Source organism: Solimonas marina (assembly GCF_012241385.1).
In the GTDB taxonomy this organism is placed as follows: Bacteria; Pseudomonadota; Gammaproteobacteria; order Nevskiales; family Nevskiaceae; genus Solimonas; species Solimonas marina.
Map to the genome: position 1 here is coordinate 111,457 of NZ_JAAVXB010000003.1, position 223,541 is coordinate 334,997.

Sequence of the window (223,541 nt, forward strand, 5' to 3'; positions counted from 1 at the left end):
TGATCACCACGCGCGCGCCCTCTCGGACGAACAGACGGGCAGTGGAGGCACCCATCCCGCGCGCACCACCGGTGATGATGGCGACCTTGTCGCGCAGTCTCGACATTGGCATCTCCTCGTGCGTGCCTGCACGGTCTTCGCCGTGCGCGTCCCATCGTGACATGCGCCAGAGGCGGCGGGCCTCGTCCGGATGTGCGAAGGCCTCCCGCACTTCTCGTCTTTCCGGATGAGGGACGCGCCGCGGTGAGCGCCGACGATACCCAGCGCAAGTTGCCGCGACGTACGGCGACGCAGACGCCGCAGGGGGAAGACCGGCGCCGTCGAACCCGACACACGCAAATGAGGAGAGTCATGAGCCACTTCGAACGCAGGCGCCCCGGCGCTGCCGCCATGCTGTTGCCGTTGCCGCTACTGTTTTGCCACCCGGCTGTCGCGCAGGATGCGCCGCCGGCACAGCCGGCCGATGCCAGCGACAAGATCGCTGAAGTCGTCGTTACCGCGCAGCGCCGCGAACAGAAGCTGCAGGACGTGCCGATCGCCGTGACGGCGCTGAGCGCCGAACAGGTGCAGGATCGCGGCATCCAGAACGTCAGCGACCTGTCGGCTTTGGCGCCGGGCCTGCAAATCAGCAAGACCGCATCGAACACGACGATCTCGCAGATCACGATTCGTGGTTTGTCGCAGATCAACCCCGCGATCTACTGGGACCCGGCGGTCGGCATTTATGTCGACGGCGTCTATATCGGCAAGGCGCAGGGCTCGGTCTTCGATATCGTCGACCTCGAGCGCGTCGAGGTGTTGCGTGGCCCGCAAGGCACGCTGTACGGCCGCAACACGCTGGCCGGCGCCATCAACCTGATCACCAAGCGCCCGTCCGGCGAGTTTGGCGGCACGGTCAGCGTCGAGGCCGGCAACTACGATGCGCTGACCACCAAGGCCAGCATCGACCTGCCGAAGATGGGCATCGTCAGCATGTCGCTGGCGGCGCGCCAGGAACAGCGCGACGGCTGGGTCAATACCTCACGCGACAGCTCGACCAGTGAGCTCAACAATCGCAACGGCAACGGCCTGCGCTTCGCTGCCGACTTCGACTTTGCGCCGTCACTGCTCGGCGAATATCGCTTCGACCGCAGCGTCGTCGACCAGACGCCGAACTGGGATCAGCTGTATCGCATCGATACCGACTTCGGCATTTATCCCGGCCTCACCGATTACGCGTCGCACCAGCGCCAGACGCACGCCGATCTCGACGCGCCGATGTTCGAGAAGGCGCGCATCATGGGCCACGCGTTCACGCTGAACTGGGACGCCGATGACGCCAACACCTTCAAGTCCATCACCGGCTATCGGACCATGCGCTGGGACGATTCGCTGGACCTCGACGGTTCGCCCAATGATGTCGCGTTCACGCAGCGCTTCACGCATTACCACCAGTTTTCGCAGGACCTGCAGTGGCTCGGTCATACCGATCGCCTGAACTGGGTCGGCGGCCTGTACTACTTCGGCGACGACGGTGACACCGATAATCCGCAGCACTTCTTCAGCCACTCGGCCAACTACGATTCGAGCTATGGCACCAAGACGCACGCGTATTCGGGCTATGGCCAGCTCGACTACAAGCCGCTCGATCCGCTGACCCTCAGCGCCGGCCTGCGCTACACGCGCGAGAAGAAGGATCTGACGCGGACCTTCGGCATCGTCGGCGCGGGCGATTATCTGATCCCGCCCGGCACGTCGGCGCACAAGACCTTCAGTGCGACGACGCCAATGGCCTCGATCGCGTGGCAGATGACGCCGCACGTCAACACCTATCTGCGCTATGCCGAAGGCTTCAAGAGCGGTGGCTTCAACGGCGAGTACAGCGATCCGACCGCTAGCTCCGAAGACAACATTGACGAAACCAAGACGCCGTTCAAACCGGAGAAGCAGCGCAGCTACGAACTTGGCAGCAAGACCACCTGGCTCGACGGCCGTGCGCTGCTCAATGCCGCCGTCTACTACAACAAGGCCAAGGATCTGCAGGAATCGATCTTCCTCGGTCAGGGCGCAGCCGCGACCAGTGTCCGCAACGCCGGCAAGGCGACGATCTACGGTGCAGAACTCGAAGGCCAGCTGTCACTCGGCCATGGCTCTCGGCTCGGCTTCAACTACGCGTATCTGCACACCAAGTACGACCAGTTCATCGACGAAGGCCAGGACGTCGCCGACAACCGTGCGTTCGTCCATGCGCCGAAAAACACGGCCAACGTCTATCTCGATCTGCGTCTCGCGCACTTCGAGTTCACCGATCTGCGGGCCCTGGTCGATTACGCGTATACCGACTCGTTCTACACCTATGCCTATCAGCTCAGCGGTCCGGGCGACGCGCGCTACGATGCGAGCAAGCAGGTGGCGGGCGATACCGAGGTTCCATCGACGAGTTTGCTCAACCTGCGCCTGGCCTTGGCCAACATGAAGCTCGGCAGCAATGCGATCGGTGAGGTGGCGGTCTGGTGTCGCAACGTCACGGACGAAGACGCGCCGACCAACTTCATCGACTTCGGGCCAGCGTTCGGCAATCTGACGGTCGCCAACTTCAACGATCCGCGGACCTTCGGGATCACAGGCATCGTGCGCTGGTAAGTGCAGTGCACACGGTCACCGAGGCCGTGTGCACCGGTTTCGATGGAGGCGCGCCCGGCGCCGTATCGCTGGGCGCGTGGCTGTGCAATGCTGTGCTGGGGTTCCGATTCGGATCAGCGCATGTCGACGACTGCATTTCCTCCATCTTCTGGCGCCTGCCTCGGGCGGCCGCCGCGGCATCGTGGGTGAGGGGCTAGGGTGAGCGGCGGCATGCGCGCCTGGTACGAGCGGCATCTGCTGCCATGCCTGCTCGACATCGTCTGCGGCATGCGGATGATTCGACGCCAGCGGCAGGCGGTCGTGCCGACCGTGCAGGGCCGGGTGCTGGAGATCGGCATCGGCACCGGCCTCAATCTGGAGCACTACGACCGGACGCGCATCTCGACCGTGATCGGTCTTGATCCCGGCGTCGACATGCATCCGCTTGCACAGCGTCGCGCCCGGCGCTTGGGGCTGCCGGTCGAGATCGTCGGCCTGTCGGCCGAACGGATTCCGTTCGACGATGCCAGCTTCGACACCGTGCTGGTCACTTATTCGTTGTGCACCATTGCCGACCCGCTTGCTGCGTTGCGCGAGATGCATCGCGTGCTGCGCGCCGAGGGGCGGCTGGTCTTCTGCGAGCATGGCCGCGCACCAGAGGCTGCGGTGCAGCGCTGGCAGCAACGCCTGACGCCGCCATGGTCGAAGATCGCCGGCGGCTGCCATCTCGATCGCGATGTCCCGGCGTTGTTGGCGCAAGCCGGCTTTCGCACCATCGAGCTGCAGACCGGCTACCTGCCCGGGCCGCGCCCGTTCACCTACCACTACTGGGGGAGCGCGACGCCGCGTTGAGCGGCGCCGCGCACGCGGCTCAACCGACCACGACCTCGCTGATCTGCAGGACCGGCTGCAGGTCGGTGTAGTTTGGAATGTCGCCGAGAATTTCCTGGGTGTGCGGACCGAAGCCGCGCTGGAAGTCCTCGACCGAATCGCAGTAGATGTGGCACATGCCGACGTAGGTGGCCGGCGCATCCGGCGCGCCGCCGGCCAGGCCACGATCGATCGTGTAGTACTTGCACAGGTCGCCCATGCGCGCCTTGACCAGCGGCAGATGCTTGTCGCGGTAGTAGTCGTGATCGAATCGCGCGCCCGGCGTATTCGGATACATCACACTGACCTTGATCATCGGTTTTCTCCTCGTGGGTCTATGGGTGCCGGGTCACGGCAGTGCCCAGTATGCCGGCACTGACGACGCGCTGTCGCGCGAGCCGTCAGCGGACGGGGCCATCATGGCTACTCATTTCGGGTGAGGCCCTGTCTGCGCGCTACTCCTACGGTTACGCCTGCGGTAAATCCGAAAAGATTCCGGGGAGACGAGCCGATGCAAAAGCCGGCCGCAAGGACAATGAAAAAATCAGGGTGGGTGGCGCTGCTGGCGTCGATGGGCGTCGGTCTTTCGATGTCGGCACATGCCGGCTCTTTCGACTTCGGTGCCGACACGACGCTCGACTACAAGGCGACGGTCAACTACGGCCTGGCGATCCGCACCAACAGTCAGGACAAGCGCCTGATCAATGCGCCGGTCGAGGAGTTCACCTCGGAGCTCTTCCCGACGCTGCCGGACGATCAGCCGCAACAGATCTTCCGCTTCGAGCGACAGGGACTTTCGCAGTCGAAGAATTCAGATGACGGCGACCGCAACTTCGACAAGTGGGCGCTGATTCATAACCGGCTCAGTGCCTACGGCGAACTGCAGTTGCATCACAAGGATTACGGCGCGGTGCTCAGCGGCTCGGCGTTCTACGATGACGTCTACCATCATCTCAACGACAACGATTCGCCGGACGACGTCAACAAGTTCGGACCGGACGGCCTGACGCCCGACCCGAACTATCGCAAGTTCACGACCGAGACCCGCTTCCGCGACGGTCAGCGCGCGCGCCTGCTCGAAGCCTATCTGTACGGCAGCTGGTACATCGGCGATCAGGGCATGCTCAACGTCCGTATCGGCCAGCAGCTCGTCGCCTGGGGCGAAAGCCTGTTCCTGTCCGGCATCGCCAGCGCGCAGAGCCAGGCTGACGCGACCAAGGCCTTCGTGCCCGGCACGGAGATCAAGGACATTCTGCTGCCGACCAATCAGATCGCCATCAACTACGGTGTGAACTACGATCTGACGCTGCTCGGCTACTACAAGTTCGACTTTCGCGAAAACGAGATTTTCCCGGAAGGCGACTACTTCTCGCCGTCCGATGCGGTCGGCCCGGGCTCGCGCTTCGTCTATGGTTCCGCCAACCCGCTCTACGGCGGCCCTGGCAGCTGTCAGGGTTTGCTGACCAATCTGTCGGTGGCCGGCGTGCCGACGCCGGTGACGCCCGCCATCGAGAATCTGGTCTGCGACGTGGTGCTCGCGCCGCTCGGCCAGTTGTCGAATGCGCCGCCCTACATCTACACCTATCGCGGCAAGGACATCACGCCGAGCAAGTGGGGGCAATGGGGCGTTGGCGTCAAATACCAGGTCACGCCGACCACCAACATCGGCCTCTACCATCTGCGCTATGACGACGCCAACCCGTCGGTGAAGTACAACGTTGGCTACGCGCCGTTCGGCTATATCGGCAATACCGCGGTGACGACGCAGATCATCAACCAGCTGGTGCCGACCAGCTACAACGTCAAGTACTACAGCGGTATCCAGATGACGTCGCTGGCGTATTCGACGACGCTGCTGGGCCTCAACGTTGCCGGCGAAATCAATTATCGCGACGGTGCGCCGACGCCGATCGAAACCGAGATCTCCGGCCACCTGAGCCCCGTCTACACGCGCTCCAAGAGCACGCAGGCCCTGTTGTCGGCGATCTACGCCGGCAATCCGCGCATGTTCTTCAACGATCTGGCGATCGTTACCGAGGTCGGCTATCTGCACATGAACAGCGTCGACCGCGTCGACTCGTCGCCCGGCATCATCGTCGTCGACGGCGGCAAGAAGCTGTTCTACAACCGCAACGCGTACGGCGGCAATGTGCTGGTGATTCCGACCAAGCACAACTTCGCGCCCGGTTGGGACTTGAGCACGCCGATGACGTTCGCGTACCTGAAGGGCAATCCGGCCATCGCCGGCTCGTTCGGCGCGCTGTACGGCGACGGTGACATGCGCGCCAGTCTCGGCGTCAGCATGACCTATCTGGAAAACACGCAGTTCGCGTTCGGCTACAACTGGTTCTTCGGTGATGCCGGCAAGACCATCAAGGACAGCACGCTGGCCGCCAACCCCTACGTCGATCGCGACTATGCGACGTTCAACATCAAATACAACTTCTGATCGACATCGCCACTGCTTGGCGGTGGATTACCGTTTCCCGGCGGATTCGCCGGGTCTCACCTGCGCGGTCGGACTCCTCCGCCGCGCAGGTGCTTTTGTCGCCATTTTCCGGAGCTTGCCGTGAATGCCGCCGTCTTCGATGCCGGTGAATTCCGCAAGGCGCTCGGCGCGTTTGCGACCGGCGTCACCATCATCACTACGCGCGCCGCCGACGGCACGCCGGTCGGCTTGACCGCCAACAGCTTCAACTCGGTGTCGCTGAATCCGCCGCTGGTGCTGTGGAGTCTGGCCAACAGCTCGGCGAGCCTCGAGGTCTTTCGCAACGCCGAGCACTGGGCGGTGCACGTCCTGGCCACCGATCAGGAGGATTTGTCCGGACGCTTCGCCAAACGCGGCATCGACAAGTTCGCCGGACTCGAATGCGACACAGGGGCGGGCGGTGTGCCCTTGTTGCGCGGCTGTACCGCGCGCTTCGAATGCCGTACGGCCTTTCAGTACGAAGGCGGCGATCACCTGATCTTCGTTGGCGAAGTGCAGGCTTTCGATCGCGCCGAGTCGGCGCCATTGGTTTTCCATGGTGGTCGCTATGCACATGCCACGCATCGCGATGCGCCGGGCCTGCAGCCACGCACCGCGCACCTTGCCGGCAGCTTTTCCGAGGACTTTCTCGGCTACCTGCTCGGGCGCAGCCATTTCCGCTTCTTTGCCCCGTTGCGCGAGGCGCTGGATGGCGAAGGGCTGAGCGACATGGAGTTCTACGTGTTGTCGACACTGACGCTGAAGCCGGAGCTGACCGCGCAAGAGCTGGCCGACGGCATGGCCGGCGTGCTCGATGACCGACGCAAGGCGGCGCTCGACTCGCTGGTGGGCCGCGAGATGGCGAGCTACCGCAACGACGGCGTCATCGCTTATGAACTGACCGAGCACGGCCGCGAGGTTGCCTTGCGTCTGATCTCGCGCGCCAAGGCCCTGGAGTCACAGGTCATCGAGCGCCTGGGCCCCGACGCCGCCATTCTGAAGTCGCTGCTCAATCGCCTGCTCGCGGAAATCGATCCGAGCGCGGCGACACTCTGGCAGGCGCCCTGAGCGTCTGACGGCGCCGGGAGGTCCGCTTGATGAGTCGGGCTCACCTCCCGCAATCGGATGGGGTTTGCCGAAGGCGGGTGGCATACAGTGGCGCCATTCCGATCAATCAGGAGGAGCGGTAATGGCGACGGCACTGAAGCCCGGCTCGCGCTTCAAGAGCGCGGTCTGCGACACGCAAGTGATGGTGGTCAAGGCCCCGGCCGGTGAGCACGAACTGTGCTGCGGCGGCGTTGCGATGCTGGCGCCGACTGCCAGCGGCGAGGGCGCACTGGACGCCAACTTCGCCAGCGGCACCTTGATTGGCAAGCGCTACGTCAATGAAGACGAGTCTCTGGAGTTGCTGTGCACGAAGGGCGGGCAGGGCTCGCTGAGCCTCGGCGCGACGCCGCTCGACGTCAAGCAGGCCAAGCAGCTGCCGTCTTCCGATTAACGCGGCGCCACGTGCGGCGCGACGCAGCAAATAAACCTGGCCATGAATATTTCCACGATCCTCGACATGGCGGCCGAGGCTTTCGGTGATCGCGTTGCGGTCGTTTCCGGCGAGCAGCGGCTCAGTTACGCCCAGCTTCGCGAGCACGCCCTCAGTGCCGCCGCGTACCTGCGCGCCTCCGGTGCCGGGTATCTGGCGCTGCTCGACGTCGCCAGTCCGGCGACGCCGGTGGCGATCTTTGCTGCTGCGTATGCCGGCGTCCCCTACGTGCCGCTCAACTACCGGCTGACGGCGCCGGAGCTCAATGCGCTGGTGGCGCGTGTCGCACCGGCCGTGCTGGTGACCAATGCCGAGTACCGCCAGCTGCTGACGCCGCACGATGGTATGCAGTTGATCGATCGCGATGCCTTCATGGCGTTGCCGATTGCCGGCGACGAAGTGGCGCAGCCTGATGAGGACCCGCGCGCGGTGGCGGTGCAGCTGTTCACCAGCGGCACCACCGGTCAGCCGAAGGCGGCCATCCTGCGCCACGAAAATCTGATGTCCTACATCGTCGGCACGGTCGAGTTCGCCGCGGCCGACGAGGCCGATGCGATCGTCGTCACGGTGCCGCCTTATCACATCGCCGGCATTTCGGCGGTGCTCAGTTCGACGTACGCGTGCCGGCGCATGGTGCAGCTGCCGAACTTCGACCCGCGCGCCTGGTTGCAGGCCATGCGCAGCGAGAACGTCAGCAATGCGTTTCTGGTGCCGACCATGCTGGGCCGCATCGTCGAGCATCTCGATGCGAGCGGCGAGGCGCCGGCGCTGCCGGCGTTGCGCGCGCTGGCTTACGGCGGCGGCAAGATGCCGCTGGCGACCATCGAGCGGGCGATGCAGCTGTTTCCGCAAGTCGGCTTCACCAACGCCTATGGCTTGACCGAGACCAGTTCGACGATTGCCGTGCTCGGTCCCGACGACCATCGTGCGGCTGCCGCCAGCGACGATCCGCGGGTCCGGCGCCGTTTGTCGTCGGTCGGCCGCGCGGCAGCGGTCGAGATCGAAATTCGTGACGACGAGGGCCGCGTGCTCGGTGCCGAAGACGCTGGCATGGTCTACGTGCGCGGCCCGCAGGTGTCGGGCGAATATCAGTCGCTGGGCTCCCAGCTGGATGCCGATGGCTGGTTCCCGACCAAGGATCGCGGCTATCTCGACGCGGATGGCTATCTGTTCCTCGACGGCCGTGCGGATGACGTCATCGTTCGTGGCGGCGAGAATATTTCACCGGGCGAGATCGAAGACGTGCTGCTCGCGCACCCGGCCGTTGCCGATGTCGCCTGTGTGGCGATTCCCGACGCGCAATGGGGCGAGGCGGTCGCCGCGGCCGTGGTCCTGCACGCAGATGGCGTCGCCAGTGTTGCCGAGCTACAGGAGCTGGTGCGGGCGCGCCTGCGCTCGTCGCGCGTGCCGCAGGCCGTTGTCTTCCGCGATGCGCTGCCGTACAACGAGACCGGCAAGATATTGCGCAGGGTGATCCGCCAGGAGCTGGCGACACAGGTAGCCGCGGCAGCGGCCTGAACACGGGACGCGACAGCGTGCGATTCGTCATCGAGAAGGTCGTGGAGATGCAGGTGCCGGCCTCGGTGGTCTGGAAGGTCGTGCGCGACGTCGAGGCGTATGCGCAGTGGAATCCGTTCTGCGTCGAATGTCGCTCGACGCTGCAGCCGGGCAGTCCGATCGACATGCAGGTGCAACTCGGCAGTCGCCTGCAGGCACAGCGTGAGTGGATGCAGACCTACGACGAAGGCCGCGGGTTTTCCTACACGATGAAGCCGGTGCCGCTCGGCGCGCTGTCATCGTTGCGCCTGCATGAGATCACGGCGATCGATGCGACGCGTTGCCGCTATCGCAGCTATTTCCACTTGCAAGGCTGGCTGAAGCCGCTGGTGTTGGCGTTGTTGCGCCGCCAGCTCGAGGACGGCTTCGCGGCGATGACGGCGGCACTGCAGGTTCGCGCCGAGGCGCAGTGGATTCACCAGCAGACCCAGGCCGGTGGTGGCTGACAGCGGCGTCGCGCCGATCGTCGACCCGCTGGATGACGCTGCCGCGCACTGGGCGGCCCGCTATCGCGACGTGCTGCTCGACGGCTTGAGTCTGTCGCCACCGTCGCGTGCGGCGACGCCCGCGCTTCACCCGGCATTGCGCTGGGCGCGCAGCGGCATGATGTCGCTCTGTGGCGATGTCGATCGGCCCCCGCAGATGTGCGCGGCACCGCTGGCCGCCGTTGCCGACGGTGCGCTTGCGGCGCTGGCCAGCATCGCGTCGCCGTCGCGCTTTGCCGATCTCGATGCAGCGGCGCTGTTGGCCGAGCGCGCGCTGCTGACCGGTCTGCGGCGCGCGGGGCGGCAATCGGCTGGCGGCGCCTGTCGCCTGCTGACATGCGCCGACGGGCTGATCGCGCTCAGTCTGGCGCGTGACGACGACTGGTCGTTGCTGCCGGCCTGGCTCGAAGACGATGTCCACGATTGGGCGGGCGTCGAGGTGGCGCTGCGGAGGCGCGACCGCGTGCCGCTGGTGGCGCGGGGACGCGAACTGGGCCTCGCGGTGGCCGCGAGCGAGCCGGCGCCGCAGCGCATCGCACCGTGGTGCCGCATCGTCGCGGGTCGGGCGTGGCGCCCGCTCGCCGAGACGGTGCGCGCGCCGTTGGTCGTCGACCTGTCGTCGCTGTGGGCCGGACCGCTCAGCTCGCATTTGCTGCAACGTGCCGGAGCACGCGTGATCAAGGTCGAGAGTGTGACGCGGCCGGATGGTGCGCGACGCGGTTCGCCGGCGTTCTTCGATCTGCTCAATGCTGGCAAGCAGAGCGCGGCTTTCGACCTGAGCTGCCCGACGGGGCGCGCGCAGCTGCGCCAGCTGCTGCGCCACGCCGACATCGTCATCGAGGCCTCACGGCCGCGCGCGCTGCAGCAGATGGGCATCGATGCCGAGGCGCTGCTGGTCGAGCAGCCGGGCCTGAGCTGGATCAGCATCAGCGGCTACGGTCGCGCGTGGCCGCAGGCGCAGTGGATCGGCTACGGCGACGATGCCGCGGTCGCTGCCGGCGCCAGCGATCTGCAGCAACGTGCGGGCGGCAGCGCGATTTTCATCGGCGACGCGCTGGCGGATCCGTTGACCGGTTTGCATGCTGCCTATGCGGCCTGGGCCAGTCACCTCGCGGGTGGCGGGCGTCTGCTCGAGCTGTCGCTGGTCGGCGTCGTCCGCCACGCGCTGGCATTCGCCCGGCCGCACGATGACGCGCAACTGCGTCGACGCCAGCAGCGGTGGACGGCGCGGGTGTCGGCCGAGGACATCCGCACGGCAACGCCGCGCCAAGCCGTGCAGGCGGCGCCTGTGCTCGGGGCCGACACCGCCGCGGTGATGGCAGAGTTCGGGTTGCCATGCTGATCCGCAATGCCGAATTGCACTTCGGCGCGCGCGTCGACGTGCGCATTGCCAACGGATGCATCGCCGCGATCGCCGCACGACTGGCGGCGGGCGATAGTGAGCCGACACTGGATGCCGGCGGCGCCGCGTTGTTGCCCGCCGTACGCGATCACCACCTGCATCTGCGCGCGTTGGCCGCGGCGCAGTCGTCGATCGTTTGTGGGCCGCCGCAGATCGCCGATGCCGATGCGCTGGCTGCGCGGCTGCGCGCTGCCGCTGCGGACGGTAATGGCTGGCTACGTGGTATCGGTTTTCACGAATCGGTCTGCGCGGACTTCGATCGCCGATGGCTCGATCGGCACGTGGCGACACGACCACTGCGCGTCCAGCATCGCAGTGGTCGGCTCTGGGTCTTCAACTCGGTGGCGCTGGCGGCGCTCGGCATCACCGACGGCGGCGATGATCCGTTCGAGCGAGTCGGCGGCCGCTTGAGCGGTCGACTGTACGATGCAGACGACTGGTTACGTGCGCGGCTGCCGAAGTCGCCACAGTCGCTGGCTGCCTTGAGCCGTCAACTCGCGTCGCGCGGTGTCGTCGGCCTCACCGATACGACGCATACCAATGGTCTCGATGCCTTCGATGCGTTTGTCGCCGCGCATGCGCGAGGCGAGTGCTTGCAGGCGCTGATGGTGATGGGCAATGGCGAGCTCGATGTCGTCGCCGATCAGCCGGGGGTGTTCCGCGGCGCACACAAATTCCACCTGCATGAACATGAGTTGCCGGCGTTCGACACCCTATGCGCGGCGATCGAGCGCAGTCACGTGCACGGCCGGACAGCGGCCTTTCACTGTGTGACCCGCACCGAACTGGTCTACGCGTTGTCGGCGCTCGAGTCGGTCGGCGTGCGCGCCGGTGATCGCATCGAGCACGCGGCCGTCGCGCCGCCGGAGTTGGCGACAATGATGGCGCGCCTCGGTGTCATCGCCGTCACGCAACCCAATTTCATTGCCGAGCGCGGCGATGCCTATTTGCGCGATGTCGATGCGGGCGACCTGCCGTGGCTTTATCGCCTGCGCGGCCTGCGAGCAGCCGGCATCCCGGTGGTCGGCAGCACCGATGCGCCGTTCGGTACCGCGGATGTCTGGGCGTCGATGCAGGCTGCCGTCGAGCGACGCACCCCGAGCGGCGCCACCCTGGGCGATGACGAGCGTCTGACGCCCGAGCATGCATTTTCGATTTACACCGGCGCCCTGCAAGCTCCGCATCAGCCGGTGACGGCGTTGGAGGTCGGCAGCGCCGCCGACCTCTGTCTGCTCGATCGTCCGTGGTCGCGCGCGCGCTCGGCGCTGGGCGACGTTCAGGTGCAAATGACCTGGCGCGCCGGGCATGTCATTTGGCATGCCGCTGCGTCGGCGCCGGTTTTCAACAGTGCTGTGCAATGCAAGAATTCGTGGGCCGGGCGCAGCTGCGCCGACCCATCCCAGCCGCCGTAACGATGCCGCGCAACGCCAGAAGCCCCACAGGCGGATCCGCCGAAAAGAACGCGTCGCCGCGCAAGCGCGCCGCGCGGGTCGGCCGGCCGCCCGCGGTCACGGTGCCGACGATCGTCGATGCGGCGATCGAATTGGGCCTGGAAACGGTGACGCTGGCGCAGATTGCGCGGCATCTCGGCGTGGCGCAGGCCACGCTCTACCGCCACGTTCACAATCGCGACGAACTGATGCGGCTTGCCGCGTTCCAGCTGCTGCTACAGCGGCGTCCGGCGACGGGCAATGGCGAGCACTGGGCGGCGATCGCGGAGCGCTATGCCGAGAGCCTGTTCGAGACGCTGGTGGCGGCGCCACAGGTGGTGACCGAGTTGCACAAGGGGCGGCTGGGCCCGCACCTGGAGATCGACATCCTCGAAGAGTTTCTCGAAGCGATGCAGGGTCAGGGTTTTTCGCTCGAAGACGCTGCGGCGCTTTTTCATTCGATCGGCTTGCTGGCGGTCGGCGCTGCCAGTGGTGCGATCGGCCTCAGTGCCAGTACGAGGTCCGGCCAGTCGTGGGCACAGGCAATGCGCGCCACCCTGGGTGAGCGCGATCGCCGCGAACTGCCACTGACGCGGGAGATCGTGCGGCGCGTGCCCGAGGACAGTCTGCGCGTCGATTGGCGACGCTCGTTGCGCGCCCTGCTGGCCGGGGTTGCGGCACAACGCGGTGAGGCCTTGCCGGAGATCGCCTCGGATTTCACGCGCGCCGCGGCACGCTGAGAAAGCGCGCTGCACCTCTTCTTACGACGTTGCGCTTGGCGCACGCTCGCATTCCCTTCTGAAGTAACCGGTCGGCGCCATGGCGTGGCGCGGGCTTTCCCATGTGCGTGCCGTGCTTTTCAGCACGATGTGACGTGATGCGTCGGTGGCTTGCGAATACTCGTTTCGGACGAGGCAGTTTTGCCGGCGCTGACTACGATGAACATCGGTACCGATCAACGTTTCGATGGCGTTGGCGCGTGCCGACGACGGGGGATAGATCGCGAACCCGCTGCGAGGAGAAACGAATGAAATTCAGAATGGTTCTGGCGTCCTGCGTGCTGAGCGCCACGGCCGCTTTCGTTGCCACCACGGCTGCCGCCAAGGTTGATGCGGCCAAGGCTGCCGAACTGGATGGTCCGAAGCTGACCTGCATGGGGGCCGAGCGTGCCGGCAGCCCGGATGGCGTTGCCGCGTATACCGGCAAATACGTCGGTACTTGGCCGGGCCTGAAGAAACCCTACGGTTACGATCCTGGCCCGTTTGCGAACGAAAAGCCGTTGTTCACGATCACCTCGCAGAACATGGCGAAGTACGCCGACAAGCTGACGCCAGGCCAGAAGGCGCTGCTGACGCAGTACCCGGATTCGTATCGGATGAACATCTATCCGAGCCATCGCGATTTTGGTTTTGCGCCGTGGGTTTGCGACACCGTCAAGAAGAATGCGGTGACGTCCGAAGTCGTCGACGGTGGCCTCGGTATCACCGGCACCAGCGGCGCGATTCCGTTTCCGTTTCCGAAGAGCGGCCTCGAAGCGATCTGGAATGTCATCAATCCGCATCGCGCCTGGACCGAGAAAGCGGTTTGCGACATCGCCGACGTGTATTCGAACGGCAGCATCGCCTGGGGCCGTAACAAGTTCATGACGCTGAACCCGGGCAACAATCCGAACCAGCGCGGCTCGTTCCAGGACAAGATCAACGCCTATTTCTACACCGGCTATCTGTTGCCGGAGCGCGACAAGGGTTTCGTTGCCGTGGGCGTGCAGCCGAACGACTTCAAGGGCGCGTCGACGCAGTCCTGGCAGTACCAGCCCGGCATTCGTCGCGTTCGCCAGGCCCCGGAGGTCGGCTTCGACTATCCGGTGCCGCCGGCTGGCCTGCGCACTGTCGATGACGACTATGCGTTCAACGGCTCGCCGGAGCGTTACAACTGGAAGCTGGTCGGCAAGAAGGAAATCTACGTTCCGTACGACAACTTCAAGATCAACGATCCGAGCCTGAAGTATTCGCAGCTGATCAAGCCGAACACCATCAACCCCGACTACGAACGCTACGAGCTGCACCGCGTCTGGGTGCTCGAGGGTGATCTCAAGGACGGCGTCCGCCACATCTATCACAAGCGCGTGATCTACGCCGATGAAGACAGCTGGATGGCGCTGATGGCCGACAACTACGACGCGCGCGGTCAGCTGTGGCGGGTGACGCTGATCAACTACTTCTACTCGCAGGAGTCGAAGACCTTCCATCGCGGCGTGTCGGTCTATCACGACCTCACGGCCAAGGCCTACGAGGCCGGGTACATGGTCAATGAGCGTGGCGACGATTGGTGGCGCATCAACACGCCGCTGACGCCGGCGATGTTCAGTCCCGGCGCCGCCGCCCGCGGCGGGCACTAGGTCCAGGATTCGTCGTTACTTTCCAAGCGGGGTGGCGTTGCCACCCCGCCCATTCGGGGCGGGACAGCATGAAGAACGCATTCATCACCGGCGCCAACGTCGGCCAGGCCAATCTGCTGACGAAGGCGCTGGCCGATCGCGGTTGGCGGGTTTTTGCCGGGGTGCTGCCCGGTGCGCCGACCGATCTGAAAACCGGCGGCAACATCGTCGTCGTCGATCAGGACGTCTCCAGCGACGAGTCGGTCAAAGCCAGCGCCGCGGCCGTTACGGCTGCACTGAACGGTGAAGGTCTGGACCTGTTGATGAACGTCGCCGGCGTCGCCAACATCGGCACCGGCGTGCTCGAAGCGGCCGATTTCACGGCCGTGCAACGCTTGTTCAACATCAACTTGTTCGGCCAGCTGCGGGTGATCCAGGCGTTCCTGCCGTTGATCCGCCAGAACGCGCCCGGCTCGCGCATCGCCAACTACAGCTCGGGCGCCATTCTCGCCAACCCGGTCGGCGCCGGCCCGTACAACATGACCAAGCATGCGATCCATGGCATGACGCTGACGCTGCGGCACGAGCTGGCGCCGTTCGGCATTCAGGTGACGTCGATCGTGCCGGGCGGTGTGCTGACCGCGATGTCGGCCAACTCACACGCGAATACCAGGAAGACCTGGAACGAACAGCCTGAAGCGCTGCGCCAGATCTACGAACCGCACCTCGGCCGGGTGATGATGCAGGTGCTGCCGGACATGCTCGAAAAGAGCGGCTCGACGCCGGAGCAGGCCCTGGTCGGCACGCTGCAGATTCTCGACAAGAAGAAGTGGAAGCCGATGGAATATCTCGGCAAGGACGTGAAGCCCATGGGCGTGATGAAGCGCTTGTTCTCCGACGCCCAGCTCGAGTCCATCATGCGCCGCACCTTCCAGGTGCCGAGCTATCGCGCCTGACGAATGGCTTCGACGCCGCGCGTGCTTTAGAATCCGCCCTCCACGCGTCCGTAGCTCAGCTGGATAGAGTACCGGCTTCCGAAGCCGAGGGTCGGGGGTTCGAATCCCTCCGGGCGCACCAGATTTTCGATTCGAGCCGTTCTCGAATATCGCGCATCACTCAGCTCACCGCGCATTCGAACCCCCGACAATGAACGGTGGTTCGACCGTCCGGCGCAGCCGGGCGGCATCGTCGCCTGGGGCCCGCCGAACTGCTGCCGTGGACGGCGCCTGCCTGCCGAGGCGGGCGCGCTGCGGCGTTGCCGATGCTCGCGATAGGGCTCGCTATCGCTGCGCTCGGCGCCTTGCATCGCATCCCGCCTCGCCAGTCCTTCGCCGCCCGCGGCAGCGATCCGGCGGACCTGGCGACGACCCCGAAGGGGCGAGGCGCGCAGCGCCGAGTCATCCCTCCGGACGCACCAGATTTTCGATTCGAGCCGTTCTCGAATATCGCGCATCGTTTTTTGTCGCCGCTCGAGCCTGCCGGCGATATCACCGCATCAGATCGTCCGCGAAGCGGCGGAGCAGTATTCGCAGCTGATCGAGGTCGGCCTCTGTCCATGACGCCAGGATCCGGTTAGCCAGGCGCTCGCGCGCCTCACTCAGTGCCGCAATCACATCGCGTCCCTTCGGGCTGACGACGGCTTCGCGGACGCGCTTGTCCTTGGCTGACGCCCGTCGTTCGATGAGGCCCAGCTCCTCCAGCTTCACCATCTGGCGACTGATCGTCGTGTGATCGCGTCCCGTGCGGTCGGCGAGTTCGACGACCCCGATCGGGCCATAGCGGCTGACCCGCGCGAGCAACGGAAATAGCGCGCGGTCGAGGGGAATGCCGGCCTCCTCGATCAGCCGGTCGTCGCGACGTGGACGATTGATCTCGTCGACGAGATCGATCATGGCCGTGTGCAAGTCCCGCAGGATTTCCGAATTGTGTGTATTAATCACGCTTTCTGTTACCCTGCCTGAAACAGTCGATGCGTGCATGTTGCACATGATTTTGTGGAGGTGCCAATGGCTTTTGATACGGATGTCGTGATCAGTGGCGCGGGTGCGGCAGGGCTGACGCTGGCGATCGATCTGGCACGGCGGGGTGTCGACTTCGTGTTGATCGAGCAAAACACGGAGCCGTTCGGCGGCTCGCGTGGCAAGGGGATCCAACCCCGGTCGCTGGAGATCTTCGAGGACCTTGGCCTCGTCGATCGGCTGGCTGCCACAGGTGGCCCGTACCCGCCGCTGCGGGTTTACCGCGCCGACGGCAGCACTGAGGAATCGTTGCTGACCGAGGCGGAAGCCGTGCCGACGCCGGGCGAGCCTTACGCGGTGCCATTGATGGCCGCACAGTTTCGGACCGAGGCTGTGTTGCGCGAGCGACTCGCCGAGTTGGGACACCGGCCGCGCTTCGGCCATCGGTTGACCGGCTTCGAGCAGGACGCGGACGGCGTTGGGGTGCGGTTCGAGCACGCGGGGGCCGAACACCGTTTGCGCGCGCGCTACCTGGTCGGGACCGATGGCGGCCGCAGCTTCGTTCGGCACGCGCTGGACATTGCGTTTCCGGGCGAGACGCTCGGCTTGCGGGCACTGGTTGCCGATGTGCGCCTGGAAGGCTTGGATCGTCTGGCATGGCATCGCTTTCAGCTTGGTGGCGGCGCGACACAATTGATGGTTTGCCCGCTGGCCGGAACCGATTTGTTCCAGGTTCAGGGGCCTGTGCCACTCGAAGGCGACGTGGATCTGTCGCCCGCAGCGCTGACGGCGCTGCTGCGCGAGCGCAGCGGCCGCGACGACATCGTCGTGCAGGCCGTCACCTGGGCATCGGTTTATTCGATGAATGCGCGGTTGGCGGAGCGGTATCGCGTCGGTCGGGTTTTTCTGGCAGGAGACGCGGCGCACATCCACCCGCCGACCGGCGGACAGGGCCTCAATACCAGCGTGCAGGACGCCTACAACCTCGGCTGGAAACTGGCCGCGGTGCTGACCCACGCGCCTGCAGCACTACTCGACACCTACGAAGAAGAGCGCCGACCGGTCGCGGCCGGCATGCTCGGCCTGGCGACACGCCTGCTCGGCGAGGCCCGCGAGGGGCCGATGCGCCGCAACCGTGAGGTTCGCCAGCTCGATCTCGGTTATCGCCAGTCGTCGTTGTCCCGCCCTGCCTCAGGGGGCATGGCTCGCGTCGAGGCGGGCGACCGCGCGCCCGACGCGCCGTGCCGCGGCCGTGCCGGCCAACCGACCCGCTTGTTCGACCTGTTCCGGGGTCCGCACTGGACGCTGCTGGGGCACGACGCCACGCACCGGCCGCCGCCGCGCCTGGGATTGCGGATCGTAGTGGTCGGGGAGCATGGCGATATCGAAGACGATGATGGGCACATCGCTGCTGCCTACGGTCTCGAGCGTAGCGCCTGGGCGCTGATCCGGCCGGACGGCTACGTTGCGGCGATCTTCGCCGCCAGTGAGCTCGAGCAGGGCCTGCCGACCTATCTCGAGCGTGTGCTGCCGGAACCGCGTGGCGTCGTCACCGATCACGGGGCGGAGGGCGCATGAGTTACGCGGCACTGCTGGGTTTTGCGCCGTTTGCCGTCTTCGCGCTGATCGAGAAGTGGGTTGGCATCGTGCCCGGGCTCGTGGCGGGTCTGCTGGTGTCGCTGGGGTTGGCCACCTGGACGGCGCTGCGGCATCGGTCCGCAAATATGCTCGAGCTGGGCAGCGCCGTTATCTTCGGGGCGCTCGCCGCACTGGCGTTGTCGGTGCATCCGGCCTGGTCGGTCTGGGATGTTCGCCTCTATGTCGACGCTGGGTTGGCGCTGGTGGTGATCCTCGGCGTCCTGCTGCGCCGGCCCTTCACGCTGCAGCATCGCAAGACCGTGGACCCGACCGGGATCACGCGTGATCCTGCGGTCCTGCGGCGTCACCTCGTCCTGTCGGGCGTCTGGGGACTCGCATTCGCCGGTCTGGCGTTGGTGGATCTGTACATGACCCTCGATCCGGGCGTGCGCGATCGGCGCGGCATCATCCTGACGCTGGCGATTCTCCTCGCTGCGGCGCGCGTCACGCATGCATCGGTGAAGCATGCCCGCGCCGTGGCCTGACGCGTGACGCGCCCGTTCTGCCGTGCTGCGCTCAGAACACCAGTGAGCGATGCACGGCGCAGCCGGCGGTGACGCCGTCGGCGCTGGCCCAGGTGACGCTGTGCGCCTTGCGCGTGATGTCGCCGGCGGCAAAGACACCGGGGACGGTCGTCGCCATCTGCGCATCGGTGCGAATCACGCCGTCGTCGATTTCGCAGCCGAGCCTTTCGGCGATATCGCTGTTCGCGTGTGTCTTCGGGCCGACGTAGAGCGCGTCGATCGACAGGCGGCGTCCGTCGCCGAGCTCGACGGCTTGCAGGGTTTGGCCGGCGCCGTGCAATGCGTGCACAGCGGTCGTTTCGATCGTGACCTTGCGTTGCTTCAGCGCGGCCAGCGTTTCGTCATCCGGCATCGGGCCGCCGTTGAGGAAGAACGTGACGGGTCCCCATTCGGTGACGAGCAGGGCGTGATGGATCGAGTGCGGCGCGACGTTGAGGACGCCGAGTCGGCGGCCGCTGAATTCGTAACCGTGGCAATACGGGCAGTGGATGACGGAATGGCCCCAGCGCTCGGCCAGCCCCGGGATTGCCGGCAGTTCGTCGCGCAGCCCGAAGGCGAGCACCAGTCGCGCCGCTTTCAGGGTGACGCCGTCGTCGAGTGTGACCGCGAAGCCGTCGGTGGTACGTGTCGCTTCCAGGGCGCGGCCGCGGCGCAGGCTGACCGTCGGGTACGCCGCGACCTGACGGCGTGCCGTGTCGAGCATGGCCGCTGGCGTACTGCCGTCCTGTGCGAAGAAGCCATGCGAGTGTGCCGCATAGCGGTTGCGCGGCTCGCCGCTGTCGACGACGCAGACATGGCGCCGCGCGCGGGCGATGTACATCGCCGCCGACAGGCCGGCGAAGCTGCCGCCGATGATGAGGGCGTCATGCTGCATGATGGGATTCCATATGGTGCGGAGTGGCGCCCGCCACGCGGCGGCGATGGAAGTCGGCACTGAGCTGGGCAAGGCTGATCTGCCCGAGACGGCCGAGCAGGATCTGCTCGGCCTCACGGAACGCCTGATCGAGCGCGGCATTGACGGCCTGTTCGACCAGGCAGCCCGGCGATTCCGTGCGGTTGCCAAGCGCCAGCAGCGCTGAGCCGCCGAGCGCGTCATGAATGTCGCGCAAGGTCGTGGTTTCGAGCTTGCAGGCAAGGCTCCAGCCACCGCCGTGGCCACGCTCAGCGCGGACATAACCCTGTTCGCGCAAGCCGGCCATGATGCGGCGGATGACGACCGGGTTGGTGCTCATGGCCGCTGCCAGCGTCTCCGACGTCATCGGTCCGGACTGTTCGGCCATGTGCAGCAGGACGTGAAGAATGCCCGACAGGCGGCTGTCTCGTTTCATGTAACTAACAATGTTACATAATGGCGCGATGGTCAAGCGCGTGCGGGGGTTCAGCGGCGCGCGCACGAGGCGAAGCGGCTAAGCTAGGCGGCATCTTTTCTCCACTGATGCGCGGCCGTTCGCTGCGGCGCGCGCTTGCCCAGGCCGTTGAAGTCCCGCCGATGAAGATTTCCGACGTTTACGCAGCGCTGAGTCGAGTGGCCGGTCCGCGCATCGCGCTGCTGATGGCGCTGGCCGTGAGCGGGACCGGACCGGTTTGGGCTCAGCAGGCGTCGTCGTCGGCCGATGTGGCGACCGGCGATGACACGTCCTCGTGCCAGATGTGCGTGCTGTGGAACACACCGGTCGATCCGTTCCGCATTTACGGCAACACCTACTACGTCGGCTCGCGTGGGCTCAGCAGCATTCTGGTGGTGACGTCGCAGGGCCTGGTGCTGATCGACGGTGGGCTGCCGGACACGGCCTCGATGATTGCGACCAACATCATCGCGCTGGGCTATCCGCTCAGTGCCGTGAAATACATCCTCAACTCGCATGCGCATTACGACCACGCCGGCGGCATCGCCGAACTGGCGCGCGAGAGCGGCGCGCGGGTGGTGATGAGCCCCTGGAGCGCCGATGTGTTGCGGCATGGGCACAGCGGCCCGGCGGATCCGCAGTACGGCGCGCTGCCGTCATTTCCGTCGCTGTCCGTTGTGCAGACGATCGAGGATGATCATGCGATCCAGCTCGGCGACGTGCGCTTTACCGTGCACTACACCGCCGGGCACACGCCCGGCGGTACGAGCTGGACGTGGCGTTCCTGCGAGAACGATCGCTGCGCCGACATGGTGTATGCCGACAGCCTGACGGCGGTGTCGGCGCCGGGCTTTCGTTTCAGTGCGGCGACGTCGTATCCGCAGGTGCTGAAGGATTTCGAACGCAGCTTCGCGACGATCAGCAAGCTCGACTGCGACATCCTGCTGACGCCGCACCCGGAAGCGTCGGCGTTCTGGCAGCGCCGCGAGGCGCAACTGGACGGATCGATTGCCAATCCGTACGTCGAGCCGGGGGCCTGCAAGCTCTATGTCGACATTGCACGCAAGAAGCTGCAGGAGCGGCTGGCGTCCGAACAGGCCCCGCCGCCGGTGGCGGCACCGGGGCCTGTTCAGCACTAGAGAGCTGGCGTCGGGCTCAGCGCCGGCCGAGATAATCCATCTTGCCGATTTCCACGCCGTTGTGGCGCAGGATGTTGTACGTCGTCGTGATGTGGAAATAGAAGTTCGGCAGCGCGAAGTCGAGCAGGAAGGACTGGCCGACGAACTCCAGCGTGCCGCTACGCAGTTTCAGGCTGATCGGCCGCGTTTCGCTGCCCTCGAACTGTTCCGGCTTCAGCGTCTGCAGGAACGCCACGGTCTTGTCGACGCGGGCGATCAACTCGGTCAGCGAGCGCTCGACGTCCTCGAAGCTCGGCGGCTCGATGCCGGCCAGCCGTGCGGCAGCGCCCTTGGCGGCGTCGCTGGCGATGTGCACCTGACGGGCCAACGGCAGCATGTCGACGAACAGGCGGCTGTCGGCCAGCAGGGCGTCATCGAATGTGTGCGATTCGGCGTGCGTTGCTCCCTTTTCGAGCAGGCTGCGCAGATTGCCGAGCATGCGCACAAAAACAGGCACCGAAATGTCGTACATCGAAAGTGTCATGACATGTTTCCAGTCGTTTCGAGGGGGACTTCGAGGCTGGCACGGACCATGCTTAATTAAACATGTGGTTTGTGGTGCCGGGGTCGGGGAGCATCGTAGCGAACTTCCACGCCCAAGTTATTGACTAACAAGTCAGCCAACTTTATAGTGCACTGCAACAAGAGTCGGTAACAAAAAACCCGGTAGGCCGGGGCGTTACCGGGTCTGAACGATCTCCTCCAGAAAGGCCACGCGCCTTTCTCGCAACTTGCCCTCCGATCACTGGGGGGCATTTTTTTGCCTACCTTCTTACCACGGCGCCAAGGCTGCTTTGTCGCATGTCTCTTGGCTTCTCTCTCCCCCAGATTGCCGCGACCACAGTGTTCTGTGTTTGTCGCGGGCCCGAATCTGTCGCAGCCGTCAGCATGAACGGCTGGTTTCGCGATTGTGTAACAAACGTTCCAGCGATTACAAGCCTGCTGAACGTCGGCTTGCCATGCTCAGCTCGGCAGACGTAGTCCGATCTTGGTGGCGCGGTCACCGTCGACCGTCTTGATGACGAGCTGAATATCGCCGAGCCGCAGGCGATCACCCACCACCGGGTGCGGCAGATGTTTGAGCATCAGCTGTGAGACCGTCATCTGTGCCGCGTTCGGCGGTAGCGGCAGGCCGTAGCTTTCGCAGAGCACATCAACGGCGGCGTCGCCGTCGATCGTGAATTCACCGAAGAAGCGTCGCGACACCGGCTCGTCCGGCGCGCTGATCGACTCGAAGACACGGTCGAGCACGTCGAGCTGCGCCTGGGCAGCAAGCAGCGAAACATAGTCGTAGGCCTGCAGATTGCCCCACTCGCGGTAATGCAGCAGCTTGCCATTGCGCGCGATGCAGATCACACGCGAGACGTCCGGGATCGGCAGGCTCTTGGGCCGCATGCCGATCAGCTTGCTGTCCGGCGGCACGCGGTAGCTGACGACCTCGTAGCCGCGTTGGCCGGGCAGGTCGATGTCGACGCGATGCACGCGCACGGCGCGGTTCGGTACGCGCAGGCCCAGCCACTCCGCAACCGGTGCGACCGTCGTGCCCTGGATCAGCAGCGAGACGAGAACGATGAAGAACGCCACGTTGAAGAACAGCTGCGCGTTTTCGAGCCCTGCCAGCCATGGATAGGTGGCGAGCACGATCGGGACCGAACCGCGCAGGCCGACCCAGGAGATATACAACTGCTCGCGCCACGGGAAGCGGAAGGGCAGCAGCGCCAGGACCACGGCGGTCGGGCGCGCGACGAGAATCAGCACGGCCGAGATCAACAGGCCAGGCACGATCACGTCGACCAGCTGATGGGGGGAGGCGAGCAGACCGAGGATGACGAACATGCCGATCTGCGCCATCCAGGCGATGCCGTCATGAAAGCGACGAATGCTGGCGGCAGCCCGCAGGGACCGGTTGCCAAGGAAAATGCCGGCGAGGTACACGGCGAGAAAGCCGCTGCCGTCGATCAGCGCGGTGACGCCGAAAATGGTCAGGCCGCCGAACAGCGCCAGCAGCGGATACATCGCATCGCCGAGTCGCAGGCGGTTCAGAGCGCGCATCAGCAGCCAGCCGCCGGCCAGGCCGCAGGCGCCGCCGGCGATCATCTGCCAGGCAAGCATGCGCAGCGCATCGACGATGCCGAAGCTGTCCGGCGCCTGCAGGTAGGCGATCGTTGCCAGCGTCAGGAAGATCGCCATCGGATCATTGGTGCCGGACTCGATCTCCAGCGCCGATGCGACGCGTTCGTTGAGTGCGGTGCCGCCGGCGCCCAGCAAGGAAAACACGGCGGCGGCGTCGGTCGAGGCGACGATGGAACCGATCAGAAAGCCTTCGGCGGGGCTCAGGCCCAGCAGCCAGGTGCAGAATGCGGCAGTAATCCCGGCGGTGACGAGCACGCCCACCGTGGCCAGCGACAGTGCCGGCCGCAAGCCGGTTCGGAAGCTGTGCAGATGCGTGCGCAGACCGCCGTCGAACAGCACCACCGCCAGCGCCGCGGTGGCCGCAAGATTGGCCAGCGCATAGTTGTGGAACTGGATGCGTCCTGGCCCATCCTCGCCGGCGAGCATGCCGACCACGAGGAACACGAACAGCAACGGGATGCCCAGGCGTGGCGTGATGACCGTCGCCAGGATGCTGACGAGGAACAGCAGCGCCGCCAGCAGGATCAGGCCGCTCGAAGTGTCGAAGTCCATTGCGCTTAGTGTACGCAGCCGGCGTGCCGCCCCGCGTGCGCCGCGTCACGCCGGGCGCTTGCCGGGCAGGCCCGCGGTGTCGCTATACTGGCCCCATAAAACGATAAATCGGTGAGGAGCTGCGAGTGGAAACCAAGGGCCACGATCAGGTTTTCTTCGTCAATTTCGGCATGGTCATGGCCGTGCTGTTCGGCATCTTTTTCGTCTGCATCATCGCTGCGCGATGGCTGGATCGGGGCGACGAACATGATGAGCCAGGTGCCAAAGCGCGCCTCGAAGCGCGCATCGCGCCGGTGGGCCAGGTCGTCACCGATCCTTCGGTGCTGGTCAAGATGGCGGCGCAGACGCAGACCTCGCGTCCGGCGATGACCGGCGAGCAGGTCTACTCCAAGGTTTGCACCGGCTGCCATGCCGCCGGCGTGCTCGGTGCGCCCAAAGTCGGCGACAAGGCGGCCTGGTCCGAGCGTCTCAAGGCTCAGGACGGCGTCGACGGCCTGCTGAAGAAGGCCGAGTCCGGCCTCAACGCGATGCCGCCGCGCGGTGGCGATGCCAGCCTCAGCGACGACGAGCTCAAGGGCGCGATCGAATACATGCTCAAGCAGACCGGGCTGTAGCGTCAGCGGCCAATTTCCGCACCAAAAGAGTGCGTCGATTTGCCGGAATCGCGCTTCTTCCCGGGGGCTCGCGGCGATTTCCACCGCCTTTCTCGCACGCGTAGCGAGGGAGAAGTGAAACCTTTGACAGTAAGGGTAATTCAGGATTGACGCTGCGGCAGGGTCGTGGCACGGGCTTTGCTGGATCGCTGCGGGGCCGCGGGCAACGGTGCCCGCGGAACATAAACCACTTGGGAAGATTAAAGAATGGAACTTAAGCGTTCAGTGCTGGGTGCCGTGCTGGTCGGCGCCGCGGCGTTTTCGGGCAACGCGTTCGCCGGCGTGACGGGCAATGTCGGCGGTGTCAGCGAATACGTTTTCCGTGGCATCGAGCAGGGCGACGGCGGCGACGCTGCAATTCAAGGTGGCCTCGACTATTCGGCCGATTCGGGCTTCTACGTCGGCCTGTGGGGCTCCAACATCGATTGGGGTCCGGGCCATGTCGAAACCGACATCTACGCGGGTTTTGCGGGCTCCGCCGGTGATGTGAGCTACGACATCGGTGCGCTGTACTACTACTATCCGGAGGAAGACGAAAACGACTTCAGCCCGTCGGCCAACACGATCGAAGGCCACGTCAAGCTCGGCTACGGTCCGATGAGCTTCACGGTCTATTACTCGCCGAAGTACTTCGGTGCGGAAAAGGCCAGTGGCAGCGACATCTCCGAGGTTTATCTGAACCTCGCCGGCAGCTTCCCGATCACCGAGTCCGTGTCGCTCGACGCCGCGGTCGGCTACACCAAGCTGTCGGATGACTTCTTTGGCGACGGCCCGAACGGCGTCTGCAAGGCGTCGAACACGAGCTGCGATTCCAAGGACGACTATCTCGACTACAGCGTTGGCGTGAGCAAGACGATCGACGACACCCTGAGCGCGAGCTTCTCGGTGGTCGGCACGGACTTCTCCGGCGACAAGCCGAAGTTCCTGATCGGCCTGAAGAAGAGCTTCGACATCTAAGTTCCCGCGGCAGATGTCGATGTGCAAAAAGGGCTGCTTCGGCAGCCCTTTTTCGTGCGCCGCGCTCGGCGTTGTCGGACCGCTCAGCTGCCGCCCTGCGGGAGCGACGCCTGGCGGTAGCGCAGCGCCTCGCCGATTTCGACTGCGCCAACTGCGGGTGCGTTGGCGAGATCGGCCAGCGTGCGGGCGACACGCAGCACGCGGTGATAGCCGCGTGCCGACAGGGCCAGGCGCTGCATCGCGGCATCGAGCAACTGCAATCCTTCATCGTTGGGCATGGCCAGCCGCTCAAGCTCACGCGTGCCGAGCTGCGCATTGGGGCGGCCCTGCCGTTCGAGTTGCCGATGACGTGCAGCAACGACGCGCGCACGCACGGTTGCGCTCGATTCGCCGGTGGCCGGGCCCGCGCGACCGCTGAGCTGTGCCGGCGCGACGCGTGGTACGAACAGCTGCAGATCGATGCGGTCGAGCAATGGCCCCGAAATTCGCGCGCGATAGCGGGCGACCTGATCCGGGGTGCAACGACACTGTCCGGCGATGTCGCCAAGATGGCCGCACGGGCAGGGATTCATCGCCGCAATCAACTGGAAACGCGCCGGAAAATCCGCCTGCCGGGCGGCTCGCGAGATCGTGATCGTGCCGGTTTCCAGCGGCTCGCGCAGTACCTCGAGCACCCGGCGGTCGAATTCCGGCAACTCATCGAGAAACAACACCCCGTGATGCGCCAAGGTGATTTCGCCCGGCTTCGGATGGGTGCCGCCACCGACCAATGCAACGCCGGATGCTGTGTGGTGCGGGGCACGGAACGGGCGTTGCGCCCAGTGCTTCGGATCGAAGCCACCGCCGATGGAGGCGACTGCGGCGATTTCCAGCGCCTCGTCGTCGCGCAGCGGCGGCAGGATGCCGGGCAGGCGCCGCGCCAGCATCGACTTGCCACCCCCCGGCGGGCCAATCAGCAGCAGCGAATGGCCCCCGGCGGCCGCGATTTCCAGAGCGCGCCTTGCCAATGCCTGCCCCCGTACGTCGGCAAGATCGTCGACTTCAGCGCTCGTGGCGGTGCTCACCGGCGTCGGCGCATCGAGCGCATGGAGCGTATTGCCGTGCAGCGTGGCGCAGAGGCCGCCGAGCGTGTCGGCAACGTGGACCGGGCAGTTCGTGGCCAGCGCCGCTTCCGCATGATTGGTCGTCGGTACCAGCAGGCCGCGGCCGGCCTGGCCGGCCTGCAGCGCTGCGGGCAGGACGCCACGCACCGGGCGCAGCTCGCCGGACAGCGACAGTTCGCCAAGGATCTCCAGCGACGACAGGGCGTCGACGGGAATTTGCTGCGAGGCCGCGAGGATGCCGAGTGCGATGGCCAGATCGAAGCGCGAGCCATCCTTGGGCAGGTCGGCCGGCGCCAGATTGCAGGTGATGCGCTGGATGGGGAAGCGATAGCCGCTGTTGGCAATGGCGGCGCGAACGCGATCCTTGGCCTCGCGGACCGAGGCTTCCGGCAGGCCGACGATGTTCAGGCCTGGCAGGCCCGGCGCCAGATGCACCTCGACCGTCACCAGATCGGCGGCGAGTCCGTTCTGCGCGCGGGACAGGACGATGGCGAGCGACATGCCCGCATCCTAGGCAGTCCGGTGCCGATGTTTTGTGCGCCGTGTCGCAGTTTGGCGAAATGCGGCCGCGTTCAGGCGTCTTTTTCGGCGCTGTCGTGCTGCGCCTCGAGCTGCTTCAGGCGCTTTTCCAGCGCGGCGAGCTTCTTTTGGGTGCGGGCCAGCAGTTCGGCCTGCACATCGAAGCGCTCGCGTGAGACCAGCTCCCATTTTTCGAGGTTGGCGCGCAGCACGGCGCGAAAATTGTCCTCGAGTTCACTGCGCAAGCCGCGCAGGCCCGGCGGCAGGATCTTCGTCAACGTGGCGGCGAGATCTTCGATGCGGCGTGCGTCCATCAAATGGGTTCCGAAAGTCGATGAAACGATTATGCCGCCTTTGCTTCATGGCGGCATATGCACCAAGTTTGTGCATGACAGGGAGTTCATTTAAGGGTTTGACTGTCATTTTGCTGGCATGGTCCATGCTTTGAAGCGACGGGCCGCCGCGGTGTTGAGGGCTCCCCGGCGTCAGGACGCTTTCCGACTCAGGAGTGATTTGAATGAAACTAATCGCAGCCATCATCAAGCCGTTCAAGCTGGACGAGGTGCGCGAAGCGCTCTCGGATATCGGCGTGGCTGGCATCACGGTGACGGAGGTCAAGGGCTTTGGCCGGCAGAAGGGCCATACCGAGCTGTACCGCGGTGCCGAGTATGTCGTCGATTTTCTGCCGAAGGTGAAGATCGAGGTCGCCGTCCCGGAAGACAAGCTCGAAGCTGCCATCGATTCGATCAGTAAGGCCGCGCATACCGGCAAGATCGGCGACGGCAAGATTTTTGTGTACGAGCTTGAGCAGGCCATCCGCATCCGCACCGGCGAGACCGGCAAAGACGCGCTTTAAGTACCGAAGGGGGAACACTAATGATGCGCAAATTTCTAAGTGCCGCTGTGCTCGCGGCCGCCTTTGGCCTCGGGCCGGTTGCCTGGGCACAGGACACGACGGCTCCGGCCGACACGGCCCCGGCCGCTGCCGAAACGGCGGCTCCGGATGCCGCCACGGCCGCCGCTCCTGCGGACGACGCTGCGGCCGCAGCCGCCACGCCTGCACCGGCCGAAGAAGCGCCGGCGCCGGCTGAAGAAGCCAAGCCGACGCTGGATTCGGGCAACACCGCCTGGATGCTGACGTCGATGGCGCTGGTGCTGTTCATGACCATCCCCGGCCTGGCGCTGTTCTACGCCGGTATGGTTCGTACCAAGAACGTGCTCAGCGTGATGATGCAGTGCTTCGCGATCACGTCGCTGGTGACGATCCTGTGGGCCGTTTACGCCTACAGCCTCGCGTTCACCGAAGGCACGACGATGAACGCCATCATTGGTGGCACCTCGAAGTTCTTCATGAAGGGCATCAACGTCGAAGCGCTGTCCGGCTCGATCCCGGAAAGCGTGTTCATGTGCTTCCAGATGACCTTCGCGATCATCACCCCGGCGCTGATCGTCGGCGCGTTTGCTGAGCGCATGAAGTTCTCCGCGATGCTGGTGTTCATGACCCTCTGGCTGACGGTCTGCTACGCGCCGATCTGCCACATGGTCTGGGGCGGCGGCTGGCTCGGCAGCAAGGGCATCCTCGACTTCGCCGGCGGCACGGTCGTGCACATCAACGCCGGTATCGCCGGCCTGGTCTGCGCGCTGGTCCTCGGCAAGCGCAAGGGCTACGGCGAAACCGCGATGAAGCCGAACAACATCGGCTACACGCTGGTCGGCGCCTCGATGCTGTGGGTGGGCTGGTTCGGCTTCAACGCCGGTTCGGAACTCGCGGCTGACGGCGTTGCCGGTACGGCGATGATGGCCACGCAGATCGCGACCGCCGCTGCGGCGCTGGGCTGGATGTTCGCGGAGTGGATCGTCAGCGGCAAGCCGACCATCCTCGGTATCGCCTCGGGTGCGGTGGCTGGCCTCGTTGCCATCACGCCGGCGTCCGGCACGGCAGGCCCGATGGGCGCCATCGCCATCGGTCTGGCGGCGGGTGTGATCTGCTTCCTGGCGGCGACCAAGCTCAAGAACGCGCTCGGCTACGACGACTCGCTCGACGCTTTCGGCGTGCACTGCATCGGCGGCATCGTCGGCGCGCTGCTGACCGGTGTGTTCGCGGCCCCGTCGCTCGGCGGCTTCGGCACGGTCGGCACCGAAGGTCACAACAGCTTCGGCGCGCAGTTCACGGTGCAGGTCATCGGCGTCCTGACGACGCTGGTCTGGACCGGCGTCGGCAGCTTCATCCTGCTGATGATCACCAAGGTCGTCTGCGGTGGCCTGCGCGTCAGCGAAGAAGCCGAAGCCGAAGGCCTCGACGTCTCGCTGCACGGCGAGCAGGGTTATCACCTGTAAACCAACCGATTTCATCTCCGGTGGGTTGGGGCGGATGCGCGAGCATCCGCCCCTTTTCTTTTTTGTGCACTCCGTCACATGACTTTGGACTTTGCGTCATGCGGAGCCGCACAAGCGGCACAGGGCTTGCAAACAGCGGTGGCGGGGGTGCTGCTGGTCGTGTCATCCGCGGATGCTAGACTGCGCAGCGCAATTCGAAATAAGTAGAGAGAACGCCATGAAAATGCTGATTGCCATCATCAAGCCGTTCAAGCTCGACGCGGTCCGCGAGGCGCTGGCGGACATCGGCGTTCAGGGCATGACGGTCACCGAAGTGCGCGGTTTCGGCCGCCAGAAGGGCCACACCGAGCTGTATCGCGGCGCCGAGTACACCGTCGACCTGCTGCCGAAGGTCAAGATCGAAGTCGCCGTATCGCCGGACATGGCCGAGAAGGCCACTGATGCGATCCTCAAGGCCGCCAAGACCGGCCAGATCGGCGACGGCAAGATCTTCATGTACGACCTTGGCCAGACGGTGCGTATCCGTACCGGCGAGTCGGGAGTCGACGCCGTCTGACGCCGCATGTTGCGGATTGTCGAACCCGCCCGCGGCTTCCGCGCGGCGGGTTTTTTGTTGCCCGGACATCGGCGCTAAACACCGGCGCAGCCGCGCCCTCGGAAGCTTTGCATCGGCGACCGCGAACGGCGAGACTGATGCGCTCCCACTGTTCGGAACCGCGATGAAAACGTCCGCCCCCGCGTATCTGCTGCTGGCCGCCTGCGCCGCTCTGACTGCCGGCGCGGCATCCGCGGGGCCTGTTTACAAGTGGATCGACCCCGCCGGCCGCGTGCATTTCAGTGACACCGCGCAGCCGGGCTGGAAGCGCGTCACCGTCGGCGATGCCAATGGTGCGACGCCGGCGCCGACGGATGCCCCCGCGGCCGCGTCGGCGGATTCCTCCGACTGCCAGCAGAAGCGCGACACGCTCGACAACTACCGGCGCGCCAGCAAGATCGTCGAGCGCGATGCGCTCGGTAACGAGCACAGCTACAGCGACGACCAGAAGCAGGAACTGGTGGCGCGGGCCGAAGCGCAGGCGCGCAGTGCCTGCGGCGGCGAACTACCGGACGCGGCATCCGACGCGGACGCCAACGCGTCGGATGCGCACTGACGCCGCGCGGGCGCCGTCAGACGCTCAGGCTTTCAGCGCGTCGCGCACATAGGTCGGCAACGCAAACGCGGCGCGATGCGTGTCGGCGTTGTAGAACTTGCAGCCGAGTGCATCGATTGCCGCTTCGTCGAGGCGTGACGCCAGCGCGCCGGCCTGCTTGCAGGCGATCGAGCCCGACCACCAACCCGACGGATAGATGACCTGCGGGAAGTGCAGCAACTGCGTCTGCGCGAAACCGGCCTCGCGCATCGCGGTGTGCATTTCGGTGATCAGTTCGAGGTGCAGCAGCGGGGATTCCGACTGCTGGACCAGCATGCCGTCCGGCTTCAGGGCCTGGATGCAGTCCAGGTAGAAGCGCTTGCCGAACAGGCCCTCGGCCGGGCCGACCGGGTCGGTCGAGTCGATGATGATCAGGTCCACCGAGCCAGGCGCGACGTCCTTCATCCACTGGATGCCGTCGCCGAAGAACAGCGTCGCGCGCGGGTCGTCGTTCTTGTCGCACAGCTCCGGGAAGTACTGTTCGGACAGGCGCGTGACGCGCTCGTCGATCTCGACCTGGGTGGCCGACTTCACTTCCGGGTGCTTGAGCACCTCGCGCAGCGTGCCGCAGTCACCGCCGCCGACGATGACGACGGTCTCCGGATTCGGGTGCGAGTTCAGCGCCGGGTGCGACATCATCTCGTGGTAGAGGAAGTTGTCGCGGGTCGAGACCATCGTGCAGCCGTCGATCGTCATCAGCCAGCCGAAGGTTTCGGTCTTCCAGATCTCGATCTTCTGGTAGGGCGTCTGTTCCTCGTGCACCTTTTCGCCCTTCAGCGAAAACGCGGTGCCGGTGCTTTCCATCGGCTCGGTGAACCAGCTGCGATCCAGCGTCATGACGTCTCTCGGTTACGGCTTGGCGTGAACAATGATGGCGGGATTCCGCCGGGCGTGATGCTCGCTGTCACCATGCAGCACTTACAATGGCGGCCGCACGCCCTTAAGGCGGGCGAGTATATCGGGTGACGACGCGAAATGAATGACAAGGCGGTGGCGGTGGCGCAACACTGGGACGCGGTGCAGGCGCGCGAGTTGTACAACGTTCCGCAGTGGGGCGAGGGCTATTTCGACGTGCGCGACGGGCATGTCCATGTCCTGCCGTTTCGCGAAAAGACCCGGACGTCCATCGACCTCTACGAGCTGGCGCGACGCCTGCCCGCCGAGGGCCTGGATCTGCCGGTGCTGGTGCGCTTCGTCAACATCCTGCACGACCGCGTCGACCAGCTGACCGATGCCTTTGCGCAGGCGATCGGCGAGCTGGGCTATAACGGCCGCTACACGGCGGTCTACCCGATCAAGGTCAACCAGCAAGGCGATGTGGTCGAGCAGATCGTCGCGCATGGTGGCGAGCGCGTCGGTATCGAGGCCGGCAGCAAGCCGGAGCTGGCGGCGGTGCTCGGTCTGGCGCGCCCCGGCAGCGTCATCGTCTGTAACGGTTACAAGGACCGCGCCTATATCCGTCGCGCACTGATCGGACAGAAGCTCGGCCATCAGGTCTACATCGTCGTCGAAAAGCTCTCCGAGTTGCCGCTGCTGATCGAGGCCGCGAAGGATCTCGATGTCGCGCCGGTGGTGGGTCTGCGCGTGCGCCTGACGTCGAACTTCACCAGCACTCAGCAGAACACCGGCGGCGAGAAGGCCAAGTTCGGCCTGACCTCGTCGCAGCTGCTCGAAGCGGTGGAGATGCTGCGCGCCGCGGACCGTCTGTCGTCGGTGCAGATGATCCACTTCCACCTCGGCTCGCAGGTCGCCAATGTGCAGGACATCGCCAAGGGCCTGCGCGAGGCGGCGCGCTTTTATGTCGAACTGCGACGGCTCGGCGCGCCGATCGACGTCGTCGACGTCGGCGGCGGTCTCGGCGTCGACTACGAGGGTACCCGTTCGCGCTCGTTCTGTTCGATGAACTACTCGCTGCGCGAATACGCGCGCAACATCCTGCGGCCGTTGCAGGAGGTCTGTGCGGCGGAAGGCATGCCGGAGCCGAACGTCATTTCCGAGTCGGGCCGCGCGCTGACTGCGCACCACGCGGTGCTGATCGCCGACGTCGTCGACCGCGACGAGATTCCGCAGCAGGCGCTGGAGGCGCCGGCCACCGACGCGCCGGCGGTGCTGCACGAGCTCTACGCACTGTTCGACCAGATCGACCAGCAGGGGCCGATCGAGACGCTGCACGATGCCGCGCAGTTCTTCGCCGACGCGCAGGCGCAGTACACACTGGGGCTGCTGAACCTGCCGCAGCGCGCCTACGCCGAGCGCGCGTACTTCGCGTTGTCGCGCGCGGTGCTGCCCAAGCTCGATCCGTCGATCCGCGCGCAGCGTGATGCACTCGACGAGCTGCGTGAAAAGCTCGCGGCCAAGTATTTCTGCAATTTCTCGGTGTTCCAGTCGGTGCCCGACGCCTGGGCCATCGACCAGGTCTTTCCGATCATGCCGATCCACCGCCTCGACGAGCGCCCCGACGTTCGGGCGCGGCTCTGCGATCTGACCTGCGATTCCGACGGCCGCCTCGATCAATACGTCGATCGCGAGGGGCTGATGCCGACCTTGGCATTGCACGACTTCGAAGAGGGCGATCGTTACCTGATCGGCTTCTTCATGGTCGGCGCCTATCAGGAAATCCTCGGCGACATGCACAACCTGTTCGGCGACACCAATGCCGTCAACGTCGTGCTGGATGAGGCCGGCGGCTGGCGTCTCGAAGGTGCCGAGCTGGGCGACCGCACCGACGAATTGCTGCGCTACGTGCATTTGCTGCCGGAGCAGCTCGAAGCCGGCTATCGCGCCAAGCTCGTCGCCAGCGGTCTGCCGCAGGCCGAGCAGGACGCGCTGTACGCTGAACTCGACGCGGGGCTGTCGGGCTACACCTATCTGGGCTGATCCGGGCCGGCGCCGCGCGCTGGAGGGGCGAACGAAAGAGGCCGCCGCCGGTCATTGTGCCGGCGGCGGCCTTTGTGCTTCGCGTGCGGCTCAGGCCGAGCCGTTCTCGTGCGGATCGCGCGACTGCGAACTGGCCTGCGTGATGCTGCTGCCGGCCGGCAGGCTGCGCGTCAGCCAGACGTTGCCGCCAATGGTCGAGCCGTGGCCGATCGTGACGCGGCCGAGGATGGTCGCACCGGCGTAGATCACCACGTCGTCCTCGACGATGGGATGGCGTGGCTGGCCCTTTTCGAGCGAGCCGTCCTCGGCGGTTTCGAAGCGCTTGGCGCCGAGCGTGACGTGTTGGTAGAGCCGCACGTTCTGGCCGATCACCGCCGTCTCGCCGATCACGACACCGGTGCCGTGATCGATGAAGAAGTGCGGGCCGATGGTCGCGCCGGGATGGATGTCGATGCCGGTTTCCGAATGCGCAAGCTCGGCGACGATGCGCGCGATCAGCGGCGCACCGAGCGCATACAGCTCGTGCGCGATGCGGTGATGGACCAGCGCCAGCACGCCCGGATAGCAGAGCAGCACTTCGTCGACGCTGCGCGCCGCCGGATCGCCGCGAAACGCCGCTTCGACGTCGGTGTCGAGCAGTTGGCGCAGGCGCGGCAGCGCGTTGGCGAAGGCGGTGACGATCTCGGCGGCGCGCTGCCGCGCCTGCGCATCGCTGATCGGCGTGTCGCCGCTGCGTTCGAGGTGGCTGATCTCCAGCTGCACCTCGCAGCGCAGCGTCGTCAGCGCGCTGTCGAGGGCGTGGCCGACGAAGAAGTCCTCGCCTTCTCGGCGCAGATCGGCGGGGCCGAGGCGCAGCGGAAACAGCGCGCTGCGCAGCAGCAGGCAGACCTGATCGATCTTGTCGCGCGACGGAAATTCGCGGCTGTTGAAATCGCGGCTGCGGCCGGCACGCCAGCGCTCACGCGTCTGACGCAGCTCGGTGACGATGCGGCCGAGATCCCAATGCGGGGTGTCCGGCGTCTTGCTGTTCATGGCTACCTTATTCCTTGCGCGCACTCCGCGCGCGGGCGATCGCCGCCCGGACCTGGGCCGGGCTGGTCGCGCCGTAGTGATTGCGTGCCGCCAGCGAGCCTTCGAGCGTGATGCGCTCGTAGACGTCCTCGCCGATCAGCGGCGAAAAGCGGCGCAGTTCGCCGAGACTCAGCTCGGCGATATCGCAACCCTTGTCCTGTGCGTAGGCGACCGTGCTGCCGACGACGTGATGCGCGTCGCGGAACGGCAGGCCCTTGCCGACCAGGTAGTCGGCCAGATCGGTCGCGGTCGAGAATCCCTTGGCGGCTGCGCTTCGACAGTTGTCGCGGCGAACCTTGATCGCCGGAATCATGTCGGCGTAGACGGCCAGGCAGTTGGTGACGGTGTCGACCGTGTCGAACAGCGGCGGTTTGTCTTCCTGGTTGTCGCGGTTGTACGCCAACGGTTGGCCCTTCATCAGCACCAGCAAGGCGTTGAGATTGCCGATGACGCGGCCGGTCTTGCCGCGCACCAGCTCCGGCACGTCCGGATTCTTCTTCTGCGGCATGATCGAACTGCCGGTGCAGAAGCGGTCGGGCAGGTCGACGAAGGCGAACATCGGCGTCGACCACAGGATCAGCTCCTCGCTCCAGCGCGACAGGTGTACGAGGATCAGGCTCGCGGCGCTGCAGAATTCGAGCGCGAAGTCGCGATCCGACACCGTGTCCAGCGAATTCTCGGTGACGCCGTCGAAGCCAAGCTGCTCGGCGACGTCGTGGCGGTCGATCGGATAGACCGTGCCGGCCAGCGCTGCGGCGCCGAGCGGCAGCAGGTTCATGCGCTTGCGGCAGTCGACGAGGCGCGCGCGGTCGCGCAGCATCTGCTCGCGCCAGGCCAGCATGTGGTGACCGAAGGTGACCGGCTGTGCGATCTGCAGATGCGTGAAGCCCGGCATCACGCTGTCTGCTTCGCGCTCGGCGAGATCGAGCAGGCCATCGCCGACGCGGTCGATCAGTTGCAGCAGCTCGTCGATCACGTCGCGCACATAGAGGCGCAGATCGGTGGCGACCTGATCGTTGCGGCTGCGGCCGGTGTGCAGGCGCTTGCCGGCGTCGCCGATGGCTTCGGTCAGCCGCGCCTCGATGTTCATGTGTACGTCTTCGAGCTTCTCGCTCCACTCGAAGCGACCGGCCTCGATCTCGGCAAGGATCGCATCGAGTCCGGCGACGATCTTGTCGACGTCGGTGGCGGACAGCACGCCGACCTTGCCGAGCATGCGCGCATGCGCCTTGCTGCCGGCGATGTCCTGACGGTACAGACGGGCGTCGAAGCTCACGGACTCGGAGAACTTCTCGACGAGCGCGGACGTGGATTCGACGAAGCGGCCGCCCCAGAGCTTCTGATTGGCAGACATGGCAGGCAACAGTGAAAAAGGTCGGTGATTATAAGTTCCCGGCTTGCCGAGCGCCGCGCCGAGACGGCACAGTGTCGGCCGCCGGGGACGTCCCGGCACCAGACCTCGTGCCGTGCAGCAGATCGCGCCCTCGCGCCGCCACAGCCTCGACCTGATTCCGAACTTCTGCGAAGCGCGTCCGGTGCTGTCGCTGGCGTTCACGATGGCGGTGGTCGCGGCGGTGCTGACCCTGGCCAACGGCGGCATCGGCGCCGGCCTGCTGCAGCGCTGGCTGTTGCTGACCCTGTACCTGCAGTGGATCGGCATTTGCTCGGCAGCGACCTTGTGCTGGGCGCGGCGCTGGTTGCGCTACGCGCGCGCCGGCGTGGTGTTCTTCGTCTGCTGGGGTCTGTTGGTCGTCATTACCGCGGTGATCTCTGATCTGGCCTACCTGTTCGGCCTGTACATGCACTGGGACCTGGGGGGCTACGGCGAAGGCCGCGTCGCCTTCGTGCTGCGCCACGCGCTGATCGCCGCGTTCGTCGCATTCCTGCTGTTGCGCTACTTCTGGGTGCGCAACCAGTGGTCGATGCAGGTCCGCGCCGAAGGTGAAGCGCGTTACCAGGCACTCAATGCGCGCATCCGCCCGCACTTCCTGTTCAATTCGCTCAACAGCCTGGCGGCGCTGATCCAGGTGCGCCCGGACGAAGCGGAGATGATGGTCGAGGATCTTGCCGACCTGTTTCGCGCCAGCCTCGGCAAGGGCTTGCAGGTGGCGCCGCTGCTTGAAGAGATCGGCCTGTGTCATGCCTATCTGCGGATCGAGAAGCTGCGTCTTGGCGAGCGACTGATCGTCGAATGGGACGTGCCGGAAGATGTGCTCGAATGGCAGGTGCCGAAGCTGATCTTGCAGCCGGTGATCGAGAATGCCGTGCACCACGGTATCTCGCGTCTGTCGCAAAGTGGGGTCGTGCGCATCGCCGCGCGTGAGATCTTCGGGCGATTGGTGATCGAGGTCAGCAACCCGATGGCCGACTCCAATCAGCCGGAGCGTCAGGGCAATCGCGTCGCCACCGACAACATTGCCCAACGCCTCAAGCTGATTTACGGTGGCGGGGCGCGGCTGGAGTTGGGCCGCGATCTGCGGTTGGAAGGCGGGGTGTTTCGGGCGCGACTGGTGCTGCCGCGTATGATGCGGCCGGAAGCGACTTCGGCTGCTTAGTGCGAAGAGGAGAAACAAGAATGCGCGTCGTGATCGTGGATGACGAACCCTTGGCGCGGGAACGCGTCAAGCGTCTGCTGCAAGAATTTCCGGGGTATGAAATTGTCGGCGAGGCCGACAACGGCGAAACCGCGCTCGACGTCATCGACGACGAGGAGCCGGATTTGGTCCTGCTCGACATTCGCATGGGCGGCATCGACGGTTTGCAGGTCGGTCGTCAGCTTGCCGAAATGGACATGCCGCCGGCGGTGATCTTCACCACCGCATATTCGGAGCACGCGTTGTCGGCGTTCGACGCCAACGCGTCGGCCTATCTTCTCAAGCCGATCCGCATGGAGAAGCTGCGCGACGCGCTACAGCGTGTGCGCAAGCCGACCCGCGCGCACAAGCCGTCGTCGGTGGTGGACACCAGCTCGCAGCTCAAGCGCGAATTCATTCTGGCGACGACGCGCGACGGCCTGATCCGCGTGCCGACGCAGGAAGTGGTCTACTTCCTGGCCGATCAGAAGTACACGACTGTCGCGCACATGCACGGCGAAGTGCTGATCGAGGAATCGCTAAAGACGCTTGAGGACGACCTGCAGCCGCAGTTTCTGCGTGTGCATCGCAAGGCTTTGGTCAACACCAAGTTCATCGCCAGTCTCGAACGCGACCGGCACGGCGAACAGCATCACTGGCTGAAAATGAAGCACGCCGCGCAATCGCTGCCGGTGTCGCGCCGCCGGCTCGCCGAGGTCAGACGGTTTCTGACCGAAGCTTGAGTGGTGGGGGCGATTGGCGGCTGGCGCCAGTCGCCCCGCCACGCTCCCACCCTCCATCACACATCGCATGCTTCTGAAAATCGCAACGCGTGAGTCACCGCTCGCCCTGTGGCAGGCCGAGCACGTCAAAGCCCGGCTCGAAGCCGCGCATCCGGGCCTCGACGTCAGTCTGGTGCCGATGACGACCCGCGGCGATCAGCTGCTGTCGAGTCCGCTGGCGGCGGTTGGCGGCAAGGGCCTGTTCGTCAAGGAACTCGAACAGGCGATGCTTGAATCGCGTGCCGACATCGCCGTGCACTCGATGAAGGACGTGCCGGCGCAGCAGCCGGACGGGCTGGTGCTGGCGGCGTTCATGACCGGGGAGGATCCGCGCGACGCGTTCGTCTCGAATCGCTTTGCCGGACTCGATGCCTTGCCGGACGGCGCCGTGGTCGGCACGTCGAGCCTGCGCCGTCAGGCGCAGCTGCGCGCGATGCGCCCCGATCTGACGGTGCGCGATCTGCGCGGCAATCTCGGTACACGGCTGCGCAAGCTCGACGAGAACCACTACGACGCGATCCTGCTCGCGCACGCCGGGCTGGTGCGGCTCGGTCTGGGCGAGCGTATCCGCGAAAGCTTCGATGCGGCGCGCTTCGTGCCGGCCATCGGCCAGGGCATCATCGGCATCGAATGCCGTGACGGCGATGCGCGCACGCACGCACTGCTGGCGCCGTTGGCCGACGCCGCTTCGGCGGCGCGCTTGGCCGCAGAGCGCGCGATGAATGCACGGCTCGGCGGCGCATGCCAGGTGCCGGTGGCGGGACACGCCTATATCGACGGCACGCGCCTGCGGCTCGACGGCCTGGTCGGCGCCCCGGACGGTTCGCGGCTGATCCGCGAACAGATCGAGGGGCCGGTGGCCGATGCCGCCGCACTTGGCGACGCGCTGGCGACGCGGCTGTTGGCGCAAGGCGCGCGCGACATCCTCGCGGCGCTCGGTATCACGGTGACGTGAGCGCCGACGCCACGCTGCAGGGCGTACGCGTGCTGGTCACGCGGCCAGCGGCGCAGGCGGCCTCGCTGACCCGGCTGCTTGAATCGCGCGGCGCGCAGGCGTTGCCGCTGCCGCTGCAGACGATCGAAGCGGTTCGCCAGCCGGCGGCCGCGGCGCGCGCACTCGAGCAGGCTGCGGCCGCCGACGCCTGGATCTTCACCAGCGCCAATGCGGTCCAGTTTGCGCAACGCCTGATGCCGGGCGACTGGCCGCCACTCTTCGCGGTCGGCTCGGCGACCGCCGCGGCCTTGCTTGCGCAGGGGCGCGACGTCGATCTGCCAGACGGCGCCTATTCGAGCGAGGGCCTGCTGGCGCTGCCGGCATTGCAGTCGGTGCAGGGGCGCCGCTACGCGATCGTGACCGGCGAGGGTGGCCGCGAGCTCCTGGCGTCGGCGCTGCGCGCGCGCGGCGCGCAGGTCGATGTGATTGCGGTCTACCGGCGCATCGCCCTGCCGTACGCGCCGGCCATGGTCGCGCAGGTGGTCGGTGACGCGGACGCGGCCATCGTCACCAGCGGCGAGGCGCTGACGCGGCTGGTCGATCTATTGTCGGAAACGCCGGCGCGGGCGACTCTGCAGCGGCTGCCGCTGGTTGTGCCAAGCCAGCGTGTGGTAGAACACGCGCGGCAACTCGGCTTTCGCACCACGCCGATGGTGCCGGACCAGGTTGCCGATTCCGCTTTTGTCCAATGTCTGGAACAGTGGCACCGATCGTGACCGACGAACAATCCGAGACCGCCGAATCGCCCGCCGCCGAGCACCCGCCGCACGGTGGTCTGCGCTGGCTGTTCTCGCTGATGCTACTGGCGATCGTCGTCGGTGGCGGCGCCTGGCTTTATCTGCGCATTTCCGACTACTACCACGGTCAGGCCGACGCGCTGCAGCGCATGACGCACGACCTCAATGCGCTCGAGGTGCAGTCCGACAAGCTCGCCTCGCAATCGCGCGATCTGCAGGCGACCGAGCAGCGTGATGCGTCCCAGCTCGAGCAGATGGGCAAGCGCATCGACGCGCATGACCAGCTGGTCGGCCAGCTGCGCGAACAGATTGCCGGCGGCCGCGAGCGCTTCCAGCTGGTCTCGATCGAACAGCTGTTGCTGCTCGCCAATGACCGCTTGCAGTTGGCGCGTGACGTGCCGGCCGCTGTTTCGGCGATCGACGAAGCCGATTCGCGTCTCGCGGCGCTCAAGGAGCCGCGCCTGCTGCCGGTGCGTCAGGCGCTGGCGCAGGAGAAGGCCGCACTGCAGGCGGTGCCGTTGCCGGACTACCAAGGCGCAGCGCTGACACTGTCGAGCCTGATCCAGCGCGCGCCGCACCTGCCGCTGCTGGCGCGCGCACCATCGCGCTTCGAGGCGGTTGCGCAACGCACCGACGTTGCGGCCGATGCGCCGTGGTACGCGCGCGCCGGGGCGTCGATCCGGGAGGCGTTGTCGAGCATCTTTACCGTGCGCCACGACACCGGCCCGTCGCCACACCTGCTCAGTGCCGAGCAGGAGACCTTGGTCGTGCAGGTGCTGGCACTGAAGCTGGAAGGCGCCCGTGTCGCCTTGCTGCGCGGCGATACGACCAGCTTCCGCGATCTGTGTGAATCCGCATCGCATTGGCTCGACACCTATTTCCAGGGCGACGATCCCGGCGTGGCGGCTGCGCACGCCGAGCTTGAACGGTTGCAGCCGCTCGACCTGTCGCCGCCGCTGCCGGACATCAGCCGTAGCCTCGGTCTGCTGCGCGCCTTCATGAAGCAGCCCGAACCGGCCAGCGCCACGCCATGATCCGGACGCTGATCTTCGCGCTCGTCGTGCTCGCCTGCGGAGCGGCGGCGGCGTTCTATCTGCGCAGCGAAACCGGCTATGTGCTGATCAGTTTCCATCATTGGGTGGTCGAGACTTCGGTGCTCGGCCTGCTGGTCGGCATCGCCGGTGTGCTGTTTGCCGCCTGGGTGCTGTTCCGGCTGGTCGTTGCCGGCGTGCGGCTGCCGGTGACGGTGCAGCGCCTGCTGGCGCGGCGCCGTGAGGAAAAAGCGCAACAATCGTTCGAGGCCGGTTTGCTGCGCCTACTCGAAGGCAACTGGAAGCGTGCCGAGATCGAGTTGGTACGCCGCGCTGCCGATCACCACGCCGGTCACCTGAACTATCTGGCCGCGGCACGCGCCGCGCAGCGTCTCGGTGCCGGCGAGCGTCGCGATCACTATCTGCGACTGGCCAGCGAGATCGCGCCGGAGATGGAATTCGCGACGCTGTTGACGCAAACCGAGCTGCAGATCGAGCGCGGCGAATTCGCCGCCGCACGCGACACCGCATTGAAGCTGCGTGGCATCAATGCCCGCCATCCGTATGCGGCCGAGATGCTCGCGGTCAGCTACGAGGGCTTGTGCTCGTGGGAGTCGCTGCGCCAACTGTTGCTCGAATCCGGCATGCGCGAGCTGCTCAGTGAAGAGCGCTATCGCGAGCTGCTGACGCATGCGCTCATCGAATGCCTGATCGATGGCCAGCGTCTGGCGCGGCTCGATCGCCTGAAGGTCGTCTGGGACGCAACGCCGCGCGACTTTCGCCGTATTCCCGCCGTGCGCAACGAGTATGTGCGCGGTCTGGCGAGGCTGAATGCGCATGCCGAGGCCCTGGCTTTCGCCAGCGACGTGCTGAACAAGGATTGGGATGCCGATCTGGCGGCGCTGTACGGCGAGCTGCACGCGGCCGAGCCGCTGACGCAGCTGGCGGCGATCGAAGGCTGGCTCAAGCAATACGGCGAGCGGCCGGAGCTGCTGATCACTGCCGGCCGGGTCTGTTTGCGCAACAAGCTGTGGGGCAAGGCGCGCAGCTATCTCGATGCGGCCCTGCGCGTTGCTCCGTCACCAACCGCCTACCTTGAACTGGCGCGTCTGTGCGAGCAGACCCAGAATAGCGAGGAAGCGCAGCGGTTCTACCGGCAGGGCCTGGAGTTTGCCGTAGCATAATTTGAACGGCTGGAGAAGATCGGGTCGAATATTTGTCCTGAGGCAGCGCCAGTTATGAAAAATCGGGAGTGCGCTTTGTATCGTAACAAGATGCTGGGCTGTAACCTTGCTATCGGACTGCTGATGTTAGGTGTCAGCCTGAGCAGCGATGCGGAATCAGGGACGTTGGGGGCGCAGGATGTCACGGCGCTATTCGACAATACGGCTACTGAAGATGCACGACAACAGGCGCTACAAGATGCAGAGCAACTTGCCGATAAAAAGGATGCGCAGGCTTTGTACCTGCTCGGAACGCTTTACGCTTGGGGCAAGAGAGGGCCAGCAAAGTTGGTCGACGAGGATGACGCTAAGGCGGCGCGCTATCTGAGCAATGCCGTAGTGGGTGGGCAGCTGGACGCGCTCCCTCGTCTTATAGAGGTGGAACTCAAGCTGGGAGAGCCAAGGGAAGCGGCAGTATGGGCAGTGGTGAATGCTCACTTCAGCGATCTAAATAGAGATGAAGGTAGTGGCGTGCCAGATGTGGAAGCTGGTCTTGCCGGAAATCTGCTTGAGCGTTGCAAAAAGGCGCTTGGAAGTGCCTACGATGAAAAAGCTGTTGCAGGGGATGCCGCTGCAGTCATTAATCAATTTGGGTTAGGGGGGCGTCACACGGCGACGGGAAGCGCCCCCCTGTCGGCTAAGGACATCCGTGCTGCGCGCTTAGTCCTGTCACAGTGTGCGAAGGCAATTGTTGCCCCCCCAAGTTCGCCCTTATTCTCGGCGCGCCTTGCTTTTATCATCGACGAGCGCGGGAGCCTCGTGCGTGTGCTGCTTGTCGATGAGCAGCCGGACAGTGTCCCGATTGAGTCCTCACAGCTCAATAAAATAAAGCCCAAATTTAGCCCATCATCAACCGGAAGCGGCGACCGCTACCAAATGTTCACTGTTTATCACCTGGATCTCTAATGAAGAGTCGGAGTTGGCTGCCCACAACATCAGCTGGGCAGTAATCGATCCAATATTCGGCTGCGATGACGCAGCCGCTTGTGATCATCGGTCTTATGTACTCAGGCTAACCCGGTTTGATCAGGGAGGCTTCTTGCGCTAGCTGTATCTACGCAGTTAGCCCAGCGTCGGCCAGGTCTGGAAGGCGTAGTCGAACGAATCGTAATAAAGATGATCGGCGTCGAGTCCGGCGCCGAGTGCAGCATCCTTGCCGGCCCGCACCATCGCCGGCGGACCCGACAGATAAACCTCGTGCTGCGAGAGGTCGGGGTAGGCGGCCAGGACTGCTTCGTGGACGAAGCCGCGGGCGCCGGCCCATTCGGCATCCGGCTCCGACAGCACCGGCGTGTAGCGGAATTCGGGATGGCGCGCCGTCCATTCCTGCAGGCTGGCATCGAGATAGAGATCGCGCAGGCTGCGCGCGCCCCAGAACAGATGCGCCGGCCGGCCGCTGCCGCGCGCGAGCAGCTCGTTGAGCATCGCGTGAATCGGCGCCGCGCCAGTGCCGCCAGCGACCATGATGAGCGGGCGCGTCGATTCGTCGCGCAGGTAGAACGCGCCCAGCGGTCCTTCGAGGCGCAGGATCGCGCGGTCCGGCATTTCGTTGGCGGCCCAGTTCGCAAAGCGGCCGTTCGGCGTGACGCGAATGTGCAGTTCCAGCGTTTCGCCATTCGGCTTGTTGGCGATCGAGAAGCTGCGTCGCCGGCCGTCGCCGATCAGCAGATCGATGTACTGGCCCGGCAGGTACTGGAAATCGTCGCCGCGTGGCAGCTTCAGCGTCAGCCCGAGGACGTCATGTGCGAGCCAGGTCTTGGCTTGCGCGCGAACCGGCAGCTGGCGCGGCCGCATGTTGTCGATCTGCACCGGCTGATGCAGCTCGATCGTCAGGTCGCTCGTCGGGCGCGCGAGGCACATCAGGATGTAGCCGGCATCACGCTCGGCCGGCGACAGCGACGGTGGTTCGACAGCGTAGTCGATGCTGCCGGCCGACAGGCGCACGCGGCACGACGCGCAGCCGCCGGACTGGCAGCCGAACGGCAGCGCCAGGCCGTGACGCAGGCCGGCGGCGAGGATGGTTTCGTCGTCCTCGACGGTGAAGCGCTGGGGGCGGTCGGACAGGTAGACTTGATGGGTCATGGGCGCATCGGTTGAAGAACTGCAGGTCGCGTTGCCGCCAGCGGCGTTGATTGCCGGATGCGGCGACATCGGCCTGCGCGTCGCGCAGCGTTTGCGTGCAATGGGCCGCGAGGTTACGGCAATCGTCCGCAGCCAGCAAAAGAACGTTTCGCTGGCCGCAGCCGGAATACGCACGCGCTTCGAGGATCTCGATCAGCCGCAGGATGCCGGCGACTGGCCGCTGTTGTTCTGGTTCGCGCCGCCACCGGGCAGCGGCGCGCAGGACATGCGTCTGCGCGGCTGGCTGGCGGCGCAGCGCGGCCGGATCGCGCGGGTCGTCTACATCTCGACGCCGGCGGTCTACGGCGACTGTGACGGGCGTTGGGTGGACGAGGATGCGCCGCTGGTACCGCAGAGCGAGCGTGGTCGCCGTCGTCTCGACGCCGAACAGGCGTGGTGTGACTGGCAGGCCGCCGGTGGCGGCGAGGTGATGACCTTGCGCGTGCCGGGTATCTACGGTCCGGGGCGACTGCCGGTCGAGCGCCTGAAGAAAGGCCTGCCGGTGGTGTGCGACGAACAGTCCCCCTACACGAACCGCATTCATGCCGACGATCTGGCCGAGGCCGCGCTGCGCGCGGCGGCGTTCGGTCGTGGCGGACGCGCCTACAACGTTTCGGACGGTACGCCGACGACCATGGCCGATTACTTCCTGCGCAGCGCCGCGCTGCTGGGTTTGCCGGCCCCGCCGCAGTTGCCGCTGGCCGAGGCACGCCATGTGCTGACGCCGGCCATGTGGTCGTTCATCGCAGAATCAAAGCGTCTCATTACACTGCGGCTGCGAGACGAACTCGGTTTCGCTCCGCGTTACCCCGATCTGGTGTCGGGCTTGCCGAGCTGTCTTCCGTGAAATCACAAATCAGGAGATGTCGATGGGGATGATGAAGGAGTTCAAAGAATTTGCGATGCGGGGTAACGTCATCGACCTTGCGGTCGGTGTCGTGATCGGCGGTGCGTTCGGCAAGATCGTGTCGTCGTTCGTCGCCGATCTGATCATGCCGGTGCTGGGTCTGCTGGTGGCCAACGTCAACTTCTCCAAGCTGGCGATCACCCTCAAACCGGCAGTCGGCGATACGCCTGCCGTTCTGTTCGCCTACGGCCGCTTTCTGCAGAACGTGCTCGATTTCGTCATCGTCGCGTTTGTGATCTTCCTGTTCGTGAAACTGGTCAACAACCTCCGTCGCCGCCGTGAGGCCGAGGTGGCTGCCGCGCCGCCGCCGCCGCCCCCGCCGCCGCCGGCTCAGGAAGTGCTGCTGGCCGAGATTCGCGACCTGCTCAAGCAGCAGAAGCAGGGCTGAGCGCGGCGCCGGGCGCTTGCGGTTCGAGTGACTGCAAGCGCTCGGCGACGAGTTCGGCCATGCGCCGATTGCCGGCGTCACCGGGATGCAGATGGTCTCCGGAATCGTAGGGTGGGTACAGCCGCGTCGGACACTGCGGGTCGAGCAGCGCGGCGTCGAAATCGACGACGGCATCGAACGCACCGCTGGTTCGGATCCAGTCATTGAGCGCGCGGCGCAGGGCATCGCCTTGCGGGCGGTAATAGCGATCGAACGGCGTGTCCGGCAACGCGCCCTCGAACGGCGTCAGCGTTGCACCGATGACGTGCGCGCCGCGCATGCGCCCGCGCTCGATCAGCTGCAATAGCCCCGCGCTGAGTGCCGCCAGGGTTGGCGTTGCCTCGTCAGGTGCGAAGGGGTGTCCGGGCCAGGTGATGTCGTTGATGCCGAGCAGGACGACGATGGCCGTCAGGTTCGGCTGTGCGAGGACATCGCGGTCATAGCGGGCCAGGGCATTGACGCCCATGCGATCACGCAGCAGCCGACCCCCGGAAATGCCGGCATTGAGCACCGCCCAGGCCGGTGCTTGCAGCTGTTCGGCCAGGGCGTCGGTCCAGCGCCGGTCTTGGTCGATGCTGGCGCCGTTGCCGTCCGTCGTCGAGTCACCGATCGCCACGATCGTCCGCGTCGCTATCGAGGTTTCGACCTGGACGTCGCGAATGAACAACCAGGCCGACAGCGTCGACGCCGTATCGAAGTCGGCGCGCACGCTCTGGTCACCCTCGCCGACGTGGGTTGTGCGGCGTGCATCCCAGTGAAAGGTGCTGGGCGCGGTGGCGCGCGGCAGGTAGAGGCTGACCGCGAGCGTGGCCAGCGGCGGTACTTCCAGTTCGATCGGGTCGCTGAGCAACGGCGCGCCGGGCGGAATCACGGCTTGTGCGTCACTCCCGAAGTGCAAGGCGCGCAGCGTGCCGGGAACGATCGAGTGGCCGTCGTGCGTCAGGCCAACGCTGGCGCCGCCAATGTGCAGCGGCTGCCGGCCATATTCGTTCGACAGCGCAATACGCAATCGCCCACCGCCGACGCTGAGCCGCAGGCTCTGACGCAGCGTTTGCCCGAGGAAGTTGAACGGCAAACCGGTCGGCAACGGGAAGTCGCCTTGCCACAGCGGCTGCGGACTCGCGGTCCAGCTGGTGATCCACATGATGGGTCTCCGGTCAGCCGACCACGCTGTTGGCGGCGACGATGTCGCGGCGCTTCGAAGCCAGGCGCAGGCTCAGGACGGCGACGCCCAGGCCAGCCAGCGGCAACAGTGCCGCGACCCAAGGCAACGCAACGAGGCCGCCGCCGTGTTCGATGACCGCGCCGCCGAGCCAGGCGCCGAAGGCATTGCCGAGGTTGAATGCGGCGATGTTGAAGCTCGACGCCAGGCTTTGGCCGGCACCGTCGGCCTGTTCGAGCACCCACAGCTGCAACGGCGGCACGGTGGCGAATGCGGTGGCGCCGAGCAGGCCGACAAAGATCAGCATCGCGCCGCGGTGGTGTACGGCCAGCCCCATCAGTGCCAGCGTCACGGCCAGCGCCGCGAGGCTCCCGAGCAGGGTAGCGACCAGATGCCGATCGGCGAGTTTGCCGCCGACCAGGTTGCCGATCACCAGGCCGCCGCCGAACACCAACAGGATCGGCGAGACGGCCCGATCGCTGTACCCGCTGATCTGTGTCAGCAGCGGTGCGATATAGGTGAACAGCAGGAACGTGCCGCCGAAGCCGAGCACCGTCGTCAGCAGGCCGAGCGCGACCGGGCCGCGTGCCAGAACGCGCAGATCGGCGCGCCAGTCGCCGGCGTCCGGCGCCGCCGCGTTGGACGGCACCAGCGCGGCGATCACAGCCAGTGCCACCAGACCGATCGCCGACACCGCCCAGAACGTTGCGCGCCAGCCATCGTGCTGACCGAGCCAGGTGCCGAACGGCACGCCGAGGATGTTGGCGATGGTCAGGCCGGTGAACATCAGGGCCACGGCCGAGGCGCGTTGGTCGGCGCGGACCAGCGAAGTTGCGACCACCGAGCCGACGCCGAAGAAGGTGCCGTGCGCGAAAGCGGTGACGATGCGCGCCAGCATCAGCAGCGAGTAAGTCGGTGCCAGCGCACAGGCAAGATTGCCGATGGTGAAGATCAGCATCAGCAACAGCAGCGCGCGCTTGCGCGGCCAGCGCGCGGTCGCCACCGTCAGCAGCGGCGCGCCGACAACGACGCCCAGGGCATAGCCGGTGATCAACAGTCCGGCGCGTGCCACCGAGACGCCGAAATCGTGACCGACGTCGAGCAGCAGGCCCATGATGACGAATTCCGTGACACCGATGCCGAATGCGCCGACGGCGAGGGCATAAAGGGCGAGAGGCATGGACAGGCTTCCAATCGAAACGGGCGCACAGCATGCCGGCCCGCCTGACTTGTGAATATCATGCACGCCGTCAAAATACTCGTGCATTGAATTCACGAAAGAGTGACTGACGCATGGACAACCGTATTGGCGAGATGGAGGTCTTTGTGCAGGCGATCGAGCGCGGCAGCTTTGCTGCTGCGGCCAAGGCGCTGCGACTGACGCCGTCCGCGGCGAGTCGCACGGTTGCCCGCATCGAAGCGCGACTCGGGACCCGTCTCGTTGAGCGCACCACGCGGGCATTGAAGCTGACCGCCGAAGGTGAAACCTATCTGGCCCGTGCCCGGCAAATCCTCGCCGATGTCGATGATGTCGAACGCAGTCTGACGGCGGCTGGCGCTGCGCCACGCGGCAAGTTGCGTGTCAGTTGCACGGTCATCTACGGGCTGCGTTACGTCGTGCCGGCACTGCCGGCGTTCTTGGCGCAGCACCCGCATGTGGTCGTCGATCTGACCCTCAGTGATGACGTCGTCGACCTGATCGAAACCCGGGTCGACGTGGCGATCCGCGTCGGCCGTCTGCGCGACTCGAACCTGCACGCGCGTCAGCTCGGCCGGTCGAGCGTCGTCACCGTCGCGGCGCCGACGTATCTGGCGCGCGCCGGGACACCGCGGGTGCCGGCCGATCTCGCGCATCACGATTGCCTGCATTTCAATTTCCGCCGCGCCTACGATGGCTGGCGCTTCCGTAGCGGTCGCCGCATCGTCACGCAGGCGGTCAGTGGCAGCTTTCTGGGGAACTCCGGCGAAGCCTTGCGGCAGATGGCACTGGCCGGGGCCGGCATCGCGCAACTGGCGCGCTTCGATGTCGAGGATGACATTCGAGCCGGGCGGCTGGTGTCGCTGCTCGAGGCCCACGACGCCGGCGAGGTGCGCGAGATTCACGCGCTGTACGTCGGGCACGCGAGCCCGTCGCTGCGGGTACGCGCGTTCGTCGACTTTCTCATCGAGCACGCGACGATCGATTGCACCACGCCGGTGGCCGCCAAGGCGGCGCGCGCCAAGCGGCGCTGACGACAGCGCGATCGCGCAGCGACTATGCTGCGCGCAGCTCGGACGACGCAGGGCGTACATCTTCATGGAAACGGTCTGGCCGGTACTCGGCATCATTGCGGCGATCCTGCTGATCGTCGTTGGTCTGATCGGCACGCTGTTGCCGATCGTGCCTGGTGCGCCGCTGGTGTTCTTCGGACTGTGGCTGATCGCGCTGGTCGACCACTACCAGCACATTGGCTGGCCGACGCTGACCTTGCTCGGTGCCATCGTCGTCGTCACCGTGATCGTTGATTTCGTCGCGTCGGCGGTCGGCGCGAAGAAGGTCGGTGCCAGCCGTCAGGCGGTGACCGGTGCGCTGCTCGGCAGCATCATCGGCATGTTCTTTGGCATTCCGGGGCTCTTGCTCGGGCCATTCATCGGTGCCGTGGTCGGCGAGCTGATGGCCCAGCGGCAGGTCGAGCGGGCGACGACGGTCGGTATTGCGACCTGGCTGGGGCTGCTGGCGGGCAGCATCGCCAAACTGGCGTTGTGCCTGGCGATGCTGCTGATCTTCGCGTTCGCGTGGTGGCTGTAGGCGCCGACGCGCAGGGCACTCAGCTGTCGAGCGGGACCTTCAGGGTCTGGCCGACGCGCAGCACCGAGCCCTTGATGCCGTTGGCACTGCGCAGCGCCGAGATGCTGGTGTTGTAACGCTGCGCGATGCCGCTGAGCGTCTGGCCGCTGCTGACGCGATGCAGGCGGTAGCGGGCCGGAATCCGCAGTTTCTGCCCGATGTGCAGAACCGAGCCGCGAATGCTGTTGGCGTCGCGCAGATCGCTGAGGCTGACGTTGTATTGCTGGGCGATGCCGGTCAGGGTCTGGCCGCGGCGTACCTCATGCACGAGATACTGCTGCGCCGCGCCCTGCTGGCGCGCCGCATCGTTCTCGCGCTGCGTTTCGCGCGCTGCATCGAGGCGCTGCTCCAGGGTCTGTGTCGGCTTCGATTCGCCGACAGCGACGGTGATCGGCCCCGGGCGCGCCTCGGTCTTCGGCGGGATCTTGAGGATTTGTCCGATGCGCAGCATGCTCGCCGAACGCAAGCCGCTGGCGCGCATGATCTCGTGCATGCTGACGTCGTGGTGGCTGGCGATGGTGCTGAGATTGTCGCCGCGACGGACGCGGTAGAGCTGGAAATAAACACGCTGCTGGTCGAAGCGCTCGTGCGCGCCGAGTTTGGCGTAGCCGACCTCGAAGGCGCGGGCGCTGCCGTAGGGCACACGAATCAGGTGGTTCGGCGGCACGTACAGCTTGCCTTCGATCACCTCCGGGCGATACGCCGGATTGAGGCGCCGGAAGACGTCGTCACTGGCGCCGCAGAGCCGGCGCAGCGTGTCATACGGTACGTAGTTCTTGGTTTCGACGACCTCGAATTCGAGCGGCTTGGCGCGGTCAGCGACGGCCGTACGTGTGCGATAGGCATGTTCGACGTCGATCGCGGCAAGAAATTCGGCGTAGTAGTTCTTCGAAGCGAAGCCGAAACGACGGCTGTCGTAGTGATCGATCAGGTCCATCAGCGTCTTGCCGTGGACGCTGTCGAGCGCGCGGGCGATGCCGTTGCGCCCGTAGTTGTAGGCCGTGATCGCCAGCGGCCAGTCGCCGAGCTTGTCGTGATCGTCACGCAGATGGCGCGCCGCCGCGTCGGTCGACGTCCACGGATCGCGACGGTCGTCGACGATATCGTTGAGGCGCATATAGGCGCGCGCCGACGAGGGAATGAACTGCCAGATGCCAGCGGCGCCGGCGCGCGAATACGCGTCGAGGTTGAAGCTCGATTCGACCAGCGGCAGACGCGTCAGCAGCTTCGGCAGTGAATAGCCGGCAAAGGTCTGCTCCATCGACGGCAGGTAGCGGTCCGATACTTCGAGTGCGTGTTCGGTGCGCTCGCGCAGGCCGTGCTGGACACGGAAGGTGCCGATCGCATCCTTGAACTTGCTGCGGCCCGGCACGTCGGCGAACAGGTCGTAGAGCCGGCGCTCGTCAGCGGTCATCTGGTCCGGCGCGTCCTGCTTGGCGTCGAGACGCTTGAGCAGCTGGTCGACCTCATCCTCGGCGTCCTGCTCGTGCTTGCGGCGCAGCTTGTTGAACGCGTAGTCCGAGTCGGGCTGCGAATACGAGCGAAAGTCCAGGACCTTGAAGATCTTGTTCGGATAGACCGACGAGTGGACGATGCTCTGCTTCTCGGAGTACTGGGCGAAGATCTTGGTCCAGAACTTCACCGACGGCGTCAGCGCTTGATAGCGTGGGAAGCGGTTGTCGACGACCGGCAATGGGCTTTCGGCGTCGCTGCTGCCACCCGAAGGCGGCGCGCTGGCGTTGGCCTGCGCGTAGGTCGTCGGAACCAGTCCTGCAGCGAGCAACATCGTGATCGCCGCCGCCCTCGTCAATCTGTACACCTGTACTCCCGCCAGAAACGCTGGCCATCCACCAATAGATGCCTTCAGTTGATGTTAAGGCGATGGCTCGCAGGCAGCAATCGGCTTGGGCGTTATAAGCTAGCCGCTCATCCGTCAGAAAAATCGCACTCGTCATGCCACAGCCGTACCCGCCGATCGAGCCGTACAAGACGCACCGCCTCAAGGTTTCCGCCCTGCACGAAATTTACGTCGAAGAAAGCGGCAATCCCGATGGCGTGCCGGCGGTATTCGTGCACGGTGGGCCGGGCGGCGGCACCGAACCCTGGCACCGGCAGTTCTTCAATCCGCAGAAATATCGCATCGTGCTGTTCGATCAGCGTGGCTGCGGCCGCTCGACGCCACATGCGGAGCTGCGCGAGAACACCACCCACGACCTGATCGCCGACATGGAGCGCATTCGCGAGCTGCTCGGCATCCGTCAGTGGGTCGTGTTCGGCGGTTCGTGGGGCTCGACGCTGGGGCTGGCCTATGCGCAGGCGCATCCGCAAGCCTGCAAGGCGCTGGTGCTGCGCGGCATCTTCCTGCTGCGACGCAAGGAGATCGAGTGGTTCTACCAGGAAGGCGCGAACTGGATTTATCCGGACACCTGGGAGGCTTATGAGGCACAGATTCCGGAGGCCGAGCGCGGCGACTTCGTGTCCGCGTACTACCAGCGACTGACCAGCGACAACGCCGCGACGCGAGCCGCCGCCGCCAAGTCCTGGAGCATCTGGGAAGGCTCGACCAGCAAGCTGTTCCAGAACCTCGACATGGTGCACCGCTTCGGCGAGAGCAAGTTCGCCGAAGCCTTCGCGCGCATCGAGTGTCACTACTTCACGAACAAGGGCTTCTTCGAGCGCGACGATCAGTTGCTCGCCAACATCGATCGCATCCGCCACATCCCCGGCGTCATCGTCCAGGGGCGCTATGACGTGGTCTGCCCGATGCGTTCAGCCTGGGATCTGCATCGCGCCTGGCCGGAAGCCGCCTTCGAGGTCGTTGCCGACGCCGGCCATGCCGCCAGCGAGTCCGGCATCCTGTCGAAGCTCGTCGAATGGACCGACCGTTTCGCGGCGAGCTGAGCGCCACGGACGCGTCAGTCGAGCAGGGCTTCCTCGTTGACCTGCGCGCTTGGCGATGGGCGCCGGAACAGCAGCAGCAGCGGTGTCGCCAGCAAGACGCCCCACATCATGACCTTGATGTCGGCAATCAGCGCCAGCATGCCGGCCTGACGAGAGACTTCAGTCACGATGGTTGCCAGACCTTCGGCCTTGGTAAGGCCGTCGCCGGCATTCAGGTACTGGAAGATCGCCGGGTTGTAGGGCGTGATGTGCTCGGTCAGATAGGCGTGATTGACCTGCGTCATGCGCGTCTGATAGGCAAATGCGGCGGCGATGCCGATGCTGCTGCCGACGTTGCGCAACAGGCTGAACAGGGCGGTGCCGTCGCCGCGATCCTGGGGGCTCAGCGTACCGAAGGTGACGGTCGACAGCGGCACGAAGACGAAGCCGATGCCGAAGCCCTGCACGACCATCGACACGGTGAGGAACCAGATCGGAACGTCGAGCGTGTAGCCGGCCATCCAGTACAGCGACAACGCGGTGCAGCCCATGCCGACCGCCATGATTTTGCGCGGGTCGACCCGGCGTAGCAGCGGCCCGGCGGCCTGCATCGCGATCATGGTACCGACACCTCGCGGTGCGACCGCGAGGCCGGTCGTCACGACTGGGAAGTCGCGCAGGTTTTGCAGGAACGGTGGCAGCAGTGCCGAGGTCGCAAACAGCACGATGCCGACGATGAAGATCAACACCAGGCCGGACACGAAGTTGCGGTCACGAAACAAGTGCGGCGGGATGAACGGCTTCTTCGCCGTCATGGTGTGAACGAAGAACAGATAGAACGCGAAGACGGCGGCGCCGGCCTCGATGACGATCTCGGTCGATGAGAACCAGTCCTTGGTTTCGCCGCGGTCGAGCATCAATTGCAAGCTGGCGATTGCAATGGAGAGCAGCGCGAAGCCCAGCACATCGAGGCGTGCGCGGGCGCCGCTGTTGTCGATCTTCGGCAGGGTGGCGCTGAGGCCGAGGAACGAGAAGATACCGATCGGCAAGTTGATGAAGAATACCCAGCGCCAGCTGTAGTACTCGGTCAGCCAGCCGCCGAGCGTTGGCCCGAGAATCGGCCCGAGCATCACGCCCATGCCCCACAGCGACATCGCCGAGCCGTGCTGCTCCGGTGGATAGGTGTCGAGCAATACCGTCTGCGACAGCGGTACCAAAGCCGCGCCGAACAGGCCTTGCAGCAGGCGGAACACGACGATTTCGGTCAGCGACGTGGCGATGCCGCACAGCATCGACGCGATCGTGAAGCCGACGATCGAGGTCAGGAATAGCTGCTTGAGTCCGAAGCGACGGGCCAGAAAGCCGGTCGGCGCCGTGGCGATCGCCGCGGCAACAATGTACGACGTCAACACCCACGAGATCTGGTCGCTGGCCGCCGACAGCGAGCCCTGCATGTGCGGCAGCGCGACATTGGCGATCGTCGAGTCGAGCGCCTGCATCATCGTCGCGGCCATCACCGACATGGTGATGAGGCCGCGCGACGCGGCCTTGCCGCTCATCGCGAGGCTCGGCCGTCGTCGGGAGCGTGGGCGGATGCCATGCGCGATGACGAGCCATGCGCCGACGACTCGGTATCGATGCTGATTTCGGTACTCATGCCATCGCGCAGCACGGGCTCGTCCTTCTGGTGGACGATGTGGATGCGCACCGGGACGCGCTGTACGACCTTCACCCAGTTGCCGCTGGCGTTCTGCGGCGGCAGCAGCGAGAACTCCGAGCCGGTCGCCTGACCGATGCTGTCGACCACGCCCTGCCACTTGGTATGCGGGTAGGCGTCGACGGCAATCTCGACCTTTTGCCCTGGACGCACACCTTCGAGCTTGGATTCCTTGAGGTTGGCCTCGACCCACGGACCGCTGGCATTGACGACGCTCAGTACCGGCAGGCCCGGCAGCACATAGCCGCCGACTTCCGGCACCTTGCTGGCGATGCCGTCGATCGGCGAGCGCACTGCGCAGCGCTGCAAATCGAGCTTGGCCTTGTTGAGTGCCGCCAGTGCCGCCTTGTACTGCGGGTGGTCCTCGACGGCGATGTCGGGGTTGCCGTTCAACTGCGCGCGCACTTCGCCGACCTCGTGCTGGGCGAGGCTGACATCGCTGCGTGCGGTGTCGAGCGACTTGCGTGCGGCGTCGAGTGTCGACTTCGAGCTGGCCCCGATCTTCTGCAGGTCGACTGCGCGCTGGTAGTCGGTCTGGCGGAAGTCCAGATCGGCCTCGGCCGAACGCACCGCCGCCTGCTTCTGCGCGTAGGTCGCCTTCAGCGCTTCGATTTCGGTGCGCGATTGCAGCAGCGCCGCCTGTGCCTGCGCGACGGCGACCTCGTAGCTCGCCGGGTCAATGCGGAACAGCAGCGCACCGGCCTTGACCTCCTGGTTCTCGCGCACGTCCATCTCGACGACCTTGCCGCTGACGTCGGCCGTGACGTTGACCATATTGGCCTTGACGTAGGCGTTGTCGGTCGACACGTAGCGACCACCCAGCACGTAGAAATAAGCGGCAAAACCGAGCACGACGATGCTGCCGCCAATGATCAAGAGGCGTCGAATGTTCTTCCGCTCGGGGCGGATATTGGAGTCTGCTGCGTCAGCCATGACTTACTCGGATCGGTCGGTCGGCGCGCCGACCAGGTTGTTCTTCATGCGGCCCAACAGGCTGTCGAGCTGATCGCGTTCGGTCCGGCTCAGGCCGCTCAGCGCATGCTCACGCGCTTGCGCTGCGATCTTCCAGACTTCTTCGAGAATCGGGTCGGCCTTGTCCGTCACGTACAGGCGGAACGCACGGCGGTCGTCCTCATGCACCTCGCGACGGACCCAGCCGGCACGCTGCAGGCGATCGACGAGCTGCGTGATCGTGACCGGATGCACTTCGAGGCGCTCGGCCAGCGTCACCTGCGAAATGCCCGGGTTCTTGTGCAGGTGCGCCAGTGCCAGGGTTTGCGACTGCGTCAGCTTCAGGTGCTCGGCTCGGCGCCGGAAGTCCTCGCGGATCAGGCGGCCGACTTCCATCAGCATCGAGCTGGTCGTGGTGGGCGGGGGAGGGGCTTTCATTTTGTTAGTCTACTAACTATTAGCCGGCAAATAAAGTGTCGCAGTGCAGCAAATGCTCAGGGTGCGCGTACTCCGTTGTTTTTCTTGATAGCTTCGAGAACCAGGCTGGAGCGTACGTCTTTCACGCCGGGTAATCCGATCAGTACCTTCATCGAAAATTCGGCAAATGCCTGTAGGTCTGCGACGGCGACGTGCAGCAAATAATCGAGATCGCCGGTCATCACGTAACAAGCGCGCACCTGCGGCAGGCGCCGCACGGCGTCCTGGAATGCCAATGAGGTTTCACGCGATTGGCGCTCGATGCTGACCTGGACAAAGGCCTCGACCTGTTGGTCGAGCGCGGCCGGATCGAGCTGCGCGGCGTAGCCGGCAATGACGCCGCTGTCCTCGAGCTTTTTGACGCGACGCTGGCAGGCCGTCGGCGACAGCGAAATCCGATTGGCGAGCTCGATGATCGGCAGGCGGCCGTCCTGCTGCAGTTCGCGAAGGACGCGGAGATCGGTGCGGTCAAGATCGTGACGCATGATTTCACCATGGAATTTGTATTTCATGGTGATTATGACCGTTATCTGTCGCGTCTCGATCCCAGTTTGCAGCCAATCTCCGCTGAATTGGTCTTAAATTCTCCATATAGGCGGAAGACCTGGAGGAGAGCCATGTACGGCGCACATACCGACAGCAGTCTGCGCGGGAATTACAGCGATGCCCGCGCAGACTTCACGGTCGAGCAGCAGCCCGGCGCATACAGCGACGCAGAACACGCGCTGTGGCGGCGGCTCTATGCCCGGCAGTCGAGCATGCTGCAGCCGTACGCCTGCCGCGCGTTCCGCGACGGCCTGGCGCGCATGACGGCGGCGGACGGCGTACCCGATCTCGCCGCCGTCAATGCGCGACTGGAGGTGGCCAGCGGCTGGACGCTGGTGGCCGTGCCCGGCTTCATTCCGGACGAGCAGTTTTTCCGCCACCTCGCGGCGCGACGCTTCCCGGTCACCGTCTGGTTGCGCAAGCCCGAGGAGTTCGACTATCTCGTCGAACCGGACATCTTTCATGATTTCTTCGGCCACGTGCCAATGCTGTTCGATCGCCGTTTCGGCGACTACGTGCAGCGCTATGGCGAACAGGCCCTGCGCCTGCTGCCGCAGGGCGCCTTGCCGCTGCTGGCGCGCCTGTACTGGTACACCGTCGAGTTCGGCCTGATCGACGACGATGAGGGGCTGCGCGTGTTCGGCGCCGGCATCCTGTCGTCCGGCGGCGAGACACCCTATGCGATCGAAAGCGAGATCCCGCGCCGCGTGCGCTTCGAGCTGGCGCGCTGCCTGCGCACCGAGTACCGCATCGACAATTTCCAGAAGACGTATTTCGTCGTGCGCTCGCTCGACGCGCTGGCCGACGTGATGACGCGCGACCTGAGCGCGCTGGTCGCCGACGTACAGGCTAAGCCGACGCTGACCGCCGGTCATGAATATCCCGGCGATACGCCGGTGCCGCCACGCGGCGGACGGCTCGCGGCCTGATCGGCGCGCTCGCTATACGCACTCCATTTTCTATTTGATTCACGGCCGAGGATTTCCGCCATGACCGCAGCAAAGCCCCACGCTCCGACGCACAACCCGCTCGCCACCGACGGTTTCGAGTTCGTCGAATTCACCGCGCCGACCGCCGAAGGTATTGCGCAGCTGCACGGCCTGTTCGAGATGATGGGCTTCAAGGCCATCGCCAAGCATCGGCGCAAGGATGTGACCCTGTTCCGTCAGGGCCAGATCAACTTCCTCGTCAACGGCACGCCTTACACGCACTTCGAACAGTTCGCGCGTACGCACGGCCCGTCGGCCTGTGCGATGGGCTGGCGTGTCGCCGATGCGCCGGCGGCGCTGGCGCATGCGCTGGCCAATGGCGCGACGCCGTTCGATACGCGTCCGGGCTACATGGAACTGAACCTGCCGGCGGTCTACGGCATCGGCAACAGCGTGCTCTATTTCATTGACCGCTACGGTTCGCAGCATTCGATTTACGACGCGGATTTCCGCTACTTCGACGAGGCCGAGCGCGACGTGCCGGGCGTCGGTCTGACCGCCATCGACCATCTCACGCACAACGTTTCGCGCGGCCACATGGACACCTGGTCCGGTTTCTACGAGCGCATCGCCAACTTCCGCGAGATTCGTTACTTCGATATCGAGGGCAAGCAGACCGGCCTGGTGTCGCGGGCGATGACCTCGCCGTGCGGCAAGATCCGCATCCCGATCAACGAGTCGGCCGACGACAAATCGCAGATCGAGGAATTCATTCGCGAGTATCGCGGCGAGGGCATTCAGCACATTGCGCTGACCACCGACGATATCTATGCGACGGTGGCGGCGCTGCGCGATCGCGGCGTCAGCTTCATGGACACGCCGGACACCTATTACGCCCGCGTCGATGCGCGCGTGGCTAACCACGGCGAGCCGCTGGCACGCCTGCAGGAACTGAACATCCTCATCGACGGTGCGCCGGTCGAGGGCATTTTGCTGCAGATCTTCACCAGCACGGTGATCGGTCCGATCTTCTTCGAGATCATCCAGCGCAAGGGCAACGAAGGCTTCGGCGAGGGCAACTTCAAGGCCTTGTTCGAAAGCATCGAGGAAGACCAGATCCGTCGCGGCGTGCTCGCCGCCTGAGGGCATCGACCATGCACAAGTGGATCTATCGTCCCATCGTCGAAGGCCAGGCCTCGCGGCAGGCGCATGCCGACCTGCCGGCCGGTCATGTCGAGCGCGAGCTCGGCAAGGAGGGCTTCTTCGGGCCGTCGACGCAGATGATCCACCCGCGGCCGCCGACCGGCTGGACGCAGTGGGAAGGCCCGCTGCGGCCGCGGGCTTTCGACCTGGCCAAACTCGGTGCCGCGGCGTCGCCGTGGGACGCGCACGACATCCTGCACAACGCCAATGTGCGTATGCGCTGGTGGATGTGCGAGCGTTCGATGACCGAGCTGGCGCGCAATGCCGACGGCGACGAGTTGCTGTTCGTGCACGCCGGCAGCGCGGCGCTGTACTGCGACTATGGCCATCTGGCGATCGAGGCCGGCGACTATGTGGTGCTGCCGCGCGGCACGATGTGGCGGCTCGACGTGAAGACGCCGCTGGCGCTGCTGTTGATCGAAGCGACCAACGGCCATTACGCGCTGCCGGAAAAAGGCCTGGTCGGCGAGCAGGCGATCTTCGATCCGGCGATGCTCGACTACCCGCGCCTCGACGAAGCCTTTCGCACGCAGGCCAGCTTGCCCGGCGCGTGGCGCGTGGCGATCAAGCGGCGTCAGCAGTTGTCGACCGTCACCTATCCCTACAACCCGCTCGACGCGATCGGCTGGCACGGCACGCTGATGCCGGTGCGCATCAACGTCCGCAACCTGCGCCCGCTGATGTCGCATCGCTACCACCTGCCGCCGAGCGCGCATACCACCTTCGTCTCGCAGCGCTTTGTTGTCTGCACCTTCGTGCCGCGCCCATTCGAGACCGACCCCGGGGCGATCAAGGTGCCTTTCTTCCACAACAACGACGACTTCGACGAAGTGATCTTCTATCACGCCGGCGACTTCTTCTCGCGCGATCACATTCATCCGGGCATGGTCACGCTGCATCCCTGCGGCTTCACGCACGGCCCGCACCCGAAGGCGCTCGGCAAGATGCTGACACAGAGCAAGCCGGCGACCGACGAATACGCGGTGATGATCGACGTACGTGACGCGCTCGACGTCGGCGATGCCGCCAGTGGCGTCGAGTGGCAGGACTACCACCGCTCCTGGCAGGGCGAGGCATCCACATGAAGCTGGCGACGCTGAAGAACGGCAGCCGCGATGGCGCGCTGGTCATCGTCTCGCGCGATCTGACGCGCTGCGTGTCGGCGGCGCCGGTGGCGGCGACGCTGCAGGGCGCGCTCGACCGCTGGCATGAGGTCGCCGCCGGCCTGGCGCAGCGCAGCGACGCGCTGCATGCCGGCGCACTCGACGACGAGGCGCAGGCTTTCGATCCGCAGGCCTGTCATGCGCCGTTGCCGCGCGCCTATCAATGGGCGGACGGCTCCGCCTACGTCAATCACGTCGAGCTGGTGCGCCGCGCGCGCGGGGCCGAGATGCCGGCCAGTTTCTGGACCGATCCGCTGATGTATCAGGGCGGCAGCGACAGCTTTCTCGATCCGCACGGCGACATCGTCGCGGGCAGTGAGGCGCACGGCATCGACTTCGAGGCGGAGGTCGCCGTCGTCACCGACGACGTACCGATGGGCGTCACGGCGGACGCGGCGCGCACGCACATCCGCCTCGTGCTGCTGGTCAATGATGTCTCGCTACGCGGGCTGATTCCCGGCGAGCTGGCCAAGGGTTTTGGCTTCTTCCAGTCCAAGCCGTCGTCGGCATTCGCGCCATGCGCGTTGACGCCGGACGAGTTCGGCGCCGCTTGGGACGGCGGCCGCCTGCATCGGCCGATGCTGTCCTTCGTCGACGGCCAGCCGTTCGGCAAGCCCGATGCCGGCGTCGACATGACCTTCGACTTCGGCCAGCTCGTCGCGCACGCGGCGAAGACGCGGCCGCTCGCAGCCGGCACGGTCGTCGGTTCCGGCACGGTGTCGAATCGCGACGCCGACGGCGGCCCTGGCCGACCGATCGCCGAGGGCGGCCTCGGTTACTCATGCCTGGCCGAGTTGCGCACCGTCGAGACCTTGCGTCACGGCGCACCGCAGACGCCGTTCCTGAAGTTCGGCAGCCGAGTGCGTATCGAGATGCAGGGCGAAGACGGTACATCGCTGTTCGGTGCGATCGAGCAGACGGTGCGCGCCGCGGGGTAGTCGCGCGTTGGCGCGCCGACATGCTGACGGACTAGTCTGGATGCCCGCTGGAGATCGGAGTCTTTCATGCTGAAGCTCTATTCGTACTGGCGCTCGTCGGCGAGTTATCGCGTTCGCATCGCGCTGAATCTCAAGCAGCTGCCTTACGAGATCGTGCCGATCCATCTGGTTCGCGATGGTGGCGAACAGCATGGCACCGCGTACCGCGCCCTGAATCCGCAACAACGCGTGCCGCTGCTGGTCGACGGTGACTTCCATCTGCAGCAGTCGCTGGCGATCATCGACTATCTCGACGCGCGGCTTCCGCAGCCGCGCCTGATTCCGCTCGACCCGCAGCGGCGGGCGCGCGTGCTGGCGTTCGCCATGGCGGTGATCGCCGACATCCAGCCGTTGCAGAACACTGGCACCTTGCGCTATCTGCAGGACGAACTCGGGCTTTCCGATACGGCACGCGGCGATTGGCTGCGGCATTTCATCGGCACCACCTTGCGCGCGCTCGAGGTCGAGCGCGCCGACGCGCCGGACACGCCGTTCGTGTTCGGCGACGAGCCGACGTTGGCGGACTGCGTGCTGGTGCCGCAGCTCTACGCCGCGCTGCGCTTCGGTTGCGACGCCGAGCAATTTCCGCGGCTTGCACGCATCGCCGCGCACTGCGAATCGCTGCCGGCGTTCGCGCTCGCGCATCCCTCACGGCAGCCGGACGCCGAATAGCGTCGCGTCATTCCGGCGGTGGTGGTGGGCGCGCGCCGCGCAGCTGCTTCAAGGCCTCGGAGTGCGCGAGGCGCATCTCGCGGCGCAACTGCGCTTCCTCGTAGCGATAGCGTTCGCGCTCGGTCTCCGGCTCGATCGGCGGCACCGCGCGCGGCTTGCCGTCGCCATCGACCGCGACGAAGGTCATGTACGCCGACAGGATGTGACGCCGGTTGCCGCCGTCCTGAGTCTGCGCGTCGACCTTGACGCCGATCTCCATCGACGTGTGCCAGGCGCGATTGACCGAGGCATTGAAGATCAGCACGTCGCCGCGACGCGCCGGGGCGATGAAGTGCACGGCGTCGACGCTGGCGGTGACGCAGACGCCGGCGGCATGGCGATCGGCGACGACGGCGGCGTAACGATCCATCAGGCCCATGATCAGGCCGCCGAACACGGTGTCGTTGGCGTTCAGGTCATTCGGAAAGACCATGTAGACCTGTTCGCGGATCGCCGCATACGACACCGGCCGTGCCGGCAGTGCTTCGGGTTTTTCCGACATCCGTTCAGGCCGTCTGCGGCGTATCGTCGCCGAACAGCTTCATGGCCATCGCGCCATGTGTAGCGGCGGCGCCGGCACGCAGAGCCGCGGCGATGAACGAGGTCTCGGCCAGTTCCGCGGCGCTGGCGCCGGCGCGCTTGGCCGCCCGCACGTGCGCTTCGATGCAGTACGGGCACTGCGTCGTCAACGCTACGGCGATCGCCATCAGCTCACGGTATTTGTGCGGGATGGCGCCGTCCTCGCGGCCGACGATCTTGTCGAGATTGAGCCAGGCTTCGAACTCGGTTGGCGCCAACTCGTGCATGCGCTTGAGCTGCAGCAGGTCGGCGGGGTCGTGATAGTGCTGGGTCATGACGGCTTCCTGGTGGTGGTCTTTTTGCGGGTCTTGCTGGCCGTTGTCTTGCGCGGCTTGCGCGCCGTGGTTGGCGCGGCAGCGGGCGTTGGCGGTATCGCGTTGCTCGATGCTGGCTCGGACGGCGGTTCGAGTTCGGCGAGTCCGGCCTCGAACCAGTCGAGCAGGCGCTGAATGCGCGGCAGCGCCTGAGGGCAGCCGATGACGCCGAATTCGAGCTTGTCGACGTAGCTGGTCAGCGTGATGTTCAGTGCCAGGCCATGCGTGATGATCGAGACCGGATACATGCCGTCGAGTCGCGCGCCGTTCCAGTACAGCGGCTTCTTCGGGCCCGGTACGTTGGAGATGATGACGTTGAACGACTGCCGGCTCGGCGCAATGCCGGTGGCGATGTTGAGGCCGGCCGGCGCCATCACCGTCGCGACGTAGCTGAGCACGCCCTGGCGACCGATGCGCGCGTAGCGCTCGCGTGCGTCGCGGATCGAGCCGCGGATCGTCGCCAGACGCGCCTTCGGATCGGCCAGATGGGTGCCGAGATTGGCGAGGATCAGGGCGATCTGATTGCCCTCGTCGGAATCGTCACGGCGCAGCGACAGCGGCACCATCGCCACCAGCGGTTCGGCCGGCAGCGCGTCGATGTCAAGCAGATAGTGGCGCAGCGCCGAGGCACAGATCGCCAGCACGATGTCGTTGACGGTGGCGCCATGGGCCTTGGCGATACGGCGGATGCGCGGCAGGTCGTAAGACTGCGCGGCGAAGCGGCGCGCGGCGGTGATGCGCTGATTGAGCGGGCTGCGCGGCGCCTGGAACGCCGAAACGTGGTTGGGCTCGTGACGTCCCTCGCGTGCCGTGCGATAGAGTTCACGCGCCACCGCCGGCAGCGTCGCGGCCTGGGTGCGCAAATCCGTCATCAGGTGCGCGAGTCCGGACATCGCGCCCTGGGGTTTGGCCGCGTTGGCCGACGGCGAACGCGGCATCATCCACGGCGCCGGTACCTCGGTTTGCGCATCGTCGCTGAGCGCCTTGCGCAGCATGCGCATCGCGCCGACGCCGTCGACGACGGCGTGATGAATCTTTGCGTAGAGCGCGAAGCGCCCGTCCTCCAGGCCGCCGATCAGGTGTAGCGACCACAACGGTCGGTCGCGTTCCAGCGGCAGTGCATGCAGGCTCGAGACCAGGGCCAGCAACTCGCGGATGCGGCCCGGTGCCGGTAGCGTGTGGTGAAAGAAATGAGCGTTGATGTCGAAGTCGTCGGCTTCGGTCCAGAACCAGCTGCCGAACTTGCGGACCAGGCGCTGGTTGAACGGCGGCTTCGGCTCGATCGAGGCATGTAGCCGTTTGATCTGTTTGGTGAGCCAGTCGCGTCGCGCGCCCGGCGGCGGCGTCAGCAGTTCGAGTCCGCCGACGTGCATGGGCTGGCCGCGGCGTTCGAGCAGCAGGAACATCTGATCGACGGGGCCTAGCGGTTTGAGCGGCATTGGCGCCTCCGGGGGAGAGGGCGGTTGTTGTTGTGCACGCACTGTAAGCGTGCAGGCCGGCTCAGGGCAAAGGCGTGCTCGCCGTGTGGCCATTTGCCCGGCGGCGAGGCTTTGCGTCCGTCGAAATGCAGGTACGGTCTGCTCCGGGCGGAATGCCGGCTCGCGCGATCTGCCAAGGCGTGGCGTTCATCTAGCGTTGCGGAACCGGCTCTCATGATCGCAGCCTTGCGCTCATGCGCCCGCCTCGACGGGCCGTGGTGGCGGCCGATGAAACCCGCGCACGCCGGCGTGGTCTATGGCGCCGAACCGCGCCACGATCGAGGCGCAAGTCGCAAGAAAACCGGAACCGAATGGACGTGAGCAAGATCTTTCGCGCCGTGCCGCCGTGTCTGTTGGCCTTGATGCTGTGGGGGGCGATGCCCACGGCGTGGGCTGCCTGCACGGTGCGGGTGAAGCCTGGCGCCGACCTCCAAAAGGCGATCGACGCATTGCCGGCGAACGGCAAGCCAGCGACCTTGTGCCTGGCCGCCGGTCAGTATCCGTTGCAGGGCCTGCTGTCGATCGACCGCAGCCGGTTGACGGTGCGTGGCGCCGGCGCCGACACCGTGCTGCAGATGCAGGCCGGGGTGATGCAGCCGATGCTGGTCATCGGCGATGCGCGCAACGAAATTCCGGATCACGTGACCAGTGACGTGACGGTCGAGAACATGAGCCTGATCGGCACCGCCGGCGACCACGAATTCATGCCGGAGCGGCCGTGGCTGTCGAACAGCAATATCGTCGTGCGTCGTGGCGAGCAGATCACGCTGCGCGGGCTGACGGTGAAGACCTGCCGCAGTGCCTGCGTGCTGACCGAGCGCGACACCCACGACGCCACGATTTCCGGCAATCACATTAGCGGCGCGGTCTGGGACGGTGTGTCGTTCAATCGCAGCTCACAGATCCACCTGCTCGACAACGACATCAGCGGCAATACCGCGGCCGGCATCACCACCGAGCATCTGACCGGCAGCGAGATTCGCCGCAATACGATCCACGACAACGGCTCGCATGGCATCTATCTGTCGGATTCGCTCGACAACCAGTTCACCGACAACACCATCAGCGGCAACCGCCAAGCCGCGGTGTTTCTGACCTGTTCGATCCGCGATCACGACCCGCAGCATGTGTTGTGCTGGGACAACAGCATGAGCCAGGGCAATCTGTTCGAGCACAACCACCTGCAGCACAACCAGTTCGGCTACTCGGCCGGCGCCGACAGCGCCGCCAACTGCGCGCAGCCCGGCTGGCGACCGAACATCTGGCGCGACAACGACAGCGACGCGCCGAATCACGATCCGGACCCGCAACGCTTCGGCACCTGCACGCGCCCGCAGTAACGTCGCCGCGGCTTATTCGGCTGGAGTTCGGCGCAAGGCTTTGACGCGACCGCGCCGGGTCTTGTCGTCGGCGCGACGCGCCTTGGCGGCGCGGCTGGGGCGGGTGGCCTTGCGCGCGCGCGGCACCACGGTGGCGGCGGCAATCATCGTCCGCAGCCGTTCATAGGCATCGTCGCGATTGCGGTCCTGGCTGCGGAACTGCTGAGCCTTGATGACGATCACCCCGTCGGCACTGATGCGCTGGTCGCGGCGCGCCAGCAGACGCTCCTTGATGGACTCCGGCAACGAGGACGCAGCGACGTCGAAGCGCAGCTGCACGGCGGTCGAGGTCTTGTTGACGTGCTGACCGCCGGCGCCCTGCGAGCGCACCGCGGTCAGCTCGATCTCGTCGAGCGGCAGGGCGAGGGTGGGTGAGATGGTCAGCATGGCGAGGGGGCGTCGTCGGCCGGCATGATGACGCAGATTGTTACCTCACGCGACGTCCGCCCCGACTTTCGGACAGTGGCCTGCGGCGTTGCGGCCGCTGCATTCTGGCATCGGATTTGCCGGAATATCCACGAAGCCGACCGACGTCGAGACGCAGGATGCGACGATACGCCATGACTCAGGAGATGTTCGCGTGAACGATGCCGCCCCTTCGTCGATGACCGGACTGGTGCTGACGGCCGGCGGTGCGCGTGGCGCCTATCAGGCTGGCGTGATCAAGCGCATCAGCGAGTTGCCATCGCTGCGCAACAAACCCTCGCCGTTCAAGATCATTGCCGGTGCGTCGGCCGGTGCCATCAATGGCGCGGCGCTGGCCGCGTCGAACTCCAATTTCGCCGAAGGCGCCGCGTTGCTGGCGCGTCTGTGGTCGCAGTTGACCTTCTCCGATGTGTTTCGCACCGACGCATCGGCATTGGCGCGGACCGGTTCGAAGCTGGCGCTCGACATGGCGTTCGGCGGTCTCATCGGCGGCGGTCGGGTCGATGCCTTGGTCGACAGCACGCCGCTGCGCAGCTTCCTCGGCCGGCATCTCAACTTCGACGGTATCGACGAGGCCATCGCCAAGGGCGATCTGTATGCGGTGGCGATCACCGCGACCGGCTATCACTCCGGCAAGGCCTTCACCTTCGTGCAGGGCGTGCCCGGCGTGCCGTTGTGGAACAAGAGCCGGCGCGTGGCGCTGGCGGCGCCGCTGACGCTTGATCATGTGCGCGCGTCGTCGTCGATTCCGATTGTCTTTCCGCCGGTGCCCTTGGCCGCTGGTACATCGGTCGCGTACTTCGGCGACGGTGCGCTGCGTCTGACGACGCCGCTGTCGCCGGCGATCCGGCTCGGTGCCGACCGGCTGTTCGCGATCGGCGTGCGCTGCCAGGAATCGGCCGACAGCCTGCTGCGCTCGGAGCTGTCGGCCGACGCCGAACTGGTCGCCGAACTGCAGCGGCCGCCGCTGGCGCAGATCTGCGGCGTGTTTCTCAACGCGATCTTTCTCGACCATCTCGACGCCGATCTCGACCACCTCAAGCGCATGAACGAGCTGGTGCGCAACGGCGCCGTGATGTCGCGCAGCAAGCTCAGCGAGCCGATGCGCGTCGTCGAGCCGCTGGCGATCTCGCCGTCGGCCGATATCGCCATCATCGCCAAGACGCTCGCGCACCGCATGCCGCGCGCGATCCGCTATCTGATGGACGGGCTCGGCACGCCGGACGCGCAGAGCGCGGATCTGACCAGCTACCTGCTGTTCGACCGCGCGTTCACCAGTGAGCTGATCCAGCTCGGTTATCGAGATGCCGCGCAGCGTATCGACGAGATCGAATATTTCCTGGTGCAGCAACGCCCGGAGCGGCGCAAGCGCTGAGCCCTGCGGGGGCCATGCGTGTCGTTGCGAGAGTCGACCTTGTCGCAGCTGCGGCTTTCACTTCCAGCCGACGCGACTACACTAGTCGATCACCTGACACCCCCACAGGAGATTTGAGTGGACGCCGTACTCGACAAACTGACCGACGTGGATGCCCTCACGGCCTTCGCACTGCCGGTGCTGTGGAGCGTCATCGCTGCGCTGCTGACCTTCTTCATCGGCCGCTGGCTGATCAAGCTCGCCGTCGGCATCGTGCGCAAGGTCATGACGCGCCGCGAAGCGGACCCGATGCTGATCAACTTCGTCGCGACCGTGCTTTACGCGATCGCCATGGCGATCGTCATTATCTCCGCGCTTGCCCAGCTGGGCGTCGACACCACGTCCGCCGCCGCGGTCATGGGCGGTATGGCCGTCGCCGTCGGCCTGGCCCTGCAGGGACAGCTGTCTTCGTTCGCCTCCGGCGTGCTGCTGATCGTGTTCCGGCCGTTTCGCGCCGGCGACTTCGTACAGATCGGCGGCACCATGGGCACGGTTGAGCACCTGAAGATCGTCATCACCGTGCTGAAGTCACCCGATGGCCAGGAAATCACGCTGCCGAACTCGGCGGTGTGGGGCAACACCATCACCAACTTCAGCATTCGTCCGATCCGCCGCGTCGATCTGGCGATCGGCATCGCCTACGGTTCCGATCTGCGCAAGGCCAAGCAGATCCTCGAAACGCTGCTGGCCGAGGAGTCGCGCTTCCTCGACGATCCGGCACGCACGGTGCATTGCTCGAACCTGGGCGAAAGCTCGGTCGATTTCGCGGTGCGCGGCTGGACCAACAGCGGCGACTGGTGGAATACGCGCTGCGAGATGCTGGAGAAGATCAAGCTGCGCTTCGACGCTGAAGGCATCGAGATCCCGTTCCCGCAGATGGATCTGCACGTGCGCGACACGCCGCCGCCGGAAGACATGCCGGCACGCGCCGCCTGAGGCGCATCCAGCGGTGGCAGCAAAAGCCGGCGCCCCGTGCGCCGGCTTTTTCGTTCAGTCGCGGGCCGCGCGTTCCATCGTCTGGCGCACGGCCAGCAGCAGCTCGCGGGCATAGGCGCCCGGCTTGGGTGCCGGCGCGTCGGGATTCGCCTCGGCGGCGGCCTGCAGCGCAGTGCGTTCGCGGCGTGCGTTACGAATCAGTTGCCGCAGCGGCTGCACCTCCAGCTGCGGATGCTCGGCGATCCATTCGGTGACGGCTGCATCGTCGTCGAGCAGGCGCTCGCGCCAGCGCTCGGCGTCGGCCATCGAGCGCTCGCGCGTGCGCCAGTACGCCGCCACGGCGATGCGCAAGGCCTCCGGATCGGAGCCGCGCAGCAGCTTGCCGATGTACTGGCCGTGCCGGCGCCGCGCTTCATGCGAGCGAATGCGGCGCAGCTCGCGCAGCGCTTCGCGCAGGCGCTCATCCATCTCGATGGCGTCGAGCTGCGGGTCGGGCAGCGCCAGCAGATCGTTGCCGATCGTCATCAGCTCCTGCGCCTCGCGCTTGAGCTGTGATTTGCTCGGACCGTCGAATTCGAATTCCAGCGGTGGCGGCTTGGCCATCTTCAGCGTCCCGCCAGGTAGGCGAACAGCGTGTCGCGCTGTGCGCTGCTCATCTCGCGCATCAGGCGGATGTTGTTTTCGGGAATGACGTCGACGTTCGGGTGACTGTCGATCGCCGCCTCGACGCTGTCCTCGCGCAGCAGGTGCAGCAGCGGGTACGGCGCGCGGTTGGTCAGGTTCTCCGGATCGTCGGCTTCGGTGCCGGCGAACTGGTAGTGCGGGTGGAAGCTGGCGATCTGGAAGATGCCGCTCCACTCGAACTGGTCGAGCAGGCCGTCGGCCTGGTCGAGGAAGTCGTTGTAGGCCATGAAGTCGGCGAGCAGGTGCGGCACGACGATCAGCGTCGTTTCGATCGCCTCCGGCTTGCTGTCGTCGAGCTTTTGCAGTTCGAGCTGCAGCTCGGCCAGCAGGTCCAGCTCTTCGCGCGCCTCGCTGACGGCGATGCGCACGCGGCCGGCGCGCGCCGGGCGTGCCGCGAACGGGCACAGGTTGAGGCCGATGATGATCTCATCGAGCCAGCGGCGGACTTCGGATTCAATCGGGTTCACGATGCTGCAGGGGCTTCGCCTATGGCCGCGCACTGTACGGCAAACGCGGACGGGCGTCGCGCCGGCAGGCCGGCGAACGCCGGGTTACCCTGCGGCCATTGCCCGTCCGGAGCCTGCGAAGATGACGGTTCGCCTGCCACGCCCCTGTTTCGCCCTGCCGGCCCTGCTGCTGCCACTGCTGGCACAGGCCGATCCGGTGCCCCTCGATGCCGCGGCATTGCGGGCCTGCGCCACACGGGTGGTCGAGCTGCGCAGCGGGTCGGCGCAATTGACGCTGCGTTCGTCGGCATTGGAAGCGCGCCGCGCGCAGCTCGATGCCCGCGCGCCAGCCCTGCAGAATGCCGGCGGCGCGCCGGCCGAGGCCGATCTCGACGCCCATCTCGATCTGCAGCAGCGGCGCCGTCAGCACCATGACGAAGCGCTGGCCTTCAATGCCGAGGTCGCGCAGCAGCGGCAGGCCGTCGACGCATTGAACGGCGTCAAGCAGGACTACGCGCGTGAGTGCGCGGGCCGGCCTTATCGACGCCGCGATTTCACGGCATTGCCGGCCAGTCTGCAGGCGGCGATGCGCGCCGGTCTCGACGATGTCGTGGTGCCTTACGTCGATCCGGCATCGCGCTGAATCAGCGGCCGCGTGCTCGCGCCAGCAGCAGCTCGCGTTCGCGGGCGTTTTGCGTCAGCGTCGCCGCCTGTTCGAATTCGCTGCGCGCCTCATCGTGGCGCCCAAGCCGCTCCAGCAAGTCGCCGCGCACGCTGGGCAGCAGGTGGTAGTGGCGCAGCGCCGGCGTGTCGCGCAAGGCATCGACGATGGCCAGACCCGCTGCCGGGCCGTCGGCCATCGCCACCGCCACGGCGCGATTCAGCTCGACGACCGGCGAGCGCGTCAGCAGCGCCAGTTCGGCATAGAGCGCGGCGATGCGCGACCAGTCGGTGGCGTCCGCATGCAAGGCGCGCGCGTGACAGGCCGCGATTTCGGCCTGCAGCCGGTACGGCCCCGGCGCGTCGCCCCGCGCGGCGGCACGCGCCAGCGCCTCGAGGCCGTGGTGGATCAGCAGCCGGTCCCAGAGCGCGCGATTCTGGTCGAGCAGCAGGATCGGCTGTCCATCGGCGTCGGTGCGTGCCGCCGTACGCGAGGCCTGCAAGGCCATCAGCGCGACCAGGCCCAGCACCTCGGGCTGATCCGGCATCAGTCCAGCGACGACGCGCCCAAGGCGCAGCGCCTCTTCGCACAGCGCCGGACGCATCCAGTCCTCGCCGGTGGTCGCCGAATAGCCCTCGTTGAAGATCAGATAGATCACTTCCAGCACCGACGCCAGGCGCTCGGCGAGCGCTTCGCGCGGCGGCTGCGCGAACGGCACCTGTGCGTCGGCCAGGCTGCGCTTGGCGCGCACGATGCGCTGCGCGATGGTCGGTTCCGGAACCAGGAAGGCACGTGCGATTTCGTCGGTGCTGAGACCGCCCAGCACGCGCAGCGTCAGCGCGATGCGGGCTTCGCGCGACAACAGCGGGTGACAGGCGGTGAAGATCAGGCGCAGCAGGTCGTCGCCGATGTGATCGTCGAGGTCGGGATCGGTGCCGGTCTGCGCATCGAGCAGCTGCGCTTCGATCTCGCGCGTCAACGCGTCGGCCTTGCGGCCCTGCATCTGCCGATGGCGCAGCAGATCGATGCCATGGCGCTTGGCGGTGGTCATCAGCCACGCACCCGGGTTATCGGGAATGCCGTGGCGTGGCCACTGTTCGAGCGCGGTGACCAGCGCGTCTTGCGCCAGCTCCTCGGCCAGGCCGATATCCTGCACCAGCCGCGCGAGGCTGGCGATGAGCCTCGCCGACTCGATGCGCCAGACGGCATCGATCGCGCGCCGGACATCGGCGTCGGTCATCGCCGTGCGCAGCCGGTGGGCAAGGCGCTCACGCCGAATCGCAGTTCGCGCCGCCGGCCGGTTCGCCGCCGCCGACCATCCATGGCGTGCCGTAGCGGTCGGTGAGCATGCCGAAGCCGGCGGCCCAGAACGTCGGGCCGAACGGCATGCGCACATCGCCACCGACCGCCAGCGCATCGAAGATTGCACGCGCGCGCTCGGCGCTCGGATAGACCAGCGACAGATTCATGCCGCTGCGTCCCGGAAACGCCTGCCCGGCCATCCAGTCGGACGCCATCAGCGTCTGGCCTTCGAGTTCGAGCTGCGCGTGCATGACCCGCTCGGGGTCTTGGACGGGATGCTGCGGATCGGGCGGCGCATCGCCATGGCGCATCATCATGATCATGCGGCCGCCCAGCGTGCGCTCGTAGAACTGCATGGCCGGTGCGCAATCGCCGTCGAAGAACAGATAAGGGCTCAGCGTGCTCATGTGCTCGCTCCCGTCGTCGGCTTCTGCATCTCGGCAAAGTCGGCGGCCACCGCCTGCACGTCGCTCGGGAAATCCTCGAAGGCCTGGACCTGGCGGACTTCGATGATTTCGTTGTCGCCAGCCGGGCAGCGCATCGCCCAGGCGATCGCTGCGTCGCGTGACGCCACGTCGATCATCCAGTAGCCGCCGAGCACTTCCTTGGCTTCGGCGAACGGACCGTCGACCACCTGCGGCTTGCCGCCGCGAAAGTGCACGCGTGCGCCGGCCGACGGCGGATGCAGGCCGTCGAGGGTGACGAGCACGCCGGCCTCCTGCAGCGCCCGGTTGTATTCCATCATCGCGGCGACGGCCGCCGCGTCCGGCATGGTGCCCGGCGCGGCGGATTCGTAACCCTTGGGGATCATCAGCATCATGAAGCGCATGTCGGTCTCCGCTGTCAGTGCGCCGCAGCGGCGCAGTCGTGCCGCAGCGGCTCGGCGTCGCCGAGCTGGGCACGGATATCGTCAAGCTCGTACAGCGGCCGCAGCTCGACCTCGGTGCCGCCGTCGAACGGTGCGCGCTTCAACCATTCGATGGCCTCGGCCTTGGAGCGGACCTGCCACAGCCAGAAGCCGGCGACCAGTTCCTTGGTTTCCGCAAACGGGCCGTCGATGACGGTGCTGCGCTTGTCGTCGAAGCACACACGGACGCCATCGGCGCTCGGCCGCAGGCCGTCGCCGGCCAGCATGATGCCGGCGCGCAGCAATTCCTCGTTGTAGCGCCCCATTGCCGCGAAGTGTTCTGGCGGTGGCAGCACGCCGGCTTCGGTCTCGGCGCTGGCTTTCACGATCACCATGAATCTCATCGTCGTCTCCGTCTCGCATCATGACCGCGATCGGCGGCCTCATCATGACGACGAGTGAGCGGCTTGCAAATCGACAGCGCGCTGTCATAAAAAATCCTTGCGCTGCGAGCACTTGCAATCCGCAGCCGGCTTCGCGACGATCCTGCCACCGCTGCCATGAGCCCTGCCGGAGTCCGAGTGATGCGTTATGCCCTGCTGATCATCGAGCCGCGCGGCCAGCGCGAGGCGCGCACGTCGGCCGAAGGCGAGGCGGCGTACGCGAGCATGGTCGCGTTCGCCGAAGGCCTGCAGACGCGGGGCAAGCTGCTCGCCGTCGAATCGCTGACGGCGGATCGCGCCGGTACTCGCGTCGCCGTGCGCGGCGGCAAGCCGCAGGTGGTCGACGGTCCGTTTGCCGAGGCCAAGGAAATGATCGGCGGCTTCTTCCTGCTGGACGTGGAGAGCCGTGACGAGGCCTTGGCGATCGCCGCCGACTGTCCGGCCGCCGCCTGGGCGACGGTCGAAGTGCGTGAAGCCGGCCCGTGTTTCCTCTGAATCCCGCTAGCGTCCATACACCGCGGGCACAACCGCCCCGATCCGGAACCGATTGATGTCGAACCCCGCAACGCCCACGCCGCCGCTGCCCAAGCTGCTTGAATTCCTCAAGCATGAATCGTCGGCCGGTCTGATCCTGATGGGCTCGGCGCTGCTGGCGCTGATCGTCGCCAACTCGCCGCTGGCCGACGGCTATTTCCACGCGCTGCATGTCTACATCGGCGGCCTCAGCGTGTTGCACTGGATCAACGACGGCTTGATGGCGCTGTTCTTCCTGCTGGTCGGTCTGGAGATCAAGCGCGAGATGCTCGAAGGCCAGCTGTCGAGCTGGGGGCAGCGCATCCTGCCGGGCTTCGCCGCGCTCGGCGGCATGATCGTGCCGGCGTTGATCTACGTCGCCTGCACGCAGGGCGACAGCACCGCGCTGCGCGGCTGGGCGATTCCGATGGCCACCGACATCGCGTTCGCGCTCGGCGTGTTGACGCTGCTCGGTTCGCGCGTGCCGGCCTCGTTGAAAGTCTTCCTCGCGGCGCTGGCCATCATCGACGACCTCGGCGCCGTCATCGTCATCGCGCTGTTCTATACCGAGCAACTGTCGATGCTTGCGCTAGGCGGTGCGGCGGCGGTGCTCGCGGTGCTGATCGCGCTGAATGTGTTCGGCGTCAAACGCGTCTGGATTTATCTGCTGCTCGGTGTGCTGCTGTGGTTCTTCGTGCTCAAGTCCGGCGTCCACGCGACGCTGGCCGGCGTGATGCTGGCGCTGACGGTGCCGCTGCGCGAGAAGGGCGAGAAGGCCGTCGATCATGCCGACCACGGTCATTCGCCGCTGCATCGGCTCGAACACGGCCTGCATCCGTGGAGCGCCTTCCTCGTCATTCCGATCTTCGGCTTCGCCAATGCCGGCGTGTCGTTCGCTGGCATGAGTCCGCACGCGGTGTTCGACGCGGTGCCGCTCGGCATCATCGCCGGCCTGTTCATCGGCAAGCAGCTCGGCGTGCTCGGCTTTACCTGGCTGGCGATCGCCACCGGCCGCGCGCAGCGGCCGGCGCAGGCGAGCTGGATGCAGCTCTACGGCGTGGCGCTGCTGTGCGGCATCGGCTTCACGATGAGCCTGTTCATCGGCGGCCTGGCGTTTGGCGACGGCGGCGAGCTGATGCGCGAGACCAAGCTTGGCGTGCTCGGCGGCTCGGTGCTGTCGGCGCTGGCTGGTGTGTTCGTCCTGCGCTTTCTGGTTCGCGCGCCGCGCTGATTCAGATCTGCGAGACCGCTTCCATCTGGATACGCAGCGTCACCGTCATGTCGAAGCCGTAGTCCTTGCCGGCGCTGAGACCGTAGTCGTCGCGCTGGAAGCTCGCTAGCGCGTCGGCGCCGCACAGCTCGCGGTCTTTCAGCATCGGGTGCGGCATGCACTTGAAGCTGTTGACGGTCAGCACCAGCGGATGTGTCATGCCGTGTAGCGTGAGCGTGCCGACCACGCGCGTCGGGCGACCGTCGACGAAATCCGTGAGCCGGCCTTGGTAGATCGCCTGCGGGTATTTCGCGGCATCGAAAAATTCCGGCGCCACGGCTTGTTCGTGCATCGCATCCAATCCGAAATCGACGCTGTCGATGTCGACCGCAACCTTGACCGTACCGGTCTGCGCGACGCGGTCGAGCGTCATCGTGCCGGTCGTCTGGTTGAACTTGCCGCGCCACACCGACAGGCCGCCCATATGATCACCCTCGAAACTCGGATAGGTGTGCGCCGGGTCCATCTCATAGGCCTGTGGCGCCGCCAGTGCGCTGCCCGTGGCCAGCGCCGCTGCCGCCGCGACCAGGCCGCGCATCGTCGATCGGGTGGTCTTTTTCATGCGGGGTTCTCCTCATTTTCGTGAGCAAGCGCTCGGTGCGCATGATGACGACGAACGAGGTCGCGAGGAATCGACCAGAATTGGGGGATGAAGTCGAAAAAAGTTGGCGGCCGGTGCCGCGCATGAAGATCTGGGTTGACGCCGATGCCTGCCCCAAGGTCATCAAGGAAATCCTGTTCCGAGCGGCGCAGCGCCGGCAGTTGGAGCTGATCCTGGTCGCCAACGCGCCGCTGGCGGTGCCGCGCTATCCGTACATCCGCAGCGTCGTCGTGCCCAAGGGTTTCGATGTCGCCGATCAGCGTATCGCCGAATGGGCCGAGCCCGGGGATCTGGTCATCACCGCCGACATTCCGCTGGCCGCGGCCGTCGTCGAGCAAGGCGTGCCGGCGCTCAATCCGCGCGGCCAGCGCTATACCGCCGACAACATCCGCCAGCAGTTGTCGATGCGCAATTTCATGCAGGAGCTGCGCAGCGCCGGCGTCGAAACCGGCGGCCCCGCGGCGTTTCATCCGCGCGATCAACAGGCCTTCGCCAACGAGCTGGAAAAGCTGTTGCAACCGGTGCCGCGCCGCGAGCCGGCGCGCTGATCAGGCCTGCAGAGCCTGCAGTCGCGCCGCCAGCAGCGCCGGGAAGCGCGCATACCAAGTGGCGTTGAGCGGCGATGGATGCGGCAGCGGGTGCAGGGTGATCTGCCGCTCGCGCGCCGCGCCGCCGACGGTCACCGGCATCGACGTTTCGTAACGGTCGTCGCGTTCCCAGAACGCGTCCAGCGCTTCACGTTCGGCCTTGCTGCGATTGAGGCCGAACCAGAAAAACGCTTCGCGGCCCAGCACGATCATCTCGCTGCCGTGCCAGTCGTCGGCCAGCACCTGCGCCATCAGCGGCTGGAAGCGCTTCTTGATCGACGTCGACCACGCCTTGTTGCCCACCGGCTTGTACGGCACGGTGTTGGCCCAGAAATATTCACGCCCGATCGCGCGCGAGGCTTCGAAGTCCGGCAGCGGCTTTCCATGGCGATGCTGATACAGCGCGCGACGCACCAACTGGCCGCCGGCGCCGATGAACGGCTCCAGATGCTGCACCTCGTCGCGGCCGGGGTCGCGGCCGAAGAAGCCGACGCGGGCCCGCGCGTCGCCATGCGCCACGATCGGTTCCAGCGGATCGCGCTCGAAACGCGCATAGACCTCGGTGTCGATGCCCGGCGTCTGCTCGGCAAGTTTGCGGAACGCGCGGCGCTGATCGTCGGTCAACAGGCTCTGGTAATCGGACATCGGTTCGGGCGGCAAAAAAGGACGCGCCACGATACACAAAGCCGGTCCGGCAGGTCGGCCCGCCGCACGCCTACAATGGCCGTCCGCTGTACAAGGAGTCCTGTGTGGAAGATTGGGTACATCGCGCGCTGGAGCGTTGGCCGAATGTGCCGGCGCTGTTCGGTTGGCTCAAGCTCGATCGACGCGGCCGCTGGCTGATTCGCGGCGAGCCGATCACGCGGCCGCAGATCATCGACACGATCAATCGCAACTACGCCGCCGACGAACACGGCCGCTGGTATTTCCAGAACGGCCCGCAGCGCGGTTATGTCGAACTCGAAGTGGCGCCGCTGATCCTCTGGGCGGCGCCGGACGGCGCCCACCTGACGACGCACACCGGCGTCGAGATCGGCGATGCGCAACAAGTGCTGCTCGACGAAGAAGGCTCGCTGGTGCTCGCCACCGAACACGGCGCCGCCGCCTTCGCCGACAACGACCTGGAGTGGGCGCTCGCACACCTGCGCAACAGCGACGGCGCCGACTGCAGTGAAGACGATCTCGTCACCGCACTCGCGCAACCGTCCGGCACCGGCACCGCGCTGGTCCTCGAGCTGGCCGATGCCTCAGTGCCCGTCGAGCGCCTCGACCGTGAACAGATTCCGCAAGCGCTCGGCTTCGCACCAGCGCCGCAGCCGCTCGATGACGAGCGCGCGGTGGTGGGCGGAGCGGACGATGTTTAAGGGGCCCTCTTATCGACTTGGCCCGCTATAGGAGCGACTAGAGATGGGTACTTTTGTCGACTTCTTTATTACTTGCCTCGTGCTGCTTGTGTGCACAGCCGTGATTGTCATCGCCGTTCAGCGACGGTGGTATATCCATCTTCAAACCAAGCACCCGAAGGTATGGTCGGCCCTAGGTGAGCCTCGCCTCTTGGGTTGTTCTGCTGCGGTGCAATGGCGTGTCCTGCGCTTTATCCAGGCGGGAGACTATCGTGATTTCAATGATGTTCAGCTTGATCGCCTTACTCGCAAGCTTCGGCGCTGGGGTGTTTCCTACATTGTCTTGTTTGGACTGACCGTCATCGTGCTTCTAGTCGGCGTGCTCACGCTTTAGATCGCTCTTTAATTGAAGGAAGACCAATGGGACAGACCACGTTTATGTTAGCGGTGATGCCTGCCGAACGGCGTAAACGCTACCGAGCCATATTCAAGACAGACATAAGCGCCGACCTGGCCGACGAGATTCGTTCGGCGACCAGTGGCAACTAGGAATTGGGATCCGAGCGTTTTGCTGAGCAGATCGCGCAGGTGCTGGGGCGGCGCGTGGTACGGGGGAAGGCCGGCCGGCCGCGAAAATTAGCGCTTCTTCGACGCAGCAGCAGCTTGTAAAGCTGTTCTTGGCCAAATCCGGGCCGAAGCGGATAATCTTTGACATGGGCATTCTCCGTTACACACTCGACCTCTCCGCTCTGATCGCCGGTCAGCATCAGAGCGGAGAGGTCCATGTCATTCGTTAGGGCTCAAAGAATGGCTTTCATTTACCGACCACTATTCATGTTGTACTGGCTGTTGTTCGCCGTCCTCGCGGTGCACGCAGCTGAGTGGCCAGGCTACGTCGGGAATCCAATGCAAGCCCCATATCCGCTGGCGCGCCTGTTATGCACTTGGTTGTTTCTCGGGCTCGCTACAGCATCGCTGTACTTAATTCTCAAGCCACCTCTATTCCGCACTTCTCTCTGGCGCCTTCCAATCGCACTATTGTTCGCTACGCTTCTCGCGGCCGGCGGCCTTTACTACGGTGGGTATACAGACCTACCGGGGCTCTACTATGTGCCTGGCCAGTTTGGCCTCATTACTCTTGCTGCTGTTCTGATCTTCACATTGGGCGGTCTAGCGCAATGGTCTTGGTGTCGGCTCGCGAGCGGAGCCCTAATCCGGCGCTCAACCGGAAGTGCCCGAAAAGCCGGGCACTCCGGTTAGCCCTGCGTTAGTCCCACCAAAAAATGTGGTTTCTGTTTCTTGTTCTCGCCGTTGCTCTTGTGGGCATCGCTGCATCGCTCGCGATTCTGGTGAAGTTGTGGAGGAAGGGGCGAATCGGAAAAGCCGCGAGCGTCGCCGCTGTTGGTGGCGTTATTTTTCTCATTTATTCAGCCATCTATCCATCTGAATCCTTCTACAAGGGAGAGTTTGAGAGGATCACCGGACCTCCCTTTCTGCGCGCATGACGGACTTCATTTCCAGCTCGCGTAGTGGAGGATTCACCCCGCCGATCGCGTTCTGTGCATATCACAAAAGCCCCGCTTTAAGTGGGGCTCAGTAGTGATAGCGGCATTGGACGATATTGAGAGCGTTGCCTTCGACGGAATAGACAAGACGGTGTGCGTCGTCGATGCGGCGGGACCAATAGCCGCTGAGGTGATGCTTCAGGGGCTCTGGTTTGCCAATGCCGTCGAAGGGGTTGCGACGGATGTCCTTGATCAACGTGTTGATGCGTTTCAGGCCGGGCTTATTGTTCTGCTGGTGCCATAGGTAATCTTCCCAAGCCTCTACGGTCCAGACGAGATTCAATCGACCCGCGCCCCATCTTCGTCGACCATTTCGCGTTGGACCGTGCGACCGGCGCGAAGGCTGGTGATCGAACGTGTCAGGCGTTCGGCGTTGGCCGGTGAACGCAGAAGATAAGCGGTTTCTTCAAGCGCACTGTAGTCGGCCAGCGACATCATCACGACCGGTTCTCCCTTCTGGCGCGTGATCAGTGTCGGGGCTCGATCGCTGTTGACGGCATCCATGGTCTCGGCAAGGTGCTGCCGGGCCGTGGTGTAGTTGATTGCGCGCATGACGGACTCCATTTCCAGTTCTGAATGTACGTATATATGTACATATTTTCAAGCCCCCTCAGCCTGCTTGTGGCGACGGCAAGGAGTGAAAGGCGGATCGCCCCGAACCCGCATGGTCGACCGTTCGGTGTTGCCCGATATTCACCGCGCATCCGGTTCGTGCGTTGGTGGCAAGGCATAGGCGACCACCGCGTCGCCGCGCTTGGTGCCGAGTTTTTCATGGCCGCCGGCGGCGATGACGACGTATTGGCGGCCCTTCCACATGTAGCTCATCGGTGTTGCCTGGCCGCCGGCCGGCAGGCGGCCTTTCCATAGTTCTTCGCCGCTGTGGGCGTCGAATGCGCGGAGAAAGTCGTCCATTGCCGCGCCGATGAAGACCAGGCCGCCGGCGGTGACCATGGGGCCGCCGACGTTCGGCGAGCCGATGGTGCCGAGGACGTACTGGCTCATCGGTGCGAGGTCCGCGGTCGTGCCCAGCGGCACGTCCCACAACACCTTGCCGCTGTGCAGATCGACCGCGTGCAGTTGCCCCCAAGGCGGCGGATTGCAGGGCATATGCAGCGGCGACAGCATCACCTCGCGCTTCATGCCGTAGGGGGCGCCGGCCTGCGCCGAGATTTCGATGTGCGGCTGGTCCTCCTGCGCGGCCTTGATCTTGGCCGCTGGGATCAGCGTGACCAGATGCATCGCGTTCGAGGTGTTGACGTAGGCGATGTCGCTGTCCGGGTTGAACGCCAGCCCGCCCCAGTTGGTGCCGCCGCCGGTGAACGGGTAGATGATGGTGCCCTGCGTCGACGGCGGCGTGTAGAAGCCTTCGTGCTTGGCTTGCGCGATCATGTCGCGGCACTTGCCGCGATCCCAGAACGTCAGGCCGTAGGCCATGTCCGGGGTGATGCTGCTGGCGGCCAGCGGTCGCGGCGCGATCGGGAAGGGCTGCGTCGGCGACAGCTTTTCGCCGGGCGCGCCGTCCTGCGGCACCGGGCGTTCGACCACCGGAATGATCGGCTTGCCGGTGTCGCGGTCCAGCGTGAACAGCAGCCCTTGTTTGGTCGGCTGCAACACCGCGTCGTGTTGCTGGCCCTGATAGGTGATCGTCGCCAGTGTCGGTTGCGCGGCGACGTCGTAGTCCCAGACGTCGTGATGGGTGACCTGGAAACTCCAGGCGACGCTGCCGTCGGCGATGCGCAGCGCCACCACCGAGTCGGCGTATTTATCGTCGCCGGGACGGTCGCCGCCCCAGAAGTCGGGACTCGGCGACGAAGTCGGCACGAACACCAGGCCGCGCTTTTCGTCGATGCTCATCGGTCCCCAGGCATTGGCGGCGCCGGCCTTGATGCCGGGGCTGCCGGACAGCACGTCGAAGTGCCATTTGAGCGCGCCGGTTTCAGCGTCAAAGGCGTTGACGGTGCCGGGCACTTCGGCGACGCGCTGATTGTCGTCGATCGACGAGCCGACGATGATCATGCCGTTGGCGACCGCCGGTGCCGACGTGATCTGCATGCCGGCCTTGCGCGCCGGCGCCTGCTCCGGCACCACGTGCACCACGCCGTGTTCGCCAAAGCTTTCGCAGGGTTTGCCGGTCTGCGCATCGAGCGCGATCACGCGCAGGTCGTTGGTGTTGAGGATGACGCGTTCCGGGCAGGGCGCATCGGCCCGCGGGGCATGCCAGAACGCCACGCCGCGGCAGTTGAAGCTGTTCGGGTAGTACATGCCCTGGGTGCGGATCTGCGGGTCGTAGTGCCAGATCGGCTTGCCGGTGCCTGGATCGAGGGCGCTGACGGCATTGAACGGCGAGCAGACGAACAGCTTGCCGTCGGCAAGGATCGGCGTGTTTTCGAAAGCCGAGCGTTTGACGGCGTCCGGATGCAGCTTCAAGGCGCCGGTCGAATAGGTCCAGGCCGGCACGAGTTTGGCCACATTGGCGGGTGTGATCTGCCGCGCCGGCGAGAAGCGTGTGCCGCCCTGGTCGCCGCCATAGGCGGGCCAGCCGGCCGCGGCTTCGGGGCCGGTCTGCGCCGACGCGCTGGCGCCACCCCACATCAACAAAGCGGCGAGCGCCGCCGCCGACATCGCCTTGGCCCATCGGGCTCCATACAATGACCGGCGATGGCGAAGGGCTTGATAGGAAGGCATGAAGATGTCCGGGTTTGAGCACGGCGACGATGGTTTGCCGGGCGCCGATCGCATGCAAGCGGCGGGGGCCGAAATCCATGCTGGGCGGGGCCTGCGGCGGCCGGGTGTGACGAGCGGCACCGAATCGGGGACGGGCGAACGGGCTTCGTACTCCGATCTGTGGTGGGGCTTGCTGCTGGTGGCCGCGGTGATCACGGCGTTCAACAGCGTCAACGTGATGTCGGATCTGCACGACATGCCGGGCTTGCCGGCGATCGAGCCGATCATCTGGGAGGCTTCGAGCTGGGTCACCTTCCTGGTCGCGGCGCCGCTCATCTGGCTGGCGGTCAGACTGGCGCCGCTGTCGGTCCGGCCGCGATGGAGGCTCGCCCTGCATCTGCCGGTCATGCTGCTATTTTCGCTGCTGCACGTGGTCGGCTTCATGCTGATCCGCAAGGCGGCCTATGCGCTGGGCGGCGGCCACTACGCGCCGAGCCTGCTCGGCAATTTTCTCTACGAGTTCCGCAAAGACATGCTCGGTTATGTGATGGCCGTGCTGGTCTTTTCATGGGTGGCGAACCACTTGGCGATGCGCCGCAAGGCGGCATTGCCGCCCATGGTGCCGACCGCTGCCGCCCCGGCACCGGCTGCGCTGTTCGACATCCGCGACGGTGCGGCGCTGATCCGCGTACCGATCGCCGACATCCACGCCGTCACGGCCGCCGGCAATTACGTCGAATTCGTGCTCGCGGACGGCCGCCGGCCGCTGATGCGCTGCGCGCTGTCGGTGATGGAAGCCGAACTCGGTGCGCACGGCTTCGTCCGCACGCATCGTTCGTGGCTGGTCAATCCGGCGGCATTGACCGCGCTGCGACCGGAAGGCTCGGGCGCCTATACGGTCGTGCTCGGCGCCCTGGAAGTGCCGCTGTCGCGCCGTTATCGCACGGCGCTGGAGCGGCTGCGCGAACGGCCGGCCGGGGCCATCGCGTGAAAGGCCGGGCCGGCTGCAGGAATGTCCTGAGGACCGTGGAGGTGATCGTATGGCTGCAGATCAGCGGGGCAGGGGCTGCACGATGAACAGAGGCGCATGGTTCATCGCGGCCTGTCTGGCGGCGTTACTGACCCATGCGGCATTCGCCGCGACGTCGCCCGGCGTCGGTGATGCGCCGGTGGCCATCGATCGTTTCGGCGAGGATCAGAATGACGTCCCGATTCGGCTGGATGCATTGCATGGCCAAGTCGTCGTCCTGACGTTCTGGGCGTCCTGGTGCGGGCCTTGCCTCGAGGAAATGACGACGCTGAGCAAGCTGGCAAAGATCCCGGCGGTGCAGGGCAGGCTGTCGGTGGTCGCGATGAATTTTCACGAGGATCGCAGCCGGTACTGGCGGATCAACCGGGCATTGGCATCGTTGCCGATTCACCTCGGTTGGGCGAGCACGTCATTGAGCCGCCAATACGGCGTCAAGGCGCTGCCGAACATGTTCATCATCGGCAAGGATGGCCGCATCGCGGCACATCATGTGGGCTATTCGAGCGACGGCATCGACGCGTTCGTCGATGAGATCAACCAATTGCTCAATGCACCGGATCCCGCCGACGCTGCGACGGCGGGAACCTAGGCCGCAGGCACGGCGGTTCAGGCTGTCGCGGTTTTAGGTGTCGCCGCCTCCAGCGCGCCCCAGCGATTCGCCCGTCCGAACACGCCGTAGTCGTTGAAGCGCACGCCGTTGTCGCGCATCACCCGGTGGGCGGCGCGGGCGGTGAGCTGGCGGACATAGAACGGCTGATTGACGACGAAGTGATGGATGGCGTGCGTCGCGCCGAAGTTGAAGCAGAACAACTGCGCCGGCCATAGCCACCACGGGTTCAGCACCTGGCACTGCTGGACGATGTTGTTCGTGTCGATGTCCCCGTAGTAGTGCATGTTCGAGCTGACGAAGTGCAGGCAGAACACGCGCAGCACATTCGGTGCGAGCCAGACGACGACGATGGTGTCGATCACGTTCATGAACGCGGACGTCGCCAGCGGCGTGCCGGCGGCGGCGAAGCCCAGCGCGACGGCGTGGTAGCCGAGGAACCCATACCAGATGGCGTAGTGCAGCAAGGACAGCGGCACGAAGCCGCGACGCTGCTCCTTGATCAGCATCTGTACTTCCTCGCGCGAGGTCGGCTGCTGGGCCTTGATGAAGGCCTTGACCGTGTCATGCATCATCCGCTGGCGCAGCAGCACCGCGAGCATGTGATCGCCGGTCATCAGCAAGCGGCGTAGGCCCCAGCGCTCGCCATTGGTGATGGCGCGTTCTTCGAGATCGGATTCGGTGCCGGAATATTTGTGGTGATGCAGGTGCAGGCGGCGCCGCACCCAGGGGCTGACGGTGCTCGGCCGCGTGATCCAGCACAGCGCCATCATCAGGTGATAGGCGATCGGGTTCTTGCGAAAGTACAGGGTGTGAATCAGGTCGTGTTCGAGTTCGTGGATGAACGACGCGAAGATCGCTGACATCGGAATGCAGACCCACCAGGGGATGGCGCCAGCGGCATAGGCCCAGCCGCTGGCAATCATGCCGGCCACCGACAGTGCCATGATCGCCGCGCCGATCGCGTCCTGATGACGCAGGAACCCCCAGCGGGCGCGCACACGCTCGCTTTCGGCGCGGATCGCGGCCTTGATCGTGGCGACGCGCTCGGCGTCGGTGACGGCGCTTGTCAGCGTGGTGGTGCTCACTTCATCCTCCGACTCTTCAGAATTCTGCGAGCGTATTGTCGGCAGAGCAGCACGAATCCGCCTGACCGCACGCGCCAAGCGAGCGACCCAAGACGCCAGATGTTGCACACCACCGTCCTCAGCAGTTGGGGCAGGGCCATCCGCCGCGCACTCGATGCGGCCGGCGTCGACAGCGCGCGTTTGTTCGCCGAGGCCGGGCTCGACGTTGCGGCGCTCGCCGATCCGGATGCGCGCTATCCGCTCGAACAGACCACGCGGCTGTGGGCGCTGGCGGTGCGCGAAACCGGCGACCCGGCTTTCGGCCTCTCGGTGGCGACGCAGGTCACGCAGACTACGTTTCACGCGCTGGGCTATGCGCTGATCGCCAGCGGCACACTGCGTGAGGCCTTCGAGCGCATGGTGCGATATTTCCGGCTTGTCACCGATGCGGCCGATCTGAAGCTGGAACGCGATGGCGACAGCTATCGCTTCGAGGTCGGCTATGTCCCGGGCGTGATGCCGGCGCCGGAATCGGTCGATGCCTTCATCAGCCTGTTTCTGCGGTTTTGCCGCAGTCAGCTCGGTCGCGAGTTCTCGCCGCTGCGCGTCGCGCTGCGCCGCGCGCGGCCGGCGCAGGTCGAGCGTTTCGACGCGGTGCTGCGCTGCGCGATCGACTTCGGCGCGGCCCGCAATGCCGTGTGGTTCGCGGCCGAGCCGTTCGAGCGCGCGTTGCCGGATGCCAATCCGGAGCTGGCGCGGCATAACGACGAGGTCGTGGTTCGCTACCTGGCGCACTTCGATCGCGACAATCTACGCGCCCGCGTGCGGGCGGCCTTGATCGAGGCTTTGCCGGGCGGCGAGCCGTCGGCGCAGAAGATCGCCGACCTGCTGCACATGAGCCTGCGCAGCCTGCAGCGCAAGCTGGCCGACGAACAGGCCACGTTCGCGGCGATGCTCGCCGAAGTGCGTCACGAGTTGGCGCGTTCGTATCTGCGCAACCCGCACTACAGCATCGGCGAGATCACCTTCCTGCTCGGCTTCACCGATGCCAGCGCGTTCGCCCGCGCGTTCCGGCGCTGGGAGGGCTGCGCGCCGAGCGCGTTCCGCGCGTCCGGGGCGCCGGACGTGGCGGCCCACTGACGGCGGGGCGCGACACAAGCCGCGCGGCGCTTGGCGGCGTGCACCGTGCGTACCGGAATCGACGGCGATCGGCCGCCAGGTGGCGAGGAACTGCTCGCGAAGCCCATCGGTGACGATCGGCGCATTCGATCTGACGCGGCGCCCGTTCGACGTTGCTCGCGAGTTGCATCAGCCAGGCGAACGCATGATCGCCACGCCCGGCGGCGCAAGCCATGCCGGGGATTCGACATGGGTGGGCCTTCAGTGTGAGCGCCCTTCGCGGCTCGGGAAAGCGGCTGGCTATGTTGTCGTCGACGAACGCGCCGACGCCCATTTGCTTTTGTGTTGCCGCGGGCGCACCGTGGTCGACCGTCCCGTCATACTCGGAGATGCAAATGGATACGCCCTTCAGGGTTGGTGACGTGGTGCTGGAGCGCGAAAGCACACGGCGCATGAAGGTGGTGTCGCTCGACAAAGCCGACGGCTCGGTACGCTGTTCTTGGGTGCGCGGACCGGCCAAGCTGTCCAAGAGCTTCGCGGTCAGCGAACTGCAGATGTGCATTCCGAAAGCCCGGAGTACTTCCTGAGCGCGCTGCATGTCGACATCGATCGGCTGCGGCCTCTGGCCGAGCGCGTCCTGTTCGCGGCGACGCGCATTTCGACTTTCGATGGCGCGCTGCCGCTGACCGCCGCCAGCGGATTCTTCTTCGAGCGTGACGATCAGCTCTATCTGATCACCAGCCGGCACGTGCTGATGGACGCGCCGAGCCATCATTTCCCGAACCGCATCGAGATTGAACTGCATACGGACGCGCGCAATCTGACGCGCTCGACTGGCTTTTCGATCCTGCTCTACGAAAATGGCAACAGCGTCTGGCGACAGGCGATCGACAGTGGCGGTGATGTCGACGTCGCGGCGATTCGTATCGAGCGTGCGCGGCTGCCGGACATGGCGGTGCTGCACGCGTTCACGCCAGACGATATCCAGCCGCTCGATGGCGGTGTCGAAGTCGGTGCGGCGCTGTCGATCATCGGCTTTCCGCTGGGCTTTCACGACACGCTGCACCATTTGCCCGTGGCGCGGCAGGCGGCACTGGCGTCGGCGTTCGGCATCCGCTTTCAGGGCAACGGCTATTTCTTGACCGACGCGCGGACGCATCGCGGCACCAGTGGCGCGCCGGTGCTGTGGCGTCAGACCGAAGCCAGTCGCGGTGCCGCGGCGTGGCGCCTGCTCGGCGTGCACGCGGCGCGCATGGACGTCAGCACGCGTGATCTGATTCAGGACGAGACGTTGGCGCTGAACTGCGCGTGGTACGCCGACATCCTGATGACGCTGACGGCACCCTGAGCGCCGCCGGCCTGCGCGGCCGGCGACGCTCGAGGCGGCGACGTTCAGTCGTCGAGCAGGTCCAGATTGCGCACCGCGCCCTTGTCGGCGCTGGTCACCAGCTTGGCGTAGGCGCGCAGTGCGGCGCTGACCTTGCGCGGGCGCGGCGCCGCCGGCTTCCAGCCCTTGGCGTCCTGCGCAGCGCGACGCTGGGCGAGCGCGTCGTCGCTGAGAGCGACGCGGATCGAGCGGTTTGGAATGTCGATCTCGATGCGGTCACCGTTCTCGATCAGGCCGATGTTGCCGCCTTCCCCCGCTTCCGGCGAGACGTGGCCGATCGACAGGCCGGACGTGCCGCCGGAGAAGCGCCCGTCGGTGACCAGCGCGCAGGCCTTGCCCAGACCCTTGGACTTCAGATAGCTGGTCGGGTACAGCATTTCCTGCATGCCCGGGCCGCCGCGCGGGCCTTCGTAGCGGATGACGACGACGTCGCCTTCTTTGACTTTGCCGCTGAGGATGGCCTCGACCGCGGCGTCCTGGCTTTCCAGCACGACGGCCGGGCCGCTGAACTTGAGGATGCTGGCGTCGACGCCGGCGGTCTTGACGATGCAGCCGCGCTCGGCGAGGTTGCCGAACAACACGGCGAGACCGCCATCCTGGCTGTACGCGTGTTCCTTGCTGCGGATGCAGCCCTTCTCGCGGTCGAGATCGAGCGCGTCGTAACGGTAGTCCTGCGAGAACGCCTGCGTCGTACGGATGCCGGCCGGGCCGGCGCGGAAGAAGGTCTGCACCGCAGCGTCGTCGGTCAGCGTGATGTCCCACTGCTTCAGCGACGCCGCCACGGTGCCGCTGTGCACGGTACCGGCGCTGCTGTCGAGCAGGCCGGCGCGATCGAGTTCGCCGAGGATGGACACCACGCCGCCGGCGCGATGCACGTCTTCGAGGTGGTGATGGCTGCTCGGCGCGACCTTGCACAGGTTCGGCACCTTGCGCGACAGACGGTCGATGTCGGCCATCGTGAAGTCGACATCGCCTTCCTGCGCGGCGGCCAGCAGATGCAGCACGGTGTTGGTCGAGCCGCCCATCGCGATGTCCAGCGACATGGCGTTCTCGAACGCGGCCTTGTTGGCGACCTTGCGCGGCAGCACCGACTCGTCGCCGTCGACGTAGTAGCGCTTGGCCAGTTCGACAGCCAGCGCGCCGGCGCGGCGGAACAACTGCTCGCGATCGGCGTGCGTGGCGACCAGCGAGCCGTTGCCCGGCAGCGACAGGCCGAGTGCTTCGGTCAGGCAGTTCATCGAGTTGGCGGTGAACATGCCCGAGCACGAACCGCAGGTTGGGCAGGCCGAACGCTCGATCTGGTCGACGTCGGCATCGGAAACGCGGTCATCGGCGGCGGCGACCATCGCGTCGACGAGGTCGAGCGGGATCGGTTTGTCCTGGCCGGCGAGCTTGGTCTTGCCGGCCTCCATCGGGCCGCCGGAAACGAACACGACCGGAATGTTGAGGCGCATCGCCGCCATCAGCATGCCCGGCGTGATCTTGTCGCAGTTCGAGATGCAGACCAGCGCGTCGGCGGTGTGTGCGTTGCACATGTACTCGACGCTGTCGGCAATGATGTCGCGCGACGGCAGCGAATAGAGCATGCCGTCGTGGCCCATGGCGATGCCGTCGTCGACGGCGATCGTGTTGAATTCCTTGCCGACGCCGCCGGCCTTCTCGATCTCCGAGATCACCAACTGGCCGAGATCCTTGAGATGCACGTGTCCGGGCACGAACTGCGTGAACGAGTTGGCGACGGCGATGATCGGCTTTTCGAAATCGCCGTCCTTCATGCCGGTGGCGCGCCACAGTGCGCGGGCTCCGGCCATGTTGCGGCCGGCGGTGCTGGTACGGGAGCGGTAGTTGGGCATGGCGTGACTCGGCTGGCGGTAGCGGGCAGTCCATCATTGTCCTTGGCCTTGGCTATACGCGCCAATACAATATCTGTCGTGCCGCCATATGTTTGACGAATAGTGGAACTGCGCCAGCTACGTTACTTCGTGACCGTTGCCGAGGAAGGCGGCTTTTCCCGTGCCGCCGAGCGGCTGCACATCTCGCAGCCGCCGCTGTCGACCCAGCTGCGCCAGCTCGAAGACGAGCTCGGCGTGCGCCTGTTCAAGCGCAGCAATCGCGGTGTGACGCTGACGCCGGCCGGCACCGTGTTCTCCGCCGAGGCGCGGGCGATCCTCGCGCGGCTCGATCATGCGCGCGGCAAGACCCTGGAGGCCGAGCTGGGCGAGGCCGGCGTGCTCTCGGTCGGTTTCGTGTCGATCGCCGACTACAGCATCCTGCCGCCGGCGTTGAAGCGCTTTCGCTCGCGCTACCCCAAGGTCGAAGTGCAGCTCCATGAGCTGACCACCGACGCGCAGATTCGCGAGCTGCGCGCTGGCCGGCTCGACCTCGGCATTGGCTTGGCGCCGGTCGACGAGCCGGGGCTGCGTTTTCGCCGCGTGCTGCGCGAGGAACTGGTGCTGGCGGCGCCGAGCGGCGAGGCGGTGGTCGAGCCGGTCGATCTGCGCACATTGGCCACCGCCAGCTTCGTGATCCCGCCGCGTGACGTTGGCCCCGGACTCTACGACTTGATCCTCGGCCAGTGCCGCGCGTCCGGCTTCGTGCCGCGCATCACCCAACACGCACGGCAGATGCAGACCGTGATCGGCCTGGTCTCGGCCGGCATGGGTTATGCGTTGGTGCCGTCGTCGGTGCGCAACCTGCAGCGGCCCGGCGTGCAATACCGTCGTCTGCGCGGCAAGCCGGCCCGCATCGAGCTTGGCATCCTGCGACCGCAGGATCGCACGAGCCCGATGCAGGACCGTTTCATCGAAGCGCTCGGCGAGGCGGCGGCGCAGGCCGACACCTGAGCGCTCATTTATGGCCGCCGGCTTGTCCTGCTGGGCGGTGGTTGGCGTGTCACGGAACTCCGTGGCGACACGCGCATCGAAAACGCATCTCCCCCAACGCAAGAAAACCATGAAGAAGATCGACATCAAGACCGCCGATGGCGTTTGCCCCGCCTATGTGTTCACCCCGGAGGGCGAGGGTCCCTGGCCGGCGGTGCTGATGTACATGGACATCTTCGGCGTCCGGCCGGCGGCGATGGAGCTGGCCGAACGCCTGGCGAGCAATGGCTACTACGTGCTGCAGCCGGATCTGATGTGGCGACTTGGTGATTACGGGCCGCTCGATCCGGCCGCCGTGTTCGCGGACAGTGAAAAGCGCAAGGCATTGTTTCCGGCGCACCTGGCGGCGGCCTCGCCCGCGCATGTGATGTCCGACACGCGTGCGTTTCTCGATGCGATCGCGGCCGATCCGGACGCGCGCGACGGCCCTATCGGTGCGGTCGGCTACTGCCTGGGTGGACGGCTGGCGCTGACGGCGGCGGGCACCTACCCGGACGCGTTTGCCGCTGTGGCGTCGTATCACGCCGGGGGGCTGGTGACCGAAGATCCCTATGCGCCGGTGCAGTTGGCCGGGAAGATGCAGGCCCGGCTTTACATCGGTGGCGCGAAGGACGATGCGTCATTCACCGACGACATGAAGGCGGCGCTGGACGTGAAGTTCCGCGAGGCCGGGCTCGACTATGTGATCGAAACCTACGATGCCCAGCACGGATGGGTGTATCGCGATTTCCCGGTGCACGACGCCGCTGCTACCGAGCGCCATTGGCAGACGCTGACCGCTCTGTTCGGCGATGTGCTGAAATCCTGATTCAGGCGGAATGCGTCACCGCGTGGCGGCGCCGGCGCGGCGCCGGCGTCGCGTGCGAACGGCGTCCTGCACGATCATGCCGAGCAAGGCCAGCAAACTGCATGACGTGATGCCGACCACGACGGCGTCGAATGGCTCGAAGTTCATCGCCGACCTCCGCGTCGTGTTCGTGTCTGGGGTCCATCCCGCAAGACGGGTGGCCTGGCCCCCGCCGTGTGTGCCGCGCTTTCCATCGCCCTTGCCCTGATCGCCTGTGCCTGGGCGGCGCCCAGGCTGTCCCTGAATCAAGCAAGAAGCTCGCCGGCGAATGCCGGCACTGGCCAGCACGGTGTGACCAAAGTCACATTGCAAGGGCAGCTTGGCGTCGCCGCACCATCGTCGGCATGTCACATCACGCCGCGGCCGCTCGTCTTGTCGGTGTCATTCACCACAACAGGCCCTCTCCATGTCCCGCCTCAACTACGCCCGCCTCGCGCCCGAGTTGTTTCAAAAGTATGCCGCGATCGGCATCAGCGCCCGCGATCAGAACGGTATCGACCCCGCCATTCATCATCTGATCGACATTCGCGCGTCGCAGCTCAACGGCTGCGCGTTCTGCCTCGATATGCACGTCAAGCAGGCCAAGCTGCACGGCGAGCGCGAACTGCGCCTGCACCATATCGCGATCTGGCGAGAGTCACCGCTGTTCGATGCGCGCGAGCGTGCCGCTCTGGAATGGACCGAAGCGCTGACGCAGCTGCCGCCGCTCGGCATTCCGGACGAGATCTACGAGCGTGTCCACGCCCAGTTTGACGATCAGGCGCTGGTGGCGCTGACCTATGCGGTGATGATCATCAACGGCTGGAATCGCATCAACGTGGCCTTCCGCGGCGAGCCCGGCTCCCTGGATCGGGCTTACGGCCTCGACAAGGCGGGGCTGGTCTGAATCGCGAAACTGTCATGCCTGAAAGACTCCTCTCGAATTGTTTCGCAATGTAGAAATTTTGCCGAGACGTGGCAAAAGCTTTTCCATGGCTGAAATCCGCAGTGAATTGCACCTTTTTGTCGATAAGCTGCTGGTCATCAGGGGTGTCGCATCTCGCGGCTCCCGGCTTGATCAAACGTGGAGGTGGCGAGATGGCGATTCGGTTCGTGCGGTGGAGCATGGTCATGCTGCTGGTGTTCGGCGCCGCGGGCCTCACGGCTTGCGGCGGCGGCAGCAGCTCGGATTCCGACAGCAGCAGTTCGGACTCGGCGCCGACCATCAGCACCGAGCCGTCGTCGGTTTCGGTGGCGGTTGGCAGTTCGGCCACGTTCTCGGTCACCGCCAGTGGCGGCACGCTGAGCTACCAGTGGTACAAGGCCGGTTCGGCGATCAGCAGCGCGACCAGTTCCAGCTACACGATCAGCTCGGTGACGAGTGATGACGCCGGCAGCTACTACGTCGTCGTGACCAACAGCTACGGCTCGACGACCAGCAGCACGGCGACGCTGACCGTCAGCGACAGCACCGCGTCCTGCGATACCACCTACATCGACGAGGTGCTGACCGCGATCGACACCTTCGAGTCGGCGATCGGCTCGTCGCTCACGGCGACGACGCAGTACGACACGTCGTCGTACACGACCTCGCAGCTCAACGTCTATCGCACCGACTGGTCGAACCTGCCGAACACGTCGTACAGCCGGCCGGGCATTACGCTGGGTGACCTGAGTTCGTCGACGCAGATCGAGGCGTTCAACACGCTCGCACAGACGGTGCTCGGCGATGCGGGCTATGAGGATTTCGAAGGCGTGCTCGCCGCCGACGATTACCTCGGCTACACCAAGAACTCCAATGGCTATGGAGCCGAGAACTATCACGTCGCGTTCATCGGCACACCGTCCGAGACCGGGATGTGGACGCTGATGCTCGGGGGTCATCACATGGCCTACAACATCACCTTCAACGGCGGCTGCGCCTATCCGACACCGCATCACATCGGCGTCGAGCCGCGTACTTCGTTCAGTTCCAACGACCACTACGCCAGCGCTTATGGAACCGCGGTCTACGACTCGGGCACGTACAAGGTGCTCGACAGCAAGGCCTCGGCGATGGTTGCGATCTTCAGCAATCTCGGCAGTACGTTGCTCAAGAGCGCGTTCCTGTCCGGCGAGACCTTCTCCGACGTGCTGATCGGCCCGGTCGAGGGCGGCACCGGTAGCTATTCGGAAGTGAGCAGCGAGTTCAGCGCCGTTGAAGACAGCAGCGAGCGTGGCGTGCTCGTTTCCGAGCTGTCGACCGCTCAGCAGGCCTACGTGACGGCGGCAATCGAGCAGTTCGTCGACGACTACGACGACACGACGGCGGCGCGGCTGCTCGAGGACTACGAGGACGGCTACGACAGCACCTACATCGCCTGGGCGAATTCGTCCGGGACCTATAGCAGCTCCGGTCCGGATGTCACCTCCAACGAGACGTACATGCGCATCGACGGGCCGCGCGTGTGGATCGAAATCGCGTGCCAGAACGGCGTGATCATCAGCAATCAGACGCACTACCACATGATGTTCCGCGACAAGACCTACGACTACTACAACGAACTCTCAAGCGACTGAGGTGGTGATGTCGTCGCTGTGGCGTCGTCTGCAGGCCGTGGCTGTGGCGATCCTCGTGATCGCCTTTCCCGGCCATGCCGACGCGCACGACGTGCCGCCGAGCATCGTCATGCTCGACATCGGCCGCTCGGCGGTCGATGTCGAGATTCGACTTCAGCTCAGCGAACTCGGTCATGCGCTGCGCCGGTCGTTGCCCACCGAGCCTCGGCAGGTGATATCGCAGGATGGCGAGCGCATCAGGCGCTACGTGGCCGGGCGGATCGCAATGCACAGCCGTGACGGCCGCGCATACGTGCTGCACGTCACGGCGCTCGATCTCGAGCACACCGATAACGCCAACTGGATCAGCAACGACTGGCTGGTGGTGCACGCGCGCTTTGTTGCGCCGCCCGGGGCGTCGACCGAACGCTTCGCGCTCGACTACAAGCTCATCATCGAGCAGGTGCTGTCGCATCGCGCGATGATTTATGTGCGGCGCGATCTGCGCAACGGCCTGATCGGTGACGCGCCGCAATTGCTCGGGGTCGCCGCGTTCGGCAATACGCATGTCACGGTCGACGGCTCGGCCGGCGGCTGGTGGCAGGGCTTTCGGCACATCTTCGGTCTCGGCATGCAGCACATCGCCACCGGGACCGATCACCTGCTGTTCCTGCTGGCACTGCTGTTGCCGGCGCCGTTGGTGGCACGTGAGCGGCGCTGGCGCGAGCGCAAAGGCATTGCCCATAGTGTGCGCGCGATCATCGGCGTCGTCAGCGGCTTCACGATCGGGCATTCGTGCACGCTGGCGCTGGCGGCGTTCGGCATCGTCGCGCCGCCGACGCGCCTGGTCGAGCTGCTGATCGCGGTGTCGATCCTCGTGTCAGCGCTGCATGCCTGGCGGCCTTTGTTTGCCGGTCGCGAAATTTTCATCGCCAGTGGCTTCGGTCTCGTCCATGGGCTGGCCTTTGCCGAAGTGTTATCGGGCCTGAACTTCGATCCGACGACGGTGGTGCTGAGCCTGCTCGGCTTCAACCTCGGCATCGAAGCGATGCAACTGCTGGTGATCGCAGCGACGTTGCCGCTGTTGTTGTGGATGAGTGTGCGGCCCGTCTATCAAGTGGTCCGCCCCATCGGTGCGGCATTCTCGGCGGTCTGCGCCTGCGGCTGGATTGCCGAGCGCGGCTTCGGCCTGTACAACCCGCTGACGCCGGTCGTCGACTGGCTGGCGCCGCCGCCGCTGTGGTTCGTGGCGCTGTTGTGCGCGGCGAGCTTCGCGGCATTCGTGGCCTTGCTGTTCGGCACGCGCGCGCATCCGCGAATTTCCGGGATGCCGGCGGCGCTGCGCGCACGCTGAGTGCAACGACAGAGGGCGCCGCAATGGGCGCCCTCCGGGCAGCGGTGCCGCGATCGAGGCTTACGCCGCGGTCTGCGCGGTCTCGGTCGTCACCGCGGCGTTGGCCGCCGCCTGCGTCGGCAGTTCGGTGCCGATGCTGATGCGGCGCGGCTTGGCCGCCTCCGGGACGCGACGCACGAGGTCGACGTTGAGCAGGCCGTTCTTCAACGACGCGCCGCGCACCTCGATGTGGTCGGCGAGGCGGAACGAGAGCTTGAACGCGCGCTGGGCAATGCCCTGATGCAGATACTGCACGCTGTCGCCGGTCGCTTCGCGACGGCCGCTGCTGATCGTCAGTACGTCCTTCTCGACCTGGATATCGAGATCGCCTTCGGCGAAGCCGGCGGCCGCAACGACGATGCGATAGTCGTCGTCACCACGCTTCTCGACGTTGTACGGGGGGTAGGAGCTGCCGCTTTCGCTGCGCAGCGCAGACTCGAACAGATCGCTGAAGCGATCGAAGCCGACGGACGAACGGAACAGCGGTGCAAAGGTGAGCGTATTCATATCTAAACAACCTCCAATGAGCGAAGTTTCAAGTGGCCGGAACCCAGACTTCGGCGTCCCGGTGTTTCTCATCTAAGGCCGGCCCCGCGCTTTTCAAGCGCTGCGCCACGAACCGTGGCGGCGATCGCCGGTCTGAATCGTTCCCCCACAGACGAGGGCCAGACCATGGACGCCAGGATCACCGCTGTACTCGATGAATATCACGCGCGCATGCAAAGAGAGCGCGACATGCCGCGCGAGGTACCGTCCGGTCAACGGGACATGCGCATGCGTGCCGTCGGCCCGCAGACCGGACAGCTGCTCAATATTCTCGCACGCAGCCTGCCGGCGCCGATCATCCTCGAACTCGGCACTTCGTTCGGCTACTCCGGCATCTGGCTGGCCGAAGCGGCGCGGGCCAGCGGCGGCCGGCTGATCACGATGGAACTGCATGACTACAAGTCGACGTATGCGCGCGAGATGTCGATCAAGGCCGGATTGGCCGACGTCGTCGACTTTCGCGTCGGCGACGCCGTACAGATGATCAGCGCGCTGCCGCATGGCATCGACTTCGTGCTCGTCGACCTGTGGAAGGACCTTTATGTGCCGTGTCTGGAGGCGTTCTATCCGAAGCTGAACGCCGGAGCGATCCTGGTCGCCGACAACATGATCCGGCCCGGAAACGAGGACGTGAAGCGCTACGGGCGCGCAGTGCGCGCCAAGCCCGACATCAGCAGTGTGTTGCTGCCGGTCGGCACCGGACTCGAGATCAGCCGCTACGAGCCGTAGCGGCCGGCCCGGGCGCCACCTCAGGTGGCGAAGTAGTCGGCGTGCTCGAGGTCGTCGATCAGCGTCGGCCGGTCCGGTTGCCAGCCGAGCTGTTCGCGCGTCCACTGGCTCGACGTCCGGCAGCCCATCGACGCGAAGGCCGTAAAGCCGCCGAAATGCGCCGCGGCCTCGGCGCCCGGCGCCTTGCTCATGACCGGCACGCCGAGTCCGCGGCCGATCGCGGCAGCCAGTTCGCGCATCGCGATGCCGCTTTCGGCGACGGCGTGGTAGCGCGCGCCGACGGCGCTTTTCTCCAGCGCCAGTCGATAGACCTTGGCGGCGTCGACGCGATGCACGGCCGCCCAGACGTTGTCGCCGCCACCGATGTATGCGGCGACGCCGGTGGCGCGCGCGAGCGCGATCAAACGCGGGGTGAAACCGTGATCGCCGCCGGCGCCGTGCGTGGTCGGCGGCAGGCGGATCGCCGAGGTGTGCAGGCCGCGTTCGGCGAGCGTGTCGACCAACTGCTCGGTGGCGATGCGCGGGTTCGGGCCGAGAGCGCGGCTGCGCTCGTCGACGACGCCCGTCGGCGAGCTCAGCAGCCCGGTGCCGGACGTCACCAGCAGCGGCCGCGACGACCCGCTCAGTTCGTCGCCGATCGCCTCGAGCGCGCGGCGCTCGATCTCGCAGTTCTCGGCGAACCTCGTGAAATCGTGAATAAAGGCGCAATGGATGACACCGTCGGCCTGCGCGGCGCCGCGGCGCAGGCTGGCGGGATCGGTCAGTTCGCCGCGATGGACGCGGGCGCCGGCGCGCGCGATCTTGTCGGCCGCAGCGTCGTTACGTGCCAGGCCCAGTACCGTATGTCCGTGGTCGAGCAGTTCGGCGACCACCTTCTGGCCGACCCAGCCGGAAGCGCCTGTGACGAAGACTTGCATATCGAATTCCAGATTCGGGGGGCAGGCGCAGTATTCTTGGCGGCGAATCCGTGAAAAAGCCGGGAGCGTTTACCGGTATGACGACTAACACCTTGGCCTCGCTGCCGCCGGTGGTGCCCGAACCAGCGGTGTCGCTCGGCAGTTTCCTGCGTGACCGACGCGCACGCCTGCAACCGGAGGCGGCGGCACGCGGCCGGCGCCGCACGCCCGGTTTGCGCCGCGAGGAAGTGGCGGCACGCGCCGCGGTCAGCGTGACCTGGTACACCTGGCTCGAACAGGGGCGCGGCGGCGCGCCGTCCGAGGAGGTGCTCGAACGCCTGGCGCGCGCGCTCGAACTCGACGCCGCCGGCCGCGAGATGCTGTTTCTGCTGGCCCAGCAGCGGCCGCCGCCGCTGACGCCGGCGCGCGCCGCCAGCGTGCCGTCGGCGCTGCAGCACGTGCTCGATGCGATGCCGCTGAGTCCGGCGCTGGTGAAGACGCCGGCCTGGGATGTCGTCGCCTGGAATCGCGCGGCCACGGCGGTGCTGACCGACTACGGCAAGGTCATGCCGAACGAGCGCAACACGCTGCGGCGTCTGGTGCTCGACGCCACGCACCGCGATCGACTGCCGGACTGGGAAGACAATGTGCGCTTCGCGATCGGCGTGTTCCGCGTCGACGTCGCGCGCGCCGGCGGCAGCCCCGAAGCCGATGCGCTGATCGCGGAGCTGCTCGCCGCCAGCGAAGATTTTCGCCGTCTGTGGGCCGAGAATGACGTCCGCCACCACGGCACCGGCCGCAAGCGCTTCCTGCATCCGGAAGTCGGGGCGGTGACGTTCGAGACCGCCGCGTTCGCTGTCGAGGGCGCCGACGGTCTGACGATGATCGTCTTCACGCCGGCGACGGCCGAGGATGCGGTGAAGGTGGAGGCGCTGGTCGACGGCGAGCCGGAGTAGGGCGCCGGGGATCTCCTGCAGGAGCAACTGTCTTGTTGGGCGGGTGCAGGGCGAGGCTTTCGCCCCGCCCGCACGCGAAGGGGGTGGCTGGGGGAGGTGGGCGCCGGAAGGCGAGGCGTTGTTACACCGAACGTTTGCAGGTCGCGGCTTGCGTCGCTCCCACAGGGGGCGGGAATCTGCCGGCTCGGGCGGGCTGTCCGCCCGGCGAGCCGCAACCTCCAGCATCAAACCGACCTCCCTACGCCTTTGTAGGAGCGGCGCAAGCCGCGACGCCGTGCGTGCGGTGCGCTCGTGGATCGCGGCTTGCGCCGCTCCTGCAGGGACGACACGCACAACACATGAGCGTCCTCAGGAGTGGCGCCAGCGGCGCCCCGTCGCAGTCGTTCCGGATGCCGCTCAGGCTCGCACGGTCGTATCGAGCGCGGGATGAACCCGTGCGCCGCGCACGGCCGCCCGCTAAGCCGCCAGCGCCGCCTCGCGCTGCGGCGTTTCGACGCGGGCCTGCTTCTCCGGGATGAACGACATCGCGCGCTCGGCCAGGGCGGTGATCGTCAGGCTCGGATTGACGCCGAGATTGGAGCCGATCATCGAGCCGTCGACGACGTACAGATTGCGGTAGTTGAAGACACGATTCTGCGTATCGATGACGCCGCTGCCGGCGTCGGCGCCGATCGCGCAGCCGCCCATGCAGTGCGCGGTGAACGGCACGTTGAACAGAATCTCGGTGATCGTCGTCATCGGTGCGCCGCCGAATTGTTTGGCGACTTTCTCGGTGAAGGCGTTGGCTTCGGGAATGAAGGTCGGGATCGCATCGCCTTCGCTTGAAAGCAGCCTGGCGAACGGCCAGAACCAGCGCCGCTTCAGGCGCATGCGCAGCGAACCTTCGACGGTCTGCATGACCAGGAAGATCAGCGTTTGCCGCGCGAAGCCGACCGGATTGCTCATGCGCAGGAAGCTGATCGGGTGCATCAGCGCCGCCCACAGCCAGACGAAGATGCGTGTCCAGCCCGGCTTGCCGCCGACCAGCGCCGTCGTCATCAGGCCCATCGCGTCGGCGCCGCGCGTGTAGCGTGTCGCTTCGATGTGTGTGTGCTCGTCGAGGTGGATGGACGAGCCGATCGCCACGCCGCGCGACATGTCGACGTCCTTGCCGGGGAAGCGCACGCCGAGGATGGACTCGGCATTGGTACGCACGCCGTTGCCGAGCTGATCGGACACGTTCGGCAACGAGCCGCTCTGCTTGAGACGGAACAGCAGCTCCATGGTGCCGAGCGAGGAACCGGACATCACGACATTGCGCACGCGCAAGTGGCGGCGACGCTTCATCAGCCACGACGTTGACGATTCGATCGTCACCAGATAGCCGTCGCTGCCGTCGAGCACGCCGTTGAGCGGGCGCACGTCGACGACCTTGGTTTGCTCGTAGACCTTGGCGCCGCGCTTTTCGGCGAAGTACAGATAGTTCTTGTCGAGCGTGTTCTTGGCGTCGTGCTTGCAGCCGGTCATGCAGCCGCCGCAGGACGTGCAGGTGCTGCGCGACGGGCCTTCGCCGCCGAAGTACGGATCCGGATAGCGCTTGCCGCCGGCTTCGCCCTCGGGCGGGAAGAACGCCGCGACGCGGGTCGGCTTGAAGGTATGGCCGACGCCGGCCGCTTCGCCCATTTTCTTCAGCATCTGATCGGCCGGGCCGAGGATCGGATTCTCGGTGACGCCGAGCATCTGCTCGGCGCGCGCGTAGTGCGCCGGCATCTCGCCCTTCCAGTCCGACAGACCGGCCCAGCTGCCCTGATCCCAGATGTGATCCGGCGGCACCAGCAGCGTATTGGCATAGGTGATCGAACCGCCGCCGACGGCGTTGCCGCAGATGATGATGGCGTGGCGGAAACCGCGGATGTTGAAGAAGCCCTGCAGCTTCAGGCCCGGCCGCCAGATCCAGCGGCGCGTGTTCCAGTTGTTCTTTGGAAAGTCCTCGGGCCGCCAGCGCTTGCCCATTTCGACCACGGCCACCGAATAGCCTTTCTCGGTCAGCCGGCAGGCCGAGACGCTGCCGCCGAAGCCGGAGCCGACGACCAGATAGTCGTAGTCGTATCCGTCGCGCTTGCTGGTGCTGTTCATCGTTTCTCCTCGCTTGCGGCGCCGATCGTTCGTCGGCGTACGGGCTTGTTGGGGTCAGGCTGACACCGTGTGCGGAACGCGTCCAGCGCACGGCCGGCAGCGCCTCATGGCGTTGCGGCCTGCGGCCGACGGTGCGCGGCGGGTACCGCATCCGGTGCCGCGGTCTGCGCCCGGCAGAACGCCGCCATGGTCTGCAGGGCATCGACCGCCGTCTGCAGATAGAACGACTGCAGGTGGAAGACATGCCAGCGCGCTTCGTGCCGTTCGAGGCGCAGGTCCACGCCTTGCGCCACCGCGCGCTGTGCGAAACGCGTCGCGTCCGACAGCAGGATCTCCTGCTCGCCGACCTGGATCAGCGTCGGCGGCAGACCACTCAGGTCGCGTTCGAGCAGGGGCGTGTCGGCGCCGCCGTACCAGCGCAGGCCCTGCTCGACCCAGCCGCGGCGCAGCATCGGATCGATGGCGGCGTTGTCGCGTACGGTATCGCCGGACAGCGACGGATCGGTGACCGGCGAGATCACCGCCAGCGCCGCTGGCGTCTTGCCGAGCTCGCGCAGGCGCAGCGCCAGTTCCAACGCCAGCGCGCCGCCCGCCGAATCGCCGGCAATCGCGATCTGCTCCGGACGGTAGCCATGCACCAGCATCGCGTTGAAGCAGGCCAGCGCATCGTCGAGCGCCGCCGGATACGGATGTTCGGGCGCCAGCCGGTAGTCCGGCACCCAGACCGCCATGCCGGACGCGTGCGCCAGATGCGTGGAGATGCTGCGATGCGTACGCGGGCTGCCGAGACAGAATGCGCCGCCGTGTAGGTAGAGGAGGGCGGTGGACGGCCGCTCGCGCGGCGCGCGCAGGATCTCGACAGGACGATCGGCGATGCGAATGCGTTGCCGGTGCGTGCCGGCTTTGCCCGGCATCGTGGTCGACAGCGCCTCGACCCACGCGCGCTGTATGGGCGCCGGAAACGGCGGGCCGATCAGTGGCCGGAAGCTGGTGCGCAGAATGCCGCGCAGTAACGCCGCGCTGGCGCGCTCGCGCATCGCCTGCAGCGCCAGAACGCGCGTCGAATACCCGGCCGCGTCCGCGTCGGGCGCCTCGAAGCGATAGGCCTGCAGGCTGCGATGCGCCGTGATCCAGCGGTACGAGAACGTGAAGCCCGGCCAGTTCGTACTGTTGTGGCCGTTGGCGTCGACGTACCAGCTCTTGCAGCCGTTCCAGACCGTGGCGCCGAGGCGCTGCTGCACGCGCGCGTTGTAGCGCGTGTGGCGCTCCGGCTTGACCTCGACCGTCGCCGCGCCGCTGTCGCGCATCTGCGCGATGCAACGCATCACGTGCGCGATCTGACTTTCGAGCATGTAGACGATGGAGTTGTGGCCGAGGTTGGTGTTCGGCCCGTAGAGCATGAAGAAGTTCGGAAAGCCCGGCACGGCCATACCCAGATACGCCGCCGCGCCGTCGCGCCAGGCGGCGTTGAGATCGACGCCGGCGCGGCCGGTGATCGTCATCGGCGCGAGGAATTCGGTGGCGGCGAAGCCGGTGCCGTAGATGATGGCGTCGACCTGGTGGTGACGGCCGTCGACGGCCTCGACGCCGGTCGCGGTCACGCGGCGGATGCCGTCGATCACGAGTTCGACGTTCGGCCGCGCGATGGCTGCGAGATAGTCGCTGCTGAGCAGGATGCGTTTGCAGCCGATCGGGTAGTCCGGCGTCAGCTTGCGGCGCAGCGCCGGGTCCTGAACCTGACGGCGCAGCAGGCGGTGAAACGGCAACGCCACCGCCGGCTTCATCAGCGACTTGAAGCGCGTGAACGCCAGCGCGCGCGACTCGTATTTCAAATAGATGCCGAGGCGGTGCAGCTTGGCCAGCGCGGGTATCTCGGCGAACGCGCGTTTCTCGATCGCACGATACGGCCGGTCCGGCCGTTTCATCATCCACGCCGGCGAGCGCTGGAAGACGGTCAGCGACGCGACCTGCGGCGCGATCGCCGGCACGAACTGGATCGCCGACGCGCCGGTGCCGATCACCGCGACGCGTTTGCCGGCCAGTTCGTAACGCGTATCCCAGTCCGCCGAATGGAAGCTGTGCCCCTGAAAATCCTCGATGCCGGGAATCGACGGCAGGGCCGGGCGGCTGAGCTGGCCGACGCCGCTGACCAGCAGGCGCGTGACGAGTTGATGGCCGTCGGCGAGCCTGACCGTCCACAGCTGCGTCGCCTCGTCGTACTGCGCGCCGCGCACCGCGGTGCCGAAGCGGATGTGCGGCAGCAGGCCGTATTTGTCGGCGCAATGGCGCAGGTAGTCGGCGATCTCCGGCTGGCGCGCGAATACATGCGTCCAGTCGGCCTTCGGCTCGAACGAAAACGAGTACAGATGCGACGGCACATCGCAGGCAGCGCCGGGGTAGTGATTGTCGCGCCAGACGCCGCCGACGTCGGTCGCGCGCTCGACGATGACGAAGTCCTCGATGCCGGCGCGGCGCAGTGCCACGCCCATGCCGATGCCGGAGAAGCCGGCGCCGATGACGACGACGCTGAGCGGCGCATGGCCGCCCGGATGAAAGCCGGAATCCGCCATGATCAGACTCCCGCCGCGTGTGCCGTCGCCGGCACCTTGCTGGACGTTTCGCGCATGTCCGCTGCTCCTCGTGGCGCCTGCGTTCGGGCGCACTTCTTTCAATACGGCCATGGTGCGGTCGGCGCGTCGCGCCGGCTATGACGGCGGGGGACAAAAACTTTATGATTCAGGCCAAATCATGGCCTGAATATCACGAGCATGGCGTTCTGGGATTTCAAGCGCAGTCCGGCCAGCGTCGATCTCATCGTCGCGTTCGGCCGCGATCTCGGCCTGTCGCCGGCGGCGCTGCTGCGCGGCAGCGGCATCTCGCGCGCGCAGTTGACCGATCCGAACGTCGACATCAGTGCGCTCAAGGAACTGAAGGTCACCGCCAATCTGCTGCGCCTGTCCGGCGCGCCGCCGCGCCTCGGTCTGGGCCTGGGGCTGCGCTACGGCTTCACCTGTTACGGCTTCTGGGGCTACGGCCTGATCGCCAGCGCGACCGCCGCCGATGCGCTGGCGCTGGCGCTGCGCCACCTGCCGCTGACCTACGCATTCACGCACATCTCGTCACAGCGCGAAGGCGATCGGGTGTTACTGAACTTCGAGCCGCCGGACTTCGACGACGAGCTCAAACGCCTGGTCGTCGAACGCGACATGGTCGCGGCCGCGACGCTGCTGCATGAACTGGCCGGCGAGCACTTCGCGCTGCAGAGTCTGCAGCTCGGCGTCCCGGCGTCGACGCGCAAGGTCGCGACACTGGCGATGCCGACGCGCGTGTTCGGCATCGCCCCGGTTTACGGTGCGGCGCGCAGTCAGCTCAGCTTCGATGCCGCATTCCTGGCACGCCGTCTGCCCGGCGCCAACCCGATCACCGCCGCCGCCTGCGAGCAGTTCTGCGCGGAGCTGGTGCGACGCCGGCAAGGCCATGCGTCGACCAGCGAGACCGTCCGTCAGTATCTGGCGATTCCCGGCGTGCGCCTGCCTGATCTGGTGACGATGGCGCGACATCTGAACACCAGCGAGCGGACCCTGAAACGACGCCTGCACGACGAAGGCACGTCGTTCCGGCTGCTGCTGGAAAGCCGCCGCCGCGCGCTGGCGCGCGAGCTGCTGCGCGATCGCGAGTTGAGCCTTGGCGCGATCGCCGAGCGTCTCGGCTTTGCCGATCTGTCGAGCTTCTCGCAGGCGCACAAACGCTGGCACGGCGTGTCGCCGAAGGCGGCGCGCTGACGCGCCGTGCGCGCTACTTTCGAGCGCGTCGCGGCGGCCGGCCGGCGGCAGTGCGCTGTTCGCGGATCAGCTCGATCATCGCGCGCAGCCCGGCCGGCACGTGGCGGCGTCCCGGGTAGTACAGGCACAGGCCGTCAAACGCCGGCGTCCAGTCTTCGAGCACGCACCGCAGCGTACCGGCCGCCAGATCGGGGGCGACGTTCCATTCGCTCAGGTAGGCGAGGCCGACACCGTTGCGCGCGGCCTGCAACATCAAGGCGCCATCGTCGAGCGTCAGTGGCCCCTTCACGTCGATCTGCTGTGTTTCGCCGCGCCGCTCGAACTCCCAGCGCCAGACCGCGCCGCCCGGCATGCGGCTGCGGATGCAGGGGCGCTGCAGCAGGTCGACGGGCGTGCGCGGCACGCCGTGCTCGGCGAAGTAGGCCGGCGAGCCGACCACGACCAGACGCTGCGACGGACCCAGCGGCACGGCGATCATGTCCTGCGGCACCATTTCCGCGAGGCGGATGCCGGCGTCGAAACCTTCGAGCACGATGTCGATCAGCCGCCCCTCGGTGACGATGTCGACCTGCATCTCCGGATAGCGGCGCAGGTATTCGAAAACGAGGGGCTGCATGACCTGCTGCGCGGCGCCGAGCGAGGTGTTGATGCGCAGCACGCCGCGCGGGGTGTCGCGCTGGTCGCCGGCCTGTTCGATCGCGCCGCGGATGGTCGCCAGGGCCGGCGCGATCTCCTGCACGAACTGCTCGCCAGCCGCGGTCAGCGTGACGCTGCGCGTGGTGCGATGGAACAGGCGCACGCCGATGCGCGCCTCCAGCGCTGCGACCGCGTGGCTGAGCGCCGAGGTCGACAGGCCGAGCGACGTCGCGGCGGTGCGGAAGCTGCGATGTCGGGCGACGCTGACGATGGCGTCGAGTTCGGTCAGGCCGGAGCGCATTGTCCTGATTCGTTCAATGAAGCATTTCGATTTATCCGACTTATCGAAACAATCCTAAGCCCATACCGTAGCGGCCGTCACCTCATGCGATGGAGTCGCCATGAAAAGCGTCGATCAGATTTACATCGATGGACAGTTCGTCACCCCGCACGGCAACGAATGGTTCGATCTGCACAATCCCGCCACCGAGCAGGTCATCGGCCGGGTGCGCCTGGCCGACGCCGACGATGCGCGGCGGGCGATCGCCGTGGCGCGGCGCGCGTTCGCCACCGTCTCGCGCAGCGACAAGCGCACGCGCATCGAATGGCTGCAGCGGCTGCACGACGCGATGCAGGCGCGCGAAGCCGATCTGCTGGCGGCGATCGTCGAGGAATACGGCGCGCCGGCTTCGCGCGCGGTATGGATGGCCAGGCATGGTGCCAGCCAGTTTCTCGAAGCGGCGCAGGTGCTGGAGGACTACGCGTTCACGCGCCGCGCCGGCAGCGCGCAGGTCGTGTTGCAGCCGGTTGGCGTGGTCGGCGCGATCACGCCGTGGAACAGCGATGCCGGCTTCATCTGCGGCAAGCTCGCGGTTGCGATCGCCGCCGGTTGCACGGTGGTGATCAAGCCCAGCGAGATGAGTGCGCTGCAGACGCAGATCGTCAGCGAGGCACTGCATGAAGCGGGCCTGCCGCCGGGGGCGTTCAACATCGTCACCGGCCGCGGTGACGTGGTGGGCGCCGAAATCGTTGCGCATCCTGATGTCGCGAAGATTTCGTTCACGGGATCGACGGCGGTCGGCAAGAGCATCCTGCGCAGCGGCGCGGAAGCGCTCAAGCGCATCACGCTCGAACTCGGCGGCAAGTCGCCGACGCTGATCCTCGACGACGCCGATCTGCAGACGGCGATCCCGATGGCGATCGATGCCGGCTTCATCAACAGCGGCCAGGCCTGCATTGCCGGCACCCGCATTCTGGTCCCGGAACGCCGGCTCGCCGAAGCCGAAGCGCTGGCCAGGGCGGCGGTGGAAGCGGCGGTCGCTGGCGATCCGCAGGACCCGGCGAGCACGATCGGGCCGATGGTCAGCGCCAGGCAGTGGCAGCGCGTGCAGCACTACATTCGCCGCGGTATCGAGGAGGGCGCGCAGCTGCTGGCCGGCGGCGAGGGCCGGCCGTCGCACCTCAGTGCCGGCTGGTTCGTGCGGCCGACGATCTTTACGCGGGTGCGCAACGACATGACGATTGCGCGCGAGGAAATCTTCGGGCCGGTACTGTCGCTGCTGAGCTATCGCGATGAAGCGGAGGCGATCGCCATCGCCAACGATACGAGCTATGGCCTGCAGGCCTATGTGATTTCGCCCGACATCGAGCGCGCGCAGCGCGTCGCCGCGCAGATCGACGCCGGCCGGGTGCTGATCAACACCCTGGCGCACGAACCGCGCGCGCCGTTCGGCGGCTTCAAGCAGTCCGGCATCGGCCGTGAGTACGGCAGCTTCGGCCTGGAGGCGTATCTCGAAGTGAAGTCGGTGCTCGGCGTCGCCGCCTGAGTCGTCGCGCCGTCTTCAGCGGCGGTCGGCGCTCTCTTCTCCGAGGGCGCCGACCAGGCCGCGCAGCAGCCGCGCATTGGCCGAGACCAGTGTCGCGCGTGCGGCGTGGTAGTCGGTCAGCAGCCAGTGCATGGCCGACTGGCTGATCGCGCCGACCAGGGCGATGGTGGTGATGTCGGCTTCCTCGTCGTCCAGCGGCCAGCGCGGCTGCAGTTGTTGCGCGACGTCGAGCAGCAGCCGCGCGAAGCGCTGGATGCGCTGTGTGTACAGCGTCTGGATGCGCGGACTGACGCCCAGCACTTCCAGCCAGCAGACCCGCGTCATGCGCGCGTCCTCGACGGCGGCAAAGAACGCGTCGAGGCCGGCGGCGACGATCGCGTCGGGCGTGCGCGTCGTCGTCGCGGCGATCGCGGCCAGCACCTGCGCCTCGATGTGATCCATCGACGCACCGTGGATCGCCGCCAGCAGGTCTTCGGTGTCCTGGAAGTTCTTGTAGAAGTAGCGGTCGATCAGCCCCGCTTCCTTGCACAGCATGCGCACCGTCGTCGCCCGGTAGCCGACCGTGCCGAACAGCGTCAGGCCGGCGTCCAGGAACTGGCGACGCTGGCGTTCCTGCCGGGCGGCGGCGCTCTCGCCGCCATAGGTGCGGCCGGTGTCGGCGGTGGCGGATTTGGGGGCAGCCATGCGCATATTTGACGACAAGCGTCATCAGAAATAAAGTGATGTCAGTTGTCATCACATTGGCGGCGCATCGCCGCGGCGGGGGAATGCATGGATCGGAAGGCCTACAAGGTCGTCATCATCGGCAGCGGTTTCGGCGGGCAGTGCGCCGCGCTGCGCCTGCTGGAGCAGGGCATCGACGATTTCCGCATCCTCGAACGCCGCGATTTCATGGGCGGCACCTGGTGCCAGAACCGCTATCCGGGCGCCGCGGTCGACGTGCAGTCGCCGCTGTATTCGATCTCGTCGGAGCCGTACCGCTGGTCGCAGATGTTTGCCGAACAGGACGAGCTGCAGCGCTACACCCATGGCGTGATCGACAAGCACGGCCTGCGCGCGCGCACCGACATCAACACCAATGTCCGCGAGGTGCGGTGGGACGAGGCGGCCAAGCGCTGGATCATCGGCACCGACGCGGCCGGCACCTACGAGGCGCAGATCCTGATCAATGCCTCCGGACCGCTGAGCACGCCGGTGGTGCCGAACTTCCCCGGCCGCGACACCTTCAAGGGCAAGAGTTTCCACACCAATGCCTGGGATCACGATTACGACTACCGCGGCAAGCGGGTTGCCATCGTCGGCAGCGGTGCCAGCGCCGCGCAGGTGATTCCGGCAATCGCCGACCAGGTCGGTTCGCTGCATGTCTTCCAGCGCTCGCCGCACTGGGTGCTGCCGCGCCCGGACCGCAAGTTCTCGAGCTTCGAGCGGGCGCTGCTCGGCATGCGGCCGCTGTACAAGCTGCTGCGCTGGTCGATCTACTGGGCGCTGGAGTCGCGCGTGATCGGCTTCAAGTACTCCAAGACCATGCTCAATGTCGTCGCACAGCGCGTCGCGTTGAAGCACCTCAAGGCACAGGTGCCGGACCCGGTGCTGCGCCAGAAGCTGACGCCGGATTTCACGATCGGCTGCAAGCGCATCATTTTGTCGAGCACGCTGTATCCGGCGCTGTCGCGGTCCAACGTCACGCTGCACGACCGCCACGACGGCATCGCCTCGATCAACGAGCGCGGCATCGTCACTGCACAGGGCGAGCAGCTCGATCTCGATCTGATCGTCTGGTCGACCGGCTATGACGCCACCGACGGCGTGATTTCGTATCCGGTGATCGGCAAGGGCGGCACGCCGTTGTCGCAGGTCTGGGCGCAGTATCCGCGCGCCTATCTCGGCACTGCGGTGCCGGGCTTCCCGAACCTGTTCGTCGTCACCGGACCGAACACCGGCATCGGCCACACCTCGGCGATCTTCGTCATCGAGTCACAGATGAATTACATCGTCGACGCGATCCGCCGCCTCGAAAAATCCGGCAAGCAGTCGATCGAAGTCAGCGCCGCGGCCGAAGACGCCTACACGCGCATGATTCACACGGAGATGGAACGCACGGTGTGGAAGGCCGGCGGCTGCAAGAGCTGGTACCAGAGCAAGAGCGGCCACGTCGTCGCCATGTTCCCGGGCTTCAGCTTCACCTATCGGCGTCTGGCCAGCCGCTTCAAGCCGCAACACCACGTCTTCGCCTGAGCCGGAGCGCGCAATGAAAGATTTCCGCGACAAGATCGTCGTCGTTACCGGGGCCGGCTCCGGCATGGGCCGCGCGTATGCCGTCGAATTCGCGCGCCTCGGCGCGCGGCTGGCGCTGAATGACTTCGACGCGCCGGCGCTGGCCGAAACCGTGCGCCTGTTGGGTATCGACGAGGGCGAGCGTCTGCACAGCGCCGCCTTCGACGTCGGCGACCGCGCGGCGATGGAGCGCTTCGCAGGCGATGTCCGAACGCGGCTCGGTCATGCACACGTCGTCATCAACAATGCCGGGATCGAAGGCGTCGGCAAGCCGGTCTGGGCGACGCCGGCCGAGGCTTACACGCGCGTCCTGCACGTCAATTTCCACGGCGTGCTCAACGGCACGCAGGCGTTTCTGCCGCAACTGATCGAAAACGGTGAAGGGGCCATCGTCAACGTTTCCAGCATCTTCGGCCTGATCGGTCCGCCCAACCATGCCGACTACAGCGCCAGCAAGTTCGCGGTGCGCGGCTTCACCGAGGCCCTGATGGTCGAGCTGCGCGGCACGCGCATCGGCGTGCATCTCGTGCATCCGGGCGGCATCGCCACCAACATCGCACGCCAGGACCGCACGCAGGCGTTTCGCCACAAGTATTTGTCGACGCCGCCGGAAGCGATCGTTCGTCACGTCATTCGCGGCATCCGCCGCGGCACGCCGAAGATCGTCTACGGGCACGGTTCGCTGAAAACCTGGCTCGGCTCGAATCTGCTGCCGCTGCGCTGGCTCAATCCCATCATCTGGCGCGACATGGCCGGCGTCATCGACCGTCGCGACTATCCGCCTTCGCCGCTGACAGTGTTACCGTCGCGCGATCGCCATCACCCCGAGCCCGACCAAGATCAGGCCGCCTGAGGAGATCAACATGAAGTCCTTGTACGCCCGCATCGGCGCCTGGCTGTACCGGCTCGCGCAACGCGCCGAATCCCGTCGCAGCGGCCTGCGCGCCGCCGTCGTCGATGTCGGCGACAGCCGCATGATGACCTGGCAGGGCGGTGCCGACCGCGCCGAAACCATCGTCATGATTCACGGCTACAGCGCCGACAAGGCCGTGTGGATGCGCTTCGCGCGGCCGTTCAGCGCGCGCTATCGCCTGCTGATCGTCGATCTACCCGGTCACGGCGAAACGGCCTTCGATCCGGCGCTGCAATACGACACCACGGCTCAGGCGCGGCGCGTGATCAAGGCCATGGACGTGCTCGGCATTCAGCGCGCGCACGTCATCGGCAATTCCATGGGCGGCTTCATCGCCGCGCGCATGGCGCACGACTTTCCGGAGCGTGTCAGCAGCGCGACGCTGATCGACGCCGCCGGCATCACTGCGCCGCAGGACAGCGACCTGCAGAAGATGCTCGACGCCGGCCGCAATCCATTCCTCGTGCATACGCGTGCCGAGTTCGACACGTTCTACGCGATGACGATGGCGCGGCCGCCATGGATGCCGCGCATCACCACCGCGGCGCTGGCGCAGGACTACATGCGCCGCCGCGACTCGCTGGCGCGCATCTTCAGTGACTTCAACGGCGTCTACCCGCTCGACGCGCAGCTCGCCGACATCCGTGTACCGGTGCTGGTGATGTGGGGCGCGCTCGACCGCATCCTGCACGTCAGCATGACCGACGTCTGGGCCGACGGCATTCCCGGCGCGCAGCGCATCGTCTACCCGGATCTCGGCCACATGCCGATGCTCGAAGCGCCCGGCCGCAGCGCCCGCGACATCGGCGCCTTCATCGCCGCGCACGCTGCCTGAGCGCCGCCCGCGCTCAGAACGGCAACTCACGCACATCCGGCGCCAGCCACGCCCTTCGCGCCGCGACACTGAATAGCCGCTCGCGCGACCAGTACGACAACAGCCAGTCCGGTTTGCCGTAGGGCGACGCCAGCAGCGTGTTGAGCGCCGCGTGCAGCGGCAGCTCTGGATGCGCCGTGAGCCAGGCGCGACCGGCGCGCACGGACGCCAGCGTGATCGTCTCGTGATAACCGGCCGTATCGCTGTTCTGTTTGTCGCAGGCCAGGTTGTAGCGGCGGATCAACGCCGGCATCTCGGCCAGCGCATCGCGCGTCGGCTCACGCAGCATGACCAGCGCCGCGGCACAGTGCGCGGCATGCGTCCACTCGGACGCCGGCAGGCTCAGATCGAGAAAGCGCGAGGCGACTCGTTCGACTCCGGCGTCGCTCGCATAAGGGGTGGCCACCATCTTGGAACTCCTACGGGTGAAAAGCCCGGCGGGAGCCAAAAAGAATCCCGCCATCGGGCGGGATCGGGATGCGGCGTCAGAAACGGAGCTAGCCGCTCCTGTTTTTCGTCCGCGCACACGCCAGCCCCGCTGATTCGGGGTGTTGTTGCAGCGTCAGGACGTGCGAAAGCGTGGGCATGCGCGAAATCTAGCGGACGTGCCGGCGCATCGCAATTCTCGTGCTGGAAGACGGATGGCGCGATAGGGTCCGTTGGGCGATCGACTTGGATCGCACGCGCGCCATCGCCTTGCATTGCGGCATGATGAAGGCGAAGCAGCACCCCGGATTCCGGCTGAAGTCTTTTTTGAATGGTGTTCTCTCAGTGATCGCGAGGCTTGGAGATGAGCAAGCAAAAGAAAACGCCGCAACAGAAAAAGGCGCTCAGCTATGAGCACGACCGGATTGATAATGACGAGTAGTAGCAGCGCAGCGCCGGGCCAGCAGTACAGCATCAGGAAAATGATGTGGGGGCTGATTGTTGCGATCACCATATTCGTGTTCTTCCCATTTTCAATGCTGATTGCGAGTGACTGTTATTTCAGCCGCTCTGTCTTCTATGTGCTGACATCCGTGTTCTTTATCTGCTTCATCGCCTCGGCGTGGTTCTGTTTCAAAAAATTTTGGCGTGACGAATTGATCTTGTCGTCCAGGAAAGGCCCGAGGCGTGTCGGTCCCGTAGAGCAGACGGTGATAGTGCTTCTTTTCAGTGGCGGCTTGAGCGCATACGCATGGCTTGCGGTCTACAGCACGAGCCTGCTCGCGCTGTTCGTCACTGCACGGCAGCCGACGCACTTCACAGCCGAGATAACGGCGGTGGGGGGTCCGAAAGGCGGAAAAGGGTGCGGGGCTGATGAATACAGCTTCTATAACCGCCCGATCGCAAGGCGCTCCTATTTTTGCGGGTATAACAAACTGTATCCCGGTGCTCGTTCTGGAGATCAAGTGTCAATCGTCGAAGACGTGGGCGTACTCGGCGTGCGCTTCATTGGCGTCAAGCGCGATCACTCGACCATGACAGGCCGCTCTGCAGTTTCTGAAAAACCCTCCCGTAGAAGCGGCGGATCGCTGCGATAATCCGTGCCGGGAAGGCGCCGGTGCCAATCGCGCAGCGATGCTGCTCAATCAGGAACTCACATGACCATCGAAACCGAAGATGATGTTGTCGCGCTCAAGCGCATCGGCCGTATCGTGTCGGCGGTGTTGCAGCAGATGCTCGACGCCGCCGAGCCGGGCATGACGACGCGTGAACTCGATGCGCTGGGCGCGAAGCTGCTGGAACGCCACGGCGCGCGGTCGGCGCCGATGCTGACCTACGACTTTCCGGGCGCGACCTGCATCAGCATCAACGAGGAGGCCGCGCACGGCATTCCGGGTGATCGCGTGATCCAGGCGGGCGACATGTTGAACGTCGATGTGTCGGCCGAGCTGGGCGGTTATTTCGCCGACACCGGCGGTACGCGGATCGTGCCGCCGGTCAACGCGCAGAAGACGCGGCTGTGCCACGCGACGCGCACGGCGCTCGATCTGGCGATGAAGCAGGCGCGGGCCGGGCGGCCGATCAGCGGCATCGGCGCCGCCATCGAGCGGACGGCGAAGACCTACGGCTTCCGCGTCATCGAAAACCTCGCCAGCCACGGCGTCGGTCGTGCCCTGCATGAGGCGCCGGAGCACATTCCGGGCTATTACGATCCGGCCGATACGCGCGTGCTCGAGGCGGGCATGGTGATCACGATCGAGCCGTTCCTGTCGACCAAGAGCCGCATCGTGCGCGAAGCCGACGATGGTTGGACGCTGGTGGGCGCGCGCGGCAACCTGTCGGCGCAGTACGAGCACACGATGATCATCACCGACCACGAACCGATCGTCGTCACGCTGCACTGAAGCCGCTGCAGCCCGGCGCTTACTCGGCGGTGGGCAGGCCGCGCGCACGAATCGCCGACGGCGAGCGGCCGAACCAGCGCGCGCAGTTCCGGCATAGAACGCTTTGATCGGCGAGGCCGACGATGTCGGCGACGTGGGCCAGCGGAACGTCCGTCGCGGTCAGCCAGTGTCGCGTCTGATCACGACGGACGGCGTCGACGATCGCCGAGAACGACGCACCTTCGGCTTCGAGGCGGCGCTGCAGGGTGCGCGGGTGCAGGCCCAGCAGGCGGGCGACCACTTCGCGGCGGCCGCGCGTACTCGACAGGGCGCGGCGCAGGATGTCTTCGACTTGCTCGACGACGGTCTTGTTGCCGCCTTCGAACGCGAGCTTGAGATATTCGAGGCTGAGTCTATGCAGCGCGGCGACGGCGCCACTCAGGCTTTGGTCGAGAAAGCGGCTGGGAACGATCAGCTCGGCATGGGTGCGTTCGAAGCTCACGGCATGGCCAAAGCATGCCGCATAGCGCAGCGGCGCGGCGATCGGCGGGTGCGGCAAGGTGACATCGAGCAGCGGCGGTGCGGCTTGCGCCAGAAAGGCGACGAAGTGATGCAGGTCGGCCAGACACAGATCGAGCAGCTGCCGACGCGGCAGCCAGTTCGGCGTGATCAGGGTCAGACGCAGGCCGGTCTGCTCGGGTGCCGGGCTGTCGGGATGCAGGCTGAGGCGGATGCCGTTGGAGTGGATATGCAGAAAGCCGCTGGCGACCTGTAGCGCCTCGCCGATGGTCGATGCGTTCTGCATGGCGATCGCCAGCGGCCCGAGGATGCTGATGTCCTGCCGCTCGGCGATTTGCAGGCCGAGATCGGGGCAGTCGGTGGCCTCGCTCGCCGCTTCGAGCAGCTGGCCGTAAGCCGGCAGCGAAATGCGCAGTTCCTCATCGGTCAGTGCTGCATGGGGAATCTGCAGCCGCTCCATCAGCGGCTCGATGGCCAAGCCGTGGTCGCGCAGGAATTCGGCGGCCCCGCGCATGCCGGCTGCCCGGATCAGGGTCGACATGTCTCCGATTGCAAAATCTTTGTCTCAAAAAGTCAAGATTGCATGGCCGGCTTTTGCGGAACATGCCGCTATCGATCGCTCTGAAAAACGAGGAGGAGACCTCAATGAGCAAGATTCTGGACGTCGTGATCATTGGTGCCGGCGTGTCGGGCATCGGCATGGCCTGCCGGCTGAAGACCGAGCAACCGCAGAAGTCGTTCCTGGTGCTCGAACGGCGGCAGCGCGCCGGCGGCACCTGGGATCTGTTCCGCTATCCGGGCGTGCGCTCGGACTCCGACATGTTCACCTACGGGTTTCAGTTCAAGCCGTGGCGGGACTACCGCACGCTGGCCGACGGTACGAGCATTCGCAACTACCTGGGCGGCACGGCACGGGATTTCGGCGTGGCCGATCGCATCGAGTACGGCATCCGTTGCACCGAGGCGAACTGGGACAGCGAGCAGCAGCTGTGGACGATCAGCGCCGTGTATGAACCGAGCGGTGAGGTGCGTCACTACCAGGCGCGCTTCGTGGTCAGCGCGCAGGGCTATTACAACTACGATCAGGGTTACCGCCCGAGCTTCCCGGACGAGGCGCAGTTCCAGGGGCGCATCGTGCACCCGCAGCAGTGGCCCGAGGATCTCGACTACACCGGCAAGAAGGTGGTCGTGATCGGCAGCGGCGCCACGGCCGTGACGCTGGTGCCGGCGATGGCCGAGAAAGCAGCGAAGGTGACGATGCTGCAACGCTCGCCGACGTACATCTTCTCGTTGCCGGGCTGGGACCGCATGACCCAGTTGCTCGACAAGGTGCTGCCGGACGGCTGGAGTTTCTCCATCGCGCGCAAGCGCAATCTCGAGATCTGGCAGTCCACCTACCGCATCTGCCAGCGCTTTCCGAAAGCGATGCGCAAGTTCTTCGTCGGTCAGGCCAAGCGTCATCTCGGTGAGCGCTTCACGATGAAGGATTTCAATCCGGCGTACGAGCCCTGGGATCAGCGTCTCTGCGCGGTGCCGGACGCCAACCTGTTCAAGTCGATTCGAGAAGGTCGCGCCGACGTCGTCACCGACGGCATCGAGCGCTTCACGGCCAACGGCATCCGGCTCAAATCAGGCCGCGAGCTGGAAGCCGACATCATCATCACCGCCACCGGCCTGTCGGTGCAGATGTTCGGCGGCATGGCCCTGAACGTCGATGGCGCACCGTATCGCGTCGCCGAAAAGATGACCTACAAGAGCGTGCTGCTCGAAGACCTGCCGAACTTCGGTTGGATCTTCGGCTACATCAACCTGTCGTGGACGATGAAGGCGGACATGTCCAGCCTCTACCTGTGCCGCTTGTTCGCGCACATGGAACAGCATCAGCAGGCCGTGGTGATTCCGCGTGATCGCGACAACGCCAAGCTCGAAGGCAGCATGATGGATCAGCTCACCGCCGGCTACGTGCAGCGCGCCAAGCATCTGCTGCCGCGCCAGGGCAAGACCATGCCGTGGATCGTGCGCAACCACTATCAGGAAGACCGCCGCATGATGCTGCGCACGCCGATCGCCGATCCGGCGCATCTGGAAACGCAGCCGCCGCGGCCGACGACGAAAAAGCCGGAGACCTTGCGCCGTGCCGCGTGAGGCTGCACCGGCCATCCTGCTGGTGCATGGGGCGTGGCATGGCGCGTGGTGCTGGGAGCGGCATTTCGCGCCGTCGCTGCGGGCGCGCGGCCATGAGGTCGAGACGCTTGATCTGCCCGGCCACGGCCGGCCAGGGCCGCAGCGCATCGGCCTCTATGCCGTGCGCGACTATGTCGATGCGGTCGAGGCGGCGCTGGCGCGGCGTGCGGTGCCGACTGTCGTCGCCGGGCATTCGATGGGCGGCTTCGTCGTCCAGAAGCTGATGGAGCGGCGACCGGCGCAGTTGGCCGGCGCCGCGCTGTTCGCTGCCGCGCCGCCACAGGGCGTGATCGGTGTGGTGCTGCATCTATTGCGCCATCGCCCGCTCGATCTGACGCGTGCCGTGCTGGGGCTCGATCTGTATCGCCTGGTGCGCGAGCCGCGCTTCGCTCAGGCACTGTTCTACAGCGATGGCGTCGATGCGAAGACGACCGAGCAGTACTGGCGCTTGCTGCAGAACGAGTCGTTTCGCGCCTTTCTCGACATGCTGGTGCTCGATCTGCCGCGACCGCGACGGATCGACGCCGCATTGCCGAAATGGGTGGCCGGTGGTGAGTGCGACGTCATCTTTCCGCCAGACATCGTCCGCGGCACGGCACATGCCTACGGGGTCGAGGCGCATTTGTATCCAGGGATGGCCCACAACCTGATGCTCGATCGTGGCTGGGAGCAGGTTGCGGCGGATTTCTCCGGGTGGCTGCAGGCGCTGGGCGCGCCGGCAGCGGTGAAAGCGGCATAGCGGCGCGCGGGTCGGCGATCCGGGGGGACGGGCGACGAAGGTGGTGGCCTTGAATGCGCGGAATCCGGGCGCAGAACACAGACTGGCATCATCGCCGCTCCGTCCACCCCGACCCGAGACGCCATGTCCACCGATCTCTCGACGTTCCCGATTACCGCCAAGTGGCCCGCGCAACATCCGGACCGCCTGCAGCTCTATTCGTTGCCGACACCGAATGGCGTGAAGGTTTCGATCATGCTGGAGGAGTGCGGCCTGCCGTATGAGGTGCACAAGGTCAGCTTCCAGACCGACGACCAGATGTCGCCGGCCTTCCTGTCGTTGAACCCGAACAACAAGATTCCGGCGATGCTCGATCCGAACGGGCCGGACGGCAAACCGCTGCCGTTGTTCGAGTCCGGCGCGATCCTGCTCTATCTCGCCGAGAAGACCGGGCAGTTTCTGCCGGCCGATGCCGCCGGGCGCTACCAGACGATCCAGTGGCTGATGTTCCAGATGGGCGGTGTCGGACCGATGTTCGGCCAGCTCGGCTTCTTCCATCGCTTCGCCGGCAAGGACTACGAGGACAAGCGGCCGCGCGATCGCTACGTCAACGAGACCAAGCGCCTGCTCGGCGTGCTGGATCGCCACCTCGAAGATCGCGCGTGGATCATGGGCGACGCCTACACGATTGCCGACATGGCGATCTTCCCGTGGATCAACACCCTGGTCGGTTTCTATGGCGCTGGCGATCTGGTCGCTTACGACGCGTTCAAGAATGTGCAGCGGGTGTTTGATGCCTTCCTCGCGCGCCCGGCCGTGCAGCGTGGCCTGAAGATCCCCCAATAGGCGCGCGCTCGGTGGCGTCGCCGGCAGCGGATCTACGGGCCCGGCGACGTCGCCGTCATCAGCCGCGGGCAGTGGGTCTTGCCCTGCGGGCAGAAGAACGAGAACAGAAAGCGGTGGCCACTGGCGCAGGACAGCTCGGCGACTTCCTGGCCGCTGCCGTCCCAGTTCGATGCGAGCCGGCAGCCGGTCGGCAGTGCGTCGCGCACGTCGCGACGGAACAGGCTGGAGTCCAGCGCTTCGTGGATCGTGCGGGTGGCGAATTCGTGCGAGTACGGACCCGGTTCGACACTGATGTCGCCGATGGTCGTCGGCACCACGATCGCTTCCCAGCCCAGGCACTGCCAGTCGCCGGCAGGCTGGTCGTCGTCGCGACGGCAGACCACGTTGTAGTGCGCCGGCCGGTCGTTGACCGTGGCATGCGGCGCGCAGCGCACAGCAACTTCGATTTCCGGCGCGAAGCCCTTGCCGTAGGTCCAGCGCTTGGCCGGCTGCATGGTCGCGACGTCGACGCCGTACTGGCTGCACGCCATGGTGCGCATGGTATCGAGGTCTTTTCCGTGCAAAGAAACGGCTTTGCTCTGACCGCCAACGTTGGTGCCGGCGCGCGAGGCGGCAACGGCCGAGCCGCTGAGCAGGGCGGAGCTGGCGACGAGAAGCGCGAGAAGAAGCCGGTGCATCGATGACATCGAAGTGGAGACGCGTGACATCTTACGTCGGCCTTGCTGAATCGCTGCGCCCGGACGGCATGCGGTTCGCGCGTCGATTGGCCGCGCAGCCTGACGGTGTCGACAGGCCTCGGCAGCGGTGCGAGCCCCCGGTTTCTGGCGCCTCGCCCAACGCATGGCCGGCGTATCGCCCCGGCGCGCAAAAACGGCGAACCGAAAGCGCGTATAAGAGGCCGCCTCCGACCATACCGGTTTCGAACCCCGGCGTCGGGCGTTCGGCACCCGCCGCGCGCGGTACTTGAGAGCTGACCGATGAACATGCACCCCGACGCAACGGCGCCCGCCGTGTGCGCGGCACGGGCAACGACGCCCTTGCGTATTTCCGCTGCGCCCCGCGCGACGCCCGTCGCCAGCGATTTCGGACCGACGACGATGGGCGCGACGCGCTGCCCGGTGCCGGCGGTGCCCGCATGACGACCGATCGTGGCGCCGCCGACTGCGCGGCCTGGCGGAGTGTCATCCAGCAGTACTGCCGCTCGTCGACGCCGCGCGCCCTGTGGCAGTTGGCAAATACCCTGATTCCGTACGCGGTGATCTGGTACCTGATTCACCTGAGCCTGGCTGTTTCGTGGTGGCTGGTGGTGCCGCTCGCGGTGCTGGCCGGTGGCTTCCTGGTTCGAACCTTCATCATCTTTCACGATTGCGGACACGGTTCGTTCTTCGGCTCGCGGCGCGCCAATGACGTGGTCGGCTTCGTCACCGGCGTGCTGACGTTCACGCCGTATTACCACTGGCGCTGGGAGCACGCGATTCATCACGGCAGCGCCGGCCGGCTCGACAAGCGCGGTACCGGCGACGTGTGGACGATGACCGTGCGCGAATACCTGGAAGCATCGCGGGCGCGGCGTTTTGCGTACCGGCTGTCGCGCAATCCGGTGGTGCTGTTCGTTGCCGCGCCACTGCTGCAGTTTCTGGTGCTGCAGCGTGTGCCGTCACGGCGCGCGGCGGCGCGCGAGCGTCATTCGGTGTGGTGGACGAATCTGGCGCTGCTGGGCATGGCGATCGGCCTCAGCTCGATCTTCGGCTTCGTCGACTATGCGATCGTGCAGACCATCATCGTCGGCGTTGCCGGTGCTGCCGGCATCTGGCTGTTCTACGTGCAGCACCAGTTCGAAGAGGTGTACTGGGAGCACGGCGAAGAATGGAGCTACGTCGATGCCGCGCTGCGTGGCAGTTCGTTCTATCGGCTGCCGAAAGCGCTGCAGTGGTTCTCCGGCAATATCGGCTTTCATCACGTTCACCATCTGAGCGCGAGGATTCCGAACTACCACCTGCAACGGTGTCACGAGTCAGAGCCGATGTTCCGCGAGGTGCGGCCGCTGACGCTGCTGGCCAGCCTGAAGACGCTGCGGCTGCGGCTGTGGGACGAACAGCGGCGCAAGCTGATCGGCTTTCATCAGCTGCGCCGCCCGTCGCGCGGACTCTCGCCGGGCTGAGCGCCGCGCCGGGATCGAAGCGTCGGTGCCCCGCCGCTCAGCGGCCGGCGCCGATCGCTTCGCGCACACCGGCCGCCAGCGCATCGGTCAGCTGCAGATCGACACGCAGGCCGACGACCCACGCATTCGGCAGGTTGCGGGTGCGCGACGGATCGCCGAACTGATCGGGATGGATGTCGTAGATGACGTTCGGTTGCACGCGCAGCGCCGGCGTCACCTGGATGCCATAGCTCAGTTCCATCATCGGCTGCGACGCGTGCGGCGTGCCGCTGCCGCCGGAGGCTGCACGTGACAGACGCAGATTCTCCAGCGCCTCGTCGCTGTAACGCTGCTGTGTGTAGACGAAGCCCACGGTGTCGTGCGGGCGTGACGCGAACGTGCCCTTCTGCACGAATCCGACATCGAAGAACCAGTCTTCCTGCAGCGCGCCTCGGCCGGGGCCAAGCACATTGCCGAACACGGTCAGGCCGCGGTCGCCGGATGCGTCTGGCCGCGTCAGTTGCTGCTCGAAGCGCACGAACCAGCCGCTGCGGCCGCCGCTGCGCGTCGCGTAGTCGTTGCCGCTGAGCGCGGCCGGCGTGCGGTTGGCGTCGAGCAGCGGGTCCTGATAATCGGAGGCGTCGTACCAGCCGCCGACTTCGAACATCGTCGGCAGGCGCGCGCTGGCGGCGGTGGTCTTGTAGCCGACCGCGAACGGCGTGACGACACCGGTCGCGTCGTGCGTGCTCCAGCTCAGGCCGTGCTCGCCGTCCTGCGCCTGCTTGGGGTTGACCTCATAGGCGCCGACATGCGCGTAGATCGTCGGCGTCAGCCACGCCAGCGCGTGGCCACCCCAGCTCGACACCGGCCACCAGGTGAAGCTGCTGGTGTGGAACACGAACGTCGGATTGCCGCAGGCGGCGTTGAGCTGGAAATAGTTGCACAGCTGCGAGCCGAGAAAGTGAATGTTGGCGACGGTGCGGCCGGCTTCGACGATCAGCCGGTCGCCGAGGAAATGCTGTTCCAGCGTCAGGTTCGCGAGACGCTGGCCCTGGCCGCCGTAAATCTCCTGCACCGAGGTCGTGTTGCCGAGTTCGTCGACCGACAGATTGTCGCCGTGTCGGCTCGACAGCTTCAGATGCACGGTGGCGCCCTGCCAGCCGGTCAGCTTGTCGAGATCGAAGTCGGCGCCCGCGTAGAACTGGCCGGCGTAGGCGCCGCCGGTGTCCTGGCCGCCGTGCACGTTCCAGGCCGACTCGCCGGTGTACGAGGCACCGACGTCGATGCCGTCGGCCAGTTCGGTGGCGTGCGCGGCCGGCGACAAGGCCAGTGCCGGCAGCGCCGTCAGCGCCAGGGTCAACAGCGGGCGCGCGGTTCGGCGACTGTGGTGATGGGTCGAATGCATGGGCTGCTCTCCTCGAAGCGGCGGCGCGTCATGCACGCCGTCCGTTGTGGTTGGAATCTCGGGTATCGAACGCGACTCAGGCCGTGACCGGCTTCTTCAGCACGCGCAGGGCGAGGGCGGTGACCAGCGTGCCGACCACCAGCGCGATGGCGTAGACGCCAAGATGGGTGACGGCATTCGGAATCGGCAGCACGAAGACGCCGCCATGCGGCACCTTCAGCTCGACGCCGGCGCTCATCGAGATCGCGCCGGTGATTGCCGAGCCGATCATCAGTGACGGAATCACGCGCAGCGGGTCGCGCGCCGCGAACGGAATCGCGCCTTCGGTGACGAAGGCCAGGCCGAGTACCGCGGCGGCGTTGCCGGCCTCGCGTTCCTCGTGCGTGAAGCGGTTCTTGAACCACTTCGATGCCAGTGCCAGACCGAGCGGCGGCGTCATGCCGGCGGCCATCGCCGCCGCCATCGGCGTGTAGACCTGGCTGGCGATCAGACCGGTCGAGAACGCGTACGCGGCCTTGTTGACCGGACCGCCCATGTCGAACGCCATCATCGCGCCGAGCAGCAGGCCGAGCAGGATGGCGCTGCTGCCCTGCATGCCGCGCAGCCAGTGGGTCAGCGCCGCCAGCACCTCGGCGACCGGGCCGCCGACCACGTACATCAGGATCAGGCCAGTCAGCAGCGTGCCGAGCACCGGCAGGATCAGCACCGGTTTCAGGCCTTCGAGATTGCGCGGCAAACGGATCGCGCGATTGAGGCCGGCGACGCCATAACCGGCGATGAAGCCGGCGACGATGCCGCCGAGAAAGCCGGCGCCAAGATTGGCGGCGACCAGGCCACCGATCATGCCCGGCGCGATGCCGGGGCGGTCGGCGATCGAATAGGCGATGTAGCCGGCCAGCGCCGGCACCATCAGCGTGAAACCGGCCTTGGCGCCGATCTGGAACAGCGTCCACGCCAGCGTGCCCTGGTGTGCGTCGTCATAGGCGTAGATGCCGCCGAGCGCGAACGCCAGCGCAATCAGCAGGCCGCCGGCGGTGACGAACGGCAGCATGAACGACACGCCGGTCATCAAATGCTTGTACGGGCCGCTGCGCTTGCCTTGCGGCTGGCCCGCCGTCTTGGTGTTGGCGGCGTCGCCGTTGCCGGTCGGCTGCCGCTGCGCTTCGGCGAACGCCTTCTTGATCAGGTCCTGACCGGCGTTGATCGCCGGCTTGGTATTGGAGCGGAACACGCGCTTGCCGCCGAAGCGCGACAGATCGACCTCGCGATCGGCGGCGATGATGACCAGATCGGCATCGCGGATTTCATCGTCGCTCAGCGGCGTCTGCGCGCCGACCGAGCCCTGGGTCTCGACGCGGATCGCGTGGCCGAGCGCGGCAGCCGCCTGCTGCAGACCTTCGGCGGCCATGAACGTGTGCGCGATGCCGGTCGGGCAGGAGGTGATGGCGACGATGCGCTGGGCGCCGCCGTCACGGTTCGGCACCGCGGTGCCCGGCGTCGCTGCACCGGCCAGGCGCTCGACGGCGCCGTCGGCATCGGCGAGTACGACGTCGAGCGTCAGTCGTTCGGTCGGGGCGTGGCCGAGGCGCGCGGCGTCATGGTCGCCGTCGCCGATCAGCAGCGCGCGGCTGCTGCCGTCGAGGTCGGACAAATCGAGCGGCGCGACGATGCCTTGCGCGCTGCGCGTTTCGACGGCGAGCGCCAGGCCACGGTCGCCGGCCGCGCGGCGCAGGGCTTCGGCGGCGAGCAGCGCTTCGGTGCTGCGCTCGTCGACGGCGATGATCGCGAAATACTGGGTCATATCGGTTCTCCTCCGGGCGTCGCTCAGGCGAGCCGTTCGATGACGGTCGCGGCGGCGTATTCGTGTACGACGTTCGGTTGCGGCAGGCGCGCGCCTTCGCAGCCGAGCTTGGCGACGGCAAAGGCGACGGCGCGGCGTGCCAGCGCTTCGAGATCCAGCTCGTCGAGCAGCGCGCTGGTCAGGCCGGCGACCATCGCATCGCCGGCGCCGACGCTGCTGCCGTCGGCGATGCGCGGTGGCCGCGCCAGCAGGGCGTCGTCGCCGCGCACGAACAGCGCACCGTCGGCGCCCATCGAGATCGCCACCAGGCCGATGTCGCGCGCCAGCAGGCCGCGTGCGGCGCCGAGCAGGGCGGCGCGATCGGGCAGCGCATGGCCGGCCCAGGCTTCGAGCTCGTGGCGGTTCGGCTTGATCGCGTACGGCCGTGCGTGGCGCGGCGCGGCGAGCGCGGCGGCCAGCGGCGCGCCGCTGGTGTCGAGCACCACGCGCGCGCCGACCGCACTGGCCTGTGCCTGCAGACGCGCCCAGGCGTCGTCGGCGATGCCCGGCGGCAGGCTGCCGGCCAGCACCACCGGCATGCCGGGCCGCAGGACGTCGGCGAGCTGTGCGCTGATCATGTCGAACTCGACGCCGCCGAGCGTCAGGCCCGGCAGGTTGATGTCAGTCGTCCAGCCGGTTTCCTGCTCGACCAGTTTGACGTTGGTCCGCGTGTCGCCGGGCAGGCGGATGCAGCGGTCGACGATGTCGCGCGCCGCGAACAAGGCGTCGAAGCTCGCGGCGTTGTCGCGGCCGAGCGCACCGAGCGCGGCGGTGGCGACGCCCCAGTCGGCGAGACAGGCGGCGACGTTGATGCCCTTGCCGCCGGCGTTGACGCGCACCGCGCGCGCGCGGTGCACGCTGCCCGGCCGCAGGCGATCGAGGGTGATGGTCTGGTCGAGCGCCGGGTTCAGCGTGACGGTGGCGACGGCGGCGTTCATGCGTCGGCTCCATCGAGCGCGCGCACCTGCGCGGCGGTCTCGCAATCGAGCGCCCGCTGCGCCAGCGCGCGCAGCGCCGTCAGTTCGGTGCCGCGCAGCCGCGCCTTGACCGCCGGGATGTCGCGCGGCGTCATCGACAGTTCGTGCACGCCGAGGCCGGTCAGCAGCGCCGCGCCATAGGCGTCGCCGGCGAGGCCGCCGCAGACGCCGACCCAGCGACCATGGCGCTCGGCGCCTTCGACGGTCATGCGGATCAGGCGCAGCACCGCCGGATGCAGGCTGTCGGCCTCGCCGGCCAGTTCCGGGTTCTGCCGGTCGATGGCCAGTGCGTACTGCGTGAGGTCGTTGGTGCCGACCGAGAAGAAGTCGGCATGGCGCGCCAGCGCGTCGGCCTGGATCGCCGCGGCCGGCACCTCGATCATGATGCCGAGCGGTACTTCCGGCGCATCGAGTTCGGTGCGGATGCGCGCGCAGGTTTCGCGCAGGCTGACAATCTCCGGCACCGAGGTGATCATCGGGAACATGATCGACAGCTGGGCGCCGGCCTTGGCGGCGCGATACAGCGCGCGCAACTGCGGTTCGAGCAGGTCGGCGCGGCGCAGCAGCAGGCGCGCGCCGCGCACGCCGAGAAACGGGTTGTCCTCGTGTGGCAGTTCCAGGTGCGCGACCTGCTTGTCGCCGCCGATGTCGAGCGCGCGAACGATCAGCGGTCGTTCGTCGAGCGCGCGCGCCATCGCCAGATAGGTTTCGTACTGCTCGTCCTCGCTCGGCGTGCTGCCGCGTTCGAGGAACAGGAATTCGGTGCGCATCAGGCCGACGCCCTCGGCGCCCTGCGACAGCGCCAGCGACACCTGATCCGGCAGGTTGACGTTGGCAGCGATGTCGACGCGATGGCCGTCACGCGTGGTCGCCGGCTGGCTGCGCTGTTCGGCTTCGCGGGCACGCGCCTTCTGCTGTTCGTCGATATAGGCGCGCGCGGCGTCGAGGTCGGCGGCCGACGGATTCAGATAGAGGCAACCGCTCTGGCCGTCGATGATCGCGGTCGCGCCCTCGGCGACATCGAGCAGGCCGGCACCGCCGGCGACCAGCGCCGGCACGCCGAGCGTGCGCGACAGGATCGCGGTGTGCGAGGTCGGGCCACCGTGCGCAGTGGCGAGGCCGACGACGCGTTGCGGATCGAGGTTGGCGGTATCCGACGGCGACAGATCGGTGGCGATCAGGATGCACGGTGCGTCCGGTAACTGTTCCAGCGTGCCGCCGGTCAGCGTCGGGTCGATGTGGCCGAGCACGCGGCGGCCGACATCGCGCAGGTCGGCGGCGCGGCCGGCGAGCACCGCGTTGCCGAGTGCGGCGAGCTTGGCCGCCATGCGTTCGACGGCCTGGTTCCAGGCCCAGGCCACGCCATGGCCCTCGACCATCAACTGGCAGGTCAGGGTGATCAGGTCGGTGTCGTTGAGCAGCTCGGCCTGGGCGCGGAAGATGCCGGCGTCGCCGGCGCCGAGACGGCGACCGGTGTCGTCCTCGATCGCCTTGAGCTGCAGACGCGTCGCGCGCAGCGCTTCGTGCAGCAGTGCGCCGCCGTCACTCAGCGACACCGGCTGGTCGGGCACCACGCCTTCGGAGGCCGACAGCTTGTGCACGGTGCCGATCGCCAGGCCCGGGCTGGCGCCGATGCCGACCACCGCCGGCTGCGCCTCGGGCGCCTTCCAGCCCTGCGCCGGCATCGCGCGGCGGCGCGCGGCGAGTTCGGCGTCGGCCTTCTCCTGCGCGGTCAGGCTGTTGATGACGGTCTTCAGGCGCGCCAGTGCGGCGGCGGCGTCGTGGCCGTCGGCCGACAGCACGATGCTGTCGCCGGCGCGCAGACCCAGGCCAAGCAGCGCGACCAGATTCTTGGCGTCGGCCAGCTGATTGCCGGCGCGCACCTGCACGCGCGACGCGTAGCTGCGGGCGATCTCGACCCAGCGCGTCGCCGGGCGCGCGTGCAGGCCGGCCGGGTAGGCGACGGTCCATTCGTAGCGTTCGGCGAGATCGGCGGCGGGCTTGCCGCCGGCCTGGGCCGGCGTGTCCTCGCTCAGGGCGCCGACGATGTCCTGTTCGCGATCGGTGACGAACAGTGAGACCAGCCGCGAGCGGTCCTGGATCAGCCGCGTGAGACGGCGCAGCACGGTGATGTGCGCGTCCGACTGTGCGGCGATCGCCACCACCAGATGCGCATGCTGGCCCGGATTCCATTCGACGCCACCCGGAACCTGCAGCACCGCGATGCCGCTGCGATGCACCAGGTGGCGGTCCTCGCCCATGCCGTGCGGAATCGCCACGCCCTCGCCGAGAAACGTGTTCGCGACCGCTTCGCGGCGGACCATGCTGTCGGCATAGGCGGCATCGACGCAGCCGCCGGCGACCAGCATCTGCGCGGCTTGGCGGATCGCATCTTCCTTGCTGCCCGGCTTGGCGCGGAGCAACACGAGTTCCCGCGCCAGCAGCGCAGGCTCTGAGCCGTTCGTCATCGGGAGACTCCTCCGTCTCGTTTTCTGGAACTATATGAAAACGTTTTCAGTCCATGTGTCAACCGAGGCTGGATTACCTTTATGAAATTGCGTATAAAATGATCGACGAACGGAGGAGATCGCCCATGCGTTGCGCAATGATTCCGACGGTTTACTGGAATCGTTCTCAGTGAGTGTCAGCATACGGGACGTGGCTCGCGTCGCCGGCGTTTCGGTGGCGACGGTGTCGCGCGCGCTCGGCAACGGACCGGTCAGCGACGCGCTGCGCGCGCAGGTCGAGGCCGCGGTCAAGGCCACCGGCTATCACCCGAACCTGTCGGCGCGGCGCCTGCGCTCGCAGCGCAGCGGCACGATCGGTCTGGTCGTCGCCGACATTCGCAATCCGTTCTTCACCGCCGTCGCGCACGCCGCCGAGGACGCCGCCTACCGCGCCGGTCTGCGCCTGATTCTCTGCAACACCGAAGAAGACCCGGCGCGCGAGGCGATCTATCTGGGTTTGATGCAGGAGGAACGCGTCAGCGGCCTGCTGTTCGCGCCGACGCGGCTGACGCAGAAGGAACTGCCGCGGCAGCGCTTCGCCTATCCGGTGGTGCTGATCGACCGCACCGGACCGAACAGCGCACACGACAGCGTCACGCTCGACAATCACGCGGCGATGGGCGCGCTGATCGACCATCTCGTCGAGCAGGGCTACCGCCGTATCGGCGGCCTGTTCGGCAAGACCAGCAATACCGGTGTCGAACGTCGCAACGGCTATCTGGCCGGCATGCTCGCGCACGGCCTGACGCCCGACTATCGCGAAGTCGCACCGTCGGCCGTCGCCGCGCATGCCGAGGCCACGCAATGGCTGGCGCGCGGCGATCGCCCGGAAGCGCTGGTCACCAGCAACAGCCTGTTGATGACCGGTGCGATGAAGGCGGCGCGCGAGGCCGGACTGCGCATCCCCGAGCAACTGGCGCTGGCCGGCTTCGACAACGAAAGCTGGACCGAGCTGGTCGAACCGGGCATTACCGTCATCGAGCAACCGGTCGAGGAAATCGGCCGGACGGCGATGAACCTGCTGCTCGAACGCCTGCAGAATCCGGCGCTGCCGGTGCGCAAACTGGTGCTCGGCGGGCGCTGCATCGTGCGCGGTTCGACACAGGCGCGCGCTTCGATGGCGGGTGTGGCATGAGCCGACGCATCAGTCGCGATACGCGCTTGTGCATGTCGCTGTCGGCGCGACCCGGCAACTTCGGTACACGCTTTCACAACCACCTGTACGAGGCCTTGGACCTCGACTACGTCTACAAGGCGTTCACGACCACCGATCTGCCGGCGGCGATCGGCGGCATCCGCGCACTGGGTATCCGCGGTTGCGCGATTTCGATGCCGTTCAAGGAAGCCTGCATCCCGCTGCTCGACGCGCTCGCCGAATCGGCGGCGGCGATCGACTCGGTGAACACCATCGTCAACGACGCCGGTCATCTGCGCGGCTACAACACCGACTACCTCGCCGTACGCCAGTTGCTCGACGAACACGGCGTGTCGCCGCAGACCTCGTTTGCGCTGCGTGGCAGCGGCGGCATGGCCAAGGCCGTCGCCTGCGCACTGCGCGATGCGGGTTTCCAGGACGGCGTGATCGTCGCGCGCAACGAGGCAGCCGGCCGACGTCTGGCCGAAACCTGCGGCTACGAATGGACGCCCGAACTCGGCGCACGGCGGCCGCAGATGCTCGTCAACGTCACGCCGATCGGCATGAGCGGTGGCGCCGACGCCGATGCGCTGGCCTTCGACGAAGCGGCGATCGGTGCGGCGCAGCGCGTCTTCGACGTCGTCGCACTGCCGGCCGAAACGCCGCTGATCCGCGCCGCGCGGGCGCGCGGGATCGCGACCATCAGCGGTGCCGACGTCATCGTTCTGCAGGCGCTTGAACAGTTTGCGCTGTATACCGGCGTGCGGCCGAGTCCGGCGCAGGTCCGCTCAGCCGCCGCGCACGCGCGCGGCGGCTGAGCGCCGCGTTCAGGGCTGCTGCTGCGCCTGGTACTTCGGCGAGCGCGGTCCGTACAGCATGCCGGCCGGCTGCCCGGCGCTCAGCAGTCGCAGGCTGGTGACGCCGGCGATGTCGTGACTGCGGTCGGTGGTCGCTTCGACGATCTGGTTGACGATGGCGCTGAGCAGCAGGCCGGCGAGGCCGCCGCCGGTGTTGGTATGGTCCTCGGAGCTCGATGCCGAGGCTTTGCCGGCCCACAGCACGCTGCCGGTGCGCAGGTCGACCAGCCGCGCTTCGGCGCTGACGACGGTATCGCTGATGATCAACTGGTAGACCGTGCCGAACTGCTTGATGTGCACATACAACGCAGCGTCGGCGTGGAAAATCTTGTACAGCTTGTCGATCGGAATGCCTTCGATTTCCGCCGGGTTCGTGTAGCCGTTCTGGCGGAAGGTCTCGTCAACCAGCGATACCGGCAGCACGTAATAGCCGGACTCCGCCAGCGGCAGCGTCATCTGCGATAGCAGGCTGTAACTGGCGCCGACCGAATTCGTGTCGTTGACCGGCGGCAGCAGCAGGATCGACGCCGGATGGCTTTGCCGGAAGTTCGTGTAGTCGTAGCCGGGCTTGCTTGTAGTGGCGCAGGCGCCGAGCAGCGCGGCGGCGGCGCACAGCGCCAGCAGGCGCAAGGTTCGCAGGGTGTTCATGGCGCGCTGGCCTGGCTGCGGTTGAGGTTGCCGATCAGAAAGTCCATGTACGGCTTCGATTCGGGGAACTCGGCTTCCTCGGCGAGGAACGCGGTGCGCGCCTGCGCCGGCTGGCCCATGCGCAGATAGAGCAGGCCCAGATGCGCGTGAAAGCCGGGCGGCAGTGCCTCGCCCTTGGCGTTGGCCTTGGCCGCGGTCTTTTCGAGCGCTGTGCGCTGTTGCTCCGGACTCTTGCCGTCGCCCTGGAAATACGCGTAGAGCTGCGGCTGGTAGCTGCCCCAGTAGTACAGCGGCTTGGGCTGCGCAGCGCAGCCGAACAGCAGCAGCGTCGCAGCGACGGCGAGGCCGGCGCGCAGCAGCGCGGTCATGGAAATGCTCAAAGCGGCCCCCGTCTCGATGAGTGCGGCGCGCGTCCCCCCGGACGTGCGCCTGATGCTTACGACTTGACCGGGCGCCAGGCGCCGGACTGCAGGCCGTTGACGAGATTGTTGACCGCTTCGCGGATGGCCAGGTCCAGCACCTTGCCGTTGAGCGTGGAGTCGTAGCTGGCGGTGCCGCCGAAGCCGATCACCTCGCGGTTCGACAGGCTGTACTCGCCGCTGCCCTGCGACGAATAGACGACTTCGGACGTGCTGACGTCGACGACGTTGAGCGCGACCTTGGCGTAGGCGACCTGCTTCTTGCCGTGGCCGAGGATGCCGAACAACTGCTCGTCGCCGACTTCCTTGCGGCCGAACTCGGTGACGTCGCCGGTGATGACGTAGTCGGCGCCCTTGAGCTTCTGCGCCGCGCCGCTGATCTTCGCTTCCTGGCCGATCTCGCGCATGTTGTCGCGGTCGAGCACGGTGAAGCGGCCGGTCTGCTGCAGATGCGTGATGAGAATGGTCTTGGCCTGGCCGCCGAGCTGGTCGACGCCGTCCGAGAAGACGCCGCGCAGATAATTGGAGCGGTTGTCGAACTTGCCGACCGCGATCGGGCTGCGCGTGCCCTGGTACGGCGTGCCGGCCGAGGCCACCTGCGGCACGTCCAGCGTCCGCGAGCTTTCCGTGGCGCAGCCGCTGGCGCCAAGCAACACAACCAGCACGAGGCCGGCAATCCGCTTGTTCATTTCGACGATGTCCCCTGATTGAGTCCGCCGATTATGGGCGAAATGCACGATCTCGGGATGTGCGGCAGGTCTCAATCGGCGCGGTCGGTGACCGCCGGACGGGCGGCCACGGACCGTCACGCTCAGCGCGGCTGGGCGTGCTTGGCGACCACTTCGGCAACGACCATCGTCACGCGCTTGCCCATCGGGATGTGCAGGAACTCGTTCGGTCCGTGCGCGTTGGAGTGCGGGCCGAGCACGCCGGTGATGAGGAACTGCGCGTCGGGGAATTTCTCGCCGAGCATGCCCATGAACGGAATCGAGCCGCCTTCGCCCATGTAGGCGGCCGGCTTGCCGAAGTAGTTCAGCGAGGCCTGTGCGACCGCGTCTTCCAGCCACTTCGAAAGCTGCGGTGCGTTCCAGCCGCTGCCGGCCTTTTCCAGGTCCAGTGTGACCTTGGCGCCGTACGGCGGATCGGTTTCGAGCAGTTTCTTCAGCGCCTCGCCGGCCTTGGCGCCGTCCAGCGTCGGCGGCACGCGCAACGACAGCTTCACCGCCGTCGACGGCCGCAGGACGTTGCCGGCACTGGCCAGCGGCGGCATGCCGTCGACGCCGGTGACCGACAGTTGCGGGCGCCAGGTGCGGTTGAGAACCAGCTCGGCAAGATCGTCCGTCACCGGCTGCATGCCCTCGACGAACGGGAATTTGTCGTAGATGTCGTTGCCCAGCGTCGCGGCGACCACCTTGGCCTGCTCGACGCGCTGCGCCGGGATTTCGACGTGGAAGTCGCTGGGCTTGATCTGGCCGCTGGTCTCGTCCTCGAGTCGTGACAGCAGCTGACGCAGCACGCGGAAGCTCGATGCGACGACGCCGGACGCATCGCCCGAGTGCACGCCCTCGGTCAGCACCTGCACGCGCAGATTGCCGCCGGTGAGACCGCGCAGGCTGGTGGTCAGCCATAGCTGCTCGTAGTTGCCGCAGCCGGAGTCGAGGCAGATCACCAGCGACGGGCTGCCGATGCGCGGCGCCAGATGATCGACGTAGAACGGCAGATCGTAGCTGCCTGATTCCTCGCAGGCCTCGATCATCACCACGCAGCGCGCCTGCGGCAGACCCTGATCGCGCAGCGCCAGCAGCGCCGCCAGCGAGCCGAAGATCGCATAGCCGTCGTCGGCGCCGCCGCGACCATAGAGCTTGTCGCCTTCGCGGCGCGGAATCCACGGGCCGTAGCCTTCGGCCCAGCCGGTCATTTCCGGCTGTTTGTCGAGATGGCCGTAGAGCAGCACGCAGTCGTCGTTGGAGCCGCCATTGGCGGCCGGCACGTCAATGTAGATCAGCGGCGTGCGGCCCGGCAGGCGCACGACTTCCAGCGTCGCGTCGCCCAGCGCCGGCAGCTTGCTGCGCGCCCAGTTCTCCATCAGCTTGACCGCGGCGTCCATGTAGCCGTGCTCGACCCACTGCGGATCGAACATCGGGCTCTTGTTGGGGATGCGGATGTAGTCGATGAGCTGGGGGACGATTTCGTCTTCCCAGAGGGCGTCGACGAAGGCGGTGATCTTTTCGGTATTCATGAGTGCGTCTGGTTTTCCGGTGTACCGCCTATTGTGCCGCGTGATCGGCAGCGGCGATCGGGGGAGATACCCCAGGCACGGCGCGCCTGGGGTGCAGCTCACGCATGAGCTGCAGATTGCGCAGATGATGTGGAACAAACGCGGTTCTGCGCAGTTCGTCTGCGTCAATCTGCGCAATCTGTGGTTAACGCTTTTCGCCGCTGCTTAACCGTCGAACAGATCGACGATGCGCGCCTGCGGCCGGCCGTGGCCGACGCGCAGGTGGGCGACGGTCACCGGCAACGAGAAGCGGCGCGGGCCGGCGCTGCCGGGATTGATGTAGAGCACGCCGTTGCGCGTTTCGATCTTCGGCCGGTGCGAATGGCCGGCGACGACGATGCTCACGCCGTCGGCGCTCGGGTCGATCGCCAGCGTCTTCAGATCATGTAGCAGATGCAATTGCTGGCCGCCGGCGTCGAAGGTCTGCGTCTCCGGCGTCGCCTGCGCCCAGGCGTCGGTGTCGTTATTGCCGCGCACCGCAACCAGCGGCGCGATCTCGCGCAGGCGATCGAGAATCTCGGGCGCGCCGATGTCGCCGGCATGGACGATCAGGTCGCTGCCTTGCAGCGCGGCCAGCGCCTCGGGGCGCAGCAGGCCGTGGGTGTCGGAAATCAGGCCGATGTTCATCGGCACAAGATCGGCGCCGCGGCGCCGATGTGCAAGTGACTGCTGGCAGGGCGGGTGATGATGGCTATAGTCGCAGGAGCTTGGTGAACGGGGAGCTGACCCAATGAGGGCCGACGACGCGCCGCTGTGGCGGGCGCAATTCAATCCGCTGATCCGCCCGTATCTGGTGCTGACCGTGGGGTTGACGATGGCGCTGACCATCGTCGGTCTGCCGCTGGCGGTGATCTGGTTCTGCGGCGTCGGCCAGTGGTGGGCGCGCCATTATTTCGAGCGTCTTGAATGCGAACTCGACGCGCGCACGCTGCGCTACCGCAAGGGCATCCTGCTGACGGTCGAGAAGACCATCCCGCTCGAAAACATCCAGGACGTGACCTTCGTCGAGGGGCCGGTGCTGAAGCGCTTCGAACTGGCCATTCTCAAGTTCGAGACCGCTGGGCAGAGTCAGCGCCAGGCCAACGACATGCGCCTGATCGGTATCGTCGACGCGCAGACCTTTCGCAACTGCATCTTCGAGGCGCGTCGGGTGCTGCGCGAGCGGCCGGAGGTCGCGCCGCCGACCGGCGATCCGCAGCACGCCGCGCTCGACGACATTCGCCGTCAGCTCGATACCATCATCGCCCTGCTGCGCGAGCGTCGGTAGCCGGCACCGGTTCAGTTTGCGGACATACGCAGCGGGCGATACTGAACGGCTGAGCCGTATGATGCGTCCGACTCAATGAATATCACCATCCTCGTTCTGGCCCTGCTGCTGTGCGTCGCGATGTCCGCGGTGCTGGTGCGCGTTGCGCGCCTGCCGCTGCCGTTGACGCAGATCGCGCTCGGCGCGGCGATCAGCCTGCCGAGTTTCGGCCTGCACGTCGATCTCGAGCCCGAGCTGTTCCTGATGATCTTCATTCCGCCGCTGCTGTTCGCGGACGGCTGGCGCATGCCCAAGCGCGAGTTCTTCCGCTATCGCGAGCGCATCCTCGGGCTGGCATTCGGGCTCGTCCTGTTCACGGTCGTTGCGGTCGGCTATTTGCTGCACTGGATGATTCCCGACCTGCCGCTGTCGGCGTGCTTCGCACTGGCGGCGGTGCTGTCGCCGACCGACGCGGTGTCGGTCTCGGCGCTGGCCGGCCGCGCCGGCATTCCCAAACAGCTGATGTATGTGCTGCAGGGCGAGGCGCTGATGAACGACGCGTCGGGCCTGACCGCGTTCAAGTTCGCGACGGCGGCGGCGGTCACCGGTGCGTTCTCGCTGTCGCAGGCGTCGCTGGCCTTCGTGTTCGTCGCCGCTGGCGGCCTCGGCATCGGTGTCGCGCTGGGCTGGGCGCTGGGCTTGTTCCAGAAATGGCTGTCGGGCTGGACCGAGATCGAGGCGCAGGGCTCGATCGTGCTGATCCTGCTGCTGCCGTTCGCCGCCTACCTGATGGCCGAAGAACTCGGCGCGTCCGGCATTCTCGCGGCCGTCGCCGCTGGCATGACGCTCAACCTCAAGAGCGCGACCATGGATCCCGGCGCGCACGCGCGCATCGCCTCGACGCACATCTGGTCGATGATCGAATACGTGCTCAACGGCGTGATCTTCGTGCTGCTTGGTCTGCAGCTGCCGGACATCATCGGTCGCGCACTCGACTACGCCTGGCACGCGGCCGGCATCCAGGGTACCGGCCTGCTGCTCGGCTACGCGTTGGCGACCGCGGCGGCGCTGATCATCGTGCGCCTGGTCTGGGTCTGGGTGCTGCTCCATGTCACACGCTTCTACGCGAGCTGGCGCGGCGACAAAACGCGGCCGCCACCACACAATCGCCTGCTGTGGGCGACGGCGTTTTCCGGCGTGCGCGGCGGCATCACGCTGGCCGGTGTGCTGTCGGTGCCGTTCACACTCGACAGCGGCGAGCTGTTCCCCGGCCGCAATCTGATGATCTTTCTGGCGGCGACGGTGATCCTCGTCTCGCTGATCGCGGCCGCCATTGCGCTGCCGCTGCTGTTGCGCGGCATCTCGGTCGGCGAGGACCCGGAAACCGAAGAGGAGCGGCTGGCGCGCATGCGTGCCTGCGAGGCGGCCGTCGCCGCCATTTCCAAGCACGCCGAGCGGGCTGCACATCACCACAAGGACGACGAAGACGACGGTGCCGGGCAGCAGATGAGCATCGCTGCCGGTCGCCTGATCGACAGCTACGAAGTGCGGATCAAGGGCTTGCGCGACGAGCACGCCACCAAGGAATCGATGGCCGAGCGTACGGCCGCCGACGGAGACCTGCGTCTGGTCGGCATTCAGGCCGAGCGCGGCGAGCTGATGCGCATGCATGCCCGCAACGAGATCAACGAGACGGTGCTGAACTCGCTGCTCTATGAAATCGACGTGCGCGAGTCGGCATTGCATCTGCGACAGGGCAAACGACCGGCCGGCCACTGACGGTCGGCGGCGGCGTGCGACGATGCGCGCCAACCGCCCCGGAATTGCCACACGAGCCAACAGCCACCCGTCGTCATCAGAGCCGGCGATGCCCTGCTGTTGAGTCGCGACGCCGTCGGGCGCTACAGCCGGCGTCACGAGGACGGCCGCGTTTGCCGCCAGGCGTTGCCATCCGCCCGGCTTATGCCGAATAGCCGCCGTCGATCGTCAGGCTGGCGCCGTTGACGTAGCCGGCTTCCGGACCACAAGGCACTGCCGCGGCAAATGCCTGTTTTGCAGGCGACGTCGCTCCGCGATGGTGCAGTGAATCATTCGTTTCACGTATCGATGTCTCGTTTTTTGGAATTTCCGGTGCGGTGGCGTGACGTCTAAGGTGCCCCGGTTCTCCTGGATCGGTGTCGTCATGAAAGCGGCTGGACTGGCGCGGGGTTTGGTGCTCGCGGCGTTGCTTGGTGGTGTCGGCTCGGCGGCGGCCAGCAGCGGCCGTTTCGTGCATCCGCGCTCGGTGCCGCGGATCTATCACGACGGCTGGATCGATCTGAACAAGAACGGCAAGCGCGACGTTTATGAAGACGCGCGCGCGCCGATCGACGCCCGCATCGACGATCTGCTGTCGCGCATGAGCAGCTACGAGAAGACTGCACAGTTGGTGACGCTGTACGGTTATCCGCGCGTGCTCAAGGACGAGCTGCCGACGCCGGCCTGGAAGCAGGCATTCTGGAAGGACGGCATCGGCAATATCGACGAGCAGTCGAACGGCAACACCGGCTGGACGCACAACCTGCCGAATCCAAAGTACGACCTGCCGTGGAGCCTGCACGCGCGCGCGCTCAACGAGGTGCAGCGCTTCTTCGTCGAGGACACGCGGCTCGGCATTCCGGCCGATTTCACCGACGAGGGCATCCGCGGCGTGATGCACGCCAAGGCGACCAGCTTTCCGTCGGAGCTCGCCGTCGCCAGTACCTGGGACGCGCCGTTGGTGCGGCAGATCGGCGAGGTCACCGGTCGCGAAGCGCGTGCGCTCGGCTATACCAACGTCTATTCGCCGGTGCTCGATGTGGCCCGCGATCCGCGCTGGGGCCGTACCGCCGACAGCTACTCGGAAGACCCGTATCTGACTGGTGCGCTGGGCCTGCAGCAGGTGCTGGGCCTGCAGTCGCAGGGCGTGGCGTCGACGCTCAAGCACTACGCTGCGTACAGTGTGCCGAAGGGCGGCCGTGACGGCGAGGCGCGCACCGATCCGCAGATCACTTGGCGCGAGCTGCAGACGGTGTTCCTGCCGCCGTTCCGCAAGGCCGTCGAGCAGGGCCGCGCGATGGGGGTGATGGCCTCGTACAACGATTACGACGGCATCCCGATCGAGGCCAGCAAGCAGTTTTTGACCGACATCCTGCGCGGCCAATGGGGTTTTCGCGGCTATGTCGTGTCGGACAGCGGCGCCGTCGAGTTCATCCATACCAAGCATCGCACGGCGGCCACCGCCGAGGATGCCGTGCGCCAGGCGGTCGAGGCCGGGCTCGACGTGCGCACCAACTTCACGCCGCCCGAGGACTACGCGAAGCTGATGCGCGATCTGTTGCGCAAGGGCCAGTTGTCGATGGCGACGATCGACGCGCGCGTGCGCGACGTCTTGCGTGTGAAGTTCGAGCTGGGCTTGTTCGATCATCCGTACGTCGACGATCCGGCGCAGACCGACCGCATCGTCCGCTCACCTGCGAATCAGGCGGTCGCGGCACGCGCGTCGCGCGAGTCCATCATCCTGCTCAAGAACGATGGCGACGCCTTGCCGCTGAGCAAGAAGCTGCGCCGCGTGCTGGTCGCCGGGCCGCTGGCGAACAACCCGGACGCCTGGTGGTCGCGGTACGGGCCGCAGCAACTCGACTTCGTCACGCCGCTGGCCGGCATCCGCGCCAAGCTCGGTGCCGGCGTCGAGGTTCGCTACGAAAAGGGCGTCGACGCCCAGGACGCGGCGTTCCCGGAGAGCGATGTCTACAAAGATCCGCCCGATGCGACGGTGCGCGCCGGCATCGAGCGGGCGGTCGCGGCGGCGCAGGACGTCGACGAAATCATCGCCGTGCTCGGCGAGCCCGATGCGCTGGCGCGCGAGTCGGCGAGCCGCATCAGCCTCAATCTGCCGGGTTATCAGGAAGAACTGCTGCAGGCCCTGGCGGCGACCGGCAAGCCGCTGGTGCTGGTGCTGAGCAACGGCCGTCCGCTGTCGATCAATTGGGCCGTGAAGCACGTGCCGGCGATCGTCGAGATGTGGTTCCCGGCCGAGGACGCCGGCAACGCGCTGGCCGACGTGCTGTTCGGCGATTACGACCCGGCCGGACGCCTGCCGGTCACGATGCCGAAGAGCGTCGGCCAGCTGCCGATGAACTTCCCGGCGCATCCCGGCTCGCAGGCGCATGACGGCGGCCAGGTCGACGGCGTGCTCTATCCGTTCGGCCACGGCCTGAGCTACACACGCTTCGCGTATTCGAACCTGCACATCACGCCGCAGCAACAGGGACCGCAGGGCAATATCGAGGTCTCGTTCGACGTGCGCAACGTCGGCCAGCGCGCCGGCGACGAGGTCGCGCAGCTCTACCTGCGCGACGACTACAGCAGCGTCATCGGCTTCGAAAAGGAACTGCATGGTTTCGCGCGCGTGCACTTGCAGCCGGGCGAGACACGCACGCTGCGTTTCACGCTGGGGCCGGACGATCTAGCGTTGTACGACCGTTTGCATCAATGGACGGTCGAACCGGGCCGCTTCACGGTGATGGTCGGCGCGTCGTCGCAGGACATTCGCCTGAACGGTGGTTTCGATATCGTCGGCGACGGCGTACACGAACAAGCGGCACCGCCGACCGATACGACCGATCCACGCTGAGGCGGCTCGCGCCGGCAGCGCGGATCGGTGTCGCGGCTCGCGGCTCGCGGCGCTCCTGCAGGAGATGCGTGCGCTTTTGTAGGAGCGGCGCGAGCCGCGACCTGCAGGCCTGCATCACCGGACCTCGGCTTCGTGGATTGCGGCGGACGTTGTCGTCGCGGCCGCGCCGCGCGTGCCCGGCTATCGGCGAACGGCGGCCGCGCGGGGTGTCGCGGCTTGCGCCGCTCCCACAGGGGCGGTGGTTGTCTTTGTAGGAGTGGCGCCAGCCGCGACACCCAAGCCTGGACCGCTGCGCCTCAGGCCCACGGATCGTAGCTGCCGATCCACCAGATGTGGCCCTCCGGATCGCGGCAGGCGTAGCCCTTGCCGCCGTAGTCTTGCGCGGTCAGCGGGTCGACGATCTCGGCGCCGGCGGCCACGGCGTGCGCGTAGTGCGCGTCGCAGTCGCCAACGATCAGACAGCTGCACTGCGTCTGCCGGCCGCTCACTTCGTCAGGTTGCGCCATGCGCCGCCCCCATTCGTCGTCGCCGGCCGAGCTGAGCATCACCATGCCGTTGCCGAAGCTCAGCTGCGCGTGGGCAATGCCGCCGTCATCACCCGGCACGACCAGCCGCTGTTCGAAGCCGAGCGTGCTGCACAGCCAGTCGATCGCCGCTGGCGCGTCACGGTAGCGCAGCGTCGGAATGATGGTGGTGCGGGTTGTAGCAGCGAGGCTCATGGTCGTTCTCCGTTCGCAGACGGCAAGGCTGCATCGCTTCAGGGGTTGGCGGCAAGCGCTCGCGATTCGCCCTGGCGCAGTAGCCAGAAGTCGCGCTCGCTCAGGCCCGCGTCGGCGAGCGCTGCGCGCAGCAACTGCGGCGGCTCGTCGAGGGCGTCATCGGCCAGTTCGAATACGCCCCAGTGAATCGCCAACGAGTGGCGTGCGCCGAGGATGCGGTGCGCACGCACCGCCTCGGCCGGGTCGATGTGTTGGCCCTGCATGAACCAGCGCGGCGCGTAGGCGCCGATCGGCAGGGCCGCCAGATCGATGGCGCCGACGCGCTGCGGAATCTCGGCGATGCCGTCCCACCAGCCGATGTCGCCGGCGAAGTAGACGCGGGTGTTGTCGGCGTGAACGGTCCAGCCACACCACAGCGTGCGGTTGCGATCCCAGGGCGTGCGGGCGCTCCAGTGCTGGGCCGGCACGCAACGAATGTCGAGGCCGTGATGCGCAGCGCCGTCCCACCAGTCATATTCGTCGACGTCGTCCGCGCCGAACGCTTTCAGCGTGGCGGCCAGGCCCAGCGGCGTGAAGAATTTCGTCGTATATCCGCCGCGCTGGGCGCGCCGCACCAGCGCGCGTACGGTGCCGCGGTCCAGATGGTCGTAGTGACTGTGTGAGATCAGCACCACGTCGATCGGCGGCAGCGCATCGACGGCGGCGGCGGCCGGCAACTTGCGCGCCGGCCCGGCAAACGACAGCGGCGACGCGCGTGCTCCCAGCACCGGGTCGGTCAGCACCCACAGGCCGCCGATGCGCAGCAGCAGGCAAGCGTGGCCGAGCCACCAGATTCGCGGTTGCGGATCGCGTTCGGCGATCGAGAAGTCGGCATCGACGCGCCATTCCGCGGTGAACGCCGGATAGCCCGCGGCCGGCGGCTTCGGTACGCCGGCGGCGCGACGCTCGCGGCGCCAGCGCCAGAAGTCGCCGCCGATCGGTCGCTCCGGTCCCGGATTGACGAAGCCGTGCGGTCGGTGATGCGACCGCGCCGGATCGTAGTACGGATTGCGATAGGCCATGGCGATCGCCTAGGTGCGTTCGCTGGCCGGAACGTCGAAGACCTGACGCAGGTAGGCCAGATACGACGGATCATCGGCCATCACCTTGCCCGGATCGTCGCTGAGCTTGATGACCGGCTGGCCGTTGCAGCGCACCATCTTGATGACGATGTTGAGCGGCGTCGGGCCGGCATCGTTGGTCAGGTTGGTGCCGATGCCGAACGCCAGCCGCGTGCGGCCGCGGAAGCGCCGGTTCAGCTCCAGAATGCGCGGAATCGTCAGGCTGTCGCTGAACACCAGGCTCTTGCTGGTCGGGTCGACGCGCATCTGCTGGTAGTGCTCGAGCACGCGTTCGCCCCAGACGAAGGGATCGCCCGAGTCGTGGCGCGCACCGTCGAACAGCTTGCAGAAGTACAGGTCGAAATCACGCAGGAAGGCGTCGAGGCCGTAGGTATCCGACAGCGCGATGCCAAGATCGCCGCGATATTCGTGTGCCCAGCGATCGAAGGCGAAGCTTTGTGCGTCGCGCAGCCGCGGACCGAGTGCCTGGCAGGCTTGCAGGTATTCATGTCCCATGCTGCCGAGCGGCGTCAGGCCGTGAATCATGGCGTGACGGACGTTGCTGGTGCCGGCCAGTCGCGGCCCCAGCGTGTCGGCCAGCATGACGATCAGCTCGTCGTGCCAGTCCGCCGAGTAGCGGCGCCGTGTGCCGTAGTCGGCGATGCGGCAGGCGTCGTCGCCGAACTGCTTGAGCATCGCCATCTTGTCGCGCAGCCGTGCCCGCGCCGTCGACAGGTCCGGCTGTGGCTGCAGGTGGCGGAACCAGCACTCGCTGATGATCGCCAGCAGCGGAATCTCGAACAGTATGGTGTGCAGCCACGGGCCGCGCACGATCAGTTCGATGCCGCCGTTCTGATCGGGGGCGGTGCCGAGCTGCACGTACTTGGCGTTGAGCCGGAACAGGCCGAGGAAGTCGACGAAATCCGGCTCCATGAAGCGCAGGCTACGCAGCCAGTCCAGCTCGGCTTCGCTGAAGCGCAGTTCGCACAGCGCATCGATCTCGGCGCGGATCGCGTCCAGGCATGGCGCCAGATCGATGCCGGACGTGCGGCAGCGGAAGCGGTATTCGACTTCGGCCGCCGGGAACTGATGCAGGACCACCTGCATCATCGTGAACTTGTAGAGGTCGGTGTCGAGCAGAGAGCGGATGATCATGGTCGCGAAGATAACGGGCCGCCGAGATGGCCGCCATGGGCGCTGCGCTGTGAACTTATCCACAGTGCCTAGATCATAACCACCGCCGAGGGTATTTCACGTTGCGCCCGTGCCCATAATCGAATCGCACAGGCAGGGGTGGCGTGCGATGAGCCTGTTTTCGGGGACGACCAATTTTCTTGCGCACGGCTATTGCCTGGCGTGGGATCCGGGGCTGGTGTTTGCCGACGTTGCGGCGAACGCATTGATCGTGCTCGCCTACTACTCGATTCCCATCACCCTGATGGTCTTCATCCCGCGCAATCCCAGTCTGCATTTCAACTGGGTGTTCGCGATGTTCAGCCTGTTCATCTTCGCCTGCGGCACGGGCCATCTGCTCGACATCGTCAGCATCTGGATTCCGGTCTACCGCTTCGACGTCAGCGTGCGCATCGTCACCGCGGTGGCGTCGGTGGCCACGGCGTTGATGATCTGGCCGATCCTGCCCAAGGCGACCGCCGTGCTGCAGTTCAGCAGCGCCGCGCGCGATTCGCTACGCCGCATGAACGAGGAACTGCAGCGCAGTCACGACGAACTCGCGCGCAGTCACGAGCGCTTCATGCTGACCTTGAAAAACGCGCCGATCGGCTTTGCGATCGTCGACCTCGACGGCCGCTTCGAGAGCGTCAATCCGGCGCTGTACGAAATGCTCGGCTATACGGAAGCGGAACTGCTGACCAAGAATTTCCGTGATGTCACGCACCCCGACGACCTGCCCGGCGCCGAGGCCAAGGCGTTGCAGCTGTCGCGCGGCGAGATCGATCGCTATCGCCTGCAGAAGCGCTACCTGCACGGCAGCGGCGACGTGGTGTTCGTGCAGCTCGACGTTTCGATGCTGCGCTTGCCGGACGGTCGTCCGCTGCACTTCATCGCGCAGGTGCAGGACATCGGTGGGCGGATCGAGCGCGAGCGTACCCTGCAGTGGCGCGCGACCACCGACGAGCTGACCGGGCTGTTGAACCGGCGTGCGTTCTTCGACGAGGCGGCGCGGGTGTTGTCGCGGGTGCAGCGCAGCGGTAGCCCGGCGGTATTGCTGATGATCGACGTCGATCGCTTCAAGGCGATCAACGATACACACGGCCACGCCGTTGGTGACCGGGTGCTGGCGGCCATGAAGCGCTTCATCGAGCCGCGGTTGCGCAGTGGCGATCTGCTGGCAAGGCTGGGTGGCGAGGAGTTCGGTGTGTTGCTGCCCGATGCCGACGTCGATGCCGCACAGGAGATTGCCGAGCGCGTGCGATGCGCCATTGCGGAGGCCGACTTCGAAACGGTGGTTGGCTGCGCCGTGAAACTGACCGCGTCGATCGGCCTGGCGCCGGTCGACGGGATGTCGACGATCCACCAAGCGGTGGATCGTGCCGATCAGGCGATGTATCGAGCCAAGCAACTCGGCCGCAATCGTCTGATCGCGGTTTGATCGGGCGCGCGTCGTCGGCGTCAGTCGGTGCCGCCGACGGCGCGGTCGCAGAAGTCGACGATGGCGCGCACCAAGGCCTGATCCGAGCGCCGTCCGCCGGCATGCTCGACCGGGCGCACCAGCGCCTCGGTGAACGCCCCGACGATGCACGCGGCCCCGACATCGACCGACTGCTTGGGGAACTCGCCACTGGCCATGCCCGCGCGCAGTACGCGCTTGAAGACGTCGCCGAAATCGCGGCGGCAGAGAATACGCGCGGCTTCAACGTCCGGGTCGGCCGGCTCGGCGATGAACGCGAAGGCCAGGTGCGGCCCCTTTAGCGCGCGCCGCGCAAATGACGCGACGGCCGCGCGCAAACGCTCGCGTGCGCTGCCATCGCCGTCGACGATCGCGGTCAGGATTTCGCACTCATGGGCGACGGCCGAAGTCAGGACCTCGACGAACAACACCGACTTCGACGGAAAGTAGCGATAGATCGCGCCGGTCGACAGGCCGGAGACGCGCGCCACGGCGGTGATCGAGGCCGCGCGAAAGCCGCCTTCGGCGACCAGCTGGCGGGCCGCCGCCAGAATTCGCGCGCGGTTCTCGCTGAGCCGCTCCTGCATCAATGCCGAACGTTGATAAGCCATCGTGGACAGATAATAGTGAACGAGCCTTAGTTTTGTGAACGCCGATTCACTTTTTGGCGGCGCGCGCATAGACTGCGCCGGCTGCCGCCGAAAATCCAGGCATAAACGGCGCGCGGCAGCCCCGTATGCATCACGAGCACGCCGAGCGTGTGATCTGGAGGATAGAGATGAGCAGCCCGTCCCTGAACTTTGCGCTGGGCGAGGACGTCGACCAGCTGCGCGAGGCCGTGCAGGCGTTCGCGCGTCGCGAAGTCGCACCGCTTGCCGCGCAGGCCGACGCCGACAACGCCTTCCCCAACGCGTTGTGGCCGAAGTTCGGCGAACTCGGCGTGCTGGGCCTGACCGTCGAGGAGGAATACGGCGGGACCAACCTCGGCTATCTGGCGCATGTGGTGGCTATGGAGGAAATCTCGCGCGCCTGCTCGGCGATCGGCCTGTCGTACGGCGCGCACTCCAATCTGTGCGTCAACCAGATCCGCAAGAACGGCACGGACGCGCAGAAGCGCCAGTACCTGCCGAAGCTGATCAGCGGCGAGCACATCGGCGCGCTGGCGATGAGTGAACCGGGCGCCGGGTCGGACGTGGTCGGCATGAAGCTGCGCGCCGACAAGAAGGGCGACCGTTACGTACTCAACGGCAACAAGATGTGGATCACCAACGGCCCGGATGCCGACACGCTGGTCGTCTACGCCAAGACCGACCCGAGCGCCGGCTCGCGCGGCATGACGGCGTTTCTGATCGAGAAGGGCTTCAAGGGCTTCTCCACGGCGCAGAAGCTCGACAAGCTCGGCATGCGCGGCTCGAACACCTGCGAGCTGGTGTTCGTCGATTGCGAGGTGCCGGCCGAGAACGTGCTCGGCGCCGAGGGGCGCGGCGTCAATGTGCTGATGTCGGGCCTCGACTACGAGCGCGTGGTCCTGTCGGGCGGTCCGCTCGGCATCATGGCCGCCTGCCTCGACGTGGTCGTGCCGTATGTGCACGAGCGCAAGCAGTTCGGCCAGAGTATCGGTGAGTTCCAGCTGATGCAGGCCAAGCTTGCCGACATGTACGTCGGCCTCAACGCCTGCCGCGCCTACGTCTATGCGGTGGCCAGGGCCTGCGACCGTGGCGAGACCACGCGCAAGGATGCCGCCGGTGCAATTCTGTATGCGGCAGAGAAGGCGACGTGGATGGCCGGGCAGGCGATCCAGGCGCTGGGCGGCAACGGCTACATCAACGAGTTTTCGACCGGCCGCTTGTGGCGCGACGCCAAGCTCTACGAAATCGGCGCGGGCACCTCGGAGATTCGCCGCATGCTGATCGGCCGCGAGCTGTTCTCGGAGACCCGCGCATGAGCGTGATCGCGTCCAAGTTGCGCGCCGGCAGCGACGAATTCCGCGCCAATGCGGCGCGGACCCGCGAACTGGTCGAGACGCTGCGCGCAACCACCGCGCAGGCGGCATTGGGCGGCTCCGAGGCGGCGCGCGCCAAGCACGTCGGTCGCGGCAAGCTGCTGGTGCGCGAGCGCATCGACACTGTGCTCGATCCCGGCTCGCCGTTTCTCGAACTGTCGCCGCTGGCCGCGCATGGCATGTACGGCGGCGAGATCGCATCGGCCGGCGTTGTCGCCGGCATCGGCGCGATCAACGGCCGCGAATGCATGGTCGTCGCCAACGACGCGACGGTGAAGGGCGGCACCTACTATCCGATCACGGTCAAGAAGCATCTGCGCGCGCAGGAAGTGGCGCGCGAGAACCGCCTGCCCTGCGTCTACCTCGTCGATTCCGGCGGCGCGTTCCTGCCGATGCAGGACGACGTGTTTCCGGACAAGGAGCACTTCGGCCGCATCTTCTTCAATCAGGCCAACCTGTCGGCGCTCGGCATTCCGCAGATCGCCTGCGTGATGGGTTCGTGCACGGCCGGCGGCGCCTACGTGCCGGCGATGAGCGACGAAACCGTCATCGTCAAGGAGCAGGGCACGATCTTCCTTGGTGGCCCGCCGCTGGTGAAGGCGGCGACCGGCGAGGTGGTCAGCGCCGAGGACCTCGGCGGCGCCGACGTGCACACGCGCATTTCCGGCGTTGCCGACCACTACGCCGAGAACGATCATCACGCGCTGGCGATGGTGCGCCGCATCGTCGGCAATCTGAATCTGCGCAAGCAGCCGGGCGTCGACCTGCGCGCGCCGGAAGCGCCGCGCTACGACCCCGACGAGCTCTATGGCGTGATCCCGGCCGACACGCGCAAGCCTTACGACGTGCGCGAGGTGATCGCGCGCATCGTCGACGGCTCACGGCTCGATGAGTTCAAGTCGCGCTATGGCACGACCTTGGTGACGGGCTTCGCGCACGTGCACGGCTACCCGGTCGGCATCGTCGCCAACAACGGCATCCTGTTCTCGGAGTCCGCGCAGAAGGGTGCGCACTTCATCGAGCTGTGCGCGCAGCGCGGCATCCCGCTGGTCTTCCTGCAGAACATCTCCGGCTTCATGGTCGGCCGCAAGTACGAGAACGGCGGCATCGCCAAGGACGGCGCGAAGATGGTGACGGCGGTGGCGACCGCACAAGTGCCGAAGTTCACGTTCCTGATCGGCGGCTCGTTCGGCGCCGGCAACTATGGCATGTGCGGCCGCGCGTATTCGCCGCGCTTTTTGTGGAGCTGGCCGAACTCGCGGATCTCGGTGATGGGTGGCGAGCAGGCTGCGAGCGTGTTGGCGACGGTGCGACGCGACGCGCTCGAAGCGCAGGGCAAGACCTGGAGCGCGACCGACGAGGAAGCGTTCAAGGCGCCGACCCGCGCGCAGTTCGATCTGCAGAGCGATCCGTATTACGCCACCGCGCGGCTCTGGGACGACGGCATCGTCGATCCCGCACAGACCCGGCGCGTGCTCGGTCTGGCGCTGTCGGCGGCGCTCAACGCGCCGATTCCGCCGACGCGCTTCGGCGTGTTCCGGATGTGACGATGGCCAGCCTCGAATCGACCGTCGAGATCGAACGCGCTGGCGGCGTCGCGCGGCTGTGGCTGAACCGCGCCGACGTGCACAACGCCTTCAACGAAACCCTGATCGCCGAACTGACCGCCGCGCTGCAGGCGCTCGATGCGGACGCCGGCGTGCGCGTCGTCGTGCTCGGCGGCCGCGGCAAGAGCTTTTGCGCCGGCGCCGATCTCGCCTGGATGCGGCGCATGGCGTCGTACCGCCATGACGAGAACCTTGCCGATGCCGAGCGTCTGGCGGCGCTGCTGCGCATGCTGCACGGCATGACCAAGCCGACCGTGGCGCGCGTGCAGGGCGCGGCGCTGGGCGGCGGCACCGGCCTAGTCGCGGCCTGCGACATCGTACTGGCGACGCCGCAGGCGAGCTTCGGTACCACCGAGGTTCGCCTCGGCCTGATTCCGGCGACGATCAGCCCGTACGTGCTGCAGGCGATCGGCGCGCGTGCCGCGCAACGCTACTTCCTCAGCGGCGAGCGTATCGACGCCGCCGAGGCGCAGCGCATCGGCCTCGTGCACGAGGTCTGCGAGGCGGACGTGCTCGATGCGCGCCTCGATGCGATGCTGGCGGCGCTGCTGGCCGGCGCGCCACAGGCCCAGGCCGACGCCAAGCGACTGATCGCCGATGTCGCCGGCCGCCCGATCGACGAGGCGCTGATCGCCGACACCTCCCGCCGTATCGCACAGACCCGTGCCGCCGCCGAAGCGCGCGACGGCATCGCCGCGTTCTTCGACAAGCGCCGGCCGTCCTGGAGTGCCCGCTGATGTTCACCAAGATCCTGATCGCCAATCGCGGCGAAATCGCCTGTCGCATCATCGCCACCTGCCGCCGCCTCGGCATTGCCACCGTCGCCGTCTATTCCGAGGCCGACGCCGCTGCCCGCCACGTGCGGCTTGCCGATGAGGCCTATGAGGTCGGCCCGGCGGCGGCGCGCGACAGCTATCTGCGCGCCGAACGCATCATCGACGTCGCCACGCGCAGCGGCGCGCAGGCCGTTCATCCCGGCTACGGCTTTTTGTCCGAGAACGAGGCGTTTGCGCAGGCCTGCGCCGATGCCGGCCTGGTGTTCATCGGCCCACCGGTCGGCGCGATCCGCGCGATGGGTTCGAAGTCGGCGGCCAAGGCGCTGATGAAGCAGGCCGGCGTGCCGCTGGTGCCCGGCTACCACGGCGACGAGCAGGCGCCGGCGTTCCTGCGCGAACAGGCCGACCGCATCGGCTATCCGGTGCTGATCAAGGCGTCGGCCGGCGGCGGCGGCAAGGGCATGCGCGTCGTCGAGCGCGGCGACGATTTCGCGGCGGCGTTGGCGTCGTGCCAGCGCGAAGCCAGCGCCAGCTTCGGCGATGCGCACATGTTGATCGAGAAATATCTGCAGCAGCCGCAACACATCGAGATCCAGGTGTTTGGCGATACGCACGGCAATATCGTCAGCCTGCATGAGCGTGACTGCTCGGCGCAGCGCCGGCATCAGAAGGTGATCGAGGAAGCGCCGGCGCCGGGCATGAGTGCGCAGCAGCGCGCGGCGATGGGGCAGGCCGCACGCGATGCCGCGCAGGCGGTGGCCTATGTCGGCGCCGGTACGGTCGAGTTCATCGCCGACGCGCAGGGCCATTTTTACTTCATGGAAATGAACACGCGGCTGCAGGTCGAGCATCCGGTGACGGAGATGATCACCGGTCTCGATCTCGTCGAGTGGCAGCTACGCATCGCCTCGGGCGAACCGCTGCCGCTGCGCGAAGGCCAGGTGCCGCTGCGCGGTCACTCGATCGAGGTCCGCGTCTACGCCGAGGAGCCGGCCAAGGGCTTCCTGCCGGCTATCGGCACGCTGCTGCATTACGCGCCGCCGTCGGTTTCGGCGCACGTGCGTCTCGACAGCGGCGTCGAAGGCGGCGACGCGATCTCGCCGCACTACGATCCGATGATCGCCAAGCTGATCGTCTGGGACGAAACGCGCGAGCGCGCCATCGAGCGCATGCTCGGCGCCCTGGCGGCGTTTCGCATCGTCGGCGTCGGCAACAACATCGAGTTCCTGTCGCGGCTGATCGACCATGCTTCGTTCCGTGCCGGGCAGGTCGACACCGGTTTGATCGAACGCGAACGCGACATCCTGCTCGCCGTCGACGACGATGTGCCGCGCGCCGCGCTCGACGCCGCGACGCTGTGGACGTTGCGAGCACAGCGCCAGCGTGCCGCCGGGCTGGTGCCGGCCACCGATGCGCAATCGCCGTGGGCGAGCGGCGACGGCTGGCGTCTCAACGGCACCCACCAGCAGACCCTGGGCTTTCGTTGCGGTGAGCGCGAGTTCGCTGTCGTTGTCGGTGCGCAAGGTCGTGCCTGCATCGTCGACGGTCAGGCGATCGACTGGCAGGCCGACGGCGACGCCTTCGAGGTCACCCGCGCCGGTCGTCGCGCGCAGGTGCATGTCGTCGCCGACGGCGACCGCCTGCATGTGTTCGACGGCCACGGTCATCGTGTGCTCGAACGCGACGATCCGCTGGCCCACGCCGGCGAGGACGAAGCGGCCGACGGCGGTCTCGTCGCGCCGATGCCCGGCAAGATCATCGGCCTGTTGGTCGAGGCCGGCGCGGTGGTCGACAAGGGCGCGCCGCTGTTGGTGATGGAGGCGATGAAGATGGAACACACGCTCTGTGCGCCGGCCGCTGGCACGGTCAGCGCGTTTCTCTGCGCGGTTGGCGATCAGGTCGCCGACGGTGCCGAGCTGATCGACTTCGCGCCAGCCGCGCAGGCTGCCGCGTGAGCGCGCTGCCGACGGCGGTGCGCATCGTCGAGGTCGGCGCGCGCGACGGGCTGCAGAACGAGCCGGGCGTGGTGCCGACGGCGACCAAGTTGCAGCTGATCGACGGCCTCGCCGACGCCGGCCTGCGCCACATCGAGGCCACGGCGTTCGTGTCGCCGAAGTGGGTGCCGCAGATGGCCGATCAGCATGCGGTGATGCGCGGCGTGCACAAGCGTGCCGGCGTGCGCTATGGCGCGCTGACGCCGAATCTCAAGGGCTTCGAGGCAGCGTTGGCCGCCGGCGTCGACGAGGTCGCGGTGTTCGGCGCGGCATCCGAGGCATTCACGCAGAAGAACATCAACTGCTCGATCGCCGAAAGCCTGAAGCGCTTCGAGGCCGTGCTCGAGGCCGCGCAGGCGGCGGGTATTCCGGTGCGCTGCTACGTGTCCTGCGCGCTGGGGTGCCCGTACCAGGGCGAGGTCTCGCCGCAGGCGGTGGCCGACGTCGCTGCCGCCGTCCATCAAATGGGCTGCTACGAGATCGCGCTCAGCGACACCATCGGCGTCGGCACGCCGGAGCAGACCAAACGCATGATCGAGGCGGTGCTCAAGGTGGTGCCGATCGGCAAGCTCGCCGGCCATTACCACGATACCTATGCGCAGGCGCTCGGCAACGTCTACGCGTCTTTGCAGATGGGCATGAGTGTGTTCGACAGCTCGGTCGCCGGCCTCGGCGGTTGCCCGTACGCCGACGGCGCGTCCGGCAACGTCGCCAGCGAAGACCTGGTCTATCTGCTGCAGGGCCTGGGCATCGAAACCGGTGTCGACCTCGACCGCCTGGCGACTGTCGGAAGTTTCATTTGTGCCGAGCTCGGCCGTCCGACACGATCTCGCGTGGCGCAAGCGCTCGCCGGCAAGCGGGCGCAACGCGCCTGAGTGACGCGTCACGCTGCTTTGGCAGTGGCGGAAAGCGACGCGTCAGGCATCCCGTATCCAGGCCGGCGGCATCCGGCCGGCCGACCGGCGTATGCTCCGCGCGATGGAGCCGCGGGCGGCTCCTCCTCCGGCGGTGATTTCAGCATGGCGATTGGCGTTTTTGATCTGTTCAAGATCGGTATCGGTCCTTCCAGTTCGCATACCGTGGGGCCGATGCGCGCCGCGCAGCGCTTCGTCGGGCACCTGGATGACGATGGCCGGCTGGCCAGCGTCGCGCGCGTCGCCGTCGAGCTGTACGGCTCGCTCGGCGCCACCGGCAAGGGCCATGGCACCGACAAGGCGGTGATCCTCGGCCTGGAGGGTGAGGCGCCGGATCGTATCGACACCGACAGCATCGACGCACGGCTGGCCAAGGTTCGTGCGAACGGCGAACTGCAGCTCGCCGGCAAGCAGGCCGTCGCGTTTCGCGAGGATCACGATTTCAAGTTCCACAAGCGCCAGTCGCTGCCGTTCCATCCGAACGGCATGCGCTGCACGGCCTACGACGCCGGCGGTGCGGTGTTGCTGAGCAAGGTCTACTACTCGGTCGGCGGCGGCTTCGTCGTCGAGGACGGCGTGGTCGTCAATGTCGAAGCCGACGACGTCGCCGTGCCGTACCCGTTTGCCAGCGGTGCCGAGCTGCTCGCGCAGTGCGCGAACAGCGGCTTGTCGGTCAGTGCACTGATGCTGGAAAACGAAAAGGCGCGCCTGCCCGAATCCGAAATCCGCGCGCGCCTGCTCGAAATCTGGAAGGTCATGCGCAGCTGCATCGACCGTGGCTGCCGCCGCGAGGGCGTGCTGGCTGGCGGCCTGCAGGTCCGTCGTCGTGCTGCGACCTTGTATCGCCGCCTGGCCGGCGCCGACGGTAGCGTCCGTGATCCGCTGCGCGGCATGGACTGGGTCAATCTCTACGCGATCGCCGTCAACGAGGAAAACGCAGCCGGCGGTCGTGTCGTCACCGCGCCGACCAATGGTGCGGCCGGCATCATTCCGGCGGTGCTGCGCTACTACACCGACTTCATTCCCGGTGCCGATGACGACAACATCGTGCGTTTCCTGCTGACGGCGGCGGCCATCGGCCTGCTCTACAAACAGAAGGCGTCGATCTCCGGTGCCGAGGTCGGCTGCCAGGGCGAAGTCGGCGTTGCCTGTTCGATGGCGGCCGGCGCGTTCGCCGAAGTGCTCGGTGGTACGCCGCGCCAGGTCGAGAACGCCGCCGAGATCGGCATGGAACACAACCTCGGCCTGACCTGCGATCCGATCGGCGGACTCGTGCAGGTGCCGTGCATCGAGCGCAATGCGATGGGCGCGGTGAAAGCGATCAACGCCGCGCGCATGGCGATGTCCGGCGACGGCCAGCACTACGTCTCGCTCGACAAGGTCATCGCGACCATGCGCCAGACCGGCGCCGACATGAACGTGAAGTACAAGGAAACCGCGCGCGGCGGTCTGGCCGTCAACATCATCGAGTGCTGATGCGCCGGCGCGTGGAGGTGGTGGGCCCAGCAGGACTCGAACCTGCAACCAAGAGATTATGAGTCTCCTGCTCTAACCATTGAGCTATAGGCCCGCCGTGCGGGGCGCCATATTAATCGAAGCGTCCGCGGTGGGTGCGGGGTCTAGAGGTCGCAGCGCGGCAGCTGGATGGTGACGCACAGGCCGCCGCCATCGCGGTTTCGGGCGCTGATGTGGCCGCCGCTGGCGTCGACGACGCGCTTGGCGATCGCCAGGCCCAGGCCGTAGCCGCCGCTTTCGCGGTCGCGCGCTTCGGAGATGCGCACGAATGGTTGGAATACGGCCTCGAGACGGTCGGGCGGGATGCCTGGGCCGCGATCTTCGACATCGATCATCGCCCATTCGCCGTCGATCCGCAGGTGCACGTCGACGGTGCTGCCGTCGGCGGTGTAGCGCACGGCATTGCGGACGACGTTTTCGGTGGCGCTGTGCAGCAGTGAAGCCTGTCCGCGCGTGGCGGCGTCGGCTTCGATGTGCGGGCGCACCTGAATGTTGCGTGGCTGGGCTTCGAAGCTGGCGTCTTCGCACACCGATTCGACGATGTCGGCGAGGTTGACGTCGTCGTCGTTCAGCGGCGTTTCGCGATGTTCGAGGCGGGCGATCAGCAGCAGCTGGGCGATCATGTCCTCGAGCTTGTCGGCTTCCTGCTCGATGCGGTCGAACTGTGTGCTGGCGTGGCTGTCGCGCGCCAGTTCGGTGGCGACGCGTAGTCTCGCGAGCGGTGAGCGCAGTTCGTGCGAAATGTCGCGCAGCAGCTGTTGTTGCGAGTCCAGCAGGCGCTGCAGGCGCTCGGCCATGTGGTTGAAGTCGCTGGCCAGTTCGCCGATTTCATCACGGCGGGCGGCGGTGACCTCCGGCACGCGGACGTCCAGCCGACCCTCGGCGACGGCGCGGCTGGCCTGCTGCAGCGCGGCGATTGGTTTAGTGATGCGCCGCGCGATGACGATGGCGGCAAGGCTGACGACGATGATGCCGATCGCCAGCAGCAGGGTGGTGTCGATACGCCGCAGATCTGGCCCGCGCGGTGGCGGTAGTACGGCGACCCAGCGCAGGCGGCGACCGTCCTGCGTGACGATGAGGGTGGTCTTGAGGCTGCCGCCACCGGGCAGTTGCACGGCGCGGGTGCCGGATTCGGCGGCTTCGATGGCTTCCCGCAGCCGCGGCGGCGGTGGGCGATCGCTGTGGCTCAGGGGAATGCCGCGTTCGTCGAGCAGCATGCGATAGATGCCGTCGTCGTGACGCTGGTCGTGCAGCCAGCGGCGCAGCGCCCCGCCGCCGCCCTGTTCCCAGGCGACCAGTGCGTCGTGTGCGTCGCGGGTGGCGTCGTAGTCGCTGTAGAACAGTCGCCAGACCTGGGAGCCGAGGGCGAAGCTCATCGTCACGGTGACGATGATCGAGCCGATGAACCAGATGATCAGCCGGGTACGCAGGCGCATGGTGGCGGTCGTCGGAGACTAGGTCGGATCGACGTATAGGTAGCCGCGATTGCGCACCGAGCGCACCCGCGGATTGCCGTCGGCGTGCGGGCCCAGCTTCTGCCGCAGGCGGCTGATGTGCATGTCGATCGAGCGGTCGAAGGCGCCGAGCCGGCGGTTCAACGCGCGTCGCGACAGGTCGTCCTTGGTGATGACCTGGCCGGCGTCTTCTATGAGGATGCGCAGCACGTCGAATTCGGCGCCGGTCAGTTCGATCGCCTGGCCGGACAGGCGCACGGTTCGCGATGCCGGCGTCAGTTCGATGTCGCCACAGCGCAGCACCGTCTGTTCGGCGGTGTTGGGCTGCGAGCGGCGCAGCACGGCGCGCAGGCGCGCTGCCAGCTCACGCGGATTGCAGGGTTTGGGAACGTAATCGTCGGCGCCGAGTTCGAGACCGACGATGCGGTCGATGTCTTCGCCGCGCGCGGTCAACATGACCACCGGGATGCGGTGGCTGGCGCGCAGCCGCTCGAGCACGCGGAAGCCATCGGCCTTGGGCATCATGACGTCGAGCACCAGCAGGTCGTAGATGCCACGCTCGGCGTGCTCGATCGCCGCCAGGCCGTCGTGCACGGCGGTGACGTCGAAGCCCTGGCTGCGCAGGTATTCGCTGAGGAGATCGCAGAAGCCGACGTCGTCGTCGGCCAGCAGAATCTGGATTTGTTCGCTGTCGAGGATCATCGCATCACTTTACGCGAGTCCCGGGGCGCGGCACGCATGACCGTGGGCGAAGCGCCTTGCGGCACTCCGCCCACGGGCCGGCGCCACATCAGCTGGCGTCGCTGGGGCCGTCATCACGGTCCATGCCGCGGTCCATGCCTTTGCCGTGCTTGCCCTTGCCGCGATGCTGTTCGCGTTCGGCGCGGCGCTTCTGCAGCTCCTGCACCTGCTCCGGCGTCAGCGTCGCGATCACCTCCGAGGCGACCTTGGCGTGCAGCTGCATCTTGTCCTCGGTCAGCTTGCCGGCCGTGTCGGCGAGCTTGTTGCTGGTGCTGAGGAAATCCTTGGCGGTCGGATCGAGCTTGTGCATCGCCTCACGCAGATCGCGCTCGCGCTTGAACAGTGCGCGCTGCTCCTTGTGATGCTTCATGAAGATGTCGTCGATCTTGTCGCTTTGTGCGTCGCTGAGCTTGAGCCCGCGCAACTCGTGCATGAGCGGGCCGCCCATGCCGGGGCCCATGCCCATCATCGGGCCGCCGTGGCCCATGCCGCCACGCGTGCCGCGGAAATCGCCGCCATGGCGCGGGCCGTCACGGTCCGCAAACGGGGGGGGCGGTGGGCCGTCGTTGAAGGCCAGCTCCTGCCCGGACGGCGGCGTCGGCTGTGTGGGGGTAGCGGCCTGGGCCAAACCGGCGGTGGCGAGAGCTGCCGTCAGTGCCGCGATTTTGAAGGAAAATTTCATCTCGGAGACTCCGATCGTGTTGCCACGAGCTGTGACGAACACGTTATAAGGCCGGGCTCCGCAATGATGCGCTGCGCTTTGTAAAGAATAGTAACCATTGTACAAAGCACCACTTTTTATGCATCGTACAATCGACGACCGTGCCAAATGCGGCACTTAGTGGGTTGAACGGTCCGGATGAGCGTTCGCACAAAACTGCTGGCGGTCATGATGCTCGTCAGCCTGGCCATCATGGTGGCCGGGCTCGTCATCGTGCCGTCGCTGGATGTCGATCGCGGACTTGAAGCCGATCTGCTCGGCCGTTCGAACCGTATTTCCATGTCGGTGGTGCTGCAGCGCGGTATTGCCGACATGCAGCGTAATGCGGTGCTCCTGCAATCCGCCGTCGCCGCCGGCAATGATCCGTCGGTCGCGCTGGGCGGCCTGCAGTCGGCGCGCGCCGTGGTGCGCAATCAGCTGGCCTTTCTGCCAGTGGACGGCAATCCGACCCTGACCGCACTGCGCGATGCCATTCGCGACCGCGATGCGCAGATCGATGCGCTGCTGGCGGTGCCGCCTGACGCCGCGACGGCTGGGCAGCTGACCAAGATCACGCAGCAACTGCAGTCGCAAGCTTCACATCAGCTGGCGGCGCAGCTCGAGCGGGACAACACGTTGGGGATCCGCGCCACGACCGATGAATTCGCGCGCCTGCGTGGTCGCCTGGCGATTGCGCTGGCGGCGGTCTGCGGTGCGCTGCTGCTGTCCGTGGTGTTGACCATCTTCGCGTATCGGCGCCTGCTGCGGCCGCTCGGGGCGGTGACTGGTAGCCTCAACGCGGTGCTGACCGGGCGCGAGCCACGCGCCGGCATCGTCGAGACGCAGGACGAATTCGGCGACATCGTGCGCGCCATGCGCCGCATTCAGGCGCAGGCCGAACATATCCGCCGCATCGCCTATCTCGATCCGGGCAGCAAGTTGCCGAACCGCAACAGCCTCGACGCCGAATTGCGCGAGGTACGCCGTCTACGGCCGATCGACGGCACGCACGGTCTGCTGCTGATCGGCATCGACACCTATGGGGCAATTCGCAGCGGCTTCGGTTCGCGGCTGGCCGAGGCCGTGCTCGGCGCACTCGGCGAGCGCTTCAATGAACTCGACGTGCTGCCGACCCAGGCATTTCGTATCGATGCCGATGTGATTGCGGTGCTGATCGACCGCGGCAACAGCGAGGCGGTGACGCGTGTCGATCTCAAGCGCATCGCCGCCGAGGTCATGCAGCGTTTCACGCGGCCGTTGGAAGTCGAGGGGCAGCGCTTTCTTCTGGCGGCCAGCGCCGGCGGCGCGATCTACCCCGATGATGCGCGTGACCCGGATGAATACGTCAACGTCTGTCTCGAAGCGCTGCGCCTGGCGCGGGTCGAGGGGCCGGGGCATCTGCGTTTTGGCGAGCGTGGTCACACCCATCGCCTGCGCCGGCACCTGGCGCTGACCGAGCAGATCCGCACCGGACTGCGGCAGGGTCAGTTCGTGCCGTTCTTCCAGCCCATCGTCGACATCACGCGGCGCAAGGTCACCGGTGCCGAAACCCTGACGCGCTGGCGTCAGCCGGACGGGCGCGTGACCCTGCCGGGCGAATTCATCTTCGTCGCCGAGGGTTCGGATCTGATCGCCGACATGACGCGCGCGGTGCTGGCGCGAGCCTGTACGACGTTCAATGGCTGGAACGAGCGCGGTCAGGCGCTGAGCCTGTCGTTCAATCTGTCGGCCAAGCTGCTGTCGACCAACGTGATGGCGATCGTCCGCGAGGCCCTGGAACAGAGCCGTCTCGATCCGGCGCTGCTGTGCGCCGAGGTCACCGAGACTGCTTTGATGGGCAATATCGACGACGTTGGTGCCGTGCTCGATGAGCTGCGCGGGCTCGGCATGCAGCTGGCGCTCGACGATTTCGGTACCGGCTATTCATCGCTGACGCACCTGTATCGCTTCGACGTCAACACGCTGAAGATCGATCCGGTGCTGACGCGTGCCGCCACACAAAGCGAGCGCGCGCAGGAAATCATTCGCAGCATGGTGCAGCTGTCGGCCAGCCTCAACATCCGTCTGATCGTCGAAGGGGTCGAATCCGAAGACGACGTGCGTCTCATGCAGAAGCTCGGCTGCCGCCTGATGCAGGGCTTCCACTTCAGCCGCGCCATGCCGGAAGAGCAGTTCCTGGAATGGGTGCGCGCCTACGAAGCGGGCGTGCTCGCGGCCTGACGCTGCGACTTGGGCTGCTGGCCCCGATGTTGCAGAATAATCCGGCAGGGGACGGGCTCAGGGTCCGGGTGCACGCTGGTGGTGCGCCGCAGCCCCGCAAAAATCGTCATGCGCTTACTTCGATCGACTTTTTCCGCCGTGAACGGATGTGTTGCGGTGACGCTCATGATCCCGGCCGTGCTGGTGCTGTCGGGGTGTGCGACGGCTCCTGCGGAGCGCTCGAAGGTCGATCGGCCGGTGACGTCCGATGAGGTTGCGGTGGCGTTGCCGGCGGTGCGAACCAGCGCCAGCGACAACTGGAGCAGCGATTACGAAGGCGGCCTCGGTGATCTGGCGCTGCGCCTGGGCGGACATACGCCGATGGAAGCGGGCGGCCCCATCGTCAGCAGCGGCCTGAGCTTCGCGGCGCTCGACAAGCGCCTGAGCTACAGCGCCGGCTATCGCGTTGACCCCGGCGATTTCTTGACGCCATCGGCGGTGGACAGTTGGCGCAGCGATGCGATGCCGAGCAGTGTCGGCAGCCAGGTGCTGAGCCAGCAGGCCAACCTCAAGCTGGACCCGATCTACGGCGCGCCGATCATGCTCGGCGCGCGCTACCGGCAGCAGGACGCGCTGCTGATCAACGGCAACAGCCAGACCGACGAACAGGCGCTGGATCTCAACTGGGCGCCCAAGTTCGTTGCGCTACACCTGAGCTGGGCGCCGGCCGGTGCGCCGGTCGACACCATGCAGGCCCTGCAGTGCGGTGTGTCCGGGCAGGTTCGCGTGCCGGTCAATGCGTTTCTCGGCGGCCAGCGGCGCGGCCGCTTCTTTGCCATTGATGCCGGGTCGCGCGAGTGTCACGTGGTCGGTGATACGGCGGCGCTCGACGAGTTGACCGCCAATACCTGGTCGACCGGTGTGAGCTGGGGCCATGAAGCGCGCGAGACAATGCTGCAGGTGCAGGGCGTGACGCCGGGGCCGGGCGCCAACGTCATCAAGTCGACGCGGCCGCTGACGGCTGGCAGCGGCTACGAGGTCGAGCTGACGCAGAAGCGTAAGCTGGGCCGCTGGCAGGCGACCGGCGGCGTCGCCTGGCGCCGTCCGCCCGATCCGATCCACGACCACGGCGATGACAGTTCGCCCTGGGCCGCCAGCGCCAAGCTGTCGCGTCGCGTGTCGATGGTCGAGGTCGCCGCCAGCTGGCGACGCGGCGACCCCTACTGGTTCCTGCCGGACGTGCGTCAGCAGTCCAACAATTTCGCGGTGACGGTCGACTTCTCGCCGTGGGCGTCGACCTTCTGGGACGGCAAGTACACGCCGACGATGGCGCTGTCGTACAGCTGGATGCGGGCTGACGATAGTGAAACCACGACCGGTCGCACCGAGGATCAGGCGATCAACTGGAGCGTCGCCTTCCCCTGGCCCTACGAATAGTGGCGCGGGCGGTGCCGCAGTCCGCAGGGCTGCACCCTTCATCGTGTCGATCCCGACGCTGGGCCGCGCCTGGCGTCGTCGGGCTCCGGCTCCGGCTACAATGCGCGCCCACCCGGAGGATTTCATGAGTGTCATCGCCGAGCGCGCGGCGCGACGCCGTACGTTCGCCATCATTTCGCATCCCGACGCCGGCAAGACGACCTTGACGGAAAAGCTGCTGCTGTTCGGTGGTGCGATCCAGCTTGCCGGTACGGTGAAAGGCCGCAAGGCCGACCGCCACGCAACCTCGGACTGGATGGCGCTGGAGCAGCAACGCGGTATCTCGATCACGACGTCGGTGATGCAGTTCCCGTACAACGACTGCATCGTCAATCTGCTCGATACCCCGGGCCACGAGGACTTCTCGGAAGATACCTATCGCACGCTGACTGCGGTCGACTCGGCGCTGATGGTCATCGACGCCGCCAAGGGCGTCGAGGCGCGCACCATCAAGTTGATGGAAGTGTGCCGCCTGCGCGATACGCCGATCGTCACCTTTGTCAACAAGCTCGACCGCGAGGGCCGGCCGCCGCTCGACCTGCTCGACGAAGTCGAGAAGGTGCTGGGCCTGCAGTGCACGCCGATCACCTGGCCGCTGGGTATGGGCCGCGATTTCAAGGGTGTCTATCACCTGCTCGAAGATCGCTTCTATCTGTACTCGGGCGACAAGCACCGCGTGTCCGAGATCGAGACCATCGACGGCCTGTCGGCGCCGGGACTCGAGGAGCGTTTCGGAGCGCTGTACCGACAGCTGCGCGACGAGATCGAGCTGCTGCAGATGGCCGGTGCCGAATTCGAACTCGATGAATATCGCGCCGCGCGGCTGACGCCGGTGTTCTTCGGCTCGGCGATCAACAACTTCGGCGTACGCGAGTTGCTCAACGGCTTCACCGCCTGGGCGCCGCCGCCGCAGTTCCGCCACGCGCGCACGCCGGACGGCGAGCGTGACGTGCAGCCGGACGAGGACAAGTTCACCGGCTTCGTGTTCAAGATTCAGGCGAACATGGATCCCAAGCACCGCGACCGCGTGGCCTTCCTGCGCGTCTGCTCGGGCGTCTACCGCAAGGGCATGGATATCCACAGCGTGCGCCTCGACGGGCCGGTGCGGGTCTCCAATGCGCTGGTGTTCATGGCCGCCGACCGCGAGGCCGTCGAGGAAGCCTACCCTGGCGACATCATCGGCCTGCACAACCACGGCACGATCTCGATCGGCGACTCGTTCTCCGAAGGCGAGACGCTGGGCTTCACCGGCATCCCGAACTTCGCGCCGGAACTGTTCCGCCGCGTGATCCTCAAGGACCCGCTCAAGGCCAAGCAGCTCAACAAGGGGCTCGATCAGCTGTCCGAGGAAGGCGCGACCCAGGTCTATCGGCCGATCATCAACAACGACATCATTCTCGGTGCGGTCGGCGTGCTGCAGTTCGACGTCGTCCAATATCGTTTGCGTGACGAATACAAGGTCGAATCGGTGTTCGAGCCAGTGCAGGTCCATACTGCGCGCTGGGTCGAGTCCGACGACGAGCGAAAATTCCGCGAGTTCCGTGACAAGAACGACGCACGCTTGGCGCATGATCACTACGGTCAGCTCGTCTATCTGGCATCGAGCGCCGTCAATCTGAACATGACGCGAGAGCGGTTCCCCGATGTGCGTTTCGTCGAAACGCGCGAGCACGGGGCCTGAAGATTTCACTGCTGCTGCCGTAAAACGTTAACCCTGACAACCGCGCCGCTGTTAGCGCATTGGAAACGCCCACCGCGAACTCTTATGGACAAGCCTCTCTCCAGCCGCCAACTCGATCCCGCCAACTGGCCCATGATGGTCCTGTTTGCGGCCTTTCACCTTGCCTGCTTCGCGGTGATCTGGACGGGCTTCAGCTGGGAGGCATTCGCGTTGTGCATCGCGCTTTATGCGGTGCGCATGTTCGGCGTGACGGCCGGCTATCACCGGTATTTTTCGCACAAGGCCTACAAGGCCGGCCGCGTGTTCCAGTTCGTGCTGGCATGCCTCGCGCAGTCGTCGCTGCAGTCCGGCGCGCTGTGGTGGGCGGCCAAGCACCGTGACCATCATCGCTACTCGGATACGCCGCTGGATTCGCATTCGCCGCGCCAGTACGGCTTCTGGTTCTCGCACCTCGGCTGGATCTTCAACAAGCAGGCGCAGGAGGTCGATTACGCGCGCATCGCCGACTTCTCGAAGTATCCGGAGCTGCGCTGGATCGACAAGCATCACTGGCTGCCCGGCGCGGCGATGGGTGTGGCGGTCTGGGCGCTGGGGGGCTGGCAGGCGCTGGTGATCGGCTTCGTCTGGTCGACGGTGCTGCTTTGGCACGCGACGTTCTGCATCAATTCGCTGGTCCATGTGTTCGGCCGTCAGCGCTATCTGACCGGCGACGATTCGCGCAACAACTTCCTGTTCGCGCTGCTGTCGCTCGGCGAGGGCTGGCACAACAACCACCACTACTACATGGCCTCGGCACGCCAGGGCTTCAAATGGTGGGAGGTCGACATCACCTACTACGTGCTCTGCGGCCTTGAACGCGTTGGTCTCGTCTATGAACTGCGCGACCCGCCGGCACACGTGCTCGACGGCTCGCGCGTGGCGTCGGCCGAGATCAAGGAGCGCATCGCCCAGGCGGTGGCACATCGTTTCTGCCCGGATCGTATTGTGCAGCGCATGCAGCAGCGCTGGGCCGAACTGCACCAGGGGCACGCCATCACCGACTGGCGTCGGCACTGGTCCGAGCAGTTGGCGGCGCGCCGCGAGCTGCTGGTGCAGCGCGTGCACGCCGAGCTGCCGAGCCTCGACGTGTTGTATCGCCATGCGCGGCGCCGGTTTGCGCGCACGCCAGCGATGGAAGAGATCGTCGCACGCGCGCGCGAGTTGATTGCCAGCAACGTGATGGCGAGACTGGAAGCCAGCCCCGCCTATGCCTGATGCGCCGCCGGCGCCGTTACCGGCGCGGCACGACCCCTACGCGGCTCTGCGTTATCGGGAGTTCACTGCGCTGGCGGTGGGCGCGTTCCTGCTCAGCTGTGGCCTGCTGATTCAGGAAGTGGCGCTGTCGTACGAGATCTACCGGGTGACGCATGATCCGCTGTCGCTGGGCCTGATCGGCCTGATCGCGGCGGTGCCGTTCATCACGCTGGCGCTGTTCGGCGGGCACTTGGCGGACCGCCGCGAGAAGCGCGGCATCATTCGCAAGGCGATCGGCGTCATCCTGCTCGGCTCAGCGGCGATGGCGCTGCTGTCGTGGCCATCGCTGCGCGCGCATCTGTCCGAGCGCAGCTGGCTGCTGGCGGCCTACGGGCTGGTGGCCCTGGTTGGCTTCGCGCGAGGGTTTTATTCTCCGGCCGCCTCGTCGCTGCGCGCCTTTCTGGTGCCGCGCGAGGTCTACGGCAGCGCCGCGACGTGGTGGAGCACCTTCTTTCAGGCGGGCGCCATTCTCGGGCCGGTGTCATCGGGCCTGCTGTTCGCCTACGCCGGTCTGTCCGGCACGTTGGTCGTCGTGGTCTGCATGTTCAGTGCGGCGCTGCTGCTGATCTCCTTCGTCAAGCCGCGGCCGGTGGTGCCGAATCCGAATGCCGGCAACATCTGGCAAAGCCTGGGCGAGGGGCTGCGTTACGTCTTCCGTACCCGCATCGTGCTGTATGCGATGTGGCTCGACATGCTGTCGGTGCTGTTCGGCGGCGTGGTGGCGCTGCTACCGGTATTCGCCGACGACATCCTCAAGGTCGGTCCCGAGGGCTTGGGCGTATTGCGCGCCGCGCCGGCGATCGGGGCGCTGCTGACGACGATCTGGTGCGCCTATCATCCGCCGCTGATGCGGCCGTGGCGCAATTTGCTGCTGACGGTGCTGGGCTTCGGCGTGGCGACGCTGGTGTTCGCGGTTTCGAAGCTGTTCTGGCTGTCGATCGTCGCCTTGTTCGCGACTGGCGCGTTCGACAGCGTCAGCATGGTGATCCGCAATACGATCATGCAGTCGGTTCCGCCTGATCATCTGCGCGGTCGGGTGCTGTCGGTCAACAGTATCTTCATCAGCTCGTCGAACGAGCTGGGCGCGTTCGAATCCGGCCTGGCGGCCAAGCTGCTGGGCACCGTGCCGTCGGTGGTTGCCGGCGCCGCTGTCACTTGTGGCGTCGTCGCCTGGATGTGGCGGCGCTCGCGTGAGCTGCTGACGGTGAAACTCTAAGGAGACGGCCGGATGCGTTTTTGTGTGTTCTGCGGTTCGAGTGCCGGTGCCCGGCCGGCTTACGCGGCGGCCGCTCGTGCACTGGGGGCGGCGTTGGCCGAGGCCGGTGTCGGACTGGTCTATGGCGGCGCTTCGGTTGGCCTGATGGGCGCGGTCGCCGATGCCGCGCGCGATGCTGGCGGTGAGGTCATCGGTGTGCTGCCGCGGGCGCTGGCCGATCGTGAGCTGGCGCATCCGAATCTCACGCAGTTGCACATCGTCGGCTCCATGCACGAGCGCAAAGCGATGATGGCCGAGCTGTCCGACGGCTTTATCGCCTTGCCCGGCGGCATCGGCACCTTCGAAGAGCTGTTCGAAATCTGGACCTGGGCGCAGCTGGGGCAGCATGCCAAGCCTTGCGCGGTGCTCAACGTCGACGGGTATTACGATGGCCTGTTGGCGTTTCTCGACCACACGGTGCGCGAGGCCTTCGTCAAGCCGGTGCATCGTGCACGCCTGCTCGTGCACGACGATGTCGGCGCGCTGCTGACGGCGATGCAGCGCTACGAGCCGCCGGCATCGACCGGCAAGTGGATCGGCCGCAGCGAGACCTGAGCGGCGGCGCGCTAGCGTTTTTGCTGCGCGGTATTGACGATGGTCGCGGCCAGACCGAAAGGGCGGTCCCCGAGCAGGCGCAGCAGCCGTGCCGGCAGATGGCGCTTGTCGATCTGCAGGACCGAGACCTGCGCGAAACCGTCGCGGGCTTCGCGCGCCCAGGATTCGGCGCGCGGCTCGTCACCGGCCGGCTGTGGCTGAATGCCAAGCGTGCGCAGGCGGTCGGCCTGCGGCAGCAGGCTCTGGCTGCCGCGGTCGAGCGAGGCGGTCGACGCCTGAATCTCGATCCAGGTGTTGAAGTCGATCTGCAGCAGTGGCTCGGCGATACGGCGCAGCAAGGGCACGCGCAGGGCGCGCTGTGCCATCCGTTGCGCCAGGTGGCCGGTGCGCTCGACCAGCTTCAGCGAACGCGGCGCGCCATCATGCGCGATGGCCGCCGGATCCTGAGTGTCGCGACCGCGCTGCGGCGCGTGCGCCAGCGCCGGACGCAGCGCGCTGGCCAGGTTGGTCTGGAAGTGCGCGCGCAGATGCGTGCGTTCGCCGTCGGCTTGCGGTTCGCTGTGCATTTGCACGCGGACTTTCCACAGCGGCTGTTGCTCGCCCACCGGGATTTCGGCGGCGAACGCAAAGTCCTCGGTTTCACGCGGCAGCGCCGCGTCGGGTTCGGATTTCCGGCGTCGTTTTAAGATGCCCATGCGCCAATCCTCAGCAATCGACCTTGACCAGTATGCCGGCATCCTATCGCTTTCGTGTTCGAGGACATGTCCAAGGTGTCTATTTTCGCCAGTCGACCCGCCAGCAGGCGCTGGCACTGCAGCTCGACGGCTGGGTCTGCAATCGCGACGACGGCAGTGTCGAAGGGCTCGCAAGCGGCGCGCCCGCAGCGCTCGAGGCCTTGCGCCGCTGGCTGTGCGACGGGCCGCCGGCGGCACGTGTCGAGACGCTGGACTGGCAGCCCGACGCTGACCTGCCGCCGCCGGGCTTCGAGGTCCGCCGCTAGCTCGATCACGCGGCGGCCGCGGGCTGCAGGCGCGCCAGCAGGCGCTGCGTATTGCGTGCGGTGAACGCGTAGATCGATAGCTGCGGATTGGCGCCGATCGAGCTTGGGAAGATCGAGCCGTCGAAGATCGACAGGTTGTCGGCGGCGTGGAAGCGACCGTGACTGTCGACGACGCAGCGCTCGCGATCCTCGCCCATGGCGCAGCCGCCCATCAGATGTGCCGTGACCAAGCCGGCGCGCTGCTTTTTCATCGGCAGCGCGGCGATGCCGGCTTTCGCATCCTTCCAGCTCGAATAGGTCTGGGCATCGAGGTGCATCGGTCGTACGACGCGCGCGCCGGCGGCGAACTGGATCTCCGCCATCGACAGATAGGCGCGGCGCAGCGCGTCCCATAGTGCATCGTGCACGTCGTAGTCGAAGACCGGCTGGCCGTGCGCATCGATGCGGATGCGACCGCCCTGGCTTTGTTCGTGAAAGCCGTCGCGCATCAGAGCGATCAATACCTGCGCGTGCGGCAGCTGCGCCATGTCGGCGGCCAGCGCGTCGCCGAAGTTGCCCATCACGCTGCTGGCCAGCATCGGCTGCAGCGGCGGGACTTCGAGTTTGTAGCCGATGCTGCCGTCGGCCGGCCACAGAAAATGGTCGGAATAAATCGACTGCGGAGCGCCGTAGTAGCCGTCGATGGCCTTGTCGAACTGTGCAAGGCTGACGTTGACCGGATGGATGCAGCTGCGTTGGCCGATGCGGTGCTGCGGATCGGGCGCTTTCGAGCGCAGCAGCAGCGCCGGGGTGTTGATGGCACCGGCGGCCAGAATGTAATGCCGTGCGCGGACGTCGAGCGTCACGCCGCTGGGGTGTCCGCTTCCGGCATCGAGCGCGGCGACCACCATGCCGGTGACGTGTCCGTCGGCGAAGCGCAGGCGCTCGACACGGGCGCGGTGCAGCAGCGTCATGCCGTGATCGAGCGCTGCCGGGATCGTCGTCACCAGCATCGATTGCTTGGCGTTGACCGGGCAGCCGAGCCCGCAGTAACCGAGGTTCCAGCAGCCGCGCACGTTGCGCGGCACGGTCTTCCAGTGCAGTTCCAGTTTTTCGCAACCGTCGCGCAGCACGGCGTTGTTGGCGTTCGGCGCGGCGGCCCACGGCGCGATGCCGAGGCGCGCCTCCATCTTCGCGAACCACGGCGCCATGTCTTCCGGCATCGCGTCGCGCACGCCGAATTGCTCCGACCAATACGACAGCGTCGCGTCCGGCGTGCGGATGCTGGTCGTCCAGTTGACGACAGTGCTGCCACCGACGGCCCGTCCCTGCAGGATCGGGATCGCGCCGTCCGACGTCGCGCGCCCGGCGGCTTCCTGGTAGAGCGTGCCGTACGAGCGGAATTCGTCCATCGCCTTGAAGTCTTGCGAGGTGTGCAGCGCGCCCTCCTCGATCATCAGCACCTTGAGTCCAGCGCTGGCGAGCAGCTCGGCGGCGGTGCCACCTCCGGCGCCACTGCCGACGATGACGACGTCGGCTTCCAGCGTTTCGCCGCGTTGCAGGGCCGACGCATCGCGAACCTTCCAGCCCTTGGTGATACCGTCGCTGTAGAGATCGTTGATCGCCATGGCGTCAGGCCTCCAGCGCGCTGATCGCCCAGGCCGGCGGCCCTGGATAGTGCGAGAACGCGTTCATCGGCGTCTGGCTCCACAGCACGGTGCTGCCGATCTTGGCCAGCGCGCGATAGGCGCCGCTGAGCAGCGACAGGTGGCTGTCGTGCAGATGCTTGAGCAGGGTTTGTGCGTCGGCGGCGCCGGCCTCGGCCCAGGGTCGCGTGACGCCACCGGCGAAGCGGCGGAACGGGGTCCATTGCAGCAGATCGAGGAGCTTGCGCACTTCCTGTTGCGCCGGTGCGCCGAGCGCAGCCAGCTCGATGTCGGCACGGCGCACCCCTTCATCGACGATCGCGCCCGCGGCGGTGGGATCGGCGGGCAGGGCATTGCCGGCGACGCCGGCGACCAGCGCACGCATGAAATGAATGTCGCTGGCGGTCAGCCAGCGATAGCCGTTCGCCACCGCGGCGCTGCGCTGACTGCAGCCGGACAACTGCACGCCGGCCCCCAGCAGGGCCAGGGTCGTGGCGCCGCCAGCCGACAGCTTGAGAAAGCCGCGCCGGTCGAGCGTGGCGGTGTCTGCAGGCATGAGTCCTCCGGATCTTTTTATAATTAAACGATAGGTCAATTTTGCCTCAAAAAACGGCGACCGGCTGGCTGGCGGGTCGCCGCTCGACGCCGTGCGGGGCTCAGATGCGCACGCTACGGCCGTAGATGAAGTCGAAGCCGAAGTCACGAACCGTGGACTTGGCGTCCTGGAAGTCGGCCATGCGCGCCAAGCGGGCCGGAATCTTCATCAGTTTTTCCTGAGCCTGCTGGCCGATCGTCGACAGGCCAGTCAGCGAGCCGATCTTCCAGTACGCGAGCAGTTCCTCGACGATTTCCTGGTATTGGCGGGCGCAGAAGATGCCGGCGCGGCGCACGACTTCGCTCATGTCGTCATAGCCACCGATCGCATGCCCCGGCATCGCGAAATTCAGCGCGACCTTCAGCAGCGACACCAGAGCCCGGTTCGGGTCCTGGGCGAGAACGGCGCCGAACACGGCACGGTAGAACTGGTAGTGGCGCGATTCGTCGCCGGCCAGATGCGCGAGCACGCGCTGGCCCATCGCTTCGATCGGCGCGCACAGGCGCCCGGTGTTGGCATGCGAGAACTGCGTGGCCTTTTCCTGCAGCGAGGTGTAGGCGAGCAGGCGGTACGGGTCTTCTTCCCACTCCGGATTGAAGCCGGCCTCGATATAGCGATACTGCAGTTTTTCGAGTGCGCCCATGTCGAACAGGCGTGCGTCGCGCACATAGTCGCGCAGGGCGCAGCCGTGGCGATCTTCCTCGGCCGTCCACAGATTGTTCCAGTCGCGCCACGGGCCACTGTTGCTCAGGTGCGAGGCGATCAGGCGGTGAAAATGCGGCAGGCCTTCTTCGGTCAGCAGGTTCAGGGCGATGGCGACACGGGCGGTATCCGGCAGGCCCCGCGCAGCTTCGCGGATGCGCGCCAGCTCGCCGTCATGTGCAGCGTCGAGCTCGGCGTCGGCCGGCATCAGATCGTTGGGGAACCAGAGGCGGCGCTTTTCGACGTGCAGCGCCATCTGCTGCGCGACGGCATCCTCGATCGACACGAGGACTTCAACCTTGTCAGTGTTCTCGAACGACATGCTGGTGGCGACAACAGACATCATCAGGACTCCGCGGCCCGATCGCCGCTGCAACTGGCCGGACGGCCACGGGTCCAGATTATAGGAAATCCGGCTTACCCGCGACGCGTCAGGCTCAGGAACTCCTCGCGGGTACGATGATCCTCGCGGAAGCGGCCGAGCATGACCGATGTGACCATCGTCGAGTTCTGCTTCTGGACGCCGCGCATCATCGCGCACAAATGCTGCGCTTCGATGACCACGCCGACGCCGTGTGCCTCGGTCACGGTCTGGATGCAGGTGCCGATCTGCTGCGTCAGGTTTTCCTGGATCTGCAGGCGGCGCGCGAACATGTCGACGATGCGCGGAATCTTCGACAGGCCGATGACCTTGCCGGACGGCAGGTAGGCGACGTGTGCCTTGCCGATGAACGGCAGCAGGTGGTGCTCACACAGCGAGTAAAGCTCGATGTCGCGGACGATGACCATTTCGTCGTTCGACGATTCGAAGACCGCGCCGTTGACGATTTCGTCGACGTCCTGTTCGTAGCCCTGCGTCAGGAATTCCATCGCCTTGGCGGCGCGCAGCGGCGTGCGCAGCAGCCCTTCGCGCTGGGGGTTCTCGCCGATCGACTCGATGATCGCGCGATAGTGCTCTTCCATGTTCTGTTCCGCTGTCGCTGATAGGGTCGCCGGCCATTATCCCATGTGACGATGCGGTTCGCCGCGCAGCGGCGATGACGGTGCGCGCCTAAAATATGCACATGAGCCGCAAGCCCCCCTCGAACGAAGTGCGCGTGGTCCCGATCGACCTGATCCGCCCCGGCAGCCAGCAGGCGCGGCGACACTTCGATGCGGACGCGCTGCGCGAACTCGCCGACAGCATTCGCGAATCCGGTGTCGTGCAACCCATTGTCCTGCGCACCCGGGTGTGGGGCTACGAACTGCTGGCCGGCGAGCGTCGCTGGCGTGCCGCGCAGCAGGCTGGATTGCACGAGATGCCGGCGCTGATCCGCGACGACCTGACCGAGTCCGAAGCCTTCGTCGTCGGCCTGATCGAAAACCTGCAGCGCGAATCGCTGACGCCGATGGAGACCGCCGCCGGGCTCAAGCGCCTCGGCGAGCTGTTTGAGCTCAAGCATGCGCAGATCGGCGAGCGTATCGGCAAGTCGCGCGAATACGTTACCAACTACCTGCGCCTGCTCAATCTGGCGCCGGACGTCGCGCGGCTCGTCAATGAAGGCCACATCATGCTCGGCCACGCCAAGGTGCTGGCCGGCGTGCCGCTGAAAGACCAGTTGGGCTGGGCCGACGAGATCATCCGCCACAAGCTCACGGTCCGTGGCCTCGAGCAGCGCATCGCCGCGTCACGCGATCGCCTGGTGGTGTTCCGGCCCGGCAAGCCCAGCGACTGGCAGGTGCTGGAGCGCGAGCTGTCCGACCATCTCGCCTGTCCGGTCGTCGTCACGGCCGACAAGACGGGCAAGGGCGAGCTGCGCGTCAAATTTCATTCGCTCGACGAACTCGACGGCGTGCTCGCCAAGATCGGCTACGTCGCCCGGTGAATAAGCCGCGAGTTATACCCAAGCTGCGGGGACAAGCCTGTGGATACATTTTGGACGGGGATGCGGAAAGCTCGCTGTGGCGCAGCTTTCATGCCCGGCGGACAAAAAATCGTCGCATGTTCGTCACAATGCGGCGATCTGGCAGGTTCCATGCATCCCCGATGCGTTGATGCACAGTTTTGAGGCATGGACGATCAGATCGAATTATTCCGCGACGACTACGCGCTGACCGAGCGGGTCAGTGCCAAGGCGCGCAACATCCGCATCGAGGTGCGCCCCGATCGCGGCGTCACGCTGGTTTATCCGCGCTGGGTCGGGCGCGCCGAGGCGCATGCGTTCCTGCGCGCGCGCGAGGCATGGATACGAGAGAAGCTGGCCGAGTTGGCGCAGCAGGCATCGGCCTATCCGTTGCCGGCCCGGCTGCGCTGGGACGGCGATGACCGTATCAGCCTGCGTGGCGAGTCATACGCACTGAAGGCCGAGGCGGCTCGGCTGCGCAGCCCGGCGGTGCGGGTGGAGTCGCAGCGTGTCGTCGTTTTGGCGCCGTCGGCCGTCATCCAGCAGCCTGCGCGCCTCGATGCGGCGCTGCGCCAGGCGTTGGTCCGCCAGGCGCGGCTCGACGCGCAAACCTATCTGCAGCGTGAGGCGCCGCCGCTTGGCGTGCGCTATCGCGAGCTGCGCATCAACGACGCGCAGACGCAGTGGGGCAGCTGCAATCCGGGCGGCACCATCTGTCTGTCGTGGCGACTGGTGATGGCGCCGCCGGAGGTGTTCCGCTACGTCGTCGTCCATGAGCTTTGCCACCTCGTGCACATGGATCACTCGCCGCGCTTCTGGTCACTGGTCGAACGGCAGATGGCGGATTACGAGCAGCACAAGCGCTGGCTGCGCGACCGTGGCCACCAACTGCACGCGATATTGGCCCGCGAGCGACGCTGACATTGTCGGCGGACGCTTGAGTGCGGTTGACGCAGACGCTATCGTCAGTCCATCAGATACCGGTGCACACCAGATGCACGGCGATCGAGGAGAGCGGCAATGTCGATGCTGGAAAAGGTCTGTGTCCGCGACTACATGAGCACCAAGCTCATGACGTTCACGCCCGAAATGGAAGTCATGAATGCCGTGCACCAGCTCGTCAAGAGCGGGTTCTCCGGCGCGCCCGTGGTCGACGTCTCCGGTGCGCTCGTCGGCATGCTGTCCGAGCGCGATTGTCTGAGTGTGGCGCTGGTCGCTGCGCAGGATACTTGTGTCGCCGGTCCGGTCAGCCAGTACATGAGCACCAGCCTGCAGACCGTGACGGCCGATGTCAGCCTGGCGCACCTGGCCGGTATGTTCGTCAGTAACTCCCAGTTCCGCCGCTACCCGGTCGTCGAGGGTGGCAAGCTGATCGGGCAGATTTCCCGTTCCGACGTATTGCGCGCGATCAGCCACTGCTGCTGAACGCTGCCGCGGCGTGACGCGCGGCGATCAATAGCCCCTCAACGAAAAGGCCCCCCGCAAGCGGAGGGCCTGATCGATCGGCCGGTGACGGCCGCGCTGTAGATTGGCTCAGTGCTTCTGCGCGTCGGCCTTGACGTCGGCGTCGACATGCACGCCGGCGGCGGTGTTTGTCGTGTCATGGACTGCACCGCCCACCGCGCCACCGAGCGAGCCCAGCGCCGAGCCGGTCGCGCCCACGGCAGACTTCGTTACCTTCTTGGTCTTGTGGCCGGCGGCCTTGGCGCCGTCGCTGACCTTCTCGCCCGTCGCTTCGGCGCCGGACTTGACCTTGGTCCCTGCCTTGACCGCAGCTTCCTTGGACGCATGGGCGCCCGCTTTCGCATCGACCTTGGCATCGGCCGCCATGCTGTGGCCGGCCATTTCACCGTGTGATTTCATGCCCTGCATCGAGTCGTGCATGTCCTGCATCGACGCTTTTGCATCGGCGTTTGCTTCGGCCTGGGTCTCGACGTGGGCCGGCGGGGTCTGCACGTCGGCCTTGACGCCGGCTTCGACACCGGCGGCGAATGCTGGCGCGCTCATGCCCAGTGCAGCGGCCACGGCCAGAATATGGATACGGTGGTTCATCAGACTTCTCCTTCGCGTGAAACAGATGTTTTCTTGTGCGCTGCCGCGCTCGCAGAGTTCCGGTGGGTCGGGTGGCGGGGCGGCGGGGGCATCATCGCATGGGCGGCTGGTCGCGACCGTGCATCCTGCAAATAAAAAAGGGCTCTCTCGGGGGGGGGTGAGAGAGCCCTTCGGGGCGTCCTGCTGGGGGGATGCAGGACTTGGGGGACCGTTCTTGATGCTGAGAATACGCGCAAGTTCTGAATTGAAGATGAACCGAACGCGGGACTTTGGTCAGGCGCTGCGTCGCAGCTGCCCGATCTTCTTCAGGTGTACCAGCAGCAGCGAAACCGCCGCCGGCGTCACGCCGGAAATGCGGCCGGCTTGTGCCACCGTTTCCGGGCGGTGCTGGCCGAGCTTGAGCCGCACCTCGCTCGACAGGCCGACGACGCTGCCGTAGTCGAGATCGGCCGGCAGCGGCGCGTCCTCATAGCGCTGGGCGCGGGCAATCTCGAACTGCTGGCGCTCGATGTAGCCGGCGTACTTAATCTGAACCTCGACCTGCTCGGCGACCTGCGCCTCGATATCGGCAGGAGCGAGCCCCAAGCTTTGCAGCGTCGTGTAATCCGCTTCAGGGCGGCGCAGCAGGTCACTGGCCGAGGCGCCGCTGTCGGCGCGGGCCGGACCAAAGCGCGCAACCATCTCCGCCTGCGCGAGCTGCGCTGGTTTCAGCCACAGTGCATCGAGGCGCGCACGCTCGGCATCGACGGCGTCGCGTTTGCGCGCGAATGCCGTCCAGCGCTCGTAGTCGACCAGCCCCAGTTCGCGGCCGCGCGGCGTCAGGCGCAGATCGGCATTGTCCTCGCGCAGCAGCAAGCGATGCTCGGCGCGCGACGTGAACATGCGGTACGGCTCGTTGGTGCCGCGCGTGATCAGGTCGTCGACCAATACGCCGATGTAGGCTTCGTGACGCAGCGGCGTCCATGGCTCGCGGCCCTGGGCCTGCAAGGCGGCGTTGAGGCCGGCGAGCAGACCTTGCGCGGCCGCTTCCTCGTAGCCGGTGGTGCCGTTGATCTGGCCGGCGAAATACAGACCGGCGATGACCTTGGTTTCCAGAGAGCGCTTCAGGTCGCGCGGATCGAAATAGTCGTATTCGATCGCATAGCCGGGGCGCGTGATGCGCACCTGCTCGAGGCCCTTGATCGTCCGCACGAAGCGTTCTTGCACGTCGTATGGCAGCGAGGTCGAAATGCCGTTCGGGTAGATCTCGCGCGTGTTCAGGCCTTCCGGTTCGAGAAAGATCTGATGGCTGTCCTTGCCGGCGAAGCGGTGAATCTTGTCTTCGACGCTCGGGCAGTAACGCGGGCCGACGCCCTCGATGACGCCGGTGAACATCGGCGAGCGGTCGAGACCGCTGCGGATGATCTCGTGCGTTTCGGCATTGGTGTGCGTCAGGTGACAGGGAAGCTGGCGCGGGTGCTCGTCGCGCGAGCCGATGAACGAGAACACCGGCCGTGGCTCGTCGCCCGGCTGCGGCGTCAGCAGGCTCCAGTCAATCGTACGGCCGTCGAGGCGCGGCGGCGTGCCGGTCTTCAGGCGGCCGACGCGCGGGTGCAGCTCGCGCAGACGAGCGGCCAGTGCGATGCTCGGCGCGTCGCCGGCGCGGCCGCCCTGATGGCTGTCGAGGCCGACATGAATGCGGCCGCCGAGAAACGTACCGGTGGTCAACACCACCGCTGGCGCGTAGAAACGCAGCCCGAGCTTGGTGACGACGCCGCGCACGACGCCAGCCTCGACGATCAGGTCTTCGACTTCCTGCTGGAACAGCGTCAGGTTCGGCTGGTTCTCCAGCGCCTCGCGCACCGCCCACTTGTAGAGCATGCGATCGGCCTGCGCGCGGGTCGCGCGGACTGCCGGCCCCTTTGAGGCGTTCAGGGTACGGAATTGAATGCCGGCGCGATCGGCGGCGCGCGCCATGATGCCGCCCAGCGCGTCGATCTCCTTGACCAGATGGCCCTTGCCGATGCCGCCGATTGCCGGGTTGCACGACATCTGCCCGAGCGTCTCGATCGACTGGGTGACGAGCAGCGTGCGGCAGCCCATGCGCGCGGGGGCCAGGGCGGCTTCGGTGCCGGCGTGGCCGCCGCCAATGACGATGACATCGAAGTGGTGCAGTGCGTCACTCATCGGATGCGTGCTCCGGCTGCGACCGGCACCGAAGTTTCGTCGGCTCGGCCTTCCTGGCCTCGACGCGAAACCCGGCCGGCGCCGTCCCTGGCGCCGTCGCGCCCCGGCGCAGCCTGCCATCCGAGGCAGCCCGCGACTGCCCCGGGGCGCCCAGCGTGGCCGCCGCCAATGACGATGACATCGAAGCGGTGCAGTGCGTCACTCATCGGATGTGTGCTCCGGCTGCGACCGGCGCCGAAGTTTCGTCGGCTTGGCCCTCCTGGCCTCGACGCGAAACCCGGCCGGCGCCGTCCCTGGCGCCGTCGCGCCCCGTCGCGGCCTGCCATCCGAGGCAGCCCGCGACCGCCCCGGGGCGCCCGGCGTGGCCGCCACCGATGACGATGACATCGAAGCTGTGATGTGAGTCGCTCATGTGATGCGCGCGTGCATCGAGGATCAAGGGGCGCGGATTTTACGCCGAAGTGGACGCGGCGGCGAAAAAATGTTCAGCCGGTGCCGGGCAGCGCTTCGCGGTCCGGAGCGACGAAGTGTGCACGCGCATCTGCCGTGTCGAGCCGCGCCGGCGAATAGTGGCGGTGCAGCAGGCCCAGGGCGTCGCGCTGCAACTCGGGGAAGGCGGCGACGAACGAGGCCCAGTCTGCGGCCGGCATCTGCCGGCGTCGTGCTTCGATCAAGCGCAGCAAGGCGACGCTGAGGGTGTGGTGATACTTGGCCTGCGCGCCGATGTGGCGCACATAGGTTTGAAGCAAGGTGCAGAAGCGGGTTTCCGCGTCGCCAGCGCAGGCGGCATCACGCAGGCAGGCCCAGCCCGCTTTGAGGTGTTGTGCGTGCGTGAACCGCGCCGGCGGCAGGCTGCCGTCGGCCAGCGTTTGCAGGAGTGCGGCGCTGTCGTCGTTCGTGCCGCTCAGAACGGGCGCTTGCCGGTCAGCGTCTGCCACCACATCACCCAGTCGCCCATGAACGAATAGATCGGGTGTGAGAACGTTGCCGGCCGGTTGCGTTCGAAAAACAGATGGCCGATCCAGGCGAAGCCGTAGCCGGCGATCAGGGCGGCAGCGAAGTACCACCACATGAGTTTGAACACGCCATAAAACAGGCAGGCCAGCGCCAGCGAGCTGCCGATGAAATGCAGGCGACGCGCCGTCGCGTTGCTGTGCTCGGACAGGTAGAACGGGTAGAAGTCGGCGAACGAGTTGAACTTCATCGCGGCCATCGGGTTCCTCGCGGAGTGGCTCGGGTCGGGTGCCGGCAGTATAGGCGGCCGGACGCGCCGTTGCGTCGGCGCACCGCTATGCTGTTGTCAGAACGCGGCGCATTCGCCGCGACGGCCGCGGGGTGTCGGGTGAGGCAAGGTGATGCAGGTCTGCCGATGCTTGGTTGGCGCGAGTGGCTCGCGCTGCCGGCGCTGGGTGTGCCGAGAGTCAAGACCAAGGTCGATACCGGCGCCCGTTCGTCGGCGCTGCATGCCTCGTCGATCGAGGACAGCGGTGATGGCCGGGTGCGTTTCGCGCTGCGGCCACGGCGTGGTGACGAGACGGTGTACTGGTGCGAGGCCGAGGTGATCGATCGGCGTTGGGTGACCGACTCCGGCGGGCATCGGGAGTTGCGTCCGTTCATCCGTACCGCCGTCGTGCTCGGCGATGCACAGTGGGATATCGAAATTTCGCTATCGGCGCGCGATTCGCTGCGCTTCCGCATGCTGTTGGGGCGGACCGCGATCGCGGGTCGCTACGTCGTCGATCCGCAGGCCAGTTATCTGCAGCGCGTGCGCCGCATCGTGGAGGCCGCATGAGAATCGCGCTGCTGTCACGCAACCGGCGCCTGTATTCGACGCGGCGCCTGGTCGAGGCGGCGCAGGCGCGCGGCCACAAGGTGCGGGTGATCGACGTCCTGCGCTGTTATATGAACATCCAGCCCGGCAAACCGGAGATCTGGTACGGCGACAAGCGACTCGGTCCTTACGATGCGGTGATTCCGCGCATCGGCGCGTCGGTGACGTTCTACGGTACGGCCGTGGTTCGCCAGTTCGAGATGCAGGGCGTCTACACGGTCAACGAGTCGGTGGCGATCACCCGTGCCCGCGACAAGCTGCGGGCTCTGCAGCTGTTGGCGCGCGAGGGCGTCGGCCTGCCACGGACGGCGTTCGCCCATTCGCCGGACGACACCCGCGGCGTCATGCAGCTGGTCGGCGGCGCGCCGATGGTGATCAAGCTGGTCGAAGGGACGCAGGGTGCTGGGGTCGTGCTGGCCGAGACACAGACCGCAGCATCGTCGGTGATCGAAGCGTTCCGGGGGCTCGACGCTTACTTTCTGGTTCAGGAGTTCGTCGGTGAGGCGCAGGGTCGCGACGTGCGCTGCCTGGTGGTGGGCGACGAAGTGGTGGCCGCGATGCAGCGCACCGCCAAGAGCGGAGAGTTTCGCTCCAACCTGCATCGTGGAGGTAGCGCCCAGCCGGTCGAGCTGACACCGGTCGAGCGCCGCACTGCGCTGCGCGCCGCCAAGACCCTGGGCCTCAACGTCGCCGGCGTCGATCTGCTGCGCTCGGCGTCGGGACCGATGGTGATGGAGGTCAACTCCTCGCCCGGCCTCGAAGGCATCGAAGCCGCCTCCGGTATCGACATCGCCACCCGCATCATCGAATTCATCGAACGCACCGCCAAACCCGGCAAAACCAAAACGCGGGGTAAGGGGTGATTGGCCACGCTTGCGAAGTGCCGGTGGCACTTCGCGTGGCCAATCACGCCCGGCCATGGATGGCCGGGCCGGGGTTAGCTATCCAAACAAGGTTGCGCCAGGGATGGCATCCCTGTTTCCGCTATATCAGCCGTCGCGCTTGCGAAATGCCAGTGGCATTTCATGCGGCCAATCACGCCCGGCCATGGAGCGTTTGGCCCCCGGCGAGGGGCGACTCGATGTCGCGCCGAGTTATGCCAAACGCCGGGCCGGGGTTAGCTATCCAAACAAGGTTGCGCCAGGGATGGCATCCCTGTTCCCGCTATATCAGCCGTCACGCTTGCGAAGTGCCGGTGGCACTTCGCGTGGCCCATCACGCCCGGCCATGGAGCGTTTGGCCCTCGGCGAGGGGTGACTCAATGTCGCGCCGATCTCAGACAGACGTCGGGCCGAGGCTGGTGCGGTATCCGTCATTGATATGAAGCGCCCCACCCAGGCCCCCCTCGAATTCGGCGGCCAGACCGTCGCCGCCGGCGAGCGGCGCCTGATCGAGCTGCCGGTCGGCTCCTTATATACGCGTACCCCGGTCAGCCTGCCGGTGCACATCGTCCGGGGGTGCGAGCCCGGGCCGACGATGTTCGTCAGTGCGGCGCTGCATGGCGACGAGATCAATGGGGTCGAGATCATTCGCCGTTTGTTGCTGCAGCCGGACATGGGCCAGCTGCGCGGTACGCTGCTGGCGGTGCCGATCGTCAATACCCTGGCCTTTCTGCATCAGTCGCGCTATCTGCCGGATCGGCGCGACCTCAATCGCAGCTTCCCGGGCAGCGCCCGTGGCTCATTGGCGGCGCGCCTGGCGCGGATGTTCCTGACCGAGATCGTCGGGCGCTCGCAATACGGCGTCGATCTGCACACCGGCGCCCTGCACCGGCCGAACTTGCCGCATATCCGTGCCGACCTGCAGCAGCCACGGATGCTGGCGCTGGCCCAGGCCTTCGGGGTGCCGCTGTTGCTCAATTCGACGCCGACCCCGGGCACGCTACGCGCCTACACCACGGAACAGGGCATTCCCGTCATTTTGTATGAGGCGGGCGAGGCGCTGCGCCTCGACGAGCTGGCAATCCGCACCGGGGTGCGCGGCGTGCTGAGCGTGATGCGGGCGCTCGAGATGCTGCCGCCGGTGCGGCGTGGCGCGGTGCAGATGCCGGAACCGGTGGTGGCGCGCAGTGCGACTTGGGTGCGGGCGCCAGCCAGCGGCATGTTGCGCACCAAGGTGGCGCTGGGTGCCCAGGTGCTGAAGGGCGAGGCACTGGGCGTCATCGGCGATCCGCTCGGTGGCGACGAGACGCCGGTGCTGGCCGCAAGCCACGGCGTGGTGGTCGGCCGCACGGCGCTGCCGCTGGTTTATGAGGGCGATGCACTTTTTCATCTGGCGCGCTTCGACGCGGCGGAGACCGCGGCGGGCGTGGCGCGCAACATCGCCACCGTCCGTCGGATGCTCAAGCGCGGGGAGAATGCGCGGCCCCGCGATACCTGATCAGGGCTTGTTCCCTGTAAAAGATGACAAAACCTTCATCGCTGCGACCACGGGAAACGGCGCGCAAACTGCCTATTTCGGCACACGAATGGTCGGCATCTTGCGTGTAGTCATATACAATTCCGCGACTTTTTTACCGGCGCCCCCTCGGCAATGCTGCCCCGGCGCCGTTTCCGGAACGCTCAACCGAGGCTAGCGATGGCGCCAATCAGCGCATGGTCAGCGAACACGTGGTCCCTGATCGTCTACACGGTGGCGGTCATCGGTATCGTCGGACTCATGCTCGGCCTGTCGTGGATTCTGGGTGGTCGCGACTGGGGCCGCGCCAAGGATGAGCAATTCGAGTCCGGTGTCCTTGGCCAGGGAACCGCCCGCCTGCGCTTTTCGGCCAAGTTCTACCTGGTCGCGATGTTCTTCGTGATCTTCGACGTCGAAGCGCTGTTCCTCTATGCCTGGGCCGTTTCGGTCCGCGAAGCCGGCTGGGCCGGTTTCATCGAGGCCTCCATTTTCATCTTCATTCTGGCCGCCAGCCTCGTCTATTTGTGGAAGATTGGCGCGCTCGAGTGGGCGCCGGCGAGCCGCCGGCCGTCATCCCCGTCGGAGCCGGACTCGCCGGCAGCCAAACCCGACCGGCCCGCGCGCTGAACGCCGGCGCCAGCCAACAGAGCAAGCAGCCATGGAATACACCGTCACGCGAATCGACAAGAACTCGCAGCGCTACCCGATGGAGCAGCGCAGCAAGGTTCGGGACCCGGTCGAAGAGCAGATCAGCAAGAACATCTTCCTCGGCAAGCTCGAGGATGTGATGCACGGCGCTGTCAATTGGGGCCGCAAGAACTCGATCTGGCCTTATAACTTTGGTCTGTCGTGCTGCTACGTGGAAATGGCGACGGCGTTCACGCCGACCCATGACGTGGCGCGCTTCGGCGCCGAAGTCATTCGTGCGTCGCCGCGTCAGGCCGACCTGATGGTCATCGCCGGTACCTGCTTCATGAAGATGGCGCCGGTCGTGCAGCGCCTGTACGAGCAGATGCTGGAGCCGAAGTGGGTCATCAGCATGGGGTCGTGCGCGAACTCCGGCGGCATGTATGACATCTATTCGGTCGTGCAGGGCGTTGACAAGTTCCTGCCGGTGGACGTCTACATCCCGGGCTGCCCGCCGCGTCCCGAAGCCTTCCTGCAGGGTCTGAACCTGCTGCAGGATGCGATCGGCAAGGAGCGCCGGCCGCTGTCGTGGGTGGTCGGTGACCAGGGCGTCTACCGTGCCGAATTCCCGTCGCGCCGCGAGACGCTGCGCCCCGAGCGTAGCGCGCAGACGACGCTGCGTACTCCCGATCAGGTCTGATTGCCGTGGCTGACGACGCACCCATGACGGTTCCTGGCCTCGACAACGAGGTCGTCCGTGATCTGTACGCCCGCTTCGGCGAGGCCACGTTCGTCTATCAGGCGACGCGTGACGGCATGCCGACGCTGTGGGTCGGCGCCGAGCGCATCCTGGAAGTGCTGCGCTACCTGAAGGGCGGCATCTCCAAGCCCTACAAGATGCTGTACGACCTGACGGCGGTCGACGAGCGCCTGCGCAAGCATCGCCAGGGCCTGCCGGACGCCGACTTCACGGTCGTCTACCAGTTGCTGTCGGTCGACCGCGACATGTCGCGCGCCGGCACGCCGGATATCCGCCTCAAGGTGGCACTGAAAGGCGAGTTCCCGCACCTGCCGACGGCGACGACGGTCTATGCCAACGCCGACTGGTACGAGCGTGAGGTCTGGGATCTGTTCGGCATCGTCTTTGACGGCCACCCGCATCTGCGTCGCATCCTGCTGCCGCCGCGCTGGGTCGGTCATCCGCTGCGCAAGGAACATCCGGCGCGCGCCACCGAGTTCGATCCGTTCGTGCTCGACCAGATGCGCCAGGATCTGGATCAGGAAGCCCTGCTGTTCAAGCCCGAAGACTGGGGCATGAAGAAGGGCACCGAGGATGAGGACTACATGTTCCTCAACTTCGGTCCCAACCATCCGGCCGCACACGGCGCGTTCCGTATCGTCCTGCAGCTCGACGGCGAAGAGATCGTCGACTGCGTGCCGGACATCGGCTACCACCATCGCGGTGCCGAGAAGATGGGCGAGCGCCAGTCCTGGCATTCGTACATCCCGTATACCGATCGCATCGACTATCTCGGCGGGGTGATGAACAACCTGCCGTACGTGATGACGGTCGAGAAGCTCGCCGGCATCACCGTGCCGCCGCGCGCGCAGACCATCCGCATCATGATGTCGGAGTTCTTCCGCATCACCTCGCACCTGCTGTTCTACGGCACCTACCTGCAGGATCTCGGCGCGATGTCGCCGGTGTTCTATGCGTTCGTCGACCGCCAGAAGGCCTACGACGTGATCGAGGCGGTGACCGGCTTTCGCATGCATCCGGCGTGGTACCGCATCGGTGGTGTCGCGCACGATCTGCCTCAGGGCTGGGAGCGGCTGGTCAAGGAATTCGTCGAGCATCTGCCGCCGCGTCTGGACGAATACCAGAAGGCCGCTGCCGAAAACAGCATGGTCGTCTCGCGTCTGCGCGGCGTCGCCGCGTACGACACGGCGCAGGCGCTGGAGTGGGGCACGACCGGTGGCGGTCTGCGTGCCACCGGCGTCGCCTACGATCTGCGCAAGGCGCGCCCGTACATGGGCTACGAGAATTTCGATTTCGAAATTCCGGTGGGTCACAAGGGCGACGGCTATGACCGCCTGATGCTGCGTATCGAGGAAATGCGCCAGTCGGTGCGCATCATCAAGCAGTGCCTCGAGAACATGCCGTCGGGCCCGTACAAGGCCGATCATCCGCTGTCGACGCCGCCGCCGAAGGATCGCACGCTCAAGGACATCGAAACCCTCATCACGCACTTCCTGCAAGTGTCGTGGGGCCCGGTCATCCCGGCCGGCGAGGCGACGACGATGGTCGAAGCGACCAAGGGCATCAACAGCTATTACCTGACCTCGGACGGCAGCACGATGAGCTATCGCACGCGTATCCGTACGCCGAGCTTTGCGCATCTGCAGCAGATTCCGAGTGTGATTCAGGGCCAGATGGTGGCCGACCTGATCGCGTACATCGCGTCGATCGACTTCGTCATGGCCGACGTGGACCGCTGATATGAGCACACCCGAAACGGTCGTCAAGCTCGCCGAGCTGACCGGCAAGACGCAGGAGGCGCCGTTCGTACTGACGGACGACGAGCGCCATGAAATCGAGCACGAAATCGCGCACTACCCGGATGCGCGCGCGGCCAGCATCGGCGCGCTGAAGATCATCCAGGCGCGGCGCGGCTGGGTGCCGGACGGTGCGCTGGAGCCGGTGGCGAAGATGCTCGGCATCGGCGCCGCAGAGCTCGAAGGCGTGGCGACGTTCTACTCGCTGATCTACCGCAAGCCGGTCGGTCGTCATGTGGTCAAGGTCTGCGACAGCATCACCTGCTTCATGGTCGGCTACGAGGACATCAAGAAGACCCTCGAACAGCATCTGGGCATTACCCACGGGCAGACCACCGCCGACGGTCGCTTCACGATGCTGCCGATCTGCTGCATCGGTGCCTGCGACAAGGGGCCGGCGCTGATGGTCGACGACGACCTGCACCATGACCTCACGCCGGACAACGTGGTCGGCATCGTGGAGGCGTACAAGTGAGTCTCGAACAAGAACTGCTGGTTCGCCCGCTGACGGCGCGCGTCAATCTCGAAGCGCCGATGGACATCGCCGCCTACGAGGCATCGGGCGGCTATCTCGCGGTGCGCAATGCGATCCGCGATCTGCAGCCGGCCGATGTGCAGGCCAAGGTCAAGGATTCGAACCTGCGCGGTCGCGGCGGTGCGGGCTTCCCGACCGGCATCAAGTGGGGTCTGGTGCCGATGGGCCCGGACGCCGGCACCAAGTACCTCGTCTGCAACGCCGACGAGATGGAGCCGAACACGTTCAAGGACCGCCTGCTGATGGAAGGCGTGCCGCACCAGCTGATCGAAGGCATGCTGGTCGCCGGCTACGCGATCCAGGCCACCACCGGCTACATCTTCCTGCGCGGCGAATACGTCAAGTCGGCGGAGCGTCTCAACGCGGCGCTGGCCGAGGCGCGCGCGGCCGGCTTGCTCGGCAAGAACATCCTCGGCTCCGGCTGGAGCTTCGAGCTGTCCGTGCACACCGGCGCCGGCCGCTATATCTGCGGTGAAGAGACGGCGCTGATCAATTCGCTGGAAGGCCGTCGCGCGAATCCGCGCGCCAAGCCGCCGTTCCCGCAGATCGCCGGTGCCTGGGGCCGTCCGACCGTCGTCAACAACGTCGAGTCGCTGTCGAACCTGCCGCACATCATCAACAACGGCGCCGAGTGGTTCAAAGGCCTGTCGCAGGGCAAGTCCAAGGACGGCGGCACCAAGCTCTACGGCTGCAGCGGTCGCGTCAAGCGTGGCGGCATCTACGAGCTGCCGATCGGCACTTCGGCGCGCGAGATCATCGAAGAACACGCCGGTGGCATGCGCGACGGCTACACCTTGAAGTGCTGGCTGCCGGGCGGTGCGTCGACCGACTTCCTGATGCCCGAGCATCTCGATCTGCCGATGGATTTCGATTCGATCTCCAAGGCCGGTTCACGCATGGGCACCGGCCTGATCATGGCCGTCGACCAGACCGCCAACATGGTCTCGCTGGTGCGCAATCTCGAAGAGTTCTTCGCGCGCGAGTCCTGCGGCTGGTGCACGCCGTGTCGCGACGGCCTGCCGTGGAGCGTGAAGATGCTGATCGCGCTCGAGGAAGGGCGCGGCCGCATGGAAGACATCGAGCAGCTGACCAAGCTGACCAAGGCGCTCGGCCCCGGTCGTACCTTCTGCGCGCATGCGCCGGGTGCGATGGAGCCGTTGCAGTCGGCGCTGAAATTCTTCCGCGCCGAATTCGAAGCCGGCGTCGCGCCGGCCGGTACCGCCGATGCTGATGCCAACATCGGGCTCACGGGCGTTGTCGTCAACGCCAAAGTTGCGTAAGTCATGGCCACGATTCATGTAGACGGCAAGCAGTACGACGTCGACGGTGCGGACAACCTGCTGCAGGCCTGTCTCAACCTCGGACTCGATATTCCTTATTTCTGCTGGCACCCGGCGCTCGGCAGCGTCGGCGCATGCCGCCAGTGCGCGGTGAAGTCGTTCCGCGACGAGAACGACAAGATGGGCCGCATCGTCATGTCGTGCATGACGCCGGCGTCGAACGGGACCTACATCTCGATCGATGACGAGGAGGCCAAGGCCTTCCGCGCGACCATCGTCGAATTCCTGATGACGAATCACCCGCATGACTGTCCGGTCTGCGAGGAAGGTGGCCATTGCCACCTGCAGGACATGACGGTGATGACGCAGCATCACAGCCGCTCATACCGCTTCACCAAGCGCACGCATTTGAATCAGGATCTCGGACCGTTCATCGGTCACGAGATGAACCGCTGCATCTCCTGCTATCGCTGCGTTCGCTACTACAAGGATTACGCCGGCGGCACCGATCTCGGTGTCTACGGTTCGGCGGCCAATGTCTACTTCGGCCGTGCCGAGGAAGGTACGCTGGAATCCGAATTCTCCGGCAACCTCACCGAGGTCTGCCCGACCGGCGTGTTCACCGACAAGACCCACTCCGAGCGCTACACGCGCAAGTGGGACATGCAGTACGCGCCGAGCATCTGCGCCAGCTGCTCGGTCGGCTGCAACGTCTCGCCGGGCGAGCGCTACGGCGAGATTCGCCGCGTCGAGAACCGCTATCACGGCGAACTCAACGGCTACTTCCTCTGCGACCGCGGCCGTTTCGGCTACGGCTACACCAATCTCAAGGATCGCCCGCGCCACCCGTTGATCGACGGTGCGACGGTGACCAGCGATGTCGCGCTCGGCGCGGCGCGCGGCATGATCAACGGCGCGAGCAAGGTCATTGCGATCGGCTCGCCGCGCGCGTCGGTCGAAGCCAACTACGCGCTGCGCACGATGGTCGGTGCCGCGTCGTTCTACGACGGTCACGCCACCCAGGAAGGCGAGCTGGTCAAGCTGGCGCTGCAGATCGTTCGTGACGGCCCGGTGCCGGCAACCACGATCACGGCGATGGAAGATGCCGACGCGGTGCTGGTGCTCGGCGAAGACATCACCGCGACCGCGCCGCGCATGGCGCTGGCGGTCCGTCAGGCCGCACGCGGCAAGGGCCGTGCGCTGGCCGACGAGAAGAAGGTTTCGGATTGGCAGGCGATCTCGCTGGCCGATCTGCTGCAGCGCGACAGCTATCCCGTGTTCGTCGCCAGTGTCGACAGCACGCGCCTCGACGACATCGCCCACGCCACCGTGCGTGCGGCGCCGGAAGATCTGGCGCGCCTCGGCTTCGCCGTGGCGAACCTGCTCGATGCGTCATCGCCGGCCGTGGCCGGTCTCGACGAGGCGACGGCGGCGCAGGCCAAGGCCATCGCCGACGCGCTGGCTGCCGCAAAGAAGCCGCTGATCATTTCCGGCACCGGCGCCGGTTCGACGGCGGTGATGCAGGCCGCGGCCAACATCGCCTGGGCCCTGAAGGCCAAGAACGACGCCACTGGTCTTGCGCTGACGCTGCCGGAAGCGAACAGCTACGGTCTGGCGATGCTCGAGCCGCAGCCGCTGGCCGACGCGCTCGAGGCGCTGGCGTCCGGTGCGGCCGATACGCTGGTCGTGCTTGAAAACGATCTGTATCGCCGCGCGCCCAAGGCGGTCGTCGACGCCGCGCTGGCCAAGGTCAAGAGCCTGATCGTCATCGACCACACGGCGACCGACGCCACGGCGCGCGCGCAGGTGGTGCTGCCGGCGGCGACGGTATTCGAAGGCGACGGCACCGTCGTCAACTACGAAGGCCGTGCGCAGCGTCACTTCCAGGTCTACGACCCGAAGTACTACGACGCCAGCCTTGCGCAGGTCGAATCCTGGCGTTGGCTCGCCGTTCTGGAAGCCGCCAGCGGCTGGAAGATTCTCGACGACATCACCGGTGCCTGCGCCACGGCCGTCAGCGGCCTGGCCGGCATCGTCGACGCGGCGCCGGGTGCGGCGTTCCGTATCGACGGCCTGAAGATTGCGCGCGAGCCGCACCGCTACTCGGGCCGCACCGCGATGCGTGCCAATCAGGCGGTCAGCGAAATTCGTCAGCCGGTCGATCCGGATACGCCCCTGAGCTTCTCGATGGAAGGCTACAACGGCGTCGGCGGCCTCGACCGTCCGGCGGCGTTGATGCCGTACGCCTGGGCGCCGGGCTGGAACTCGCCGCAGTCGTGGAACAAGTTCCAGCAGGAGATCGGCGGTCATCTGCGCGGCGGTGATCCGGGCAAGCTGCTGTTTGCCGGCGGCGCCACGCAGGCGTACTTCACCGACGTGCCGGCCGCGTTCACGCCGAGCGGCAGCGGCAGCGGCTTCCGCGTGCTGCCGCTGCACCTGCACTTCGGCGGCGACGAACTGTCGTCGCGTGCCGAGCCGATCCGCGAGCGTGCCAGCACGGCGTTCGTCGCCATCGCTCGTGCTGACGTCGCGCGCGCCGGCGTCAACGGCCACGCGACGGTGTCGGTGGACGGTGAACTCGTGCAGCTGCCGACCTTCATCAGCGATACGCTGCCGGCCGGCACCGTGGGCCTGCCGGCGGGTTTCGCCGGCGTGCCGTTCGTCGCCTACGGCGTCGATGCCACCGTGAGCGGAGGCTGATCCCATGCTCGATTGGTTCAATGCCCATCCGCATCTCGTCGATTCGCTGATCGAGTCGGTCAAGGCCATCGTCGTGCTGCTGGTGACGGTGGTCGTCGCGGCCTGGATGATCTGGCTCGAACGCCGCCTGCTCGGCCTGTGGCAGGACCGCTACGGCCCGAACCGCGTGGGTCCGTTCGGCCTCGGCCAGGTCATCGCCGACATGATCAAGATCTTCTTCAAGGAAGACTGGATTCCGCCGTTCGTCGACAAGCTGACCTTCATCGTCGCCCCGGCGATCGCCATGGGCCTGATGCTGCTGATGTTCGCGCTGGTGCCGGTGACGCCGACCTGGGGCGTGGCGCACATCAACGTCGGTCTGCTGGTGTTCCTGGCGCTGGCCGGCCTCGAGGTCTACGCGGTAATGCTCGGCGGCTGGGCGAGCAACAGCAAATACTCGCTGCTCGGCGGCCTGCGCGTGACCGCGCAGACGGTGTCGTACGAAGTGTTCATGGGCATTTCGCTGATGGGCATCGTGATGCTGGCCGGTTCGTTCGATCTGCGTCACATCGTCGAGTACCAGGCGGCCAACGGCTGGAACATCATTCCGCAGTTCTTCGGCTTCTGTGCGTTCGTGACCGCGGCGATCGCCGTCGTGCACCGCACGCCGTTCGACTTGCCGGAAGCCGAGTCGGAACTGGCCGCGGGCTTTCATACCGAGTACTCGGGCATGAAGTTCGGCATGTTCTTCGTCGGCGAATACGTTGGCATCGTGCTGGTTTCGGCCATTACGACGGTCTTGTTCTTCGGCGGCTGGAGCGGCCCGGGCGTGGAGAGCCATGCGTGGCTCGCGTTCCCGTGGTTCGCGTTCAAGTGCCTGTGCTTCATGTCCGGCTTCATCCTGCTGCGCGCGTCGCTGCCGCGTCCGCGCTACGACCAGATGATGGCTGCCGGCTGGAAAGTCTGCCTGCCGCTGTCGTTGATCAATCTTCTGGGCACGGCGGCCGTCGTCGTTGCCGGCGCCCACGGAGCCTGAGATGCCCGGTTACCTGCCTCCTGAAAAACGCTCGCCGCTGCAGCAGCTCGGAGACATCCTCTGGGGTGTCTATACGCAGCTGCGGACGATCGTGATGATCTTCAGTCACACGTTCCGCAAGCGTGATGTCATTCCGTATCCGGAAGTGAAGCCGTATATGCCGCCGCGCTATCGTGGCCGCATCGTGCTGACGCGCGATCCGGACGGCGACGAACGCTGCGTCGCGTGCAACCTCTGCGCGGTGGCCTGCCCGGTGGGCTGCATTTCGTTGCAGAAGACCGAGCGTCCGGAAGACGGCCGCTGGTATCCCGAGTGGTTCCGCATCAACTTCTCGCGCTGCATCTTCTGCGGACTGTGCGAAGAAGCTTGCCCGACCACGGCGATCCAGCTGACGCCGGACTACGAGCTCGCCGAGTACAAGCGCCAGAGTCTGGTCTACGAAAAGGAAGACCTGCTGATCAGCGGCACCGGCAAGTACCCGGACTACAACTTCTATCGCGTCGCTGGCATGTCGATCGAAGGCAAGCCGAAGGGCGCCGCCGAGAAGGAATCGGCGCCGGTCGACATCAAGTCGCTGCTGCCGTAAGGGATGACGCGATGACGTTCTTCTTCTATCTCGCTGCCGCCGTTGCCGTGATCTCGACGTTGTTCGTGATCTTCGGCCGCAACCCGGTGCATGCGCTGCTCAACCTGGTGGTCTCGCTGCTCGCGGTCGCCGGCCTGTTCTTCATGCTCGGCGCGCCGTTTGCCGGTGCGCTCGAAGTCATCGTCTACGCCGGCGCCATCATGGTGCTGTTCGTGTTCGTGGTGATGATGCTCAACCTCGGCAAGGAGATCGAAGATCAGGAGCGCCGCTGGTTGACGCCCAAGGTCTGGTTCGCGCCGGCGGTGCTGTCGGTGCTGTTGCTCGGCGGCTTGCTCGACGTGCTGCTGACCGGCGGTCAGACGCATGCCGCGGCGACGACGACCATCGATGCCAAGCAGGTGGGCGTGCATCTGTTCGGCCCGTATCTGCTCGCGGTCGAACTCGGCTCGATGCTGCTGCTGGCCGCGCTGGTCGCGGCCTATCACCTCGGCCGCCACGACTAGAACGAAAAGAACCGCTATGGAAACGACTGCTTTGCTGGGGATTCCGATGGAGCACGGGCTGGCGATCGCCGGCATCCTGTTCGTGCTCGGTCTGCTCGGCGTGATGATCCGGCGCGACATCCTGTTCATGCTGATGTCGCTCGAAGTGATGATGAACTCCGCGGCGCTCGCGTTCGTGGTGGCCGGAAGTCGCTGGCACCAGCCGGACGGCCAGATCATGTTCATTCTCGTGCTGTCACTGGCCGCGTCCGAGGCCTCGGTGGGGCTCGCGATTCTGATCCAGCTGCATCGCCGCTTCCGGACGCTCGACGTCGATTCGGCATCGCAGATGAAGGGGTGAGGGACGCATGATGAAAACAAAGTTTTCAGCGGTCCCGAACGCACGGGCAGGGCTGCCCGGGCGGGGCGACGCTCGCCGCACTAACGTCGCGCCAGGGATGGCGTCCTCGCGCTTCGGGAAAACAGACTGATGTTCGAATTCCTTTTCCTCGTTTTCACCTTTCCGCTGCTCGGCTTCCTGACGCTGGCGATCGGCCGGCAGCGCATTTCGGAAAACGCCGCCGCCTATATCGGCGTCGGTTCGGTCGGTCTGTCGGCGCTGCTGACGGCGATCATCGGCTGGCAGTTCTACCACCAGCCGGCTGGCTTTTCGTACACGCAGGAACTGTGGACGTGGATGAGCGTCGGCGATTTCTCGCCGCGCTTCGCGCTGCGCCTCGATCAGCTGTCGATGCTGATGATGTGCGTGATCTGCGGCGTCGGCTTCTTCATTCATCTGTTCGCGTCGTGGTACATGCGCGGCGACGAGGCGTATCCGCGCTTCTTCGCCTACATGAACCTGTTCGTTACCGCGATGCTGTTCCTGGTGCTCGGCGACAACCTGCTGTTCCTGTACTTCGGTTGGGAAGGCGTGGGTCTGGCCTCGTACCTGCTGATCGGCTTCTGGTATCAGGACGCGGCCAACGGCGCCGCGGCGCGCAAGTCGTTCATCATCACGCGTGTCGGCGACACGTTCATGGCGATCGGTCTGTTCATCATCTTCCACGGCCTGGGCACGCTGAACATCCAGGACGCGATGTCGCTGGCACCGCAGAAGTGGGCCGAAGGCGGCACGATGGTGACCGCGGCGGCACTGCTGCTGCTCGGCGGCGCGGTCGGCAAGTCGGCGCAGCTGCCGCTGCAGACCTGGTTGCCGGACGCGATGGCGGGCCCGACGCCGGTCTCGGCGCTGATCCACGCGGCGACCATGGTCACCGCCGGCGTCTACCTGATCGCGCGCACCCATGTGCTGTTCGAGCTGTCGCCGTTCGCGCTCGACACGGTCGGCTGGATCGGCGGCATCACGCTGCTGCTCGCCGGTTTCACGGCGCTGACGCAGACCGACATCAAGAAGATCCTCGCGTACTCGACGATGTCGCAGATCGGCTACATGTTCCTGGCACTCGGTGCAGGGGCCTATCAACCGGCGGTCTTCCATCTGATGACGCACGCGTTCTTCAAGGCGCTGTTGTTCCTGTCGGCCGGCTCGGTGATCCTCGCCTGCCATCACGAGCAGGACATCTTCAAGATGGGCGGCCTGCGCAAGAAGATTCCGTTCACGTTCTGGGTGTTCCTGATCGGCTCGCTGGGCCTGGTCGCGTTCCCGTTGACGTCGGGCTTCTTCTCCAAGGACAAGATCCTGTTCGAGGCCTGGGCCTACGGCCACCATGCGTTCTACTGGATGGGTCTGGGCGGCGCGTTCCTGACCGGCCTCTACACCTTCCGCCTGATCTTCATTGCGTTCTTCGGCGAGTCGCGCGCGACGCACGATGCGCATGCGCATGACGACCATGGCCATGGCGGCGAGATCACGCAGCCCAAGGGTGGCGACCACACCTTGCCGCTGGCGGTGCTCGCGGTCGCGGCGTTGTTCGGCGGCTGGATTCACATCCCGCTCGATGCCGTGCTGCCGCAGCCGGCGATCAGTGAGGCGGCCGAGCATGTCGAATACTCGATGATGGCCGCCTCGGTCGGCGTGTCGTTCCTCGGCATCTTCCTGGCGTGGTTCTTCTTCCTGAAGAACCCGGCGCTGGCGGCCGGCATCAAGCAATCGGCGATCGGCCAGCTGCTGTTCCGCTGGTGGCGCGCGGCCTTCGGTTTCGACTGGCTCTACGACCTGCTGTTCGTGAAGCCCTACCTGTTCATCGTGCGCCTGATCCGGCGCGATGTTGCCGATCAGGCGATCGGCCTGTTGCCGCGTCTGACGCTGGCGTTCAACTCTCTGTTCTCGAACACGCAGACCGGCCAGCTTCGCTGGTACGCCGGGATGACCGCGGCCGGTGCCGTGGTCGTCATCGCTGCGGTGATCCTGATCTAAAAGCCGCCTCCCATGATTCTGCTCTGGCTCATACTGATTCCCTTCATCGGCGGCCTGCTGGCATGGCAGGGCGAGCGCTGGGTCGGCCGCGGCTTCCCGCGCTGGGTGGCGTTGGCGACGATGCTGCTGTCGCTCGGCATCTCCGTCTGGCTGTGGTGCGTCGGCGACTTCTCGCTGCAGTCGGTCGGCGGCATGCCGCACTGGACCGTCGAGTACCAGGTGCCGTGGATTCCGCGTTTCGGCATCTCCCTGCATCTGGCGATGGACGGCCTCGGCCTGCTGATGGTGGTGCTGACCAACTTCCTCGGTGTCGTCGCGGTGACCTGCTCGTGGCGCGAGATCGAGCGCAACGTCGGCTTCTTCCATCTGAACCTGCTGTGGAACCTGGGCGGCGTGGTCGGCATCTTCCTGGCCATCGACCTGTTCCTGTTCTTCTTCTTCTGGGAAATGATGCTGGTGCCGATGTACTTCCTGATCGCGCTGTGGGGCCACAACGCTCCGGGCGGCAAGGGTCGGGTCTACGCGGCGAACAAGTTCTTCATCTTCACCCAGGCCTCGGGCCTGGTGATGCTGCTGGCGATCCTGGGCCTGGTGGTCGTGCACTACCAGCAGACCGGCGTCATCACCTTCGACTACATGGACCTGTTGAAGACGCAAATGGCGCCGCAGGTCGAGATGCTGCTGATGCTCGGCTTCTTCGTCGCCTTTGCGGTGAAGATGCCGACGGTGCCCTTGCACTCGTGGCTGCCGGACGCGCACTCGCAGGCGCCGACCGCCGGCAGCGTCGATCTGGCCGGCATCCTGCTGAAGACCGCCGCCTACGGCGTGCTGCGCTTCGGCCTGCCGATCTTCCCGAATGCGTCGGCACAGTTCGCGCCGGTGGCGATGTGGCTGGGCGTGGCGGGCATCCTGTACGGCGCGTTCATGTGCTTCTCGCAGACCGACATCAAGCGCCTCATCGCGTACTCGTCGGTCAGTCACATGGGTTTCGTGTTGATCGGTCTGTACGCCGGGACGCCGCAGGCCCTGCAGGGCGTGGTCGTGCAGATGATCGCGCACGGCCTGTCCGCCGGTGCGCTGTTCGTGCTCTGCGGCGAGATTTACGAGCGCCTGCATACGCGTGACATGCGGCAGATGGGCGGCCTGTGGTCGCGCTTCCCGTACCTGCCACCGATCGCGATGTTCTTTGCGATGGCTGCGCTCGGCATGCCGGGCCTCGGCAACTTCGTCGGTGAATTCCTGATCCTGGTCGGTAGCTGGAGCGTCGCGCCGCTGATCACGGTGCTGGCGGCCAGCGGCCTGGTGCTCAGCGCGGTCTACTCGCTGATTCTCGTGCAGCGCGCGTTCCACGGCCCGTCGCCGAAGGATGCGGAGCCGCTCAAGGATCTCGGCAAGCGTGAACTTTGCATGATGGGTGTTCTGATGGTGCTGTTGCTGGCGCTGGGTCTTTACCCGCAAACGGTGCTCGATACCTCGGCCTCGGCGATGGATCAGGTGCACAGCATCTACAGCGCTGCGCAGGCTCTGGCGGGAGAAGCGCCATGAATCTGGGTTCCGCCCATCTCACGGCGCTGACACCGATGCTGCTGGTGTCGGCGACCATCGTCATCGTCATGCTGGCGATCGCGTTCAAGCGCCGTCATCGCGGCAACGCAACGCTGGCGGTGTTCGGCCTGAATCTGGCGCTGCTGACCAGCCTCGGCATGCTCTACATCGGGCATGAAGCGATCACGGTCACGCCGCTGTTCGTCGTCGACGGCTATGCGTTGTTCTACACGGCGCTGATTCTGGTCGCGACGCTGGCAACGGCGACGCTGTCCTACGCCTACCTCGAAGGCTTCAAGGGCGAGCGCGAAGAGATGTATCTGCTGCTGTGCCTGTCGGCGCTCGGCGGTGTCACGTTGGCCTGTGCGCAGCACTTCGCGTCGCTGTTCATCGGTCTCGAACTGCTCAGCGTGCCGCTGTACGCGATGATCGCGTACCCGGTGAAGAGCCGGCGCCCACTTGAAGGCGGCCTCAAGTACCTGGTGCTGTCGGCGGTTGCCTCGGCGTTCATGCTGTTCGGCATCGCGCTGATGTATTCGCAGGTCGGCTCGCTGCTGTTCCTCGATGTCGGCGCCTACTTCGCCGGCAGCGCCAGCCCGATCGCCGTGGTTGGCGGCGCGATGCTGCTGATCGGCCTGGCCTTCAAGCTGTCGCTGGTGCCGTTCCACATGTGGACGCCGGACGTCTACGAAGGCGCACCGGCGCCGGTTGCCAACTATCTGGCGACCGCGTCCAAGGTTGCGGTGTTCGCGGTGCTGACGCGCTATTTCGTCGAGGCTGGCGGCTACTACCAGATCTCGCTGGTCAAGGTGCTGAGCTGGTTGGCTTTCCTGTCGATCATCCTCGGCAACGTGCTGGCGGTACGACAGAACAACGTCAAGCGCATGCTCGCGTATTCGTCGATCGCGCATTTCGGCTACTGCATGGTGGCCCTGATCGCCGGAGGCCCGCTGGCGGTCGAAGCGGTCGGTGCTTACCTGCTGACCTATGTCGTCACCTCACTCGGCACCTTCGGTGTCGTGACGCTGACGTCGAGCCCGATGGGCGAGCGCGATGCCGATGCCATCTACGACTATCGCGGCCTGTTCTGGCGCCGCCCGTATCTGGCGTCGATCCTGACCGCAATGCTGCTGTCGCTGGCCGGCATCCCGCTGACGGCCGGTTTCATCGGCAAGTTCTACGCAATCACCGCCGGTGTCGACGCGCACCTGTGGTGGCTGCTCGGCGCGCTGGTGGTCGGCAGCGCCATCGGCTTGTACTACTACCTGCGCCTGATGGTGTCGCTGTTCCTGCGGGATCCGTCGAACCGGCAGTTCAACGCCCCGCTCGACTGGGCGCAGCGTACCGGCGGCATCATGACGCTGCTGGCGATGCTGCTGATGCTGGCCATTGGCATCTACCCGCAGCCGTTCATTCATCTGCTGCAATTAGCGAGCCTCACGCTGCCGGGCTGATTGACGGCCAGCGGCATCGGGTTCGCAAAGGCCCCGGCATGCATCGGCATGCCGGGGCCTTTTGCTTGGGATGCAAAAAGCGACCCCCGCAAAAGTCATCCGTTTGCGCGCTGGTCAGCGTCATTTTTTTCGCATAACGTGTGGCTTCGGGGGAGAGGTCAACGGTGGTGGCATGCAGGCGTTCGAGAAAGTAAAAGCGCTGTCGCGACTCGCGTCGCGGGAGTCTCTGTACCGGCAGATCGTGACGCCGGACGTCGAGGATCAGATTTCACGGATGCCCAAGCCCGTCGGCAGCTACGGCTACGATGCCTGGGGCTATAACGAGAACGCTGCCAAGCTTGGCCTTGGCGTCGTCAAACTGCTCTACGAAAAATACTTCCGCGTCGTCGCCCACGGCATCGAGAACATTCCGACGCAGGGGCGGGCGCTGTTCATCGCCAATCATTCCGGTCAGCTGCCGATGGACGGCGTGCTGATCGGCGGCGCGATGGCACTGAATCCGCACGGCCCGCGCGCCCCACGCGCCATGGTCGACCGTTTCTTTCCGACCGTGCCATGGCTCGGTAGCGTCATGACCGGGATCGGCGCGGTGATCGGCGATCCGTTGAACTGCGTGAAAATGCTTGAGCAGGACGAGGCGATCATCGTCTTCCCCGAGGGCGTGCGCGGCTCAGGCAAGCTCTACCGCAAGCGTTATCAGCTGCAGCGCTTCGGCAATGGCTTCATGCATCTGGCGATGCAGACCGGTGCGCCCATCGTGCCGGTCGGCGTTGTTGGCTGCGAGGAAACGATGCCGTCATTCGCCAATATCGCGCCACTGGCCAAGCTGCTCGGCTTGCCTTACGTGCCGTTCGGCCCGCTGCTGCCGCTGCCGGCGCGCGTCTATCTGAACTTTGGCGAGCCGATCTGCTTCGACAACACGGCGACCAGCGAGGAAGCGGTCACCGAGCGTGTCGAATTGATCAAGGACAAGATTCGCGAACTGATGGCGCGTGGCCTGGCCGAACGCAAGAGCGTGTTCTGATCCGATGACCGACAAGAAAAAAACGGTGCTCGTCACCGGCGCTGCCGGCTCGCTGGCCAAGCGCGTGATCGCGCGCCTGCATGGCCGCTATCACGTCATTGCCGTCGACTTCCGGCGCAAGGTCGAGACCGAGCCGGATATCCCGTCGTACAAGATCGAGATTCACAAGCGCGGCTTCGAAGACGTGTTCCGTCGGCACAAGATCGACGCGGTGCTGCACATCGGCCGCATCTTCCCGCACGAGCACGATCGCACCCGGCGCTATAACGCCAATGTGCTGGGCAGCAAGAAGCTGTTCGAGCTGTGTCGCAAGTACGGCGTGGCACAGGTCATCGTGCATTCGACCTACTACGTCTACGGCGCCTCGGCCTACAACCCGGCGCTGCTCGACGAGGATGCGCCGCTGAAGGCCAGCGAGGTGACGCAGGACCTGGTCGATTCGGTGGAGCTCGAGAATCTCGCGCAGATCTACCTCTGGAAAGCGCCGGAGCTGAACATCACGATTCTGCGGCCGTGCAACGTGCTCGGGCCGGGCGTGCGCAACACGATGTCGGTGCTGCTGATGCGGCCACTGGTGCCGGTGCTGGTCGGCTTCTCGCCGATGATGCAGTGTCTGCATGTCGACGACATGGCCGACGCGCTGGTCGCCGCCTTCGAACAGAACAAGCCGGGCATCTACAACGTCGCGCCGGATGACTACGTCACCTACCAGACGATGGTCGAGCAGAGTGGCTGCCGCAAGCTGCCGGTACCCTCGGTGCCGCCGATGCTGCCGAAGATGATCAGCAGTGCCCTGAACTGGGGCAGCTTCTTCCCGCCGTATCTGGTCAACTACTTCAAATACCCGGTCATCATTGACGGCCGGTTGTTCCGCCAGACCTTCGGCTGGACGCCGCGACGCAGCCTGAACGATATCTTCAGCTACTACCGCAAACACAAGCTGCTGCCGCATTGAGTCAGCGATAGCCATGCTCAATCCGAGGACTTGATAAAGCTCATTTCCGCCGGAGCCGTTCCCGCCGTAGACTTCACCTCTGGACCCACGGAACGGAGCGCGTCATGAGCAAGAAGAGCGGCAAGGCGACCCCCAGCAGCAAGGCCACGCCGAGTGCCAAGATCGACATCGGCATCGACAAGGGCGATCGCAAGAGCATCGCGGACGGCCTGTCGCGTCTGCTGGCGGACGAGTACACCCTGTACCTGAAGACGCACAACTTCCATTGGAACGTCACCGGTCCGATGTTCAACACCCTGCACCTGATGTTCGAAGGGCAGTACACCGAGTCGGCCGCCGCTGTCGATCTGGTTGCCGAGCGCATCCGCGCGCTGGGCTTCTCGGCGCCGGGCACGTACAAGCAGTACGCCGCGCTGTCGTCGATCGAGGAAACCGACGGCGTGCCGGAAGCGATGGAAATGGTGCGCTTGCTGGTCAAGGGCCATGAAGCCTGCGCGAAGACCGCGCGCACGGTGTTTCCGGTCTCGGAAGCCGCGGCTGACGAGCCGACCTGCGATCTGTTGACGCAGCGCATGCAGCTGCACGAGAAGACCGCCTGGATGCTCCGCTCACTCCTGGAGTAAGCACGCGATTCGCCTACTGCGCACGCCGCTCTCGCGCTTGCAGTGCTCGCTGTGCTCCAGCACAGCTTGCGCGCTGGAAGCGCGAGAGCGGCGTTGCTCGCGACGGCGACCCGCGCGCCTCGGGCGCAGTTGTTTTTCCCCTACTTAAGAAAATCCTTGAACGCTGAAACCCAGTCGCCGCTGCTTGCGGTGCGTCAGTTGCGTATCCAGTATCCGGGCAAGCGCTGGCCCCCGTGGCAGCAGGCGCCGCGGCTGCGCGCGGTCGACGATGTGAATTTCAATCTGCGGCGCGGTCAGACGCTGGGCGTGGTCGGCGAGTCGGGCTCGGGCAAGTCGAGCCTGGCGCGCGCGTTGGTCGGGCTGGAGCCGATCCAGGCGGGTTCGGTGCGCTTCGAGGGGCAGGAACTCAAGGGGCTCGACAAGCGTGGCTGGCGTGCGCTGCGGCGTGACGTGCAGATGGTCTTCCAGGACCCGATGGCCAGCCTCAATCCACGGCACAAGGTGGGCCGCATTGTCGGCGAACCGTTGAAGACGCTTTATCCGGATCTCGGCAAGGACGAGGCGCGTGCGCGTGTGCGCGAGGCGCTGACTCAGGTCGGCCTGTCCGACAGTGATGCCGACCGCCTGCCGCGTGATTTTTCCGGTGGCCAGGCGCAGCGCATTGCCATCGCCCGCGCGATCGTCGTGCGGCCGAAGCTGCTGATCTGCGATGAGCCGGTTTCGGCGCTCGACGTTTCGATCCAGGCGCAGATCGTCAATCTGCTGCGCGACCTGCAGCGGCAACACGCGCTCGCGATGCTGTTCATCGCTCATGATCTGGCGGTGGTGCGTCATATCAGCGATCGCGTGCTGGTCATGTACTACGGCAAGCTGATGGAGCAGGCCGACCGCGACATCCTGTTCCAGGCCCCGCGCCATCCCTACAGTCGCGCACTGCTCGCCGCGCTGCCTGGACACGAAGCGCTGGCGCACCTGCGCGCGCGTGACGGCGAGTTGCCGGACCCGTACGCGCCGCCGGTTGGCTGCCTGTTCGTCTCGCGCTGCGCGATGGCCGACGAACGCTGCACGCGACGTCCGCCGCCGTATCGGCGCTACGCCGACGATGGTGTCGCGCTGTGCCACTACGCGGCCGACGACGGTGGTTCGCTGTTCGATCCGCCGTTCGCGGTGCGCTCGACGCTGGGTGCCTGACGATCCCGGCACTCAGGGCGCGCCGCCGGCTGCGGGCGACGGCACATCTTTCAGCTTCAGTTCGAACATGAGGGGCCAGCGCTTGCCGGTGACGTACCAGCGATCGCGTGCGGCGTCGTGGGCAATGCCGTTGAGTACGTCATCAGCCGGGTCCCAATGCGTGGGTTTCTTGAAGCGCGCGTCGAGCCCGGCGAGATCGAGCCAGCCCCGCACCTGACCGTTACCGGCATCGATGATCGCGATGCGGTCGGTTTCCCAGACGTTGGCAAAGATCATCCCGTTCGCGTACTCGAGTTCGTTGAGCTTGAACACCGGCGTGTCGCCGTCACGCACGGCGATCGTGCGGATGACGTGAAAGTCCTGCGGATCACGAAAGCTGATGACGTCGCTGCCATTGCTCATGATCAGTTGATCGGCGTTGTGCGTGAGCCCCCAACCTTCGCCCTGGTAACGCAGTCGAGTGATCTCGTGCAGCGCATGGTCGTAGACATATGCGATCTGGCTGCGCCATGTCAGTTGATAGATGCGATCACCAAAACAGGTGACGCCTTCGCCGAACACATCACCGGGCAAGGACCGCCGATCGACGACGGTTTGTGTCTCCATCGCGCGCCGAATCAGCGCAGAACGACCGTAAAGGCCGACGCTCTCGATCATTGACGCATCGCATAACTCCAGCCCTTCGGTGAAGGCTTCTGTGTCATGCGGCAAGGTCTTGGTAATCGTGTACGCGACATTCGTCGATGCCTTGAAACCCGCGCCAGCACTACGTTTCAAGGCATGCGCCTCTACGCAAGAACATAGCGATGCAAGTGCAAACGTAGATGCCATCAGCGTTGCGCGGCGTATGGGCTTCACGGTCGGGTCCAATAAATACGTTGATTTGAAAACTTTTTATCAGTAAAAATTCACACCGTGGAAATACGCATGAGGGCGTTTTCCAAATCCGCGCGGAGATTTCCGCGAATCGTGACTCGATGGAGGATGTATCGATGGCGACTGCGAAGAAAGCGGCGAAGAAAGCTGTGAAGAAGGCGCCGGCCAAGAAGGCGGCCAAGAAGGCTCCTGCCAAGAAGGTTGCAAAGAAGGCTCCGGCGAAGAAGGTCGTGAAGAAGGCGGCAGCCAAGAAAGTCGTGAAGAAGGCACCTGCCAAGAAGGTCGCCAAGAAGGCTACCAAGAAAGCAGCGCCGAAGAAGGCGGCCAAGAAGGTCGTGAAGAAGGCGGTGAAGGCGGTCAAGAAAGCCGTGAAGAAGGTCAAGAAAGCGGCGAAGAAGAAGTAAGCCGGCTGTCACCGCGGGCGGTTTTCGACATGAGTCGATGCCATCGAGGCGCCGCCCGATTAAAACAATAAGCAGCACTCGCTTCATCTTGCGCCGCGGCTACATCTTTACGTAGCCGCGCTTTCTCTCAAGCCGCCGAGCGCGATGCGCCAGAATCGGTGGCAGGCCTTCGTCGCCGTTACAATCCGCACTTCCATATCGTGACCCGCCGTCGGCGGGCGTCGGGAGTGATCGCCAAATGATACGCAGCATGACGGGCTATGCCCGTGTCGAAGCCTCTTACGACTGGGGCCGCCTGAGCTGGGAGCTGCGCTCCGTCAATCACCGCTACTTCGACGTCACGTTCAAGATGCCGGAAGACTTCCGCGTCCTTGAGGGTGACCTGCGTCAGTTCGCGGGAACGCGTATCGCGCGCGGCAAGGTCGAATGCGGTCTGCGCTATTCGCGCGACGGCCAGGCTGGCGACACCATCGTCCTCGATCGCGCGCGCCTGTCTCAGCTCAAGGACGCGCTCGATGCGGTCAACACCGAGCTCGGTGCGACCTCGGTGCCGGAGCCGATGCGGGTGCTGAGCTACCCGGGTGTCGTCAAGGAAGAGCAGGCCGACTTTGCGCCGCTGGTGGCGGCGGCGCGCGAACTGTTCTCGGCGGCGCTCAAGGACTTCTCGGCGACGCGTGCGCGTGAAGGCGAGCGCTTGCAGCAGTTTGTGCTCGAACGCTGCGACACGATCGAGACGCTGGTCGCCGAGGTGCGCGAGCGCTACCCGCAGGTTCGCGAGCAGTGGCTGGCGCGCCTGCAGGCGCGCTGCGCCGAGCTCGGCGTCGAGCTCGATCCGCAGCGTCTCGCTCAGGAAGTGGCAATGAGCGCGCAGCGCCTCGACGTCGAGGAAGAGATGTCGCGCCTGCTGAGCCATCTGGTCGAGGTGCGTCAGACCTTCAAGCGCGACGAAGCCATCGGCCGTCGTCTCGACTTTCTCATGCAGGAACTCAATCGCGAGGCGAACACCTTGTCGTCGAAGTCGCAGGATGCCGACATGACGCGTTGCGCCGTCGAGATGAAGGTTGCCATCGAGCAGATGCGCGAGCAGGTGCAGAACATCGAGTAGGCGTTCCCGCAGCCCCCTGGCGGCGATGCGATATAGTCGCCGCAGATCGCGGCGGCAGTGCCTGACAGCACGGACGCGCCGGACAAACAGGGGGAGGGGAAGATGTCGACGAGCCATGCTCGCGCCGCGCTGGCCGCGGCGCTGCTGTTGTGGTTGGCCGCATGTGGGAGCAGCGAGCCGCCGGATGATGTCGATGCGGGGGTGGTCGGTCTCGCACAGTGCGGTCCCGGCTCGCAGCCGGAGACGGCACTGCAAGGCGAAGTGCCGTTGGCCGATCGCCAGGATGGACGCAACCTGCAGGGCTACAGCTGCAACCTGAAGCTCGTGGGTCAGTATCAGGGCACCGGCGCGAGTGTCGTCAGTCCGTCCTTCGACACCTGTGCCTATATGTCCACCAGCGGTACCTTGATCGATCCGCTGCAGGCGCTGGAACCGTCGCCGGGCGTGCTGGTCGTCGATGCCGCTGATCCGGCGCAGCCGGTGCAGACGGCCAACCTCACCGGGCCATCGATGCTGATTGGCACCTGGGAGTCGTTGAAGGTGCAAGCCGATCGCAAACTGCTCGGCGGCGTTGCGGTGGGCGCGCTGACGGGGGCCGGCTTCTTCGATGTCTACGATATTTCCGACTGTGCGCATCCGGTACAACTCAACGCCATCGGCGGCACCAGTCTCGAACTGCCGGACAACGTGCTCGGTCACGAAGGCAATTGGTCGCCGGACGGCCTGACCTACTGGGCGACCGGTACGATCGCCGGTTCGATCACCGCCATCGATGTCAGCGACCCGACGTCGCCGAAGATCGTCTACACCGGGCTCGAAGGTTTTCCGGCCAATCACGGCGTCGAGTTCAGCGCCGACGGCAACACGCTGTATCTGGCGACCTGCTTTCCTGGCGGCGTGACCGTCCTCGACGTCAGTGATGTGCAAAGCCGCAAAGCGGTGCCGATGATTCGGCAAATTGGCTCCGTCACCTGGAATGCATTCAGCTGCGGGCAGCACGCGCTGCCGGTTTCGTGGGGCGGCAAGCCGTATTTGATCGTGCCCGACGAGTTCGATTCGGAAGGCATACACATCGTCGATATCACCGATCCGACGGCGCCGAAGATCGTGCGTCAGCTGCAATTGCAGATCCAGTATCAGGCCAATGCCGAGTTGCGCGCCGCCGATACCGCGGGCGACGGCCTGTTTGGCTACGAATCGCACTATTGCGCGGTCGACACACCCACGGATCCGAAGCTGTTGGCCTGTGGTTATTTCCAATCGGGCATTCGCGTCTTCAACGTCAGTGACCCGACGCAGCCGCGCGAGGTCGCGTATTACAACCCGCCGGCGCAGACCGGCAAGGGGCTGAGCCTGCAACACTCGCTGCACGCCTGGATCGGCGGCTTGCTGCCGACGATCTCCGATCTGTATACGTCCGGCTCAGGAACGAACGCAGACACCGTCGGCATCGATGCGCGCTATGTCGGCAATTTCGTCGCGGCGCTGCCGAGTCTCGTCGTCAATGCCGGCGGCGGCCCGGTGTCGGGCAACCTCAGTGCCGACTGGTGTAGTTCGCCGCCTCGCTTCGTTGGCGACCAGCTGTGGGTGACCTGCATGGACAATGGCTTCATGGTCCTGCAGTTCACCAACGGGGTGTCGCCGAGCCAGTGAGCGCGCGGCAACTTGCGGCGGTCGTGGCGCTGTTGGTGGCGGGCATCGCGCTCGCCACCGCCTATCGGCTGGGCGAGCGAGCGGCTGCCGTGCGCGTGCAGTCCCCGGGACCGGTCGACATCGGGTTTGCGCAGTTCATGCGCAGTCATCATGACCAGGCGGTGGTGATGACACAGATCATGTTGGCGCGCGGCAACACGCAGCTGACCGGGTTGCTCCGTGCGATCCAGACCGCGCAGCTGATCGAGATCGGCGAGATGAAAGGCTGGTTGCTGCTCTGGCAGCGGCCGCTGCTGCCGGCGACGACGAGCATGGATTGGATGTTGCTCGGCAAGACCGCGCCCGATGCGGCATTGTCCCGATATCTGAGCGATTGCAGGGCATCGCCGGGCGGCATGCCGGGGCTGGCCAGTGCCGCGCAACTCGACGAGTTGCGCCGTCTCGACGGCGCGGCGCGCGACCGCCTGTTCCTGCAACTGATGATTCGCCATCACCAGGGCGGCCTGCCGATGGCGCACTTCGCCGCACGCAATGCCGAGACGGTTGCGGTCCGCACCTTGGCGGCGGACATCGAAGCGCACCAGGCGCAGGAGCTGGCGTGGATGACGCTGCTCACGCAACGCCTGTCGCATTAGGCCGACGCCTGGCGGGCCGGGCATCCGCGGCGCGGTGTTATAGTCCGCGCATCCCCTCGATCACACGCGCCGCATGCGGCGCTGAATTCATTGCATGAGCCAAGGTAGTCTGTTCATCGTTTCGGCGCCGAGCGGCGGCGGCAAGACCAGCCTGACACGGGCGCTGGTGCCGGCGTTGGCCGGGCACGGCGTGACGGCGACGATCTCGGTGTCGTTCACGACGCGGGCGCCGCGGCCAGGCGAAACCGACGGGGTGCACTACCACTTCATCGACGAGGCCGGATTCGTCGACAAGATCGGCCGTGGCGATTTTCTTGAGCACGCGCATGTGTTCGGGCGCCGCTACGGAACCGGCCTGTCGGAAACGCGGGCGCTGCTCGACGCCGGGCACGACGTCATCCTCGACATCGACTGGCAGGGGGCGCGGCAGGTCAAGCGCGAATGGCCGCAGGCCATCGGCATCTTCATCGTGCCGCCGTCGGTGGCCGAGCTGGAGCGCCGCCTGCGCGGCCGCAGCCAGGACAGCGAGGACGTCATCGCCGAGCGCATGCGCGAGGCGCACGAGGAAATCTCGCACCACGCCGAGTACGATTACCTGATCGTCAACGAGAACTTCGAGCAGGCGCTGGCCGAGATGGCGGCGATCTTCCTCGAGCCGCGGTTGCGCAGTCAGCGGCAGCTGGCCCGCCACGGCGAGCTGGTCGCCCAGCTGCTGGCGCCGGGGGCTTCCGGTGGTGCTGGTCAATCCGCCGCCGCTCCCGTAAAATAGCCAGCTCTCAAGTTTTAGCTGCTGGTGCTGCCATGGCTCGTGTAACCGTAGAAGATTGTCTGGACCTGATTCCGAACCAGTTCGACCTGACTCTGGTCGCCGCCAAGCGCGCCCGTCAGCTGGCTCGCGGCTCGGAAGCGAAGCTGCCGTGGGGCAACCACAAGTCGACGGTGCTGTCGCTGCGCGAGATCGCCGAGGGTTACACCGACCGCTCGGTGCTCGAGGAAGTCGACCTGCCGGCGATCTCGCAGCCGAAGATGGAACTCGAAGCGCTGGACCCGTCGTTCGACGCCTGAGTTTCGACACGCTGTCGTTTGAAAGGCCCGCCTCCGAGCGGGCCTTTCGCGTGATGGGCGCCGCCGCGGCCGGCGCCGGATGCACGAAGTTGTAGGCCGGCCGCCCGGCTCCATATATATTGGTGTCATGGAGCTTTCCGTCATCCAGCGGCTGGGCAATGCGCTGCGCACGCAGCGGGCCGAACGCGAGTTCGGCATGGACGCGCTCGCGCGCATGCTGGAGGGCTATCTGCCGGAAGAGCAGATCGACCAGGTGCGCCGCGCCGCGGCGTTTGCCAAGAACGTCCACGACGGTCAGCGCCGTCAGTCCGGCGAGCCCTACGTCTATCACCCGTTGGCGGTCGCGCGCATCCTCGCCGACATGCGCCTCGATCACACGACGTTGATCGCGGCGATCCTGCACGACGTCATCGAAGACACCGGCATCTCGCGCGAGCAGTTGTCGAACGAGTTCGGCGCCGACGTCGCGGCGCTGGTCGACGGCGTCAGCAAGATCGCCAAGATCGAAGGCCGCACCCGCGCCGAGATGCAGGCGGAGAGCTTCCGCAAACTGCTGCTGGCGATGACCCAGGACCTGCGCGTGATCCTGGTCAAGCTTGCCGACCGCCTGCACAACATGCGCACGCTGGGCGTCACCTCCACCGAGAAGCGGCGCCGCGTGGCGCGCGAGACGCTGGAGATCTACGCGCCGATCGCGCAGCGTCTCGGCATCTATTTCATCCGTACCGAACTCGAGGACCTGGCGTTCGCCAACCTCTATCCGCGCCGCTATGCGGTGATGGTGCAGGCGGTGAAGGCGCAGGTCGGCGATACCCGCAAGCTGATTCGCGAGGTCGAGCAAAAGCTGTCGTCGACGCTGCGCGAGGAAGGCATCGGCGCCACCGTCGTCGGCCGCGAGAAGAACATCTACGGCGTCTACCAGAAGATGCGCCGCAAGAAGCTCAAGCTGCTGAAGGTCACCGACTTGCTGGGCTTTCGCATCATCGTCAGCAAGGTCGACGACTGTTATCGCGCGCTCGGCGTCGCGCATCACGTCTACAAGCCGGTGCCGGGCGAGTTCGAGGACTACATCGCCAACCAGAAGTCCAACGGCTATCAGTCGCTGCACACCTCGTGCGTCGGCCCGGCCGGGCACAAGATCGAAATCCAGATCCGCACGCGCGACATGCATCACGTCGCCGAGAGCGGCATCGCCGCGCACTGGCAGTACAAGCTCGGCGAGCGCGACAGCCAGTCGGCGCCGCAGGTACGTGCGCGCGAATGGGTGTCCGGTCTGCTCGACGAGTTCGGCGGCTCCAGCGCGATGGACTTCGTCGACAACGTCAAGGTCGACCTGTTCCCGGACGAGGTCTACGTGTTCACGCCGCGCGGCGAGATTCGCCGGCTGCCGCGTGGCGCCACGCCAGTCGACTTCGCGTACGCCGTGCATTCCGAGCTTGGCGACCACTGCGTCGCGGCGCGTCTCGACGGTCAGCTTGAACCGCTGAACACGCATCTGCGTAACGGCCAGACCGTCGAGGTCATCACCTCCAAGCACGCGCGGCCGAACGCCGCGTGGCTGAACTTCGTCAAGACCGCCAAGGCGCGTTCCGCGGTGCGCGGTTATCTGCGCACGCAGCGCGAAGACGAGGCCGTGCGCCTCGGCCGGCGTCTGCTGGAAATCGCGCTGCGCGAGCTGTCGGTACCATCGTCGGTGCTCAAAGACGAAGACCGCCTGCAGCCGGTGCTGGCTGCGCATCAGATGAGCGACGTCGAGGAGCTGTACGCGGCGATCGGCGTCGGCGAGCGACTGGCAGCCTTGGTGGCGCGCCACTTCCTGCCGGAAGGCGAAGCGGTCGGCGCGTCCGGTTCCGCGGCACCGCTGGCGATCGAAGGCACGGAAGGTCTGGTGCTCAGCTACGCACGTTGCTGTCACCCGCTGCCCGGCGACGAGATTCGCGGGCATGTCAGCACCGGGCGCGGCATCGTCGTCCACCGTCTCGACTGCAAGCATGCCAAGGGCCGGCCGCAGGACTGGGTGCCGCTGGCGTGGTCGGAGCGCGTGCAGGGCGACTTCCTGTCCGAGGTGCGGATGAAGACCATTCGTAAGCGCGGCATGCTGGCGATGGTCACGGCCGAGATCGCCGGGGCCGAATCGTCGATCGAAAACGTGCAGATGCCGGACGCTGCCGGCGGCGACGCGGTCGAGATGCGCTTCATCATCACCGTGCGCAGCCGCGTCCATCTGGCGCGCGTGCTGCGGCGCCTGCGTCGCGTCGACGGCGTCGAACGGGTGGTGCGGGCCTAAAAAGCGGTGCTTTACGGCGCGGCCACCCGGTTTGGCGGTGTTTGGCGCCAAGCCCGGGAATGACCGACGTTTTACTTGGCGCGATCCAGGGCATCGCCGACAATCGCGACTTTTCAGACCACGAGAGATTCCATGGCACGACAGATCATTCACACCGATGCAGCGCCGGCGGCGATCGGCCCGTATTCGCAGGCCGTGCGTTGCGGCAACACGGTGTATCTGTCGGGTCAGATTCCGCTCGATCCGGCGACCATGGAGATGAACAACGCGACGATCGAGGACGAGGCGCATCAGGTCTTCAAGAACCTGTCCGCGGTCGCCGCGGCCGCCGGCGGTTCGCTCGCCGACATCGCCAAGCTGTCGATCTTCATGACCGACCTGTCGCACTTCGGCACCGTCAACGAGATCATGAAGCAGTATTTCAAGGAGCCGTTCCCGGCTCGTGCCGCGATCGGCGTCGCCCAGTTGCCGAAGGGCGCTCGCGTCGAAGCCGAAGCGGTGCTCGTCCTCGAGTAAGCGCGCCGTCGTGGCCGGGCCCTCGGCGCGCGGCGGCCCACGGCCGCCGCTGACGCTGGACACCGAGGCGACATTCCTCAAGGGCGCCGGTCCGGCTGTCGCAATCCGCCTGCGCGCGCTCGGCCTCGAGCGCGTCCGCGATCTGTTGTTCCATCTACCGCTGCGCTACGAGGACCGTCGTGCGCACGTGGCGATCGCGCAGCTGCGTGCCGGCGACGAGTCGCTGGTGCGCGGCCGCATCGTCGCCGTCGATGTGCGCTACGGCGGGCGGCGCACGCTGCGCGTGACCATCGACGATGGCAGCGGCCCGCTGCTGCTGCGCTTCTTCCACTTCAACGAAGCGCAAAAGAACAACCTCGGCGAGGGGCGTTGGCTGCAGGCGTTCGGCGATGCACGCGTCGCCGCTGGTGGCATCGAGATGGTGCACCCGCAATATCGCGTCGCCGATCAAGTCGATGAGCTGCAGCCGGAAGCGAGCCTGACGCCGATCTATCCGACCACCACCGGCCTGGCGCAGCCGCGCCTGCGCCAGCTCGTCGCGCAGGCCCTGGAAGTCGCCACGCGTGAGCCGGCGCTGGTCACCGAACTGCCGGGGCTGGGCACGCCGTCGACCTTGGCGGCGCTGCGGGCGATCCACTTGCCCGGCGACGATGCCGATGCACGCGCCTTGCTTGCTGGTACGCACCCGGCGCAGCAGCGCCTCAAGCGTGAAGAACTGCTGGCCCACCAACTGAGTTTGCGCGTGCTGCGCCAGCGTCAGCGCAGCCGGCCGTCGCATCGCCTGCGCGATGCCGCGGCGTCTATCAGCGAACTGAGCAGCGTGCTCGGCTTCAGCCCGACCGGCGCACAGCGACGCGTGCTCGACGAAGTGGCACAGGATCTCGGCGGTGCGCAGCCGATGCTGCGGCTGGTGCAGGGCGACGTCGGCAGCGGCAAGACCGTGATCGGCGCGATGGCGATGCTCGCCGCGGCGCGCGCCGGCCTGCAGGCGGTCTTGCTGGCGCCGACCGAATTGCTCGCCGAACAGCATCAGCGCAATCTCGCGCGCTGGTTCGAGCCGCTGGGCCTGGCGCCGGTGCTGCTGTCGAGCCGGCTGAAGAAATCGGCGCGCGAACCGATCCTCGCCGGCCTGGCCGACGGCAGCCTGCCACTGGTGGTCGGCACGCACGCGGTGTTTCAGGACGACGTGCGCTTCAAGGCGCTGGCCGTCGTCGTCGTCGACGAACAGCATCGCTTCGGCGTGCAGCAGCGCCTGGCGCTGCGCGACAAGGGCGGCGCGAACGCGCCACACCAGTTGATCATGTCGGCAACGCCGATTCCACGCACGCTGGCGCAGACCGTTTACGCCGATCTCGATATTTCCGTCATCGACGAGCTGCCGCCGGGCCGCACGCCGATCCAGACCGTGGTGCTGTCGAACGAGAAGCGCAGTGACGTGCTCGCGCGCATCGGCGATGCCTGCCGCCAGCAACGCCAGGTCTACTGGGTCTGCACGCTGATCGAGGAGTCCGACGAACTGGATGCCGAAGCAGCCGAGGCGACTGCGACCAAGCTGCGAGCGGAATTGCCGGAGTTGCGCGTCGGTCTTGTGCACGGACGCATGAAGGGCGATCTCAAGGACGAGCAGATGCGCGCGTTTCAGGACAACGTGACGCAGTTGCTGGTGGCGACGACCGTCATCGAGGTTGGTGTCGACGTGCCCAATGCCAGCATCATGGTCATCGAGAACGCCGAGCGACTCGGCCTGTCGCAGTTGCACCAGTTGCGCGGCCGCGTCGGTCGCGGCAGCACCGCCAGCCAGTGCGTGCTGCTCTATCAGGGCCCGCTGGGCGAGGCGGCGCGCGCGCGGCTTGAAACCATGCGCGCAACGACCGACGGCTTCGCGATCGCGCAGCGCGATCTTGAACTGCGCGGCCCCGGCGAGCTGCTCGGCCGCCGCCAGACCGGCGAGATCGGCATGAAGCTCGCTGATCCGATGCGCGACGCAGCGCTGATTCCACCGCTGCAACCGCTGGCCGACCGCTACCTGCAGGACGAACCGCTGCTGGCCAAGCTGCTGATCGGCCGCTGGGTCGGCGATCCGGAGCGCTACGCACACGTGTAAAGTTCCGCCCGTGATGAACATGACGGTTCCAACCCCGATTAGCGCCCGCCTCGCCGACTACTGGCGGCTGACGCGCATGGACCGGCCGATCGGCATCTACCTTCTGCTGTGGCCGACGCTGTGGGCGCTGTGGTTCGCGGCCGGCGGCGTGCCGCCGTGGCCGGTGCTGCTGGTCTTCGTGCTCGGCACCGTGCTCATGCGCGCCGGCGGCTGCGCGATCAACGACTACGCGGACCGCGACTTCGACCCTCACGTCGCCCGCACTCAATCGCGGCCGCTGGCCGCGCGGCGTATCTCGCCGCGCGAGGCGGTCGGCGTGTTCGTCGTGCTGTCACTACTGGCATTCGCGTTGTTGTTGTCGCTCGGCAATGTGCTGGCGATCTGGCTGTCGTTGCCGGCCATGCTGCTCGCGGCCGGCTATCCGTTCGCCAAGCGCGTGCTGTCGATTCCACAGGCCATCCTCGGCCTCGCATTCTCGGCCGGCATCCCGATGGCGTTCGCCGCCGTACGCGGCACGGTCGACTGGCGCTTGGCGACCGCGTTGATCGTCGCCAACCTGTGCTGGGTCATCGCCTACGACACCTACTACGCGATGGCCGATCGCGAAGACGATCTGAAGATCGGCGTGAAATCGTCGGCCATCCTGTTCGGCCGCTACGACCGCGCGATCACCGCGCTGCTGCAGACCCTGTCGTTCGCGCTGCTGATCGTCGTCGGCCTGTGGACGCAGCGCGGCGTCGCGTATGACGCCGGCATCGCCGTCGCCGTCGGCTGCGCACTCTACGAACAATGGCTGATCCGCAAACGCGAACCGGGCCCGAGCTTCCGCGCCTTTCTACACAGCCACTACATCGGCCTGGCGGTGCTGGTCGGCCTGATCGTCGATATGCTCTGAGCGGTGGCTGTATGCGTAAAGGTGCGCTGCGGTATTTAGGGCGCTCGCGCGATCGCCCAGGCTTCGACTTCGGCGGCGCCCGCGCGGCGGCAGGTGCGGGCGAGTTCGGCGAGTGTCGCGCCGGTGGTCATGACGTCGTCGAGCAGGGCGACACGCAGGCCGGCGACGCGCGGGTCGACGGCGAAGGCTTTGGCGACCTGTCGGCGTCTGGCGACGGCGTCGGTGCCGATCTGGTCGGCGGTGCGGCGCAGGCGCTGTGCCCAGCGCGGTTCGACGCGCAGGCCATCGCGGCGCAGTGCACGCGCCAGTTCGACGCTCTGGTTGTAGCCGCGTCGCCACAGCCGCGTCGGGTGCAGCGGCACCGGGATGACGACGTCCGGTACCGGTGCCTCGCGTGTGCGCAGGCGATCGACGAACAGGCGGCCCAGCAATTGGGCGTGGCGAAACGTCGCCTGGTACTTCAAGGCATGAATTTGCTGGCGCACTGGCGGCGCCAGTCGAAACGGCGCCCAGGCGGCGGCGAACGGCGGTGGGTGCTGCGCGCAATGCGCACACAGACCATCGTGGGCCTGCGGCAGCGCGCAGCGCGGACAGGCGACGGTGTTCCACGGCAAGGCGTCGCGACACGATGCGCACAGTTCGGTGCCGTCGGTTCGGGCGGCGCAGAACGTGCAGGACGACGGTGCCAGCAGCTCGGTCAGTGATGAAAAGATGTCAACCATTGTGGAGCCTCATGGTTGACAGCCCCGGCGTCGGCCCGGAACACTAGCCGCTCCAGATAAGCCGCGCCGCGTCGAGCCGTTCCTGCCCGACGCGGTTCGTTCGTCCAGACCGGAAAAATCCGCCATGTCCGCCGTCCTGTCCTCGCCTGAAGTTGCCCCGCCCGCCATGCCCGTTCCCGACGGTTTGCGTCACGACTGGACGCGGGAGGAAGTGCAGGCGCTGTTCGCGATGCCGTTCAACGATCTGCTGTTCCGCGCGCAGACCGTGCACCGCGAGCACTTTGAGCCGAACACCGTGCAGCTGTCCACGCTGCTGTCGATCAAGACCGGCGCCTGCCCCGAGGATTGCGCGTATTGCCCGCAGTCGGTGCGCTTCGAGACCGGCCTGAAGCAGGAGCCGCTGATGCCGCTCGATACGGTCATCGAAGCGGCGAAAGAGGCCAAGGCCAATGGTGCGACGCGTTTCTGCATGGGTGCGGCGTGGCGCTCGCCCAAGGATCGCGACATCGAGCGCGTCGAGGCGATGGTGCGCGCGGTCAAGGACATGGGCCTGGAGACCTGCGTGACGCTCGGCATGCTCAAGCCCGCGCAGGCGCAGCGTCTGGCCGGCGCCGGTCTGGACTACTACAACCACAATCTCGATACCTCGCCGGAGTTCTACGGCAAGATCATTTCGACGCGCACCTACGAGGATCGCCTCGACACGCTCGACAACGTGCGCGATGCCGGCATCAAGGTCTGCTGCGGCGGCATCGTCGGCATGGGTGAGCAGGAAACCGACCGCGCCGAGCTGCTGCGCCAGCTGGCCAACATGGACGTGCATCCGGAAAGCGTGCCGATCAACAACCTCGTGCAGGTCGAAGGCACGCCGCTGGCCGGCAGTGAGGAACTGAACCCGATCGAATTCGTGCGCACGATTGCCGTGGCGCGCGTGCTGATGCCGAAGTCGTCGGTCCGCCTGTCGGCCGGCCGCCAGGAAATGAGCGACGAAATGCAGGCGCTGTGCTTCTTCGCCGGTGCCAACTCGATCTTCTATGGCGAAAAGCTGCTGACCACCGAGAACCCGCAGAACGCCAAGGACCGTGCGCTGCTGCAGCGTCTCGGCATTCGCACCGAGGGCAGCGTCGAGGCGCATGAGCCGTCGTGCGCGCCGGCCGCGGCCGAGTCCGCTGGCGGCTGTTGCCATCACGGCTGAGCCGGCGTCGATGGCCGACGACGCGCGGATGACGCCGCCTGCGCTGCAGGCGCATCTGGCGGCCGAGCTGCAGCGCATTCGCGACGCCGATCTGTATCGCGTGCGCCGCGTCATCGATGGCGGCCACGGCGCACAGATTCGCGTCAACGGACAGACCTGCATCAATTTCTGCAGCAACGACTACCTGGGTCTGGCGTCCGATCCGCGCCTGGCCGAGGCGGCGCGTGCGGCGCTCGCGCACGGCACCGGCAGCGGCGCGTCGGCGCTGATCTCCGGTTACAACCGCGAGCACCAGCGCCTCGAGGAAACGCTGGCCGACTTCCTCGGCGTGCCGCGCGTGCTGTTGTTCTCGACCGGCTGGGCGGCCAATCTCGGCGTGCTGCGCGGCCTGCTCGGCCGCGACGACACCATCGTCGCCGATGAACTCAATCATGCGTCGCTGATCGACGGCGGACGGCTGTCGGGCGCGAGGTACGAGCGTGTGCCACATCGCGACGCCGCCGCGTTCGGCGACGTGCTGTCACGCCTCACGCCTCACGCCTCACGCCTCACGCTTGTTGTCACCGACAGCGTGTTCAGCATGGACGGCGATGTCGCGCCGCTGCCGGAACTCGCGGCACTGAGCGCGCGCCGCGGTGCGGCGCTGATGGTGGACGATGCGCACGGCTTCGGTGTGCTCGGGCCGACGGGACGTGGCGCGCTTGAAGCCTGCGCTGCGCATGCCGACATTCGGACCGGCACGTTGGGCAAGGCCGCGGGTGCCGCCGGCGCATTCGTTGCCGGCGACGAAGACCTCATCGAATATCTGGTGCAGCGCGCGCGCAGCTTCGTGTTCTCGACCGCGCAGCCGCCGGCCGTCGCCGCCGCGGCGCGCCGCGGCGTCGAGATCCTGCGCGACGAGCCCGAGCATCGGCAGCAGTTGTTCGACAACATTCGCCGTTTCCGCGACGGCGCCGCCGCACTCGATATTCCGCTCGGCGATTCGCAGACGCCGATACAGCCGCTGGTGCTCGGCGACGCGGCGCGGGCGCTGGCCGTTTCGCAGCGGCTGTTCGAGCAAGGCTATTGGGTCGCGGCGATTCGGCCGCCGACGGTGCCGCGCGGCACGTCGCGACTGCGCATCACGCTGACCACCGCGCATCGGCCGGAACAGATCGACGCCTTGCTCGAGGCGCTGGCGCATGCATGGCGCACTGACTGACGCCATGTCTGGTCACCTGCCTGTGCTGGACGTGCGCCGCGCGGCGCGCAATTTCTCACGCGCTGCCGCTGGCTACGAGCGTGCCGCGCAGTTGCAGGACCGCACACGGAAGGCCTTGCTCGCTCGCGTCGCAGCATTACAGCCGGTGCCGCGGACCATCGTCGACCTCGGCTGCGGCACCGGCCTCGGCGCGCGTGCCCTGCAGCTGCGTCATCCGCAGGCGACCGTCGTTGCGCTCGATCGTGCGCCCGGTATGGCGCAAGTCGCGCACCGCAGCGGCAGCCGTATGAGCGTTGTCGGTGACGCGCAAGCGCTGCCCCTGCGTGCGGCGAGTGCCGATCTGCTGTTCAGCAATCTGGTGCTGCAGTGGTGCCCGCAACCGCAGTGCGCGCTGGCGGAATTGGCGCGCGTGCTGGCGCCAGGCGGCGTCGCCGCGCTCAGCGTGCCGGGCGCCGGCACACTCGATGAATTGCGTGCTGCTTGGCGAGCGGTCGACACCGCCGAGCACGTCCACGCGTTCGCCACGCAGGCCGACTGGTCGCGGTGGGCGCGGGACGCCGGACTCGTCGTGCGTACAGCCGAAACGGTCCTGTATCCCGAATACCACGCCGACGTGCGGGCGCTGATGCAAAGCCTGCGCGACATCGGCGCGCGCAACAGCAGTGCCGCGCGGCGTCAGCAGTGGCTGGGCAAATCGACGTTCGCGCAGCTCGATGCGGCATACGCGCCGTGGCGTTATGCGCGCGGCGTGCGTGCCAGTTGGCACATCATTGAATTGTTGCTGGAGCGCTCGGGATGAGCCGTGCCAACGCGAATGGCGCACCGACCTTGTTCGTCACCGGCACCGACACCGAAGTCGGCAAGACGCGCGCGAGCACAGCGCTGCTGCGCCTGGCGCGGCATCGTGGTGTCGACGCCGTCGGCCTGAAGCCGATTGCCGCTGGTTGCGAACGCGTCGACGGTGCCTGGCAGAACGAGGATGCGCTGGCGTTGCTTGCCGCCAGCGACGGCGTCGAGGACTACGCGGCGATCAATCCGATCGCGCTGCCGTCGCCGATCGCGCCGCATATCGCCGCCGCCGATGTCGGCACGCCGATCTCGATCGACGTGCTCGACGCCGCGCATGCGGCCCTACAGACGCGGCATGCGCGCGTGATCGTCGAAGGCGCCGGTGGCTGGCGTGTGCCGCTCGATGCGCAGACTGATTTTGCCGACTGGGTTGCGACGCACCGCTGGCCGGTGGTGCTGGTCGTTGGCCTGCGCCTCGGCTGCCTCAATCACGCACTGCTGACGGCCGAGTCGGTGATGCGGCGCACGACGCTGGCCGGCTGGATCGCCAATCGCCTGCCGCCCGCGCAGCCGCGCTGGCAGGAAAATCTCGACACCTTGTGCGCGCGCCTGCCGGTGCCGCTGCTCGGAGTTTTGCCGGAGCACGGCGACGACATCGCCAACCGCGACGCGCTCGACACGCCTGCGACACGCCAGCTCCTGGGGCTAAGCGACTGATTTCGCTGCAGTGCACAACGACGAAGGTGCTTTGCGCACTTTTTCGTCGATGCTCTACAATCAAATCGCTTCAACAGCGCGGTCATTCTGATGTCTCGGGATACGCAGCTTACGATCGGACCGAACGGGTCGTTGACCGTCCGCCAGGCGTGGCTGTTCTTCGCGATGACGGCCGCCGTTGGGTTCGGCATTGCCGGCGGTATGGCAGCAATCGGTCTGTGGCCGATCCTGCCGTTCGCTGGTCTGGAGCTGGGGGCTCTCGCCGTAGCGTTGATCGTGTCGGTCAAGCGCAACGCTTATCGGGAAGTCATCCGGTTCTCGGATGATGTCGTTCGTATCGAATTTGGCATGGTGGGACACGGCGCTGCTTCAGCCGTGAACCTGTCGCGGCATTGGACTCGGGCCACGTTAGAGCCTGGGCCAAACCGCAATGCGCCGACACAGCTGATGCTGTGCAGTGGCGCGCAGCAGGTGGAGATCGCGCGATGCGTCACGGACGAAGAGCGCGAGCAGTTGTTTTGCAGGCTGCAGGAATTGTTGTCACCCGCCTGGCGCACGTCGCCAGTAGCGCCGCAGGTTCCAAGCCGGGCGCGAGAGTTGCCATTTGGAGAACGATGAATGATGACGAGGAGACGACTGGCGCGTTTCGCGGCAGGATCGGGCGTGCCACTCGCGTCGCACGACGCATGGGCCTATACGGCGACCAGCAACGGCTGGAACATGCCGACCGGCGTCACGCAGATCGCGCATTCGGTGCACTCGCTGCACATGTGGGTCTTCCTGACCTGTGTCGCCATCGGCGTGGTCGTGTTCGGCGTGATGCTCTATTCGATCATCAATCATCGCCGTTCCAAGCATCCGAATCCGGCCAACTTCCATGAGAACGTCAAGGTCGAGATCGCCTGGACCATCGCGCCGTTCGTGATCCTGATCTGCCTGGCGGTGCCGGCTGCCGGCACGCTGATCAAGATGGAGGACACGCGCAACTCCGATCTGACGGTGAAGGTCACCGGTTATCAGTGGAAGTGGCAGTACGAGTACGTCGGTCAGGGCGTGTCGTTCTTCTCGACGCTGAGCCACGCTTCGAATGCCGCACGCCAGCTTGGCGCGCATGGCGAAGGGCTTTCCGGCTCGTTCAGTTCGGCGGATTTGAAGCAGCTCGAGCAAGCCGACGGCGGGCACTACCTGGTCAACGTCGATAACCCGCTGTATTTGCCGGTCGGCAAGAAGATCCGCTTTCTGATCACGTCGAACGACGTGATTCATGCCTGGTGGGTGCCGGACTTCGCGGTCAAGAAGGACGCGATTCCCGGCTACATCAACGAAGTCTGGACCAAGATCGATGAACCCGGCGTCTATCGCGGCGTTTGCGCCGAGCTCTGCGGTCGCGATCACGGCTTCATGCCGATCGTCGTGCACGCCGTGCCCGAAGACGAGTTCGAGGCATTCCTGAAGCGGCAGAAAGACGGTGATCTGGAAGCGCAGGTGCCCTCTGCGGAGACTGTCGTCGGTGGTGCCGCGCCGAAGGCCGAGCCGGCTGTCGCGACTACCGAAGTCGCCGCCGCCGACACGGCAGACAGCGCCGCGGCTGCGCCGCCCCCGCCTGCGAAGAAGGCGTTGAGCGAGGCCGATCTGCTGGCCAAGGGCAAGACGGTGTACGAGGCGAACTGCCAAGCCTGTCATCAGGCCAATGGTCAGGGGATGCCGCCGAATTTTCCGGCGCTGGCCGGCAGCACGGTCGCCAATGGGCCGCCCGAGGCGCATATCGAGCAGATCCTCAAGGGCAAGAAGCTGATGCCGCCGTTCGCACAGCTTTCGGATGAAGAGATCGCGGCCGTCGCGACCTTCGAACGGACTTCCTGGGGCAACAAGGGCAGCGTGATTCAGCCCGACCAGGTCAGCGCGCTGCGTCAGTAAGCGCTGTTACGCAGACAGCAGGAGTAGCACCATGGCTCATACGCACGACGATCACGCCCACGGCCACGATGACCACGCGCATCACGGTCCCGACAAAGGGATCATGCGCTGGATCAAGACGACCAATCACAAGGATCTCGGCACGCTGTATCTGTTCTTCTCGTTCACGATGTTCTTCATCGGCGGTTTGATGTCGCTGGTGATTCGTGCCGAGTTGTTCCATCCGGGCCTGCAGTTCGTCGAACCCGAATTCTTTAACCAGATGACGACGATGCACGCGCTGGTGATGATCTTCGGCGGCGTCATGCCGGGCTTCGTCGGCCTCGCCAACTGGATGGTGCCGATGATGATCGGCTGTTCGGATCTGGCCTTGCCGCGCGTCAACAACTGGGGCTTCTGGATCCTGCCGTTCGGCTTCGCGATGATGCTGTCGACGCTGTTCATGGACGGCGGCGGCCCGGCCGGCGGCTGGACGATGTACCCGCCGCTGATGCTGCAGACCGGCAATGCGTTTCCGTTCCTGATCTTCTCCATCCATCTGCTCGGCATTTCGTCGATCACCGGCGCGATCAACGTCGTCGTGACCATCCTCAACATGCGCACGCCGGGCATGACCTTGCTGAAGATGCCGCTGTTCGTCTGGGCCTGGCTGATCACGGCGTATCTGCTGATCGCGGTGATGCCGGTGCTGGCCGGCGCGGTGACGATGCTGCTGACCGACAAGTACTTCGGCACCAGCTTCTTCAATGCCGCCGGCGGTGGTGACCCGGTGCTGTTCCAGCACGTCTTCTGGTTCTTCGGGCACCCCGAGGTCTACATCCTGATCCTGCCGGCGTTCGGCGTGATCTCGACCATCATCCCGACCTTCGCGCGCAAGCCGCTGTTCGGTTACGACTCGATGGTCTACGCGCTGGCGTCGATCGCGTTCCTCAGCTTCATTGTCTGGGCGCATCACATGTTCACGGTTGGCATGCCGCTGGCCGGCGAACTGTTCTTCATGTTCGCGACGATGCTGATCGCGGTGCCGACCGGCGTGAAGGTGTTCAACTGGGTGGCGACGATGTGGCGCGGTTCGCTGACCTTCGAGACGCCGATGCTGTTCGCGATCGCCTTCGTGTTCCTGTTCACGATCGGCGGCTTCTCCGGCCTGATGCTGGCGATGACGCCGGTCGACTTCCAGTATCACGACACTTACTTCGTCGTCGCGCACTTCCATTACGTGCTGGTGCCGGGCGCGGTGTTCTCGATCATCGCCGCGATCTACTACTGGATTCCGAAATGGACCGGGCGCATGTACAACGAAAAGGCCGGTCAGTGGCACTTCTGGTTGTCGGCGATCTTCATCAACCTGACGTTCTTCCCGCAGCACTTCGTCGGCCTCGCCGGCATGCAGCGCCGTGTGCCGGATTACGCCGTGCAGTTCACCGATTTCAACGAGATCAGCACGATCGGTGCGTTCGGCTTCTTCTTCGCGCAGTTCATCTTCATCTTCAACATGCTGGCCTGTTGCTACGGCTGGTTCGGCCGCAAGCAGGATGCGCCGGCGCGGGTCTGGGAAGGCGCGCACGGCCTCGAATGGACGGTGCCGTCGCCGGCGCCTTACCACACCTTCGAGGAGCCGCCGCCCTTGCCGGAGAGCGAGCTGGCGTCGATCGGCGGCGGCGCGCACGCGCATTGATGGTAATGCGCACATGGACAGCACGATGAGCGACGACATCGAGCGCAACAAGAAACGCGGCAACGTCATCCTGTTCTGGGTGCACGTCGTGCTGGCGGTGCTGATTCTGTGCGGCTTCGTCTACGCGACGGTACACAAATGACGACGGCGGCACGTCACAACACCTATCGCCACGGGCTGCGTCTGCTGTTCGTGACGGCGCTGATGTTTGCGTTCGGGTTCGCGATGGTGCCGCTGTACGACAAGCTCTGCTACGCGCTTGGACTCAACGGCCGCGTCGCCAACGAAGCGGCCACGGTCGGCGGTCATGCGGTCGATGTCGCGCGCGAGGTCACGGTCGAGTTCCTGACCACCGTCAACGGCGGCCGGCCTTGGCACTTCGCGCCCGATCAGGCGTCGGTGACGATGCATCCGGGCGAGATGAAGACCGTCAGCTTCGTATTCCGCAACACCCAGGATCGCGACATCGTCGCGCAGGCCGTGCCCAACATCGCACCAGCGACGGCAGCGCGCTATCTGCACAAGACCGAATGCTTCTGCTTCAACCAGCAAGCGTTCGCCGCCGGTGAGGAAAAGCACATGCCGGTGGCGTTCACGCTCGATCCGTCGCTGCCGGACGACATCGAGCGCCTGACGCTGGCCTACACCTTTTTCGACGTCACTGATTCTGCACCCAGGCTGGACTAAAAGAAGAGGAGATCGACATGTCGACCCAAGCCGCTGCCCATTCCGAGCGCTATTTCGTGCCGGCACCGAGCGTCTGGCCGTTCGTGCTGACGGCGGCACTGGTCTGTCTGGTCGCCGGGGTTGCGAGTTTCCTCGAGAACGATCATGTCGGGCCGGTACCGATCTTCATCGGCGGCGTGCTGTCGATCGCGGTGATCTTCTTGTGGTTCCGCGACGTCGTGCATGAAAGCGAAGGCGGCCGCTACAGTGCGCAAGTCGATCGCACGTTCCGCTGGGGCATGTCGTGGTTCATCTTCTCTGAGGTGATGTTCTTCGGCGCCTTCTTCGGTGCGCTGTTCTACGCACGCTCGCTGTCGATTCCGTGGCTGGGCGGCGAGGGCACCAAGGTGGCGACCAATCTGTTCCTGTGGCCGGGTTTCGAGGCCGGCTGGCCGTCCAATGGCCCCGGTGAAGTCGGCGGTTCGTTCCAGACGATTCCGGCGTTCGGTGTGCCGCTGCTCAACACCATCCTGCTGCTGACGTCCGGCTTCACGATCACCATGGCGCATCACGCGCTGAAGGCCAACCGCCGCATGATCTGCATCTTGTGGATGTGGGCGACGGTGGCGCTTGGCGCGTCCTTCCTGTGGTTCCAGGCCCACGAATATCTGGAGGCCTATACCGAGCTCAACCTGACGCTGGGCAGCGGCGTTTACGGCTCGACGTTCTTCATGCTCACCGGTTTTCACGGCCTGCACGTGACGCTCGGCACCATCATGCTGATCACCATCACGCTGCGGCTGATGTTCGGGCACTTCAAGCCGGATTCGCATTTCGGCTTTGAAGGCGTGGCCTGGTATTGGCACTTCGTCGACGTCGTCTGGCTGGCGCTGTTCGTCGTCGTTTACTGGCTCTGACGTCCGGCCATGAAAAAGGCGACCGTTGCGGTCGCCTTTTCTTTGTGCCGGTGCTCGCCGTTACGGCGTCGGGATCACGCCATGCGGATGGATCCAGCCCATCAGGTAGGAGAGGATGACGAAGGCCAGCAGTGTGATCGACAGCGCGACGCGGATTTTCAGCGCCGTCAGCGTGCGGCGCTTGCTGCTCGGGTCGCGAACCAGAAAGACCACGCTGGTCAGCAGCGTCGCGACGACCGCGATCAGCAGAACGATAATGATGACCTTGGCGAACATGATGCTGGGCGTCCCGGCGCCGGTCGGCAAATACGAAGCCCATCATAGCGCCGCCGGGCGCGGCGCCCGTCGTGCGTTTGCCGTATGACGCGTCGCTTCAGGCCACCACGCTGGGCGCTGATCGCCACGCCGCTGGCCTGCGCGGCGATGGTCGTGCTCGGTATCTGGCAGCTCGACCGTGGTTTCGAGAAGCAGGCCATCCTCGATCGTTATGCACATGCTGGAGCACAGGCGCCTGCGGTATTGACCGCCGCCAGCGTTGCGCGACCAGAAGCGATCGTGCGTGCCGAGGTGCACGGACATTTCGATGCCGGGCGCCAACTGCTGCTCGACAATCAGGGCCACGATGGTCAGCCCGGCTATCACGTCTGGACGCCGCTGCAGCAGGACGACGGCAGCACGGTCGTGGTCGATCGCGGCTGGATTCCGCATGACGCAGCACAGGATGCCGAGGCGCTGCTGCCGCCGGGTGGCATGCGCAGCGTCGATGGGTACTGGCGTACGCCGCCGGTGCCTGGGCTGCGCCTCGCGGTCGACAACTGTGCCGCAGCGCCGTGGCCGCGCATCGTGCAGTTCCCGACCATTGATGATTTGCGCTGCCTGTACGGCTCCACGGTTGCAGCCGGCGTGCTGCTGATGGCGCCGAATGCGCCGGGCGGCTACGTCCGCGACTGGCAGACCACGCCGGAGCTGAATCCGGCGCTGCATTACGGCTATGCCGGCCAGTGGTTCGCGTTTACGCTGACCCTGCTGGTGATCTTCATCAAGCTCAGTTTCCGCGAGCCACCATCGAATCCATGAATCAGGTTCCCCGTCGTCGCACGCAGTTCTATCTGCTGGTGTTGCTGTTCTTCGGTCCGCTGGCCGCCGCGGTGCTGCTCTACTTCGTGTTCCCGCAGTGGCAGCCGCAGGGCCGGACGAACTATGGCGAACTGATCACGCCGGCGCGACCGCTGCCGACCCTGGCGCTGGTCGACGCCGATGGCGGCGCGCACGGAGACGAGGCGCTGCGCGGACGCTGGACCTGGTTGTTCGTCGGCGGCGGCGCCTGCGACCCGGGCTGTGCCGAGCAGCTTTATCAATACCGCCAGATTCGCACGCTGCTCAACGACAAGCGGCGCCGCGTCCGGCGCGTCTACATCGCGCCGGACGCGGCAGCACTCCCCGCGCTGCGCCAGCAACTAGCGACATTGCATCCTGACTTGCAGCTCTATGCGCCGGCCGATGCGGCGGCGGCCACGACGCTGCATGACGCGCTGCGGGCGCCGGGGACGGCGGCCGGCAGCCCTGGCGTGGTCTATCTGATCGACCCGCTCGGCAATTGGCTGATGGTCTACCGGCCCGACGCCGATTCGAAGGGCGTTCTCGCCGATATCAAGAAGCTGCTGTCGATCTCGCAGATCGACGCCTGAGCGCGGCGCGACCGGCGGCGGCTGGCTGGGTTAAAATTGACCTCTTGCGCCGACCCCCCGGCCTGTTTCGAATGTTTCCGCCATGCTCTGGTTCCGCCGTCTCAATCTGCTCGCCGCCGTCTGGTGCTTCTGTCTGGTCGTGGTCGGTGCGTACGTGCGGCTGTCGGACGCCGGGCTCGGCTGCCCGGATTGGCCAGGGTGCTACGGCCACCTGACGGTGCCGGACGCGCCGCACGAGCTGTCGTCGGCGGAGGCGAATTTCCCGGGCAAGCCGGTGGTCGCGGCCAAGGCGTGGAAGGAGATGATCCACCGCTATCTGGCTGAAACGCTGGGTTTGTTCATCGTCGCGCTGGCCATCGCCAGCCGCTTCGTCAAAGGCCTGCGCCGGCCGACCGTGCTGCCGTGGCTGCTGGTGGCGCTGGTGATCTTTCAGGGTGTGCTCGGCATGTGGACGGTGACCTGGCAGCTCAAACCGCTGGTGGTGACCGGCCATCTGCTCGGTGGCATGACCACGTTCAGCCTGCTGCTGTGGATGTGGATCAGTACGCGGCCGACGTTCGATGGCGCGATCGTCCGCGAGCGCCTGGCCGCTGCCGGCGGTGCCGTGGCCCGCGCCGCGCCGCTGGCTCTGCGCCGCTTCGCGATCGTCGGTCTGGTGGTGCTGGTCTGCCAGATCTTCCTCGGCGGCTGGACCAGCACCAATTACGCGGCGCTGGCCTGCCCGGACCTGCCGACCTGCCAGGGCAGCTGGCTGCCCGATATGGATTTCAAGGAAGCGTTCACGCTCTGGCACGGGCTGGACATCAACTACGAATACGGCGTGCTCGATGCACGAGCCCGCGTCACCATTCACTACATGCACCGTGTCGGCGCCGGCGTGACCTTCCTGGTGCTGCTGTCGCTGGGAATTTACCTGCTGCGACGCGCGGAACCGCTGTGGCGGCGTTTCGGTGCGGCGGTGATCGCGGCGTTGGTCGCGCAGGTGACGATCGGTATCAGCGTCGTGCACTTCCAGTGGCCGCTGCTGTTGGCCGCCGCGCATAATCTCGGTGCGGAAACGCTGCTCGCCGTGCTGGTCTCGCTCAACGCTTGTGCGTGGCGCCGGCTCGACGCGTCGGAGGCATGATGCGCACAGTGGAAAAAATGCAGGACATGATGTCGGAGCCGTCGCGCCTGCACGAGTACTACGAGCTGTGCAAACCGCGCGTGGTGATGCTGATCGTGTTCACCGCGATCGTCGGCATGTTCCTCGCCGTGCCCGGCCTGCCGCCGTGGGGGCCGTTCGTCTGGGGCACGCTGGGCATCGCCCTGCAGGCGGCCAGCGCCGCCGCGATCAACCAGATCATCGACCGCAATATCGACGCGCGCATGGCACGCACCTGTGGCCGGCCGCTGGTCACTGGTCGCCTGACGATGACCGAATCGATCGTCTTCGCGACGGTGCTCGGCATCGGCGGCTTCGTGATGCTGTGGTTCCTCGTCAATCCGCTGACGGCGGTGCTGACGCAATTCACGCTGATCGGCTACGCCGGCGTCTACACGCTGTATCTGAAGCGCGCGACGCCGCAGAACATCGTCATCGGCGGTGCGGCCGGCGCGGCGCCGCCGCTGCTCGGCTGGGTGGCGATGACCGGCGAGGTGCACGCGCACGCGCTGATCCTGTTCGCGATCATCTTCATCTGGACGCCGCCGCATTTCTGGGCGCTGGCGATCGAGCGTCGCGACGAGTACGCCAAGGTCGATATCCCGATGCTGCCGGTCACGCACGGCATCGAATACACGCGTACGCAGGTACTGCTGTACACGATCCTGCTGACGTTGGTGACGGTGATGCCGTTCGCCACCGCGATGTCCGGCTGGCTGTACCTGGTCGGCGCGCTGCTGCTCGACGCAGTGTTCCTGGTCTATGCGATCCGCATGAAGTGGTGGCCGCGGCCGGGCCTGCCGATGAAGACCTTCGGCTATTCGATCGTCTACCTGATGGGCATCTTCACGCTGCTGCTCGTCGATCACTACGTCGGCGCGTTGCTCGGCTGAGCATCGCCGGGCGCGTCAGTCGACGCGCTCGATACGGGACGTAGCCGGCGCCGCGAGCGCCGGATGGGCCTGCAGATAGTCGACCAGCGCGTCGATGTCGACCGCGCCGCCGACCACATCCCGCCCGTGCTGCAGCGTGTCGAAACCGTCGCCACCGTCGGCGAGGAAGCTGTTGACGGTGACGCGATAGGACGCCTGGGTGTCGACAGCTTCGCCGTTCAGCGTCAGGCTGCCGGGCACGACGGCGGCGCCGTCGCCGTCGCGACGCCAGCGGTAGTGCAGCCCTTTTGAAACTTGCAGCACCGCCGTCCGCGTCTCGCCCCGCCATTGCGCATCGAGCACGGCATAGAGCTGCGCGCCGGTCAGTGTCATCGTCATCAGGTTGTTGCCGAACGGCTGCGTCGCGTAGGCGTCAGCGTAGCGGACGTCGCCGGCGTGGTCGAAGCCGTTGCGAATGCCGCCCGGATTCATCAAGGCCATTACCGCGCGCTGCGTCGGCCCCTGGGTTGCCGCCAGCTGTGCGTCGGCGATGACGTCGCCGAGCGGCGACTCGCCGGCGGCGTTCGGTACGCGGCTCAGCGGTGTGCGCAAATGTCCGACGACGCGTTCGGCGAGCGGCGCCGCCGCTTTCACATAGCGTGCGACCTGTACGGCGATGGCCGCGTCGGGCTTCAGCGACGGGTAGGCGTCCGGCGCCGGGTTGGCAGCGTGGTCGTTGATGACCGGCAGGTTTTCGGCCGTGGCGGCGACGATGGTGTCGTGCTCGGGGTCGAGCTGCAGATCGTAGCGCGTCAGGAATCGGCCGTAGCTGCCGGCGCTGGCGTAGAGCCGGCCGTTGGCGCCGTGACAGACGTAGACCCGGTGCGTGTGGCCGCTGATGACGACCCGAATCCTGGGGTCGAGACGCGCCAATATCGGCAGCAGGCCGCCGCTGTCGTCGCCGCAGCTTGGATCGGCCGGCGTCGGCACCGGCTCGACGCCCTGATGGATCAGCAGCACGATCGCGTGCACGCCCTGCGCTTCGAGCTGTGGCACCAGCGCATTGGCGGTATCGGCCTCGTCGGCGAAGCGCAGCCCGGCGACGCCGCTCGGCGCCACCATTGTCGCCGTCTGCCGCAGCACCATGCCGATGAAGCCGATGCGGATCGAGCGCCCGTCGCCAAGCGCGAAAGTCTTGATCGCGTACGGCGCAAACAGCGGCTTGCCGGTCCTGGTGTCGATGACGTTGGCGGCGAGGTACTGGAACGACGCCCCGTCGAAGTGGCCGTCCAGGCAGCTACGCCGGCCGTCGCCGGGTGTAGCGCAGCCGCCGCGCTGCAGGCGCAGCAGCTCGGCATGACCGTGGTCGAACTCATGATTGCCGACCGAGCTGAATTCCAGACCCAGCTCGCCGAGCAGGGTGATCGACGGCTCGTCATGGAACAGCGCCGACGTCAGCGGACTGGCACCGACCAGATCGCCGGCGGCGACGACCAGGCTGTGCGCCTGACCGGCACGCAGCTCGCGCACGCGCGTCGCCAAATACGCGATGCCGCCGGCTGGTTCGCGCAACGGATGCGCCGGATCCATCGGGTTTGGCAGCTTGATCGTGCCGCCGTCCTGCAGGTAGCCGTGAAAGTCGTTGAGCGCAATCAGGCGGACGGCGATCGGCGCGTCATCCGCTGCCGGGCGTACCGCGTGCTTGCAGCCGGCCAGCAGCGTCAGCGCGGCGAGCAGGGCGAAGGCTAGGGCAGGGCGGCGGGGCATCATGTCGTGGGGCATGCGGCGATGTCGTCAGCCTGACGGAGCGACATTGCTCCTGCATGGCACCGGCAAGATGCGCGCCGGATTGGGACGTGGTGAGGGGCCACAAACGAAAACGCCCGGCACGAAGGCCGGGCGTTTGAAACCAGCAATGGCTCTTGAATCAGGCTTCCGCCGGATCCTCGACCTCGATCGCCTTGCGCAGCTTCTTCATCGCCGCGACTTCGATCTGGCGGATGCGCTCGGCCGATACGCCGTACTCGTCGGCAAGCTCCTGCAGGCCAGTCTTGCCGTCCTCGTTGAGCCAGCGACGCTGCAGGATGTCGCGCGAGCGCGGGTCCAGCGACGTCAGCGCGTGCTGCATGCGCGTTTCACGCGCGTCCTGCCACTCGGCTTCCTCGATGTCGCGCACGTCGTCGACGTCGGACGCCAGCCAGTCTTCCGGCCGGTAGCTCGACTCCTCGTCGTCGGACGGCGAGCTGTCGAACGACATGTCGTGGCCGCTGAGGCGCGCTTCCATCTGGAAGACCTCTTCCGGCTTGACCTTGAGGTCCGCGGCGATCGCCTCGGCTTCCGTCGGGCTCAGCCAACCCAGCGACTTCTTCTGCGAACGCAGGTTGAAGAACAGCTTGCGCTGCGCCTTGGTCGTGGCGATCTTCACGATGCGCCAGTTCTTCAGGATGAACTCGTGGATCTCGGCCTTGATCCAGTGCACGGCAAAGCTGATCAGGCGCACGCCGACCTCGGGGTCGAAACGCTTGACCGCCTTCATCAGGCCGATATTGCCTTCCTGGATCAGATCGCCCAGCGGCAGACCGTAGCCGAGGTAGCCGCGCGCGATGTGCACGACATGGCGCAGATTCGACATGACCAGTTTCTGCGCCGCGCCGAGGTTCTCCTCGTCGCGCAGCTCATGCGCCAGCTTGCGCTCGGTTTCGACATCGAGCACCGGCGCCTGATTCACGTGAGCGATGTACGCGTCGAGACTGCCGGCCGACAACGGCATCATGGCCGTCGGCTGGCGCAACGCAATCGTCATGGCTTCACTCATCGTCGTGACCTCCCGGTAACATCGGAACTTTAGCACTCTTATTCTTGGAGTGCTAACCCCATCAAAAGTTCCGTCGGGCGAGGCCGACCCCCGGCCCTGCACCCGTGAGTTCAAAGGTGAGGCCGGCGCCTGACGGTTCAAGGCGGTTGTTTATAACTCATTGAATAAATATTAATTAATTTGATGCGCTCAAGGCGCGCAGACCGGTAGTCGTTGCCTCGGTCTGCCTAGGACGACGCGCCAGCGCTGGACGTGCTCGCCGGCTGCGCGTCGAGTTGGCGACAATCCTCTTCGGCTCTCCAGCCGCTGCGCTGCAGGAATTCGACGGCGTTGGTGGTGGTGATGTGGAGGATGTCCTGTATCGCTTGCCGTGGGTTGCTGGCGTGCAGGTAGTCCGCGCGCACGATGCGATAGCCGACCCAGTAGCCGAGATCGCCCGGATGCTCAGGTGTTCCGGGGCCGTTGTAGAGCCACGCGGACGTATCGGTGCCCATGGCCTGCGCGGCGAAGTCGCGCTCGATCTCGCAGGCCTTGCCCTGGGTCCATCGCTGCAAATGGCTGTTGGCAACGGCGCCCGATGTCAGCTCGCCGATGAATTCGGCGCCGCCTTCGAGCAGCGACTGGAAAAGCAGGGAGGCGTCGGCTGGTGGATCGACTTGTGCCGCGGGCTGCTGCACGTGCACATATTCGTGAGCAATCAGGTGGACCAGTCGCTCGACTATGTCGGGATCCAGCCAGTTCGCCCTGCAGATCACCTCCAGACCAATGGTGACGCCTTCGGCCGTTGTCGTGCCGCCTGTGGTGTTACGCCCGATCACCACCGTTACTGGCGGAAAGCTCGCCCGCGGGTCGAGCTGCGCGAGCCGTGCGAAGACGGGGCGCAGCCGGGTTCGGACCGCCGGCAGTGCCGCCATGCATTGCCGCGCATGCCGAAAGTCCTGCGGAGACTTGGCGATGGCGTCGGCCAGCTTTTGCGCGGAGCCGATGCGCGCCTGTACGAACTGCTGCAGTCCGATCGAGCCTGGCGTGAGGTATCCCGACTGCAGTGCGGCCGCCGAGGGCTTGCCTTGCGCCTGATCGAACACGGCGTAAAACCGGGTGACATCGTCGATTCGCACGTCGGGTTGCCGAGGTGTCGAGGATGGCAGCGGGGTGGCCGCCATCGCCGCGGCGATCTCACTCAGCGCTGCGAATCCCCACAGCAGCATCCATCGACGCATACAAAAATTCCCCTCAAGTTGTGGGCGTGCCGGCGAGGATGACGTCGAGCAGGGGGTGTCAGAACTCGATGCCCTGAAACGACCGTTGCATGAAATCGTTAAGGCTGCACCCGAAATAACCTAAGCCGCCAGGGTCGCGTGGCTGCCCCCCGAAGGTCATGCTTTCGTTGCCGCTAGGGCGCTGAGCTTGAGCTCAGCGCATTGATGAGGCCTGACAGTTTCTCGCCCTGTATCACGCCCATCGCCCGAACGTACTGCTGGCCCGGTTGCACTGCGACCAGCGTGGTCGGGGTCCCCAGGCCACCGGCTTTGGTCATGAAGCTCATGTTGCGGCGCAGGTCCGCCATCAGTGCGTCGGTGACATGGTCGGCGGGGGCGTAGCCGCCGCGCTGATGCTGCGCGTCGTAATGATCTTCGTCGAAGCACAGGGCCGTTTCGGGCTCCTTTGCTTCGAGGATCGCGGCGGCGCGACGCGCGCTGGTGCCGTCCGGTCCGCTGCCGTCGATATAGGCCACCGGCACCCAATGAATGCGCACCTGGTCAATGTAGGGGCGCAGCTGCTGCCATTGGCGGGCACACATCGGGCAGTTGGGGTCGAAGAAGATCACTTCGCGAACTGAGGCGCTGCGCGGACCGGTGTCGATGCCGGTCAGTGCCGTCGCTTGCTGCCAGATCGTGGCGCTGATCGGTTTGGAGAACGGCACCAGCGTGCTGCCATCCGCCGGAGTTGCGGCCGCGGTCGATACGATGCCGCTCAGGCATAGCATCAACGCTAGACGCCGCCCGGTGTTGTTTCGCGTGATCGCCAGGACGTTTTTGGCCTTCCTTTGAAACGACTGAAACGACATTTTTCACCCTCCATGGTTGGTACGCCGCGCAGCGAGGGGCTCCGGCCATCGCGGCCGCCGTTCTGCAAGCCCTCGACCGCCAATGCTGCGCAGTGAGCGCCGCTCAGCGCGGTTCGATCAGTGCCAGCCTGCGGCCGACGGTGACGTAGGCGGCGGCCCAGCCAAGGACGA

Annotated in this window: 218 protein-coding genes and 2 tRNA genes (2 of these 220 only partly in view); 138 read left to right on the forward strand and 82 right to left on the reverse strand. The window is 66.1% G+C overall.

Features of this window, described 5'->3' with window-relative positions:
• On the reverse strand, nt 1-106 hold the 5' end (the start) of the coding sequence (locus G7Y82_RS06715; protein ID WP_168147266.1) for an SDR family NAD(P)-dependent oxidoreductase. 674 nt of this gene lie to the left of the window's left edge; the window shows 106 of its 780 coding nt (coding positions 1-106); the start codon lies at nt 104-106; the stop codon falls past the left edge of the window.
• Nucleotides 107-351: 245 nt separating this feature from the next.
• On the opposite strand from G7Y82_RS06715, the gene G7Y82_RS06720 reads away from it, so the two are divergent.
• Complete coding sequence (locus G7Y82_RS06720) at nt 352-2,622, forward strand: TonB-dependent receptor (RefSeq protein WP_168147267.1); 2,271 nt, start codon at nt 352-354, stop codon at nt 2,620-2,622.
• A 210-nt stretch (nt 2,623-2,832) separates the two neighbouring features.
• A complete protein-coding gene (locus G7Y82_RS06725; RefSeq protein WP_168147268.1) occupies nt 2,833-3,453 on the forward strand; it encodes a class I SAM-dependent methyltransferase in 621 nt (206 codons plus the stop codon).
• Between the two features lie 19 nt (nt 3,454-3,472).
• Here G7Y82_RS06725 and G7Y82_RS06730 read toward each other — a convergent pair whose 3' ends face one another.
• Nucleotides 3,473-3,787 (reverse strand): EthD family reductase, encoded by a 315-nt coding sequence (locus tag G7Y82_RS06730; RefSeq protein ID WP_168147269.1) that lies wholly within the window; start codon nt 3,785-3,787, stop codon nt 3,473-3,475.
• A 219-nt stretch (nt 3,788-4,006) separates the two neighbouring features.
• Between G7Y82_RS06730 and G7Y82_RS06735 the strand changes: the two genes are divergently transcribed.
• The 11 genes from G7Y82_RS06735 to G7Y82_RS06785 all read left to right on the forward strand — a co-directional run bounded on the left by G7Y82_RS06735 (nt 4,007) and on the right by G7Y82_RS06785 (nt 15,803).
• Entirely contained in the window at nt 4,007-5,920 is a 1,914-nt protein-coding gene (locus G7Y82_RS06735; RefSeq protein ID WP_168147270.1) for a DUF1302 domain-containing protein, read from the forward strand.
• A gap of 120 nt (nt 5,921-6,040) precedes the next feature.
• Complete coding sequence (locus tag G7Y82_RS06740; RefSeq protein WP_168147271.1) at nt 6,041-7,006, forward strand: flavin reductase; 966 nt, start codon at nt 6,041-6,043, stop codon at nt 7,004-7,006.
• A gap of 121 nt (nt 7,007-7,127) precedes the next feature.
• Nucleotides 7,128-7,436 (forward strand): hypothetical protein, encoded by a 309-nt coding sequence (locus G7Y82_RS06745; RefSeq protein ID WP_206370426.1) that lies wholly within the window; start codon nt 7,128-7,130, stop codon nt 7,434-7,436.
• Between the two features lie 42 nt (nt 7,437-7,478).
• Nucleotides 7,479-8,993: a class I adenylate-forming enzyme family protein gene (locus tag G7Y82_RS06750; protein WP_168147272.1), complete on the forward strand. Its 1,515-nt coding sequence runs from the start codon at nt 7,479-7,481 to the stop codon at nt 8,991-8,993.
• 17 nt (nt 8,994-9,010) lie between these two features.
• A complete protein-coding gene (locus G7Y82_RS06755; RefSeq protein WP_168147273.1) occupies nt 9,011-9,478 on the forward strand; it encodes an SRPBCC family protein in 468 nt (155 codons plus the stop codon).
• Nucleotides 9,468-10,859, forward strand: coding sequence for a CoA transferase (locus G7Y82_RS06760; RefSeq protein WP_168147274.1), 1,392 nt, complete (start codon nt 9,468-9,470; stop codon nt 10,857-10,859). The genes G7Y82_RS06755 and G7Y82_RS06760 overlap by 11 nt, the downstream gene beginning before the upstream one ends.
• Nucleotides 10,853-12,331, forward strand: a complete 1,479-nt coding sequence (locus G7Y82_RS06765) for an amidohydrolase family protein (protein WP_168147275.1) — start codon at nt 10,853-10,855, stop codon at nt 12,329-12,331. The genes G7Y82_RS06760 and G7Y82_RS06765 overlap by 7 nt, the downstream gene beginning before the upstream one ends.
• Nucleotides 12,332-12,432: 101 nt before the next feature.
• A complete protein-coding gene (locus G7Y82_RS06770; RefSeq protein WP_168147276.1) occupies nt 12,433-13,089 on the forward strand; it encodes a TetR family transcriptional regulator in 657 nt (218 codons plus the stop codon).
• Nucleotides 13,090-13,376: 287 nt separating this feature from the next.
• Entirely contained in the window at nt 13,377-14,747 is a 1,371-nt protein-coding gene (locus G7Y82_RS06775; RefSeq protein WP_240954128.1) for a DUF1329 domain-containing protein, read from the forward strand.
• 68 nt (nt 14,748-14,815) lie between these two features.
• Nucleotides 14,816-15,682 (forward strand): SDR family NAD(P)-dependent oxidoreductase, encoded by an 867-nt coding sequence (locus G7Y82_RS06780; protein ID WP_168147277.1) that lies wholly within the window; start codon nt 14,816-14,818, stop codon nt 15,680-15,682.
• Nucleotides 15,683-15,726: 44 nt separating this feature from the next.
• Nucleotides 15,727-15,803: transfer RNA gene (locus G7Y82_RS06785), tRNA-Arg, on the forward strand.
• A 410-nt stretch (nt 15,804-16,213) separates the two neighbouring features.
• Here G7Y82_RS06785 and G7Y82_RS06790 read toward each other — a convergent pair.
• On the reverse strand, nt 16,214-16,618 hold the full coding sequence (locus tag G7Y82_RS06790) for a MarR family winged helix-turn-helix transcriptional regulator (RefSeq protein ID WP_206370428.1): 405 nt from the start codon (nt 16,616-16,618) through the stop codon (nt 16,214-16,216).
• Nucleotides 16,619-16,732: 114 nt separating this feature from the next.
• Between G7Y82_RS06790 and G7Y82_RS06795 the strand changes: the two genes are divergently transcribed.
• Both G7Y82_RS06795 and G7Y82_RS06800 read left to right on the forward strand, forming a co-directional pair.
• Entirely contained in the window at nt 16,733-18,262 is a 1,530-nt protein-coding gene (locus tag G7Y82_RS06795) for an FAD-dependent oxidoreductase (RefSeq protein WP_168147279.1), read from the forward strand.
• Nucleotides 18,259-18,807, forward strand: a complete 549-nt coding sequence (locus tag G7Y82_RS06800) for a hypothetical protein (RefSeq protein ID WP_168147280.1) — start codon at nt 18,259-18,261, stop codon at nt 18,805-18,807. Before G7Y82_RS06795 ends, G7Y82_RS06800 begins: the two co-directional genes overlap by 4 nt.
• Nucleotides 18,808-18,838: 31 nt before the next feature.
• Here the strand turns inward: G7Y82_RS06800 and G7Y82_RS06805 are convergent, their stop codons facing one another.
• Nucleotides 18,839-19,720 (reverse strand): NAD(P)/FAD-dependent oxidoreductase, encoded by an 882-nt coding sequence (locus tag G7Y82_RS06805; RefSeq protein ID WP_168147281.1) that lies wholly within the window; start codon nt 19,718-19,720, stop codon nt 18,839-18,841.
• Complete coding sequence (locus tag G7Y82_RS06810; RefSeq protein WP_168147282.1) at nt 19,710-20,174, reverse strand: Rrf2 family transcriptional regulator; 465 nt, start codon at nt 20,172-20,174, stop codon at nt 19,710-19,712. Before G7Y82_RS06810 ends, G7Y82_RS06805 begins: the two co-directional genes overlap by 11 nt.
• Before the next feature lie 161 nt (nt 20,175-20,335).
• On the opposite strand from G7Y82_RS06810, the gene bla reads away from it, so the two are divergent.
• Nucleotides 20,336-21,331 carry a subclass B3 metallo-beta-lactamase gene (gene bla, locus G7Y82_RS06815; protein WP_168147283.1) on the forward strand — a complete coding sequence of 332 codons (996 nt, stop codon included), beginning with the start codon at nt 20,336-20,338 and terminating at the stop codon, nt 21,329-21,331.
• Between the two features lie 16 nt (nt 21,332-21,347).
• Here the strand turns inward: bla and G7Y82_RS06820 are convergent, their stop codons facing one another.
• On the reverse strand, nt 21,348-21,854 hold the full coding sequence (locus tag G7Y82_RS06820; RefSeq protein ID WP_168147284.1) for a DUF1993 domain-containing protein: 507 nt from the start codon (nt 21,852-21,854) through the stop codon (nt 21,348-21,350).
• A 479-nt stretch (nt 21,855-22,333) separates the two neighbouring features.
• On the reverse strand, nt 22,334-24,055 hold the full coding sequence (locus G7Y82_RS06825) for a potassium/proton antiporter (protein ID WP_168147285.1): 1,722 nt from the start codon (nt 24,053-24,055) through the stop codon (nt 22,334-22,336).
• A 125-nt stretch (nt 24,056-24,180) separates the two neighbouring features.
• Between G7Y82_RS06825 and G7Y82_RS06830 the strand changes: the two genes are divergently transcribed.
• Together G7Y82_RS06830 and G7Y82_RS06835 are read left to right on the forward strand one after the other, a co-directional pair.
• A complete protein-coding gene (locus G7Y82_RS06830) occupies nt 24,181-24,669 on the forward strand; it encodes a c-type cytochrome (RefSeq protein WP_366515625.1) in 489 nt (162 codons plus the stop codon).
• Between the two features lie 246 nt (nt 24,670-24,915).
• Nucleotides 24,916-25,665, forward strand: coding sequence for a TorF family putative porin (locus G7Y82_RS06835; RefSeq protein WP_168147286.1), 750 nt, complete (start codon nt 24,916-24,918; stop codon nt 25,663-25,665).
• An 83-nt stretch (nt 25,666-25,748) separates the two neighbouring features.
• Here the strand turns inward: G7Y82_RS06835 and G7Y82_RS06840 are convergent, their stop codons facing one another.
• Both G7Y82_RS06840 and G7Y82_RS06845 read right to left on the reverse strand, forming a co-directional pair.
• Complete coding sequence (locus G7Y82_RS06840) at nt 25,749-27,269, reverse strand: YifB family Mg chelatase-like AAA ATPase (protein ID WP_168147287.1); 1,521 nt, start codon at nt 27,267-27,269, stop codon at nt 25,749-25,751.
• Between the two features lie 71 nt (nt 27,270-27,340).
• Nucleotides 27,341-27,601: an accessory factor UbiK family protein gene (locus G7Y82_RS06845; RefSeq protein ID WP_168147288.1), complete on the reverse strand. Its 261-nt coding sequence runs from the start codon at nt 27,599-27,601 to the stop codon at nt 27,341-27,343.
• Between the two features lie 203 nt (nt 27,602-27,804).
• On the opposite strand from G7Y82_RS06845, the gene glnK reads away from it, so the two are divergent.
• The 4 genes from glnK (at nt 27,805) to G7Y82_RS06865 (ending at nt 30,775) form a co-directional block, all read left to right on the forward strand.
• Nucleotides 27,805-28,143, forward strand: coding sequence for a P-II family nitrogen regulator (gene glnK, locus G7Y82_RS06850; protein WP_168147289.1), 339 nt, complete (start codon nt 27,805-27,807; stop codon nt 28,141-28,143).
• Nucleotides 28,144-28,166: 23 nt separating this feature from the next.
• Entirely contained in the window at nt 28,167-29,624 is a 1,458-nt protein-coding gene (locus G7Y82_RS06855; protein ID WP_168147290.1) for an ammonium transporter, read from the forward strand.
• 217 nt (nt 29,625-29,841) lie between these two features.
• Nucleotides 29,842-30,180: a P-II family nitrogen regulator gene (locus G7Y82_RS06860; protein ID WP_168147291.1), complete on the forward strand. Its 339-nt coding sequence runs from the start codon at nt 29,842-29,844 to the stop codon at nt 30,178-30,180.
• 163 nt (nt 30,181-30,343) lie between these two features.
• On the forward strand, nt 30,344-30,775 hold the full coding sequence (locus G7Y82_RS06865; protein WP_168147292.1) for a DUF4124 domain-containing protein: 432 nt from the start codon (nt 30,344-30,346) through the stop codon (nt 30,773-30,775).
• 24 nt (nt 30,776-30,799) lie between these two features.
• Here G7Y82_RS06865 and speE read toward each other — a convergent pair whose 3' ends face one another.
• Nucleotides 30,800-31,651 (reverse strand): polyamine aminopropyltransferase, encoded by an 852-nt coding sequence (speE, locus tag G7Y82_RS06870; RefSeq protein ID WP_168147293.1) that lies wholly within the window; start codon nt 31,649-31,651, stop codon nt 30,800-30,802.
• Nucleotides 31,652-31,789: 138 nt separating this feature from the next.
• On the opposite strand from speE, the gene speA reads away from it, so the two are divergent.
• Complete coding sequence (gene speA / locus G7Y82_RS06875; protein WP_168147294.1) at nt 31,790-33,691, forward strand: biosynthetic arginine decarboxylase; 1,902 nt, start codon at nt 31,790-31,792, stop codon at nt 33,689-33,691.
• Nucleotides 33,692-33,781: 90 nt separating this feature from the next.
• Here the strand turns inward: speA and epsC are convergent, their stop codons facing one another.
• Complete coding sequence (epsC, locus tag G7Y82_RS06880) at nt 33,782-34,723, reverse strand: serine O-acetyltransferase EpsC (RefSeq protein ID WP_168147295.1); 942 nt, start codon at nt 34,721-34,723, stop codon at nt 33,782-33,784.
• A gap of 7 nt (nt 34,724-34,730) precedes the next feature.
• Nucleotides 34,731-36,116, reverse strand: coding sequence for an argininosuccinate lyase (gene argH, locus G7Y82_RS06885; RefSeq protein ID WP_168147296.1), 1,386 nt, complete (start codon nt 36,114-36,116; stop codon nt 34,731-34,733).
• Between the two features lie 112 nt (nt 36,117-36,228).
• On the opposite strand from argH, the gene G7Y82_RS06890 reads away from it, so the two are divergent.
• The 7 genes from G7Y82_RS06890 to G7Y82_RS06920 all read left to right on the forward strand — a co-directional run bounded on the left by G7Y82_RS06890 (nt 36,229) and on the right by G7Y82_RS06920 (nt 43,008).
• Nucleotides 36,229-37,317, forward strand: a complete 1,089-nt coding sequence (locus G7Y82_RS06890) for a sensor histidine kinase (RefSeq protein ID WP_168147297.1) — start codon at nt 36,229-36,231, stop codon at nt 37,315-37,317.
• Between the two features lie 20 nt (nt 37,318-37,337).
• Nucleotides 37,338-38,078, forward strand: coding sequence for a LytR/AlgR family response regulator transcription factor (locus tag G7Y82_RS06895; RefSeq protein ID WP_168147298.1), 741 nt, complete (start codon nt 37,338-37,340; stop codon nt 38,076-38,078).
• Nucleotides 38,079-38,145: 67 nt separating this feature from the next.
• Complete coding sequence (gene hemC, locus G7Y82_RS06900) at nt 38,146-39,072, forward strand: hydroxymethylbilane synthase (RefSeq protein ID WP_168147299.1); 927 nt, start codon at nt 38,146-38,148, stop codon at nt 39,070-39,072.
• Nucleotides 39,069-39,827 (forward strand): uroporphyrinogen-III synthase, encoded by a 759-nt coding sequence (locus G7Y82_RS06905; protein WP_168147300.1) that lies wholly within the window; start codon nt 39,069-39,071, stop codon nt 39,825-39,827. Before hemC ends, G7Y82_RS06905 begins: the two co-directional genes overlap by 4 nt.
• Nucleotides 39,824-40,882, forward strand: a complete 1,059-nt coding sequence (locus tag G7Y82_RS06910) for a uroporphyrinogen-III C-methyltransferase (protein WP_168147301.1) — start codon at nt 39,824-39,826, stop codon at nt 40,880-40,882. Before G7Y82_RS06905 ends, G7Y82_RS06910 begins: the two co-directional genes overlap by 4 nt.
• A complete protein-coding gene (locus G7Y82_RS06915; protein WP_168147302.1) occupies nt 40,879-42,063 on the forward strand; it encodes a heme biosynthesis HemY N-terminal domain-containing protein in 1,185 nt (394 codons plus the stop codon). Before G7Y82_RS06910 ends, G7Y82_RS06915 begins: the two co-directional genes overlap by 4 nt.
• 75 nt (nt 42,064-42,138) lie before the next feature.
• Nucleotides 42,139-43,008: a hypothetical protein gene (locus tag G7Y82_RS06920; RefSeq protein WP_168147303.1), complete on the forward strand. Its 870-nt coding sequence runs from the start codon at nt 42,139-42,141 to the stop codon at nt 43,006-43,008.
• 156 nt (nt 43,009-43,164) lie between these two features.
• Here the strand turns inward: G7Y82_RS06920 and G7Y82_RS06925 are convergent, their stop codons facing one another.
• On the reverse strand, nt 43,165-44,184 hold the full coding sequence (locus G7Y82_RS06925; protein ID WP_168147304.1) for a 2Fe-2S iron-sulfur cluster-binding protein: 1,020 nt from the start codon (nt 44,182-44,184) through the stop codon (nt 43,165-43,167).
• Here G7Y82_RS06925 and G7Y82_RS06930 point away from each other — a divergent pair.
• Both G7Y82_RS06930 and mscL read left to right on the forward strand, forming a co-directional pair.
• Nucleotides 44,183-45,070 (forward strand): SDR family oxidoreductase, encoded by an 888-nt coding sequence (locus tag G7Y82_RS06930; RefSeq protein ID WP_168147305.1) that lies wholly within the window; start codon nt 44,183-44,185, stop codon nt 45,068-45,070. The two genes, G7Y82_RS06925 and G7Y82_RS06930, sit on opposite strands and share 2 nt — an antisense overlap.
• 22 nt (nt 45,071-45,092) lie before the next feature.
• A complete protein-coding gene (gene mscL, locus G7Y82_RS06935; protein ID WP_168147306.1) occupies nt 45,093-45,518 on the forward strand; it encodes a large-conductance mechanosensitive channel protein MscL in 426 nt (141 codons plus the stop codon).
• Here the strand turns inward: mscL and G7Y82_RS06940 are convergent.
• Together G7Y82_RS06940 and G7Y82_RS06945 are read right to left on the reverse strand one after the other, a co-directional pair.
• Complete coding sequence (locus G7Y82_RS06940) at nt 45,496-46,701, reverse strand: SGNH/GDSL hydrolase family protein (RefSeq protein ID WP_168147307.1); 1,206 nt, start codon at nt 46,699-46,701, stop codon at nt 45,496-45,498. The two genes, mscL and G7Y82_RS06940, sit on opposite strands and share 23 nt — an antisense overlap.
• A 13-nt stretch (nt 46,702-46,714) precedes the next feature.
• Nucleotides 46,715-47,899 carry an MFS transporter gene (locus G7Y82_RS06945; protein ID WP_168147308.1) on the reverse strand — a complete coding sequence of 395 codons (1,185 nt, stop codon included), beginning with the start codon at nt 47,897-47,899 and terminating at the stop codon, nt 46,715-46,717.
• Between the two features lie 113 nt (nt 47,900-48,012).
• Between G7Y82_RS06945 and G7Y82_RS06950 the strand changes: the two genes are divergently transcribed.
• Both G7Y82_RS06950 and G7Y82_RS06955 read left to right on the forward strand, forming a co-directional pair.
• Nucleotides 48,013-48,951, forward strand: a complete 939-nt coding sequence (locus tag G7Y82_RS06950; RefSeq protein ID WP_168147309.1) for a LysR family transcriptional regulator — start codon at nt 48,013-48,015, stop codon at nt 48,949-48,951.
• Nucleotides 48,952-49,015: 64 nt separating this feature from the next.
• Nucleotides 49,016-49,507: a DUF456 domain-containing protein gene (locus G7Y82_RS06955; RefSeq protein ID WP_168147310.1), complete on the forward strand. Its 492-nt coding sequence runs from the start codon at nt 49,016-49,018 to the stop codon at nt 49,505-49,507.
• 19 nt (nt 49,508-49,526) lie between these two features.
• On the opposite strand, the gene G7Y82_RS06960 is transcribed toward G7Y82_RS06955, so the two are convergent.
• Nucleotides 49,527-51,365: a LysM peptidoglycan-binding domain-containing protein gene (locus G7Y82_RS06960; protein WP_366515626.1), complete on the reverse strand. Its 1,839-nt coding sequence runs from the start codon at nt 51,363-51,365 to the stop codon at nt 49,527-49,529.
• Between the two features lie 134 nt (nt 51,366-51,499).
• Here G7Y82_RS06960 and pip point away from each other — a divergent pair, with 134 nt between their 5' ends.
• Entirely contained in the window at nt 51,500-52,447 is a 948-nt protein-coding gene (gene pip / locus G7Y82_RS06965; RefSeq protein WP_168147311.1) for a prolyl aminopeptidase, read from the forward strand.
• Nucleotides 52,448-52,461: 14 nt separating this feature from the next.
• Here pip and G7Y82_RS06970 read toward each other — a convergent pair whose 3' ends face one another.
• Genes G7Y82_RS06970 through G7Y82_RS06985 form a run of 4 tightly spaced genes read right to left on the reverse strand, consistent with a single transcriptional unit; the run spans nt 52,462 to nt 56,056 of the window.
• The gene (locus tag G7Y82_RS06970) at nt 52,462-53,985 is read right to left on the reverse strand and encodes a DHA2 family efflux MFS transporter permease subunit (RefSeq protein WP_168147312.1); all 1,524 of its coding nucleotides are present in this window, start codon (nt 53,983-53,985) and stop codon (nt 52,462-52,464) included.
• Nucleotides 53,982-55,076, reverse strand: a complete 1,095-nt coding sequence (locus G7Y82_RS06975; protein ID WP_168147313.1) for an HlyD family secretion protein — start codon at nt 55,074-55,076, stop codon at nt 53,982-53,984. The genes G7Y82_RS06970 and G7Y82_RS06975 overlap by 4 nt, the downstream gene beginning before the upstream one ends.
• Nucleotides 55,077-55,079: 3 nt before the next feature.
• A complete protein-coding gene (locus G7Y82_RS06980) occupies nt 55,080-55,532 on the reverse strand; it encodes a MarR family winged helix-turn-helix transcriptional regulator (RefSeq protein ID WP_168147314.1) in 453 nt (150 codons plus the stop codon).
• A gap of 56 nt (nt 55,533-55,588) precedes the next feature.
• On the reverse strand, nt 55,589-56,056 hold the full coding sequence (locus G7Y82_RS06985) for an Lrp/AsnC family transcriptional regulator (protein ID WP_168147315.1): 468 nt from the start codon (nt 56,054-56,056) through the stop codon (nt 55,589-55,591).
• Between the two features lie 132 nt (nt 56,057-56,188).
• Here G7Y82_RS06985 and phhA point away from each other — a divergent pair, with 132 nt between their 5' ends.
• The 5 genes from phhA to maiA all read left to right on the forward strand — a co-directional run bounded on the left by phhA (nt 56,189) and on the right by maiA (nt 61,061).
• Nucleotides 56,189-57,046: a phenylalanine 4-monooxygenase gene (gene phhA / locus G7Y82_RS06990; protein ID WP_168147316.1), complete on the forward strand. Its 858-nt coding sequence runs from the start codon at nt 56,189-56,191 to the stop codon at nt 57,044-57,046.
• Between the two features lie 60 nt (nt 57,047-57,106).
• Nucleotides 57,107-58,189, forward strand: coding sequence for a 4-hydroxyphenylpyruvate dioxygenase (hppD, locus tag G7Y82_RS06995; protein ID WP_168147317.1), 1,083 nt, complete (start codon nt 57,107-57,109; stop codon nt 58,187-58,189).
• Nucleotides 58,190-58,200: 11 nt separating this feature from the next.
• On the forward strand, nt 58,201-59,334 hold the full coding sequence (locus G7Y82_RS07000) for a homogentisate 1,2-dioxygenase (RefSeq protein WP_168147318.1): 1,134 nt from the start codon (nt 58,201-58,203) through the stop codon (nt 59,332-59,334).
• Nucleotides 59,331-60,350: a fumarylacetoacetate hydrolase family protein gene (locus G7Y82_RS07005; RefSeq protein WP_168147319.1), complete on the forward strand. Its 1,020-nt coding sequence runs from the start codon at nt 59,331-59,333 to the stop codon at nt 60,348-60,350. Before G7Y82_RS07000 ends, G7Y82_RS07005 begins: the two co-directional genes overlap by 4 nt.
• A 66-nt stretch (nt 60,351-60,416) precedes the next feature.
• Entirely contained in the window at nt 60,417-61,061 is a 645-nt protein-coding gene (maiA, locus tag G7Y82_RS07010; RefSeq protein WP_168147320.1) for a maleylacetoacetate isomerase, read from the forward strand.
• Nucleotides 61,062-61,068: 7 nt separating this feature from the next.
• Here the strand turns inward: maiA and G7Y82_RS07015 are convergent, their stop codons facing one another.
• The 3 genes from G7Y82_RS07015 to G7Y82_RS07025 are packed head-to-tail and all read right to left on the reverse strand — an operon-like array spanning nt 61,069 to nt 63,432.
• Nucleotides 61,069-61,602, reverse strand: a complete 534-nt coding sequence (locus G7Y82_RS07015; protein WP_168147321.1) for an acyl-CoA thioesterase — start codon at nt 61,600-61,602, stop codon at nt 61,069-61,071.
• 4 nt (nt 61,603-61,606) lie between these two features.
• Entirely contained in the window at nt 61,607-61,954 is a 348-nt protein-coding gene (locus tag G7Y82_RS07020) for a carboxymuconolactone decarboxylase family protein (protein WP_168147322.1), read from the reverse strand.
• On the reverse strand, nt 61,951-63,432 hold the full coding sequence (locus tag G7Y82_RS07025) for a WS/DGAT/MGAT family O-acyltransferase (RefSeq protein WP_168147323.1): 1,482 nt from the start codon (nt 63,430-63,432) through the stop codon (nt 61,951-61,953). Before G7Y82_RS07025 ends, G7Y82_RS07020 begins: the two co-directional genes overlap by 4 nt.
• 356 nt (nt 63,433-63,788) lie before the next feature.
• Between G7Y82_RS07025 and G7Y82_RS07030 the strand changes: the two genes are divergently transcribed.
• Nucleotides 63,789-64,811, forward strand: coding sequence for a right-handed parallel beta-helix repeat-containing protein (locus G7Y82_RS07030; RefSeq protein WP_366515627.1), 1,023 nt, complete (start codon nt 63,789-63,791; stop codon nt 64,809-64,811).
• A 12-nt stretch (nt 64,812-64,823) separates the two neighbouring features.
• On the opposite strand, the gene arfB is transcribed toward G7Y82_RS07030, so the two are convergent.
• Complete coding sequence (gene arfB / locus G7Y82_RS07035) at nt 64,824-65,237, reverse strand: alternative ribosome rescue aminoacyl-tRNA hydrolase ArfB (RefSeq protein WP_168147325.1); 414 nt, start codon at nt 65,235-65,237, stop codon at nt 64,824-64,826.
• A gap of 193 nt (nt 65,238-65,430) precedes the next feature.
• Here arfB and G7Y82_RS07040 point away from each other — a divergent pair, with 193 nt between their 5' ends.
• Together G7Y82_RS07040 and G7Y82_RS07045 are read left to right on the forward strand one after the other, a co-directional pair.
• On the forward strand, nt 65,431-66,651 hold the full coding sequence (locus tag G7Y82_RS07040; RefSeq protein WP_366515628.1) for a patatin-like phospholipase family protein: 1,221 nt from the start codon (nt 65,431-65,433) through the stop codon (nt 66,649-66,651).
• A gap of 117 nt (nt 66,652-66,768) precedes the next feature.
• Complete coding sequence (locus G7Y82_RS07045; protein ID WP_168147326.1) at nt 66,769-67,626, forward strand: mechanosensitive ion channel family protein; 858 nt, start codon at nt 66,769-66,771, stop codon at nt 67,624-67,626.
• 54 nt (nt 67,627-67,680) lie between these two features.
• Here the strand turns inward: G7Y82_RS07045 and yjgA are convergent, their stop codons facing one another.
• On the reverse strand, nt 67,681-68,229 hold the full coding sequence (gene yjgA, locus G7Y82_RS07050; protein ID WP_168147327.1) for a ribosome biogenesis factor YjgA: 549 nt from the start codon (nt 68,227-68,229) through the stop codon (nt 67,681-67,683).
• A gap of 2 nt (nt 68,230-68,231) precedes the next feature.
• On the reverse strand, nt 68,232-68,780 hold the full coding sequence (locus tag G7Y82_RS07055) for a DUF1415 domain-containing protein (RefSeq protein WP_168147576.1): 549 nt from the start codon (nt 68,778-68,780) through the stop codon (nt 68,232-68,234).
• Nucleotides 68,781-68,898: 118 nt separating this feature from the next.
• Here G7Y82_RS07055 and G7Y82_RS07060 point away from each other — a divergent pair, with 118 nt between their 5' ends.
• Entirely contained in the window at nt 68,899-69,399 is a 501-nt protein-coding gene (locus tag G7Y82_RS07060; RefSeq protein ID WP_168147328.1) for a hypothetical protein, read from the forward strand.
• Nucleotide 69,400: 1 nt separating this feature from the next.
• Here the strand turns inward: G7Y82_RS07060 and G7Y82_RS07065 are convergent, their stop codons facing one another.
• From G7Y82_RS07065 to G7Y82_RS07080, 4 genes are read right to left on the reverse strand one after another with little or no spacing between them, the layout of a single operon-like run.
• On the reverse strand, nt 69,401-70,657 hold the full coding sequence (locus tag G7Y82_RS07065; protein WP_206370434.1) for an RNA polymerase sigma factor: 1,257 nt from the start codon (nt 70,655-70,657) through the stop codon (nt 69,401-69,403).
• Nucleotides 70,658-70,685: 28 nt separating this feature from the next.
• Nucleotides 70,686-71,126, reverse strand: coding sequence for a VOC family protein (locus tag G7Y82_RS07070; RefSeq protein WP_206370436.1), 441 nt, complete (start codon nt 71,124-71,126; stop codon nt 70,686-70,688).
• Entirely contained in the window at nt 71,123-71,548 is a 426-nt protein-coding gene (locus G7Y82_RS07075) for a YciI family protein (RefSeq protein WP_168147329.1), read from the reverse strand. Before G7Y82_RS07075 ends, G7Y82_RS07070 begins: the two co-directional genes overlap by 4 nt.
• Nucleotides 71,549-71,562: 14 nt before the next feature.
• Nucleotides 71,563-71,970 carry a YciI family protein gene (locus tag G7Y82_RS07080; protein WP_168147330.1) on the reverse strand — a complete coding sequence of 136 codons (408 nt, stop codon included), beginning with the start codon at nt 71,968-71,970 and terminating at the stop codon, nt 71,563-71,565.
• A 180-nt stretch (nt 71,971-72,150) separates the two neighbouring features.
• On the opposite strand from G7Y82_RS07080, the gene G7Y82_RS07085 reads away from it, so the two are divergent.
• Nucleotides 72,151-72,504 carry a YciI family protein gene (locus G7Y82_RS07085; RefSeq protein WP_168147331.1) on the forward strand — a complete coding sequence of 118 codons (354 nt, stop codon included), beginning with the start codon at nt 72,151-72,153 and terminating at the stop codon, nt 72,502-72,504.
• 55 nt (nt 72,505-72,559) lie between these two features.
• On the forward strand, nt 72,560-73,753 hold the full coding sequence (gene nhaA, locus G7Y82_RS07090; protein ID WP_168147332.1) for a Na+/H+ antiporter NhaA: 1,194 nt from the start codon (nt 72,560-72,562) through the stop codon (nt 73,751-73,753).
• A gap of 1 nt (nt 73,754) precedes the next feature.
• On the opposite strand, the gene G7Y82_RS07095 is transcribed toward nhaA, so the two are convergent.
• Nucleotides 73,755-74,354, reverse strand: a complete 600-nt coding sequence (locus G7Y82_RS07095) for a YceI family protein (RefSeq protein WP_168147333.1) — start codon at nt 74,352-74,354, stop codon at nt 73,755-73,757.
• A 122-nt stretch (nt 74,355-74,476) separates the two neighbouring features.
• On the opposite strand from G7Y82_RS07095, the gene G7Y82_RS07100 reads away from it, so the two are divergent.
• Nucleotides 74,477-74,941, forward strand: coding sequence for a YaiI/YqxD family protein (locus tag G7Y82_RS07100; protein WP_168147334.1), 465 nt, complete (start codon nt 74,477-74,479; stop codon nt 74,939-74,941).
• Here the strand turns inward: G7Y82_RS07100 and G7Y82_RS07105 are convergent, their stop codons facing one another.
• A complete protein-coding gene (locus G7Y82_RS07105) occupies nt 74,942-75,625 on the reverse strand; it encodes a uracil-DNA glycosylase family protein (protein WP_168147578.1) in 684 nt (227 codons plus the stop codon). It lies immediately after the preceding gene.
• Between the two features lie 104 nt (nt 75,626-75,729).
• On the opposite strand from G7Y82_RS07105, the gene G7Y82_RS07110 reads away from it, so the two are divergent.
• Both G7Y82_RS07110 and G7Y82_RS07115 read left to right on the forward strand, forming a co-directional pair.
• Nucleotides 75,730-76,344 carry a DUF2946 family protein gene (locus G7Y82_RS07110; RefSeq protein ID WP_168147335.1) on the forward strand — a complete coding sequence of 205 codons (615 nt, stop codon included), beginning with the start codon at nt 75,730-75,732 and terminating at the stop codon, nt 76,342-76,344.
• A gap of 43 nt (nt 76,345-76,387) precedes the next feature.
• Nucleotides 76,388-76,717, forward strand: a complete 330-nt coding sequence (locus G7Y82_RS07115) for a hypothetical protein (protein WP_168147336.1) — start codon at nt 76,388-76,390, stop codon at nt 76,715-76,717.
• A gap of 151 nt (nt 76,718-76,868) precedes the next feature.
• Here G7Y82_RS07115 and G7Y82_RS07120 read toward each other — a convergent pair whose 3' ends face one another.
• The 4 genes from G7Y82_RS07120 to G7Y82_RS07135 form a co-directional block, all read right to left on the reverse strand.
• Complete coding sequence (locus tag G7Y82_RS07120) at nt 76,869-77,108, reverse strand: hypothetical protein (RefSeq protein WP_168147337.1); 240 nt, start codon at nt 77,106-77,108, stop codon at nt 76,869-76,871.
• Between the two features lie 808 nt (nt 77,109-77,916).
• Nucleotides 77,917-78,171, reverse strand: coding sequence for a Txe/YoeB family addiction module toxin (locus G7Y82_RS07125; protein WP_168147338.1), 255 nt, complete (start codon nt 78,169-78,171; stop codon nt 77,917-77,919).
• Complete coding sequence (locus tag G7Y82_RS07130) at nt 78,168-78,440, reverse strand: type II toxin-antitoxin system prevent-host-death family antitoxin (protein WP_168147339.1); 273 nt, start codon at nt 78,438-78,440, stop codon at nt 78,168-78,170. Before G7Y82_RS07130 ends, G7Y82_RS07125 begins: the two co-directional genes overlap by 4 nt.
• Before the next feature lie 141 nt (nt 78,441-78,581).
• A complete protein-coding gene (locus G7Y82_RS07135) occupies nt 78,582-80,573 on the reverse strand; it encodes a pyrroloquinoline quinone-dependent dehydrogenase (protein WP_206370438.1) in 1,992 nt (663 codons plus the stop codon).
• Nucleotides 80,574-80,577: 4 nt separating this feature from the next.
• Between G7Y82_RS07135 and G7Y82_RS07140 the strand changes: the two genes are divergently transcribed.
• Nucleotides 80,578-81,543, forward strand: a complete 966-nt coding sequence (locus tag G7Y82_RS07140) for a LytTR family DNA-binding domain-containing protein (protein WP_168147340.1) — start codon at nt 80,578-80,580, stop codon at nt 81,541-81,543.
• Between the two features lie 49 nt (nt 81,544-81,592).
• Nucleotides 81,593-82,171, forward strand: a complete 579-nt coding sequence (locus G7Y82_RS07145; RefSeq protein WP_168147341.1) for a TlpA disulfide reductase family protein — start codon at nt 81,593-81,595, stop codon at nt 82,169-82,171.
• A 17-nt stretch (nt 82,172-82,188) separates the two neighbouring features.
• On the opposite strand, the gene G7Y82_RS07150 is transcribed toward G7Y82_RS07145, so the two are convergent.
• The gene (locus G7Y82_RS07150; RefSeq protein WP_366515630.1) at nt 82,189-83,277 is read right to left on the reverse strand and encodes a fatty acid desaturase; all 1,089 of its coding nucleotides are present in this window, start codon (nt 83,275-83,277) and stop codon (nt 82,189-82,191) included.
• Nucleotides 83,278-83,376: 99 nt separating this feature from the next.
• On the opposite strand from G7Y82_RS07150, the gene G7Y82_RS07155 reads away from it, so the two are divergent.
• The 3 genes from G7Y82_RS07155 (at nt 83,377) to G7Y82_RS07165 (ending at nt 85,723) form a co-directional block, all read left to right on the forward strand.
• Nucleotides 83,377-84,396, forward strand: a complete 1,020-nt coding sequence (locus G7Y82_RS07155; RefSeq protein ID WP_168147342.1) for an AraC family transcriptional regulator — start codon at nt 83,377-83,379, stop codon at nt 84,394-84,396.
• A gap of 374 nt (nt 84,397-84,770) precedes the next feature.
• Nucleotides 84,771-84,962, forward strand: coding sequence for a hypothetical protein (locus tag G7Y82_RS07160; protein WP_168147343.1), 192 nt, complete (start codon nt 84,771-84,773; stop codon nt 84,960-84,962).
• A 35-nt stretch (nt 84,963-84,997) separates the two neighbouring features.
• A complete protein-coding gene (locus tag G7Y82_RS07165; protein WP_168147581.1) occupies nt 84,998-85,723 on the forward strand; it encodes a S1 family peptidase in 726 nt (241 codons plus the stop codon).
• A 44-nt stretch (nt 85,724-85,767) separates the two neighbouring features.
• Here G7Y82_RS07165 and ilvD read toward each other — a convergent pair whose 3' ends face one another.
• Nucleotides 85,768-87,615: a dihydroxy-acid dehydratase gene (ilvD, locus tag G7Y82_RS07170; protein ID WP_168147344.1), complete on the reverse strand. Its 1,848-nt coding sequence runs from the start codon at nt 87,613-87,615 to the stop codon at nt 85,768-85,770.
• Nucleotides 87,616-87,717: 102 nt separating this feature from the next.
• Between ilvD and G7Y82_RS07175 the strand changes: the two genes are divergently transcribed.
• Both G7Y82_RS07175 and G7Y82_RS07180 read left to right on the forward strand, forming a co-directional pair.
• A complete protein-coding gene (locus G7Y82_RS07175; RefSeq protein WP_168147345.1) occupies nt 87,718-88,605 on the forward strand; it encodes a LysR family transcriptional regulator in 888 nt (295 codons plus the stop codon).
• A gap of 109 nt (nt 88,606-88,714) precedes the next feature.
• Nucleotides 88,715-89,452 (forward strand): dienelactone hydrolase family protein, encoded by a 738-nt coding sequence (locus tag G7Y82_RS07180; RefSeq protein WP_168147346.1) that lies wholly within the window; start codon nt 88,715-88,717, stop codon nt 89,450-89,452.
• Nucleotides 89,453-89,467: 15 nt separating this feature from the next.
• Here the strand turns inward: G7Y82_RS07180 and G7Y82_RS21680 are convergent, their stop codons facing one another.
• Entirely contained in the window at nt 89,468-89,599 is a 132-nt protein-coding gene (locus tag G7Y82_RS21680) for a hypothetical protein (RefSeq protein WP_277346257.1), read from the reverse strand.
• A 298-nt stretch (nt 89,600-89,897) separates the two neighbouring features.
• Here G7Y82_RS21680 and G7Y82_RS07185 point away from each other — a divergent pair, with 298 nt between their 5' ends.
• The 3 genes from G7Y82_RS07185 to G7Y82_RS07195 all read left to right on the forward strand — a co-directional run bounded on the left by G7Y82_RS07185 (nt 89,898) and on the right by G7Y82_RS07195 (nt 93,362).
• Nucleotides 89,898-90,377: a carboxymuconolactone decarboxylase family protein gene (locus tag G7Y82_RS07185; RefSeq protein WP_168147347.1), complete on the forward strand. Its 480-nt coding sequence runs from the start codon at nt 89,898-89,900 to the stop codon at nt 90,375-90,377.
• A gap of 191 nt (nt 90,378-90,568) precedes the next feature.
• Entirely contained in the window at nt 90,569-92,029 is a 1,461-nt protein-coding gene (locus G7Y82_RS07190) for a DUF3500 domain-containing protein (RefSeq protein WP_168147348.1), read from the forward strand.
• Nucleotides 92,030-92,036: 7 nt separating this feature from the next.
• Nucleotides 92,037-93,362, forward strand: coding sequence for a HupE/UreJ family protein (locus tag G7Y82_RS07195; protein ID WP_168147349.1), 1,326 nt, complete (start codon nt 92,037-92,039; stop codon nt 93,360-93,362).
• A gap of 60 nt (nt 93,363-93,422) precedes the next feature.
• On the opposite strand, the gene G7Y82_RS07200 is transcribed toward G7Y82_RS07195, so the two are convergent.
• Nucleotides 93,423-93,908, reverse strand: a complete 486-nt coding sequence (locus G7Y82_RS07200; protein ID WP_168147350.1) for an Hsp20 family protein — start codon at nt 93,906-93,908, stop codon at nt 93,423-93,425.
• Between the two features lie 165 nt (nt 93,909-94,073).
• Here G7Y82_RS07200 and G7Y82_RS07205 point away from each other — a divergent pair, with 165 nt between their 5' ends.
• The gene (locus G7Y82_RS07205; protein WP_168147351.1) at nt 94,074-94,676 is read left to right on the forward strand and encodes an O-methyltransferase; all 603 of its coding nucleotides are present in this window, start codon (nt 94,074-94,076) and stop codon (nt 94,674-94,676) included.
• A 20-nt stretch (nt 94,677-94,696) separates the two neighbouring features.
• On the opposite strand, the gene G7Y82_RS07210 is transcribed toward G7Y82_RS07205, so the two are convergent.
• On the reverse strand, nt 94,697-95,593 hold the full coding sequence (locus tag G7Y82_RS07210) for an SDR family oxidoreductase (RefSeq protein WP_168147352.1): 897 nt from the start codon (nt 95,591-95,593) through the stop codon (nt 94,697-94,699).
• Nucleotides 95,594-95,670: 77 nt separating this feature from the next.
• Between G7Y82_RS07210 and G7Y82_RS07215 the strand changes: the two genes are divergently transcribed.
• The gene (locus G7Y82_RS07215) at nt 95,671-96,528 is read left to right on the forward strand and encodes a helix-turn-helix transcriptional regulator (protein ID WP_168147353.1); all 858 of its coding nucleotides are present in this window, start codon (nt 95,671-95,673) and stop codon (nt 96,526-96,528) included.
• A 456-nt stretch (nt 96,529-96,984) separates the two neighbouring features.
• Here G7Y82_RS07215 and choxAB read toward each other — a convergent pair whose 3' ends face one another.
• The gene (gene choxAB / locus G7Y82_RS07220) at nt 96,985-98,643 is read right to left on the reverse strand and encodes a cholesterol oxidase (protein ID WP_168147354.1); all 1,659 of its coding nucleotides are present in this window, start codon (nt 98,641-98,643) and stop codon (nt 96,985-96,987) included.
• A 104-nt stretch (nt 98,644-98,747) separates the two neighbouring features.
• Nucleotides 98,748-101,213 (reverse strand): flavin-containing monooxygenase, encoded by a 2,466-nt coding sequence (locus tag G7Y82_RS07225; RefSeq protein WP_168147355.1) that lies wholly within the window; start codon nt 101,211-101,213, stop codon nt 98,748-98,750.
• A 198-nt stretch (nt 101,214-101,411) separates the two neighbouring features.
• On the opposite strand from G7Y82_RS07225, the gene G7Y82_RS07230 reads away from it, so the two are divergent.
• Complete coding sequence (locus G7Y82_RS07230; protein WP_168147356.1) at nt 101,412-102,425, forward strand: AraC family transcriptional regulator; 1,014 nt, start codon at nt 101,412-101,414, stop codon at nt 102,423-102,425.
• A 13-nt stretch (nt 102,426-102,438) separates the two neighbouring features.
• Here G7Y82_RS07230 and G7Y82_RS07235 read toward each other — a convergent pair whose 3' ends face one another.
• Nucleotides 102,439-103,362: a LysR family transcriptional regulator gene (locus G7Y82_RS07235; RefSeq protein WP_168147357.1), complete on the reverse strand. Its 924-nt coding sequence runs from the start codon at nt 103,360-103,362 to the stop codon at nt 102,439-102,441.
• Between the two features lie 100 nt (nt 103,363-103,462).
• Here G7Y82_RS07235 and G7Y82_RS07240 point away from each other — a divergent pair, with 100 nt between their 5' ends.
• Complete coding sequence (locus tag G7Y82_RS07240; protein ID WP_168147358.1) at nt 103,463-104,887, forward strand: aldehyde dehydrogenase family protein; 1,425 nt, start codon at nt 103,463-103,465, stop codon at nt 104,885-104,887.
• 15 nt (nt 104,888-104,902) lie between these two features.
• Here G7Y82_RS07240 and G7Y82_RS07245 read toward each other — a convergent pair whose 3' ends face one another.
• Nucleotides 104,903-105,571, reverse strand: a complete 669-nt coding sequence (locus G7Y82_RS07245) for a TetR/AcrR family transcriptional regulator (RefSeq protein ID WP_206370442.1) — start codon at nt 105,569-105,571, stop codon at nt 104,903-104,905.
• A gap of 87 nt (nt 105,572-105,658) precedes the next feature.
• Here G7Y82_RS07245 and G7Y82_RS07250 point away from each other — a divergent pair, with 87 nt between their 5' ends.
• Genes G7Y82_RS07250 through G7Y82_RS07260 form a run of 3 tightly spaced genes read left to right on the forward strand, consistent with a single transcriptional unit; the run spans nt 105,659 to nt 108,909 of the window.
• On the forward strand, nt 105,659-107,122 hold the full coding sequence (locus G7Y82_RS07250; protein ID WP_168147360.1) for a flavin-containing monooxygenase: 1,464 nt from the start codon (nt 105,659-105,661) through the stop codon (nt 107,120-107,122).
• A 13-nt stretch (nt 107,123-107,135) separates the two neighbouring features.
• On the forward strand, nt 107,136-108,014 hold the full coding sequence (locus G7Y82_RS07255) for an SDR family NAD(P)-dependent oxidoreductase (RefSeq protein WP_168147361.1): 879 nt from the start codon (nt 107,136-107,138) through the stop codon (nt 108,012-108,014).
• Nucleotides 108,015-108,024: 10 nt separating this feature from the next.
• Entirely contained in the window at nt 108,025-108,909 is an 885-nt protein-coding gene (locus G7Y82_RS07260) for an alpha/beta fold hydrolase (protein WP_168147362.1), read from the forward strand.
• Between the two features lie 13 nt (nt 108,910-108,922).
• On the opposite strand, the gene G7Y82_RS07265 is transcribed toward G7Y82_RS07260, so the two are convergent.
• Nucleotides 108,923-109,357, reverse strand: coding sequence for a hypothetical protein (locus G7Y82_RS07265; RefSeq protein WP_168147363.1), 435 nt, complete (start codon nt 109,355-109,357; stop codon nt 108,923-108,925).
• A gap of 218 nt (nt 109,358-109,575) precedes the next feature.
• Between G7Y82_RS07265 and G7Y82_RS07270 the strand changes: the two genes are divergently transcribed.
• The 3 genes from G7Y82_RS07270 to map are packed head-to-tail and all read left to right on the forward strand — an operon-like array spanning nt 109,576 to nt 111,278.
• A complete protein-coding gene (locus G7Y82_RS07270; protein ID WP_168147364.1) occupies nt 109,576-109,788 on the forward strand; it encodes a hypothetical protein in 213 nt (70 codons plus the stop codon).
• Nucleotides 109,785-110,471, forward strand: coding sequence for a hypothetical protein (locus G7Y82_RS07275; protein ID WP_168147365.1), 687 nt, complete (start codon nt 109,785-109,787; stop codon nt 110,469-110,471). The genes G7Y82_RS07270 and G7Y82_RS07275 overlap by 4 nt, the downstream gene beginning before the upstream one ends.
• 60 nt (nt 110,472-110,531) lie before the next feature.
• Nucleotides 110,532-111,278, forward strand: a complete 747-nt coding sequence (gene map, locus G7Y82_RS07280; protein WP_168147366.1) for a type I methionyl aminopeptidase — start codon at nt 110,532-110,534, stop codon at nt 111,276-111,278.
• A gap of 19 nt (nt 111,279-111,297) precedes the next feature.
• Here the strand turns inward: map and G7Y82_RS07285 are convergent, their stop codons facing one another.
• Complete coding sequence (locus G7Y82_RS07285; RefSeq protein ID WP_168147367.1) at nt 111,298-112,317, reverse strand: AraC family transcriptional regulator; 1,020 nt, start codon at nt 112,315-112,317, stop codon at nt 111,298-111,300.
• Between the two features lie 104 nt (nt 112,318-112,421).
• On the opposite strand from G7Y82_RS07285, the gene G7Y82_RS07290 reads away from it, so the two are divergent.
• From G7Y82_RS07290 to G7Y82_RS07300, 3 genes are all read left to right on the forward strand, one after another.
• Nucleotides 112,422-113,921 carry a flavin-containing monooxygenase gene (locus G7Y82_RS07290; RefSeq protein WP_168147368.1) on the forward strand — a complete coding sequence of 500 codons (1,500 nt, stop codon included), beginning with the start codon at nt 112,422-112,424 and terminating at the stop codon, nt 113,919-113,921.
• Entirely contained in the window at nt 113,911-114,699 is a 789-nt protein-coding gene (locus G7Y82_RS07295; RefSeq protein WP_168147369.1) for an alpha/beta hydrolase, read from the forward strand. The genes G7Y82_RS07290 and G7Y82_RS07295 overlap by 11 nt, the downstream gene beginning before the upstream one ends.
• A gap of 123 nt (nt 114,700-114,822) precedes the next feature.
• Entirely contained in the window at nt 114,823-115,524 is a 702-nt protein-coding gene (locus G7Y82_RS07300; protein WP_168147370.1) for a glutathione S-transferase N-terminal domain-containing protein, read from the forward strand.
• A 32-nt stretch (nt 115,525-115,556) separates the two neighbouring features.
• Here G7Y82_RS07300 and G7Y82_RS07305 read toward each other — a convergent pair whose 3' ends face one another.
• The gene (locus G7Y82_RS07305; RefSeq protein ID WP_168147371.1) at nt 115,557-116,201 is read right to left on the reverse strand and encodes a hypothetical protein; all 645 of its coding nucleotides are present in this window, start codon (nt 116,199-116,201) and stop codon (nt 115,557-115,559) included.
• 458 nt (nt 116,202-116,659) lie between these two features.
• Here G7Y82_RS07305 and G7Y82_RS07310 point away from each other — a divergent pair, with 458 nt between their 5' ends.
• Nucleotides 116,660-117,685, forward strand: a complete 1,026-nt coding sequence (locus G7Y82_RS07310) for a fatty acid desaturase (protein ID WP_168147372.1) — start codon at nt 116,660-116,662, stop codon at nt 117,683-117,685.
• A 37-nt stretch (nt 117,686-117,722) separates the two neighbouring features.
• Here the strand turns inward: G7Y82_RS07310 and G7Y82_RS07315 are convergent, their stop codons facing one another.
• The 4 genes from G7Y82_RS07315 to ptsP form a co-directional block, all read right to left on the reverse strand.
• Complete coding sequence (locus tag G7Y82_RS07315; protein WP_168147373.1) at nt 117,723-119,069, reverse strand: carbohydrate porin; 1,347 nt, start codon at nt 119,067-119,069, stop codon at nt 117,723-117,725.
• A gap of 76 nt (nt 119,070-119,145) precedes the next feature.
• Nucleotides 119,146-120,870 (reverse strand): PTS fructose transporter subunit IIC, encoded by a 1,725-nt coding sequence (locus G7Y82_RS07320; protein WP_168147374.1) that lies wholly within the window; start codon nt 120,868-120,870, stop codon nt 119,146-119,148.
• Between the two features lie 23 nt (nt 120,871-120,893).
• Nucleotides 120,894-121,847, reverse strand: a complete 954-nt coding sequence (gene pfkB / locus G7Y82_RS07325) for a 1-phosphofructokinase (RefSeq protein ID WP_168147375.1) — start codon at nt 121,845-121,847, stop codon at nt 120,894-120,896.
• The gene (ptsP, locus tag G7Y82_RS07330) at nt 121,844-124,354 is read right to left on the reverse strand and encodes a phosphoenolpyruvate--protein phosphotransferase (RefSeq protein ID WP_168147376.1); all 2,511 of its coding nucleotides are present in this window, start codon (nt 124,352-124,354) and stop codon (nt 121,844-121,846) included. Before ptsP ends, pfkB begins: the two co-directional genes overlap by 4 nt.
• A gap of 169 nt (nt 124,355-124,523) precedes the next feature.
• On the opposite strand from ptsP, the gene G7Y82_RS07335 reads away from it, so the two are divergent.
• Together G7Y82_RS07335 and G7Y82_RS07340 are read left to right on the forward strand one after the other, a co-directional pair.
• Nucleotides 124,524-125,528: a LacI family DNA-binding transcriptional regulator gene (locus G7Y82_RS07335; RefSeq protein WP_168147377.1), complete on the forward strand. Its 1,005-nt coding sequence runs from the start codon at nt 124,524-124,526 to the stop codon at nt 125,526-125,528.
• Complete coding sequence (locus tag G7Y82_RS07340) at nt 125,525-126,346, forward strand: shikimate 5-dehydrogenase (RefSeq protein WP_168147378.1); 822 nt, start codon at nt 125,525-125,527, stop codon at nt 126,344-126,346. The genes G7Y82_RS07335 and G7Y82_RS07340 overlap by 4 nt, the downstream gene beginning before the upstream one ends.
• A 9-nt stretch (nt 126,347-126,355) precedes the next feature.
• Here the strand turns inward: G7Y82_RS07340 and G7Y82_RS07345 are convergent, their stop codons facing one another.
• The 5 genes from G7Y82_RS07345 to G7Y82_RS07365 form a co-directional block, all read right to left on the reverse strand.
• On the reverse strand, nt 126,356-127,033 hold the full coding sequence (locus G7Y82_RS07345; protein ID WP_168147379.1) for a DUF799 domain-containing protein: 678 nt from the start codon (nt 127,031-127,033) through the stop codon (nt 126,356-126,358).
• Nucleotides 127,030-127,401, reverse strand: a complete 372-nt coding sequence (locus tag G7Y82_RS07350; RefSeq protein ID WP_168147380.1) for a DUF4810 domain-containing protein — start codon at nt 127,399-127,401, stop codon at nt 127,030-127,032. The genes G7Y82_RS07345 and G7Y82_RS07350 overlap by 4 nt, the downstream gene beginning before the upstream one ends.
• Nucleotides 127,402-127,469: 68 nt before the next feature.
• Nucleotides 127,470-128,141, reverse strand: a complete 672-nt coding sequence (locus G7Y82_RS07355; RefSeq protein WP_168147381.1) for a CsgG/HfaB family protein — start codon at nt 128,139-128,141, stop codon at nt 127,470-127,472.
• 122 nt (nt 128,142-128,263) lie between these two features.
• Nucleotides 128,264-129,691 carry a M20 family metallopeptidase gene (locus tag G7Y82_RS07360; protein WP_168147382.1) on the reverse strand — a complete coding sequence of 476 codons (1,428 nt, stop codon included), beginning with the start codon at nt 129,689-129,691 and terminating at the stop codon, nt 128,264-128,266.
• 204 nt (nt 129,692-129,895) lie between these two features.
• Nucleotides 129,896-130,357 (reverse strand): metallophosphoesterase family protein, encoded by a 462-nt coding sequence (locus G7Y82_RS07365; RefSeq protein WP_168147383.1) that lies wholly within the window; start codon nt 130,355-130,357, stop codon nt 129,896-129,898.
• A gap of 103 nt (nt 130,358-130,460) precedes the next feature.
• Between G7Y82_RS07365 and G7Y82_RS07370 the strand changes: the two genes are divergently transcribed.
• From G7Y82_RS07370 to G7Y82_RS07380, 3 genes are all read left to right on the forward strand, one after another.
• On the forward strand, nt 130,461-130,997 hold the full coding sequence (locus G7Y82_RS07370) for a PH domain-containing protein (RefSeq protein ID WP_168147384.1): 537 nt from the start codon (nt 130,461-130,463) through the stop codon (nt 130,995-130,997).
• A gap of 75 nt (nt 130,998-131,072) precedes the next feature.
• Complete coding sequence (locus G7Y82_RS07375; RefSeq protein WP_168147385.1) at nt 131,073-132,755, forward strand: Na+/H+ antiporter; 1,683 nt, start codon at nt 131,073-131,075, stop codon at nt 132,753-132,755.
• A 403-nt stretch (nt 132,756-133,158) separates the two neighbouring features.
• Nucleotides 133,159-135,630: a glycoside hydrolase family 3 N-terminal domain-containing protein gene (locus G7Y82_RS07380; RefSeq protein WP_168147386.1), complete on the forward strand. Its 2,472-nt coding sequence runs from the start codon at nt 133,159-133,161 to the stop codon at nt 135,628-135,630.
• Nucleotides 135,631-135,926: 296 nt separating this feature from the next.
• On the opposite strand, the gene G7Y82_RS07385 is transcribed toward G7Y82_RS07380, so the two are convergent.
• From G7Y82_RS07385 to pncB, 3 genes are read right to left on the reverse strand one after another with little or no spacing between them, the layout of a single operon-like run.
• Nucleotides 135,927-136,349, reverse strand: a complete 423-nt coding sequence (locus tag G7Y82_RS07385) for a VOC family protein (protein WP_168147387.1) — start codon at nt 136,347-136,349, stop codon at nt 135,927-135,929.
• Nucleotides 136,350-136,387: 38 nt separating this feature from the next.
• Nucleotides 136,388-137,410, reverse strand: a complete 1,023-nt coding sequence (locus G7Y82_RS07390) for an MBL fold metallo-hydrolase (protein ID WP_168147388.1) — start codon at nt 137,408-137,410, stop codon at nt 136,388-136,390.
• A 9-nt stretch (nt 137,411-137,419) separates the two neighbouring features.
• Nucleotides 137,420-138,604 carry a nicotinate phosphoribosyltransferase gene (gene pncB, locus G7Y82_RS07395; RefSeq protein ID WP_168147389.1) on the reverse strand — a complete coding sequence of 395 codons (1,185 nt, stop codon included), beginning with the start codon at nt 138,602-138,604 and terminating at the stop codon, nt 137,420-137,422.
• A 148-nt stretch (nt 138,605-138,752) separates the two neighbouring features.
• Here pncB and G7Y82_RS07400 point away from each other — a divergent pair, with 148 nt between their 5' ends.
• Nucleotides 138,753-140,060 carry a GGDEF domain-containing protein gene (locus G7Y82_RS07400; protein ID WP_168147390.1) on the forward strand — a complete coding sequence of 436 codons (1,308 nt, stop codon included), beginning with the start codon at nt 138,753-138,755 and terminating at the stop codon, nt 140,058-140,060.
• Between the two features lie 20 nt (nt 140,061-140,080).
• Here the strand turns inward: G7Y82_RS07400 and G7Y82_RS07405 are convergent, their stop codons facing one another.
• Nucleotides 140,081-140,689, reverse strand: coding sequence for a TetR/AcrR family transcriptional regulator (locus G7Y82_RS07405; RefSeq protein WP_168147391.1), 609 nt, complete (start codon nt 140,687-140,689; stop codon nt 140,081-140,083).
• 167 nt (nt 140,690-140,856) lie between these two features.
• On the opposite strand from G7Y82_RS07405, the gene G7Y82_RS07410 reads away from it, so the two are divergent.
• The 6 genes from G7Y82_RS07410 (at nt 140,857) to G7Y82_RS07435 (ending at nt 148,847) form a co-directional block, all read left to right on the forward strand.
• Nucleotides 140,857-142,023, forward strand: coding sequence for an isovaleryl-CoA dehydrogenase (locus G7Y82_RS07410; RefSeq protein WP_168147392.1), 1,167 nt, complete (start codon nt 140,857-140,859; stop codon nt 142,021-142,023).
• The gene (locus G7Y82_RS07415) at nt 142,020-143,627 is read left to right on the forward strand and encodes a carboxyl transferase domain-containing protein (RefSeq protein ID WP_168147393.1); all 1,608 of its coding nucleotides are present in this window, start codon (nt 142,020-142,022) and stop codon (nt 143,625-143,627) included. The genes G7Y82_RS07410 and G7Y82_RS07415 overlap by 4 nt, the downstream gene beginning before the upstream one ends.
• Before the next feature lie 2 nt (nt 143,628-143,629).
• Nucleotides 143,630-144,424 (forward strand): enoyl-CoA hydratase-related protein, encoded by a 795-nt coding sequence (locus G7Y82_RS07420; RefSeq protein ID WP_168147394.1) that lies wholly within the window; start codon nt 143,630-143,632, stop codon nt 144,422-144,424.
• Nucleotides 144,424-146,418, forward strand: coding sequence for an acetyl/propionyl/methylcrotonyl-CoA carboxylase subunit alpha (locus G7Y82_RS07425; protein ID WP_168147395.1), 1,995 nt, complete (start codon nt 144,424-144,426; stop codon nt 146,416-146,418). The genes G7Y82_RS07420 and G7Y82_RS07425 overlap by 1 nt, the downstream gene beginning before the upstream one ends.
• A complete protein-coding gene (locus G7Y82_RS07430) occupies nt 146,415-147,332 on the forward strand; it encodes a hydroxymethylglutaryl-CoA lyase (protein ID WP_168147396.1) in 918 nt (305 codons plus the stop codon). The genes G7Y82_RS07425 and G7Y82_RS07430 overlap by 4 nt, the downstream gene beginning before the upstream one ends.
• A 144-nt stretch (nt 147,333-147,476) precedes the next feature.
• On the forward strand, nt 147,477-148,847 hold the full coding sequence (locus G7Y82_RS07435; RefSeq protein WP_168147397.1) for an L-serine ammonia-lyase: 1,371 nt from the start codon (nt 147,477-147,479) through the stop codon (nt 148,845-148,847).
• 18 nt (nt 148,848-148,865) lie between these two features.
• On the opposite strand, the gene G7Y82_RS07440 is transcribed toward G7Y82_RS07435, so the two are convergent.
• From G7Y82_RS07440 to G7Y82_RS07455, 4 genes are all read right to left on the reverse strand, one after another.
• Nucleotides 148,866-148,941 (reverse strand) — tRNA-Ile (locus G7Y82_RS07440).
• A gap of 49 nt (nt 148,942-148,990) precedes the next feature.
• Complete coding sequence (locus G7Y82_RS07445) at nt 148,991-150,322, reverse strand: ATP-binding protein (RefSeq protein ID WP_168147398.1); 1,332 nt, start codon at nt 150,320-150,322, stop codon at nt 148,991-148,993.
• Between the two features lie 18 nt (nt 150,323-150,340).
• Entirely contained in the window at nt 150,341-151,042 is a 702-nt protein-coding gene (locus G7Y82_RS07450; protein WP_168147399.1) for a response regulator transcription factor, read from the reverse strand.
• A gap of 88 nt (nt 151,043-151,130) precedes the next feature.
• Nucleotides 151,131-151,763 carry a Spy/CpxP family protein refolding chaperone gene (locus G7Y82_RS07455; protein WP_168147400.1) on the reverse strand — a complete coding sequence of 211 codons (633 nt, stop codon included), beginning with the start codon at nt 151,761-151,763 and terminating at the stop codon, nt 151,131-151,133.
• A 177-nt stretch (nt 151,764-151,940) separates the two neighbouring features.
• Between G7Y82_RS07455 and G7Y82_RS07460 the strand changes: the two genes are divergently transcribed.
• From G7Y82_RS07460 to G7Y82_RS07485, 6 genes are all read left to right on the forward strand, one after another.
• Complete coding sequence (locus G7Y82_RS07460; protein ID WP_168147401.1) at nt 151,941-154,001, forward strand: putative bifunctional diguanylate cyclase/phosphodiesterase; 2,061 nt, start codon at nt 151,941-151,943, stop codon at nt 153,999-154,001.
• Between the two features lie 156 nt (nt 154,002-154,157).
• Entirely contained in the window at nt 154,158-155,417 is a 1,260-nt protein-coding gene (locus G7Y82_RS07465; protein WP_168147402.1) for a hypothetical protein, read from the forward strand.
• Nucleotides 155,418-155,541: 124 nt separating this feature from the next.
• Entirely contained in the window at nt 155,542-157,137 is a 1,596-nt protein-coding gene (locus G7Y82_RS07470; RefSeq protein WP_168147403.1) for a peptide chain release factor 3, read from the forward strand.
• Between the two features lie 84 nt (nt 157,138-157,221).
• The gene (locus G7Y82_RS07475) at nt 157,222-158,391 is read left to right on the forward strand and encodes an acyl-CoA desaturase (protein WP_240954131.1); all 1,170 of its coding nucleotides are present in this window, start codon (nt 157,222-157,224) and stop codon (nt 158,389-158,391) included.
• Entirely contained in the window at nt 158,384-159,646 is a 1,263-nt protein-coding gene (locus G7Y82_RS07480) for an MFS transporter (protein WP_168147404.1), read from the forward strand. Before G7Y82_RS07475 ends, G7Y82_RS07480 begins: the two co-directional genes overlap by 8 nt.
• A 12-nt stretch (nt 159,647-159,658) precedes the next feature.
• Complete coding sequence (locus tag G7Y82_RS07485) at nt 159,659-160,240, forward strand: LOG family protein (protein ID WP_168147405.1); 582 nt, start codon at nt 159,659-159,661, stop codon at nt 160,238-160,240.
• An 11-nt stretch (nt 160,241-160,251) separates the two neighbouring features.
• Here G7Y82_RS07485 and G7Y82_RS07490 read toward each other — a convergent pair whose 3' ends face one another.
• Nucleotides 160,252-160,935, reverse strand: coding sequence for a hypothetical protein (locus G7Y82_RS07490; protein WP_168147406.1), 684 nt, complete (start codon nt 160,933-160,935; stop codon nt 160,252-160,254).
• A 32-nt stretch (nt 160,936-160,967) separates the two neighbouring features.
• Here G7Y82_RS07490 and G7Y82_RS07495 point away from each other — a divergent pair, with 32 nt between their 5' ends.
• A complete protein-coding gene (locus G7Y82_RS07495; RefSeq protein ID WP_168147583.1) occupies nt 160,968-161,240 on the forward strand; it encodes an acylphosphatase in 273 nt (90 codons plus the stop codon).
• Between the two features lie 5 nt (nt 161,241-161,245).
• Here the strand turns inward: G7Y82_RS07495 and G7Y82_RS07500 are convergent, their stop codons facing one another.
• The 4 genes from G7Y82_RS07500 to folE all read right to left on the reverse strand — a co-directional run bounded on the left by G7Y82_RS07500 (nt 161,246) and on the right by folE (nt 165,125).
• Entirely contained in the window at nt 161,246-162,847 is a 1,602-nt protein-coding gene (locus G7Y82_RS07500) for a GMC family oxidoreductase (protein WP_168147407.1), read from the reverse strand.
• A gap of 4 nt (nt 162,848-162,851) precedes the next feature.
• Entirely contained in the window at nt 162,852-163,421 is a 570-nt protein-coding gene (locus G7Y82_RS07505) for a hypothetical protein (RefSeq protein WP_168147408.1), read from the reverse strand.
• Nucleotides 163,422-163,521: 100 nt separating this feature from the next.
• The gene (locus G7Y82_RS07510; RefSeq protein ID WP_240954132.1) at nt 163,522-164,508 is read right to left on the reverse strand and encodes an acyl-ACP desaturase; all 987 of its coding nucleotides are present in this window, start codon (nt 164,506-164,508) and stop codon (nt 163,522-163,524) included.
• A 71-nt stretch (nt 164,509-164,579) separates the two neighbouring features.
• Entirely contained in the window at nt 164,580-165,125 is a 546-nt protein-coding gene (gene folE / locus G7Y82_RS07515) for a GTP cyclohydrolase I FolE (protein WP_168147409.1), read from the reverse strand.
• Between the two features lie 101 nt (nt 165,126-165,226).
• On the opposite strand from folE, the gene G7Y82_RS07520 reads away from it, so the two are divergent.
• The 3 genes from G7Y82_RS07520 to G7Y82_RS07530 all read left to right on the forward strand — a co-directional run bounded on the left by G7Y82_RS07520 (nt 165,227) and on the right by G7Y82_RS07530 (nt 167,470).
• Complete coding sequence (locus tag G7Y82_RS07520) at nt 165,227-166,027, forward strand: ParB/RepB/Spo0J family partition protein (protein WP_168147410.1); 801 nt, start codon at nt 165,227-165,229, stop codon at nt 166,025-166,027.
• 186 nt (nt 166,028-166,213) lie between these two features.
• Nucleotides 166,214-166,966, forward strand: a complete 753-nt coding sequence (locus G7Y82_RS07525) for a M48 family metallopeptidase (RefSeq protein ID WP_168147411.1) — start codon at nt 166,214-166,216, stop codon at nt 166,964-166,966.
• Between the two features lie 99 nt (nt 166,967-167,065).
• The gene (locus G7Y82_RS07530) at nt 167,066-167,470 is read left to right on the forward strand and encodes a CBS domain-containing protein (RefSeq protein WP_168147412.1); all 405 of its coding nucleotides are present in this window, start codon (nt 167,066-167,068) and stop codon (nt 167,468-167,470) included.
• Nucleotides 167,471-167,578: 108 nt separating this feature from the next.
• Here the strand turns inward: G7Y82_RS07530 and G7Y82_RS07535 are convergent, their stop codons facing one another.
• The 4 genes from G7Y82_RS07535 to G7Y82_RS07550 all read right to left on the reverse strand — a co-directional run bounded on the left by G7Y82_RS07535 (nt 167,579) and on the right by G7Y82_RS07550 (nt 171,476).
• Nucleotides 167,579-168,097 (reverse strand): hypothetical protein, encoded by a 519-nt coding sequence (locus tag G7Y82_RS07535; protein WP_168147413.1) that lies wholly within the window; start codon nt 168,095-168,097, stop codon nt 167,579-167,581.
• A gap of 273 nt (nt 168,098-168,370) precedes the next feature.
• Nucleotides 168,371-170,263 carry a tRNA uridine-5-carboxymethylaminomethyl(34) synthesis enzyme MnmG gene (gene mnmG, locus G7Y82_RS07540; protein ID WP_168147414.1) on the reverse strand — a complete coding sequence of 631 codons (1,893 nt, stop codon included), beginning with the start codon at nt 170,261-170,263 and terminating at the stop codon, nt 168,371-168,373.
• A 485-nt stretch (nt 170,264-170,748) separates the two neighbouring features.
• Nucleotides 170,749-171,201: a hypothetical protein gene (locus G7Y82_RS07545; protein ID WP_168147415.1), complete on the reverse strand. Its 453-nt coding sequence runs from the start codon at nt 171,199-171,201 to the stop codon at nt 170,749-170,751.
• Nucleotides 171,168-171,476: an Mpo1-like protein gene (locus tag G7Y82_RS07550; protein WP_168147416.1), complete on the reverse strand. Its 309-nt coding sequence runs from the start codon at nt 171,474-171,476 to the stop codon at nt 171,168-171,170. Before G7Y82_RS07550 ends, G7Y82_RS07545 begins: the two co-directional genes overlap by 34 nt.
• 60 nt (nt 171,477-171,536) lie before the next feature.
• Between G7Y82_RS07550 and G7Y82_RS07555 the strand changes: the two genes are divergently transcribed.
• The 20 genes from G7Y82_RS07555 to G7Y82_RS07650 all read left to right on the forward strand — a co-directional run bounded on the left by G7Y82_RS07555 (nt 171,537) and on the right by G7Y82_RS07650 (nt 193,441).
• Nucleotides 171,537-172,055: an ATP-dependent zinc protease family protein gene (locus G7Y82_RS07555; protein ID WP_240954133.1), complete on the forward strand. Its 519-nt coding sequence runs from the start codon at nt 171,537-171,539 to the stop codon at nt 172,053-172,055.
• Nucleotides 172,052-172,957, forward strand: coding sequence for a 30S ribosomal protein S6--L-glutamate ligase (gene rimK / locus G7Y82_RS07560; RefSeq protein WP_168147417.1), 906 nt, complete (start codon nt 172,052-172,054; stop codon nt 172,955-172,957). The genes G7Y82_RS07555 and rimK overlap by 4 nt, the downstream gene beginning before the upstream one ends.
• Nucleotides 172,958-173,414: 457 nt before the next feature.
• A complete protein-coding gene (locus G7Y82_RS07565) occupies nt 173,415-174,473 on the forward strand; it encodes a succinylglutamate desuccinylase/aspartoacylase family protein (protein ID WP_168147418.1) in 1,059 nt (352 codons plus the stop codon).
• A gap of 279 nt (nt 174,474-174,752) precedes the next feature.
• Complete coding sequence (gene ndhC, locus G7Y82_RS07570; protein ID WP_436286665.1) at nt 174,753-175,118, forward strand: NADH-quinone oxidoreductase subunit A; 366 nt, start codon at nt 174,753-174,755, stop codon at nt 175,116-175,118.
• A gap of 31 nt (nt 175,119-175,149) precedes the next feature.
• A complete protein-coding gene (locus G7Y82_RS07575) occupies nt 175,150-175,818 on the forward strand; it encodes a NuoB/complex I 20 kDa subunit family protein (protein WP_168147420.1) in 669 nt (222 codons plus the stop codon).
• A 23-nt stretch (nt 175,819-175,841) separates the two neighbouring features.
• A complete protein-coding gene (gene nuoC, locus G7Y82_RS07580; RefSeq protein ID WP_168147421.1) occupies nt 175,842-177,617 on the forward strand; it encodes an NADH-quinone oxidoreductase subunit C/D in 1,776 nt (591 codons plus the stop codon).
• A 1-nt stretch (nt 177,618) separates the two neighbouring features.
• On the forward strand, nt 177,619-178,149 hold the full coding sequence (gene nuoE / locus G7Y82_RS07585; RefSeq protein WP_168147422.1) for an NADH-quinone oxidoreductase subunit NuoE: 531 nt from the start codon (nt 177,619-177,621) through the stop codon (nt 178,147-178,149).
• Entirely contained in the window at nt 178,146-179,489 is a 1,344-nt protein-coding gene (gene nuoF / locus G7Y82_RS07590) for an NADH-quinone oxidoreductase subunit NuoF (protein ID WP_366515632.1), read from the forward strand. Before nuoE ends, nuoF begins: the two co-directional genes overlap by 4 nt.
• 3 nt (nt 179,490-179,492) lie before the next feature.
• On the forward strand, nt 179,493-182,189 hold the full coding sequence (gene nuoG, locus G7Y82_RS07595) for an NADH-quinone oxidoreductase subunit NuoG (protein ID WP_168147423.1): 2,697 nt from the start codon (nt 179,493-179,495) through the stop codon (nt 182,187-182,189).
• Nucleotides 182,190-182,193: 4 nt separating this feature from the next.
• On the forward strand, nt 182,194-183,204 hold the full coding sequence (nuoH, locus tag G7Y82_RS07600) for an NADH-quinone oxidoreductase subunit NuoH (RefSeq protein WP_168147424.1): 1,011 nt from the start codon (nt 182,194-182,196) through the stop codon (nt 183,202-183,204).
• 1 nt (nt 183,205) lies between these two features.
• A complete protein-coding gene (gene nuoI / locus G7Y82_RS07605; RefSeq protein ID WP_168147425.1) occupies nt 183,206-183,790 on the forward strand; it encodes an NADH-quinone oxidoreductase subunit NuoI in 585 nt (194 codons plus the stop codon).
• Between the two features lie 11 nt (nt 183,791-183,801).
• The gene (gene nuoJ, locus G7Y82_RS07610) at nt 183,802-184,293 is read left to right on the forward strand and encodes an NADH-quinone oxidoreductase subunit J (RefSeq protein WP_168147426.1); all 492 of its coding nucleotides are present in this window, start codon (nt 183,802-183,804) and stop codon (nt 184,291-184,293) included.
• Nucleotides 184,294-184,324: 31 nt separating this feature from the next.
• Nucleotides 184,325-184,633, forward strand: coding sequence for an NADH-quinone oxidoreductase subunit NuoK (gene nuoK / locus G7Y82_RS07615; RefSeq protein ID WP_168147587.1), 309 nt, complete (start codon nt 184,325-184,327; stop codon nt 184,631-184,633).
• A gap of 129 nt (nt 184,634-184,762) precedes the next feature.
• Nucleotides 184,763-186,649, forward strand: a complete 1,887-nt coding sequence (gene nuoL / locus G7Y82_RS07620; RefSeq protein WP_168147427.1) for an NADH-quinone oxidoreductase subunit L — start codon at nt 184,763-184,765, stop codon at nt 186,647-186,649.
• Between the two features lie 12 nt (nt 186,650-186,661).
• Nucleotides 186,662-188,194 (forward strand): NADH-quinone oxidoreductase subunit M, encoded by a 1,533-nt coding sequence (gene nuoM / locus G7Y82_RS07625; RefSeq protein ID WP_168147428.1) that lies wholly within the window; start codon nt 186,662-186,664, stop codon nt 188,192-188,194.
• A complete protein-coding gene (gene nuoN, locus G7Y82_RS07630) occupies nt 188,191-189,648 on the forward strand; it encodes an NADH-quinone oxidoreductase subunit NuoN (RefSeq protein WP_168147429.1) in 1,458 nt (485 codons plus the stop codon). The genes nuoM and nuoN overlap by 4 nt, the downstream gene beginning before the upstream one ends.
• Before the next feature lie 172 nt (nt 189,649-189,820).
• The gene (locus G7Y82_RS07635) at nt 189,821-190,672 is read left to right on the forward strand and encodes a lysophospholipid acyltransferase family protein (protein ID WP_168147430.1); all 852 of its coding nucleotides are present in this window, start codon (nt 189,821-189,823) and stop codon (nt 190,670-190,672) included.
• A 4-nt stretch (nt 190,673-190,676) separates the two neighbouring features.
• A complete protein-coding gene (locus G7Y82_RS07640; RefSeq protein WP_168147431.1) occupies nt 190,677-191,627 on the forward strand; it encodes an SDR family oxidoreductase in 951 nt (316 codons plus the stop codon).
• A gap of 104 nt (nt 191,628-191,731) precedes the next feature.
• Nucleotides 191,732-192,250 (forward strand): Dps family protein, encoded by a 519-nt coding sequence (locus G7Y82_RS07645; RefSeq protein ID WP_168147432.1) that lies wholly within the window; start codon nt 191,732-191,734, stop codon nt 192,248-192,250.
• A 156-nt stretch (nt 192,251-192,406) separates the two neighbouring features.
• Nucleotides 192,407-193,441 carry an ABC transporter ATP-binding protein gene (locus tag G7Y82_RS07650; protein WP_206370446.1) on the forward strand — a complete coding sequence of 345 codons (1,035 nt, stop codon included), beginning with the start codon at nt 192,407-192,409 and terminating at the stop codon, nt 193,439-193,441.
• A gap of 12 nt (nt 193,442-193,453) precedes the next feature.
• Here G7Y82_RS07650 and G7Y82_RS07655 read toward each other — a convergent pair whose 3' ends face one another.
• Nucleotides 193,454-194,311 carry a glutaminyl-peptide cyclotransferase gene (locus G7Y82_RS07655; protein WP_168147433.1) on the reverse strand — a complete coding sequence of 286 codons (858 nt, stop codon included), beginning with the start codon at nt 194,309-194,311 and terminating at the stop codon, nt 193,454-193,456.
• Nucleotides 194,312-194,433: 122 nt separating this feature from the next.
• On the opposite strand from G7Y82_RS07655, the gene G7Y82_RS07660 reads away from it, so the two are divergent.
• From G7Y82_RS07660 to ubiA, 10 genes are all read left to right on the forward strand, one after another.
• Nucleotides 194,434-194,721, forward strand: coding sequence for a hypothetical protein (locus G7Y82_RS07660; protein WP_168147434.1), 288 nt, complete (start codon nt 194,434-194,436; stop codon nt 194,719-194,721).
• Between the two features lie 250 nt (nt 194,722-194,971).
• Entirely contained in the window at nt 194,972-195,826 is an 855-nt protein-coding gene (locus G7Y82_RS07665; RefSeq protein WP_240954134.1) for a YicC/YloC family endoribonuclease, read from the forward strand.
• Between the two features lie 102 nt (nt 195,827-195,928).
• On the forward strand, nt 195,929-197,479 hold the full coding sequence (locus G7Y82_RS07670; RefSeq protein ID WP_168147436.1) for an LVIVD repeat-containing protein: 1,551 nt from the start codon (nt 195,929-195,931) through the stop codon (nt 197,477-197,479).
• Complete coding sequence (locus G7Y82_RS07675; RefSeq protein WP_168147437.1) at nt 197,476-198,114, forward strand: DUF305 domain-containing protein; 639 nt, start codon at nt 197,476-197,478, stop codon at nt 198,112-198,114. Before G7Y82_RS07670 ends, G7Y82_RS07675 begins: the two co-directional genes overlap by 4 nt.
• 94 nt (nt 198,115-198,208) lie before the next feature.
• On the forward strand, nt 198,209-198,883 hold the full coding sequence (gmk, locus tag G7Y82_RS07680; RefSeq protein WP_168147438.1) for a guanylate kinase: 675 nt from the start codon (nt 198,209-198,211) through the stop codon (nt 198,881-198,883).
• A gap of 32 nt (nt 198,884-198,915) precedes the next feature.
• Nucleotides 198,916-199,179: a DNA-directed RNA polymerase subunit omega gene (gene rpoZ / locus G7Y82_RS07685; protein ID WP_168147439.1), complete on the forward strand. Its 264-nt coding sequence runs from the start codon at nt 198,916-198,918 to the stop codon at nt 199,177-199,179.
• A 127-nt stretch (nt 199,180-199,306) separates the two neighbouring features.
• Nucleotides 199,307-201,466: a RelA/SpoT family protein gene (locus G7Y82_RS07690; protein WP_240954135.1), complete on the forward strand. Its 2,160-nt coding sequence runs from the start codon at nt 199,307-199,309 to the stop codon at nt 201,464-201,466.
• Between the two features lie 132 nt (nt 201,467-201,598).
• Nucleotides 201,599-201,982, forward strand: a complete 384-nt coding sequence (locus G7Y82_RS07695; protein ID WP_168147440.1) for a RidA family protein — start codon at nt 201,599-201,601, stop codon at nt 201,980-201,982.
• Between the two features lie 10 nt (nt 201,983-201,992).
• On the forward strand, nt 201,993-204,086 hold the full coding sequence (recG, locus tag G7Y82_RS07700; protein WP_366515633.1) for an ATP-dependent DNA helicase RecG: 2,094 nt from the start codon (nt 201,993-201,995) through the stop codon (nt 204,084-204,086).
• Between the two features lie 13 nt (nt 204,087-204,099).
• The gene (ubiA, locus tag G7Y82_RS07705) at nt 204,100-204,981 is read left to right on the forward strand and encodes a 4-hydroxybenzoate octaprenyltransferase (protein WP_206370449.1); all 882 of its coding nucleotides are present in this window, start codon (nt 204,100-204,102) and stop codon (nt 204,979-204,981) included.
• A 35-nt stretch (nt 204,982-205,016) separates the two neighbouring features.
• Here the strand turns inward: ubiA and G7Y82_RS07710 are convergent, their stop codons facing one another.
• On the reverse strand, nt 205,017-205,703 hold the full coding sequence (locus G7Y82_RS07710; RefSeq protein WP_168147442.1) for a ComF family protein: 687 nt from the start codon (nt 205,701-205,703) through the stop codon (nt 205,017-205,019).
• A gap of 166 nt (nt 205,704-205,869) precedes the next feature.
• Here G7Y82_RS07710 and bioB point away from each other — a divergent pair, with 166 nt between their 5' ends.
• From bioB to G7Y82_RS07755, 9 genes are all read left to right on the forward strand, one after another.
• Nucleotides 205,870-206,898: a biotin synthase BioB gene (gene bioB, locus G7Y82_RS07715; RefSeq protein WP_168147443.1), complete on the forward strand. Its 1,029-nt coding sequence runs from the start codon at nt 205,870-205,872 to the stop codon at nt 206,896-206,898.
• 10 nt (nt 206,899-206,908) lie between these two features.
• On the forward strand, nt 206,909-208,099 hold the full coding sequence (gene bioF / locus G7Y82_RS07720) for an 8-amino-7-oxononanoate synthase (protein WP_436286666.1): 1,191 nt from the start codon (nt 206,909-206,911) through the stop codon (nt 208,097-208,099).
• A 4-nt stretch (nt 208,100-208,103) separates the two neighbouring features.
• Nucleotides 208,104-208,898 carry a methyltransferase domain-containing protein gene (locus G7Y82_RS07725; RefSeq protein WP_168147444.1) on the forward strand — a complete coding sequence of 265 codons (795 nt, stop codon included), beginning with the start codon at nt 208,104-208,106 and terminating at the stop codon, nt 208,896-208,898.
• Nucleotides 208,895-209,605 (forward strand): dethiobiotin synthase, encoded by a 711-nt coding sequence (bioD, locus tag G7Y82_RS07730; RefSeq protein WP_168147445.1) that lies wholly within the window; start codon nt 208,895-208,897, stop codon nt 209,603-209,605. Before G7Y82_RS07725 ends, bioD begins: the two co-directional genes overlap by 4 nt.
• 132 nt (nt 209,606-209,737) lie before the next feature.
• The gene (locus G7Y82_RS07735) at nt 209,738-210,223 is read left to right on the forward strand and encodes a DUF2244 domain-containing protein (protein ID WP_168147446.1); all 486 of its coding nucleotides are present in this window, start codon (nt 209,738-209,740) and stop codon (nt 210,221-210,223) included.
• Nucleotides 210,224-211,522 (forward strand): cytochrome c oxidase subunit II, encoded by a 1,299-nt coding sequence (gene coxB / locus G7Y82_RS07740; protein WP_168147447.1) that lies wholly within the window; start codon nt 210,224-210,226, stop codon nt 211,520-211,522.
• Nucleotides 211,523-211,553: 31 nt separating this feature from the next.
• Nucleotides 211,554-213,200, forward strand: a complete 1,647-nt coding sequence (ctaD, locus tag G7Y82_RS07745) for a cytochrome c oxidase subunit I (protein WP_168147448.1) — start codon at nt 211,554-211,556, stop codon at nt 213,198-213,200.
• A 138-nt stretch (nt 213,201-213,338) separates the two neighbouring features.
• Entirely contained in the window at nt 213,339-213,887 is a 549-nt protein-coding gene (locus tag G7Y82_RS07750) for a cytochrome c oxidase assembly protein (RefSeq protein WP_168147449.1), read from the forward strand.
• A gap of 17 nt (nt 213,888-213,904) precedes the next feature.
• Complete coding sequence (locus tag G7Y82_RS07755) at nt 213,905-214,783, forward strand: cytochrome c oxidase subunit 3 (RefSeq protein ID WP_168147450.1); 879 nt, start codon at nt 213,905-213,907, stop codon at nt 214,781-214,783.
• Between the two features lie 60 nt (nt 214,784-214,843).
• Here the strand turns inward: G7Y82_RS07755 and G7Y82_RS07760 are convergent, their stop codons facing one another.
• Complete coding sequence (locus G7Y82_RS07760) at nt 214,844-215,059, reverse strand: DUF2909 domain-containing protein (protein ID WP_168147451.1); 216 nt, start codon at nt 215,057-215,059, stop codon at nt 214,844-214,846.
• Between the two features lie 84 nt (nt 215,060-215,143).
• Between G7Y82_RS07760 and G7Y82_RS07765 the strand changes: the two genes are divergently transcribed.
• The 4 genes from G7Y82_RS07765 (at nt 215,144) to cyoE (ending at nt 218,508) form a co-directional block, all read left to right on the forward strand.
• Nucleotides 215,144-215,860, forward strand: a complete 717-nt coding sequence (locus G7Y82_RS07765; RefSeq protein ID WP_168147452.1) for an SURF1 family protein — start codon at nt 215,144-215,146, stop codon at nt 215,858-215,860.
• Entirely contained in the window at nt 215,857-216,471 is a 615-nt protein-coding gene (locus G7Y82_RS07770) for a redox-active disulfide-containing membrane protein (RefSeq protein ID WP_168147453.1), read from the forward strand. The genes G7Y82_RS07765 and G7Y82_RS07770 overlap by 4 nt, the downstream gene beginning before the upstream one ends.
• 82 nt (nt 216,472-216,553) lie before the next feature.
• Nucleotides 216,554-217,597 (forward strand): COX15/CtaA family protein, encoded by a 1,044-nt coding sequence (locus G7Y82_RS07775; RefSeq protein ID WP_168147454.1) that lies wholly within the window; start codon nt 216,554-216,556, stop codon nt 217,595-217,597.
• A complete protein-coding gene (cyoE, locus tag G7Y82_RS07780) occupies nt 217,597-218,508 on the forward strand; it encodes a heme o synthase (RefSeq protein WP_240954137.1) in 912 nt (303 codons plus the stop codon). The genes G7Y82_RS07775 and cyoE overlap by 1 nt, the downstream gene beginning before the upstream one ends.
• A gap of 15 nt (nt 218,509-218,523) precedes the next feature.
• Here cyoE and G7Y82_RS07785 read toward each other — a convergent pair whose 3' ends face one another.
• The 5 genes from G7Y82_RS07785 to ftsX form a co-directional block, all read right to left on the reverse strand.
• Nucleotides 218,524-220,257 carry a bifunctional metallophosphatase/5'-nucleotidase gene (locus G7Y82_RS07785; protein WP_206370450.1) on the reverse strand — a complete coding sequence of 578 codons (1,734 nt, stop codon included), beginning with the start codon at nt 220,255-220,257 and terminating at the stop codon, nt 218,524-218,526.
• Nucleotides 220,258-220,414: 157 nt separating this feature from the next.
• A complete protein-coding gene (gene rpoH, locus G7Y82_RS07790; RefSeq protein WP_168147455.1) occupies nt 220,415-221,302 on the reverse strand; it encodes an RNA polymerase sigma factor RpoH in 888 nt (295 codons plus the stop codon).
• Nucleotides 221,303-221,529: 227 nt separating this feature from the next.
• Nucleotides 221,530-222,522: a DUF2268 domain-containing putative Zn-dependent protease gene (locus G7Y82_RS07795; protein ID WP_206370452.1), complete on the reverse strand. Its 993-nt coding sequence runs from the start codon at nt 222,520-222,522 to the stop codon at nt 221,530-221,532.
• 173 nt (nt 222,523-222,695) lie between these two features.
• Nucleotides 222,696-223,292, reverse strand: coding sequence for a hypothetical protein (locus G7Y82_RS07800; protein ID WP_168147456.1), 597 nt, complete (start codon nt 223,290-223,292; stop codon nt 222,696-222,698).
• Nucleotides 223,293-223,473: 181 nt separating this feature from the next.
• On the reverse strand, nt 223,474-223,541 hold the final stretch of the coding sequence (gene ftsX, locus G7Y82_RS07805) for a permease-like cell division protein FtsX (protein WP_168147457.1). Its footprint extends 883 nt past the window's final position; 68 of the gene's 951 nt are visible here — the last part of the coding sequence; the start codon falls outside the window, past its right edge; the stop codon is at nt 223,474-223,476.

What these genes read in the sequence shown, in the direction of transcription:
- G7Y82_RS07140 (WP_168147340.1), top strand. Translation starts at nt 80,578, where the DNA reads ATGTCCGGGTTTGAGCACGGCGACGATGGTTTGCCGGGCGCCGATCGC.
- G7Y82_RS06940 (WP_168147307.1), bottom strand. Translation starts at nt 46,701, where the DNA reads ATGTGGATCACCAGCTGGACCGCGAGTCCGCAGCCGCTGTGGCAAGGC.
- G7Y82_RS06860 (WP_168147291.1), top strand. Translation starts at nt 29,842, where the DNA reads ATGAAAATGCTGATTGCCATCATCAAGCCGTTCAAGCTCGACGCGGTC.
- G7Y82_RS07785 (WP_206370450.1), bottom strand. Translation starts at nt 220,257, where the DNA reads ATGATGCCCCGCCGCCCTGCCCTAGCCTTCGCCCTGCTCGCCGCGCTG.
- G7Y82_RS07205 (WP_168147351.1), top strand. Translation starts at nt 94,074, where the DNA reads ATGGACGCCAGGATCACCGCTGTACTCGATGAATATCACGCGCGCATG.
- G7Y82_RS07130 (WP_168147339.1), bottom strand. Translation starts at nt 78,440, where the DNA reads ATGCGCGCAATCAACTACACCACGGCCCGGCAGCACCTTGCCGAGACC.
- G7Y82_RS07360 (WP_168147382.1), bottom strand. Translation starts at nt 129,691, where the DNA reads ATGAATACCGAAAAGATCACCGCCTTCGTCGACGCCCTCTGGGAAGAC.
- G7Y82_RS07160 (WP_168147343.1), top strand. Translation starts at nt 84,771, where the DNA reads ATGGATACGCCCTTCAGGGTTGGTGACGTGGTGCTGGAGCGCGAAAGC.
- G7Y82_RS07375 (WP_168147385.1), top strand. Translation starts at nt 131,073, where the DNA reads ATGAATATCACCATCCTCGTTCTGGCCCTGCTGCTGTGCGTCGCGATG.
- gmk (WP_168147438.1), top strand. Translation starts at nt 198,209, where the DNA reads ATGAGCCAAGGTAGTCTGTTCATCGTTTCGGCGCCGAGCGGCGGCGGC.
- G7Y82_RS06825 (WP_168147285.1), bottom strand. Translation starts at nt 24,055, where the DNA reads ATGGACTTCGACACTTCGAGCGGCCTGATCCTGCTGGCGGCGCTGCTG.
- G7Y82_RS07530 (WP_168147412.1), top strand. Translation starts at nt 167,066, where the DNA reads ATGTCGATGCTGGAAAAGGTCTGTGTCCGCGACTACATGAGCACCAAG.
- G7Y82_RS07365 (WP_168147383.1), bottom strand. Translation starts at nt 130,357, where the DNA reads ATGAACATCGGCCTGATTTCCGACACCCACGGCCTGCTGCGCCCCGAG.
- G7Y82_RS06955 (WP_168147310.1), top strand. Translation starts at nt 49,016, where the DNA reads ATGGAAACGGTCTGGCCGGTACTCGGCATCATTGCGGCGATCCTGCTG.
- G7Y82_RS06915 (WP_168147302.1), top strand. Translation starts at nt 40,879, where the DNA reads ATGATCCGGACGCTGATCTTCGCGCTCGTCGTGCTCGCCTGCGGAGCG.
- G7Y82_RS07235 (WP_168147357.1), bottom strand. Translation starts at nt 103,362, where the DNA reads ATGCGCTCCGGCCTGACCGAACTCGACGCCATCGTCAGCGTCGCCCGA.
- nuoI (WP_168147425.1), top strand. Translation starts at nt 183,206, where the DNA reads ATGCCCGGTTACCTGCCTCCTGAAAAACGCTCGCCGCTGCAGCAGCTC.
- G7Y82_RS07775 (WP_168147454.1), top strand. Translation starts at nt 216,554, where the DNA reads ATGCTCTGGTTCCGCCGTCTCAATCTGCTCGCCGCCGTCTGGTGCTTC.
- ubiA (WP_206370449.1), top strand. Translation starts at nt 204,100, where the DNA reads ATGAACATGACGGTTCCAACCCCGATTAGCGCCCGCCTCGCCGACTAC.
- G7Y82_RS07770 (WP_168147453.1), top strand. Translation starts at nt 215,857, where the DNA reads ATGAATCAGGTTCCCCGTCGTCGCACGCAGTTCTATCTGCTGGTGTTG.
- G7Y82_RS07380 (WP_168147386.1), top strand. Translation starts at nt 133,159, where the DNA reads ATGAAAGCGGCTGGACTGGCGCGGGGTTTGGTGCTCGCGGCGTTGCTT.
- G7Y82_RS07340 (WP_168147378.1), top strand. Translation starts at nt 125,525, where the DNA reads ATGAGCCGACGCATCAGTCGCGATACGCGCTTGTGCATGTCGCTGTCG.
- G7Y82_RS07755 (WP_168147450.1), top strand. Translation starts at nt 213,905, where the DNA reads ATGTCGACCCAAGCCGCTGCCCATTCCGAGCGCTATTTCGTGCCGGCA.
- G7Y82_RS06945 (WP_168147308.1), bottom strand. Translation starts at nt 47,899, where the DNA reads ATGCCTCTCGCCCTTTATGCCCTCGCCGTCGGCGCATTCGGCATCGGT.
- pip (WP_168147311.1), top strand. Translation starts at nt 51,500, where the DNA reads ATGCCACAGCCGTACCCGCCGATCGAGCCGTACAAGACGCACCGCCTC.
- rpoH (WP_168147455.1), bottom strand. Translation starts at nt 221,302, where the DNA reads ATGAGTGAAGCCATGACGATTGCGTTGCGCCAGCCGACGGCCATGATG.
- G7Y82_RS07635 (WP_168147430.1), top strand. Translation starts at nt 189,821, where the DNA reads ATGCAGGCGTTCGAGAAAGTAAAAGCGCTGTCGCGACTCGCGTCGCGG.
- G7Y82_RS07260 (WP_168147362.1), top strand. Translation starts at nt 108,025, where the DNA reads ATGAAGTCCTTGTACGCCCGCATCGGCGCCTGGCTGTACCGGCTCGCG.
- G7Y82_RS07795 (WP_206370452.1), bottom strand. Translation starts at nt 222,522, where the DNA reads ATGCGTCGATGGATGCTGCTGTGGGGATTCGCAGCGCTGAGTGAGATC.
- nuoH (WP_168147424.1), top strand. Translation starts at nt 182,194, where the DNA reads ATGCTCGATTGGTTCAATGCCCATCCGCATCTCGTCGATTCGCTGATC.
- G7Y82_RS06805 (WP_168147281.1), bottom strand. Translation starts at nt 19,720, where the DNA reads ATGCAGCATGACGCCCTCATCATCGGCGGCAGCTTCGCCGGCCTGTCG.
- G7Y82_RS07455 (WP_168147400.1), bottom strand. Translation starts at nt 151,763, where the DNA reads ATGAAATTTTCCTTCAAAATCGCGGCACTGACGGCAGCTCTCGCCACC.
- G7Y82_RS07000 (WP_168147318.1), top strand. Translation starts at nt 58,201, where the DNA reads ATGCACAAGTGGATCTATCGTCCCATCGTCGAAGGCCAGGCCTCGCGG.
- G7Y82_RS07060 (WP_168147328.1), top strand. Translation starts at nt 68,899, where the DNA reads ATGACGGTTCGCCTGCCACGCCCCTGTTTCGCCCTGCCGGCCCTGCTG.
- bioF (WP_436286666.1), top strand. Translation starts at nt 206,909, where the DNA reads ATGGCCGACGACGCGCGGATGACGCCGCCTGCGCTGCAGGCGCATCTG.
- G7Y82_RS07520 (WP_168147410.1), top strand. Translation starts at nt 165,227, where the DNA reads ATGAGCCGCAAGCCCCCCTCGAACGAAGTGCGCGTGGTCCCGATCGAC.
- G7Y82_RS07080 (WP_168147330.1), bottom strand. Translation starts at nt 71,970, where the DNA reads ATGAGATTCATGGTGATCGTGAAAGCCAGCGCCGAGACCGAAGCCGGC.
- coxB (WP_168147447.1), top strand. Translation starts at nt 210,224, where the DNA reads ATGATGACGAGGAGACGACTGGCGCGTTTCGCGGCAGGATCGGGCGTG.
- hppD (WP_168147317.1), top strand. Translation starts at nt 57,107, where the DNA reads ATGACCGCAGCAAAGCCCCACGCTCCGACGCACAACCCGCTCGCCACC.
- G7Y82_RS07070 (WP_206370436.1), bottom strand. Translation starts at nt 71,126, where the DNA reads ATGAGCACGCTGAGCCCTTATCTGTTCTTCGACGGCGATTGCGCACCG.
- G7Y82_RS07240 (WP_168147358.1), top strand. Translation starts at nt 103,463, where the DNA reads ATGAAAAGCGTCGATCAGATTTACATCGATGGACAGTTCGTCACCCCG.
- G7Y82_RS06795 (WP_168147279.1), top strand. Translation starts at nt 16,733, where the DNA reads ATGGCTTTTGATACGGATGTCGTGATCAGTGGCGCGGGTGCGGCAGGG.
- nuoC (WP_168147421.1), top strand. Translation starts at nt 175,842, where the DNA reads ATGACGGTTCCTGGCCTCGACAACGAGGTCGTCCGTGATCTGTACGCC.
- G7Y82_RS07460 (WP_168147401.1), top strand. Translation starts at nt 151,941, where the DNA reads ATGAGCGTTCGCACAAAACTGCTGGCGGTCATGATGCTCGTCAGCCTG.
- map (WP_168147366.1), top strand. Translation starts at nt 110,532, where the DNA reads ATGACCATCGAAACCGAAGATGATGTTGTCGCGCTCAAGCGCATCGGC.
- G7Y82_RS07025 (WP_168147323.1), bottom strand. Translation starts at nt 63,432, where the DNA reads ATGCCGCTCAAACCGCTAGGCCCCGTCGATCAGATGTTCCTGCTGCTC.
- folE (WP_168147409.1), bottom strand. Translation starts at nt 165,125, where the DNA reads ATGGAAGAGCACTATCGCGCGATCATCGAGTCGATCGGCGAGAACCCC.
- G7Y82_RS07015 (WP_168147321.1), bottom strand. Translation starts at nt 61,602, where the DNA reads ATGTCGGAAAAACCCGAAGCACTGCCGGCACGGCCGGTGTCGTATGCG.
- epsC (WP_168147295.1), bottom strand. Translation starts at nt 34,723, where the DNA reads ATGAACAGCAAGACGCCGGACACCCCGCATTGGGATCTCGGCCGCATC.
- G7Y82_RS06970 (WP_168147312.1), bottom strand. Translation starts at nt 53,985, where the DNA reads ATGAGCGGCAAGGCCGCGTCGCGCGGCCTCATCACCATGTCGGTGATG.
- nuoJ (WP_168147426.1), top strand. Translation starts at nt 183,802, where the DNA reads ATGACGTTCTTCTTCTATCTCGCTGCCGCCGTTGCCGTGATCTCGACG.
- arfB (WP_168147325.1), bottom strand. Translation starts at nt 65,237, where the DNA reads ATGCTGACCATCTCACCCACCCTCGCCCTGCCGCTCGACGAGATCGAG.
- G7Y82_RS07725 (WP_168147444.1), top strand. Translation starts at nt 208,104, where the DNA reads ATGTCTGGTCACCTGCCTGTGCTGGACGTGCGCCGCGCGGCGCGCAAT.
- G7Y82_RS07135 (WP_206370438.1), bottom strand. Translation starts at nt 80,573, where the DNA reads ATGCCTTCCTATCAAGCCCTTCGCCATCGCCGGTCATTGTATGGAGCC.
- glnK (WP_168147289.1), top strand. Translation starts at nt 27,805, where the DNA reads ATGAAACTAATCGCAGCCATCATCAAGCCGTTCAAGCTGGACGAGGTG.
- G7Y82_RS07265 (WP_168147363.1), bottom strand. Translation starts at nt 109,357, where the DNA reads ATGGTGGCCACCCCTTATGCGAGCGACGCCGGAGTCGAACGAGTCGCC.
- G7Y82_RS07065 (WP_206370434.1), bottom strand. Translation starts at nt 70,657, where the DNA reads ATGACCGACGCCGATGTCCGGCGCGCGATCGATGCCGTCTGGCGCATC.
- G7Y82_RS06765 (WP_168147275.1), top strand. Translation starts at nt 10,853, where the DNA reads ATGCTGATCCGCAATGCCGAATTGCACTTCGGCGCGCGCGTCGACGTG.
- G7Y82_RS07315 (WP_168147373.1), bottom strand. Translation starts at nt 119,069, where the DNA reads ATGCATTCGACCCATCACCACAGTCGCCGAACCGCGCGCCCGCTGTTG.
- G7Y82_RS07145 (WP_168147341.1), top strand. Translation starts at nt 81,593, where the DNA reads ATGGCTGCAGATCAGCGGGGCAGGGGCTGCACGATGAACAGAGGCGCA.
- rpoZ (WP_168147439.1), top strand. Translation starts at nt 198,916, where the DNA reads ATGGCTCGTGTAACCGTAGAAGATTGTCTGGACCTGATTCCGAACCAG.
- mscL (WP_168147306.1), top strand. Translation starts at nt 45,093, where the DNA reads ATGGGGATGATGAAGGAGTTCAAAGAATTTGCGATGCGGGGTAACGTC.
- G7Y82_RS07415 (WP_168147393.1), top strand. Translation starts at nt 142,020, where the DNA reads ATGAGCGTGATCGCGTCCAAGTTGCGCGCCGGCAGCGACGAATTCCGC.
- rimK (WP_168147417.1), top strand. Translation starts at nt 172,052, where the DNA reads ATGAGAATCGCGCTGCTGTCACGCAACCGGCGCCTGTATTCGACGCGG.
- G7Y82_RS07275 (WP_168147365.1), top strand. Translation starts at nt 109,785, where the DNA reads ATGAGCACGACCGGATTGATAATGACGAGTAGTAGCAGCGCAGCGCCG.
- G7Y82_RS07225 (WP_168147355.1), bottom strand. Translation starts at nt 101,213, where the DNA reads ATGGCGGATTCCGGCTTTCATCCGGGCGGCCATGCGCCGCTCAGCGTC.
- G7Y82_RS06895 (WP_168147298.1), top strand. Translation starts at nt 37,338, where the DNA reads ATGCGCGTCGTGATCGTGGATGACGAACCCTTGGCGCGGGAACGCGTC.
- G7Y82_RS07710 (WP_168147442.1), bottom strand. Translation starts at nt 205,703, where the DNA reads ATGGTTGACATCTTTTCATCACTGACCGAGCTGCTGGCACCGTCGTCC.
- G7Y82_RS06865 (WP_168147292.1), top strand. Translation starts at nt 30,344, where the DNA reads ATGAAAACGTCCGCCCCCGCGTATCTGCTGCTGGCCGCCTGCGCCGCT.
- G7Y82_RS06950 (WP_168147309.1), top strand. Translation starts at nt 48,013, where the DNA reads ATGGACAACCGTATTGGCGAGATGGAGGTCTTTGTGCAGGCGATCGAG.
- G7Y82_RS06845 (WP_168147288.1), bottom strand. Translation starts at nt 27,601, where the DNA reads ATGGACGCACGCCGCATCGAAGATCTCGCCGCCACGTTGACGAAGATC.
- G7Y82_RS07500 (WP_168147407.1), bottom strand. Translation starts at nt 162,847, where the DNA reads ATGGCGATCAACGATCTCTACAGCGACGGTATCACCAAGGGCTGGAAG.
- G7Y82_RS07645 (WP_168147432.1), top strand. Translation starts at nt 191,732, where the DNA reads ATGAGCAAGAAGAGCGGCAAGGCGACCCCCAGCAGCAAGGCCACGCCG.
- choxAB (WP_168147354.1), bottom strand. Translation starts at nt 98,643, where the DNA reads ATGAACAGCACCAGCAAGCGCGACGGATACGACTACGACTATCTGGTC.
- ctaD (WP_168147448.1), top strand. Translation starts at nt 211,554, where the DNA reads ATGGCTCATACGCACGACGATCACGCCCACGGCCACGATGACCACGCG.
- G7Y82_RS07115 (WP_168147336.1), top strand. Translation starts at nt 76,388, where the DNA reads ATGGGTACTTTTGTCGACTTCTTTATTACTTGCCTCGTGCTGCTTGTG.
- ptsP (WP_168147376.1), bottom strand. Translation starts at nt 124,354, where the DNA reads ATGACGAACGGCTCAGAGCCTGCGCTGCTGGCGCGGGAACTCGTGTTG.
- G7Y82_RS07250 (WP_168147360.1), top strand. Translation starts at nt 105,659, where the DNA reads ATGGATCGGAAGGCCTACAAGGTCGTCATCATCGGCAGCGGTTTCGGC.
- G7Y82_RS06855 (WP_168147290.1), top strand. Translation starts at nt 28,167, where the DNA reads ATGCGCAAATTTCTAAGTGCCGCTGTGCTCGCGGCCGCCTTTGGCCTC.
- G7Y82_RS07760 (WP_168147451.1), bottom strand. Translation starts at nt 215,059, where the DNA reads ATGTTCGCCAAGGTCATCATTATCGTTCTGCTGATCGCGGTCGTCGCG.
- G7Y82_RS07310 (WP_168147372.1), top strand. Translation starts at nt 116,660, where the DNA reads ATGACGACCGATCGTGGCGCCGCCGACTGCGCGGCCTGGCGGAGTGTC.
- G7Y82_RS07575 (WP_168147420.1), top strand. Translation starts at nt 175,150, where the DNA reads ATGGAATACACCGTCACGCGAATCGACAAGAACTCGCAGCGCTACCCG.
- cyoE (WP_240954137.1), top strand. Translation starts at nt 217,597, where the DNA reads ATGCGCACAGTGGAAAAAATGCAGGACATGATGTCGGAGCCGTCGCGC.
- G7Y82_RS07470 (WP_168147403.1), top strand. Translation starts at nt 155,542, where the DNA reads ATGAGTGTCATCGCCGAGCGCGCGGCGCGACGCCGTACGTTCGCCATC.
- G7Y82_RS06790 (WP_206370428.1), bottom strand. Translation starts at nt 16,618, where the DNA reads ATGATCGATCTCGTCGACGAGATCAATCGTCCACGTCGCGACGACCGG.
- G7Y82_RS07095 (WP_168147333.1), bottom strand. Translation starts at nt 74,354, where the DNA reads ATGAAAAAGACCACCCGATCGACGATGCGCGGCCTGGTCGCGGCGGCA.
- G7Y82_RS07665 (WP_240954134.1), top strand. Translation starts at nt 194,972, where the DNA reads ATGACGGGCTATGCCCGTGTCGAAGCCTCTTACGACTGGGGCCGCCTG.
- pncB (WP_168147389.1), bottom strand. Translation starts at nt 138,604, where the DNA reads ATGATCATCCGCTCTCTGCTCGACACCGACCTCTACAAGTTCACGATG.
- mnmG (WP_168147414.1), bottom strand. Translation starts at nt 170,263, where the DNA reads ATGAGTGACGCACTGCACCACTTCGATGTCATCGTCATTGGCGGCGGC.
- hemC (WP_168147299.1), top strand. Translation starts at nt 38,146, where the DNA reads ATGCTTCTGAAAATCGCAACGCGTGAGTCACCGCTCGCCCTGTGGCAG.
- G7Y82_RS06840 (WP_168147287.1), bottom strand. Translation starts at nt 27,269, where the DNA reads ATGTCGCTCGCCATCGTCCTGTCCCGCGCGCAGAACGGACTCGCCGCC.
- G7Y82_RS07750 (WP_168147449.1), top strand. Translation starts at nt 213,339, where the DNA reads ATGACGACGGCGGCACGTCACAACACCTATCGCCACGGGCTGCGTCTG.
- G7Y82_RS06730 (WP_168147269.1), bottom strand. Translation starts at nt 3,787, where the DNA reads ATGATCAAGGTCAGTGTGATGTATCCGAATACGCCGGGCGCGCGATTC.
- G7Y82_RS06725 (WP_168147268.1), top strand. Translation starts at nt 2,833, where the DNA reads ATGCGCGCCTGGTACGAGCGGCATCTGCTGCCATGCCTGCTCGACATC.
- G7Y82_RS07495 (WP_168147583.1), top strand. Translation starts at nt 160,968, where the DNA reads ATGCCGGCATCCTATCGCTTTCGTGTTCGAGGACATGTCCAAGGTGTC.
- nuoG (WP_168147423.1), top strand. Translation starts at nt 179,493, where the DNA reads ATGGCCACGATTCATGTAGACGGCAAGCAGTACGACGTCGACGGTGCG.
- G7Y82_RS06745 (WP_206370426.1), top strand. Translation starts at nt 7,128, where the DNA reads ATGGCGACGGCACTGAAGCCCGGCTCGCGCTTCAAGAGCGCGGTCTGC.
- G7Y82_RS07180 (WP_168147346.1), top strand. Translation starts at nt 88,715, where the DNA reads ATGAAGAAGATCGACATCAAGACCGCCGATGGCGTTTGCCCCGCCTAT.
- yjgA (WP_168147327.1), bottom strand. Translation starts at nt 68,229, where the DNA reads ATGGCCAAGCCGCCACCGCTGGAATTCGAATTCGACGGTCCGAGCAAA.
- G7Y82_RS07155 (WP_168147342.1), top strand. Translation starts at nt 83,377, where the DNA reads ATGTTGCACACCACCGTCCTCAGCAGTTGGGGCAGGGCCATCCGCCGC.
- G7Y82_RS07450 (WP_168147399.1), bottom strand. Translation starts at nt 151,042, where the DNA reads ATGATCCTCGACAGCGAACAAATCCAGATTCTGCTGGCCGACGACGAC.
- G7Y82_RS07350 (WP_168147380.1), bottom strand. Translation starts at nt 127,401, where the DNA reads ATGACCGCGCTGCTGCGCGCCGGCCTCGCCGTCGCTGCGACGCTGCTG.
- G7Y82_RS07435 (WP_168147397.1), top strand. Translation starts at nt 147,477, where the DNA reads ATGGCGATTGGCGTTTTTGATCTGTTCAAGATCGGTATCGGTCCTTCC.
- G7Y82_RS07245 (WP_206370442.1), bottom strand. Translation starts at nt 105,571, where the DNA reads ATGGCTGCCCCCAAATCCGCCACCGCCGACACCGGCCGCACCTATGGC.
- G7Y82_RS06820 (WP_168147284.1), bottom strand. Translation starts at nt 21,854, where the DNA reads ATGACACTTTCGATGTACGACATTTCGGTGCCTGTTTTTGTGCGCATG.
- G7Y82_RS07215 (WP_168147353.1), top strand. Translation starts at nt 95,671, where the DNA reads ATGACGACTAACACCTTGGCCTCGCTGCCGCCGGTGGTGCCCGAACCA.
- G7Y82_RS07210 (WP_168147352.1), bottom strand. Translation starts at nt 95,593, where the DNA reads ATGCAAGTCTTCGTCACAGGCGCTTCCGGCTGGGTCGGCCAGAAGGTG.
- argH (WP_168147296.1), bottom strand. Translation starts at nt 36,116, where the DNA reads ATGTCTGCCAATCAGAAGCTCTGGGGCGGCCGCTTCGTCGAATCCACG.
- G7Y82_RS07005 (WP_168147319.1), top strand. Translation starts at nt 59,331, where the DNA reads ATGAAGCTGGCGACGCTGAAGAACGGCAGCCGCGATGGCGCGCTGGTC.
- G7Y82_RS07765 (WP_168147452.1), top strand. Translation starts at nt 215,144, where the DNA reads ATGACGCGTCGCTTCAGGCCACCACGCTGGGCGCTGATCGCCACGCCG.
- G7Y82_RS07505 (WP_168147408.1), bottom strand. Translation starts at nt 163,421, where the DNA reads ATGCCTGCAGACACCGCCACGCTCGACCGGCGCGGCTTTCTCAAGCTG.
- bla (WP_168147283.1), top strand. Translation starts at nt 20,336, where the DNA reads ATGAAGATTTCCGACGTTTACGCAGCGCTGAGTCGAGTGGCCGGTCCG.
- G7Y82_RS06980 (WP_168147314.1), bottom strand. Translation starts at nt 55,532, where the DNA reads ATGAAAGCCCCTCCCCCGCCCACCACGACCAGCTCGATGCTGATGGAA.
- G7Y82_RS07120 (WP_168147337.1), bottom strand. Translation starts at nt 77,108, where the DNA reads ATGGACCTCTCCGCTCTGATGCTGACCGGCGATCAGAGCGGAGAGGTC.
- pfkB (WP_168147375.1), bottom strand. Translation starts at nt 121,847, where the DNA reads ATGAACGCCGCCGTCGCCACCGTCACGCTGAACCCGGCGCTCGACCAG.
- G7Y82_RS06930 (WP_168147305.1), top strand. Translation starts at nt 44,183, where the DNA reads ATGGGCGCATCGGTTGAAGAACTGCAGGTCGCGTTGCCGCCAGCGGCG.
- G7Y82_RS07100 (WP_168147334.1), top strand. Translation starts at nt 74,477, where the DNA reads ATGAAGATCTGGGTTGACGCCGATGCCTGCCCCAAGGTCATCAAGGAA.
- G7Y82_RS07420 (WP_168147394.1), top strand. Translation starts at nt 143,630, where the DNA reads ATGGCCAGCCTCGAATCGACCGTCGAGATCGAACGCGCTGGCGGCGTC.
- G7Y82_RS21680 (WP_277346257.1), bottom strand. Translation starts at nt 89,599, where the DNA reads ATGAACTTCGAGCCATTCGACGCCGTCGTGGTCGGCATCACGTCATGC.
- G7Y82_RS07285 (WP_168147367.1), bottom strand. Translation starts at nt 112,317, where the DNA reads ATGTCGACCCTGATCCGGGCAGCCGGCATGCGCGGGGCCGCCGAATTC.
- G7Y82_RS07355 (WP_168147381.1), bottom strand. Translation starts at nt 128,141, where the DNA reads ATGAACAAGCGGATTGCCGGCCTCGTGCTGGTTGTGTTGCTTGGCGCC.
- G7Y82_RS07490 (WP_168147406.1), bottom strand. Translation starts at nt 160,935, where the DNA reads ATGGGCATCTTAAAACGACGCCGGAAATCCGAACCCGACGCGGCGCTG.
- bioD (WP_168147445.1), top strand. Translation starts at nt 208,895, where the DNA reads ATGAGCCGTGCCAACGCGAATGGCGCACCGACCTTGTTCGTCACCGGC.
- G7Y82_RS07085 (WP_168147331.1), top strand. Translation starts at nt 72,151, where the DNA reads ATGCGTTATGCCCTGCTGATCATCGAGCCGCGCGGCCAGCGCGAGGCG.
- ndhC (WP_436286665.1), top strand. Translation starts at nt 174,753, where the DNA reads ATGCTCGGCCTGTCGTGGATTCTGGGTGGTCGCGACTGGGGCCGCGCC.
- G7Y82_RS06735 (WP_168147270.1), top strand. Translation starts at nt 4,007, where the DNA reads ATGAAAAAATCAGGGTGGGTGGCGCTGCTGGCGTCGATGGGCGTCGGT.
- G7Y82_RS07410 (WP_168147392.1), top strand. Translation starts at nt 140,857, where the DNA reads ATGAGCAGCCCGTCCCTGAACTTTGCGCTGGGCGAGGACGTCGACCAG.
- G7Y82_RS07390 (WP_168147388.1), bottom strand. Translation starts at nt 137,410, where the DNA reads ATGGCCTATCGCAATCCGTACTACGATCCGGCGCGGTCGCATCACCGA.
- nuoE (WP_168147422.1), top strand. Translation starts at nt 177,619, where the DNA reads ATGAGCACACCCGAAACGGTCGTCAAGCTCGCCGAGCTGACCGGCAAG.
- nhaA (WP_168147332.1), top strand. Translation starts at nt 72,560, where the DNA reads ATGTCGAACCCCGCAACGCCCACGCCGCCGCTGCCCAAGCTGCTTGAA.
- G7Y82_RS06780 (WP_168147277.1), top strand. Translation starts at nt 14,816, where the DNA reads ATGAAGAACGCATTCATCACCGGCGCCAACGTCGGCCAGGCCAATCTG.
- nuoL (WP_168147427.1), top strand. Translation starts at nt 184,763, where the DNA reads ATGTTCGAATTCCTTTTCCTCGTTTTCACCTTTCCGCTGCTCGGCTTC.
- G7Y82_RS07290 (WP_168147368.1), top strand. Translation starts at nt 112,422, where the DNA reads ATGAGCAAGATTCTGGACGTCGTGATCATTGGTGCCGGCGTGTCGGGC.
- G7Y82_RS06835 (WP_168147286.1), top strand. Translation starts at nt 24,916, where the DNA reads ATGGAACTTAAGCGTTCAGTGCTGGGTGCCGTGCTGGTCGGCGCCGCG.
- G7Y82_RS07385 (WP_168147387.1), bottom strand. Translation starts at nt 136,349, where the DNA reads ATGAGCCTCGCTGCTACAACCCGCACCACCATCATTCCGACGCTGCGC.
- G7Y82_RS06775 (WP_240954128.1), top strand. Translation starts at nt 13,377, where the DNA reads ATGAAATTCAGAATGGTTCTGGCGTCCTGCGTGCTGAGCGCCACGGCC.
- G7Y82_RS07640 (WP_168147431.1), top strand. Translation starts at nt 190,677, where the DNA reads ATGACCGACAAGAAAAAAACGGTGCTCGTCACCGGCGCTGCCGGCTCG.
- G7Y82_RS07320 (WP_168147374.1), bottom strand. Translation starts at nt 120,870, where the DNA reads ATGACCCAGTATTTCGCGATCATCGCCGTCGACGAGCGCAGCACCGAA.
- G7Y82_RS07105 (WP_168147578.1), bottom strand. Translation starts at nt 75,625, where the DNA reads ATGTCCGATTACCAGAGCCTGTTGACCGACGATCAGCGCCGCGCGTTC.
- G7Y82_RS07565 (WP_168147418.1), top strand. Translation starts at nt 173,415, where the DNA reads ATGAAGCGCCCCACCCAGGCCCCCCTCGAATTCGGCGGCCAGACCGTC.
- G7Y82_RS06975 (WP_168147313.1), bottom strand. Translation starts at nt 55,076, where the DNA reads ATGGCTGACGCAGCAGACTCCAATATCCGCCCCGAGCGGAAGAACATT.
- G7Y82_RS07670 (WP_168147436.1), top strand. Translation starts at nt 195,929, where the DNA reads ATGTCGACGAGCCATGCTCGCGCCGCGCTGGCCGCGGCGCTGCTGTTG.
- maiA (WP_168147320.1), top strand. Translation starts at nt 60,417, where the DNA reads ATGCTGAAGCTCTATTCGTACTGGCGCTCGTCGGCGAGTTATCGCGTT.
- speA (WP_168147294.1), top strand. Translation starts at nt 31,790, where the DNA reads ATGAATGACAAGGCGGTGGCGGTGGCGCAACACTGGGACGCGGTGCAG.
- G7Y82_RS07190 (WP_168147348.1), top strand. Translation starts at nt 90,569, where the DNA reads ATGGCGATTCGGTTCGTGCGGTGGAGCATGGTCATGCTGCTGGTGTTC.
- nuoM (WP_168147428.1), top strand. Translation starts at nt 186,662, where the DNA reads ATGATTCTGCTCTGGCTCATACTGATTCCCTTCATCGGCGGCCTGCTG.
- G7Y82_RS07300 (WP_168147370.1), top strand. Translation starts at nt 114,823, where the DNA reads ATGTCCACCGATCTCTCGACGTTCCCGATTACCGCCAAGTGGCCCGCG.
- phhA (WP_168147316.1), top strand. Translation starts at nt 56,189, where the DNA reads ATGTACGGCGCACATACCGACAGCAGTCTGCGCGGGAATTACAGCGAT.
- G7Y82_RS07445 (WP_168147398.1), bottom strand. Translation starts at nt 150,322, where the DNA reads ATGCGCCTGCGTACCCGGCTGATCATCTGGTTCATCGGCTCGATCATC.
- G7Y82_RS07535 (WP_168147413.1), bottom strand. Translation starts at nt 168,097, where the DNA reads ATGAACCACCGTATCCATATTCTGGCCGTGGCCGCTGCACTGGGCATG.
- G7Y82_RS07550 (WP_168147416.1), bottom strand. Translation starts at nt 171,476, where the DNA reads ATGGCCGCGATGAAGTTCAACTCGTTCGCCGACTTCTACCCGTTCTAC.
- G7Y82_RS06925 (WP_168147304.1), bottom strand. Translation starts at nt 44,184, where the DNA reads ATGACCCATCAAGTCTACCTGTCCGACCGCCCCCAGCGCTTCACCGTC.
- G7Y82_RS06985 (WP_168147315.1), bottom strand. Translation starts at nt 56,056, where the DNA reads ATGCGTCACGATCTTGACCGCACCGATCTCCGCGTCCTTCGCGAACTG.
- G7Y82_RS07525 (WP_168147411.1), top strand. Translation starts at nt 166,214, where the DNA reads ATGGACGATCAGATCGAATTATTCCGCGACGACTACGCGCTGACCGAG.
- G7Y82_RS07020 (WP_168147322.1), bottom strand. Translation starts at nt 61,954, where the DNA reads ATGACCCAGCACTATCACGACCCCGCCGACCTGCTGCAGCTCAAGCGC.
- G7Y82_RS06720 (WP_168147267.1), top strand. Translation starts at nt 352, where the DNA reads ATGAGCCACTTCGAACGCAGGCGCCCCGGCGCTGCCGCCATGCTGTTG.
- G7Y82_RS06800 (WP_168147280.1), top strand. Translation starts at nt 18,259, where the DNA reads ATGAGTTACGCGGCACTGCTGGGTTTTGCGCCGTTTGCCGTCTTCGCG.
- ilvD (WP_168147344.1), bottom strand. Translation starts at nt 87,615, where the DNA reads ATGCCCAACTACCGCTCCCGTACCAGCACCGCCGGCCGCAACATGGCC.
- G7Y82_RS07510 (WP_240954132.1), bottom strand. Translation starts at nt 164,508, where the DNA reads ATGATGTCTGTTGTCGCCACCAGCATGTCGTTCGAGAACACTGACAAG.
- speE (WP_168147293.1), bottom strand. Translation starts at nt 31,651, where the DNA reads ATGACGCTGGATCGCAGCTGGTTCACCGAGCCGATGGAAAGCACCGGC.
- bioB (WP_168147443.1), top strand. Translation starts at nt 205,870, where the DNA reads ATGCCCGTTCCCGACGGTTTGCGTCACGACTGGACGCGGGAGGAAGTG.
- G7Y82_RS07255 (WP_168147361.1), top strand. Translation starts at nt 107,136, where the DNA reads ATGAAAGATTTCCGCGACAAGATCGTCGTCGTTACCGGGGCCGGCTCC.
- G7Y82_RS06750 (WP_168147272.1), top strand. Translation starts at nt 7,479, where the DNA reads ATGAATATTTCCACGATCCTCGACATGGCGGCCGAGGCTTTCGGTGAT.
- G7Y82_RS06810 (WP_168147282.1), bottom strand. Translation starts at nt 20,174, where the DNA reads ATGAAACGAGACAGCCGCCTGTCGGGCATTCTTCACGTCCTGCTGCAC.
- nuoN (WP_168147429.1), top strand. Translation starts at nt 188,191, where the DNA reads ATGAATCTGGGTTCCGCCCATCTCACGGCGCTGACACCGATGCTGCTG.
- G7Y82_RS07690 (WP_240954135.1), top strand. Translation starts at nt 199,307, where the DNA reads ATGGAGCTTTCCGTCATCCAGCGGCTGGGCAATGCGCTGCGCACGCAG.
- G7Y82_RS07475 (WP_240954131.1), top strand. Translation starts at nt 157,222, where the DNA reads ATGGACAAGCCTCTCTCCAGCCGCCAACTCGATCCCGCCAACTGGCCC.
- G7Y82_RS07660 (WP_168147434.1), top strand. Translation starts at nt 194,434, where the DNA reads ATGGCGACTGCGAAGAAAGCGGCGAAGAAAGCTGTGAAGAAGGCGCCG.
- G7Y82_RS07345 (WP_168147379.1), bottom strand. Translation starts at nt 127,033, where the DNA reads ATGAACACCCTGCGAACCTTGCGCCTGCTGGCGCTGTGCGCCGCCGCC.
- G7Y82_RS07230 (WP_168147356.1), top strand. Translation starts at nt 101,412, where the DNA reads ATGGCGTTCTGGGATTTCAAGCGCAGTCCGGCCAGCGTCGATCTCATC.
- G7Y82_RS07695 (WP_168147440.1), top strand. Translation starts at nt 201,599, where the DNA reads ATGGCACGACAGATCATTCACACCGATGCAGCGCCGGCGGCGATCGGC.
- G7Y82_RS07425 (WP_168147395.1), top strand. Translation starts at nt 144,424, where the DNA reads ATGTTCACCAAGATCCTGATCGCCAATCGCGGCGAAATCGCCTGTCGC.
- G7Y82_RS07185 (WP_168147347.1), top strand. Translation starts at nt 89,898, where the DNA reads ATGTCCCGCCTCAACTACGCCCGCCTCGCGCCCGAGTTGTTTCAAAAG.
- G7Y82_RS07195 (WP_168147349.1), top strand. Translation starts at nt 92,037, where the DNA reads ATGTCGTCGCTGTGGCGTCGTCTGCAGGCCGTGGCTGTGGCGATCCTC.
- G7Y82_RS07405 (WP_168147391.1), bottom strand. Translation starts at nt 140,689, where the DNA reads ATGGCTTATCAACGTTCGGCATTGATGCAGGAGCGGCTCAGCGAGAAC.
- G7Y82_RS07200 (WP_168147350.1), bottom strand. Translation starts at nt 93,908, where the DNA reads ATGAATACGCTCACCTTTGCACCGCTGTTCCGTTCGTCCGTCGGCTTC.
- G7Y82_RS07400 (WP_168147390.1), top strand. Translation starts at nt 138,753, where the DNA reads ATGAGCCTGTTTTCGGGGACGACCAATTTTCTTGCGCACGGCTATTGC.
- G7Y82_RS07075 (WP_168147329.1), bottom strand. Translation starts at nt 71,548, where the DNA reads ATGCGCTTCATGATGCTGATGATCCCCAAGGGTTACGAATCCGCCGCG.
- G7Y82_RS07480 (WP_168147404.1), top strand. Translation starts at nt 158,384, where the DNA reads ATGCCTGATGCGCCGCCGGCGCCGTTACCGGCGCGGCACGACCCCTAC.
- G7Y82_RS07485 (WP_168147405.1), top strand. Translation starts at nt 159,659, where the DNA reads ATGCGTTTTTGTGTGTTCTGCGGTTCGAGTGCCGGTGCCCGGCCGGCT.
- G7Y82_RS07370 (WP_168147384.1), top strand. Translation starts at nt 130,461, where the DNA reads ATGAGGGCCGACGACGCGCCGCTGTGGCGGGCGCAATTCAATCCGCTG.
- G7Y82_RS07305 (WP_168147371.1), bottom strand. Translation starts at nt 116,201, where the DNA reads ATGCACCGGCTTCTTCTCGCGCTTCTCGTCGCCAGCTCCGCCCTGCTC.